General features: G+C 67.7%; 243 protein-coding genes, 3 tRNA genes and 1 other RNA gene (2 of these 247 cut by a window edge). 135 read left to right on the top strand and 112 right to left on the bottom strand.

The genetic code is table 11. The features are described 5' to 3' along the window. The 60 genes from JVH1_RS31795 to JVH1_RS31500 form a co-directional block, all read left to right on the top strand. Nucleotides 1–345, top strand: the end of a protein-coding gene (locus JVH1_RS31795) for a phage antirepressor KilAC domain-containing protein (RefSeq protein ID WP_157173943.1). Its footprint begins 411 nt before the window's first position; the window shows 345 of its 756 coding nt (coding positions 412–756); the start codon falls outside the window, past its left edge; its stop codon occupies nucleotides 343–345. Beyond that, nucleotides 342–1241, top strand: a complete 900-nt coding sequence (locus JVH1_RS31790) for a hypothetical protein (RefSeq protein ID WP_157173944.1) — start codon at nucleotides 342–344, stop codon at nucleotides 1239–1241. The genes JVH1_RS31795 and JVH1_RS31790 overlap by 4 nt, the downstream gene beginning before the upstream one ends. Then, nucleotides 1234–1395, top strand: coding sequence for a hypothetical protein (locus tag JVH1_RS31785; protein ID WP_009473832.1), 162 nt, complete (start codon nucleotides 1234–1236; stop codon nucleotides 1393–1395). Before JVH1_RS31790 ends, JVH1_RS31785 begins: the two co-directional genes overlap by 8 nt. Further along, complete coding sequence (locus tag JVH1_RS31780) at nucleotides 1392–1604, top strand: helix-turn-helix domain-containing protein (RefSeq protein WP_009473833.1); 213 nt, start codon at nucleotides 1392–1394, stop codon at nucleotides 1602–1604. Before JVH1_RS31785 ends, JVH1_RS31780 begins: the two co-directional genes overlap by 4 nt. 77 nt (nucleotides 1605–1681) lie before the next feature. Continuing rightward, complete coding sequence (locus tag JVH1_RS31775; protein ID WP_371113059.1) at nucleotides 1682–2161, top strand: hypothetical protein; 480 nt, start codon at nucleotides 1682–1684, stop codon at nucleotides 2159–2161. Continuing rightward, a complete protein-coding gene (locus JVH1_RS31770) occupies nucleotides 2158–2391 on the top strand; it encodes a hypothetical protein (RefSeq protein ID WP_009473835.1) in 234 nt (77 codons plus the stop codon). The genes JVH1_RS31775 and JVH1_RS31770 overlap by 4 nt, the downstream gene beginning before the upstream one ends. Then, the gene (locus tag JVH1_RS31765; RefSeq protein ID WP_009473836.1) at nucleotides 2388–3182 is read left to right on the top strand and encodes a hypothetical protein; all 795 of its coding nucleotides are present in this window, start codon (nucleotides 2388–2390) and stop codon (nucleotides 3180–3182) included. Before JVH1_RS31770 ends, JVH1_RS31765 begins: the two co-directional genes overlap by 4 nt. After that, on the top strand, nucleotides 3179–3346 hold the full coding sequence (locus tag JVH1_RS31760) for a hypothetical protein (protein ID WP_009473837.1): 168 nt from the start codon (nucleotides 3179–3181) through the stop codon (nucleotides 3344–3346). The genes JVH1_RS31765 and JVH1_RS31760 overlap by 4 nt, the downstream gene beginning before the upstream one ends. After that, nucleotides 3343–3891 carry a hypothetical protein gene (locus tag JVH1_RS31755; RefSeq protein ID WP_009473838.1) on the top strand — a complete coding sequence of 183 codons (549 nt, stop codon included), beginning with the start codon at nucleotides 3343–3345 and terminating at the stop codon, nucleotides 3889–3891. The genes JVH1_RS31760 and JVH1_RS31755 overlap by 4 nt, the downstream gene beginning before the upstream one ends. Further along, nucleotides 3888–4466, top strand: a complete 579-nt coding sequence (locus JVH1_RS31750) for a hypothetical protein (RefSeq protein WP_009473839.1) — start codon at nucleotides 3888–3890, stop codon at nucleotides 4464–4466. The genes JVH1_RS31755 and JVH1_RS31750 overlap by 4 nt, the downstream gene beginning before the upstream one ends. A gap of 1 nt (nucleotide 4467) precedes the next feature. Further along, complete coding sequence (locus JVH1_RS31745) at nucleotides 4468–4764, top strand: hypothetical protein (RefSeq protein WP_009473840.1); 297 nt, start codon at nucleotides 4468–4470, stop codon at nucleotides 4762–4764. Then, complete coding sequence (locus JVH1_RS31740; RefSeq protein WP_009473841.1) at nucleotides 4761–5663, top strand: ATP-binding protein; 903 nt, start codon at nucleotides 4761–4763, stop codon at nucleotides 5661–5663. The genes JVH1_RS31745 and JVH1_RS31740 overlap by 4 nt, the downstream gene beginning before the upstream one ends. Further along, entirely contained in the window at nucleotides 5660–6103 is a 444-nt protein-coding gene (locus tag JVH1_RS31735) for a hypothetical protein (protein WP_009473842.1), read from the top strand. Before JVH1_RS31740 ends, JVH1_RS31735 begins: the two co-directional genes overlap by 4 nt. Further along, nucleotides 6100–6927, top strand: a complete 828-nt coding sequence (locus JVH1_RS31730; protein WP_009473843.1) for a hypothetical protein — start codon at nucleotides 6100–6102, stop codon at nucleotides 6925–6927. The genes JVH1_RS31735 and JVH1_RS31730 overlap by 4 nt, the downstream gene beginning before the upstream one ends. A 783-nt stretch (nucleotides 6928–7710) precedes the next feature. Beyond that, nucleotides 7711–7998, top strand: coding sequence for a glutaredoxin domain-containing protein (locus JVH1_RS31725; RefSeq protein WP_009473846.1), 288 nt, complete (start codon nucleotides 7711–7713; stop codon nucleotides 7996–7998). Continuing rightward, entirely contained in the window at nucleotides 7995–8501 is a 507-nt protein-coding gene (locus JVH1_RS31720; protein ID WP_009473847.1) for a hypothetical protein, read from the top strand. The genes JVH1_RS31725 and JVH1_RS31720 overlap by 4 nt, the downstream gene beginning before the upstream one ends. After that, on the top strand, nucleotides 8494–8757 hold the full coding sequence (locus JVH1_RS31715) for a hypothetical protein (protein WP_009473848.1): 264 nt from the start codon (nucleotides 8494–8496) through the stop codon (nucleotides 8755–8757). The genes JVH1_RS31720 and JVH1_RS31715 overlap by 8 nt, the downstream gene beginning before the upstream one ends. Continuing rightward, complete coding sequence (locus JVH1_RS31710) at nucleotides 8754–8885, top strand: hypothetical protein (protein WP_009473849.1); 132 nt, start codon at nucleotides 8754–8756, stop codon at nucleotides 8883–8885. The genes JVH1_RS31715 and JVH1_RS31710 overlap by 4 nt, the downstream gene beginning before the upstream one ends. Then, a complete protein-coding gene (locus tag JVH1_RS31705; RefSeq protein WP_009473850.1) occupies nucleotides 8882–9289 on the top strand; it encodes a hypothetical protein in 408 nt (135 codons plus the stop codon). Before JVH1_RS31710 ends, JVH1_RS31705 begins: the two co-directional genes overlap by 4 nt. After that, the gene (locus JVH1_RS31700) at nucleotides 9289–10047 is read left to right on the top strand and encodes a hypothetical protein (protein WP_043778177.1); all 759 of its coding nucleotides are present in this window, start codon (nucleotides 9289–9291) and stop codon (nucleotides 10045–10047) included. The genes JVH1_RS31705 and JVH1_RS31700 overlap by 1 nt, the downstream gene beginning before the upstream one ends. A 2-nt stretch (nucleotides 10048–10049) precedes the next feature. Beyond that, entirely contained in the window at nucleotides 10050–10385 is a 336-nt protein-coding gene (locus tag JVH1_RS31695) for a DUF6085 family protein (RefSeq protein ID WP_237735108.1), read from the top strand. Further along, nucleotides 10364–10792, top strand: coding sequence for a hypothetical protein (locus tag JVH1_RS31690; protein WP_009473853.1), 429 nt, complete (start codon nucleotides 10364–10366; stop codon nucleotides 10790–10792). The genes JVH1_RS31695 and JVH1_RS31690 overlap by 22 nt, the downstream gene beginning before the upstream one ends. A 267-nt stretch (nucleotides 10793–11059) precedes the next feature. Further along, nucleotides 11060–11797 (top strand): hypothetical protein, encoded by a 738-nt coding sequence (locus tag JVH1_RS31685; RefSeq protein ID WP_009473854.1) that lies wholly within the window; start codon nucleotides 11060–11062, stop codon nucleotides 11795–11797. After that, complete coding sequence (locus tag JVH1_RS31680; RefSeq protein WP_009473855.1) at nucleotides 11794–12219, top strand: DUF6221 family protein; 426 nt, start codon at nucleotides 11794–11796, stop codon at nucleotides 12217–12219. Before JVH1_RS31685 ends, JVH1_RS31680 begins: the two co-directional genes overlap by 4 nt. Further along, on the top strand, nucleotides 12216–12575 hold the full coding sequence (locus tag JVH1_RS31675) for a hypothetical protein (RefSeq protein ID WP_009473856.1): 360 nt from the start codon (nucleotides 12216–12218) through the stop codon (nucleotides 12573–12575). The genes JVH1_RS31680 and JVH1_RS31675 overlap by 4 nt, the downstream gene beginning before the upstream one ends. Before the next feature lie 312 nt (nucleotides 12576–12887). Beyond that, nucleotides 12888–13070, top strand: coding sequence for a hypothetical protein (locus JVH1_RS31670; protein WP_009473857.1), 183 nt, complete (start codon nucleotides 12888–12890; stop codon nucleotides 13068–13070). Next, nucleotides 13067–13321 (top strand): nicotinamide mononucleotide transporter, encoded by a 255-nt coding sequence (locus JVH1_RS31665; protein ID WP_043778182.1) that lies wholly within the window; start codon nucleotides 13067–13069, stop codon nucleotides 13319–13321. Before JVH1_RS31670 ends, JVH1_RS31665 begins: the two co-directional genes overlap by 4 nt. 19 nt (nucleotides 13322–13340) lie before the next feature. Further along, on the top strand, nucleotides 13341–13505 hold the full coding sequence (locus JVH1_RS31660; protein WP_009473859.1) for a hypothetical protein: 165 nt from the start codon (nucleotides 13341–13343) through the stop codon (nucleotides 13503–13505). After that, nucleotides 13492–13770, top strand: a complete 279-nt coding sequence (locus JVH1_RS31655; RefSeq protein WP_009473860.1) for a hypothetical protein — start codon at nucleotides 13492–13494, stop codon at nucleotides 13768–13770. The genes JVH1_RS31660 and JVH1_RS31655 overlap by 14 nt, the downstream gene beginning before the upstream one ends. Further along, nucleotides 13763–13993, top strand: a complete 231-nt coding sequence (locus JVH1_RS31650) for a hypothetical protein (protein WP_043778184.1) — start codon at nucleotides 13763–13765, stop codon at nucleotides 13991–13993. Before JVH1_RS31655 ends, JVH1_RS31650 begins: the two co-directional genes overlap by 8 nt. Then, nucleotides 13977–14342, top strand: a complete 366-nt coding sequence (locus JVH1_RS31645; protein WP_083849719.1) for an HNH endonuclease — start codon at nucleotides 13977–13979, stop codon at nucleotides 14340–14342. The genes JVH1_RS31650 and JVH1_RS31645 overlap by 17 nt, the downstream gene beginning before the upstream one ends. A 138-nt stretch (nucleotides 14343–14480) precedes the next feature. Further along, nucleotides 14481–14930, top strand: coding sequence for a hypothetical protein (locus JVH1_RS31640; RefSeq protein ID WP_009473861.1), 450 nt, complete (start codon nucleotides 14481–14483; stop codon nucleotides 14928–14930). Next, nucleotides 14930–16546: a hypothetical protein gene (locus tag JVH1_RS31635; RefSeq protein WP_009473862.1), complete on the top strand. Its 1617-nt coding sequence runs from the start codon at nucleotides 14930–14932 to the stop codon at nucleotides 16544–16546. Before JVH1_RS31640 ends, JVH1_RS31635 begins: the two co-directional genes overlap by 1 nt. A gap of 13 nt (nucleotides 16547–16559) precedes the next feature. Then, nucleotides 16560–17969, top strand: a complete 1410-nt coding sequence (locus JVH1_RS31630; protein ID WP_009473863.1) for a phage portal protein — start codon at nucleotides 16560–16562, stop codon at nucleotides 17967–17969. Beyond that, nucleotides 17947–18996 carry a hypothetical protein gene (locus tag JVH1_RS31625; RefSeq protein WP_009473864.1) on the top strand — a complete coding sequence of 350 codons (1050 nt, stop codon included), beginning with the start codon at nucleotides 17947–17949 and terminating at the stop codon, nucleotides 18994–18996. The genes JVH1_RS31630 and JVH1_RS31625 overlap by 23 nt, the downstream gene beginning before the upstream one ends. 69 nt (nucleotides 18997–19065) lie before the next feature. Continuing rightward, nucleotides 19066–19782, top strand: a complete 717-nt coding sequence (locus JVH1_RS31620) for a hypothetical protein (protein ID WP_009473865.1) — start codon at nucleotides 19066–19068, stop codon at nucleotides 19780–19782. 23 nt (nucleotides 19783–19805) lie between these two features. Then, complete coding sequence (locus JVH1_RS31615; protein WP_009473866.1) at nucleotides 19806–20204, top strand: hypothetical protein; 399 nt, start codon at nucleotides 19806–19808, stop codon at nucleotides 20202–20204. Beyond that, the gene (locus JVH1_RS31610; RefSeq protein ID WP_009473867.1) at nucleotides 20189–21202 is read left to right on the top strand and encodes a major capsid protein; all 1014 of its coding nucleotides are present in this window, start codon (nucleotides 20189–20191) and stop codon (nucleotides 21200–21202) included. The genes JVH1_RS31615 and JVH1_RS31610 overlap by 16 nt, the downstream gene beginning before the upstream one ends. Further along, nucleotides 21202–21573: a hypothetical protein gene (locus tag JVH1_RS31605; protein WP_009473868.1), complete on the top strand. Its 372-nt coding sequence runs from the start codon at nucleotides 21202–21204 to the stop codon at nucleotides 21571–21573. Before JVH1_RS31610 ends, JVH1_RS31605 begins: the two co-directional genes overlap by 1 nt. After that, the gene (locus JVH1_RS31600) at nucleotides 21557–21952 is read left to right on the top strand and encodes a hypothetical protein (RefSeq protein ID WP_009473869.1); all 396 of its coding nucleotides are present in this window, start codon (nucleotides 21557–21559) and stop codon (nucleotides 21950–21952) included. Before JVH1_RS31605 ends, JVH1_RS31600 begins: the two co-directional genes overlap by 17 nt. Further along, entirely contained in the window at nucleotides 21952–22320 is a 369-nt protein-coding gene (locus JVH1_RS31595; protein WP_043778186.1) for a hypothetical protein, read from the top strand. The genes JVH1_RS31600 and JVH1_RS31595 overlap by 1 nt, the downstream gene beginning before the upstream one ends. 12 nt (nucleotides 22321–22332) lie before the next feature. Further along, nucleotides 22333–22707: a hypothetical protein gene (locus JVH1_RS31590; RefSeq protein ID WP_009473871.1), complete on the top strand. Its 375-nt coding sequence runs from the start codon at nucleotides 22333–22335 to the stop codon at nucleotides 22705–22707. A gap of 4 nt (nucleotides 22708–22711) precedes the next feature. Next, a complete protein-coding gene (locus JVH1_RS31585; protein ID WP_009473872.1) occupies nucleotides 22712–23014 on the top strand; it encodes an HK97 gp10 family phage protein in 303 nt (100 codons plus the stop codon). After that, on the top strand, nucleotides 23011–23490 hold the full coding sequence (locus JVH1_RS31580) for a hypothetical protein (RefSeq protein ID WP_009473873.1): 480 nt from the start codon (nucleotides 23011–23013) through the stop codon (nucleotides 23488–23490). Before JVH1_RS31585 ends, JVH1_RS31580 begins: the two co-directional genes overlap by 4 nt. 130 nt (nucleotides 23491–23620) lie before the next feature. Continuing rightward, nucleotides 23621–24208 (top strand): hypothetical protein, encoded by a 588-nt coding sequence (locus JVH1_RS31575; RefSeq protein ID WP_009473874.1) that lies wholly within the window; start codon nucleotides 23621–23623, stop codon nucleotides 24206–24208. A 31-nt stretch (nucleotides 24209–24239) separates the two neighbouring features. Beyond that, complete coding sequence (locus tag JVH1_RS31570) at nucleotides 24240–24746, top strand: hypothetical protein (RefSeq protein ID WP_009473875.1); 507 nt, start codon at nucleotides 24240–24242, stop codon at nucleotides 24744–24746. Nucleotides 24747–24835: 89 nt separating this feature from the next. Beyond that, nucleotides 24836–25234, top strand: coding sequence for a hypothetical protein (locus tag JVH1_RS31565; protein WP_157173947.1), 399 nt, complete (start codon nucleotides 24836–24838; stop codon nucleotides 25232–25234). Between the two features lie 18 nt (nucleotides 25235–25252). Beyond that, nucleotides 25253–29995, top strand: coding sequence for a phage tail tape measure protein (locus JVH1_RS31560; RefSeq protein WP_009473877.1), 4743 nt, complete (start codon nucleotides 25253–25255; stop codon nucleotides 29993–29995). Then, nucleotides 29992–30858, top strand: coding sequence for a hypothetical protein (locus JVH1_RS31555; protein WP_009473878.1), 867 nt, complete (start codon nucleotides 29992–29994; stop codon nucleotides 30856–30858). The genes JVH1_RS31560 and JVH1_RS31555 overlap by 4 nt, the downstream gene beginning before the upstream one ends. Further along, nucleotides 30855–32435 (top strand): hypothetical protein, encoded by a 1581-nt coding sequence (locus tag JVH1_RS31550; protein WP_009473879.1) that lies wholly within the window; start codon nucleotides 30855–30857, stop codon nucleotides 32433–32435. The genes JVH1_RS31555 and JVH1_RS31550 overlap by 4 nt, the downstream gene beginning before the upstream one ends. A 25-nt stretch (nucleotides 32436–32460) precedes the next feature. Beyond that, on the top strand, nucleotides 32461–33753 hold the full coding sequence (locus JVH1_RS31545) for a peptidoglycan DD-metalloendopeptidase family protein (RefSeq protein WP_009473880.1): 1293 nt from the start codon (nucleotides 32461–32463) through the stop codon (nucleotides 33751–33753). Nucleotides 33754–33755: 2 nt separating this feature from the next. Continuing rightward, on the top strand, nucleotides 33756–34271 hold the full coding sequence (locus JVH1_RS31540) for a holin (RefSeq protein WP_157173948.1): 516 nt from the start codon (nucleotides 33756–33758) through the stop codon (nucleotides 34269–34271). 38 nt (nucleotides 34272–34309) lie between these two features. Beyond that, on the top strand, nucleotides 34310–34660 hold the full coding sequence (locus JVH1_RS31535; RefSeq protein ID WP_371113058.1) for a hypothetical protein: 351 nt from the start codon (nucleotides 34310–34312) through the stop codon (nucleotides 34658–34660). Beyond that, nucleotides 34657–35055, top strand: a complete 399-nt coding sequence (locus tag JVH1_RS31530) for a hypothetical protein (RefSeq protein WP_009473883.1) — start codon at nucleotides 34657–34659, stop codon at nucleotides 35053–35055. The genes JVH1_RS31535 and JVH1_RS31530 overlap by 4 nt, the downstream gene beginning before the upstream one ends. A 10-nt stretch (nucleotides 35056–35065) precedes the next feature. After that, complete coding sequence (locus JVH1_RS31525; protein WP_009473884.1) at nucleotides 35066–36136, top strand: hypothetical protein; 1071 nt, start codon at nucleotides 35066–35068, stop codon at nucleotides 36134–36136. Next, nucleotides 36133–38844, top strand: a complete 2712-nt coding sequence (locus JVH1_RS31520; protein WP_009473885.1) for a hypothetical protein — start codon at nucleotides 36133–36135, stop codon at nucleotides 38842–38844. The genes JVH1_RS31525 and JVH1_RS31520 overlap by 4 nt, the downstream gene beginning before the upstream one ends. 50 nt (nucleotides 38845–38894) lie before the next feature. Continuing rightward, complete coding sequence (locus JVH1_RS31515) at nucleotides 38895–39569, top strand: hypothetical protein (protein ID WP_237735109.1); 675 nt, start codon at nucleotides 38895–38897, stop codon at nucleotides 39567–39569. Nucleotides 39570–39594: 25 nt separating this feature from the next. Further along, nucleotides 39595–40038: a hypothetical protein gene (locus JVH1_RS31510; protein ID WP_009473887.1), complete on the top strand. Its 444-nt coding sequence runs from the start codon at nucleotides 39595–39597 to the stop codon at nucleotides 40036–40038. Nucleotides 40039–40111: 73 nt separating this feature from the next. Continuing rightward, a complete protein-coding gene (locus JVH1_RS31505) occupies nucleotides 40112–41800 on the top strand; it encodes an SGNH/GDSL hydrolase family protein (protein WP_009473888.1) in 1689 nt (562 codons plus the stop codon). Nucleotides 41801–41838: 38 nt separating this feature from the next. Then, nucleotides 41839–42933, top strand: coding sequence for an SGNH/GDSL hydrolase family protein (locus JVH1_RS31500; RefSeq protein ID WP_009473889.1), 1095 nt, complete (start codon nucleotides 41839–41841; stop codon nucleotides 42931–42933). A gap of 681 nt (nucleotides 42934–43614) precedes the next feature. Here the strand turns inward: JVH1_RS31500 and JVH1_RS31495 are convergent. After that, nucleotides 43615–44016: a hypothetical protein gene (locus JVH1_RS31495; protein WP_009473890.1), complete on the bottom strand. Its 402-nt coding sequence runs from the start codon at nucleotides 44014–44016 to the stop codon at nucleotides 43615–43617. Between the two features lie 817 nt (nucleotides 44017–44833). Beyond that, nucleotides 44834–45718, bottom strand: a complete 885-nt coding sequence (locus JVH1_RS31490; protein WP_009473893.1) for a hypothetical protein — start codon at nucleotides 45716–45718, stop codon at nucleotides 44834–44836. A gap of 234 nt (nucleotides 45719–45952) precedes the next feature. Here JVH1_RS31490 and JVH1_RS31485 point away from each other — a divergent pair, with 234 nt between their 5' ends. Both JVH1_RS31485 and JVH1_RS31480 read left to right on the top strand, forming a co-directional pair. Then, on the top strand, nucleotides 45953–46378 hold the full coding sequence (locus JVH1_RS31485) for a hypothetical protein (RefSeq protein WP_009473894.1): 426 nt from the start codon (nucleotides 45953–45955) through the stop codon (nucleotides 46376–46378). Nucleotides 46379–46737: 359 nt separating this feature from the next. Further along, on the top strand, nucleotides 46738–47622 hold the full coding sequence (locus JVH1_RS31480) for a hypothetical protein (RefSeq protein WP_043778194.1): 885 nt from the start codon (nucleotides 46738–46740) through the stop codon (nucleotides 47620–47622). 127 nt (nucleotides 47623–47749) lie between these two features. On the opposite strand, the gene JVH1_RS31475 is transcribed toward JVH1_RS31480, so the two are convergent. Then, nucleotides 47750–48220, bottom strand: a complete 471-nt coding sequence (locus JVH1_RS31475; RefSeq protein ID WP_043778195.1) for a DUF2637 domain-containing protein — start codon at nucleotides 48218–48220, stop codon at nucleotides 47750–47752. Nucleotides 48221–48531: 311 nt separating this feature from the next. Next, nucleotides 48532–48970, bottom strand: an RNA gene (gene rnpB, locus JVH1_RS31470) — RNase P RNA component class A. A gap of 60 nt (nucleotides 48971–49030) precedes the next feature. Between rnpB and JVH1_RS31465 the strand changes: the two genes are divergently transcribed. Beyond that, nucleotides 49031–49558 carry a DUF1697 domain-containing protein gene (locus tag JVH1_RS31465; RefSeq protein ID WP_043778255.1) on the top strand — a complete coding sequence of 176 codons (528 nt, stop codon included), beginning with the start codon at nucleotides 49031–49033 and terminating at the stop codon, nucleotides 49556–49558. Nucleotides 49559–49565: 7 nt separating this feature from the next. Continuing rightward, entirely contained in the window at nucleotides 49566–50816 is a 1251-nt protein-coding gene (locus tag JVH1_RS31460) for an SLC13 family permease (RefSeq protein ID WP_009473898.1), read from the top strand. 7 nt (nucleotides 50817–50823) lie between these two features. Here the strand turns inward: JVH1_RS31460 and JVH1_RS31455 are convergent, their stop codons facing one another. The 4 genes from JVH1_RS31455 to cobC all read right to left on the bottom strand — a co-directional run bounded on the left by JVH1_RS31455 (nucleotide 50824) and on the right by cobC (nucleotide 54934). Continuing rightward, nucleotides 50824–51930, bottom strand: a complete 1107-nt coding sequence (locus tag JVH1_RS31455) for a bifunctional RNase H/acid phosphatase (RefSeq protein ID WP_009473899.1) — start codon at nucleotides 51928–51930, stop codon at nucleotides 50824–50826. Then, nucleotides 51927–52664, bottom strand: coding sequence for a zinc ribbon domain-containing protein (locus JVH1_RS31450; RefSeq protein ID WP_009473900.1), 738 nt, complete (start codon nucleotides 52662–52664; stop codon nucleotides 51927–51929). Before JVH1_RS31450 ends, JVH1_RS31455 begins: the two co-directional genes overlap by 4 nt. A 99-nt stretch (nucleotides 52665–52763) precedes the next feature. Beyond that, nucleotides 52764–53903, bottom strand: coding sequence for a Nif3-like dinuclear metal center hexameric protein (locus JVH1_RS31445; protein WP_009473901.1), 1140 nt, complete (start codon nucleotides 53901–53903; stop codon nucleotides 52764–52766). Continuing rightward, entirely contained in the window at nucleotides 53900–54934 is a 1035-nt protein-coding gene (gene cobC, locus JVH1_RS31440; protein ID WP_009473902.1) for an Rv2231c family pyridoxal phosphate-dependent protein CobC, read from the bottom strand. The genes JVH1_RS31445 and cobC overlap by 4 nt, the downstream gene beginning before the upstream one ends. 29 nt (nucleotides 54935–54963) lie before the next feature. Between cobC and JVH1_RS31435 the strand changes: the two genes are divergently transcribed. The 3 genes from JVH1_RS31435 to JVH1_RS31425 are packed head-to-tail and all read left to right on the top strand — an operon-like array spanning nucleotide 54964 to nucleotide 57050. Beyond that, nucleotides 54964–55665, top strand: a complete 702-nt coding sequence (locus tag JVH1_RS31435) for an HAD-IA family hydrolase (RefSeq protein ID WP_009473903.1) — start codon at nucleotides 54964–54966, stop codon at nucleotides 55663–55665. Continuing rightward, nucleotides 55652–56125, top strand: coding sequence for a low molecular weight protein-tyrosine-phosphatase (locus JVH1_RS31430; protein ID WP_009473904.1), 474 nt, complete (start codon nucleotides 55652–55654; stop codon nucleotides 56123–56125). Before JVH1_RS31435 ends, JVH1_RS31430 begins: the two co-directional genes overlap by 14 nt. A gap of 43 nt (nucleotides 56126–56168) precedes the next feature. After that, nucleotides 56169–57050 (top strand): SURF1 family protein, encoded by an 882-nt coding sequence (locus JVH1_RS31425; protein ID WP_016880004.1) that lies wholly within the window; start codon nucleotides 56169–56171, stop codon nucleotides 57048–57050. Here the strand turns inward: JVH1_RS31425 and JVH1_RS31420 are convergent. After that, nucleotides 56991–57974 (bottom strand): cobalamin biosynthesis protein, encoded by a 984-nt coding sequence (locus JVH1_RS31420; RefSeq protein WP_043778198.1) that lies wholly within the window; start codon nucleotides 57972–57974, stop codon nucleotides 56991–56993. The two genes, JVH1_RS31425 and JVH1_RS31420, sit on opposite strands and share 60 nt — an antisense overlap. A gap of 49 nt (nucleotides 57975–58023) precedes the next feature. On the opposite strand from JVH1_RS31420, the gene JVH1_RS31415 reads away from it, so the two are divergent. Continuing rightward, entirely contained in the window at nucleotides 58024–58386 is a 363-nt protein-coding gene (locus JVH1_RS31415) for a DUF5655 domain-containing protein (protein ID WP_009473906.1), read from the top strand. A gap of 332 nt (nucleotides 58387–58718) precedes the next feature. Beyond that, complete coding sequence (locus tag JVH1_RS31410) at nucleotides 58719–58910, top strand: hypothetical protein (RefSeq protein ID WP_009473907.1); 192 nt, start codon at nucleotides 58719–58721, stop codon at nucleotides 58908–58910. Between the two features lie 4 nt (nucleotides 58911–58914). On the opposite strand, the gene JVH1_RS31405 is transcribed toward JVH1_RS31410, so the two are convergent. Further along, nucleotides 58915–59103: a hypothetical protein gene (locus tag JVH1_RS31405; protein ID WP_011594293.1), complete on the bottom strand. Its 189-nt coding sequence runs from the start codon at nucleotides 59101–59103 to the stop codon at nucleotides 58915–58917. Nucleotides 59104–59238: 135 nt separating this feature from the next. Between JVH1_RS31405 and JVH1_RS31400 the strand changes: the two genes are divergently transcribed. Beyond that, on the top strand, nucleotides 59239–59754 hold the full coding sequence (locus JVH1_RS31400; RefSeq protein ID WP_009473909.1) for a GbsR/MarR family transcriptional regulator: 516 nt from the start codon (nucleotides 59239–59241) through the stop codon (nucleotides 59752–59754). Then, nucleotides 59747–60007, top strand: coding sequence for a hypothetical protein (locus tag JVH1_RS31395; protein WP_009473910.1), 261 nt, complete (start codon nucleotides 59747–59749; stop codon nucleotides 60005–60007). The genes JVH1_RS31400 and JVH1_RS31395 overlap by 8 nt, the downstream gene beginning before the upstream one ends. 100 nt (nucleotides 60008–60107) lie before the next feature. Here the strand turns inward: JVH1_RS31395 and JVH1_RS31390 are convergent. The 4 genes from JVH1_RS31390 to JVH1_RS31375 form a co-directional block, all read right to left on the bottom strand. Beyond that, nucleotides 60108–60179 (bottom strand) — tRNA-Val (locus JVH1_RS31390). A gap of 32 nt (nucleotides 60180–60211) precedes the next feature. Further along, nucleotides 60212–60676, bottom strand: coding sequence for a peroxiredoxin (locus tag JVH1_RS31385; protein WP_009473911.1), 465 nt, complete (start codon nucleotides 60674–60676; stop codon nucleotides 60212–60214). Nucleotides 60677–60716: 40 nt separating this feature from the next. Next, on the bottom strand, nucleotides 60717–61142 hold the full coding sequence (locus JVH1_RS31380; RefSeq protein WP_005247829.1) for a DUF3052 domain-containing protein: 426 nt from the start codon (nucleotides 61140–61142) through the stop codon (nucleotides 60717–60719). Nucleotides 61143–61310: 168 nt separating this feature from the next. After that, nucleotides 61311–61847, bottom strand: a complete 537-nt coding sequence (locus JVH1_RS31375; RefSeq protein ID WP_009473912.1) for a hypothetical protein — start codon at nucleotides 61845–61847, stop codon at nucleotides 61311–61313. A 224-nt stretch (nucleotides 61848–62071) separates the two neighbouring features. On the opposite strand from JVH1_RS31375, the gene aceE reads away from it, so the two are divergent. The 6 genes from aceE (at nucleotide 62072) to JVH1_RS31345 (ending at nucleotide 70523) form a co-directional block, all read left to right on the top strand. After that, a complete protein-coding gene (gene aceE / locus JVH1_RS31370) occupies nucleotides 62072–64927 on the top strand; it encodes a pyruvate dehydrogenase (acetyl-transferring), homodimeric type (protein ID WP_371113057.1) in 2856 nt (951 codons plus the stop codon). Nucleotides 64928–65001: 74 nt separating this feature from the next. Continuing rightward, a complete protein-coding gene (locus tag JVH1_RS31365; RefSeq protein WP_005261202.1) occupies nucleotides 65002–66273 on the top strand; it encodes a CdaR family transcriptional regulator in 1272 nt (423 codons plus the stop codon). 127 nt (nucleotides 66274–66400) lie between these two features. Further along, entirely contained in the window at nucleotides 66401–67318 is a 918-nt protein-coding gene (locus JVH1_RS31360; RefSeq protein WP_009473914.1) for an ACP S-malonyltransferase, read from the top strand. 106 nt (nucleotides 67319–67424) lie between these two features. Beyond that, the gene (gene acpM, locus JVH1_RS31355; protein WP_005247839.1) at nucleotides 67425–67736 is read left to right on the top strand and encodes a meromycolate extension acyl carrier protein AcpM; all 312 of its coding nucleotides are present in this window, start codon (nucleotides 67425–67427) and stop codon (nucleotides 67734–67736) included. An 8-nt stretch (nucleotides 67737–67744) separates the two neighbouring features. Next, nucleotides 67745–68995: a KasA/KasB family beta-ketoacyl-ACP synthase gene (locus JVH1_RS31350; RefSeq protein ID WP_005247840.1), complete on the top strand. Its 1251-nt coding sequence runs from the start codon at nucleotides 67745–67747 to the stop codon at nucleotides 68993–68995. A gap of 94 nt (nucleotides 68996–69089) precedes the next feature. After that, the gene (locus JVH1_RS31345; protein ID WP_009473915.1) at nucleotides 69090–70523 is read left to right on the top strand and encodes an acyl-CoA carboxylase subunit beta; all 1434 of its coding nucleotides are present in this window, start codon (nucleotides 69090–69092) and stop codon (nucleotides 70521–70523) included. A 72-nt stretch (nucleotides 70524–70595) separates the two neighbouring features. On the opposite strand, the gene JVH1_RS31340 is transcribed toward JVH1_RS31345, so the two are convergent. The 4 genes from JVH1_RS31340 to JVH1_RS31325 form a co-directional block, all read right to left on the bottom strand. After that, nucleotides 70596–71105 carry a DUF3145 domain-containing protein gene (locus tag JVH1_RS31340; RefSeq protein ID WP_005247843.1) on the bottom strand — a complete coding sequence of 170 codons (510 nt, stop codon included), beginning with the start codon at nucleotides 71103–71105 and terminating at the stop codon, nucleotides 70596–70598. A gap of 125 nt (nucleotides 71106–71230) precedes the next feature. Then, the gene (locus JVH1_RS31335; RefSeq protein ID WP_009473916.1) at nucleotides 71231–72049 is read right to left on the bottom strand and encodes a serine hydrolase; all 819 of its coding nucleotides are present in this window, start codon (nucleotides 72047–72049) and stop codon (nucleotides 71231–71233) included. Between the two features lie 45 nt (nucleotides 72050–72094). Further along, entirely contained in the window at nucleotides 72095–73222 is a 1128-nt protein-coding gene (locus JVH1_RS31330; RefSeq protein WP_009473917.1) for an NDMA-dependent alcohol dehydrogenase, read from the bottom strand. A gap of 110 nt (nucleotides 73223–73332) precedes the next feature. Beyond that, nucleotides 73333–73851, bottom strand: a complete 519-nt coding sequence (locus tag JVH1_RS31325; RefSeq protein ID WP_009473918.1) for a DinB family protein — start codon at nucleotides 73849–73851, stop codon at nucleotides 73333–73335. A gap of 66 nt (nucleotides 73852–73917) precedes the next feature. Between JVH1_RS31325 and JVH1_RS31320 the strand changes: the two genes are divergently transcribed. Continuing rightward, nucleotides 73918–74751 carry an MBL fold metallo-hydrolase gene (locus tag JVH1_RS31320; protein WP_009473919.1) on the top strand — a complete coding sequence of 278 codons (834 nt, stop codon included), beginning with the start codon at nucleotides 73918–73920 and terminating at the stop codon, nucleotides 74749–74751. Between the two features lie 16 nt (nucleotides 74752–74767). Here the strand turns inward: JVH1_RS31320 and JVH1_RS31315 are convergent, their stop codons facing one another. Further along, nucleotides 74768–75250 (bottom strand): adenosine-specific kinase, encoded by a 483-nt coding sequence (locus JVH1_RS31315; RefSeq protein WP_009473920.1) that lies wholly within the window; start codon nucleotides 75248–75250, stop codon nucleotides 74768–74770. 94 nt (nucleotides 75251–75344) lie between these two features. Next, a tRNA-Ile gene (locus tag JVH1_RS31310) sits at nucleotides 75345–75418 on the bottom strand. Nucleotides 75419–75635: 217 nt separating this feature from the next. On the opposite strand from JVH1_RS31310, the gene JVH1_RS31305 reads away from it, so the two are divergent. Beyond that, nucleotides 75636–75866 carry a DUF6480 family protein gene (locus JVH1_RS31305; protein ID WP_043778322.1) on the top strand — a complete coding sequence of 77 codons (231 nt, stop codon included), beginning with the start codon at nucleotides 75636–75638 and terminating at the stop codon, nucleotides 75864–75866. Here JVH1_RS31305 and JVH1_RS31300 read toward each other — a convergent pair. Continuing rightward, complete coding sequence (locus JVH1_RS31300; RefSeq protein ID WP_009473921.1) at nucleotides 75807–76976, bottom strand: AI-2E family transporter; 1170 nt, start codon at nucleotides 76974–76976, stop codon at nucleotides 75807–75809. The two genes, JVH1_RS31305 and JVH1_RS31300, sit on opposite strands and share 60 nt — an antisense overlap. Nucleotides 76977–77101: 125 nt before the next feature. After that, nucleotides 77102–77174 (bottom strand) — tRNA-Asn (locus tag JVH1_RS31295). Nucleotides 77175–77312: 138 nt separating this feature from the next. Between JVH1_RS31295 and JVH1_RS31290 the strand changes: the two genes are divergently transcribed. Then, nucleotides 77313–77561, top strand: a complete 249-nt coding sequence (locus tag JVH1_RS31290) for a hypothetical protein (protein ID WP_005570860.1) — start codon at nucleotides 77313–77315, stop codon at nucleotides 77559–77561. A 15-nt stretch (nucleotides 77562–77576) separates the two neighbouring features. Here JVH1_RS31290 and dnaG read toward each other — a convergent pair whose 3' ends face one another. The 4 genes from dnaG to JVH1_RS31270 form a co-directional block, all read right to left on the bottom strand. Continuing rightward, the gene (gene dnaG / locus JVH1_RS31285) at nucleotides 77577–79511 is read right to left on the bottom strand and encodes a DNA primase (protein WP_009473922.1); all 1935 of its coding nucleotides are present in this window, start codon (nucleotides 79509–79511) and stop codon (nucleotides 77577–77579) included. A gap of 48 nt (nucleotides 79512–79559) precedes the next feature. Then, on the bottom strand, nucleotides 79560–80765 hold the full coding sequence (locus tag JVH1_RS31280; RefSeq protein ID WP_043778323.1) for a lipase family protein: 1206 nt from the start codon (nucleotides 80763–80765) through the stop codon (nucleotides 79560–79562). 87 nt (nucleotides 80766–80852) lie between these two features. Further along, the gene (locus JVH1_RS31275; RefSeq protein WP_009473924.1) at nucleotides 80853–82151 is read right to left on the bottom strand and encodes a deoxyguanosinetriphosphate triphosphohydrolase; all 1299 of its coding nucleotides are present in this window, start codon (nucleotides 82149–82151) and stop codon (nucleotides 80853–80855) included. 7 nt (nucleotides 82152–82158) lie between these two features. Next, entirely contained in the window at nucleotides 82159–82851 is a 693-nt protein-coding gene (locus JVH1_RS31270; protein ID WP_009473925.1) for a YdcF family protein, read from the bottom strand. A gap of 69 nt (nucleotides 82852–82920) precedes the next feature. Here JVH1_RS31270 and JVH1_RS31265 point away from each other — a divergent pair, with 69 nt between their 5' ends. Further along, nucleotides 82921–84978, top strand: a complete 2058-nt coding sequence (locus JVH1_RS31265; RefSeq protein WP_009473926.1) for a YgcG family protein — start codon at nucleotides 82921–82923, stop codon at nucleotides 84976–84978. A 161-nt stretch (nucleotides 84979–85139) separates the two neighbouring features. After that, nucleotides 85140–85814 carry a hypothetical protein gene (locus tag JVH1_RS31260; protein ID WP_009473927.1) on the top strand — a complete coding sequence of 225 codons (675 nt, stop codon included), beginning with the start codon at nucleotides 85140–85142 and terminating at the stop codon, nucleotides 85812–85814. 7 nt (nucleotides 85815–85821) lie between these two features. Here JVH1_RS31260 and JVH1_RS31255 read toward each other — a convergent pair whose 3' ends face one another. Next, nucleotides 85822–87213 (bottom strand): glycine--tRNA ligase, encoded by a 1392-nt coding sequence (locus tag JVH1_RS31255; protein ID WP_005571613.1) that lies wholly within the window; start codon nucleotides 87211–87213, stop codon nucleotides 85822–85824. A gap of 221 nt (nucleotides 87214–87434) precedes the next feature. On the opposite strand from JVH1_RS31255, the gene JVH1_RS31250 reads away from it, so the two are divergent. Then, the gene (locus JVH1_RS31250; protein ID WP_009473928.1) at nucleotides 87435–87779 is read left to right on the top strand and encodes a helix-turn-helix transcriptional regulator; all 345 of its coding nucleotides are present in this window, start codon (nucleotides 87435–87437) and stop codon (nucleotides 87777–87779) included. Nucleotides 87780–87784: 5 nt separating this feature from the next. Continuing rightward, nucleotides 87785–88210 carry a Fur family transcriptional regulator gene (locus tag JVH1_RS31245; RefSeq protein WP_009473929.1) on the top strand — a complete coding sequence of 142 codons (426 nt, stop codon included), beginning with the start codon at nucleotides 87785–87787 and terminating at the stop codon, nucleotides 88208–88210. A gap of 3 nt (nucleotides 88211–88213) precedes the next feature. On the opposite strand, the gene JVH1_RS31240 is transcribed toward JVH1_RS31245, so the two are convergent. From JVH1_RS31240 to JVH1_RS31185, 12 genes are all read right to left on the bottom strand, one after another. Then, nucleotides 88214–88615: a hypothetical protein gene (locus tag JVH1_RS31240; protein WP_009473930.1), complete on the bottom strand. Its 402-nt coding sequence runs from the start codon at nucleotides 88613–88615 to the stop codon at nucleotides 88214–88216. Beyond that, nucleotides 88612–89421, bottom strand: coding sequence for an isoprenyl transferase (locus tag JVH1_RS31235; protein WP_009473931.1), 810 nt, complete (start codon nucleotides 89419–89421; stop codon nucleotides 88612–88614). Before JVH1_RS31235 ends, JVH1_RS31240 begins: the two co-directional genes overlap by 4 nt. Then, on the bottom strand, nucleotides 89387–90202 hold the full coding sequence (recO, locus tag JVH1_RS31230; RefSeq protein WP_009473932.1) for a DNA repair protein RecO: 816 nt from the start codon (nucleotides 90200–90202) through the stop codon (nucleotides 89387–89389). The genes JVH1_RS31235 and recO overlap by 35 nt, the downstream gene beginning before the upstream one ends. Before the next feature lie 58 nt (nucleotides 90203–90260). Beyond that, nucleotides 90261–91217: an alpha/beta fold hydrolase gene (locus JVH1_RS31225; protein WP_043778362.1), complete on the bottom strand. Its 957-nt coding sequence runs from the start codon at nucleotides 91215–91217 to the stop codon at nucleotides 90261–90263. Nucleotides 91218–91314: 97 nt separating this feature from the next. Continuing rightward, a complete protein-coding gene (locus tag JVH1_RS31220; protein ID WP_009473934.1) occupies nucleotides 91315–91605 on the bottom strand; it encodes a DUF1905 domain-containing protein in 291 nt (96 codons plus the stop codon). A 96-nt stretch (nucleotides 91606–91701) separates the two neighbouring features. After that, on the bottom strand, nucleotides 91702–92382 hold the full coding sequence (locus tag JVH1_RS31215; protein WP_009473935.1) for a response regulator: 681 nt from the start codon (nucleotides 92380–92382) through the stop codon (nucleotides 91702–91704). After that, on the bottom strand, nucleotides 92379–94916 hold the full coding sequence (locus JVH1_RS31210; RefSeq protein ID WP_009473936.1) for a sensor histidine kinase KdpD: 2538 nt from the start codon (nucleotides 94914–94916) through the stop codon (nucleotides 92379–92381). Before JVH1_RS31210 ends, JVH1_RS31215 begins: the two co-directional genes overlap by 4 nt. 7 nt (nucleotides 94917–94923) lie before the next feature. Beyond that, nucleotides 94924–95574, bottom strand: coding sequence for a potassium-transporting ATPase subunit C (locus tag JVH1_RS31205; protein WP_009473937.1), 651 nt, complete (start codon nucleotides 95572–95574; stop codon nucleotides 94924–94926). A 6-nt stretch (nucleotides 95575–95580) separates the two neighbouring features. Further along, nucleotides 95581–97683, bottom strand: a complete 2103-nt coding sequence (gene kdpB / locus JVH1_RS31200) for a potassium-transporting ATPase subunit KdpB (RefSeq protein WP_009473938.1) — start codon at nucleotides 97681–97683, stop codon at nucleotides 95581–95583. Next, nucleotides 97680–99395, bottom strand: coding sequence for a potassium-transporting ATPase subunit KdpA (kdpA, locus tag JVH1_RS31195; protein ID WP_009473939.1), 1716 nt, complete (start codon nucleotides 99393–99395; stop codon nucleotides 97680–97682). Before kdpA ends, kdpB begins: the two co-directional genes overlap by 4 nt. Continuing rightward, nucleotides 99395–99493 (bottom strand): potassium-transporting ATPase subunit F, encoded by a 99-nt coding sequence (locus JVH1_RS31190; RefSeq protein WP_041811152.1) that lies wholly within the window; start codon nucleotides 99491–99493, stop codon nucleotides 99395–99397. Before JVH1_RS31190 ends, kdpA begins: the two co-directional genes overlap by 1 nt. 241 nt (nucleotides 99494–99734) lie before the next feature. Beyond that, nucleotides 99735–100364: a pyridoxamine 5'-phosphate oxidase family protein gene (locus JVH1_RS31185; RefSeq protein WP_009473942.1), complete on the bottom strand. Its 630-nt coding sequence runs from the start codon at nucleotides 100362–100364 to the stop codon at nucleotides 99735–99737. Nucleotides 100365–100382: 18 nt separating this feature from the next. Between JVH1_RS31185 and JVH1_RS31180 the strand changes: the two genes are divergently transcribed. The 3 genes from JVH1_RS31180 to JVH1_RS31170 are packed head-to-tail and all read left to right on the top strand — an operon-like array spanning nucleotide 100383 to nucleotide 103943. Further along, nucleotides 100383–101891 carry a PLP-dependent aminotransferase family protein gene (locus JVH1_RS31180; RefSeq protein ID WP_009473943.1) on the top strand — a complete coding sequence of 503 codons (1509 nt, stop codon included), beginning with the start codon at nucleotides 100383–100385 and terminating at the stop codon, nucleotides 101889–101891. Between the two features lie 39 nt (nucleotides 101892–101930). Next, entirely contained in the window at nucleotides 101931–103376 is a 1446-nt protein-coding gene (locus JVH1_RS31175; protein WP_009473944.1) for an amidase, read from the top strand. A gap of 3 nt (nucleotides 103377–103379) precedes the next feature. Next, the gene (locus tag JVH1_RS31170; RefSeq protein WP_009473945.1) at nucleotides 103380–103943 is read left to right on the top strand and encodes a TetR/AcrR family transcriptional regulator; all 564 of its coding nucleotides are present in this window, start codon (nucleotides 103380–103382) and stop codon (nucleotides 103941–103943) included. A gap of 51 nt (nucleotides 103944–103994) precedes the next feature. On the opposite strand, the gene era is transcribed toward JVH1_RS31170, so the two are convergent. The 6 genes from era to JVH1_RS31140 form a co-directional block, all read right to left on the bottom strand. Then, nucleotides 103995–104912, bottom strand: coding sequence for a GTPase Era (era, locus tag JVH1_RS31165; RefSeq protein WP_009473946.1), 918 nt, complete (start codon nucleotides 104910–104912; stop codon nucleotides 103995–103997). Beyond that, on the bottom strand, nucleotides 104905–105237 hold the full coding sequence (locus JVH1_RS31160; protein WP_009473947.1) for a hypothetical protein: 333 nt from the start codon (nucleotides 105235–105237) through the stop codon (nucleotides 104905–104907). Before JVH1_RS31160 ends, era begins: the two co-directional genes overlap by 8 nt. After that, complete coding sequence (locus JVH1_RS31155; RefSeq protein WP_009473948.1) at nucleotides 105230–106549, bottom strand: hemolysin family protein; 1320 nt, start codon at nucleotides 106547–106549, stop codon at nucleotides 105230–105232. The genes JVH1_RS31160 and JVH1_RS31155 overlap by 8 nt, the downstream gene beginning before the upstream one ends. A gap of 21 nt (nucleotides 106550–106570) precedes the next feature. Then, on the bottom strand, nucleotides 106571–107113 hold the full coding sequence (gene ybeY, locus JVH1_RS31150; RefSeq protein WP_009473949.1) for an rRNA maturation RNase YbeY: 543 nt from the start codon (nucleotides 107111–107113) through the stop codon (nucleotides 106571–106573). A 36-nt stretch (nucleotides 107114–107149) separates the two neighbouring features. After that, nucleotides 107150–108223 (bottom strand): PhoH family protein, encoded by a 1074-nt coding sequence (locus JVH1_RS31145; protein WP_009473950.1) that lies wholly within the window; start codon nucleotides 108221–108223, stop codon nucleotides 107150–107152. A 108-nt stretch (nucleotides 108224–108331) separates the two neighbouring features. Beyond that, nucleotides 108332–108997: a TetR/AcrR family transcriptional regulator gene (locus JVH1_RS31140; protein WP_009473951.1), complete on the bottom strand. Its 666-nt coding sequence runs from the start codon at nucleotides 108995–108997 to the stop codon at nucleotides 108332–108334. 149 nt (nucleotides 108998–109146) lie between these two features. Between JVH1_RS31140 and JVH1_RS31135 the strand changes: the two genes are divergently transcribed. Beyond that, complete coding sequence (locus tag JVH1_RS31135) at nucleotides 109147–110763, top strand: MFS transporter (RefSeq protein WP_009473952.1); 1617 nt, start codon at nucleotides 109147–109149, stop codon at nucleotides 110761–110763. Here JVH1_RS31135 and JVH1_RS31130 read toward each other — a convergent pair. The 4 genes from JVH1_RS31130 to hrcA form a co-directional block, all read right to left on the bottom strand. Next, nucleotides 110737–111498 (bottom strand): S9 family peptidase, encoded by a 762-nt coding sequence (locus tag JVH1_RS31130; protein ID WP_009473953.1) that lies wholly within the window; start codon nucleotides 111496–111498, stop codon nucleotides 110737–110739. The genes JVH1_RS31135 and JVH1_RS31130 overlap by 27 nt on opposite strands. Before the next feature lie 6 nt (nucleotides 111499–111504). Next, nucleotides 111505–112266: a 16S rRNA (uracil(1498)-N(3))-methyltransferase gene (locus JVH1_RS31125; RefSeq protein ID WP_009473954.1), complete on the bottom strand. Its 762-nt coding sequence runs from the start codon at nucleotides 112264–112266 to the stop codon at nucleotides 111505–111507. Between the two features lie 2 nt (nucleotides 112267–112268). Beyond that, a complete protein-coding gene (dnaJ, locus tag JVH1_RS31120) occupies nucleotides 112269–113420 on the bottom strand; it encodes a molecular chaperone DnaJ (RefSeq protein WP_005247937.1) in 1152 nt (383 codons plus the stop codon). An 87-nt stretch (nucleotides 113421–113507) separates the two neighbouring features. Continuing rightward, the gene (gene hrcA, locus JVH1_RS31115; protein WP_043778364.1) at nucleotides 113508–114551 is read right to left on the bottom strand and encodes a heat-inducible transcriptional repressor HrcA; all 1044 of its coding nucleotides are present in this window, start codon (nucleotides 114549–114551) and stop codon (nucleotides 113508–113510) included. A 209-nt stretch (nucleotides 114552–114760) separates the two neighbouring features. Here hrcA and JVH1_RS31110 point away from each other — a divergent pair, with 209 nt between their 5' ends. Beyond that, nucleotides 114761–115078 carry a type II toxin-antitoxin system VapB family antitoxin gene (locus JVH1_RS31110; RefSeq protein WP_005261240.1) on the top strand — a complete coding sequence of 106 codons (318 nt, stop codon included), beginning with the start codon at nucleotides 114761–114763 and terminating at the stop codon, nucleotides 115076–115078. Nucleotides 115079–115081: 3 nt separating this feature from the next. Here JVH1_RS31110 and hemW read toward each other — a convergent pair whose 3' ends face one another. Further along, nucleotides 115082–116344 (bottom strand): radical SAM family heme chaperone HemW, encoded by a 1263-nt coding sequence (gene hemW, locus JVH1_RS31105; RefSeq protein ID WP_009473956.1) that lies wholly within the window; start codon nucleotides 116342–116344, stop codon nucleotides 115082–115084. A gap of 137 nt (nucleotides 116345–116481) precedes the next feature. On the opposite strand from hemW, the gene JVH1_RS31100 reads away from it, so the two are divergent. The 6 genes from JVH1_RS31100 (at nucleotide 116482) to JVH1_RS31075 (ending at nucleotide 122155) form a co-directional block, all read left to right on the top strand. Continuing rightward, a complete protein-coding gene (locus tag JVH1_RS31100; protein WP_368681006.1) occupies nucleotides 116482–116583 on the top strand; it encodes an Ms4527A family Cys-rich leader peptide in 102 nt (33 codons plus the stop codon). A gap of 117 nt (nucleotides 116584–116700) precedes the next feature. Next, nucleotides 116701–118422 (top strand): nitrite/sulfite reductase, encoded by a 1722-nt coding sequence (locus JVH1_RS31095; protein WP_009473957.1) that lies wholly within the window; start codon nucleotides 116701–116703, stop codon nucleotides 118420–118422. After that, nucleotides 118386–119126, top strand: a complete 741-nt coding sequence (locus JVH1_RS31090; RefSeq protein WP_050787250.1) for a phosphoadenylyl-sulfate reductase — start codon at nucleotides 118386–118388, stop codon at nucleotides 119124–119126. The genes JVH1_RS31095 and JVH1_RS31090 overlap by 37 nt, the downstream gene beginning before the upstream one ends. Continuing rightward, nucleotides 119123–120076 (top strand): sulfate adenylyltransferase subunit CysD, encoded by a 954-nt coding sequence (cysD, locus tag JVH1_RS31085; RefSeq protein ID WP_009473959.1) that lies wholly within the window; start codon nucleotides 119123–119125, stop codon nucleotides 120074–120076. The genes JVH1_RS31090 and cysD (JVH1_RS31085) overlap by 4 nt, the downstream gene beginning before the upstream one ends. A gap of 2 nt (nucleotides 120077–120078) precedes the next feature. Continuing rightward, nucleotides 120079–121395 carry a sulfate adenylyltransferase subunit 1 gene (locus JVH1_RS31080; protein WP_011594333.1) on the top strand — a complete coding sequence of 439 codons (1317 nt, stop codon included), beginning with the start codon at nucleotides 120079–120081 and terminating at the stop codon, nucleotides 121393–121395. 4 nt (nucleotides 121396–121399) lie between these two features. Next, nucleotides 121400–122155 carry a sirohydrochlorin chelatase gene (locus JVH1_RS31075; protein WP_011594334.1) on the top strand — a complete coding sequence of 252 codons (756 nt, stop codon included), beginning with the start codon at nucleotides 121400–121402 and terminating at the stop codon, nucleotides 122153–122155. On the opposite strand, the gene JVH1_RS31070 is transcribed toward JVH1_RS31075, so the two are convergent. The 7 genes from JVH1_RS31070 to JVH1_RS31040 form a co-directional block, all read right to left on the bottom strand. Beyond that, complete coding sequence (locus JVH1_RS31070) at nucleotides 122091–123140, bottom strand: aminotransferase class I/II-fold pyridoxal phosphate-dependent enzyme (protein ID WP_009473961.1); 1050 nt, start codon at nucleotides 123138–123140, stop codon at nucleotides 122091–122093. The genes JVH1_RS31075 and JVH1_RS31070 overlap by 65 nt on opposite strands. 1 nt (nucleotide 123141) lies before the next feature. Next, the gene (locus JVH1_RS31065) at nucleotides 123142–124164 is read right to left on the bottom strand and encodes a 3-oxoacyl-ACP synthase III family protein (protein WP_009473962.1); all 1023 of its coding nucleotides are present in this window, start codon (nucleotides 124162–124164) and stop codon (nucleotides 123142–123144) included. Between the two features lie 3 nt (nucleotides 124165–124167). Continuing rightward, on the bottom strand, nucleotides 124168–124827 hold the full coding sequence (locus JVH1_RS31060; protein WP_009473963.1) for a hypothetical protein: 660 nt from the start codon (nucleotides 124825–124827) through the stop codon (nucleotides 124168–124170). Then, complete coding sequence (locus JVH1_RS31055; protein ID WP_043778327.1) at nucleotides 124824–126536, bottom strand: thiamine pyrophosphate-binding protein; 1713 nt, start codon at nucleotides 126534–126536, stop codon at nucleotides 124824–124826. The genes JVH1_RS31060 and JVH1_RS31055 overlap by 4 nt, the downstream gene beginning before the upstream one ends. Nucleotides 126537–126723: 187 nt before the next feature. Then, on the bottom strand, nucleotides 126724–127482 hold the full coding sequence (locus tag JVH1_RS31050) for an anti-sigma factor (protein WP_009473966.1): 759 nt from the start codon (nucleotides 127480–127482) through the stop codon (nucleotides 126724–126726). Then, nucleotides 127479–127985, bottom strand: a complete 507-nt coding sequence (locus tag JVH1_RS31045; RefSeq protein WP_009473967.1) for a sigma-70 family RNA polymerase sigma factor — start codon at nucleotides 127983–127985, stop codon at nucleotides 127479–127481. Before JVH1_RS31045 ends, JVH1_RS31050 begins: the two co-directional genes overlap by 4 nt. 121 nt (nucleotides 127986–128106) lie before the next feature. Beyond that, the gene (locus tag JVH1_RS31040; RefSeq protein ID WP_029537218.1) at nucleotides 128107–128508 is read right to left on the bottom strand and encodes a DUF1801 domain-containing protein; all 402 of its coding nucleotides are present in this window, start codon (nucleotides 128506–128508) and stop codon (nucleotides 128107–128109) included. A 170-nt stretch (nucleotides 128509–128678) separates the two neighbouring features. Between JVH1_RS31040 and JVH1_RS31035 the strand changes: the two genes are divergently transcribed. The 4 genes from JVH1_RS31035 to cysC all read left to right on the top strand — a co-directional run bounded on the left by JVH1_RS31035 (nucleotide 128679) and on the right by cysC (nucleotide 133401). Continuing rightward, entirely contained in the window at nucleotides 128679–129539 is an 861-nt protein-coding gene (locus tag JVH1_RS31035) for a universal stress protein (RefSeq protein ID WP_009473969.1), read from the top strand. 246 nt (nucleotides 129540–129785) lie between these two features. Beyond that, entirely contained in the window at nucleotides 129786–130589 is an 804-nt protein-coding gene (locus JVH1_RS31030) for a Stf0 family sulfotransferase (RefSeq protein ID WP_009473970.1), read from the top strand. Then, nucleotides 130586–131518 carry a sulfate adenylyltransferase subunit CysD gene (gene cysD, locus JVH1_RS31025; protein WP_009473971.1) on the top strand — a complete coding sequence of 311 codons (933 nt, stop codon included), beginning with the start codon at nucleotides 130586–130588 and terminating at the stop codon, nucleotides 131516–131518. The genes JVH1_RS31030 and cysD (JVH1_RS31025) overlap by 4 nt, the downstream gene beginning before the upstream one ends. Further along, complete coding sequence (cysC, locus tag JVH1_RS31020) at nucleotides 131518–133401, top strand: adenylyl-sulfate kinase (RefSeq protein ID WP_009473972.1); 1884 nt, start codon at nucleotides 131518–131520, stop codon at nucleotides 133399–133401. The genes cysD (JVH1_RS31025) and cysC overlap by 1 nt, the downstream gene beginning before the upstream one ends. Here the strand turns inward: cysC and JVH1_RS31015 are convergent. From JVH1_RS31015 to JVH1_RS30980, 8 genes are all read right to left on the bottom strand, one after another. Then, on the bottom strand, nucleotides 133398–134888 hold the full coding sequence (locus JVH1_RS31015; RefSeq protein WP_009473973.1) for a UDP-N-acetylmuramoyl-L-alanyl-D-glutamate--2,6-diaminopimelate ligase: 1491 nt from the start codon (nucleotides 134886–134888) through the stop codon (nucleotides 133398–133400). The genes cysC and JVH1_RS31015 overlap by 4 nt on opposite strands. A 56-nt stretch (nucleotides 134889–134944) precedes the next feature. Continuing rightward, nucleotides 134945–136324 carry a sulfatase gene (locus tag JVH1_RS31010; RefSeq protein ID WP_009473974.1) on the bottom strand — a complete coding sequence of 460 codons (1380 nt, stop codon included), beginning with the start codon at nucleotides 136322–136324 and terminating at the stop codon, nucleotides 134945–134947. Between the two features lie 25 nt (nucleotides 136325–136349). Beyond that, nucleotides 136350–137363 carry a sulfate/molybdate ABC transporter ATP-binding protein gene (locus JVH1_RS31005; protein ID WP_009473975.1) on the bottom strand — a complete coding sequence of 338 codons (1014 nt, stop codon included), beginning with the start codon at nucleotides 137361–137363 and terminating at the stop codon, nucleotides 136350–136352. Continuing rightward, complete coding sequence (gene cysW, locus JVH1_RS31000; RefSeq protein WP_009473976.1) at nucleotides 137360–138166, bottom strand: sulfate ABC transporter permease subunit CysW; 807 nt, start codon at nucleotides 138164–138166, stop codon at nucleotides 137360–137362. Before cysW ends, JVH1_RS31005 begins: the two co-directional genes overlap by 4 nt. Continuing rightward, nucleotides 138163–139044: a sulfate ABC transporter permease subunit CysT gene (gene cysT, locus JVH1_RS30995; protein ID WP_009473977.1), complete on the bottom strand. Its 882-nt coding sequence runs from the start codon at nucleotides 139042–139044 to the stop codon at nucleotides 138163–138165. Before cysT ends, cysW begins: the two co-directional genes overlap by 4 nt. A 7-nt stretch (nucleotides 139045–139051) precedes the next feature. Then, nucleotides 139052–140083, bottom strand: coding sequence for a sulfate ABC transporter substrate-binding protein (locus JVH1_RS30990; protein ID WP_009473978.1), 1032 nt, complete (start codon nucleotides 140081–140083; stop codon nucleotides 139052–139054). Between the two features lie 181 nt (nucleotides 140084–140264). Beyond that, nucleotides 140265–140393, bottom strand: a complete 129-nt coding sequence (locus JVH1_RS30985; RefSeq protein WP_368681004.1) for an Ms4533A family Cys-rich leader peptide — start codon at nucleotides 140391–140393, stop codon at nucleotides 140265–140267. An 87-nt stretch (nucleotides 140394–140480) separates the two neighbouring features. Beyond that, complete coding sequence (locus JVH1_RS30980) at nucleotides 140481–140663, bottom strand: hypothetical protein (RefSeq protein WP_005247996.1); 183 nt, start codon at nucleotides 140661–140663, stop codon at nucleotides 140481–140483. A gap of 86 nt (nucleotides 140664–140749) precedes the next feature. Between JVH1_RS30980 and JVH1_RS30975 the strand changes: the two genes are divergently transcribed. Continuing rightward, nucleotides 140750–142705 (top strand): glycoside hydrolase family 15 protein, encoded by a 1956-nt coding sequence (locus tag JVH1_RS30975; protein ID WP_043778369.1) that lies wholly within the window; start codon nucleotides 140750–140752, stop codon nucleotides 142703–142705. Between the two features lie 26 nt (nucleotides 142706–142731). Here the strand turns inward: JVH1_RS30975 and JVH1_RS30970 are convergent, their stop codons facing one another. Next, on the bottom strand, nucleotides 142732–143670 hold the full coding sequence (locus tag JVH1_RS30970; protein ID WP_009473981.1) for a nitronate monooxygenase family protein: 939 nt from the start codon (nucleotides 143668–143670) through the stop codon (nucleotides 142732–142734). Nucleotides 143671–143728: 58 nt separating this feature from the next. Next, nucleotides 143729–145621 (bottom strand): translation elongation factor 4, encoded by a 1893-nt coding sequence (lepA, locus tag JVH1_RS30965; protein WP_011594349.1) that lies wholly within the window; start codon nucleotides 145619–145621, stop codon nucleotides 143729–143731. A 65-nt stretch (nucleotides 145622–145686) separates the two neighbouring features. Between lepA and JVH1_RS30960 the strand changes: the two genes are divergently transcribed. After that, nucleotides 145687–146250: a type II toxin-antitoxin system PemK/MazF family toxin gene (locus JVH1_RS30960; RefSeq protein ID WP_043778343.1), complete on the top strand. Its 564-nt coding sequence runs from the start codon at nucleotides 145687–145689 to the stop codon at nucleotides 146248–146250. 5 nt (nucleotides 146251–146255) lie between these two features. On the opposite strand, the gene JVH1_RS30955 is transcribed toward JVH1_RS30960, so the two are convergent. From JVH1_RS30955 to JVH1_RS30935, 5 genes are all read right to left on the bottom strand, one after another. Beyond that, nucleotides 146256–147017, bottom strand: coding sequence for an SGNH/GDSL hydrolase family protein (locus tag JVH1_RS30955; RefSeq protein WP_043778371.1), 762 nt, complete (start codon nucleotides 147015–147017; stop codon nucleotides 146256–146258). A 131-nt stretch (nucleotides 147018–147148) separates the two neighbouring features. After that, nucleotides 147149–147922 carry an aquaporin gene (locus tag JVH1_RS30950; protein WP_009473985.1) on the bottom strand — a complete coding sequence of 258 codons (774 nt, stop codon included), beginning with the start codon at nucleotides 147920–147922 and terminating at the stop codon, nucleotides 147149–147151. A gap of 64 nt (nucleotides 147923–147986) precedes the next feature. Beyond that, the gene (locus tag JVH1_RS30945; RefSeq protein ID WP_011594353.1) at nucleotides 147987–148817 is read right to left on the bottom strand and encodes a transglutaminase family protein; all 831 of its coding nucleotides are present in this window, start codon (nucleotides 148815–148817) and stop codon (nucleotides 147987–147989) included. Nucleotides 148818–148825: 8 nt separating this feature from the next. Next, entirely contained in the window at nucleotides 148826–149797 is a 972-nt protein-coding gene (locus JVH1_RS30940; protein ID WP_009473987.1) for an alpha-E domain-containing protein, read from the bottom strand. Then, a complete protein-coding gene (locus JVH1_RS30935) occupies nucleotides 149797–151428 on the bottom strand; it encodes a circularly permuted type 2 ATP-grasp protein (RefSeq protein ID WP_009473988.1) in 1632 nt (543 codons plus the stop codon). The genes JVH1_RS30940 and JVH1_RS30935 overlap by 1 nt, the downstream gene beginning before the upstream one ends. A 305-nt stretch (nucleotides 151429–151733) precedes the next feature. Here JVH1_RS30935 and rpsT point away from each other — a divergent pair, with 305 nt between their 5' ends. After that, on the top strand, nucleotides 151734–151994 hold the full coding sequence (rpsT, locus tag JVH1_RS30930; protein ID WP_005248015.1) for a 30S ribosomal protein S20: 261 nt from the start codon (nucleotides 151734–151736) through the stop codon (nucleotides 151992–151994). A gap of 70 nt (nucleotides 151995–152064) precedes the next feature. Here rpsT and holA read toward each other — a convergent pair whose 3' ends face one another. After that, nucleotides 152065–153042, bottom strand: coding sequence for a DNA polymerase III subunit delta (gene holA / locus JVH1_RS30925; RefSeq protein ID WP_009473990.1), 978 nt, complete (start codon nucleotides 153040–153042; stop codon nucleotides 152065–152067). Between the two features lie 118 nt (nucleotides 153043–153160). Here holA and JVH1_RS30920 point away from each other — a divergent pair, with 118 nt between their 5' ends. Then, entirely contained in the window at nucleotides 153161–153916 is a 756-nt protein-coding gene (locus tag JVH1_RS30920; RefSeq protein ID WP_009473992.1) for a hypothetical protein, read from the top strand. Here the strand turns inward: JVH1_RS30920 and JVH1_RS30915 are convergent. Together JVH1_RS30915 and JVH1_RS30910 are read right to left on the bottom strand one after the other, a co-directional pair. Next, nucleotides 153909–155018: a glutamate--cysteine ligase gene (locus JVH1_RS30915; RefSeq protein WP_009473993.1), complete on the bottom strand. Its 1110-nt coding sequence runs from the start codon at nucleotides 155016–155018 to the stop codon at nucleotides 153909–153911. The genes JVH1_RS30920 and JVH1_RS30915 overlap by 8 nt on opposite strands. A gap of 48 nt (nucleotides 155019–155066) precedes the next feature. Further along, nucleotides 155067–156617 carry a carboxylesterase/lipase family protein gene (locus JVH1_RS30910; RefSeq protein WP_051033658.1) on the bottom strand — a complete coding sequence of 517 codons (1551 nt, stop codon included), beginning with the start codon at nucleotides 156615–156617 and terminating at the stop codon, nucleotides 155067–155069. Nucleotides 156618–156750: 133 nt separating this feature from the next. Here JVH1_RS30910 and JVH1_RS30905 point away from each other — a divergent pair, with 133 nt between their 5' ends. Further along, nucleotides 156751–157473 (top strand): GAF and ANTAR domain-containing protein, encoded by a 723-nt coding sequence (locus tag JVH1_RS30905; protein WP_029537206.1) that lies wholly within the window; start codon nucleotides 156751–156753, stop codon nucleotides 157471–157473. 6 nt (nucleotides 157474–157479) lie between these two features. Here the strand turns inward: JVH1_RS30905 and JVH1_RS30900 are convergent, their stop codons facing one another. The 12 genes from JVH1_RS30900 to JVH1_RS30845 all read right to left on the bottom strand — a co-directional run bounded on the left by JVH1_RS30900 (nucleotide 157480) and on the right by JVH1_RS30845 (nucleotide 168537). Next, a complete protein-coding gene (locus JVH1_RS30900) occupies nucleotides 157480–157650 on the bottom strand; it encodes a hypothetical protein (RefSeq protein ID WP_009473997.1) in 171 nt (56 codons plus the stop codon). 195 nt (nucleotides 157651–157845) lie between these two features. Next, nucleotides 157846–158811, bottom strand: a complete 966-nt coding sequence (locus tag JVH1_RS30895; RefSeq protein WP_009473998.1) for an LLM class F420-dependent oxidoreductase — start codon at nucleotides 158809–158811, stop codon at nucleotides 157846–157848. Between the two features lie 48 nt (nucleotides 158812–158859). Further along, nucleotides 158860–160419, bottom strand: coding sequence for a ComEC/Rec2 family competence protein (locus tag JVH1_RS30890; protein WP_043778347.1), 1560 nt, complete (start codon nucleotides 160417–160419; stop codon nucleotides 158860–158862). Continuing rightward, nucleotides 160419–161282, bottom strand: coding sequence for a ComEA family DNA-binding protein (locus JVH1_RS30885; RefSeq protein ID WP_009474000.1), 864 nt, complete (start codon nucleotides 161280–161282; stop codon nucleotides 160419–160421). The genes JVH1_RS30890 and JVH1_RS30885 overlap by 1 nt, the downstream gene beginning before the upstream one ends. 70 nt (nucleotides 161283–161352) lie before the next feature. Beyond that, the gene (locus tag JVH1_RS30880) at nucleotides 161353–162219 is read right to left on the bottom strand and encodes a DegV family protein (protein WP_009474001.1); all 867 of its coding nucleotides are present in this window, start codon (nucleotides 162217–162219) and stop codon (nucleotides 161353–161355) included. 4 nt (nucleotides 162220–162223) lie between these two features. Continuing rightward, nucleotides 162224–163021, bottom strand: coding sequence for a diglucosylglycerate octanoyltransferase (octT, locus tag JVH1_RS30875; protein WP_009474002.1), 798 nt, complete (start codon nucleotides 163019–163021; stop codon nucleotides 162224–162226). Beyond that, nucleotides 163008–163667: a histidine phosphatase family protein gene (locus JVH1_RS30870; RefSeq protein WP_009474003.1), complete on the bottom strand. Its 660-nt coding sequence runs from the start codon at nucleotides 163665–163667 to the stop codon at nucleotides 163008–163010. Before JVH1_RS30870 ends, octT begins: the two co-directional genes overlap by 14 nt. After that, on the bottom strand, nucleotides 163664–164089 hold the full coding sequence (rsfS, locus tag JVH1_RS30865; protein ID WP_009474004.1) for a ribosome silencing factor: 426 nt from the start codon (nucleotides 164087–164089) through the stop codon (nucleotides 163664–163666). The genes JVH1_RS30870 and rsfS overlap by 4 nt, the downstream gene beginning before the upstream one ends. A 35-nt stretch (nucleotides 164090–164124) precedes the next feature. After that, nucleotides 164125–164775, bottom strand: a complete 651-nt coding sequence (nadD, locus tag JVH1_RS30860; RefSeq protein WP_009474005.1) for a nicotinate-nucleotide adenylyltransferase — start codon at nucleotides 164773–164775, stop codon at nucleotides 164125–164127. A 64-nt stretch (nucleotides 164776–164839) separates the two neighbouring features. Further along, entirely contained in the window at nucleotides 164840–166300 is a 1461-nt protein-coding gene (locus tag JVH1_RS30855; RefSeq protein WP_009474006.1) for a VWA domain-containing protein, read from the bottom strand. Between the two features lie 10 nt (nucleotides 166301–166310). Beyond that, complete coding sequence (locus JVH1_RS30850) at nucleotides 166311–167192, bottom strand: MoxR family ATPase (protein WP_005261286.1); 882 nt, start codon at nucleotides 167190–167192, stop codon at nucleotides 166311–166313. 64 nt (nucleotides 167193–167256) lie between these two features. Beyond that, nucleotides 167257–168537, bottom strand: a complete 1281-nt coding sequence (locus JVH1_RS30845) for a glutamate-5-semialdehyde dehydrogenase (protein ID WP_016879956.1) — start codon at nucleotides 168535–168537, stop codon at nucleotides 167257–167259. Between the two features lie 90 nt (nucleotides 168538–168627). Here JVH1_RS30845 and JVH1_RS30840 point away from each other — a divergent pair, with 90 nt between their 5' ends. From JVH1_RS30840 to JVH1_RS30800, 9 genes are all read left to right on the top strand, one after another. Continuing rightward, nucleotides 168628–169728 (top strand): NADH:flavin oxidoreductase/NADH oxidase, encoded by a 1101-nt coding sequence (locus JVH1_RS30840; RefSeq protein WP_009474008.1) that lies wholly within the window; start codon nucleotides 168628–168630, stop codon nucleotides 169726–169728. Nucleotides 169729–169971: 243 nt separating this feature from the next. Continuing rightward, nucleotides 169972–171441: an MFS transporter gene (locus tag JVH1_RS30835; protein WP_009474009.1), complete on the top strand. Its 1470-nt coding sequence runs from the start codon at nucleotides 169972–169974 to the stop codon at nucleotides 171439–171441. A 9-nt stretch (nucleotides 171442–171450) separates the two neighbouring features. Further along, nucleotides 171451–172317: a ribokinase gene (locus JVH1_RS30830; protein WP_009474010.1), complete on the top strand. Its 867-nt coding sequence runs from the start codon at nucleotides 171451–171453 to the stop codon at nucleotides 172315–172317. 58 nt (nucleotides 172318–172375) lie between these two features. Next, nucleotides 172376–174475, top strand: coding sequence for an ATP-dependent DNA helicase RecQ (locus JVH1_RS30825; protein WP_009474011.1), 2100 nt, complete (start codon nucleotides 172376–172378; stop codon nucleotides 174473–174475). A gap of 151 nt (nucleotides 174476–174626) precedes the next feature. After that, entirely contained in the window at nucleotides 174627–175139 is a 513-nt protein-coding gene (ectA, locus tag JVH1_RS30820; protein ID WP_009474013.1) for a diaminobutyrate acetyltransferase, read from the top strand. A gap of 27 nt (nucleotides 175140–175166) precedes the next feature. Beyond that, the gene (gene ectB / locus JVH1_RS30815) at nucleotides 175167–176429 is read left to right on the top strand and encodes a diaminobutyrate--2-oxoglutarate transaminase (RefSeq protein WP_009474014.1); all 1263 of its coding nucleotides are present in this window, start codon (nucleotides 175167–175169) and stop codon (nucleotides 176427–176429) included. A 19-nt stretch (nucleotides 176430–176448) separates the two neighbouring features. After that, nucleotides 176449–176847, top strand: a complete 399-nt coding sequence (locus JVH1_RS30810) for an ectoine synthase (RefSeq protein WP_009474015.1) — start codon at nucleotides 176449–176451, stop codon at nucleotides 176845–176847. Between the two features lie 10 nt (nucleotides 176848–176857). Then, complete coding sequence (locus JVH1_RS30805) at nucleotides 176858–177793, top strand: D-isomer specific 2-hydroxyacid dehydrogenase family protein (RefSeq protein ID WP_009474016.1); 936 nt, start codon at nucleotides 176858–176860, stop codon at nucleotides 177791–177793. 21 nt (nucleotides 177794–177814) lie between these two features. Then, the gene (locus JVH1_RS30800) at nucleotides 177815–178642 is read left to right on the top strand and encodes an NAD-dependent protein deacetylase (protein ID WP_009474017.1); all 828 of its coding nucleotides are present in this window, start codon (nucleotides 177815–177817) and stop codon (nucleotides 178640–178642) included. 3 nt (nucleotides 178643–178645) lie between these two features. Here the strand turns inward: JVH1_RS30800 and proB are convergent, their stop codons facing one another. The 11 genes from proB to JVH1_RS30745 form a co-directional block, all read right to left on the bottom strand. Next, nucleotides 178646–179746, bottom strand: coding sequence for a glutamate 5-kinase (gene proB / locus JVH1_RS30795; protein WP_009474018.1), 1101 nt, complete (start codon nucleotides 179744–179746; stop codon nucleotides 178646–178648). Beyond that, nucleotides 179743–181203, bottom strand: a complete 1461-nt coding sequence (gene obgE, locus JVH1_RS30790) for a GTPase ObgE (RefSeq protein WP_009474019.1) — start codon at nucleotides 181201–181203, stop codon at nucleotides 179743–179745. The genes proB and obgE overlap by 4 nt, the downstream gene beginning before the upstream one ends. 143 nt (nucleotides 181204–181346) lie before the next feature. After that, a complete protein-coding gene (rpmA, locus tag JVH1_RS30785; protein WP_005248077.1) occupies nucleotides 181347–181610 on the bottom strand; it encodes a 50S ribosomal protein L27 in 264 nt (87 codons plus the stop codon). Between the two features lie 42 nt (nucleotides 181611–181652). Beyond that, nucleotides 181653–181964, bottom strand: a complete 312-nt coding sequence (gene rplU / locus JVH1_RS30780; protein WP_005248081.1) for a 50S ribosomal protein L21 — start codon at nucleotides 181962–181964, stop codon at nucleotides 181653–181655. A 206-nt stretch (nucleotides 181965–182170) separates the two neighbouring features. After that, complete coding sequence (locus JVH1_RS30775; protein ID WP_009474021.1) at nucleotides 182171–185587, bottom strand: translation initiation factor IF-2 N-terminal domain-containing protein; 3417 nt, start codon at nucleotides 185585–185587, stop codon at nucleotides 182171–182173. Nucleotides 185588–186043: 456 nt separating this feature from the next. Further along, entirely contained in the window at nucleotides 186044–186463 is a 420-nt protein-coding gene (gene ndk, locus JVH1_RS30770) for a nucleoside-diphosphate kinase (RefSeq protein WP_009474022.1), read from the bottom strand. Between the two features lie 18 nt (nucleotides 186464–186481). Next, a complete protein-coding gene (locus JVH1_RS30765) occupies nucleotides 186482–186892 on the bottom strand; it encodes a DUF4233 domain-containing protein (protein ID WP_009474023.1) in 411 nt (136 codons plus the stop codon). Beyond that, nucleotides 186889–188316, bottom strand: coding sequence for a folylpolyglutamate synthase/dihydrofolate synthase family protein (locus JVH1_RS30760; protein ID WP_009474024.1), 1428 nt, complete (start codon nucleotides 188314–188316; stop codon nucleotides 186889–186891). The genes JVH1_RS30765 and JVH1_RS30760 overlap by 4 nt, the downstream gene beginning before the upstream one ends. Continuing rightward, entirely contained in the window at nucleotides 188313–191021 is a 2709-nt protein-coding gene (locus tag JVH1_RS30755; RefSeq protein WP_009474025.1) for a valine--tRNA ligase, read from the bottom strand. The genes JVH1_RS30760 and JVH1_RS30755 overlap by 4 nt, the downstream gene beginning before the upstream one ends. Before the next feature lie 55 nt (nucleotides 191022–191076). Next, nucleotides 191077–191229, bottom strand: coding sequence for a hypothetical protein (locus JVH1_RS30750; RefSeq protein ID WP_009474026.1), 153 nt, complete (start codon nucleotides 191227–191229; stop codon nucleotides 191077–191079). A gap of 138 nt (nucleotides 191230–191367) precedes the next feature. Next, nucleotides 191368–192564, bottom strand: coding sequence for a sugar diacid recognition domain-containing protein (locus JVH1_RS30745; protein WP_009474027.1), 1197 nt, complete (start codon nucleotides 192562–192564; stop codon nucleotides 191368–191370). A 105-nt stretch (nucleotides 192565–192669) separates the two neighbouring features. Between JVH1_RS30745 and JVH1_RS30740 the strand changes: the two genes are divergently transcribed. Genes JVH1_RS30740 through JVH1_RS30725 form a run of 4 tightly spaced genes read left to right on the top strand, consistent with a single transcriptional unit; the run spans nucleotide 192670 to nucleotide 195917 of the window. Then, on the top strand, nucleotides 192670–194094 hold the full coding sequence (locus JVH1_RS30740; RefSeq protein ID WP_009474028.1) for a sodium:solute symporter: 1425 nt from the start codon (nucleotides 192670–192672) through the stop codon (nucleotides 194092–194094). Continuing rightward, the gene (locus JVH1_RS30735) at nucleotides 194091–194240 is read left to right on the top strand and encodes a hypothetical protein (protein WP_009474029.1); all 150 of its coding nucleotides are present in this window, start codon (nucleotides 194091–194093) and stop codon (nucleotides 194238–194240) included. Before JVH1_RS30740 ends, JVH1_RS30735 begins: the two co-directional genes overlap by 4 nt. Next, a complete protein-coding gene (locus tag JVH1_RS30730; RefSeq protein WP_051033659.1) occupies nucleotides 194233–194643 on the top strand; it encodes a RidA family protein in 411 nt (136 codons plus the stop codon). Before JVH1_RS30735 ends, JVH1_RS30730 begins: the two co-directional genes overlap by 8 nt. Beyond that, complete coding sequence (locus tag JVH1_RS30725; RefSeq protein ID WP_009474031.1) at nucleotides 194640–195917, top strand: D-amino acid dehydrogenase; 1278 nt, start codon at nucleotides 194640–194642, stop codon at nucleotides 195915–195917. Before JVH1_RS30730 ends, JVH1_RS30725 begins: the two co-directional genes overlap by 4 nt. Before the next feature lie 116 nt (nucleotides 195918–196033). Here the strand turns inward: JVH1_RS30725 and JVH1_RS30720 are convergent, their stop codons facing one another. Together JVH1_RS30720 and mihF are read right to left on the bottom strand one after the other, a co-directional pair. Then, complete coding sequence (locus JVH1_RS30720; RefSeq protein ID WP_009474032.1) at nucleotides 196034–196492, bottom strand: SRPBCC family protein; 459 nt, start codon at nucleotides 196490–196492, stop codon at nucleotides 196034–196036. 152 nt (nucleotides 196493–196644) lie between these two features. Continuing rightward, nucleotides 196645–196956 carry an integration host factor, actinobacterial type gene (gene mihF / locus JVH1_RS30715; protein WP_005248100.1) on the bottom strand — a complete coding sequence of 104 codons (312 nt, stop codon included), beginning with the start codon at nucleotides 196954–196956 and terminating at the stop codon, nucleotides 196645–196647. A gap of 214 nt (nucleotides 196957–197170) precedes the next feature. Here mihF and JVH1_RS30710 point away from each other — a divergent pair, with 214 nt between their 5' ends. The 3 genes from JVH1_RS30710 (at nucleotide 197171) to JVH1_RS30700 (ending at nucleotide 198249) form a co-directional block, all read left to right on the top strand. Then, nucleotides 197171–197311 (top strand): hypothetical protein, encoded by a 141-nt coding sequence (locus JVH1_RS30710; protein WP_157173952.1) that lies wholly within the window; start codon nucleotides 197171–197173, stop codon nucleotides 197309–197311. A 62-nt stretch (nucleotides 197312–197373) separates the two neighbouring features. After that, nucleotides 197374–197925 (top strand): HNH endonuclease, encoded by a 552-nt coding sequence (locus JVH1_RS30705; protein WP_009474034.1) that lies wholly within the window; start codon nucleotides 197374–197376, stop codon nucleotides 197923–197925. A 63-nt stretch (nucleotides 197926–197988) separates the two neighbouring features. After that, nucleotides 197989–198249, top strand: coding sequence for a WhiB family transcriptional regulator (locus JVH1_RS30700; RefSeq protein ID WP_009474035.1), 261 nt, complete (start codon nucleotides 197989–197991; stop codon nucleotides 198247–198249). 30 nt (nucleotides 198250–198279) lie between these two features. On the opposite strand, the gene JVH1_RS30695 is transcribed toward JVH1_RS30700, so the two are convergent. From JVH1_RS30695 to JVH1_RS30685, 3 genes are all read right to left on the bottom strand, one after another. Then, complete coding sequence (locus JVH1_RS30695) at nucleotides 198280–200328, bottom strand: S9 family peptidase (RefSeq protein WP_009474036.1); 2049 nt, start codon at nucleotides 200326–200328, stop codon at nucleotides 198280–198282. 48 nt (nucleotides 200329–200376) lie between these two features. Next, nucleotides 200377–201390: an iron-siderophore ABC transporter substrate-binding protein gene (locus tag JVH1_RS30690; protein ID WP_009474037.1), complete on the bottom strand. Its 1014-nt coding sequence runs from the start codon at nucleotides 201388–201390 to the stop codon at nucleotides 200377–200379. 62 nt (nucleotides 201391–201452) lie between these two features. Then, nucleotides 201453–202076, bottom strand: coding sequence for a GNAT family N-acetyltransferase (locus JVH1_RS30685; protein ID WP_009474038.1), 624 nt, complete (start codon nucleotides 202074–202076; stop codon nucleotides 201453–201455). Between the two features lie 129 nt (nucleotides 202077–202205). Between JVH1_RS30685 and fdhD the strand changes: the two genes are divergently transcribed. After that, entirely contained in the window at nucleotides 202206–203033 is an 828-nt protein-coding gene (gene fdhD / locus JVH1_RS30680) for a formate dehydrogenase accessory sulfurtransferase FdhD (RefSeq protein ID WP_016879943.1), read from the top strand. Nucleotides 203034–203043: 10 nt separating this feature from the next. Here the strand turns inward: fdhD and JVH1_RS30675 are convergent, their stop codons facing one another. Both JVH1_RS30675 and JVH1_RS30670 read right to left on the bottom strand, forming a co-directional pair. Further along, a complete protein-coding gene (locus JVH1_RS30675; RefSeq protein WP_009474040.1) occupies nucleotides 203044–203685 on the bottom strand; it encodes a 3-oxoacid CoA-transferase subunit B in 642 nt (213 codons plus the stop codon). Then, nucleotides 203682–204431 carry a CoA transferase subunit A gene (locus tag JVH1_RS30670; RefSeq protein ID WP_005248111.1) on the bottom strand — a complete coding sequence of 250 codons (750 nt, stop codon included), beginning with the start codon at nucleotides 204429–204431 and terminating at the stop codon, nucleotides 203682–203684. The genes JVH1_RS30675 and JVH1_RS30670 overlap by 4 nt, the downstream gene beginning before the upstream one ends. Before the next feature lie 152 nt (nucleotides 204432–204583). On the opposite strand from JVH1_RS30670, the gene pcaH reads away from it, so the two are divergent. From pcaH to JVH1_RS30640, 6 genes are read left to right on the top strand one after another with little or no spacing between them, the layout of a single operon-like run. Further along, nucleotides 204584–205297, top strand: coding sequence for a protocatechuate 3,4-dioxygenase subunit beta (gene pcaH, locus JVH1_RS30665; RefSeq protein ID WP_009474041.1), 714 nt, complete (start codon nucleotides 204584–204586; stop codon nucleotides 205295–205297). Continuing rightward, complete coding sequence (gene pcaG / locus JVH1_RS30660) at nucleotides 205297–205938, top strand: protocatechuate 3,4-dioxygenase subunit alpha (protein WP_009474042.1); 642 nt, start codon at nucleotides 205297–205299, stop codon at nucleotides 205936–205938. The genes pcaH and pcaG overlap by 1 nt, the downstream gene beginning before the upstream one ends. A 28-nt stretch (nucleotides 205939–205966) precedes the next feature. Then, a complete protein-coding gene (pcaB, locus tag JVH1_RS30655) occupies nucleotides 205967–207319 on the top strand; it encodes a 3-carboxy-cis,cis-muconate cycloisomerase (RefSeq protein ID WP_009474043.1) in 1353 nt (450 codons plus the stop codon). Beyond that, on the top strand, nucleotides 207316–208518 hold the full coding sequence (pcaD, locus tag JVH1_RS30650; protein ID WP_009474044.1) for a 3-oxoadipate enol-lactonase: 1203 nt from the start codon (nucleotides 207316–207318) through the stop codon (nucleotides 208516–208518). The genes pcaB and pcaD overlap by 4 nt, the downstream gene beginning before the upstream one ends. Beyond that, a complete protein-coding gene (locus JVH1_RS30645) occupies nucleotides 208515–209312 on the top strand; it encodes an IclR family transcriptional regulator (RefSeq protein WP_009474045.1) in 798 nt (265 codons plus the stop codon). Before pcaD ends, JVH1_RS30645 begins: the two co-directional genes overlap by 4 nt. A 36-nt stretch (nucleotides 209313–209348) precedes the next feature. Further along, the gene (locus JVH1_RS30640; protein ID WP_043778356.1) at nucleotides 209349–210560 is read left to right on the top strand and encodes an acetyl-CoA C-acetyltransferase; all 1212 of its coding nucleotides are present in this window, start codon (nucleotides 209349–209351) and stop codon (nucleotides 210558–210560) included. A 111-nt stretch (nucleotides 210561–210671) separates the two neighbouring features. Here the strand turns inward: JVH1_RS30640 and JVH1_RS30635 are convergent, their stop codons facing one another. Then, nucleotides 210672–211163 (bottom strand): metallophosphoesterase, encoded by a 492-nt coding sequence (locus tag JVH1_RS30635; protein WP_016879941.1) that lies wholly within the window; start codon nucleotides 211161–211163, stop codon nucleotides 210672–210674. A 116-nt stretch (nucleotides 211164–211279) separates the two neighbouring features. Beyond that, complete coding sequence (locus JVH1_RS30630; protein ID WP_009474048.1) at nucleotides 211280–212194, bottom strand: shikimate dehydrogenase; 915 nt, start codon at nucleotides 212192–212194, stop codon at nucleotides 211280–211282. A 110-nt stretch (nucleotides 212195–212304) separates the two neighbouring features. Between JVH1_RS30630 and JVH1_RS30625 the strand changes: the two genes are divergently transcribed. Next, nucleotides 212305–212982: a TetR family transcriptional regulator gene (locus tag JVH1_RS30625; protein ID WP_009474049.1), complete on the top strand. Its 678-nt coding sequence runs from the start codon at nucleotides 212305–212307 to the stop codon at nucleotides 212980–212982. 122 nt (nucleotides 212983–213104) lie between these two features. Beyond that, nucleotides 213105–214505 (top strand): MFS transporter, encoded by a 1401-nt coding sequence (locus tag JVH1_RS30620; RefSeq protein WP_009474050.1) that lies wholly within the window; start codon nucleotides 213105–213107, stop codon nucleotides 214503–214505. 60 nt (nucleotides 214506–214565) lie between these two features. On the opposite strand, the gene JVH1_RS30615 is transcribed toward JVH1_RS30620, so the two are convergent. From JVH1_RS30615 to JVH1_RS30595, 5 genes are all read right to left on the bottom strand, one after another. Further along, nucleotides 214566–215381, bottom strand: coding sequence for an ATP-binding cassette domain-containing protein (locus JVH1_RS30615; protein WP_011594393.1), 816 nt, complete (start codon nucleotides 215379–215381; stop codon nucleotides 214566–214568). 5 nt (nucleotides 215382–215386) lie between these two features. After that, on the bottom strand, nucleotides 215387–216445 hold the full coding sequence (locus JVH1_RS30610) for an ABC transporter permease (protein WP_371113056.1): 1059 nt from the start codon (nucleotides 216443–216445) through the stop codon (nucleotides 215387–215389). Between the two features lie 139 nt (nucleotides 216446–216584). Next, entirely contained in the window at nucleotides 216585–217583 is a 999-nt protein-coding gene (locus JVH1_RS30605; protein ID WP_009474054.1) for a substrate-binding domain-containing protein, read from the bottom strand. 187 nt (nucleotides 217584–217770) lie between these two features. After that, nucleotides 217771–219132 carry an MFS transporter gene (locus JVH1_RS30600; protein ID WP_009474055.1) on the bottom strand — a complete coding sequence of 454 codons (1362 nt, stop codon included), beginning with the start codon at nucleotides 219130–219132 and terminating at the stop codon, nucleotides 217771–217773. Nucleotides 219133–219163: 31 nt separating this feature from the next. Beyond that, nucleotides 219164–219901 (bottom strand): GntR family transcriptional regulator, encoded by a 738-nt coding sequence (locus JVH1_RS30595; RefSeq protein WP_009474056.1) that lies wholly within the window; start codon nucleotides 219899–219901, stop codon nucleotides 219164–219166. Between the two features lie 202 nt (nucleotides 219902–220103). On the opposite strand from JVH1_RS30595, the gene iolC reads away from it, so the two are divergent. The 6 genes in view from iolC to JVH1_RS30565 are tightly spaced (at most 36 nt apart) and all read left to right on the top strand, a layout consistent with a single transcriptional unit that may run on beyond the window. Next, the gene (gene iolC / locus JVH1_RS30590) at nucleotides 220104–221093 is read left to right on the top strand and encodes a 5-dehydro-2-deoxygluconokinase (protein ID WP_009474057.1); all 990 of its coding nucleotides are present in this window, start codon (nucleotides 220104–220106) and stop codon (nucleotides 221091–221093) included. After that, a complete protein-coding gene (locus JVH1_RS30585) occupies nucleotides 221086–221985 on the top strand; it encodes a hypothetical protein (protein WP_009474058.1) in 900 nt (299 codons plus the stop codon). The genes iolC and JVH1_RS30585 overlap by 8 nt, the downstream gene beginning before the upstream one ends. 21 nt (nucleotides 221986–222006) lie before the next feature. Beyond that, on the top strand, nucleotides 222007–222903 hold the full coding sequence (gene iolB / locus JVH1_RS30580) for a 5-deoxy-glucuronate isomerase (RefSeq protein WP_009474059.1): 897 nt from the start codon (nucleotides 222007–222009) through the stop codon (nucleotides 222901–222903). Further along, a complete protein-coding gene (gene iolD / locus JVH1_RS30575; RefSeq protein WP_192817820.1) occupies nucleotides 222900–224858 on the top strand; it encodes a 3D-(3,5/4)-trihydroxycyclohexane-1,2-dione acylhydrolase (decyclizing) in 1959 nt (652 codons plus the stop codon). The genes iolB and iolD overlap by 4 nt, the downstream gene beginning before the upstream one ends. A gap of 36 nt (nucleotides 224859–224894) precedes the next feature. Further along, on the top strand, nucleotides 224895–225800 hold the full coding sequence (locus tag JVH1_RS30570) for a sugar phosphate isomerase/epimerase (RefSeq protein WP_009474061.1): 906 nt from the start codon (nucleotides 224895–224897) through the stop codon (nucleotides 225798–225800). A gap of 26 nt (nucleotides 225801–225826) precedes the next feature. Further along, nucleotides 225827–226756: the 5' portion of a Gfo/Idh/MocA family protein gene (locus JVH1_RS30565; RefSeq protein WP_009474062.1), read on the top strand. Its footprint extends 171 nt past the window's final position; 930 of the gene's 1101 nt are visible here — the first part of the coding sequence; it begins with the start codon at nucleotides 225827–225829; its stop codon lies beyond the right edge, outside the window.

Here is a 226756-nt window from a genome sequence, read left to right as displayed (position 1 = left end):
ATCGCCGCGAAGGATGTGCAGATCGCCGAGCTTGAGCCGAAGGCTGAGTTCTACGACGAACTGATGGACGCGGACGGCTGCTATTCAATGCAGGCCGTCTCTCGGATCATCGGGTGGGGCCGCAACGTGATGATGCGGGACCTACGCCGGATGGGAATCCTGCAGGGAAACAACCTGCCGTATCAGCGGTACGCCCACCATTTCAAGGTTATTCCGGGCACCTACGTCAATAGAAGGACCGGTGAGACGGTTCCGACCGCGACGGCGTACGTGTTGCCGAAGGGCGTCGAATTTCTTCGGAAGCGTCTCGCGCAGTCGCCCGCCATTGTCGGCGGTGCAGCATGATCCTCTACAGCTGCGCGAGTTGCGATTTCGGGATCGCCGGTTCCCACCCAGAGACCGCCGAAGACGAATACGAGCTGCGTCAGGACATCGACGCGCACGAGGAGATGCACCGCGAACTCGAAACGGAAGCGGCCTCCGATCCCCTACAGCGTCTCGCCGATCAGGGGCTGGTCGTCCTGCCGCAGCCGAAGCAGAAGCCCCTCACGCACGACGACGTGCGAGCCATCGTGCGTGAGGAGATCAGAAGAGTTTGGCTACCAGACCTTCCCGCTCCGATCGTTGGCGGCTCCACCGTCGACAGCAGATTTGCCGTTGCCCTCGAGGAGCCTGATCCGGTCCTCCGCCTCCACGAGCCGACTCTCAAGACGCATGACGGCCAGCATCAGGGGGGCGACCAGACCCACTGCGCTGAACGCCTCGCCACCTGCCTGCTCAACGTTCTGAATGAATTCATCCCTGATGGCGGCCGAGACGGGGAACTCGTCTGGGATCGACAGAGCCTTCAGGTCCCTGATGCTGCTCAAGAGGTTTCTCCTTCTGTTGTTGGTCGTAGCTCAACAGTAGGAGACCGGTCGGTCGGCACGACAGCGTCAGCAGCTGATTGTGACGACTCGGGGTCAGCCCTTGAGGTGCTCACCCGAAGAGAGTCGCTTGTCGAGTTCGTCGAGCCCCTCGGTCATGGCGCCGATCATCTCGGCGGCAGTGGCGGGTCGCGAGTTATTCGACGCGAGGGTATGGAAGGCCTGGTAGATCGACTTCACTCCGGTGAGCGAGTCAGGGACCGCGTCGATTCTGCGAGCGAGGTCATCAAGTCGAGCGTCGGCTGCCATTCAGTTCCCCCTCCGAGTGTTGATTCTGGCGTCACCACCCTAGGTGAAGGCGGCGGCAATGGCTGACCTGTACGCGGGCGACCTCGACGTCGCACTCGCCAACGTCCCACACACCGAACGGGCCCGGGTCCTGGTCGACCGCTACTCCGAAGTCCAGGATGCGTTCCTTGCCGAGTTGGTTGACGCGGACTCTCGGGTGAGCGGCGGTGAGTTCGAATGAGCGACACCGAAAAGCAGAAGCGGTACTTCACTCCACGCCAACTGGCGGAGCGGTGGGAAGTGTCGATCCGCAAAGCCCAGGAACTCGCGAAGTCCGGCGAGATCGCATCGATGCGCGTCGGTCGAACGGTGCGGATACCGGCTTCGGCCGTGGCCGCCTACGAGAAGTCGCATACGAGGCGTCCGGGCGAGTCCCGTTGGGCGTCGTAACGCCGCATTCTCCGGTGGCGGCGAGTGGGTGCTACCCCGCCGCCACCGGCTTCAAGTCTTCAAACCTTCTGTCACGAATGGGGATTCGCATGTCCGTTTCATTTGATCAGGTGTTCGTCGACGGCGTCGGAATGGTCAGTGCCGAGCGCGCTGACGAGATCAGTCGGGCCCAGGCCGCGCGCGGCGTCGCCACTCAGCGGTTCGTGGTCGGTGCCGACGAACTGACCGCGCATTTCATGTCGACGCCGATTTACGATCAGGTTCGTCGAGACCTCAGGGCAACGTGGCTGCAGCAGCCCGGTCCCGCGGTCTCTGATGCCGAGTTCGACCACGTCGCCGACGAAGCTATCGCCTTGGCGAAGCCATACCCACCAACGCCGGACCTGTTCGACCGACTCGCCGCGGCGATCGACGACGCGCCCGAACCTAGCTTCTGGGACAGGCTCGAAGACTGGATCGCCAAGTGGGGCGTCCGGCTCGTAGCCCTCCTGTCAATCGCAGTGTTCACGTACGTCGCTCTTGCCTACTTCGGCGTGATCCCGGTGGTGCGGCGATGAGCGCCCCCGCCGAGATCCTTTCTGATCTCCTCGACGCGATCAACGACGCCGGCCAGCTCGACAGCTTCAGCGTGTGGTGCGAGGTCGCCCCGGTCCTGCATGAGGCGGGAGCCCGGCGTGGCTGCGCGACAGCGAAGCTCGAGGTTTCTCTGCCTAGTGGTTGTGTCGAAGTCGCGTACCTCATCGCCCACCCGATGCAAGCAGATCAGGGGCATGAGGTGAGCCGATGATCTGCTCACGCCAAGGCTGCACAAATCAGGCCACTCGCCGCGGCTGGTGCAAGTCCCATTACGAGACCTGGCGCAAACGTCAGCACCTGTACGGCCGGTTCGACTCGGCCTACGTCGATGCGACCGCCGTCCGCGCTCACGTGGCGGCGCTGCAAGCGGCCGGTATGAGCGAGCGCACCATCGCAAGACTCGCCGACGTCAACCGCAGTCAGCTCTCAGCGCTGATCCGCGGTCGAAGCGGACAGGGGATTCCCCCGTCACGGAAGGTATCGACGAGCTTCCGGGACAGTGTGCTCGGTGTGCCCGTCCCGCACGCGGCGTTCACGGTCGCCGAGGGTTCGACTCGGGTGGACGCCACAGGATCGATGCGGCGTCTGCAGGCGCTCGTCGCCGCCGGGTGGACGCAGGACGTGCTCGCGGCCCGACTTGAGATGGTGCCGGGCAACTTCGGCCGGTTGATCTTGGGCCACCGGTCCCGGTGCACCGCGCAGCGGGCGAAGGATGTGGCCGCGTTGTTCGCGGAACTCCAGCTGATTCCGGGTCCGTCGGATGCTTCGCGTCGCCGAGCATCCCGGCTTGGGTGGGCTCTGCCGATGGAGTGGGACGAGGACACGATCGACGACCCGGCCGCCGAGCCCATCCGCGCGGCCTGGACATCCGCCTCCGCTCGGGCTGAGCGGATCGAGCAGGTCGCCGAGCTCACCTCGCGCGGGCATGCCGCCCACGAGATCGCCGAACGCCTCGGCATCTCGCAGCGGCAGGTAGTTCGAGACCGGGCAGTGGCCTCATGAGCGAACACATCGACGGCCACAACAAGGTCCGCGTCACCCGCGAGGGCAACAGGGTGCGCATCGACTGCTTCCAACAGGACATCCACAACGAGTGGCAGCACGTGTATGGCGGGCTTCACCCCGAGTCCGTGCTGGTCACCTCACTAGAAAGCGAAACTGTATGAGCGAGCACAACACCACCGTCGAACTGATCGCACTTGGTGTGCTGCAGAAGCACATCAAGGACGCCACCGACATCCGACGGGCATCCCAGTTCCATGTCATGGAGCCCGGGGATCGAGTCACCGCCCGTGTGCAACTCAATGGCGAGAGCATCAAGCTCGGCTCGGTCACCCGCACCGACCCGGATCCGGAACTGAAGGTTGTCGATCAGAAGGCATTCGACACGTGGGTGGTCGACAACATGGGCGACAACACCGTGGCCGAGTACCGCTTCGGCGACGACGAGAAGGTCGCCGAGGTGCTGCGAAAGCACGCCCCACATCTGGTGCAGGAAGTTCGGGTCGCCGCCCCAGGCTGGGCGAACGACGCAATCACCCTCGCCGGCCGGGGCGAAGGCCCGATCCCTGACGGCGTCGACTTCGTCACGAAGGACTCCGTCCTCCAGGTTCGACCAGACGCCAAGACCGCACCGACGTTGATCCCCGAGCTGTGGCGACTCGGGATCCTCGACATCCGCGAGCTCGTCGCGATCGGCGGCGGCGAATGAGGCCGACACACGTCTACCGCAGCACTGCTCCTGACCTCCTCGCAGCACTGGAGAAGCAGCGAGAAGACTGGTTGTCCTTCACCTCGCGATGCGACGCCTGGGCGGCTGAGCATCCGATGGACGATCAGGACCGCAAGCTGGCAGCCTTCTACGGCGAGGGCGCCACGATGCGCGGCTACTTCCCGCTCGACGGCGATGACACCACCTACGCACGCCGCGTGACAGACGCGATTTTTCCGGGCTGGAAGTTCCACCGAAGAACAGGTGTGTGGGTTCCAGATACTCGATCTGACCTCGGCAAGGAACTGGCTCGCACACTGCCGCGGGTGACTGGCGAGGCGACGATCGCCGAGCGCATGACCGGCCTATCAACGTGGATCAAGGTGGCCGGCAGCGAAACCCGAGACGGTTCCTACCACGCCGGGTGCGCCCGCATCACCCTCGCCAGCGGTGTCGCACAGGCCGAGTGCCCCGGCGACCCACTCGACCGCATCAGCGACACCAACCGGGAGAAGTTCGACCGGTACTGGTCGCCGGTGAAGCTGTCCGATTTCTACGCAGAACAGGGGCTGTGACATGAACGATTCCTCCAAGACTTCACCGCTGGGCGGGTCGTGGTCGCTGCCCGACACCCTCACCGGACAGGCCGAACCTCCAACCCGTCCGACCGGCGTCCAGCTGGTCCGTCACCGGACCGATGCGAGACCGCCGCGGTTCATCGACTGCAACGTCGTCTACGCCGGACACGACGGAGAAATGCATTGGTGGACACCGATCCCGGTCATTGATACCTGGATCTTGCTGACCGATGAGATTGTCGCCGACTACCTACCGGAGAGCACTCGAATCCACGGATCGGGGGCCCGACCATGATCGTCGAGTTCACCCCAGCAACCCGAGCAGCAGGCCACGCCCGGATACTGCTGTGTGGTCCCCCTGGTTCCGGGAAGACATACACGGCGCTCGCCCTCGCACACAGCCTCGGCTCACGTGTCGCCGTCGTCGACACCCAACATGGTTCCGCTTCCTGGTATGCCGGTGTGAACGGATGGGCGTTCGACACACTCAAGGCGTCCACGTTCTCCCCGAACTCGCTCGTCGAGATCCTCGGGACCGCCTCCGGCCGCGAATACGACGCCCTTGTTCTCGACACGTGGTCGAGCTACTGGGAGGGCGCCGACGGGATGCTCGAGCAGGTTGACCGCCGAGGACGGTCCGGCCCGTACAACTCCGGCTGGAAAGAGGTGCGTCCCGAGGAACGCCGGATGATCGAGGCGCTCCTCACGTACCCCGGTCACGTGATCGTCACTCTCCGCTCGAAAGTCGAGCACGTCATCGAAGTGAACGAGCACGGCCGCAAAGAGGTACGCCGCGTCGCGTTGAAGCCGATTCAGCGGGACGGCGTCGAGCACGACTTCGACATCGTCGGCGACCTCGACGAGCGGAACGCACTCACCGTAAGCAAGACCCGGTTTCCGCTCCTCGCCCGCGAGTTGATTGACCGGCCGGGGGCCGAACTTGCCGAGCTCGTCGGCGAGTGGCTCGCAGATGGGGAACGCCGGCCGACGGTCGCCGAGTACCGGGACCGCGCGCTCTCCGATGAGCAGACCCCGACCACGCTCCGCGAGCTGTACATCGAACTCGACCGCGAGTTGATGCTCGGCGCCCCGACTCTCGACGGCGACGGGAACCCGACGGTCCTCGGCGATCTCGTCGCCAACCGTGGGCGTGCGCTCCAGGCGGCCGCTGAGGCTGAAGGGGGTGCCGCGTGAGCCTGCGTCGCACACCGTTGAAACGCAACCCGATGCGCCGTTCCTGGATGAAACGCAGCGGCCGCTCGCCCCGTAAGGAGGCTGCGGCCGCAGCTCTGACGTCCGCGGCTCCGATCGCTGTCGCCCGCGCCGGCGGCCGGTGTGAGCGCTGCCAGGTCGCAACTGATCTGCAACTTCACCACCGCCTGCGCCGCAGCGCAGCCGACCGTGAGCGTCCGTCGAACTACCTGATGCTGTGCCTTCACTGCCACACCGGTGGTGATGACTCGGTGCATGCGAACCCGGTGAAGGCGCGCGAGTTCGGCTGGATTCTGTCGCCGCATCAGGAGCCCTCGAAGGCGCCTGTCTACACGTGGCACGGCTGGGTGTTGTTCGCCGACGACGGATCCATCGACACCCACTCGCTGTACGTCACTCGCCCCGAAGGGACAGTCGCTTGAGCATCACGATCTCCACCAAGGCCCTCGTCGAACTTCTCACCGACCTCCTCGATACCGCCGACAGCTGGCGGGGCATCCATCTCCGGACCACCCGCGGGCACTGGGGTGAGGACCCCGACGAGACGACCCTCCTCGCTGGCACATCCACCACCGGTGCCGTCATGGGACACACGTGGACTGTGTGCACCGGTGACCTGCAGGTCTCACTGTGGCCGGCGGCGAACTGCCGGATCCTCGCCGACGCGTTGAAGAAGCTCGCGAAGGGCGACAAGGGACATGCAGTCGACATCCGTATCGACGGGAACACGGTGATCGTCGTCGAGACCGCCACCCTCTTCGACCATGGTGCCGAGTTCCAGTTCGAGGTGCATGACGCCAAGGCATTCCCAATGTCGCGGCTGCGTCGCATCATCGACGGCGATCCACTCCCAACACCGCGCGATGGGGACGGCGACGAGCGCGAGAACACCAACCGCACCACCTGGAATCCAGCCAGCATCGAACCGCTCCTGAAGATCGCGAACCGGCGGAAGGAACAGCTGCATCTGTTCCGCACGCACTCCAACCAGATCCACCGGGCGCAGATCGGGAACCAGTGGGTCGGTGCAGCCGCCCCGTCGGTGGCGTGGGATCACGACGACCCGGACAAGCCGAACACCGACGTGTATCTCGACCCGTCCGTGCCGGTGGACGGTGCGTGGCTTCTCCGGTATGGGGGCGGTGTGTTCGCCGGGCGCGAGTCCGATGAGGACACGCCCACGACGACCGTGACCGCGATTCAGCCGGCGCTCGGCGAGGAGCCACCAGAGAGCGAGGCCGAGTGATGTGGCCTGGCAGCTCGTCAAGGAAGTCTTCGACACCGCCCCGAAGTGGATGGGTCCGACGGAGCGTCTCGTGCTCGTCGCGCTCGCTGAGTGGGCGGACGCCGACGATCGAACCTGTTGGCGCACCGCTGCCGAAGTATCCGGGCGTATCGGGATCTCCGAGGAGGGGTTGCGGAAGTCGATCCGGAAGCTCGCCACGTACGGGGTTGATCCTCGGGTGCCGATCGCGTTCAAGGGTGATGGGTCTCCTGTCTTCGCGTACCGGGGTCGGGCGACGACGTTCCGGATTCCGTATCTCACCCGTGCTGTGGAGCCACCCTCGAAAGGTGGGAGCACAGTCCCGCCTTTGGGCTGTGGATAACTCATCCACAGCTGGGACCACAGTCCCGCCATTCGATCCGAGAAAGGTGGGACTGTGGTCCGGAAAGGTGGGACTGCAGTACCGCGAAGGTGGGACCACAGTCCCACCCAGTCCTTCCGAAACCAGAAGAAACCAATCTTTTCCCGGCGGCCTGGTTTCGAGTTGTGCACAGGCAAGGCTGTTGTGACAGCCGCGTACGCCTCCGCTCTGCGGATCCCGTGCCCCGACTGCGGGGCACCGGAGGGCGTCAAATGCACCCTCACCCACAACGGCAAAACGATCGTCCGTCATTGCCCCTGCCTCGCCCGCGTGAAGGCCTCCCCCGCCACTCACACCGGACCGGCCCCAGAAACCGCCGCAGAGACCGCACGGGTCCAGCGCGACATCACGGAGCCGCTCCACCCCAACGAAGAGAGCACCGAATGACCATCACCGTCTACACCAGCCCGGGCTGCTTCCCGTGCAAGGCCACGAAACGGGACCTCGACAAGGCCGGCATCGACTACACGCTTGTCGACCTCAGCGAGGACACCGAAGCGGCCGCCGACATGAAGAAGCTGGGACACCTGACAGCCCCGGTCGTCATCGCTCGCCTGGACTCCGGCACCGAGCACTGGTCCGGCCACCGTCCGGACCGCATCCAGTGGCTGGCCAACGAACTTGCTGCGCTCGGGTACCTCGCACAGGACGCAGCGGAGGGCCGACCATGAGGGTCCTCGGTATCGACCCCGGCGCCAAGTTCACCGGCATCTGCGTCATCGATGGCCGCGACGTAATCGCCTCAGCCGACGTCGCCACGGAATACGACCTGTTCCCCGCCGACCGGAGGTACATCCAGGAGGTGCTCAACCAGGCGTACCGCCTCCTCGACACTCTGCAGGTGCAGACGGTGGCAGTGGAGACGATCACCCGCCCCTCATGGCACATGAAAGGCCGGGCCGCCGTCGATCCGACGGCCCTGCTCGCCACAGCTGAGGTGCTCGGCGCCGTCCTCGGATTCGCTTGGCCTGTACCAACCCTCCAGGTGCAACCCGGCAAGAACGGGTCGCAACCCTTCGGCACCTACCCGCCGACCCTTGTCACCCCGCAGGAACGACGGACACCTAGCTGGCAGCTGAAGATCGCAGGGAAAGGCAAGCTGTGCCACCAACGGTCCGCCTACGACGTTGCCAGGGCAGGGCTGCGACTCAGCGCGGAGACGGCCCATGTCTGAGCAACTCCCACCAACCGAGCAATGCCGCTCCTGCAAGGCCCCGATCCGGTGGGCACGCACGCAACACGGCAAGCACATCCCCATCAACGCCGAGCCCTCCGCGAGCGGCAACGTCCTGCTCGACCACATCGGCGGGGTGCTGCACGCAGGGGTGATGCGCGGCAACCAACTCGCCGCCATACGCCGCACCGACCGCCCACTGTTCCTGCCGCACTTCGTCGACTGCCCGAACGCCGGCGAATGGAGGAAGCGGTGACCGGATGCCATTGCGCAACAACAACCTGGCAACACGAGGCGCGTTGCGGCACAACCGCCGAGCTCGACACCGAACCCGACGAGCAGTTCGACACCTACATCGAAGAACACGCCCAGGAGGCAGCATGAGCACCATCGAGCAGAGCGACGCGCTGGACGTCATCACCTGCGCGATCGAACGGTCACCGTGGCTGTCGCCCAGGCACATCGCCGAGGTTGTCGAGAACGACCTCGTGAACGCCCGACTACTACCGGCCCCGGAGGACCAGCCTTTCCAATCGAACGCGCGCCCCATGCCATCGGATCAGTCAACAGCCGATGGTAAGGGTCAGGCCACCGCGATCGACAACGCGCAGCGTCACCTCGACGCGTGGGCAGACACCGCCGACGGGTACCGCACCCTCGGACGACGGCACGTCCTGCAATGCCTCTGGTGCGACAAGTATTTCGGGGGCAGAACCAAAGCGGAAGCACTTGCCAGATACCGCAAGCACGAGGACCAGCTCCGCGCCGAACTCGAAGGCGGTGAGTGATGATCTCTGTCCTGGAGTGCCGCGGCATAGGCGAACGAGTTCCGTCGCCGATGCTGACGAACGTCACCAGACTGCTCGACCCGGCACGGTTCCGAGTCGTCGACGTGCCGTGGCTGGCGTCGTATGGCCCGGTGCCAATGCCGCTGGGTCCGTCATTCGACGATTCGCTGCGACACGGCCGGCCACTTGTCATCGACGCGATCCGGCGCGACCCGAACCCGGTCATACTGCTCGGGTACTCGGGCGGCGCCGGTCTGGCCGGTGACGTGGCCGCCGAGGTCGCGCGAGGCGAGCATCCCGATTTGGACGTGCGTGGTGTCGGACTGATCTCCGACCCACGCGCTCCCTGGTACGGGTCATCAGGCGAGATCGGCTCGTACGGCATCACGGGCCCGAGACCCATCCTTCGCGCGTTTCCCCGCTGGTGGATCTCGGACCCAGCTGATGTCATCTGCTGTTGCCCACGGAGCTCACCACTCCGCACGATCGCCGACCAGACCGCAGCGATGAGCCTGGCCAACCTCATCGGCTGGGGTGTTGACCTCACCCGACGGTTGCGGGTGAAGGAATGGCAGGACATAGCCATCGACTGGCGCAACCGTGACGCCATCCGGGGTCTCTACGCCCAGGCACGCCGCGACGCCGAGGGGTACCTCATCCGCGGCGACCACACGTCGTACGCCACCCGCCGCTACCCCGGCAGCACTCGCACCTACACCGAGTGGCTCGCCGACCGAATCAACGAAATCAGGGAGTGACCATGACGATCAACGTGAAGGGCTACTGCCCGATGGGGTGCGGCGCAACGCTGTTCGCAGGCTACGGCGGCTACATCGCCTGCAGCAACGCCACATGCCCGAACCCCACCGCGGTCGCCGACATCCTCGACGTCCGTGAAACCGAGCACATTGTGACCCTGCACGCCGACGAGTTCACCGTGCGGCATCCGCTGCGCGAACGTGTCGAGAACGAACTCGAAGAGTGCAGGTTCCACCGCCTGCTCGCCGCGCTCGACGGACCACCCGAACCACCCGGCACATACCGCGTCACGGTCTGCCGCGACAACGTGTGGACATGGGAACCGGTGACGCGATGACCAAGCACCTCATCAACAGTCAACGCCTGCTCCTCGGCGAGCTGGACTCCTTCCTGATCCTCGCCCTGGTCGACGCACCCGAGTACTGGTGCAAGCACATCCGCGACATGCAGGGCTGCGGTACCGCGCGCAACGAGGAGTGGCGCGCGGCTGGCGTGTACCGCCAGACGTACTCGTGGGGTCTCGCCATGACGACGTCCGGCGATTACATGCACCAGCGGAAGCGGGACGACCGGGCGCACACCGTGACGCTCACCTGGGCGGAGATCACCAGGTGGGCGGAAGCGCTGCCCGCCGAGCTCCGGACGCTCGCACGCAAGAACCGAAAGTCCGACACCTGCGACAGGATCCTCGCCGCCGAGCAGATCCTCGCGGCCGCCGAGGCCGGGCAGGGGGCGCTGTGGTGAGCGAATCGAGGGACCACCAGCCCGTCTGCCTGCGCTGCGGCGGCGAGCAGGGCGCCATGACCCAGTGGCGCGACGCAGATGGTGATGGGCACTGGATGCACCCGGAATGCATGCCCCGCAGCGAGTGCGGCCACTGGGTCGGCCCGGTCTGGAAGGACGGCGGCGAGACCTGCGTGTGCGTTCTGGGGCCGCATCACAACGGACCGCATCGATGCGACTGCGGCTCGACCTTCGAGGGGTGCGGCCGTCCAGCAGGAGTGATTAGCCATGACTGAATCCACTACCGACCACATCTGCCGTGCCGGCGACAACTGCCAGGGGCGGCAACGCGACTCCGAGGACCGCAAAGTGTGGATCCCTGCGGCCACGACGGTCGCGAACACGTTGTGTGACAGCTGCATCAACTCCGTCGAGCAGGCAGTCTCCACCCTGTGGGGTCACTACATGCGGTTGCATCACATCCTCGGCGAGATGGGGACCGTGCAGCACTCAGCGGGGAAGCATCCGTCGCCGTCACCGACCGTCCCGATCAACGTGCACTACGACGCCCTGATGGTCGAGATCGTCCGCACGGTCGACCGGTGCGCCGAGCAGGTCGCGGACGTGCTGCACATGTCGAATCCTGAGCATGAGCGACCCACCGCGCTGCTGGCAGCTGGGTTGGCGATCATCGAGCCGAACATTCGGGTCCTCGCCCAGGTCGGGAGGTTCGACGCCCTGGAGTGGAAGAAGGGCGGCGAGGAGTACGACACCGTCGAATTGGACGGGCCGATTCTCTGCATGAAGCTGCTGGATCTCCGTCGGCGGGCGAGGGCCTGCGTGGGCGAACTGCAAGGCCGGGACAGGATGCCGGTCCCCTGCCCGCGGTGCGAGTACTGCGAGCTGGGCCGCTGGCATGGTTCCGAGGTCATCAACTGCAATTCCTGCGGATCAACGTGGACCAACGACGACTACAGGCACATGACCATGATCTTGGCTGACGATTACAAGGAGCTGGCCGGATGACTGACATTGAGGAGTTCCTGAAGGCCCGTCTCGACGAGGACGGCGAGCTTGCTCGGTATGCAGCGGAACGAGCGGCGGAGTGGCGTTCGGGCGGGCAGGGCGTCTGTGGCGGCCCGTTCGCCGACGACGAGGGCGAGGTCGACTGCCTAGGGATGCACACCATCGTCTACGGCGAGGGTTACCCGAGGGAGTTCGAGGCTCGGCATATCGCCCTCCATGATCCGGCGCGGGTGATGCTCGAGGTCGCAACGAAGCGGGCGATCCTGCAGGCATGCCGTCGCGCACCGAGCGCGAGCAGTCATATCAGTGCGTTCGTGCGTGGGCAGGATGCTGGATACGCCGAGGCGCTGGCCGACACACTTCGCCACCTAGCCTCGGCGTACTCCGACCATCCCGACTACAGGCAGGAGTGGGCGCTGTGACGGGAGACCCATGGCCATGGCCGACTGACACCCAGCTGGAGCGGGCCCGCCGCGTCGCCCGCTCGTACAGGGAAGCCCTCGAATCTCTCAACCCGGGTGTCTGCGAGAACATCGACCGGAAGGTCACCGAGTTCGGGCAGGAGTGGATCAAACCGGAACTCGATATGGCACCGGAGGCATGGGAGCTCCTGTCCGCACGGGACCTCGAAGTGATGGTCGGCGTCCCCGCATCCAGTGTTCGGGCGTGGGCCGCGAAGGGCCGGTTGACGAAACGCACCAGCGCCGACGGTTCACCTGTGTATCTGGTCGAGGAGGTGCGTGACCTGATCGCCGAAACCGGGCACCGCAAACGATGACCCCGCTACCAGAGCGCTCCTCCCCCATCGTGTCGGAGCGCTCTGGTAGCGTTACTGCCGTTGGTCGACCTGTCTCTTCAGCCGGGTCGGCCATTTGTCGTCTCACCGGAAAATCCTGTTCAGCGCAGATGGTGAGACTCCCCTCCGCTCGGCAATGGTGCCGGTTCGATCCCGGTCTCCCATTGGCATGGTGTCTGGCCGGAGGGGTCGCAAATCCCCCAGGGCGCGCGACTGGGGCTGGCGCAGATCGCAGCTCACTTCCCGAGCGCGGTGCGACGGGAACAACGCGCACAACTTCGCAGGAGGCTCGCCATGGCCGATCCGATCGATTCCGTCGTGAGCCTCACCCGTCAGGTGATGTGCCGCCTTCTAGGCCTCGACACCACGCCCGCCGAACCTGCCGAGGTGCACATCCACGTACACATCCACGGCGACGACGAACAGCCCGATGCGGTCAAGGCGCAGTGGCCCCGCCGATACAGAGGCAAGCGGTGATCTCCCAATGGTGGAGCATCACGCTCACCGCGGTTGGCCTCGTCGGCCTGGTCCTCACGATGCGTAAGCACTTGGCCGGTCCCTTCATCGGGGCCGGTATTCAGGTGCTGTGGATCGCGTACGCCCTCGTCAGTCATCAGCCGGCGTTCATCGCATCGGCGTTGGCGTATGGGGCTGTGAATGTCTATGGCATTCAGCGGTGGATGAGGGAACGCGAACCTCCTCACCCGCCGGTGGACGAACCTGCCTGACCTGCAGCGAATGAGGTGAATGATGCAATCACTCCTCGACCAGCTGTACGACGCCGGCGCCAAGCTCGCCCACGCACAAGCGCAGAGCGACCTCGTCGGAGTCATACAGCTTGAGTCGCAGATGAACACGCTGCTCGACAGCCTGAGCGCCATACACGGAGGGGGCGACGATGCCAGCATCTGAACACGACCTGCGTGACCGCCTCGTCGACGCACTCACCGGCGATGAGGAAGAGCTCCCGCCGCATCCCACCGACGACACCCCGGCAGTGCGGGCCCTGGCCCGCGGCCTCGCCGGCCTCGCGTTCGGGGACACCGCAGCACCCCTGAACTTCAACACCATCACCGAGTACTACCAACCACTGGCCCAGTCGATCCTGAACTACCAGGCCGGATGGCACATCGACCCGAAAGCCAAGACCTGGCGAAGGATCGACAGAGATGGCTGAAACTCAACCGCGGTGGAACATCGATTACTACCCCGACAGCGACGCCGCTCATGTCACCCCCATCGATGACCTCGTCGGCCACAGCCACGATGACGACTGCGCATGCGGTGCCGCCACCGAACCCGTGCAACGCCCAGACGGAACCATCGGATGGGTCATCACGCACGCCAGCCTCGACGGCCGCGAGCACCACGAGGGCGACGGACATGCCGCGGGCACGTAACCGGGTGTGTTCGACACCGGGCTGCCCCAACATCCAGCCTGAGCCACAGTGCGCCACCCATCGCGCCGAGCGAGACCGACACCAACGACGGACCACACCAACCAAGGTCACCCGCACGTATGCCGAGCAGCGACGCCGCAAGGCCGCAGTCGACGCGCACAGGGCCACACACGGTGACTGGTGTCCCGGGTACCGGCGGCCGGCGCACCCTGCCACGGATCTCACCGCAGACCACGTCGACGAGATCGATCTCGGCGGGGCACCAGACGGAGAGCTCCAGATCCTCTGTCGGTCCTGCAACAGCACCAAAGCAGGACAGCGCCACACGGCTGACCTGCGGAAACAATGACTTATTGCACATGCAAGCAACGCTCTGACCTGCGGAAACACACCCCCAGGGGGGTACCCCCGAGGGCCGAAAACGCCCTCGCCGCGGGGGAGGTCCCTCGCAGTTCGCAGAACCTGAAATGTTCCGGAAGGGAGGGCCGTGGCCGCGACATCACCGCGAGCTCCCCAGGAGCTGGGCACGGGAGGCAAGGCGCTTTGGCGGGACATCGTCAAGGACCACGAACTCGATGCCGTGCAGCGAGTGCAATTGCTTGAGGCATGCCGGGCGAAGGACCGACTCGACAAGCTCGACTTGATCCTCCGCGGCGACGCGGACACCTGGGTCGACCTCGTGCACCGGACTCAGACCGAGGACTACGAGATCCGGATCGACGACGCGTTGGCGAAGGCGAACGCAACGGGCAACCTGCTGAAGCAGTTGCTCGCGGCGCTCCGCCTTCCCGATGAGGCTGGCAAGAAACCGCAGCAGCGAGGGGGCGCCCGGGGCAGCTACAAGCCGACAGCCGCATCGACTGGAAAGGCGACGGCGGCGTCGAGCGGGAAGGTGTCCTCGCTGGAGCGGGCGCGGGCTGCGAAGTCTGGTGCCTGATGGCATGGGCGGGACCGCTGTTCGACGGGCATGTGTGCTCGGTCGGCTACGAGGTTCTCGACTGGATTCACGAGTACGAATGCCACGGTGTCGGTGACATCCAGGGCGACCCCCTCGATCTCGACGACGAGATGCGTGAGCATGTCATCGAGTGCTACCGGATCGATCCCAACACGGGGCGACGGGTGTACAACGAGGCGGTCCTGTCTCGGCCGAAGGGCCGCGCGAAGTCTGAGATCGCCGGGATCATCGCTGTTGCTGAGGCTTTCGCTCCGGTCCGGTTCGATGGTTGGAATGCGGATGGTCAGCCGGTTGCTCGGCCGGTCCGGTCGCCGCTGATCAAGTGCTTGGCGACGGAGGAGTCGCAGGCCGGCAACACGTTCGCCAACATTGCGTTCATCGCTGGTGAGTGGGGGCAGGACGCCCACCCCGATATCTACGGCGGGATCGGTGGTGTCCGCCGGTACCAGTCGGCCTCTGCGATCTACCTGCCTCAGGGCGGGGAGATTCGGCAGTGCACCTCGGGTGCGGCGTCGAAGGACGGTGGCCTCGAGACGCACATCATCCCGGACGAGACGCACCTATACGTGCTGCCCGAGCTGCGGGACATGTACGCCACGACCGCCCGAAACATGGGCAAGCGCAAGGACGCCGACGCCTGGATCCATCAGACCTCGACCGCGTACCGGCCCGGTGAAAACTCGGTCTTCGAAACGACCCTGACGCTGTGGCGCAAGGGTGAGCTGCCCGAGTCGGTGTTCGTCAACCACCGGGAAGCTACCGGGAAGATCGACCTGAATGACAAGGCCCGGACCCTCCACCAGCTCGCGGAGGCGTACGGGGCGGCGGCCGAGTGGATCGACCTCGAACGCAAGTACCGCGACATGCGGGACGTGCGGATCTGCCCGGACGACGAGACGGCGGCGCGGTACTTCCTGAACCGGCCGATGTCGTCGAAGGATGCTTGGATCGCCGACGACATCGTCAAGCGGCAGATACTCGCGGGGCAGGTGTCGGGGCCGAAGGGATTCGAGGAACTCGAACCCGGTACTGCTGTGGCGCTCGGCTTCGACGGTTCGCTCAACGATGACTCGACGGTGCTGATCGGTTGCCGGATGTCGGACGGCTTCCTGTTTCCGATCGGCATCTGGGAGAAGCCGGCCGGGAACGCCGGGAACTGGTGGGAGGTTCCTCGCAGTGACGTCCTGGCGAAGATCCGCGAGGCGTTCGCCCGCTACAACGTCTCTCGCCTGTACGCGGACCCGCACGAGTGGCGCTCTGACATCGACAAGCTCGCCGAGGACTTCCCGGAGCGGGCCCTGCCGTGGGCGACGACCCGGGACATGCCGATGCACTCGGCGCTCGACCGGCTCCGCACCGACCTGATCAACAAGACCGCATTCCACTCCGGCGACAAGTTGTTCGTGGACCACTTCTCCAACGCCTACGTCCGCAACAAGGGCATCTACCGGCTCGTGCGAAAAGAGCACCCGAAGTCCGATCGGAAGATCGACTCCGTCGTCGGGGCGTCCCTCGCCTACGAGGCGCGTGCCGATGCGATCGCCGCCGGGTGGACCGCGGAGGAACCCGACAACCGAATGTTCTGCTTCTCATGAAATGGAGGGCCACGTGACCGTCGCTCTGCGAACGACCCTCAACTCTGACGAGCGGGACATGATCGGCAAGCTCAACGCGAAGCTGCACAAACTGCAGCCGAAGGACAAGCTCAACGAGGCGTACTTCGAGGGCGAGCAGCGACTGAAGCAGATCGGTATCGCTGTCCCGCCTGAGCTTCGGGTGTTCGAGCTGGTCATCAACTGGAACCGGATGTATGTCGGTGAGATCGCCCGCCGGCAGAAGATCAAGTCGATCATGGTCCCGGGTGGGAAGAAGAAGCGGAGCAAGGCGCTGCAGGAGGGCTTCGACGCGAACAACCTGTCCTCGGAGATCAGCCTCCTCAACACGGAGACAATGATCTTCGGCCGATGCTTCGGAACCGTTGGATCGAACGCTGAGGACGAGGAACATCCCCTCATCTCGATCGAGTCGCCCCGCCACATGTCCTGCCTGATCGACCGATCGAGACGCCGGATGGACGCACTCTTCCGGCAGTACCGAACGGAAGACGGGCAGCGCGTCGGAACACTGTTGCTACCGGACAAAACCATCCAGGTCGTCGCAGGCCGCGGTGGTTGGGAGATCGACGAGGTCGGGGACGACAACGGCATCGACGAGCACAAACTCGGTCGAGTTCCTGGAATCCTCTTCCTCAACCGCAGGCGCCTTGGTGGGTGGGATGGAACATCGGAGATGGCGGACCTGATCCCGCTGGTCGACGCCGCGGCGCGCGCCCTGACGAACCTGCAGGTGGCTGTCGAGACGCACTCGGTCCCACAGAAGTGGGTCCTCGGCATGTCGAAGGGCGACTTCGTCGACAAAAACGGCCAACCGATCCCGGTGTGGCAGGCGTATTACACGTCGATCTGGGCGAACCAGAAGTCGCCGAAGGACGTGCAAGTCGGTCAGTTCTCGCCGTCGGACCTGAAGAACTTCCACGACACCACCAATCACTATGCGGCGATGGCGTCGTCGGTGACCGGGTTGCCGTTCCGGTTCTTCGGTCAGAACACCGCGAACCCGGCCGCTGAGGGCGCGATCCGCGCCGACGAATCCCGCCTGATCTCGAACACCGAGGACAAGAACGAGGCCCAGGGCGTCGGTATCGGCTGGCTGATGGCGCTGTACGAGCGCTTCCGCACCGGGGAATGGCCGGCCGCGGGACGCGCAATGAAGGTCGAGTGGCGCAACCCGGCCACCCCCACGAAGGCTGAGGAGGCCGACTTCATCCAGAAGCTGAACGGCGGCACCCCGGTCCTGTCCCGTGAGGGTTCGTGGGACGAGATGGGCTGGGACGAAGCGCGGAAGGACCGCGAGCGCGGCTACTTCGAGCAGGAGGCGTCCGATCCGGTCCTCGACCGGCTCACCCGAGACCTGAACCGCGACGACACAAACGCCGATGATCCCGCAAGCGTCGGCTGACTACTACCGGGACCAGCAGCGCATCACTACCAAGGTGTTGCTGACCGCCCGGAAGATCTGGGGTACCCGGCCGCCGAAGGACTTCGATGCCTGGTTCCTCGCCAACGTCGCGCTGCTGTTCGAGATCATCACTGCCGGCCAGGCCCGGGCAATCGAAGGCTCCGAGGCATACGTGTCGGACGTCCTCGACGAGCTCGGAACCCCCGTCGAACCGGAGGTCGAACTGTCCACCGCGCCGCTGATCGGTGTCAGCTCGGATGGGCGCCCGCTCGATTCGCTGATGTATGGCGCAGTGATTCACGCGAAGGGCCAGATCGCCCAGGCGAACACGGTGACCGATCAGGTCATCTCGTCGGCGTGGCAGTCCGGGCTCAACTCGCTGATGCTGCGCATGCAGGTGCAGGTCGCCGACACCGCCCGCGCGGCGACGGCGATGAGCATCGCCTCCCGGCGCAATGTCGGGTACACGAGGATGCTCAATCCGCCGTCCTGCTCGCGGTGCGCGGTGCTCGCTGGCCGCTTCTACCGATGGAACCGTGGGTTCGACCGCCACCCCGGCTGCGACTGCAGGCACATCCCGACACGTGAGGACACCGCCCGCGACATCCGGACCGATCCGAACGATTACTTCGACAGCCTCTCGAAGAAGCAGCAGGACAAGATTTTCACGAACGCGGGTGCCGAGGCCATTCGTGCGGGCGCCGATATCAGCCAAGTCGTCAATGTCCGCCGCGGCATGTCGACGGCACAGACCAACCTCAGCGGTTGGATCCCGAAGGGGCAACTCGAACCGCGCACCGTCTACGGCCAGCAGGTCTTCACCACCGACGAAGGCGTCACCCGCCGAGGCATCGCCTACAAGGCAATGAGCAAAGTGGGATATGTGCAGCGCCAGAACGATATCCGCAACGGAAAGTACTTTCAGGCACGCGCACCGCGGCTGATGCCCGAGACCATCTTCACTCTCGCCGAGGATCGCATCGACGCTCTTCGGCTCCTCAAGTTGTACGGCTACGTCCAGCACTGAGCCGTCACTCTCATCGATCCGCAACGGATCGACCACACGCCCGCAATGGGCGACCAAAGGAGAATCCGCATGTCCAGCACCATCCTGCCCATCCATGCCGTCACTGGTCTCACCGCACTGGGACTGACCAAGCGCGGCAAGCCGATCTGGCCGGTCATCGGCGGTAACGGCGAAGACGACGGCGATACCGGCGACAAGGACCCCGACGACGAGGACCCGGACGAGGACCCCGACGAAGATCCTGACGCTGACTCCGACGACAACCCCGACGACGAGGACAAGCCCCTCGGCCCCAAGGGTGAGAAGGCCCTCGCCAGGGAGAAGGACAAGCGGAGGGAAGAGCGGAGCCGTCGGATCACCGCCGAGCGGGAGAACCGTCAGCTCAAGGCGCAGCTCGCCTCGAAGGGCAAGCCGAAGGTCAAGGAACCCGACGACGACGAGCGTGAGCGTGTCATCGAGGAGCGCCTGACCGCCCGCGCCAACTCCCGCATCATCGCCGCGGAGGTGAGGGCAGCGGCCGCAGGGAAACTCTCCGACCCTGCGGATGCACACAGATTTCTCGACCTCGATCAGTTCGAGGTCAGCGAGGACGGCGAAGTGGATCCGGACGAGATCGCTGATGCAATCGACGACCTGATCAAGAAGAAGCCGTACCTGGCCGCGCAAGGCGGCACCCGGAAGGCTCCGAAGCCCGACCGCCGTCAGGGCGGTGGGTCGCGCGAAGCGACAGGGTCGATGGCCGCCGGTCGAGCCGCCTATCAGGCGCGAAACCCCAAGAAGAACTGAACCTCTGAAGGAGGGAATGCACCATGGATCTGAAGATCAAGACCGAGACCTTCGGCCAGGACGACCAGTCCTGGCTCGCGTCCGCACACGGAACGGACACCGCACGTTCGATCAACATCGACGTCGCAACGTTCACCGCGGGCACCCACTACCCCGAGGGCTACCTGAAGTCAGGCTTGCCGCTGAAGAAAGTCGCCGCTGGCCGCTACGGACTGTGGTCCAACGGCGACACCGACCCGTTTAGGGTCACCTCTTTACAGCCACGAAGGTTCCCGCCGGCGCGACCGTCGTCGTTGGTGCCCTGCACTGGCACGGCGCTGTCCTCGTGGCGAAGCTGCCCACCGCCGTCAACGCAGCTGGCCAGGCCACTGCCAAGTCCATCCGCTACTTCTAAGGAGACTGAGCAATGGCACTCGTGCTGAATAGCGACTACATCACTCCGGTCGAACTGACCGGTTACGTGCGTGAAGCGCTCGCTGACCGACCCATCAACAACCTCGCACTGATCGACGATCTGCTGCCCGATCTGGTTGTCGACGACGTCGACTTCCGGGCGAATATCACCGAGCGTGGCCTCAAGCGCATGGCGAAGTTCCGCAGCTGGGACGTCGAGGCGCCGCAGTCGAAGCGGAAGGGAGTGACCCGGATTTCCGGTGAGCTGCCCCCGATCTCGGAGAAGCGGCGACTCGGTGAATACGACCGGCTGCGCCTTCGGAAGGCGGACTCCTCGATCGTCAAGCTGATCCAGGACGATGCTGTTGAGCTGGCGGACGCTCTGCGTACCCGCCTGATCGTGGCCAAGGCGCAGGCGCTAACCACCGCCAAGGTGAATCTCGCCGAGGATGGCCTCGAGATCGAGGTGGACTTCGGCCGTAGTGCCGGCCACACCATCGTGGCTGGCACGGTGTGGTCCGGCGCCGCTGACCCGATCGCCAACCAGGAGACGTGGTTCTCCACCTTCCGCTTGGCGAACTCCGGCAACCCGGCCCGGGCAATCACTTCACAGCGCGTGATGTCGACGCTGATGCGCAACGCGACCATCCGCGCCTACTGCCTGCCCCCGGGTTCCACGCAGGGCATCGTGACTCTCGATCAGGTGAACGCACTGTTCTCTTCGTTCGGGCATCCGCGTTTTGAGATCTTCGATGCCCAGGTCGAGGACTTCGACGGCGACCCGGTGCGCCTCATCCCGGATGACTCGATTCTCTACACCGCCGACGTCAAGATCGGCGAGACGCTCTGGGGAACCACGGCGGAATCGATTGAGCCGGACTACGGCATCGACGCGTCCGAGGCTCCCGGAATCGTTGTCGGTTCCTACATCGACAACGACCCGGTCGGCCGCTGGACCAAGGCCTCCGGTGTCGGCCTGCCGATTCTCGGCAACGCCAACGCGACCATGATTGCGAAGGTGCTGTGATGGGTGGCCGCCTGTCCGCGTTCGTCCATGTCGCCGACGAAGACGGCACCTATCATCAGTTCGGCCCGACCGACACGGTGCCGGAGTGGGCGGCCGCGCAGATCACCAACCCCGCCGCGTGGGCACAGGCCCCTGCTGCAGTGGTGGTCGAGGAGCAGGACTTCCCCGCCGGCGAACCGTCCGACCAGTGGAAGGTCCCGGAGCTGTTTGCCTACGCCATCGCGAACAGTGTCGACCTCGGGGATGCCAAGAAGAAGGCCGACATCGTCGCAGCCATCAAGGCTGCGGAGGAATCGCCCGAAACCGTGACCGCGGACGCGATCGGTGGGGACACCAAGGAAGGCGAGGGCGACGGTGACGGCACCGCCTGAGCCGCTCATCACCCGGACTGACGTCGAGGATCGGCTAGGGGAAACCCTGGCCGATCCCGAGGTCACCCAGGTCGAGTCGCTGATCGCCTACGCGTCGTCGAAACTGAGGTCTCGCCGCTACCTCGCCGTCGACGCACGGATGCTCGACGGGACACTCGACCGGGAGCTCGTCAAGGGGACGGTTGTCACCGCGGTTATCCGCGCACTCGAGGTGATCCGCACTGGGCTGCGAGTCCGGAGCACCCAGTATCCGGAGAACACCGAGCAGTACGCCGACGCCGACCAGCGGCTCATCTACTACACCGACGAAGAACTCGCCGAGCTCGACCCCGACGTAGGTGAGACAAGCACCGGTGCGTTCTCGATTCGGGTGTTCTGATGCGCCCTCTACCCGAGCCGTGGGTGCTGCTGCGGTACAACGATCCTGAGTACGACGAGTCGACCAACAATCAAGTTCCGGTCCCGCCGACCGAGGTCCCGTGGCATGGGCTGCTGCAGCAGCGGCAGTTGTCCGCGTCATCGGTCGACGCGGGCAACGTCGAGTTCCAGGACGGCCACGTCACAAGTTCGTACATCCTTCTCCTCGACCCGGGCCTGGACCCGCTGCCCACCGAGCGGGACAGCTTCCGCGACGAAGACGGGGCCATCTATCAAGTGGTGGGCAAGCCCCGTGCGCGCCGACCGGTTCGCAGCCCACGCCGCACCGCATACATCGCCGCCGTCGTGCGGCGTTCCAACGACATGTAGGAGTGAATCAGCATGGCTGAGAACGACACCGCCGATCTGGGCTCGTCCGAGAATCTTGCGGTCGACGACCTGTATCGGTACACCGACGAAGCGGGCCGCAAGCACGTCACCGCCCGCGGTTCCCGGGCGCACCTCGAGCATCTCGACAAGCTGAAGCTCGCGGCACTCGTCGAGGCCACCGAAAAGGAAGTGGCGGCACTACCGTCGGAATCGGGCGAGAAGCAGGACGAAGTCACGGCAGACACTGTGCGCCCTGTTGGCGAAACCGACACCGCGGCCGCCCCTGAGCCCACGGACGCACCAAAGCAACCCGCCTCGGCACCACCCGTCGCCCCGGCGCCCGGAAGGCCTGCGGCGAAGGCCGCGAAGACCGCACCGAAGGACTGATCCCATGTCCGCTCGGTTGACTGTCTACGACGGCCGAGCGCGCGCGGAAGCGTTTGAGGCCTCGTTCGACGGTCGTCTGGAGATCGGCCGGACGATCGCGGACGAGGCACGTGCCGACGCCCCGGTGCTGACCGGCGACTACCGGGACGGAATCACCGTCGAGACCGACGGGCAACGGGTGTTCGTCGCCGACACCGACGAGGACGCAGTCTTCAAGGAGTACGGCACCGTTGACACCCCACCGCACGCGGTGCTGACGAACAACGCTCGCCGCTACGGCGACTACCGCGGATGGGAGCCGAAGTGACCGAAAAAACGCGGATCCCATTCGCTCCCGCAGCCGTGCGTGACCGTCTGCGGACAGACAGCGACTTCGCTGCCGTCGTACCCGCAGAGTTCATCTCCACCCGAGACGTCCCGAATACGCTGACCCGCCCCTTCGTCACCTGCCGGTCAGCGACCACCACTGGCCGTGACGCGATGCTCCGCAAACCGATGGTGCAGATCGACGTGTGGGTACCAGGCCGCCCCACACTGCAGTGGCCCCCATCCGGTGACCCCGAAGAGATCGCATGGGACATCGGCGGCCTCGCTGGCGAGATCATCGACCGATCCTCCAACATCGCCTTCCGTAATTGCGGGTGGGCAGGGAACTGGGTGGACGGACCCATGAACCTGATCGACAAGACCCGTGGTGAAGACCTCCCCCTCTACCGGGCCCCCGTCCGGGTGGAACTCACCATGCGGATGGATTCGGCACCCAAGTTCGCCTGGATGCCCTGAAGTACCGGCGCCGTCGCGCCCTCCATCGTCCCGCCCGATGCCCGGCTGCCTGGCCCAGGTATCGGGCGGGACACCTCAACAACCCAGCGCTCACACCAGGTGGGCCGAACTTTGTGAAAAGGAGCGACCCGTGAGCACTTACGCGGATCCGAAGAAGGCAGTCACCTACCTTGACGGCGATGGTTTCCGAGCACCCGCCGGAACAGCATTCCCGGGCGCGGCGATCTTCGCCTCGCCCGTCGTCACCCCCGCGGTCACCGGACCGCCCTCTATTCCTGCCGTGACGTGGGATCCGTTCGGCGGCATTCAGAAGGGCCTCGACCTCAACCCCACCCGGGAGCTGAAGGAACACGAGGTGTTCAACTACCGCGACTCGGCGTACGACGTGACCACCGGCCCACTGAAGGAACGGCTGAAGTTCCGCGCCGTCGACCGGTCGAAGGCCACCACCCTGACGCGACTCGAAGGCGGCTCCGTCGTCGAGATCGAAGCCGACGAGGTGTACGAGTTCATCCGCGGCGCCGGCGAAGACTTCGCGTTCATCTGGCGAGCGATGGACTTCCGGCACAAGACCGCCCTCTACTGCGAACGCGTCCGCCTGGTGACGCCTCCGCCCCGCTCGTTCAGCGGCCAGGACCTCGACGGTTGGGAATTCGAACTCCTCGCCCTCGCAAAGGTCCGCGAATTCGGCACCGACGACGGCGGAGTCACTGTCTAAGTCCACCCCTTCCGAACAGGAGACACAAGCAATGCCAGGCGAAAACAAGAAGAACGAGGCCCGGACCGCTGTCACCGAAAGCGGTCCGGCCCCGTTCCCCCTCGACTCACTCCTCGCGGTCGGGCAGGACGTCACCCTGCCGCCCGCCGACATCACCTTCGCGCCCGTCCTCGTCGAGTTCGGCGGCGTGACCACCTACATCCGACGGTCCTTCACCGGCCTCGAAGTGATCGCAGCGTCGAAGCTGCTGCACTACACACCGCCGCCGCACCCGATCGCCTCGCTGCCCGAGGACGAACAGCGGGCGCTGTCCCAGGCTGACCGAACGAAGCTCTCCGAGAAGTTCGTCAAGGATGTTGAGGAGAAGTTCAATCAGCACATGGTCGCTCAGCTCGAGAGCATCACCGAATCGGGTGACGCGACCAAGCTGTGGGAGCAGATGAAGGATCTGCCCGAGATCATCTCCGACCGGTTGTTTCGGGGGATGTACCGGATCGCGGGGCTGGTCAACGAACAGGGAAAATTCCTCGCGCTCTAGCCGACCTCCTCACTAAGGACGGGCGGGCGAGGGCTTTGTGCGGTCTGCGGTATCACTTCGGCATCGACCTTCAGTCGGCGCTCGAGGGGATGCCGTGGATCGACATGCTCGCCTACATGAGGCGGGCCGGCGAGCTCGACGCCCAACGTGAGCGCGACTCCGAGAACTGGGCGATGCTCCTCGACCGTATCGAGTACACGCTCAACAGTGCGTACGCCGATCGGATCACCGACCCTGACGATCCGAAGATCGCGGCCGAACGCGCACGCCGGGAAATGCTTGGACTGAAGCCGCCTCCGATGCCGCTGATCCGGCCGGTAGCTCTGCGCCCGCCTGCGATCGACGAAGTCCGTCAGCAGATGTACAGGGAACAGGTCGAGCTCTACAAGACGCCTGTGCCGAACGGGGACGGCACCTTGTCCGTTGCCGACTACATGCGCTTGCGCGGAATCGAATTCGAGCCGATCCCCGAACCCAGCAGCGAATAGCAGAAGCGGAGGTCCGCAGTGGCCGGTGGCCGGATCGACATCGAAGTCGGCGTCAACACGAGGGATGTACCGAATCAGCTCGAACGCGGATTGCAGCCCGCGGTGGGCGCGGCGAGCAAGTTCGCGGGTGCATTCGGTCTCGCTCTCGGTGCTGCTGGCGCCGCCGCCGTCGCGAAGCAGATCATCACGATCGGCAACGACTACACCACCACCCTGAACACCATGTCGGCCGTGTCCGGTGCAACAGCCTCGCAGATGGCGGCGGTGTCGGCGCGAGCGAAAGAACTCGGCAACGACATCGAGCTGCCGAACACCTCCGCATCCGACGCCGCGGCGGCAATGACCGAACTCGCCAAGGGCGGTTTCACGGTCGAGCAGTCCATGTCGGCGGCGAAGGGCACCCTGCAGCTCGCCGCTGCTGCGCAGATCGATGCAGCGTCGGCAGCCACGATCCAGTCGCAGGCGCTCCAGGCCTTCGGTCTCAGCGCCGACTATGCGGGCAAGACCGCGGACGTGCTCGCAAACACCGCGAACGCATCGTCGGCCGAAATGACCGATGTTGCGCAGGGTTTGCAGCAGGCCGGTGCCGTGGCGAACCAGTTCGGTCTCACGATCGAGGACACGGCCGCGACACTCGGTGTGCTGTCGAACGCCGGTATCCAGGGCTCGGACGCCGGAACCCTGCTCAAGTCGACGCTGCTGGCGCTGACTGATACCTCGAATCCCGCGCAGGGTGCGATCGAGCAACTCGGCCTGACGGTGTACGACGCCCAGGGCAAGTTCGTGGGCATGTCGTCGCTGTTCGGTCAGCTCGACGAGGCCGCGAAGAGCATGACGCCGGAGATGTACCAGGCCGCGACCGCGACCCTGTTCGGCTCCGATGCAATGCGCCTGGCCGGTATCGCAGCCCAGCAGGGCGCCGGCGGATTCGACACCATGCTCGCCGCCGTCAACCGGCAGGGCGCCGCCGCCGAGGTCGCCGCGGCGAAGACCCAGGGTCTCCCCGGGGCGATGGCCTCGGTGCAGAATGCCGCCGAAACCCTGGGCCTGAAGATCTACGAGGTCGTCGACGGACCTCTGCAGACCTTCGCCACCGAAGCAGCGGGCAAGATCTCCGGTGCCACGGACGGCATCATCAACGGACTGCAAAACGCCGGCGAATTCCTCGGCCCGGTAGCCGATACCGTCGGCAAACTTGCGTCTGCGTTCATGGAACTGCCAGCCCCGGTGCAGGCGGCCGCCGTGGCGTTCGCCGCCGTCAAGACCTTCGACGTGGACGACAAACTGTCCTCCTGGGCCGACACCGCCGCCGAGAAGGTCGGCGGATTGGCAGACACCTTCAAGGGTTTCCGTGAGGAAATGGAGGTCCAGCAGTCGCTGGCCGCCCAGTCGTCCGCTGAATTCGACGGGCTCGGCGAGTCGCTGTCGGAGAACGCAGAACCGCTCGGCGAATGGGCCGCCGGACTCGCGACCCTCGAAGCCCGAGTACCGGCCATCAACGAAATGGGCGAGTCGTACCGACGGGTCAGCGGGCGCACACGGGAATGGGCAACCGAACAGCGGGCGCTCGGAACAGCGACCGGTGGACTCCGCGGCACCATGAGGCAGGCCGGCGCGTCAGTCGGTCAGTTCGCCGGTGTCGTTGGCGGAGCGGCGCTGGCCGGAACTCGGGGGCTCGCGTCGGCGGCCAAGGGCTTGGTCGGCGTCATGGGTGGACCGTGGGTCGTCGGGATCATGGCCGCTTCCTGGGCGATCGGTCAGATTGCGGCCAAGCACGCTGAGGCTGAGCAGAAGGCCCGTGACCAGGAAGCTGCCGAGAAGGCGCTGCAGACCACCCTCGACGCTCAGACCGGCAAGATCACCGCCGAGACGAAGCGCAAGATCGCTGAGGACGCCGAAGCCTCCGGAGACCTCGAGCGCATCCAGTCGTACGGGCTGGACGTTCGCGACTACGTGAAAGCTGCGACCGGTGACGATGCTGCCTACGGTCGCATCGCGACTGTGGGTCGAGAGAACGTCGACCAAGGCCTAGCTGGTCAGAAGACGTTCAACGAAGAGTCCTACGCGGGCGCCGGTATAAATCGGGAGGAACTGGTCTCGGGCCTCCTGAAGGAAGGCGATTCCTGGGACACCCTGAATCAGAAGATCGAACGCTACAACGCGGTGCAGCAGTCCCTCGCACAGGCAGGCGCACCGTACAAGCCCGCAATCGCCAGCCTTCAAGAGCTGATCGACGGGATGGGCGACGGCAACGAATCCGCCGTCACCCTGACCCAGAACATCAACAACCAGAAGGAATCGCTCGACCGAGTCTCGAACGCCCAACTCGAGAGCAACAAGGCTCTGGGTGAAGCGATTCCGGTCACCGATCAGCTTCGGGCCAAGTTTGCAGAGTACGGCGCCACCGTCGAATCCGTCCCCGACGAAAAGACTGTCGTCGTAAGAGGTCTGACCGACGAGGCGAAGAAGAAGGTCGAGGAACTCGGGTTCTCCGTCGAAGAGATGGAGGACGGATCGTTCAAGATCGTCGCCAACTCCGACGAGGCGAAAGCCGTACTGGCCGACATGATCGGCCGCATCAATCTCCTCAACAACGAGAAGGCGATCCCGAGCGTCGCCCTGGACAAGACCGGTTTCGAGCTGTCCGCGCTTCAGACGGATCAGATCCTGAAGATGCTCGACAACGAGACCGCTTCGCCGGAAACCCGGCTGATCATGGACGGCATCCGCGAGGGAAAACAGCTCACCCTCGCAGACCTTCAAACGATCAGCGCGACCACCGCAGACCCAAAGGTCATCATCGCGCTCGCGGACTTCCTCCGGGATGTCACGACGGTCAACACCGAGCTGAACAATGCCGCCCGCCAGCGGACCGCGACGATCTCGATCGAGACCATCGACCGGGCAAACAACACGGCGCGGGCCCAGGGGTACAGCTACGACCTCGACCAGTACGGTCGCGAGGCCGGTGGCCGGCTACCAGGATTCGCCAGCGGTGGCCGGATGCCCGCACGGACAGCGGTCGACGACATCTACGCCGTCCTTCCCGACGGAACACCGATCGCGAAGGTGAACGGCAAAGAGTGGGTCGTCAACGACGAAATGTCGGAGAGGTACGACAAAGAGCTGGCGATGATCAACGCCGGCACGTTCCCGAAGCTGCCTGGTTTCGAGGCCGGTGGCCGACTCGCCAGGGACCGCATCGAGGACGTCGGCGCCCAAATGGATGGCGTCCCGTACTCCCTGGGCGGTGCGTCGTTCTCCGGCGCTGACTGCTCGGGATTCGTGGCCATGCTCCAACGTGCTGCACGCGGCGAGGAAGATCCACAGGGCCGCCTGGGAACGACATACGACCTACTCGCAGGAAGCTGGCCTGATCTCGTTCCCGGAACCAAGGGACCGTTCGTCGTCGGTACCAGCGAAGAGCACATGGCCGCGACGATCTACGGGACGAACTACGAATCGGGCGGTTCGTATGGCGCTGCCAAGGTGGGCGGAAGCGTCGGCGCGTTCGATGCCCAGTTCGGCAACAACCAGTTCTACCTTCCGTGGGAGAAGTTCTGGCCACCAATCACTTCGGCATCGGCCGATGACACCGACAGCGCGGGCGGTGACATCTCAACCTCGCGGTCCGGTTCGTCCAAGAAGAAGGCGACATGGACCGAGTCGGACGAGAAGAAACTCGAGTCCGCCGTCATCGCAGTTCAGCAGGCGAAGGAAGCTCAGGAGCGCACCAACGCCAACCCGAAGAAGACCGATGCCGACCGCGACCAAGCGCAGAACAAGGTCGAACGCGCCGAACTCCGGGTCCAGGAACTCGAGGACAAGAAGGCGGCGGCGAAGGCGGGCAAAGACGCCCCGCCGGCACCAGAGGCCCCGGACCTGTCCACCTCCTACACCGACGATCAGCTGAGCCTGCGCCAGGCCGAGCGTGCGGTGGACAAGGCGCGCCTCGATCGGAACGAGGTCTACGACGACCCCGAGTCCACTCAGGAGCAGAAGGACGAGGCAGACGACCAACTTCAGTCGGCGATCAACGCGCTCACTGAACAGAAGAAGGGCAAGTCCAAGGGCACCTCGGATTCGTCGCTGCCGAGTTCGTGGTCCGAGCTCTTCGGGGAGATCGGCAAGGAATTCATCAGCAGCAACGTCAGCGATGTTCTCGGCTACTACGGCGTGGACGACATGGGTCCGCTCGCCCAGGCGGGCATCGCGATCGGTCAGGCCGCGGGCAAAGGGTTCCGGGACGAGGCGGAACAGACAGGTGACAGCGCAGCGCTCGATCACACACTGCCACTAGCGAACATCCCGATCACCGACTCGGAGGCCAAGACGCAGCTGCCGGTCACGCCAGGGGTTGACGGTTGGGTCAACGACACGATCAAGGCCCTCGGTACCCAGGTGCCCGACGAGCTCATGAAGGCGTTCCGCACGCAGATCCCGCTGTACGACACCGGTGGCATCTGGCCAACAGGGACACCCGGATTCAACGCTTCGGGGCACGACGAGCTGGTTCTCACCCATGAGCAGCGCAAAGCAGCCGGGCAGGACTTCGCCCTGCTGAGCTCGCTCGCGTCGTCGTTCGCGGCGGCCAGGTCTGCGCCCGCGGCACCGGCTGCTCCGCAGTCGGGCAGTCCGTTCGATTCACTGCGTCCGCTGACCATCAACGGCGCCGACCGCCGCGAGGTGGCGGCCGGCATCCGCATGGCGCAGCAGGAAGACAGCTGGCGCATGGCACAGATACGGGGGATCCCAGGGTGACGTTCTTTCCCGACAACACCGCGAACGTGGTCCTGGCCGGACCCGGCGCCGCGGCGGACCTACCCGAACGCGCGTGGTACCTGTCGGAGCACCACCTCGTAGGGCGCAAGTCCTGCGGGGTGGTGCTCGCGTCCGGGTGGGCGGACTACACCGAACCGAAGGCAAACCACCTGTGGTTCAAGACCGCGCGAGGCGACGGTGCATTCTGGCTCGGCGCCGTCACGGAACCGCGAGAGTTCTACCTCCCGATCTACGTGCACAAGACACTCGGGCAACCGTTCCACGAGATCAACGACGGCATCTGGTCGGACATCGACTACCACTCCGAAGCGCGACTCCACGTGAACTCCACCCGCGGCACACGGTTCGTCGACTTCCGGTTGGCGGATCAGCCCAAGGTGTCCATGGAGTTCGACCCCGCGTTCGACGGATTCCAGCCCTACCTGGTGCCGGTGATCTGCGGGCGGCCGTGGTGGTACGGACCCGAGGACGTGTTCGAGTGGGTCAACGGGCAACCGGTCGAGGGCCGAAAGCTCCGCAACTCCGGCGACCAGAAGGGCGAGCCGGCGTGGACGATCCAGGGCCCTGGCGCTTTCCAGATCCCGGACGGTCAGGGCGACACGGTAGTGACGACACCGAACCTGTATCCGGGAGAGATCGCCCGCATCCACACTGCCCGATCGAAGTACATCGCGAAGTCGAACATGCGCCCGAACCTTTACCGGGACATGGGAGCTCAGCGATTCCGGTACCCGGTCCCTGGTCGTAAGTCGGTGGACATGTCGAAGCTTCGCGTCATCGGCGGTAACGAGTACTCGTCGGCGGTGTGCACGATTCACCCCAAGTCCAGGAGGCCATGGTGACCACCCCGGTACTCGACCCGTCGCTGGACCAACCGTCAGCACTGGACTGGTGGTCGGCGCAGATGCACGCCGAACTCATCGACGGCACCCCCGCCCGCGGGGACGCCGCAGAGTTCGACGTCGAGATCTTCGACTCCGCGTACGGCCCACTCGGGATGATCGGCGACTACGCCACGTGCAAGGTGAAGTTCACGCACAACGCTGTCGGCGTCGGTGAGCTCGTCATCTCGGGTGACCACGAGTTCGGCAAGCTGATCATGTCGTGCGACGACACGGTGGTTCCGATCCGTGTCACCTACAACGGCCGGCACTTCGACTCCCGCGTCCTCAAAGCCGTCAAGCGTGGCCTCAAAGGGCAGAAGACGATCACCGTCACGTTGGTCGACACGTGGGCGTGGTTCCACGCGATCATGGCGTACCCGATGCCGCTGCCCGGTTTCGAGGAAGTGCAGATCACCCCGCAGGATCTGTACATCGGCCCGCTGCGCGGCGGGATCTACTGGTACCTGCAGCGCAACGTGTGGCGGCTCCAGTTTCGCACCGGCCAGTGCCCGATCACGCTGCTGCCGTACGACGCGCTGCACGACACCTCCGAAATGGTCACCATGCAGGCCCGGATGGTGCCGTTGGATGAACTGTTCACCGAGCACCTCAAGGGCAAGTCGGTGCAGGTGCGGGCACGGATGTGGATCAAGGGCCGCGACCCGCAACCGATGCCGGACAAAATCACCTTGCTCGAGTCTCAAGTCATCGTCGACGTCATCGACCGACCGAAGACCGGCGGCCTGGTCAACACCGGCACCATCATCGACTCGATCGTGAACACGATCGGTGAGGCGATCGCCGACGGAATCGACGCGGTGATCGGCGGTTGGCTACCCGGTCTGGCGGACATCATCACCGACAAGCTCAAGCAGCAGGAGCTGCCGTCGTGCATCTGGTCCGAGGACTCTGATGGAATCCTCGACGCCACAGTCGAAGCCACCCACCCCAACGGCTACTCGGCGGTGGTCGGCGGACGCAGCCCGACCTGGGTGAACAAACTCCTGCAGATGGGTGTGGAGGCTGGGATCACTGCCCTCCTGGCGTGGGCCGGACTGATCATCCCAGGCCTGGCGACCGCCCTGTCCGGTGTCCTCAACGACATGTTCTTCGCCTTCATGAAGGCCACCAACTACCAGCTGAAGAAGAAGCTCGGGAAGTTCGCGCTCCCCGAGGTATTCGGCAACGGCGGGTCCGGCGCCTACACCTTCTCCGGCAAGGCAGTCGCCGAGAAGACACTGTTCGAGAACGAAGGCAAGCGCCGCGCCAAGGTCGAAGTCATCGACTGGGCACCGTTCGGTGCGTTCGAAGACTTCGACACCGGCCACCTTGTCGGATGGGAGGACTCCGACGAGGACGACACTCTCTTCGACCGAGTGCATTCGATCGAGGTCGAAGACACCCGCGAAGACCGAGTCAAGGTCACCTCCGTCATCGGCGACGACGAGCCGGACAAGATGCCCGGCCAACTGATGGGCGAGAAGATCGCCCGCCTCTTCTCCTTCGTCAATGCCGCCACCCTCGCAATGAACTGAGACCAGACAGCGACAGGGAGTCCGCATGGCTCAACGCTTCATGCCGGTCGCCCGCGACTTCTATGTCACGAGCGGATTCGGCTACCGAACCTTCGACAACTCGATGCACTGGGGCACGGACTTCGGCCGAAACGGCGGGTCCGGCGGCCAGCCCATCTATGCAGCGCAGGGCGGCACGGTCACCGCGGCGGGCCCGGCGACCGGATTCGGGCAGTGGATCAACGTCGACCACCCGACCGAGGACGGCAGCGGCCTCACCGTCTACGGCCACATCATCCCGGAGGTACGCGTCGGCCAGCGCGTCGCGGCCGGGCAGCGAATCGGCCGCATCAACCCCGACAGCAACACCAACGGTGGCGTCGCACCGCACCTGCACTTCGAGGTGCACCGGTACGTGTGGTCGCCGCCCGGCCCGAACCGGCTCGACCCGGCGGCCTGGCTTTCGGGCGCCGTCTATCCCGGCGCCGCACCCCAACCCACACCAGGAGGAAACCCAGTGGGACAGCTACAGGCTGACGTCACCATGCTCTCGCCCAACGACGACGGGCCCCGCAACCCCGCGAACTGCACCCTCGCCATCGTCCACACCGACGAGGGTGACCCCAACGGCCGGATCGAGGACCTCCTCGGCTGGCTCGCCCAGCCGCGGGCGCAGGCGTCCTACACCCTCGTCGTCGGCCGCGACGGTCGGATCGGCCGATCGAACGACGACAACTACATTCCTTGGGCCGCGGGCTCGCCCGCCAACGAGCGCGGCCTGCACCTGTGCTTCAAGGGCCGCGCCTCCCAGACTCGCGCAGAGTGGCTCGCGCAGGACCGCCAGCTCGACGCCGGCGCCCGGGTCCTGCGCGACTGGCGCGACCGCTACGGCATCCCGCTCGTCAAGCTCACTGGCGCGCAGATGCGAGCCGGGCAGAAGGGCGTCGGCGGCCACGCAGACACCGTCGACGCCTGGCACTCCACCGACCACACCGACCCCGGCCCCGGATTCCCGTGGGACGTCTTGCTCGCCAAGGCAGCCGGAACCACAACTCCCGAGGAGGGATTTCTCATGGCACTGTCCGCCGAGCAGCAGCAGCGCATCTACACCGAACTCACCCAGAAATTGCCGTCGCGGTCGAAGTACCGCGCGAACAACGATCCGATCGACACCCTCGCCGGGATGGTGCTCAACATCGACGCCCGAATTCACGAGGAATCGGTCGAGCGCGATGCACTCAACGGGGTCAAGGCGGCGGTCGATCTCGTCCGGCGTGAGGCCAACAAGGGCGACGCAGGCGCAAAGGCAGTACTCGCGAAGATCGACGGAGGTAAGTGATCATGGCCGAGTACGAAGCAACCATCGAACTCCGCAGCCTGGACTCCAAGGCATTCTGGCTGGACGCCCTCGACCGGGCGGGCCGGTCCTTCCTCCAGAACGTCCTCGTGTTCTTCGGCGCCGGAGTCACGATCGTGTCCGTGTCGTGGACCAGCCTCCTCGGTGCCGCCGCGCTGGCCGCGATGGTGTCGCTGATCCTCGCTGTCTCGACCGCGACCGCCGTCACGTCGGGGAACTTCCTGGTCGACCTCGCGGACCGGGCGGTTCGCACCGGCGCCGGATCCCTGGCCGCGGCGATCCCGATCACCGGCAGCATCACTGACATCGACTGGCCGAGCTCACTGACGATCGCCGGAACCGCAGTCCTGCTGTCCGTCGTGACCTCGCTGCTCACCGAGAACCGTGGTCCCGCGAAGGGTTTACCGACACTGGCGCCCGTGGACGGTGAAGTCGTCGAGGTCACCGACACCGAGCTGACGCCCTCTCTTGGGCTCAGTGACGCCGACACCGAAGGCTGATGCTCGGCACTCGCCTGGTCGCCGGGGCGTGCGGCGGAATGCAGATTGCAGTGGGCCTGCTCTACCTCGGCCCCTCTCAACTCGTCCGCCGCCCACTCCCTCCCGACCAGCTCAGCCTCGTCGTGTACATCGAGAACGCGGGACCGTACTGGGTGATCGGCTTCGTCCTCACCGGCCTCGCGCTGATCTTCGCCACCATCAAGCGACGCCACTTCGTAAACGCCCACGCCGCAGGAGTATTCATGTGGGCCTTCTACGGCCTCGCGATACTGCTCGGCGCCATCTTCTCAGTCCCTCCCACGCCTGTTCTCTCCGGGGCGATCGCCATATTCATGGCGCTCGTACATGCCGGCCTTGCCTTTGGATGTGCTGAAAGGGGCTATCGGTGATCAGTGCATACGCGACGACGATCGCAGCCGAACCGGTCTTCACCACCGAGAACATCGGCGTCCTGACGGCGTTCCTCGTCGCACTGTCCGGCTTCATCGCCACGATCGTCGCGGCCCGGTCCAAGTCGAAGCTGGATGCAGTGGGAGAGCTGCAGCAGGAACTGAAGAAGGCCAAGCAGGATCTGTCGGATGCCGAGGATCGGCACGACAGAGAGATCGCCCGCTACGAGCAAAGAGTCACGGACCTCGAAGCGCGTCTCGCCGAGCGTGACCGGGCGATCAGCAAACTCGACCGACTCGTTCTCGCCTTACGCGCATACGTCGCGAGGCTGTCCCGGCACATCATCGACCGCGGTGACGAGGTCCCACCTCGCCCAGTCGAGATAGATCAATAAGGAGTCCCTGATGACTGGCTTCAACTTCGAGTTGCCGATGACCCTGAAGCTGCGGCTGAAGGACCAGTGGGACATCCGCACCACCGGCCGCGGTGTCGCCGAGATCGAGGCCGGCGAGATGGACGTCGATGTCCTCGCCTACAAGGGCGACCAGGGTGAGCCTGGCCGCGACGGCGTGCCGCCGCGGTTCATGGGCGACGTCGCCACCGTCGGGGATCTGCCCGACCCGAACGATCTGGACCCTGACTACGACCTCGGCCAGTGGTGGGGCATCACCGGCACCAACGACGCCTGGTTCTACAACGGCACCCCCACATTGGAGCGCCGCCAGAACTACATCGGCGCCCAGGGTGTTGCTGGTCCTGCGATCACCCTGACCAAGGGCACGATCACCCAGGGTGCGGACTGGAACTTCTCCCTCGAGGAGGTCGGTGCGAACGCCTACAAGCTGAACATCGTCGCCAAGCCCGGACCGGCCGGCTCCGACTCCACTGTTCCCGGCCCGACGGCGACGATCGAAACTGCCTCTGACTTCGACGACACCAGCGAACCTGAGACCGGTGACCTCCTGGTGAAACTTGCCAACGGCAAGTGGGGGCCCGGCACCGTCGCGATGTCACCCGGTGTGTACAAGAAGGTCGGGTCCGAGACGGACTGGTTGGCTATCGACACCGGAAACAACTGGGCCGGCGACTTCCAGACGATCACCACACTCACGATCCCCGCCCAGCCATGGGCTTACGAGCCGGACGTGCACGGTCTCGTCGAGTTCAGCGTCGCAGCCATCAACAACGTGCGGATGGATCTCGAAGCCCGCCTCGGCGCCGTGTCCGGTCCGCTGCTCGGCCGGGGCGCCGGTGACGCGCTGGGGATCTTCGAATCCGAGTGGACCGCCCGCACCCTTGTCCCGGCCGCCGACGAGACGTCTCCCGCCGGCGCCGGGTCGACGATCGTCCCGGCCGGCGCCGCGGCGACCATCTACCTACTCGGCCGCCGCGTCGACTCCTCGGCGAAGATCCGCTTCCAGACCCGGAAGGAACGGGCGTTCCTGCGGGTCCGCCCGATGCCGGTGATCGCATGACCGACCGCCCCACACCTGAGTTCTTCGACCCGGTGAAGCCGCATATCGGTTTCACCGGGTCCGAGTTCGGACCGCCGACCTCTGGACTGGACTTCGCGAACCTATCCGCTCTGAGGAAGGCCGGCCAAACCCTGGACGCCGGGATGCAAAGTCCCGCTACCAGGATCATCGAAACCATCACCGGCGTCATCAATGGCGGACTCGAGGACCTTGAGGAATGGATCCTGTCCATACCGATCCTCGGTGACATCTGGGCCGTGGTGAAGAAGGTCATCACCGGCGACGGCGATATCGAACTACCCGACATCCTCGGCGATGCGGCCACCTTTCTGTCCACACTGAATTCGATCGTCAATCAGATCCTGGACATCATCAACGGCGTCGTCGTGACACCGATCAGTGAGGCCGTGCAGGGTGTCGCCGACTGGTTCGCCGAGCTCCTCGGATTCCAGGACGGCACCGCGTGGAACACGGTGAACGCGTCCAAGGCCATCGCCGAGCTCCAGTCGAGGATGGCCATCGGCGCCACCTTCAACGACAACTTCGACCGGGCCGACAACGTGAGCGTGCTCGGCAACGGCTGGGTTCAGGGTGGCGCGGGACAGGCTCTCGGTCTGATCGGCGGAGCAGCGCGACTGAAGAACGACCTGCTGCCGTCGTACGGCCGCCGCTACGCCCTCTGCCCCGACGTTGCGGACTCGCCGAACCACGCGGTATCGGTCGCGGTCAACCCGGCCGGCGTCGCCATCGGGGCCTGCACGTCGATAATCATCCGGTCGAACTCGGACATGACCCAGTTCGTCTTTGCCAACCTGTTCGGCAAGTCGGCGTACATGGGATTCGGCACCCGGTCCGGCAACACCTGGGATTTCAACGACTTCCCCGGCGCGGCCGGCGCGAAGACGACCGACTTCACCCTCGCGGAGTCGGCGCTGGTCGAGTTCAAGGCAAGCGGCAACGCCTACTCGCTGCTCGTCAACGGCAAGACGATCCTGTCGTACGTGGATGCGGCGAACACGGTGCCGCTGACAGCAGCCCGGTCCTACGTCGGGTTCGCCTCGGAGACCAAGCTGGTCGGTCTGCCGCAGTACTCGTGGGGCCTGGCCAACTTCACCGTCCGCAACGTCGTGTCCAAGACGGTCGCACAGATCCAGAACGACATCGATGCGGTCACCGCTACGGCAGGCAGCGCCAGCACGACAGCGGACGCCGCGAACACGAACGCGGGCACCGCGCTAGAGGCTGCGCTCAGTTCGGCGTCGACGCTCGCGGAGTATCTGGCCCGCGAGGAGGGAGGCGAGAACTCGGGCACGGTCATCACGGAGTCGTTCCCCACCTCGCCGTTCGGCGCCCAGTGGGGCGTTTCGAATGCCACCCAGATCGGCATCCAGAACGCGATGGCGAACATCCTGTCCTCGTCGACGGCGCCCGGCAACTACGGGCTGCGGCACACCACGGCGATGGCCACCGACGACCATATGGCCAAGATCGTCATCGGCCAGACCGGCACCAACACCGCGCCGACACGGATCCTGATTCGCTGCGCCTCCGGTGGGTCGTCGTTCGTACATTGCTCGGTCTACGCCAACCGGATCGAGATCGGCCGCGGGTCCGGGTCATACGGAACCTATGCCACGCCGTGGGCCACGCTGAACAGTGTTAACCCCAAGGCCGGCAACACCGTCGAGTTCCGGGCCGTCGGCAACCAGTACTTCGTGATGCTCAACGGCATCCAGGTGCTCAGCTACGTCGACGCCGGCAACACCGCTACCGTCGGCCCACCGAACCGCTTCGTCGGCCTGGTCTTCAACCGGACCGACATCTCCATCATCTGGTACCGCGGCTGCGGCGTCTCGTCGTTCTCAGGCGCAGACGTCAAACCGACGGCCATGATCGGCAAGGGCTTCGGCCTCTATCGGTCCAGCATTTCGGGTATCAACCTCTCTGGCTCGACCGCCATGCACGTGCTCGCAGACGCAGTGTTCGACCAGCGGCGATTCACCGAGCAGGGCTGCACCGTCTACACGGTGGGTGACGGAACGGTCGTCATCAACACCGAAGGCTGGTGGGCGATCTCGTTGAACCTCCAAATCAACAACGACAACACCGACGAGGCCTTGGTCAAGCAGGCAATCCCAGGCCTGTATTGGTCCGCAACGCTGGGCGATACGCGAGTACCCATCCGCTACGGTGGGGGCGCAACGGACAACCCCAGCATCGGCGCAACGTGGCTGGTGTACCTGCGTGCGGGTGAGGTCATCCAGCCCGGGCTGTCTGCCGAGCGGGATACCGTGATTGGCAACGCCACTGGAGTACTGACGTACTTCGAGGGAACGCTCGTATCGGCACCGCGTGGCGCGCAGGGCATCCAGGGCCCGCAGGGAAATCAGGGAATCCAGGGAATCCAGGGTCCGACCGGCACCGGCCTCCAGATCGACGGGACCGTGGCGACCTACGCAGCCCTCCCCGCCGGCGCGCCGGACGGCTCGCAGTACGTGGTGACGGCCGACAACCTGCTCTACATCAAGCAGGCCGGAGAGTGGCCTTCCAACGGAGCGGGGATCATCTACCGAGGACCACAGGGTCCGGCCGGTACGAACGGGACCAACGGCACGAACGGAACGAACGGCACCAGCGTGACGATCAACCGCGTCACCTCGCTGCCGGGGTCGGGCAACCTGAACCAGATCTACTGGATCCCGGTGTAGCCGTGAGCGGACACGTATGGAACGGGTCGGCGTGGGAGCGCGTCAAGACCATGCACGTGTGGAACGGCACCGTGTGGGAGCAGGTTCGAGAGGCCTGGCGGTGGACCGGCTCGGGTTGGGAGCAGCTCTACGCTCGGCCGATCTCGATCGTCGACGACTTCAACCGCGCCAACAGCTCCGTCATCGGACCATTGTGGAACAAGGTCGGCACCAACACTGGCATCAGTTCAAACACTCTGGCCTTCACCGGGAGCAGCGATGGCTCAGGCGGAGTTGTCACGGTCGGTCAGATCAACAACGACGATGGATACGCCGAAGTGGTGATGGGCACCATGGGATCGTCGACCAGCACATCGGACACATCGCTCTTCGTCCGGTGCAACTCCACAGGCACCTCAGCCCTGTCCCTGAACATCTTTAACAACAAGATCTATATGTCGAAGTTCTCACACGCGTCCGGGCTGGCGGCTGGCAACAATGGCCAGGGGATGACTGACATCGCCTCGAACACAAGTGTCACAATCGCCACGGGCGATACCGTCCGGCTGGAGTTCGTAGGTGACGACTACACGGTCACGAGGAATGGGACGACCATCCTCACCGCGTCCGACTCGTCGGTGCCGCGGGGACCAGGTCAGCGGTACGGAGCCCTTCGACTGGAACGCAACCCATTTGCCAACTCAGCCGCGATCAACTCGTTCAAACTCGCCGACCTCGGCGCGTAATGAAAGAAAACAAGAGGAGACGGATGTGACCAACATCGTTAAGCAGCTTTCCGCAGGGGGGAACCTCCCGACTGGTTGGGCTGGAAACTGGCTCGCAGTCTGGGGGATCCCCTTCAAGCCGCTGTGCATCAAGAACGGCCAGATCCGCCTCATGACGGAGACTATCTGGGACAAGGACGGCGGATCCGGACAAGCAATAGCGGACAGAGTGGCGAAGAGTTCGCTCCTGCTCCCGACCAGGATCCTCCGCACTGACGGCGGATTCGACATGTCGGATGACCTCAATCAAGACAATTGGGTGTTCCTCCCTTCCGATGACGAGTACCTGTACTTCTGGTACAGGGGCGAGCACCTGTACTTCATGGATGCGGATCAGACCGCCAACACGAATTACGATTCGGAGCGAATCGTCGGAGGAGTGTTCCACCCCGAGACCCCGCTCCCCGACGGCGACATCAACCACGTCTAGTCGTCTCTTTGCCGAAACCCTCGCCCACCTGGGCGAGGGTTTCGTCGTTCAGAGGCATATAAAGGAGGTCTAGATGGCACTCGGATACTCAACCGTGCGCGTCAACGTGACGGCGTTGGTCATCGACGGTGTCGACTCCGATGATCTACCCGACGACACCCCATTAACGGGGACTCTGACTCTGACGCCGATGGTCGCCGAGGGCAGCACGATCCTGTACGACGACGCCGGCACCCTGAAGATGAAGGCACTGACCATGCTCGAGGTGCCGATCGACAACCAGGGCAACATCAATCACCGCAACCGCGACTACGTCAAAATCGTTGCCCCCACCGCCGCGACCACGAACATGGCGGAGCTGCAGTGGCGTGCCACCTTCAGCGACCTCAAGTACGGGACGAAGTCGACGCGGATCAACCCGATCTACTTCTACGCCGTCCCGGACGCCGAGATCAATCTCGCCGAGCATGTCAACGTTGCGCCGAACTCCACGGCAGTACAGCTCGCGCGTGGACCGCGAGGGTTCGCGGTGGGTGAAGTCATCAGCGACAGTGGCGATCTCGTCTTTAGGCTCGACGACGCGGAGTCCACCGAGGTAGGTCGCGTGCCTCTTTCCCTGGCGATCCTTCCCCCTGGTGGAACCGACGGCCAGTTCCTCGGTCTCGTCGACGGTCAGCTCGCCTGGGTCAACGGCGGCTCGACCGGTGTGGACGGCCCGCTCGCGCAGGCATCCTCGACGTACCGGACGGCGGCGCTCGCTGCGGGCACCTCGCGGCTGAAGATCCTCTCTATCGGTGACTCCACCAACGACGGCTACGGCAATCCTGGTGGCCCGGACCAATGGGCGAAGACGTGGCCGCTCAAGCTCGCATCGCTCCTGCGTGTCGACCTCGGTCTCACGAGTGGCGGCCGCGGCTGGATTCCGCCATCGACGCCCCTCGCGCCCGGAAACTACGAGTACGTTCCGGCCACGCTGCTGCCGAACGGGTTCGCACTCGACGACCTGACGACCCAGGTCGGCATCCCCGGGTCGCTGTGGCTGCAGCGCGGCCACGCCTCCAACGTCGACGAGGTCGCCTACACCCTGTCAGCCGGAACAACCGCGGTCGACATAGTCACCACTGGCTACGGCGGCAACATGACCTTCACCCCTGCCACCGGATCTCCAGTCACGATCGACTCGACCGGTGACCGGGTGTTCACCCGCATCACCAACCCCGGATCTACGGTCAACATCCACGCGGCGTCCGGTGTCGGCTTCGCACTCCTCGGCATCATCGAGTACGCCGCCGATACCGCAGCTGGCGTGACGCAGTGGAACCTCTCCCGAGGTGCGATGGCGGCCCACGAATATGCGGCGTGGTTGGCCGCCGGCGACAAGTCCCTCAAGCCGATCATTGGCGCATACGCACCGCACGTCGCCCTGGTCTGCCTTGGCGCCAACGACTACCAGGGTGGACGCACCCCATCGCAGCTGGCAACAGCCCTGACCGCAATCCACAACGACATCACCGCCGCCAGCGCCGGCACCGAGGTCGTGTTCGTCATCCGCCCCCTCGCCGATGACCCGGAACAAGCCACCACCTGGACGGACTACGTCGAGACGATCAGCTCCACGGCGGCCGGACTCGGCGCGCACGTCCTCGACGTCCGTGATCTCACCGGCTCAGGTCTGTACGTCGCCGACGGGGTGCATTTCACCGAAGCCGGCAACACGGCAATGGCCGAGGCCGCCGCCGCATACATGAAGGTTGCGGGCTGATCAGCCCGCCACTCATGGAAAACACTGAAAGGTACGACATGTCAGAACTCGTCACCGCACACTGGATCAACTGCCTCGTCCGCCGCGACGAACGACCCCTCAAGATCGTCGTCCTGTCCGACTCCGAGGCAGACGGCTTCAGTGCCGGCGACTCCAACGGCGTCAAGGACTACCGCCGCACCTGGCCCTACCTGCTCGCCGACGACCTCGGCAAACGTCTGGGAGTTCCGGTCAGCAAGTGGATTCCCTGCGACACCCCCAATGCCGACCACCCCAACTACGAATACCGGCCGACCGAGTTCGACACCGCCCTCGACACCGCCGATCGAACCGGCGACACCAACGGGGTCCCCGGCTCGGTCTGGCTGAACAACAGTGGCCCCTCCGGGCAGACCCAGTCCCTCACCTGGGACGTCGACGGCGACACCGGGGGGTCGACGTTCTGGGCCGAAGTCGTCGTGCGCGGCTACCCGAACTACGGCACCACGGACATCGACATCACCAGCGACTCGGTGACCACCACGGTCACACCCGGCGGCCAGCTCGAGCGGTACCACCTCGGCGGCAGCCTCGGCGTCGCCCCACTCGGCGCCGAGATCAGGGTGGACAACTCGACCGACGGCTGCCAGATCCTGGGCATCGTCGAACACAAGGCCGACGACGTCGTCGGCAACGGTCTGCACATGTACAACCTTGCGTTCGCAGGCAAGACCGCGCAGGACTATGCCGGCTGGACCGCACTCGCCGAAGGCCTGCCCGAGCTACTGGTCGACCTCCAGCCCGATCTGGTGATCATCGCCCTGGGCGGCAACGACTGGACCGATGGTCGCACCACCACCGAGCTGCAGACGGACCTGGAGACGATCGTCTCGAACGTGCAAAGCCTGTCCCCGGACAGCGAGTTCCTGTTCGTCGTCCCCCGCTACACCGATCAGGTCGGGCTCGACCCGTGGGTTGACTTCGAGACGGCCATTGCGCAGGCGGCCGACAGCAGCGGTTCGGTGGTGCTCACCACGCAATGGACGACACCGCCCGGTGCGGACGGGTTGTTCCTGAACGACGGTGTGCACCTGACCCTGTCGGGTATGCGGTCGTACTCGGACTTGGTGCTCCCGGCGCTATACCCGCGGTAGTCCGTGCCAGTTCGAACCGCGCCCAACAACCTCGACGTGCACGGCAACCGATGCGCTCGCTGCTTTCGTCGGCGACGCCGCGTAACCACCTGAGCCACAACAGCGCCCCCACCCTCGGCCCGAGGGTGGGGGCGTTTCTTCGTTGTCGCAGCCTCTCCGCGGCGCGCCACACGAAGCCTGGGTCCGAAACCTGAAGCGTCCCGCCAGCTCCCAGTTGTACTGGCGGGACGCGATGCGCCAGCTCTAACGGTGGTAGCGAGCCGACGACAGAAGAAACAACACCATGCGGCGTTTGGGTGAGCAAGGGCTTCCCTCGAAAAATCGACCACGAGAACCTCACACCCGGCAATGCTGCTCTTTCGATTGCCAGAAGCGCTACTACCTGATAAAGGAGGGCGCTACCAGATGAGACCCCGCCGATCGCAGTCGGGGTTGCTTGGTCGGCGGGGCCCGCGCCCGGGGCTGTCGAGGCTTGCATCAGCCACCCGTCGCGACACGAAATATTAGACGAACGTACCAGTACTTGCGAGCCCGGACAGAACGAACCCCGCCGGCCACGGGGTTGGTCGACGTGTCCGCAGCACAGACCGCCCTATCAGAGTGCAACTATCGCCGATGTCATCACGATCATGCGAACCCCCGACCTCGAGGAAAGGTCGGGGGTTCGATGCAGTGTCGGGGCTAACTAAGTTTGCCGAATGTCCATCCGGTGACGTGGGTGAGACTTCCTCGCCACAAGCCAATGTTGACGGTCGTTGAGCCGGAAATCGCGGTGGTGTCGCGCACATGAATCCAGAGGGTGTCCTCGACGTCTATGTCCGTAACCGTCTCGCCCTGGCGCTCTACGTACTGCTTCAGGATGGGCTCGAAAAACCCGGACATCCCCGTCTTTTCGCCGAGCTGGCGGAAGTAGTCGGCACCCGAGATCAGATCTCCCGAGATCACGGAGCCATCCATAGTCAAAATCACCGGAAGCGATTCACCGGTCGCGTTGGTTTGCGCGACAAGGTTTGCCAGCAATGGATCGCGGAATGGTGAGAGATCTTCTCGCGTCAACTCTTCTTCGATGTTGTCGGTTGTCATGTACGAATGCTAGAGGAGCCCGCCCGGGCGCAGTCGAGCCGCGACATACCGCGCGCCGGCCGGAAGAACGGGGCCCTAACCCGCATGGGCCTGACGGCAGGTGACCCCGCCGGCCACGGGGGGGTTGGCCGGCGGGGTCCTCAGCACCGGACTTCGCTGGGGGGGACGACCGGTGCGACGACGAGTCTAGAAACCGACGCGGAACAATCCAGAGGCTGTGACGCACACCATATACATTTCTGTTCCGGACGAGTCTCGTGCTGGCAGATGACGATCAGACGTCATCCGTCCAGAGTCCAGGTGCAACCGATCGTCTGAACGATCTGACCCTCATCGAGCTGCATGTACCCAGGGCCCATCGTTGAGCTGCCACCTTCGGCTTCGCCCAGGCTTGCACCCTTGTACGGCAGGAATGTCCACGCGCACATTCCCAGGTCCGATCGGGGCCCCTGCGTGGAGTAAGTCCCGGCGGCGACGTCGCTACCTACCGCGAAGATTCCGTCGCTGATCGTGGTCTTTGGAACCTTCGCTGGAGGAGGCGGAGGTGGGGTCGTAGTGACCGGCGCGGCCACAGGCTGCCGAGAGGTCGTCGTCGGTGCAAGCGAGGGCGTGGCTACAACCGTAACGGTGCGATACACGGTCACCGTTTCCGGAGCGGGAGCCGATGTCTTGTCTCCATTGCCGCACCCGGCAACGCTGAACGCAACGCCGGCAATGACCGAACCTGCCAAGATCATCTTCTTCACGTGCGCATCAAACCAGACGAACTGTGTGCGCGGTATAGGTCGGGTGAATGATCGATAGTTCGGTCCCAGTGTCATTCCCGGCGTTGTCGTGATGCACGGCCGGGCCCCCTCACCCAGTGGTTGAGCCCTTTGGCTTTAAGGACTTCGGGCATTCCGATCATCGTGAAGTACTCGCCGTTCCGGAGTGTGCTCCAGCCACGATCGATCTCGTTACGGTCGAACGCAGCTACTAAATCCATCGCGTCGCCGGCGAGGTGTTCGTGGTTACAGCGTGAGCGTCGGTCGACGTAGAGCTTCGGGCGCCGCCGTTGACTACAGACCAGGATTGCGCAGGCGGCATCACGGTGATCGGCCTCTGGTGGCTTCTTGGCCCATGGTAGAACGGCGCCCTCGAAATCTGCGAGCGCGAGCTTTCGTTCCGGACGACGCTTCAAGAAGCTGTACTCGGTTGATACCCGAACCTCGTCATACCTGCGATGGACGATCCATCCGAATGGCTCTCGTTCGGTTACCACACTCGGCACGGACCACCCGGTTAACGATGTTTCCGGTCCCGCCTTTAGCGCGTCGAATGTGCGGGGATCGAAGTCGGTCTCAAGAACCACGACGGCTACATGGCCGCCATTTCCTCTGCCCAGCAACGCTGCAACATTCGTTCCCGGCGGAAGCGTGCAGTCCGGACCGGATGTCATCACGATCACATGGAGGGATCGACCTGCACCTGCTGAAGGAATCCGGACAGCCTTGAGGGGGACGCTGTCCAATTGTTCGAGTTCGCTCTCTGGAAATTGCAAAACGTACCGCGCTTTCCATCCAGGGATGACTTCGACGTCCGCCATCTCCCACCGCAGAAGCGCCTTCTTGTCGCCGGGCCTCAGCTGGTCACGGACTGCCTTAGACAGCCCGATCTGAGCCATGCCATCCCTGTGCAAGCTGATCTTCGAGTCGTTGATCATTAGCTGTGGGGACAGGTATACATCATCCTTTGGGCGCCGTCCCTCGGCCGCGGTCCAGATCCGCCACTCAGCTGATCTCCGCCCATCCTCGGATCCCACGAAGAATCGAAGGACGGTCTCATCGGAGGCCTTGGGTGCATCTGTCACCTGCGCATCAAACCAGACGAACTGGACCCGCGGTAGAGATCACGTGATTGGATTATGTGGTTACCCACTGCGTGCCATGATTCGCGAATGAACATCAACCGCAAGACGACCTTGGCCCAGATCCGGGACACCATTCAGCACAAGCTCGCGAGAGGCGCCAGCGAGTTGGCCCCGGCTGTATCGCCTGGCGGTGAGGCCGAGACCGTTCTTTCATCGCATGATATCGCCGCCCTGCACTCAGACGGGAAGATCGTTTCCGATGCGCTTACTGCGAATGATCCGTTTCGCGTTCCGGAGGAAGAAGTGGTGCGACTCGCTCGTGAGTACACGATTGTGCACGCTGTGAAGATCTCCGATTTGGATTCGCAGGTGCGCGGTGAGGGCGAGGTAGCGGACCGCGATGGGCTGGCGCCTCTCGCGGAACAGGTGTTGGGCAGTCTCAGTGGGGGCTGGAAAGCCACTGCCGCGAACGGTGAACAGTTGGTTGCAACAACCGGGACGCAGAAGGCCTGAGATGTAGACCCCGGCGCGGCTTCCCTCCGCGCCGGGTGAAGGCACGGTATCAAACGTCGAACGTGTGTGCGAAGCTTCCCTGTGAAGTCCGTCGAGCCCGCGCCGCGTCAATGCCCGAACGGGCACGACCTCGGGCCGAACGTATGCATCGTCGGCTGGTAGGTATGCGCCTGTGACACCGCGAACAACGGCGGCCATCGGACGCACTACTGCCGACAGTGCGGGGAGACGGTGCGAACCCCACCGTGTGCCGGCGCCGAACCGCAGCGCGAAAGATGGGCAAGACCGCAGAGGGTCAATGTGTCGGTCGCGATTCGTGTCCGGCATGTACTTCTCGATTGTGCAGTTACGATCTCGCAGTGCGCAGAGACGTTGACAGGACTTACCCCGCCTCCGGCCTTCGGAAGTACGACAAGGAGAAGATCAGCGGGAGTCGGGCCGCCGCTTCGCGCTACCTAGAGGTGACGCCGTTCTGTTGGATGTGCCCCCGTACGACTGGGCAGGCGACGCCGACGAAAGAGCACATCTTCCCCCAGTGGTCATTCAAGCACTTCACAGAAGAGCAACTGCGTTTCGAGCCATTTCGTCTCAGTATTGCAATGGGCGTAGAAACCGATAAACGCGGGCCAATGCCGGCGCGAACGATGGTAGAAAGTCGCGTATGCAACGTCTGCAATAACGGCTGGATGTCCCGGTTAGAAGCCGCAGTCGAACCGCTCATATTTGAGCGCGATCGGAACCTCAATAGAGGCGACGTCGAGCTGCTTTCCCGCTGGTTTGCGAAGACGTCTGCAGTACTCAACGTCTCTCAGACTGCACCTCTTAAGTGGAAGGCAGAGGACCGACACCGGATCGCCCTTGGGATGCCCTCCAATATCGTGGTAAGCGCATTTCGGGTTCCGGATTCCGACTTGAACTGGGTGCAGGGTTTTTCGTCAGGCTTGCTATTTCCGGAAGGGTTTGATCCACGCCTCTCTCAGGGTCTGCTTAGCATGATTCACATTTGCAATATCCAAATCCGCGACATTGTGGGAACTGTTGTTAAATATCCGTGGCAGCTAGCGCATTCCGAGATAGTGCTGCCGGGAGTGCCTCTCTGGACGCGCGAGGGGCCGATGCCAGTCGATCTGGACCTTCTTCCGCTGGAGAAGGACATTCACACGGGGTTCGTGACTGGAGAATGGAAAGATAGTCCTCTACTTGGGCGTCCAACGATTGACTCCGTGGACTTCTTCGAGGCCTGATGCGCGGCGGCGAGCGGGCCTGGCCGCGAGCACGCGCCCGCCGAGCCAGATGAATGCGCCGCCGACCCCCGACCACACGCGGTCGGGGGCTAAGTGGCACTGCGCTGTTTTTACCGGCCAGGCGGTTTCAAGCCGCGGCGAGAAGTTCCTCCTCCGTGCCGGGCGCGTCGACACTGAGGCCCGGTGACCCATCAGCGAGGGCAGGCCGCGACTCTTCATTCGCAAGCGTGATAGCGAGGTGAATGCTCGCGAGCTGGACGAGCGGCGGAATGACCGAGATGGCGACCGCGATCGAACCGCCCCCGTTGGTGACGGCGTGTGCCGAGTTTCCTCCGACGGAGACTGCGGTGCCGAGCACCAGCAGGATCCACGCGTAAGCGCGCGGCCAACCCATGGCGAGGGTCGCGGCGGCGATGGTCGACACGATCGTCAGCCCGTCAACGATCAAGGGGAATGCCGGGCTTTGATCGTCCGCGATTCCATTGTCCGCGGCGAGATCGGACAGTGCGGTGAAGCTCATCCACGATGCAAGTCCGGTCACAGCTATCGCGCCGCCGGCCGTGATTCTTGCAGGAGTGAGCTGTGTTGTAATCGACATTGCTGGGGTATCTCCCGGCTGTTAGGTCCCCTCGTAGGTCCGTACACCTGCGAGGGGATTTTGAGTTCTGACGTTGTTTTGACCTGTTGATTGCGATTCGCACCAACCTCACGCCCTCCCGGACTGCCCCGACATCGCCGCTCGTCCGGCAGTACTGCTGGGGGGTATGGGTATCTGGCGCGTCCCGTCTGGTCCCGTCGCTCGATTGAAATCGGCGCGTTGGGTGCGCGTCGTGCGCCGCGGATCCCCACCAGGGAAAGTGCCTCTGATCTGGGAATACAACCCGACCAGCGCGAGCGCTGAAGTAAGGGCGGACGAGTTGGCGTGTAAGCCGGATCCTGTCCCCGGGCGCCGAAGCGCCGGGTGGCGACCATCCATCTGGGCACACCGTCGCCGGGTACCTCGAGCGGTTCACCCGCAGGCTCGGGCGAGCAGCCCTCGAACACCTGCGCAGCCGCACCGGGATCCCGGAGGAACCGGTGCGGCCTTCAACCTTGCTCCGGGCGGGGTTTACCTAGCCACCCCGGTCACCCGGGGTGCTGGTGCGCTCTTACCGCACCGTTTCACCCTGACCGACGCCACACCCCGGAGGATGTGGCATCGGCGGTCTGTTTTCTGTGGCACTGTCCCGCGAGTCACCTCGGGTTGCCGTTAACAACCGCCCTGCTCTGTGGAGTCCGGACTTTCCTCGACTCAGGGCCTGTGCACTGAAGTGCTGGTTCCCTGTGCCGCGGTCGCCCGGCCAACTCGTCCGCGCGATCAGCCTACAGTCCGTGCGAACGTGTCATGTCGCCGCACTATGGTCTGTTCATGACCCGATACGCCGCCCTCCTGCGCGGCATCAACGTGGGCGGCATCAACATCAAGATGGCCGACCTCCGCAGCACCTTCGTCGATCTCGGATTCGAGAACGTGAAGACCGTTCTCGCGTCGGGCAACGTGCTCTTCGACTCCGACCGCGGCGACGTCCCCGCCCTGAAGAGGGAGATCGAAGCCGCGCTGCGTGCCGAATTCCACTACGAAGCCTGGGTTTTCGTCCTCGACCTCGACACGGTCCGGAAGATCGTCGAGGACTACCCGTTCGACCCCGAGCGAGAAGGCTGGCACCCGTACGTGCTGGTGACGCCCGAGCCCGACGTCCTGGACACACTTCTGAGCATCCGGGACGAGCTGGATCCGGAGGTCGAACGGGTGCAGGCCGGCGACGGCGTCCTGTACTGGGAAGTCGAACGGGGCATGACGCTGAAGAGCAGGTTCGGCAGGAGCACCGGCGCTCCCAAGCTCAAGGCGTTCACCACGACCCGGAATCTGCGCACCCTCCACAAGCTCCTGAAGTGACCCCTCGGTGACAGTTCTGGCGGTGGCGCTCGTCGCCGGAGTCCTCGTCTTCGCGGTCGTGCGCCCACGCAGGCTGCCCGAGATCGTCGCGGCCGCACCGGCTGCGGTCGTCGTCCTGGCCACCGGTCTGGTGACGCCGTCGGAGGCCTGGGACGAAGTGTCGGAGATGGCCCCGACCGTCGGGTTCCTGGCGGCGATCCTCGTGCTCGCGCACCTCGCGGACGCCATGGGTGTGTTCACCTGGATCGCGGGCCGGTTGCGCCGGGGGGCGCGGGGGGATCCGAAGAGGTTGCTGACACTCGTGTTCGGGGCGGCGGCGCTGACCACCGCGGTGCTGAGTCTCGATGCCACGGTGGTCCTGCTGACACCGGCGGTGATCGCCACGGCCCGCTCGCTGCGAATGGATCCGCGCCCCCACTCGTACGCCACGGCTCACCTGTCGAACACCGCGTCGACCCTGCTGCCCGTGTCCAACCTGACAAACCTCATCGCGTTCTCGGCGACCGGGTTGACCTTCCTGCATTTCACCGCCGTGATGGCCCTGCCGTGGGCGGTGGCGATCGTCGTCGAACTCATCTTGTTCCGCGTGTTCTTCCGGCGTCACCTCGGCCGGCCCGAAGCCGAGCCGGAGCCGAAACGCGATCCGCAGGCGCCGGTCGCCGCACTGTCGATCATCGCGGCCACACTCCTGGGGTTCGCGGTGTCCGGCTTCGTCGGGGTCGCACCGGCATGGGTGGCCGCGGCGGGGGCGATCGTGCTGGGCGTCGTCGCCCTGCGCGACGGCCGGACCAGCGTGAGACGGATCGTGTATTCGATCGACGTGTGGTTCTGCGCGTTCGTCCTGATCCTCGGCGTCGTCGTGGCCGGGGTCGCCAACGGTCCGATCGGCGAATGGATCGCCACGCGGCTGCCGACCGACACGTCGTTCACCGCGTTGCTCACGATGGCCGTCGTCGCCGCGGTCGCGGCGAACCTGGTGAACAACCTGCCCGCCACGCTGCTCCTGCTGGCGGCGCTCGGACCGCACCCTCCGACCGGACTCGTGCTGGCGATGCTGCTCGGTGTGAACCTCGGCCCCAACATCACCTACGTGGGATCGCTCGCGATCATGCTGTGGCGGCGCGTGGCTGCGCGAGCCGGATCTCCCGCAGATCTCCGGACGTTCACGGTTCTCGCGCTGGTGACCACGCCGTTGACCCTGCTCGCCGCGGTCGTTGCCCTCTGGGCCTGTGAGTACTTGTTAACCGCGGGCGGTTAACAAGTACTCACAGGTGGGAGGTGTCATTCACCAGGCGGACGGACGAGCCGCCGTCGGGATAGAACTCGGCGATGCTCAGCGACGCCAGATCCAGGTGCAGCCGGTACAGCAGGGAGGGTCCCGCGTCGAGCGCCAACTGCAGCAGGGTCTTGATGGGGGTCACGTGGGTGACCACGAGGATCGTGGAGCCGGCGTAGGAGGCGGTGAGGTCGTCGCGGACCTTCAGGATGCGCTCCCGCACCTCGTCGAAGCTCTCCCCCGCGGGCGGGCACACCGACGTGTCCGACAACCATTTGTGGTGCAGTTCGGGGTCGCGCTCGGCAGCTTCCCGGAACGTGAGACCCTCCCACTCGCCGAAGTCGGTTTCGGTGAGGCCCTCGTGCACGGTGACCGGGAGTCCGAGCACCTTCGCCGCCGCCGTCGCGGTCTGCTGCGCGCGCCCGAGCGGGGACGACACCACGGCCGCGATTCCGTTGTTGCCCGCGAAGCGGGCGGCCGCGCCGTTCGCCTGGGCCTGCCCGATCTCGGTGAGGGCCGGGTTCCCGCGACCCGAGTAGCGCCGGTCGACGGACAGCGGGGTCTGCCCGTGCCGGAGCAGCAGCATCCGGGTCGGGGCACCCGTCGTGTCCATCCAGCCCGGTGCCGCGGGGGTGGTCTTCTCCGAGGGGACGGCAGCCGGTTCCGGTTCGACGTCGGCATCGCCGTCGGCGCCGTCCATGGCTTCGTTGGCGAGGCGGTCGGCGTGCGCGTTCTCCGCCCTCGGAATCCACGTGTACGTCACAGAATCGAACTGCCGGGCGAGTGTGGACGCCTGGCGCTGCAGCGGAATCATGTCCGGGTGCTTGACCTTCCAGCGCCCGGACATCTGCTCGACCACCAGTTTGGAGTCCATCCGCACGTCCACCTCGGAGGCGCCGAGTTCGGCGGCGGCGTCGAGACCGGCGATCAGGCCCCGGTACTCGGCGACGTTGTTGGTGGCGATCCCGAGGCTCTCCTTGCGCTCCGCGAGAACGGTGCCGTTGGCGGCGTCGAACACCACGGCGCCGTAGCCGGCGGGTCCGGGATTGCCGCGCGAACCACCGTCGGCCTCGACGACGACCCGACCGGCACTCACAGACCCGACTCCTTGGTGCGCACCAGGATCGCGCCGCATTCGGAGCAGCGCACGACGACGTCGGGTGCGGTGGCGGTGATCCGGGAGATCTCGCCGCGATCGAGTTCGATGCGGCATGCTCCGCAGCGCCGCGACTGCAGCAGTGCCGCTCCGACGCCGTTCTGGCTCCGCTGCTTCTCGTAGACGGCGATCAAGTCGGCGGGAAACTGGTCGGCCAGGGCCGTTCGGTCGCGGATGCAGCGCTGCTCGGCGGCGTCCAGATCCGCGACGGCGTCGTCCCGGCGGCGGCCGGCGTCGATGAGGTCTTCCTCGATCTGCGACAGCTGCGCACCGGCGTGGTCGTGGTCGGACTGCGACGCCTCGCGCCGTTCCATCACCTCGAGCAATTCGTCCTCGAGCAGTCCCTGACGGCGGACGAGGCTGCCGAGTTCGTGTTCGAGTTCGGTGAGCTGCTTCGATCCGACCGTTCCGCTCTGGAGCAGTGTGCGGTCGCGGTCCTCGCGCTGACGGACGGCGTCGACCTCACCTTCGAGTTTGCGGATGTCGCGGTCGAGATCGTCGAGGACGATTTCGACGGCCACGGCCGCGTCCTTACGGGTGACGCGCTCCGCCTCGAGCCGCTCGACTTCCTGACGCTCCGGAAGCGCGGTGCGTCGGTGGGCGATCCTCGACAGCTCCGCATCGACGCCGGCGAGGTCGAGAAGCTTGGACTGCACCTGTGGTTCGACGTTCACGCGTGGTAACTCCTGCTGTCTTCTGTGAAGGGTTCTGGTGTGCAGATTGCTTGGGTGTCAACAGTACCCCGGCGGATCACTGGTTTCGGCCGGACGGCGCTACGACGGCGACGCGCTGACCGACCACGGATCGGTTCGTACGGCCGACACCCGAACCTGCCATTCCGGGGTGCGGCCGAACGCGGCGTCGAGGACGCCCTTGGCCTGGTCACACCACGGCTGCTCGCTCGCCCAGTGCGCGACGTCGATCAGGGCCGGACCTCCGGCGCGCAGGTGCTCGTCCGCAGGGTGGTGTCGCAGATCGGCGGTGACGTAGGCGTCCACGCCGAGTCGGGAGACGGCGTCCAGGTACGAGTCGCCGGAGCCGCCGCACACCGCGACGGTGCGGATCGTCGCTTCGGGGTCGCCCGCGGCCCGCACACCCCACGTCGTGGCGGGCAGGGCGTCCGCCACCCGGTCGGTGAAGTCGCGCAGCGACAGCGGTTCGGGGAGCTCCCCGAACCGCCCGAGTCCGCGGGGTCCGGGGAACGTCGCCATCTCGAACACGTCGAACGCGACCTCCTCGTACGGGTGGGCGGCGCGCATCGCGGCGAGCACTTTCTGCCGGATGCCGCGCGGGGCGATCACCTCCACCCGGCTCTCCTCGACGCGTTCGAGCGCACCGACCGCGCCGAGGGTGGGGTTCGCGCCGTCGGTCGGGAGGAACTGGCCCTGCCCGGTGACGGACCAGCTGCAGTCGCGATAGTTGCCGATGTGTCCGGCGCCCGCGTCGAACAGGGCGCGGCGCACCGTGTCGGCGTCGCCTGCCGGGACCAGGACGACCCACTTGTCCAGGTCCTCGGTGGGGTGTGGGTCGATCGGTCCGGTGACGGTGAGTCCGAGCGCCGCGGCCAGGGCGTCGGAGACGCCGGGGTCCGCGGAGTCGGCGTTGGTGTGCGCGGTGAACAGGGCGCATCCGGCCTTGATCAGTTTGTGGACGAGTGCGCCCTTCGGGGTGTGCGCGCCGACGGTGTCGACGCCGCGCAGCAGCAGCGGGTGGTGGACGAGGAGAAGGTCGGCGCCGGCGTCGATCGCCTCGTCGACGACTTCGGCGGTCGGATCGACCGCGATCGTCACCGTCGTCACCGTGTCGTCGGGGTCGCCGCACACGAGGCCGACGGAGTCCCACGATTCGGCGAGGGCGGGCGGGTATGCCGCATCCAGGGCCGCGATCACGTCGGCGAGACGCACCGGGTTCACACAATCTCCTTCATCGCGTCGATCAGCACATCGGTCTGCTCGGGGGGTCGGACCGCGACCCGGAGGAAGTCGGGACCGAGTCCGGGGAACGTGTCGCACCGCCGCACGGCGATGCCCCGCTCGCGTAGTTGCTTCCGCACGAGTTCGCCGTCCGGCAGTCGGAGCAGCAGGAACGGTGCGACGGCGGGCTGGTGCACCGCGACGCCGATCGCGTTCAGCCGCCGGATCATGTCGTCCCGCCACGCACCCAGCACGACGGCGTGCTCCCGAGCGGCGGCGACGGCGTCCGGTTCGCTGCATGCGGCGATCGCCTCCACCTGCAGGCTTCCCAGCGGCCAGTGCGCCCGCCCCACCTGCAGGCGTTCGAGGATCTCCGGGGAGCCGAGCGCGTACCCGCAGCGCAGTCCGGCCAGTGCCCACGTCTTGGTGAGGCTGCGCAGCACCAGCACGTCGGGCAGCGAACGACCGGCGAGCGACTCGACCTCGCCCGGCACCGCGTCGGCGAACGCCTCGTCGACCACGACGATCCGGCCGGGCCGGCGCAGCCGCAGGATCTCCTCCGCGGGGTGCAGCACCGAGGTGGGGTTGGTCGGGTTGCCGATCACCACCAGGTCGGCGGATTCGGGAATCGCGGCGGCATCCAGGACGTACGGGTCGTCGAGCAGCACCTGTGTGACGGGCACGTTCGCCTCCCGCAGCGCCCACTCCGGTTCCGTGAACGACGGATGGATCAGTGCTGCCTCCCGGACCCCGAGCCGCGGGAGCAGGGAGAAGCCCTCGGCCCCACCCGAGAGGAGCAGCACCTCCTCGGGCGTCCGGCCGTGCCGGGCGGCGACTGCGGTCCGGGCGGCGCGATCGGCCCCGACGGTGGGATAGGAGCCCAGGCGCGGCAACGCGTCCGCGAGACGCAGTCGCAGCCATTCCGGGGGCCCGTCGCCCTGCACGTTCACTGCGAAATCGAGGAGACCGGGCCCCGCATCCACGTCTCCGTGGTGACGCAGGCTCTCCCGGGTACCGGCACGAATGTCCACAACCGTCGAGCCTAAGGGACAATGGTCCGGTGACATCTCTCTCCACCTCCCTGTCCTCCGCCCCTTCGGCCCTGTCGGCTCCGATCGTGCTGTTCGATCTCGACGGCACGCTCACCGACTCCGCGCCCGGCATTCACGCCGGGTTCCGTCATGCGCTCGCGACGATCGGGCAGCCGGAACCGACCGACGAGATGATCGACGCCGTCATCGGCCCGCCGATGATCGACACGTTCCGGTCGATGGGGCTGGACGAAGACGTCGTGCGGCAGGCGGTCGCGGCCTACTTCGAGCGCTACGACAGCGTGGGGTGGGCGGAGAACGCCGTCTTCGACGGCATCGAGAAGGTGCTGATCGACGCCCGCGACAGCGGCCGACGGCTCGCCGTCGCCACGTCGAAGTCCGAACGGTTCGCGATCCGCATCCTCGAACACTTCGAACTGGCCCACTACTTCGAGTTCATCGGCGGTGCCAGCGACGACGGCAGTCGGCGCGCCAAGTCGGACGTGATCGCCCACTCCCTCCGCAACCTGGGAGTCACCGCCACCGAGGGCGCCACCCCCGACGTCCTGATGGTCGGCGACCGTGACCACGACGTCCTCGGTGCCGCGCACTGGGGCATCCCCGCGGTGTTCGTCGAGTGGGGTTACGGTTTCCCGGCCGAGGCCGAGCGCGCGCACACGACGGCGCAGACCGTCGCCCACCTCGGGAAGATGCTCGATGCCGCAGCCTGACACCCCGTTGCACGTGACGTTCGTGTGCACCGGCAACATCTGCCGCTCCCCCATGGCCGAGAAGATCTTCGCCGAGCACCTCCGCCGGGAAGCCCTCGACGACCGGGTGACGGTGAGCAGCGCCGGGACCCACGGCTGGCACGTCGGCCGCGAGGCCGACATCCGCACCAACGAGACCCTGAAGCTGAACGGGTACCCGACGGGCCACACGGCCGCGGAGGTCGGGCCGTTCCATCTCGGCGCCGATCTGGTGGTCGCACTGGCGGCCAACCACGACCGTGAGCTTGCCCACATGGGGGTGCCCGACGAACGCCGCCGGCTGCTGCGCAGCTTCGACCCGGACGCGGACACGTCGTCCGTCCCAGACCCCTTCTACGGCGACCTCGAGGACTTCGAACGGGTCCGCCTGCAGATCGAGGCCGCGGTGCCCGGGTTGCTCGACTGGGTGCGCAGCCGGTAACCCACGATCAGGGTCCCCACCTGCGAGCGGCTACCGTGGAGGCGTGCGAAGGCTGAGATTTCTGTTGCGACCCGGCTGGTTGGTGTTGGCCTTGGTGGTCGCCGGATTCGCATTCATGTGTTTCTACGTGCTCGCGCCGTGGCAGCTCGGCAAGAACACGTCGACGGAGCACCGAAACCAGCTGATCGCCGACTCGGTCGACGCCGACCCCGTCCCGCTGGAGACCCTGCTGTCCGGCGCGGCCCCGAATCCGGACGACGAGTGGCGCCGCGTCACCGCGACCGGGTCCTACGTCCAGAACAGTGATCTGCTGGTCCGGTTGCGGTCCATCGAATCGCAGCCCGCGTACGAGGTCCTGACGCCGCTGCAACTGACCGACGGTCGCACGATCCTGGTCAACCGCGGCTACGTCCGCCCTGTGCAGGGAACCGAGCCGCCGCCGGTGGATCCGCCGCCGGCCGGGCAGGTGACGCTCGACGGTCGCGTCCGAAAGTCCGAGGGCACCATCGCAGGCAAGGAACCGATCGACGAGAACGGGCTCCGCCAGGTGTACTACATCGATGCGGGTCAGATCGGCGGTTTCATCGGCACCGATCTCGTCGACGCGTACGTGCAACTCGAACCCGGTCAGCCCGGCGGCCTCGGCACCATCCCGCTCCCCCAACTCGACGCCGGCCCGTACCTGTCGTACGGCTTGCAGTGGCTGGCGTTCGGCATCATGGCCCCGCTCGGCCTGGCCTACTTCATTCGCGCGGAGTGGCGCGAACGCCGCAAGGAGAAGTCCGCGAAGACCTCCGACGACTCCGCCCCGGTTCCCACACCGGTGGCCCGGAAGAAGCCGTTCGCCCGAAGCAAGCCGGTGGAGTCAGCGCCGCGGACGGCGGCGGAAGCGAAGCTGGCCGACCGCTACGGCAAGGGCCGCTGACACCAGCGCCGCACCGACCTGCACCGCCGCGGACAGCCGTACCGCACGGTCGAGGTCGACGGGCAGGGGCGACGGCCCGGAGCCGAGGACGGGTCGCATCTCGACGCCGTGCGCGTATTCGGTGCGCCCACCCAGCGAGATCCCGAGTGCGCCCGCCGCGCTGGCCTCCGCGACGCCCGCGTTGGGGCTGGGGTGCTGGGACGCGTCGCGTCGCCACGCCTCCCACGCCTCGTTCGGCGACCCGCCGACCGCCGGCGCGGCCATGACGGACAGCGCACCCGTCAGGCGGGCGGGCAGCAGGTTGAGGACGTCGTCCCACCGCGCCGCCGCCCAGCCGAAGTTGCGGTACTTCGGCGAGCGGTACCCGACCATCGCGTCCAGGGTGTTGGACGCCCGGTAGACGAACAGTCCGGGAATTCCGGCCACGGCGCCCCACACGAATGCCCCGACCGCCGAGTCCGACGTGTTCTCGGCCACCGACTCCAGCGTCGCCCGCGTGAGCCCGTCGACGCCGAGCACGCTGGGGTCGCGGCCGCACAGCGACGGCAACAGGGCGCGGGCGGCGGCAAGGTCGTCCACCTCCAGGTGTGCGGCCATGCTCGATCCGGTCCGTCCCAGCGACGTCCCGCCGAGCACGGCCCACGTCGCGACGGCCGTTCCGGCTACCTCGCCTGGCCATCCCCCGCGCCGCGCCATCCGCGTCGCGGCGACCCCCAGCCCCGCCGCTCCGCCGACGAGGACCGCCACGTGCAGGATCCCGGCCGGCCGGGAGTCGCGGTACGTCACCTTCTCCAATGCCATTGCGGTGCGTCCGAATCCGGCCACGGGATGCCACCGGGCCGGATCGGCGAACACGCGGTCGGCGGCGAAGCCGAGGAGCAGGCCTGCAGCACGCGCGGCGGCGGGACGGGAGGTTCGATGCACGCCGATATTTGTATCAACTAACGTTGCAGTCGATGTAAAGGAGCGTCCCATGAATGCCGCGATCGACGAGTACCTGGTAGGCAAGGACCCGGACGCCACCGAGCGCCTGCTGCAGTTCCGTGACCTCGTTCTCGCGTGCGGCGAGGTGGACGAGCGGGTCCACCGGACCGAGATCGCGTGGGCTCGTGCCCGCGTCTTCGCTGCCGCGTTCATCTATTCGTCGCGGCTCGAGATCGCTCTCGACCTGCGTCGGCGCGTCCATCACCCGCAGCTCCGCGAGGCGTTTCCCACCACGAAGACGGTGATCACGCACCGTTTGACGATCACGTCCGACGATCAGCTCGACGACACCCTAGCGGCGCTCCTCGCCGAGGCCTACGACACCGTGGGTCCAGGCATTCGCGCGCACTAGCCGGGGGCACAATTGCGCGCCGATTCGCCGGATTCCCGCGCAATAGCGTGTGCGTCTCACCAATCCGTCGGCGGCTGCGAACCACGCACTCGTTCCGGTCGGTATGTCTGATTCCTGAAACTCTGCTGAGTATCTCGCCAAGCGCCCTTTACTGCGCCTACCATGGTAAATGCCGCCTCGTTCCCCCCATTCAGGGGCGGCGCACGGCCCCGCCCTGCTCACATCTTCGGTGCTGACTCAACACACCCACGTGGCCCGGCGGGGTTCTGCGCATCCGGTGGAAATTCGTGTGAGGCATTGGTTTCGCCGACTGCGCCTGGGACGATCGAGAGGTGTGCAGCGACCTGACCAAGCTCGGCGACGACGAACTGCTCGCCCAGCTGGATGAGCACCGAGCACTGCTCGGCGAGTCGATCGCGAACGATTACGGCTGCGAAACGGTCCGCGGAGTCACCATCCGGATCACGGCGTTCGAGGCCGAACTCGGTCGCCGCGGCTCCGCGACCTCGCGCGACGCGACCTGACGGGCTACCTGCGGCTCGTGGTGGGAGCGGACCAGACGCCGGTCACTTCCCCGTCGTCCTCGTAGCGGTCGATCTTCACGATGCCCGCGCCGGTTTCGGTGGGCCGGTGCGTCTCGTTGACGGCCTGGAAGTCTGATTCGAAGGTCTTGTCGCTCGACGTGCCGTTGCGCAGCGTCACCTTGTACCTGGGCATGTCAGGAATATGCCACTGCCGGCGAGGCCGCGGGCGATGAACAGGTTAACTCCACGAAACCTGTCACAGGACGGCAGCTGAACTGAAATGACACAAATCTGTGCTATTTCAGTCAGAACTGCTATTTTCGGTATTGTGCCGTCCGACACACAGCTGATATTCGCCGACCACGTCGGCCGTTTCTACGCACGCCGGTACGGTTTCCCGCCGATGGCGGGACGGCTGCTGGGGTACCTGTTCGTCTGCGATCCACCGCAACAGACGATCGACGAACTGGGCGAGGCGTTGCTGGCGAGCCGGAGCGCCATCACCGGGGCGGTCAAGCTGCTCGAGGGCTATCGGATGGCGCGGCGAACCCGAATGGCCGGCGAGCGGGTGGACCGGGTGAGCCTGGACCCGGCCAGTCAGCAACCGCAGAACTTCGATTCCGCTCTCCATCAGGAGCATGCGGCGCTGTTCCGGGAGGGATTGGCGTTGCTGGCCGACGCTCCACCCGAACGTCGCGCCCCGCTCGAGGAGATGGTCGCGCTGGCCGACTTCCTCAGCGAGCGACTTCCGGCGCTGCTGAACGAGTGGCACGCGCATCGCGACGAGCTCCGGGCTCGGCGCACGAAGAAACCCGATCGAGAAGAGGATGTACACCATGACTGAAATCGAACTGTCCGCCCTGCGCGAGCAGGCGGCCAAAGGCGATTCGACCGCGCTCGACATCCTGATCGAGCTCGCCGGCGAACGGGGTGACATGGACGAACTCCGCCGGCTCGCAGACAACGGCTGCTCCGACGCGGCCGACCAGCTCATCGAACTCGCCACGGAACTGGGCGACATGAACGAACTCCGCCGCCTCGCCGACAACGGCAACATCACCGCCGCCGAGCAGCTCATGGAACTCACCGAGGAGTGAAGTGCCGTGCGGGGCGGCCGAACGCGGGCAGCACGGTGAACACCGACACGGAGAAAGCCCCGACCCGCGCGGAACGCAGATCGGGGCTTTGCCCTGACGGTGGGCGCGGAGGGTTTCGAACCCCCGACCGCTGGTGTGTAAAACCAGAGCTCTACCACTGAGCTACACGCCCGAACATCCGGCGAGAACCTCGCCGGATGCGCATCAGGACTCTAGCGTGGCGAGCGCTTTCTCCCAAGCTTCCTGGTCACGGGCCTCTCCGGGCCCGTTCATCTCGGCGAACCGGATGACGCCTTCCTTGTCGATGACGAAGGTGCCGCGGTTCGCGAAGCCCAGTTTCTCGTTGAAGACACCGTACTGCTGCGCGACCGCACCGTGCGGCCAGAAGTCGGCGAGCAGCGGGAAGGTGTATCCCTGCTCGGCGGACCAGATCTTGTGTGTCGGCGACGCACCGACGGAGAGCGCGAGAATCGCAGTCTCGTCGTTCTCGAACTTCGGCAGTTCGTCGCGAACCTTGCAGAGTTCACCCTGACACGTTCCGGTGAACGCGAGGGGGTAGAACACGAGCAGGACGTTCTTCTTTCCGCGGTAATCGGAAAGCGTCACTTCCTGATTGTTCTGGTCCTTGAGGGTGAAATCGGGGGCGGTGGTGCCCACCTCGAGCGGCATGACGTGATCCTTCGGTGAGTGAACGAAAAGGTGCGACTGTTCAGCGCTTGTTCGCGGGACGCGACTTCGGCTGAACCAGACGGCTTCCCGACCAGTCCCCGAGGTTCGCCGCCGACGTCTGGGTGAGACCGGCTGTAGGTGCGGACTCGGCGATCTCGCTGGGCTCCACGTGACCGGGCTGACCGGTCTTGGGGGTGAGGACCCACACGAATCCCTCGTCGGCCAGGGGGCCGATGGCATCCATGAGGGCGTCGACGAGGTCTCCGTCTTCGTCGCGCCACCACAGCAGCACGACGTCGATCACCTCGTCGGAATCCTCGTCAAGCAGTTCTCCACCGATGGTGTCCTCGACCGCGGCACGCAGGTCGTCGTCGGTGTCCTCGTCCCAGCCCAGTTCCTGTACCGCCATGTCGGCAGTGATCCCGAGTTTCTGAGCGTAGTTTTGGGCGTCCGCCGCGGCGACCACGGTGGGGTCCTCCTTTTGTTGACGGTGCTCGGATACCCGAACACCTGCCGGATGAAGATCAATTAGGTGAAAGCGAACATGCTCGAACGCTTTCGCGCAAGCCGACCACGCGAATTTTTCTCAGAAAGTAGTGATGCGTGGTCATCGACCGAGCCTACGGTGCGGGAGTCACGATGTGGGGCAGGCTCCCCGAATCGAGTCGCTGAGCTCGTCTCCACGGCTCGCGAGTGTGTTCAGAATGTCACCGCGCTGCCCGCCGTCGACCGCGGTCGCGAGTTCCCGGTAGTTGTTCGCGTAATCGGTGAGCAGTCCGGTCAGCTCCGCGGGAAGTGCGGGCGTGGCGGCATACGCCCCGTCGGCCGCCGCCCGAAGGGCTGCCGCCGCGGCGCTCGCCTTCGCACCGGTGTCTGCGGCGTCGGCGTTGGCGGCGTCGATGAAGGCGTTGTAGCTGTCGATGGTGTCGCCGGCACGGTTCACGAACATCGTGCACTGCTCCACGAGCGCCTCCCGCTCGGCCGCGGCCTTCTGGGAGGACGACGCGGCCACCGATGAGGACGTCGCCTCCGCGGCGTACTCGGCGGCCTGAGAATCGTTTTGCTGCGCGGTCCCCTCGACCGCGCCGCCGCATCCGGCGATGACGCCCACACCGACGATCGCCGCGACGGCAGCACTCGCCGGCCCCCAGCGGCGCGTCGACGTGCGCATTCGTCTCCCCCATGTTTTCGACGGCATCGACAAGTTCAACATTCGGCCCCGGATCTGCGCAAACGCTACCGGAGAGTAACCCGAACACAGTGTGCCGACTGCGCCGCGATGGTGAAAGATGAGGGTCGCGCCATATTCATAAAGGAGATGGGTCGGGCCTAACAAGGCCGCGATCGCATGGAGAGGACGCCACACCGCGCGTCCCACCACAATGAGGAGCAACGTTGTCAGACCTGATCCAGGGACCCGCGTCTCAACCGGATTCCGCCACACCCGGCGCCGGAGCGGCCCAACCTTCCAACCCCAGTGCGACCCCGGGTTCCGACGCCCGCGTTCGCGTCATCCGTGAGGGTGTTGCGTCTTATCTGCCGGATATCGACCCGGACGAGACCACGGAGTGGTTGGAATCGTTCGACGGACTGTTGGACCGGTCCGGACCGACTCGTGCCCGGTATCTGATGTTGCGGATGCTCGAGCGGGCCGGGGAGAAGCACGTCGCGTTGCCGGCGTTGACGTCGACCGATTATGTGAACACCATCCCGACGGAGAACGAGCCGTGGTTCCCCGGGGACGAGGAGACCGAGCGCCGGTATCGGGCGTTCATCCGGTGGAACGCGGCGGTGATGGTGACCCGCGCGCAACGCCCCGGGGTCGGGGTCGGCGGCCACATTTCGACGTATGCGTCGTCGGCGGCCCTGTACGAGGTGGGGTTCAACCACTTCTTCCGCGGCAAGGACCATCCCGGGGGTGGGGATCAGATCTTCATCCAGGGCCACGCCTCGCCGGGCATCTACGCCCGCGCCTTTTTGGAGGGGCGGATCCCGGCGGAGCGGATGGACGGGTTCCGGCAGGAACACTCGCACGCCGATCAGGGCGGCGGGTTGCCGTCGTACCCGCACCCGCGGCTGCTGCCGGATTTCTGGGAGTTCCCGACCGTGTCGATGGGGTTGGGCCCGATGAACGCGATCTACCAGGCGAGGTTCAACCACTACCTGCACGACCGCGGCATCAAGGACACCGCCGATCAGCACGTGTGGGCGTTTCTGGGTGACGGCGAGATGGACGAACCCGAATCCCGCGGCCTGGCGCACGTGGCGGCCACCGAGGGCCTCGACAACCTGACGTTCGTGGTGAACTGCAACCTGCAGCGCCTCGACGGCCCGGTCCGCGGCAACGGCAAGATCATCCAGGAGTTGGAGTCGTTCTTCCGCGGCGCCGGCTGGAACGTGATCAAGGTGGTCTGGGGCCGCGAGTGGGACGCGCTGCTGCACGCGGACCGGGACGGCGCCCTGGTCAACCTGATGAACGTCACCCCGGACGGTGACTACCAAACGTACAAGGCCAACGACGGCGGGTACGTGCGCGAGCACTTCTTCGGCCGGGATCCGCGGACGAAGGAACTGGTCGCGAACCTCTCCGATCAGGACATCTGGAACCTCAAGCGCGGCGGGCACGATTACCGCAAGATCTACGCCGCGTACGCGGCGGCGATGGCGCACAAGGGGCAGCCGACGGTGATCCTGGCGCACACCATCAAGGGCTACACCCTGGGCAAGCACTTCGAGGGCCGCAACGCCACCCACCAGATGAAGAAGCTGACCCTCGACGATCTGAAGAATTTCCGGGACCTGCAGCGCATCCCGATCTCCGACGCCGAGTTGGAGAAGGACCCGAAGATGCCCCCGTACTACCACCCCGGCCCCGATGCCCCGGAAATCCAGTACATGCTCGACCGCCGCCGCGCGCTCGGTGGGTTCCTGCCGCAGCGGCGCACCAGCCCGGCACCGTTGCCGCAGCCGGCGGACTCGACCTACGACGTGGTCCGCAAGGGCTCCGGCAAGCAGCAGGTCGCGACCACCATGGCGTTGGTGCGGATCATGAAGGAGCTGTTGCGGGACAAGGAGATCGGCAAGCGGATCGTCCCGATCATCCCGGACGAGGCCCGCACCTTCGGGATGGACTCCTGGTTCCCCTCCTTGAAGATCTACAACCGCAACGGCCAGCTGTACACCGCCGTGGATGCGGACCTGATGCTCGCCTACAAGGAATCGGAGATCGGGCAGATCCTGCACGAGGGCATCAACGAGGCCGGCTCGACCGCCTCGTTCACCGCGGTCGGCACCTCCTATGCCACCCACGGTGAGCCGATGATCCCGCTGTACATCTTCTACTCGATGTTCGGGTTCCAACGCACCGGCGACGGCCTGTGGGCCGCGGCCGATCAGATGGCCCGCGGATTCGTCCTCGGCGCCACCGCCGGCCGCACCACCCTCACCGGCGAAGGACTGCAGCACGCCGACGGGCACTCGCTGCTGCTGGCCTCGACCAACCCGGCCGCCGTCGCCTACGACCCGGCGTTCTCCTACGAGATCGCGCACATCGTCAAGGACGGGCTGCGCCGGATGTACGGCGGCACCGACGGCGTGGACGGGTTCGGTGGGGAGGACATCTTCTACTACATCACCCTCTACAACGAGCCCTACTCCCAGCCCGCCGAGCCCGCCGACCTCAACGTCGACGGACTGCTCAAGGGCATGTACCTGTTCAAAAAGTCCGAGGCATCGGGCCCGAAGGCGCAGATCCTGGTCTCCGGTGTCACCATGCCCGAGGGCCTGCGGGCCCAGCAGCTGCTCGCCGACGAGTGGGGTGTGGCCGCCGACGTGTGGTCGGTCACCTCCTGGGGTGAACTGCGCCGCGACGGCATCGAACGGGAGAAGCAGGCCCTGCGCGACCCCGGCACCGACGCCCCGCTGCCCTACGTCACGCAGGCGTTGTCCGACGCCGCCGGCCCGTTCGTGGCGGCCTCGGACTGGATGCGCGCCGTCGCCGACCAGATCCGCCAGTGGGTCCCCGGCTCGTACACCACCCTCGGCACCGACGGGTTCGGCTTCTCCGACACCCGCCCCGCCGCCCGCCGGTACTTCAACGTCGACGCCGAATCCATCGTCGTCGCCGTCCTGTCCGCCCTCGCCGGCGAAGGCACCCTCGACCGCTCCAAGGCCGTCGAAGCCGCCAACCGGTACCGCATCGACGACGTCCGCGCCGCGGCCGTCTCGTACACGGACACCGGCAGCGCGTAACGCCGAGATCCTCCCCACCGCCGCCCGTGTGTCCGTCGGACTACACGGGCGGCGGTGGGCGTAGGTTCTTGACTATGGTCGAGCAGAGTCCGTTGGTCTCCCGCAGACGACAAACCCGGGATCCGTTGCCCGACGCGCTGTTGCGTCGCGTCAAACAGTTCTCCGGTCGCCTCTCGACCGAGGCCGTCACGACGATGCAGGACCAACTGCCGTTCTTCGACGACCTCGACGCCGCTCAACGCTCCAACGTGCAGTTGCTGGTTCAGACGGCGGTCGTGAACTTCCTCGAGTGGCTCAAGAACCCGGACAGCGACATCCGGTTCAGCCTGGACGCGTTCCAGGTCATTCCGCAGGATCTCGCGCGCAGGCTCACCCTCAGCCAGACGGTGGACATGGTCCGCGTGGCGATGGAGTTCTTCGAGCAGTGGCTGCCGGCGCTCGCCCGCAACGACCAGCAGCTGATCGCCCTCACCGAGGCCGTCCTCCGTTACGGCCGCGAACTGGGTTTCGCGGCCGCCTCGGTGTACGCGAGTGCCGCGGAGTCCCGCGGTGCGTGGGACACCCGGCTCGAGGCACTCGTGGTCGACGCCGTGGTCCGTGGTGACACGGGCTCGGACATGTTGTCGCGGGCGGCGACCCTTAACTGGGACGCCACCGCCCCCGCCACCGTCATCGTCGGCACTCCCCCCGAGGACGAACGGGTCTCCGTCGTCGGCACGGTCCACACCATCGCGCAGAAGCACGGACGCGCCGCCCTCGCCGTGGTGCAGGGTTCTCGGCTCGTGATGGTCGTCAGCGGCGAACTTCAGGAGGGGTCGGGGCACTCGAGTTTCATGACCGACCTGCTCGGCAAGTTCTCGGACGAGCCGGTGATCATCGGCCCGACCACGCCGACGCTGGGTGCGGCGCACTTCAGTGCCGTCGAGGCGCTCGCCGCGATGCAGGCGGTCGCCGGCTGGCGGGGCGCGCCTCGGCCCGTCCACGCCGCCGAATTGTTACCCGAGCGCGCACTGCTCGGGGACAACGCCGCGGTCACCGCTCTGAACGACCATCTGGTCGCGCCGCTGGCGGCCGCCGGAGGTGTTCTCACCGACACTTTGGACGCATATCTCGACTGTGGAGGTGCGGTTGAGACTTGTGCCCGGCAGCTGTTTGTTCATCCAAATACTGTGCGGTATCGACTCAAGAGAATCGCCGAAGTCACCGGTCGCGATCCGACGAATCCGCGGGATGCGTATGTACTCAGAGTGGCTGCCACAGTGGGTCGATTGACACATTCCCATAACGAACCCATATCACGTTTAACACCAGTCACACCCTTCCCATTCGGAGAAGCAGGGCTGTAACGAACGTCTGTCCAGATTCGATGCGAGGACCCCACGTGCAATTTTGTGGGAACCCAACAAATCCGCCGACAAAGGTTCATCCGCAACGACATCTCGCAGCACGCCGTTGACGGTGTTCTCTTGAAGAGTGATTTCGTTGCTCGCCCCGGGTCAGGGCTCTCAGACTCCCGGCATGCTCATCCCTTGGTTGGAGCTGCCGGGTTCTCATGACCGTGTCGCACTGTGGTCGAAGGCTGCCGGCCTCGACCTCGTCCGCCTCGGTACCACCGCGACAGCGGAGGAGATCACCGACACGTCGGTGACTCAGCCCCTCGTCGTGGCCGCCGCACTCCTCGCCTTCGAGGAACTCGACGCGCGTGGCCTGGTTCCCGCAGACACCATCGCGGCCGGGCACTCGGTCGGTGAACTCGCCGCAGCCGCGGTCGCCGGAGTCCTCTCCGCCGACGACGCCGTCGCCCTCGCCGCCGTCCGCGGCGCGGAGATGGCGAAGGCCTGCGCACTCGAACCGACCGGCATGTCCGCGGTCCTCGGGGGCGACGAGGCCGCGGTGCTCGCCCGCCTCGACGAACTGGGCCTCGAACCGGCCAACCGCAATGCGGCGGGCCAGATCGTCGCGGCAGGTCTGCTGTCGGCGCTCGAGGAACTCGCGGCCAACCCGCCGGAGAAGGCGCGGGTTCGCGCCCTGCCCGTCGCAGGCGCGTTCCACACCCGGTTCATGGCTCCCGCGCAGGAGGCCGTCACCGAGGCTGCGTCCAAGATCACACCGGGTGAACCCACCCGCACTCTGCTCTCCAACGCCGACGGCGCACCGGTCGCATCCGGAGCCGACGCACTGACTAAACTGGCCGCGCAGGTAACCCGACCTGTGCGTTGGGACCTGTGTACCGCAAGCCTGCGGACCGCTCAGGTCTCCGCGATCGCGGAACTTCCACCAGCCGGAACCCTCGTCGGTATCGCCAAGCGTGAAATGCGCGGCACGCCGACTCTGGCACTCAAGACCCCGGGGGATATCTCCGCGCTAGCCGAACTGACAGAACTCGGCTAGTTTGCTGCGCGCACCTCGGTGCGTGCAGGGCCCGCAGGCGCGGCCGATGGGGACGTGCCTGCACAACTCCAGATACATCTACACCGAATTAGAAGGGAGCCACTCAGTGGCCGCCACCCAGGAAGACATCATCGCCGGACTCGCGGAGATCATCGAGGAGGTCACCGGTATTGAGCCGTCCGAGGTGACCATCGAAAAGTCTTTCGTCGACGACCTCGACATCGACTCCCTCTCCATGGTTGAGATCGCCGTCCAGACCGAGGACAAGTACGGCGTGAAGATCCCCGACGAGGATCTCGCCGGACTGCGCACCGTCGGTGACGCCGTGTCCTACATCCAGAAGCTCGAAGCAGAAGGTGGCGCCGACGCGGAGGCCGTGAAGGCGAAGCTCGAAGCTGCCAAGAACGACGAGGAGTGAGCTCAGCCGTGACTTCCGCCTCGACCAACGGGAAGCAGTTCCCCAACATCGTCGTCACCAGCCTCGCGGCCACGACGTCGATCGCTGGTGACGTGGATGCCACGTGGAAGGGCCTGTTGGCCGGCGAGAGCGGCATCGACACCATCCGGGAAGCCTTCGTCACGGAGAACGACCTTCCGGTGACGATCGGCGGCAAGCTCAAGGTGTCGCCCGACGAGTCGCTGTCCCGGGTGGAGATCCGCCGGATGAGCTTCGTCGAGCGGCTGGCGCTCGTCCTGGGCCGTCAGGTCTGGGAGAACGCCGGCAGCCCGGAGGTCGACAAGGATCGCCTCGGCGTCGTGATCGGCACCGGACTGGGCGGCGGCGAAGCTCTGATCGACGCCGTCGAGAAGATGAAGGCCGGTGGGTACCGCAAGGTGTCGCCGTTCGCCGTCCAGATGGTGATGCCCAACGGTCCGTCGGCCACCGTCGGACTCGAGCTCGGGGCCCGCGCCGGAGTGATCACTCCCGTGTCGGCCTGTTCCTCGGGTTCCGAGGCCATCGCCCATGCGTACCGCATGCTGGTGATGGGCGACGCGGACATCATCGTCGCCGGTGGTGTGGAGGGTTACCTCGACGCCGTGCCGATCGCGAGTTTCGCGATGATGCGCGCGCTGAGCACCCGCAACGACGATCCGAAGGCGGCTTCGCGGCCGTTCGACAAGGATCGTGACGGCTTCGTGTTCGGTGAGGCCGGAGCGATGATGGTCCTCGAAACCGAGGAGCACGCCAAGGCTCGCGGTGCCACCATCCACGCCCGTCTGCTGGGCGCGGGAATCACCTCCGACGGGTTCCACATCGTCGCTCCCGATCCTTCGGGTTCGGGCGCTGCGCGGGCCATGACGAGGGCGATCGAGACGGCTGGATTGACGAAGACGGACATCCAGCACATCAACGCGCACGCCACGGCAACGCCGATCGGTGACACGGCAGAGGCGAACGCCATCAAGGCTGCCGTCGGCAACCATGCTGCGGTGTACGCACCGAAGTCCGCGTTGGGGCACTCGATCGGCGCCGTCGGTGCGCTCGAGGCGGTGCTCACGGTCCTGAGTCTGCGTGACGGAGTCATTCCGCCCACGCTGAATCTCGAGAATCAGGATCCAGAGATCGACCTGGATGTCGTCAAGGGCGAAGCCCGTTACGGCGAGATCGATTTCGCGATCAACAACTCGTTTGGTTTCGGTGGGCACAATGTCGCGCTCGCCTTCGGCCGGGCCTGACAGCCGGTCCTGCTAGCTCGCGGGTGGAGACCCCTTCTCTGAAGGGGTCTCCACCCATCGACAGCCCACCCGGGCCCGCCACAAGGAGGACGCGATGACAATCTTGGCACCCGCGACTAAGTCCGATGCGTCGATCGATCCGCGCGATCCCCTTGCGCGCCTGGAGAAGCTGTTCGACGCCGGGACGGTCGTCCCTCTGCATCCGCGTGACAAGTCCGGTGTTCTGGCCGCGTCCGGCAACATCGACGGTGTCCGCACCATCGCCTACTGCTCCGATGCCACCGTCATGGGCGGCGCCATGGGTGTCGAAGGCTGCAAGCACATCGTGACGGCGATCGACACCGCCCTCGAGGAAGACGCCCCGATCGTGGGTCTCTGGCACTCGGGTGGCGCGCGTCTCGCCGAGGGCGTCGAGGCCCTGCACGCCGTCGGACTGGTCTTCGAGGCCATGGTCCGCGCGTCCGGCCGCGTCCCACAGATTTCCGTCGTCCTCGGCTTCGCGGCCGGCGGTGCGGCGTACGGTCCCGCGCTGACCGACATCGTCATCATGGCGCCCGAGGCCCGCGTCTTCGTCACCGGACCGGACGTGGTCCGCAGTGTCACCGGTGAGCAGGTCGACATGGTGTCCCTCGGCGGTCCCGACACGCACACGAAGAAGTCGGGTGTCGCGCACATCGCCGCCCACGACGAGGGTGACGCCCTGCACCGGGCGCGCCGCCTGGTGTCGATGTTCTGCGAGCAGGGCGAGTTCGATCAGGCCGCGGCCGCGCACGGCGACACCGATCTCCGCGCGCTCATGCCCGAGTCGGCGAAACGCGCCTACGACGTCCGTCCGATCGTTCACGAACTGCTCGACAACGTCGAGGGCGAGTCGAGTTTCGAGGAACTGCAGGGCAATTACGCCCGCAGCATCGTCACCGGTCTCGGACGCCTCGGCGGCCGCACCGTCGGTGTCATCGCCAACAACCCGCTCCGCCTGGGTGGTTGCCTGAACTCGGAGAGCGCCGAGAAGTCGGCTCGTTTCGTCCGGTTGTGCAACGCATTCGGCATCCCGCTCGTCGTGGTCGTGGACGTACCCGGTTACCTCCCCGGTGTGAGCATGGAATGGGAAGGCGTCGTGCGTCGCGGCGCCAAGCTGCTTCACGCGTTCGCCGAAGCCACGGTTCCCCGCGTGACGGTCGTGACCCGCAAGATCTACGGCGGCGCCTACATCGCCATGAACTCCCGCGCGCTCGGCGCCACCGCCGTCTACGCGTGGCCCGATGCCGAGGTCGCCGTCATGGGCGCCAAGGCCGCCGTCGGCATCCTGCACAAGCGCGCCCTGGCCGCAGCGCCGGAAGACGAGCGTGAGGCCCTGCACGAGCGTCTGGCCGTCGAACACGAGAGCATCGCCGGTGGCGTCGACCGCGCCGTCGCGATCGGTGTGGTGGACGAGGAGATCGACCCCGCCAAGACGCGCAGTGTCGTCACCGCCGCCCTCGCCGCCGCTCCCTCCAGCCGCGGCGACCACAAGAACATCCCGCTGTGATCTGAGCTCTGGTCGAGAGAAGGCCCCCGCCGTTGTTGTGGCGGGGGCCTTTTCGCGTCCGTGAGCGGGGTGTCAGCCGACGTCGCGGCGCAACCAGGTGACCTCGGCGCCTTCGCCGCCGCTGCGGAAAGGCTCGAGAGCCTCGTCCCAGGCGGTTCCGAGTGCGTAGTCCAGTTCGGCCGCGATGTCGCCGCCCGCTTGCATCAGTGCCCGCAGCCGCATCTCACCCACGACGACATCGCCGTTCGCGCTGGTGGACCCGTGCCACAGACCCATACCGGGCACGTGGCTGTACCGTTCGCCGTCCACGCCCTCACTGGCGTCCTCGGTGACCTCGAAGCGCAGCATCGGCCAGGCGCGGAGCGCGTTGACCAGCCGTGAGGCGGTGCCGACAGGCCCCACCCAGCTGGTGGTCGCGCGCAGAACGCCGTTGGAGGCCGGCTGCGAGGTCCATTTCAGGTTGGCTCGGCAGTCGAGGGTCGCGGTCAACGCCCATTCGATATGGGGGCACAACGCGGCGGGCGACGAGTGGATGTAGACAACACCAGCCGTCGCGTCCGCGAACTGATTCAATGCGCGCACTCGAGCCTCCTGCTTCGACGAGGGACGTCTTCCCCAACGGCCTCAGTCGGTGTGTGCAGCGGGCTCGGTTGATCAGTGTGCCTTGTGATGCCTGTGTTGCGCCAGTGATTCGAGCAATCGGTGTGTCATCGTCTTCTGCGTTCCGAGAGGATACCGTCGCTCAGCTCGGCCCACAGGGGCTTGGCCCAGTCGCCGAAATCCCGGTCCGTCAATGCGACGCACGCCAGTCCGGCGGCCGGATCGACCCACAGGAAGGTGCCGGACTGCCCGAAGTGGCCGAACGTCCGCGGCGAGTTGCCGGTGCCCGTCCAGTGCGGGCTCTTGCCCGAACGGATCTCGAATCCCAGACCCCAGTCGTTGGGCCGCTGTGAGCCGTATCCGGGCAGGATTCCGTCCAGCCCGGGAAACTGCACGGAGGTGGCGTCCGCGAACGTCTGAGGCGAAATGAGGGCCGGGCGGAACAGTTCTACTGCGAACCGGCCGAGATCGCCCGCCGACGCCTGCGCTCCGTGACCGGCGGGCCCGACGAGCGCGGACGCGCCCATCGACAGTGGAGCGAAGACGGATTCCGCGACATAGTCGGCGAAATCGATCGACGTCTCGGCGGTGAGGAAGTCGGCGAGCACCTCGTAGCCGGCGCTCGAGTAGATCCGCTTGCGCTCCGGTGCCGTCTGCACACGGTTCGCATCGAACGCGAGACCCGACGCGTGCGCCAGCAGGTGACGCACGGTCGAGCCCTCCGGGCCTGCGGGCTGGTCGAGTTCGACGGCCCCCTCCTCGGTGGCCACCAGGACCGCGTACGCGCAGAGCAGCTTGGTCACCGATGCCAGGGGGAAGACGCGCTGCTGGTCGCCGTACTCGCCGATCACCCCTTCGTCGTACGACAGGACCACCGCCGCAGCGTTGTCCACGGGCCATCGGGCAATCTGATCGAGACTCTGCACCCGGTCAGCCTACGAGAGCGACCCGCGGTCAGCAGCGGCGAGCCGTCACCAGTCGGCTTCGGTGTACCGGATGACGCCGCGAATGTTCTTGCCGTCGAGCATGTCCTGATACCCGTCGTTGACACCTTCGAGGGTGTAGGTGCGGGTGATCATGTCGTCGAGGTTCAGCTGCCCCGACTTGTACATGGCCAGCAGGTTCGGGATCTCGACCCGGGCGTTTCCGCCGCCGAAGATGGTGCCTTTCAGGTCCTTCTGCAGCATCGAGAAGAGGAACAGGTTCAGCTTGACGTCCATGTCGGTCATCGCGCCCATGGCCGTGACGACGCACGTGCCGAACTTGCTGGTGAGCAACAGGGCTTCCTCGACGTATTCGCCGTGCATCTCCCCGACCGTGATGATCGTCTTCTGCGCCATCAAACCGTTGGTGAGCGCGATGATCGGCTCGATTGCGGCGGCGGCACTCTCGAACGCGTGGGTGGCCCCGAACTTCAGTGCCTGTTCCCGCTTCCACGGCACCGGGTCGATGGCGAAGATCTGACGCGCCCCGGACGCCACCGCGCCCTGCAGTGCGCTCATGCCGACGCCGCCGATCCCCATGATGACGACGGATTCGCCCGGCTTCACCTCCGCCATCCGCGTCGCCGAACCCCATCCGGTGGGTACGCCGCAGCCGACGAGGGCGGCGACGTCGAACGGAATGTCCTTGTCGATCTTCACGACCGACGTCTCGTGCACGACCATGTAGGGCGAGAACGTCCCGAGCAGACACATCGGGATGACGTTCTCGCCGCGCGCGTGGATGCGGAAGGTGCCGTCGCTGATCGCCAGCCCGCTCAGGAGTCCCATTCCGAGGTCACAGAGATTCTGGTGTCCCGCCGAGCACGCCGGACAGCGTCCGCAGGCGGGCACGAACGAGAGCACGACGTGGTCGCCGACTTCGAGGTCCTTCACCTCCGGCCCCAGCTTGGTGATGACGCCGGACCCTTCGTGGCCGCCCATCACCGGGAAGGACGCCATCGGCATCGAACCGGTGACGATGTGGTGGTCGGAGTGGCACATTCCGGCGGCTTCCATGCGAATCTGCACCTCGCCCGCAACCGGATCGCCGATCTCGATCTCCTCGACCGACCACGGCTCGTTCAGGCCCCACAGGATCGCACCCTTGGTCTTCATGTGTCTTCCAACCCTTCATTCATGTCTGCGCATCTGCTGATGTGACGATAGACACAAACAGGCCGAATTGGAACACGTTCTACCGAATCGGGTCCGGGAATCCGAAACTGTTACCCCGACACGTCGTGGAGGTGATGGATCGGATCGTGGACGAAGTACTTGGCCAGCGACTCCACCGTGAACGATGCGCCGTCGCTCCGCCGCCCGGTCCGCACCCGGAATTCCGGCGCGACGGCCTCGAAGTCGTCCGCCACCGCAGCGCCTGCCGCGCGCAACTCGGCGTCGACGACGGCCGGATCCTGCTCGTTGTAGCGTTCGGCGACCGCGGTCTCGTCCTGATCCCAGTTCGGGAACAGTGGATCCGTCTCGTCGAGCACGAGCCGGAGCCGGACGTCGAAGATCCGGAACACGTCGCGAACGTGTGCGGCGTACTCGAGCGCCGACCACGTCTGCTCGTCCGGCCGGACCGTCACGTCGGGGCGGGCGAGGACCGGCGACCAGGCCTCCGCGTTCGCCCGGACGAGAGCCGGGATGTCCTCGTACCGTGTTGCCGCCGAGTCGAACCCGCAGTCGGGGCACGCCCGGTCGAGGACCCAGGTCCAGTTCTTCGTGTCGGGAGTGATCGCCATGGCGGTCATCGTAGAACGGCCACAGATCCCGCCGTGCGAATGCCGCCCACCGGTACGGTCGCTAGCATGCACGCCACCTTTCTCGGTGTTTCCACGATCCTGTTGTCCGACGGCGAGACGTCGCTGATGACGGACGGGTTCTTCTCCAGGCCGCCGCTCCTGCGCTCGGTCCTCCGGCCGCTGCGCCCCGACGGTGCCGCCGTCGACCGGGCCCTCGCCCGAACTCGAACCGACCGCCTCGCCGCCGTCCTCGTCGCGCACTCGCACTACGACCACGCGATGGACTCCCCGACGGTTGCGGAGCGCACCGGTGCGGAACTCGTCGGTTCGCCGTCGACGCGTCACATCGCCGAGGGCTACGGGTTCGCGATGGACCGGTTCCGGACGATCCAGGTGCGAACTCCCGTGAGGTACGGCGCATTCGAGGTGACGGCGCTGCCCGCCGAGCACAGCCCCCGGGCGAAGTTCCCGGGCACGATCGAACACGCGGTACACCCGCCGGCATCGATCGGCGAATACGCGCAGGGCGACTGCTTCTCGTTCCACTTCGCGCACCCCGACGGCCGCGTCCTCGTCCACGCCAGTGCGAACTTCGTTCCCGGCGCGCTCGACGGATACGACGCCGACACCGTCTATCTCGGCATCGGCACACTCGGCAAGCAGTCCGACCGGTTCCGCCGCGACTACTGGGACGCACTCGTGACCCGGACCGGCGCACGCCGCGTGATCCCGATCCACCGGGACAATTTCTGGAAACCGCTCGACCGGCCGCTGACGCCGCTCCCCCGCTTCGCCGACAACTTCCGGCGGTCCCTGCGGTTTCTCACCGAGAGGGGCCTGGCCGAGGGGGTCGACGTGCAACTCCCGGTTGCCTGGGAACGCGTCGATCCGCTGGCCTAGTCCGGGCTCCGCTCGCTCAGAGCTTGTAACCGATCGTCCGGAGCAACGCCTTGCGGTCGGCGACGTCGGCATCGGTCTCGACACCGGCGGGTGGGCGGCCGTCGATCACGCCGGCGATGCCCCGGCCGAGTTCCGTCTCGGCCACGATGATTTCGAGGGGGTTGGCGGTGGCGCAGAAGATGCCACACACCTCCGGCACCTGCTTCAGCGTGTTCAGGACGTTCACCGGGTAGCCGTCCTCCAGGAACACGAAGAACGAGTGTCCCGCGCCGACCGCGACGGCGTTACGGGTGGCCAACTCGACGAGACGGTCGTCGTTGCCGGAGCAGCGCACGAGGCGAGGACCCGAGGCCTCGCAGAACGCGACACCGAACCGGAGATGCGGGCCCACTCCGACCAGGGCCTCGTGCACGTCCTCGACGGTCTTGATGAAGTGGGACTGTCCGACGATCACGTTCATGTCGTCGGGTTTGTCGATCGCCACGATCTGCAGCTCCACGATGGCCTCCTCGGATGCCTTTCAGTCTGCCCCGCTCCGGCACGGAGAACAACGACGGAGCGGGCGTTCGACTTGGGGCATCCGCGGAAAACGGTGGGGCGGGCGGGGCTCGAACCCGCGACCAATGGATTATGAGTCCACGGCTCTAACCGACTGAGCTACCGCCCCATCGCCGCACTACTCAAGATCGCGGCGTGCCGATGTTACCGTGCGCCCCCCGTGGGCGCGTAGCCGGGACGAAGCCCGCCCTGACAGGACTTTTCGTGGTCGGCGAACCGGATCGTGTCCGGACGTGGGCACTGCCCCGCCGCCGTGTGTGCGAACGCGTCTTCCGGGGTACGCGGGTGTGATCCGCAGTGCGGAGGATCACGAGAGGGAGCACAGGATGAGCGTCGAACGACCAGGACCGGAACCGGACGATGCACCGGCGCTCGACGACGGAGGGGGCGTTCGGCCGGGTGACACGCCACCGGATGCCGGCCAGACCTCGGGGTTGTCGCATCCGCAGCCGATGCCGGGCCGGACGGTGCCGATCCTCGCGTTCATCGTGGTGGGTCTACTCGTCCTCGCGGTCGCGGCCTTCTTCGTCGCCCGCGTGTTTGCGTTGTTCGACTGAGGTGACCGGCGCCGATGCGTCTGCGACGAGTTCGTACCGTCGCCCGTACGTTTCGACGAGGGCCTGGATCGCGGCGACCACCGGCACCGACACCAGGGCGCCGACCGGACCGAACAGCGAGGCGCCCACGATCACCGATCCGAACGCGACCGCGGGGTGGATCGAGACCGTCGCGGACGTGATGCGCGGGTGCAGCACGTAGTTCTCGATCTGCTGGTAGACGGTCCCGAACACGATCACCCACACACCGTCCATCGGCTGGGACGCCGCCGCGATGATCGCGGGGAGGGCGATCGCGAGGTAGGTGCCCAGGGTGGGGACGAACTGCGAGACGATGCCGGTCCACAGCGCCAGCGGCAACCAGTAGGGCACTCCGATCGCCACGAGGAAGATGCCCGTGGCGACCGAACTCACCGCAGCGAGGATCAGCCGCGACACCACGTATCCGCCGGCCTTCTCGACCGAGATCTCCCACACCACCGAGATGACCCCCTGTTGCCGCGCCGGAAACCAGCTCGAGATCGTGCGGCGAAGGGCAGGCCCCTGCGCGGACATGTAGAACACGAACAGCAGCAGCGTCAGCATCTGGAACACGACACCGAGCAGCGACGACAACACACCCAGAACTCCCGGCGTGAACCGCTCGGCGAGGTCTCGGATGGTCTCGGGTGTGAGGTGGATCAGATCCTCGCCCGTCGCGAAGTCGGTGTCGAACACGCGATTGGACCAGTCGGTGACCGAGGACAGCGCATCCGGCAGGGCCTTGAGGAGCTGGGCGAGTTGCTGCGCGAGCAGTGTCCCGAAGAGTGCCAGGAATCCGATGGCGAAGACGAACAGCGCGAACAGCACGAGTCCGGTGGCGGCGCCGCGCCGCAACCCCCGGCGCTCGAGCCAGTCGACGACCGGTTCGATGGTGATACTGAACAACCACGCGAGGAACAGCAAACCCAGAAAGCTCCGCAGGTTGACGAACAGCCAACCCGACAACTGGTAGGCGGCGACGGCCAGCAGGACGTAGAGGATCGAGGGCAGAAGCCACCGCGGGGCGTCGCCCGTGCCGAAGCGCCCGATCGACCCTGTCCGCCCGATTTCGCGGCCGTCCTCGCTCATCGCACACCCCGCGATCGATTGCTGCCGATACAGCGGGAATGTACTCGCCCCGGACGGTGCACCTGTCCGAATTGACCGGGCGCAGCAGAAAACCCCGCCCGGATCAACCGGACGGGGTTTCGATGCTCCCCCGGCTGGACTCGAACCAGCAACCGTCCGATTAACAGTCGGAAGCTCTGCCAATTGAGCTACAGGGGATTATTCTGCTGTGCTTCGCCGTTCCCGGCGATGCGAGAGAAACTGTAGCGCATAGCCCCACCCCAGTACCAAATCGCCTGCCTGTCGACGCATCAGGCAGGATGGGTGCAGGTCGTTGTGTGTCGGGAGGAAGCGGGAATGATGCGGTTGTTGATCGGTATCGCTGCGGGGTACGTGCTGGGTACGCGAGCAGGACGTGCGCGCTACGAACAGATCAGCCGGGCCACCAAGGCCGTGGCCACCAGCCCGGCCACGAAGAAGGTGCTGCAGATGTCGCGTCAGAAGCTGTCCGACTCCCTGAACACTCAGCCGAAGCTCGAGCCCATGAAACCGCTCGACGAGGAAACGACCATCCTGGTTCCTCAGGATCAGCTCAAGAAGAAGTAGCCGGCGGTGGCCGGTTCAGCCGGCCATCCCGTCCCGGTTGGTGTCGCCGATCGCCTGATCGAGCAGGCTGCGGCGGTACTGCTCCAGGGCGACGAGGTCGCCGAGCAGCGAATGGAACTCGTCCGACGCCGTGGCCGGTGAAATACGCTGCAGCTTGGACTTCAGTTCCGCCACCTGCTCCCCCACCCACACCTCCTGCAGGCGTGCGATCACGCCGGAGATGTATCGCGGCACGGTGTCCTCTTCGGCGGGCAACGGCTCGACGGCGAGTTCCGACACGAGCGACGCCGCGGTGACGTCGTCGACACCGCGGCTGACCGCGTCGACCCACTCGCCGCCGCCGAGTCCCGCACTGGTGCCGCCGGACGCGATCATCGACTCACGGATCACGACGTACGTCGGATGCGTGAACGTCTCCACCGGCAACGAGTCGAATACGGTGCCCGCGATCGCCGGGTACTGCAACGCACCCTTCAGTGCCTCGCGCTGCGCCCACAGCGTCGGATCGTTCGGCCGCGGCCTGGTGAGCCCGACCGGCAACTGCGGTGTGTCCTGGTCCTCGTCCCGGGCGGCCTTCTTCTTGGGCGGCGCAGGCAGCGACCCGCGGGTGGACGCCCGCTTGCGTGCCTCGTCCCGCACCCGCTGCCGGACGGCGGCGATGTCGTCCCAGCCCACCCAGCCGGACAACTGGACGGCGTAACTGTCACGCAGCGTCGCTTCCTTGATCTGCGCGACCACCGGCACGGTGCGCCGCAGCGCCTCGACCCGGCCCTCGGCGGTCTCGAGGTCGTGCTCGGTGAGGATCGACTTGACCACGAACTCGAACATCGGTGTGCGACGCGCCACCAGGTCGCGGACGGCGGCGTCACCCGACTTCTGCCGCAACTCGCACGGGTCCATGCCCTCGGGTGCCACGGCGACGAACGTCTGCCCGGCCATCTTCTGGTCACCCTCGAACGCCTTCATCGCCGCGGCCTGGCCGGCGGCGTCCCCGTCGAACGTGTAGATGATCTCGCCGCGAAAGTAGCTGTCGTCCATCAGCAGTCGCCGCAGCATCGCGAGGTGGTCCTCACCGAACGCGGTGCCGCAGGCGGCGACGGCGGTCTTGACCCCGGCCAGGTGCATCGCCATGACGTCGGTGTATCCCTCGACCACCACGGCCTGATGCCCCTTGGCGATGTCGCGCTTCGCGAGGTCGAGCCCGAACAGCACCTGAGACTTCTTGTACAGCATGGTTTCCGGCGTGTTGACGTACTTGCCGGGCATGGTGTCGTCGTCGAACAACTTGCGGGCGCCGAACCCGATGACGTCGCCGGACAGGTTCCGGATGGGCCAGAGCAGGCGCCGGTGGAAGCGGTCGATGTGACCGCGGCGCCCGGCTTTCGACAGGCCCGCAGCCTCGAGCTCCTTGACGTCGAAACCCTTGCCCAGCAGGTGCTTCGTGAGGATGTCCCAGCCGTCGGGTGCATACCCGCACCCGAACTGCTGCGCGGCCTGCGCGTCGAAGTTCCGTTCCGTCAGATAGTCGCGGGCCGCCTGTGCATCGGGTTCCTGCAGACGCGCCGAGTAGAACTCCTGCGCGGCGGCGTTGGCCGCGACCAGCCGGGAGCGGGTGCCGCGGTCGCGTTGCACCGAGGTGCCGCCGCCCTCGTACGAGATGGTGTAGTTCAACCGGTCGGCGAGCTGCTCGACGGCCTCGACGAAACTGATGTGGTCGATCTTCTGGAGGAAGGAGTAGACGTCGCCGCCCTCGCCGCACCCGAAGCAGTGGTAGTGCCCGTGGTTGGGCCGCACGTGGAACGACGGCGACTTCTCGTCGTGGAACGGGCACAGCCCCTTCATGGAGTCGCCGCCCGCGCGCTTGAGGGAGACGTACTCCCCCACGATGTCCTCGATCCGTGTGCGCTCGCGAATGGCCGCAACGTCACGATCAGGGATTCTGCCAGCCACGAACGACAGTCTAGGCGCTCCGCCGCAGCCCGAACTTCCGCCTCGGGGTCAGCAGTTCGACGGGGCGGGAATCCCGGCGAATCGGTCGCCGAGATAGCCGAATGCGGGACCGGCACCGAGCATGGTGGCGGTGCCGTGGTCGGCGCCCGGGATCACGTCGAACTGCACCGGCACACCCTGTGAGCAGTACCGGGCGACGGTGTTCTGCACCGGCCCGATGGCGACGAGGGGGTCCGCGCTGCCGTGCCAGACGAACATCGGCGTCCTCGGGACTCCCGGATACAGTTCGACGCTGTTCTCGTCCATCACCGAGCGGCCGGACGGATCGGCGAGGATGCCGGGACCGTTGGTCAGGTCGGGTAGCGACTTCCCCGCACCGGCGCCGAGGATCGAATCCGTGCACAGGTTGCTCATCTGCGCCCGCAGGGCGAGTCCGTCGCCGTTGAGGCCGTCCCCCAGCGGCGAGCGCGTCGGGTATTCACGCTCGAGACCGATGGCGGCCGCGAATCCCAGGCCGAACGCCTGCGAGCGGGTGCTGCCCAGCCGGTCGGCCAGTTCACCGATGTTGACCGGTGTGCCGCCCTGGGCGGCGCCCACGATGTTCAGTTCCGGGGCGTAGGTGGGTGCGAGCGCCGCAGCCCAGTTGGTCGCCATGGCGCCGCCCGAATAGCCGGCCAGCCCGACCGGACTGCCACCGAGTCCCGCTTCCGGGAGCCGCTGCGCGGCGCGGACGCCGTCGAGGACGAGCCGGCCGCCGAGTTTCGCGGCTCCGTACGCGCTGGTCGGTCCGAGGTGGTCGGGCACGGCCACGGCCCAGCCGCGCGCGAGCAGGGCGTTGAGGGCGGGCCCCTCCTGGATTCCGCCGGTGAACAGCTGATGGGACGGCGCGCACTCGAGCCCGAGCGCGTTGACGAACGGCTGGTAGGACACGAGCGGCCGGTTCGCGGGAGTGCCGCGGGGTACCAGCACCGTGGTGATGGCGGCGATGGGCGCTCCGGCGGAGTTGGTCGACTTGTACTTCACCTGCCAGGCGTCGGCGGTGGGGTATCCGGTGGCGGCGACCGGTCGGCTCGCCAGCACGTCACCGTCGGCGCGTGCCCCGACGTCGACGGGCGCACCGTAGAACGGGTCGGGGTCCGCGAACGGGTACGCCGGCGCGGCCTGGGCCGCGGGTGGGGCCAGTAGGGCGGCACCGACCGCCACCGCCAGCGCTGCGGACGTCGAACCGATGATCTTGCGCACTGCAGACTTCATCCGGTCTCCCTGACCATTGGGGTGCGAGCTGTCTCTAGACGTATTCGTAGCACCGCGGCGGCAGGATGGGTCCGGCTTCCGACTTTGTCAGCCCCAGCTCGCCTGGGCTCCGAGACTCGACTTGTCGACGCGTTCGAGACGGCTCTCGGTGTAGGAGGCGATCTGGTCGACGACGACCCGGACCCGTGCGGGATCGTCGGCCGCGGCGTTCCAGGCGGGAACCAGGATGGGGTCGAGACCGGCGGGTGCGGTCGCGAGCAGCCATTCGGCGACGCGGTGCACGCGGTCGCGCTGGCGTGCCTGCCGCGCCCGGTGGCCGGCATCCGACATCACGTAGTTCAGTGCGAACGTCTTGAGCAGCGCCACCTCCGCCGCCACCACCGGCGGGACCACCAGGTCGGCGTCGTACCGGGCGACCGGCTTGTCGCCGTGGACATCGCGGGTCCCGATGATCGCGGCGGTCGCGAACCGGCCGACCAGTTCGCTGGTGAGGTTCTTCAGGGCGACCGAACTGGTGAGCGTGCCGTCATAGCTGCCCACCTCGACGACGACGGGCAGAAGACTCAACCGCGTCGCGGCCTCGATCAGTTCCTCCACGTCGAGCCCCGGGAACTCCGACGCACCGAACTCGGCGAGCGCCCGCTGATCCACCGGATCGGCCAGTGACCGCAGATCGATGCGCCCGTCGATCACGCCGTCCTCGACGTCGTGCACGGAGTAGGCGACGTCGTCGGCCCAATCCATGACCTGCGCCTCGAGGCACTGGTGGCCGTCGGGGGCACCCTCGCGGATCCACGCGAGCACGTCGGCGTCGTCGTCGTAGGCCCCGAACTTCGCGCCGGGGCGCGGCCGGGTCCACGGGTACTTGATCGCCGCGTCCAGCGACGCGCGGGTCAGGTTGAGCCCGGCACTGCTTCCGTCGGGGTAGAGCACCTTCGGTTCGAGGCTCGTGAGGATACGCAGATTCTGGGCGTTGCCCTCGAACCCACCGCAGCTTTCCGCGACCTCGTCGAGGGCCTTCTCCCCGTTGTGGCCGTACGGCGGGTGACCGATGTCGTGCGCGAGGCCGGCGAGGTCCACCAGATCGGGATCGCAGCCGAGACCGTCGGCGATCCCGCGACCGATCTGCGCCACCTCGATCGAGTGCGTCAACCGTGTCCGCGGAGTGTCACCGTCCCGGGGACCCACCACCTGGGTCTTGTCGGCGAGTCTGCGGAGCGCGGCCGAGTGCTGGACGCGGGCGCGGTCGCGGGAGAAGACGGATCGGTGCTGCGCGGCCGCGATCTGGCTGCCCGGGATTCCCGCCCGTTTCGGTGCCTCGCGGACCCGCCGGGCGACGTCGTGCGCGGAGTACACGTCGCCGAGGGGTGTCGTGTGTGCTGTCATCGAATGTCTACTGTCCCGCCGTGTAGGGGAAGTCGGCCGAGAAGTGGGTGAGCTGGTACCAGATCAACGCCCCTGTCTCCCGGGCGATTCCGTGCAACTGGGATTCGCGGGTGAACACGGCCGGCCCCTGCCGGGTGGGCGCCGTCCAGGCGTCGAGTCCGGCGTCGCGTGCCATCGTCCGCGTCCGCAGCGAATGCCAGGGGTCGCTGACCAGGACCGCCGAATCGATGCCCTGCGCCCCCATCGCCTCACTGACGGCCTCGATGCTGAGCAGGGTGTCGGACCCCTCCTCGACCGCGGTGATGCTGTCGGCGGGGACGCCGCGCGAGATCAGATAGTTCTTGCCGGACGCCGCCTCGGTGTACTCGTCGCCCTCCTGTTTGCCGCCGACCGTGATGACCTCGGGGGCCACCCCGCGCTCGTACAGCTTGTACGCCTGCTCGAGCCGGGCCTCGAACACCGACGACGGGGTTCCCGAGTACTGGGCGGCGCCGAGCACGACGATCGCGTCGGCGGCGGACGTGTCGTCGATCCGCGCGACCTGCCACACCCGGACCGCGGTGCCGAGCACCAGCGCGGCGGCGAGGAGGACCACGCCGGCGATGATCCGGCGGGTCCACCGGGCCAGCGTGCCGGCGAACCCCAGGCGCGCAGGACGGCGCGGGAGGTCGTGGCGTTCACGGCTCGGTGCAGAATTCACTCCCTGATTCTGCCAGCTGTCGCCGAACTGTCCCGATGACGACTCGCCACACCCGATAGATTTGCTGCCATGCCACTCGCACCGCGCCTCGAGCAGACGCCGTCGTCCCGCCCCCGACAGCCCCGTGCTCGGCGGTTGGCCGCCGTCGGCGCCGTCTCCGCACTCCTGACTCTCGTGGCGATCCTGTTCTCTCCCGCGATCGCCTCGGCGGACGCACCGTTCCGTCTTCCCGGCCAGATCACGGACACCGTCGGTGTGCTCGACGCCGACCAGCAGAGCGACGTCCAGGCCGCGATCGACCAGCTGTACGACGAGCACAAGGTGCGGTTGTGGGTGGTGTACGTGCCCGACTTCAACGGGCTCGGCGCCGGTCCGTGGGCGGATCAGACGGCGCAGGCGTCCTCGCTCGGCGACCGCGACGCCCTGCTCGCGGTCGCGACGGTCGACCGCGAGTACGCCCTCATCGCGCCGGACGGACTGTCGGAGATCACCAGCGACGAGGCCGAGTCGATCCGGGTGGATGCGGTGGAACCCGCCCTGCGCGAGGAGGATTGGGCCGGAGGCGCGATCGCCGCAGCAGGCGGCCTGGGCGACGCGATGACTCCGGGCGAAGGAATGTCGGTGCGCACACTGCTGATCGGCGGCTGTGTGGTCGTCGTGGGTGCGGGTGGCGTGGTGCTGTATTCGCGGAAGAAGAAGCACGACCGCACCCGGGCCGGCGTCGAGGCGGCGCGCAGCATCAGCCCCGAGGACACCGCCGCTCTGACGGCGCTCCCGCTGCCGACGCTGGACGAGCGCGCCAAGGAGGTGCTCGTCGAGACCGACGACGCGCTGCGTACGAGTCAGGAGGAACTCGACCTGGCCCGCGGCGAATTCGGCGAGCAGGCCACAGCATCGTTCACGGCGGCGTTCGACACGGCGAAGGCGACGCTCGCGGCCGCGTTCACCGTCCGTCAGCGACTCGACGACGCGATCCCCGAGACCCCGCAGCAGCAACGGGAGATGCTCATCGACATCATCACCTCGTGCGGGCGCGCCGACCGCGAACTCAATGAGCGGGTCCAGGAGTTCGACGGACTCCGGGACCTGCTGATCAACGCCCCCGACCGACTCGACGCGCTCACTCGGGACATGGTCGCGCTCACCGTGCGCATCCCCGAATCCACGCAGACGCTCGCCACCCTGCAGACCGAATTCCCGGCCGCCGCACTCGCTTCCGTCGCCCACAACGTGACGATGGCGGAGGAGCGGCTCGCGTTCGCGGAACGGGCCGTGGCCGACGGACGGGACGCGATCGCCCTGCCGCCCGGAAAACAGGGGCCGGCGGTGTCGGCGATCCGCGGAGCCGAGGGCGCCCTCGAACAGGCCCGGACGCTGCTCGACGCCGTCGACCACGCCGCGGAAGACATCCGGCACGCCATCGCGACGCTGCCGGCCGCGATCACCGACGTGGAGGCCGGGATCGCGGCCGCCGCCCAGTTCACCGAGCAGGGTGGGGACCGGCTCGCGCGGGCCCGCGCCGCGGCCGAGGCAGCGCTGGCGGCTGCGCGGGCCGCCGCGGACACCGACCCGCTCGGCAGCTTCACCCAGATCGTCAAGGCAGACGCGGAACTCGACGCCGTCCTCGCCGAGGCGCAGGAATCCCGGCAGCAGGCCGAGCGCGCGCAGCAGCGTCTCGAGCAGGACATCGTGGCCGCGCAGTCGCAGGTCACGGCGGCGTCGGACTTCATCGGTACCCGACGCGGCGCGGTGGGAGCGGACGCCCGGACCCGCCTCACGGAGGCGCAGCGGCACCTGGCGGGCGCGCAGCAACTCCGCGGCACCGACGCCTCCCGCGCGCTTCAGCACGCCCAGGCCGCGGCCGCCCTGGCGGCCGACGCACTGCGCCTGGCGCAGAACGACGTGAGCCGCTGGGAGTCCCGCCAGCGCCCAGGGCCCGGAAGCGGTGGCGGGAACGCCACCGGCGCGATCCTCGGCGGCATCCTGATCGACAGCATCCTGCGCGGCGGATTCAGCGGCGGCAGCAACTGGGGAAGCCGCGGCTCCGGCGGTGGCCGCAGCAGCGGCCCGCGGTCCTTCGGCGGCCCGAGCAGCTCCGGCCGGATCAGTGGGGGCGGCCGATTCTGACGTCCTCCCGAGTCTTCGTCGCATTCGCTTGCGTCGCGGCCACCGCCTGCGGCGTCCTGTCGGGCTGCGAGAGCGGGGACCCGGCCGAGGACGACGCGATCCCGCTGTCGGCTGAGGCCTATCGCAGCCGGGAGGACGACGCGGCAGGTGGGCGGATTCACGTGCGGATCGCGAACACCGGCGACGCGCCCGTCGCCGTGACATCCGTGGCGTTGGACAGTCCCGGCTTCGAGGCGGCACCCGAGACCCGGCGCGTGGTCGAACTCGGACCCGGCAACCGGATCGATGTCGAGGCCGAATACGGCCCGGTGCGCTGCGACACACCCCCGGAGCCGGCGTACGCCCTGATCGGGGTCGCCGATCGGAACGGCTCGCCCGTACGGGTGCCGCTCGCAGCTCCGTACGACGTCCTCGGCCGAATCCACGACGGCGACTGCGCCGCAGAGGATCTGGCGCGGGCCGTACCGGTGACACTGATCCCGGCGGCGGCTCCGCCCGAGCCGACCGCACCCCTGCCCGCCCAGCTCGTCGTGAGCCGGGGAACGGCGTCGGGTGACATCCGGTTGGACGAGATCGGCGGCAGCGTCCTGTATGCGCTGCACGGCGCGCTGCCCGCCACCATGCGGGCGGGCGAGGACCGGCTGAGCGTCGACATCACGATCGACGCGGCGCGCTGCGACCCCCATGCCCTCGCGGAGGCGAAGAAGCCCTTCGTCTTTCCGCTGTGGATCGCCGTCGGCTCCTCGGCACCGGAATACTCACGCATCCCGGTGTCCGAGGAGAACCGGCGAATCCTGACGAACTATCTGACCGCGACCTGCGACGCGCGCAGGTGACGGCGGATCAGGAACCGATGAGGCGCTGCGCCAGGTAACCCTCGACCTGGTCGAGCGCGACCCGCTCCTGAGCCATGGAGTCACGCTCACGCACGGTCACGGCGTGGTCCTCGAGCGTGTCGAAGTCCACGGTGATGCAGAACGGTGTGCCGATCTCGTCCTGACGGCGGTAGCGGCGGCCGATCGCGCCGGCGTCGTCGAACTCGACGTTCCAGTGCTGACGGAGCGTCGCGGCGAGATCCTTGGCCTTCGGCGTCAGGTCCGCGTTACGCGACAGCGGCAGCACCGCGGCCTTCACCGGGGCGAGGCGACGGTCCAGACGCAGCACGGTGCGCTTGTCGACGCCGCCCTTCGCGTTCGGCGCCTCGTCCTCGGTGTACGCGTCGACGAGGAACGCCATCAGCGACCGCGTGAGACCGGCTGCCGGCTCGATGACGTACGGCGTGTAGCGCTCACCGGTGGCCTGGTCGTAGTAGTTGAGGTCGGTGCCCGAATGCTTCGAGTGGGTCGACAGGTCGAAGTCGGTGCGGTTGGCCACACCCTCGAGCTCGCCCCACTCGCTGCCCTGGAAGTGGAAGCGGTACTCGATGTCGACGGTGCGCTTGGAGTAGTGCGACAGCTTGTCCTGGGCGTGCTCGTACAGGCGCAGGTTGTCCTTGTTGATGCCGAGCCCGGTGTACCAGTCCATGCGGTAGTCGATCCAGTACTGGTGCCACTCTTCGTCCTCGCCGGGCTTGACGAAGAATTCCATCTCCATCTGCTCGAACTCGCGGGTGCGGAAGATGAAGTTTCCGGGCGTGATCTCGTTGCGGAAGCTCTTGCCGATCTGGCCGATGCCGAACGGGGGCTTCTTGCGCGACGTGGTGAGCACGTTCGCGAAGTTCACGAAGATGCCCTGCGCGGTCTCGGGGCGGAGGTAGTGCATGCCCTCTTCGCTCTCGACCGGGCCGAGGTACGTCTTCAACATCATGTTGAAGTCGCGGGGCTCGGTCCACTGACCGACCGTGCCGCAGTCGGGGCAGGCCACGACGTCCATCGGGACGTCGTCCGGGTTGTCGAGGCCCTTCTTCTCCGCGTAGGCCTCCTGCAGGTGGTCCTGACGGTGACGCTTGTGACAGTTGAGGCACTCGACCAGCGGGTCGTTGAACACGCCGACGTGACCGGACGCCACCCACACCTCGCGGGGCAGGATGACGGAGGAGTCGAGGCCGACGACGTCCTCGCGGCTGGTGACCATGTTGCGCCACCACTGCTTCTTGATGTTCTCCTTGAGCTCGACGCCCAAGGGGCCGTAGTCCCAGGCCGACTTCGTGCCTCCGTAGATCTCACCGCACGGGTAGACCAGGCCACGACGCTTGGCGAGATTGACGACGGTTTCGACTTTGGACTTCGGTGCCACTCGGGTGCTCTCCATCTGGGTAATAGATGCATGGTTCACGTGCGCTTTTCGGAGCCCAGCCTATCTGCCCGACCGCGGTCGGTTCACCCACCCGGTTGACATGCGTATTCGTGCATATCAAAATGGAATCGATTTGCAATAAGGTGAGGGTGATCCTCCCGGTCCGACGGCCTCGCGGCCACGGTCCCGTCCATTGTCCGGCACTCCGAAGGAGATCACTGGTGAGCGTCATCGATCCCGGGGATCTGCATCCGTTCGAGGCGGCGGCGCCCGCCCACGTGCCGTCGAAGGAGACCCTTGCGGCGGCCGGCGACATCCTGCGCGCCCTCGCGGCCCCCGTCCGGATCGCGATCGTCCTCCAGCTCCGCGAATCGGAACGGTGCGTGCACGAACTCGTCGGGGCACTCGGAGTCACCCAGCCACTGATCAGCCAGCATCTTCGCGTGCTCAAGGCCGCGGGCGTCGTGCGCGGCGAACGCACCGGACGTGAGGTCCTCTACCGCCTGGTGGACGACCACCTCGCCCACATCGTCGTGGACGCCGTCGCGCACGCCGAGGAAGGATAGAAGCCTTGACCCAGAACACCGGCCAGCGCAAGCCCGTCGTCGTGGGAGTACGCGCCACCAAGCAGCGCAGCGCCATCTCCGCGCTCCTCGACGACATCGAGGAGTTCCGGTCGGCGCAGGAACTGCACGACGAACTCCGCAAGCGCGGCGAGGGCATCGGGCTGACCACCGTCTACCGCACCCTGCAAACGCTCGCCGACGCCGGCACGGTCGACGTCCTGCGCACCGACACCGGTGAATCCGTGTACCGGCGCTGCTCGTCCGGACATCACCATCACCTGGTCTGCCGTGCCTGCGGCTACACCGTCGAGGTCGAGGGGCCCACCGTCGAGCAGTGGTCGCAGTCGATCGCCGACGCACACGGCTTCTCCGACGTCAGCCACACCATCGAGATCTTCGGCGTCTGCAAGGACTGCACCGCGACGCAGTGAGCGTCAGGGGATCAGCCCCTGCCGGGCGGTGTCGGCCCCGCTCAACACGAGAAGCAGCATCGTGGTCAGTGCCTCGTCCTCGAGCCCGGCAGCCGGGAACGTGTAGCGCAGGATGACGTCCGCGAGCCGGCCGTGACCGAACACCGCGATCGAACCGAACTGCAGTGCGCCGTTCCGCTCCGCGACCTTCTTGTGCAGCGACGCGCTGACCGGACGATCCCAGGCCAGCACGCACGTCATCGACAACACATCGAGGCCCTCGGTGAGGGTCATCGCACTGATCGAGCACAGCGCCCCGGCGTACTCGAAACTCAGCGAACCGTCCTCCGCCCGGGTGACGGTGGCGAAGTGCTCGAGCGCGTCCGCCGCCCGCCCGAGCAGCGCGGGCGCCCCGTCGACGGTCATTTCACACCACCGAACCGACGGTCACGCGACGCGTACTCGACACACGCCGCCCACAGGTCCCGGCGGTCGAAATCCGGAAACAGCTTCTCCTGGTACACCATCTCGGCGTAGGCCGACTGCCAGATCAGGAAGTTGGACGTGCGCTGCTCGCCGGACGGCCGGAGGAACAGGTCGACGTCCGGCATGTCCGGCTCGTCGAGGTACCGGGCCACGGTCGCCTCGGTGACCTTCTCCGGGTCGAGTTGCCCCGCCGCGACCCGCCTGCCGATCTCCTTCGCCGCGTCGGCGATCTCCGCGCGCCCGCCGTAGTTGACGCACATGGTCAGGTTCATGACCGTGTTGTGCTTCGTCAGCTCCTCGGCGATCTCGAGTTCCTTGATGACGCTGCGCCACAGCTTGGGACGGCGCCCCGCCCACCGCACGCGCACCCCCATCTCGTGCATCTCGTCGCGGCGACGCCGGATCACGTCGCGGTTGAAGCCCATCAGGAAGCGGACCTCCTCGGGGCTGCGTTTCCAGTTCTCGGTGGAGAACGCGTAGGCCGACAACCATTCGACGCCCATCTCGATGCACCCGCAGACGGCGTCCATCAACACGGCCTCGCCACGTTCGTGGCCCGCGGTCCGGGGCAGTCCGCGCTCCTGCGCCCAGCGGCCGTTGCCGTCCATCACCAGCGCGATGTGCCGGGGCACGAGTTCGGGTTGCAGGCCGGGCGGGCGGGCGCCCGAGGGGTGCTGGTCCGGCGGCCGGATCTGGCGCTCGGCCCCGGAACTATGCGGGGCTCGAGGTTCGCGTCGTCGAATCACGGTCCCCATCCTGCCTGACCGAATCCTCCACCCTTACCGCCGCATGCGGTCGTGCGCGTTCGATCAGCGGGAGGGTGCGGAGTTGCCGTTCGAGGTGCCACTGCAGATGCGCCGCGACGAGACCGCTGGCCTGCCCCCGCAACGACTCGGGCACGTCCTCCGTGCTCGCCCAGTCGCCGCGGATCAGCGCATCCATCAGGTCGAGGACACCCGGTGACGGCGTGGCGGCGCCCGGCGGTCGGCAACGGACGCACACCGCTCCCCCGGCGGCCACGTGGAATGCCCGGTGCGGTCCGGGGGCGCTGCACCGCGCGCAGTCGTCGAGGGCGGGAGCCCACCCCGCAAAACCCATGGCCCGCAACAGGAAGGCATCGAGGATCAGCTCGCACGGGCGGTTGTGCTCGGCGACGGCCCGCAGCGCCCCGACCGTCAGGCGATGCAGTTGCGGCGCCGGGGCCCGCTCCTCACCGGCGAGCCGCTCGGCGGTCTCGAGGATCGCGCACGCCGTGGTGTACCGGGAATAGTCGTCGACGATGTCGGTCGCGAACGCGTCGACCGTCTGGACCTGGGTGACGATGTCGAGGTTGCGGCCCGGGTAGAGCTGCACGTCGATGTGCGCGAACGGCTCGAGCCGGGCACCGAACTTGGACTTCGTGCGGCGCACCCCCTTGGCGACCGCGCGCACCAGACCGTGCTGCCGGGTGAGGAGTGTGACGATACGGTCGGCCTCGCCCAGCTTGTGCTGGCGCAGGACCACCGCATTGTCTCGATACAACCTCACCGGTCCAGTCTCCCACGTCGCGGCGACCACATTCCGCAGACCGAGCCGGATGCGACGGTCAGGGCTCGCTGCGCCCGTCGCGCACCGCGTCGACGACGTCGCGGACCCCGTCGACGACGAGTTGCGGCTGCTCGATGTTGATGTTGTGGCCGCTGTTCGTGTTCGTGACATGCGTGGCACCCGGGACGAGTTGTGCCAGATCCGCCTGCGCCTTCGGCTGCACGGCGTCGAGGGCCGGGCCGTAGCCGGGATCGATGTCGGCGGGGAGGCTTCCGTTCGCGACGCCCTCCGCGATCTGCGGCGCCACCGAACGGTCGGCGGAGAGGACGACGAGCGGCTGGGGCCGGATCGGTTCGGCGGCGCGGATCTCGTCGAAGCTGCGGACGAAGTCGACACGCTCGAGGTCCGGGTATTCGTCGAGACTGTCCTGCTGCGGGGTGTTGAGCCGCAGGAACTCCTCGAACTGCTCCGGGGGCAGGAGTGTCTGCAGCTCCTCCGACTGCGCGTCGATCAGCACCATGCCCGCCACCTCGTCGGGATGGGTGCCGGCGAAGAGTCTCGCGATCTGACCGCCGTAGGAGTGGGCGGCCAGCACGTAGGGGCCGGGGCCGGCCTCGCCCGCGGCGCCCAGCAGCGACTGGAGGTCGGCGACCGCGTCCGTGGTGGTGATCGGCTGCGGAACCGGGTCGCTGCGGCTCAATGCGTCGTCGCCCAGCACGACTCCCGGCCGGTCGTACGAGCAGACTCGGGTGAACTCGGCGACCCCCTCGAAGGCCGAGGTGCTTGCCGGATCGGCCGTCGTCGTCCACTGATCGGCACCGAACCGGAGACCGGACACGAACACGACGGTCGGTGCGCCTGTGCCCGCACACTCGAGATGGATGTTCCTACCCCCGCCGATGTCGACGGTGCCGGCGAAATTCTCGCTCGTGTCGCCGTCGTCGCTCACTCCGCACGCGGCGACGAGCACCACGACCCCCAGAGTGGGGAGCCACCCCGACAACCGCGGCCACATCAGCACGACACACCTCGAAACCCGTTCGGAAACGCAGACCGCTTCCGGGTGATCCGTACCCCGCTCTCCCCGGATCAAACCCGGACGCCGCCCGGCGTCAGCCGAAACGCTGCTCGAGGTGCACCGTCACCTCCACTCCGGCACGGTCCTTACCGATCAACTTGCACAGTGCGATCTTCAGGGGAAGCCAGTGCGGACCTTCACCCGAGGGCATCAGGGTCGCATTGAACGGGTGGCCGTCGATCGTCCCGCCGACCTTCACCGGCCGCCGCGTTCCGAGAAGTTCGGCGGAGTCCGGCACGGTCACGTACGTGGCGAACGCCCCGTCCTTCTGGATCGGCGCCGTGAAGGTGTGCGCGAGTGGTTGCGGGGTCTTCGGTGCGGGCATTCGTGGCTCCTCCGGTCGAGTGTGATGCTGCGGTCGAAGGTAGGACTCCCGGAGCCGGCCGGAATCATCGGTCGTGAGCAGGATCACGTCGCCCGGTCACACCTGGAACCGGTACCCCATCCCGGCCTCGGTGATGAGGTGACGCGGGTGGGACGGGTCGTCCTCGAGTTTGCGCCTCAGCTGCGCCAGATACACCCGCAGGTAGTGGGTCTCGGTGGCGTACGCCGGACCCCACACCTCCCGCAGCAGTTCCTTCTGCCCCACCAGCTTGCCCTTGTTGCGCACCAGCATCTCGAGCATTCCCCACTCGGTCGGCGTCAGGTGCACCTCGGTCCCTGCCCGCCGCACCGTCTTCGCCGCCAGATCGACCGTGAACGAATCCGTTTCCACCACAGGTTCACTCGTGTCGACGGCCGTCGTCGCCCGGCGGGCGGCCGCACGCACCCGGGCCAGGAACTCGTCCATCCCGAACGGCTTGGTGACGTAGTCGTCGGCGCCGGCGTCGAGAGCGTCGACCTTGTCCGCGGAGTCCGTCCGCGCCGACAGCACGATGACCGGTGCGGGGCACCACCCGCGGAGGCCGGCCAGCACCTCGGTGCCGTCCATGTCGGGTAGCCCGAGGTCGAGCACGATCACGTCCGGCGGTCGCTCGGCCGCGGCGCGCAGGGCGGCCGCCCCGGACGCGGCCGTCACCACGTCGTACCCGCGCACGCTCAGATTGATCCGCAGGGCGCGGAGAATCTGCGGTTCGTCGTCGACGACGAGAACTCTCGTCATGAATGCTCCCCTCCCGCCCCGGCCAGCTCCACCACCATCGTCAGACCACCGCCGGGGGTGTCGGTGGCGCTGATGGTTCCGCCCATCGCGTCGACGAATCCGCGGACGACGGAGAGCCCGAGCCCGACTCCCGTGGTCGTGTCGCGGTCCCCCAGCCGCTGGAACGGGGCGAACATCTCGTCTGCCCGCCCACGCGGAATTCCCGGCCCCGTGTCGGCGACGGTGATGACGGCGCGGTCGCCCACCGCCGCGGCACCGACCCGGATCACGGAGTCCTCACCGTAGCGGAGTGCGTTGTCGATCAGATTGGCGAGCACCCGCTCGAGCAGGCCCGAATCCGCCATCGCCGTCACCGTTCCGACGTCGACTTCCACCCTTTCCCGGGCCCGGGTCCCGGTCCGGCCGCCGATTCCCAGACCCACCAGCGCCCGGTGCACCACCTCGTCGAGGTACACCGGCCGCAGCGTCGGGGTCACCACTCCCGCCGCGAGACGGGAGGAGTCGAGCAGGTTCCCGACGAGAGAGGTCAGCACGTCGGCCGATTCCTCGATGGTCGCGAGCAGTTCGGCGGTGTCCTCCGGGGAGAAGTCGACGTCGTCGCTGCGCAGGCTGGACGCGGCGGCCTTGACCGCGGCCAGTGGGGTCCGGAGGTCGTGGCTGACGGCGGACAGCAGCGACCGCCGCAACCGGTCGGCCTCGGCCAGCGCCTGCGCCTGCCCCGCCTCCTGCGCGAGCTCGGTCTGGCGGATCATGCCCACCGCCTGGTTGGCGACGGCGAGGAGCACCCGACGGTCCCGGGCGTGCAGTTCGCTGCCGCGCAGGGCGAGCGCGTATTCCCCTTCCCCCACCTCGCAGACGGTGTCGGCGTCGGCGATGCTCACCGGTGGGTGCGGCCCGACGGACCCCACCGGACCGCGGTCCCGGTGCAGCACGCTGACCGAATCCTGGCCGTAGGTCTCGCGCACCTTCTCGAGCAGCGTGTCGAGGTCGGCGCCGCGCAGCACCGATCCGGCGAACAGTGCCAGCAGCTCGGCTTCCTGCGACGCCCGGCGGGCTTCCCGTGAACGTTTGGCGGCCGCGTCGACGAGGACCGCGACGGCGACGGCCACCACGAGCAGCACGACCGTGGTGATGAAGTTGTCCGGCTCGGCGATGGTGAAGCTCCGCACCGGCGGCGTGAAGAAGTAGTTGAGGAACAGACCCGAGATCAGCGCGGAGAACGCGGCGGGGGCGACACCCCCGAGCAGCGAGACGAGCAGCACCACGATGAAGAACAGGGCTCCCTCGCCGACCAATCCGAGCCACCGGTCGACGGCACTCATCACCAGCGTGGCCACCGACGGTACGAGGACGGCGGCGATCCAGGCGATCGCCGTGCGCGAACGGGAGCCCACCGGCGACAACCGCCGCGGGCGGTGGGATTCGCCGTGCGTCACCATGTGCACGTCGATCGACCCGGACTGTTGCACCACGCTTGCGCCGATGCCCTCGTCGAAGATCCGCGCCCACCGTGAGCGTCTCGAGGTGCCCAGCACCAGTTGTGTGGCGTTCGCGGTCCGGGCGAAGTCGAGCAACGTGGTCGGGACGTCGTCGCCGACGACGCTGTGCAGACTCGCGCCGATATTTGCGGCGAGGGCCCGTACCTTGCCCATCTCCGGAGCCGAGACACCCGCGAGGCCGTCGCCGCGCACCACGTGCACGACGATCAGTTCGGCGCTGGATCGCGACGCGATCCGGCCGGCGCGCCGAACCAGCGTCTCCGATTCCGGTCCGCCCGTCACCGCGACCACCACCCGTTCCCGGGCCTCCCACGTGTCGGTGATCTTGTTCTCCGCACGGTATTTCGCGAGTGCGGCATCCACCTGGTCTGCCACCCACAGCAGGGCCAGTTCGCGGAGTGCGGTGAGGTTCCCTTTCCGGAAGTAATTGCTCAGTGCCGCATCGACTTTGTCCGCGGCATAGATGTTGCCGTGGGACAGCCTGCGGCGCAGAGCCTCCGGAGTGATGTCGACCAATTCGACCTGGGTGGCGGCGCGCACCACCTCGTCGGGAACCGTTTCCTGCTGCACCACTCCGGTGATCCGCTGCACCACGTCGTTGAGGCTTTCGAGGTGCTGGACGTTGAGCGTCGAGAGGACGTCGATCCCCGCGGCGAGGAGTATCTCCACGTCCTGCCAGCGTTTCTCGTGGACGCTGCCCGGTGTGTTCGTGTGCGCGAGCTCGTCTACGAGGACCAGCGCCGGCCTGCGGGCCAGCACCGCCTCGACGTCGAGTTCCCGGCCGAGCGTGCCCCGGTAGGCGATCAGCTTGGGCGGAATCAGTTCGAGGTCGCCGAGCTGCGCCGCCGTGCGGTCGCGGCCGTGGGTCTCCACCACGGCCGCGACCACGTCGCACCCCCGCTCCCGGCGGCGGTGCGCCTCACCGAGCATCGCGAACGTCTTGCCGACGCCCGGTGCGGCTCCGAGATAGATGCGCAGTTCACCGCGTCGGCGTTCGGCGTCCCGGCGCACGCCCTCGGTTCCGGTACCACTCACCTCGCCATCATCCACCAGCGGTCGGGGCGGTGCACTCGGGAGCGGTCAGGCCGAGGGCCAGGTTCAGTTCGAGGACGTTCACCCGTTCCTCACCGAGGAAGCCGAGTTGCCTTCCCTCGGTGTTCTCGTCGACGAGTTGCCGGACCCGGGTCTCGCTGAGACCGTTCTCCGCGGCCACCCTCGGCACCTGCAACGCCGCGTACGCGGGGCTGATGTGCGGGTCGATGCCCGAGCCGGATCCGGTGACCGCGTCCGCCGGTACCTTGGAGGGGTCCACCCCCTCCCGGGTCGCGATCGCCGCCCGCCGGTCGGCGATGAACGTCGCCAGGATCTCACTGCTCGGCCCCTGGTTGGTGGGCAGGGCGGTGGCGGGATCGCCCGGCGCGAACGGATCCTGTTCGGCCACCGACCCGGTGACCCGGTTGTGGAAGAACGGATCCGGCTCCCCCGCAGGCACCTGCGGGTCGACACCGACCCACCGGCTCCCGACGACGCACCCGGTGCTGTCGCGCACCGCAGACCCCTCGGCCGCCCCTGCGCCGATCCTGCTCACCCCCCACACTGCGGCGGGATAGAGCACACCGAGGACTGCCGTGAGTGCGAGCAGGACGAGTAGTCCGGCCCAGGTCTGCCGGAGCAGGCCGATGAGAAATCGCATGCGGGATCACCCAATTCCGGGAATGAGACGGACGACGAGGTCGATGAGCCAGATACCGGCGAACGGCGTGATCACACCGCCGAGACCGTAGATCAGCAGGTTGCGGCCCAGCAGCGTCGACGCCGACGACGGACGGTAGCGAACGCCTTTCAGCGACAACGGGATCAGCGCGACGATCACCACGGCGTTGAAGATCACCGCCGACAGGATGGCCGATTCCGGGGTGGCCAGCCGCATGACGTTCAGCGTGTCCAGCTGCGGATAGATTCCGCTGAACAGGGCGGGGAGAATCGCGAAGTACTTGGCCAGGTCGTTGGCGAGCGAGAACGTGGTGAGCGCCCCGCGGGTGATGAGCAGTTGCTTGCCGATCTCCACCACCTCGATGAGCTTGGTGGGATCCGAATCGAGATCCACCATGTTCCCGGCTTCCTTCGCCGCGGACGTGCCGGTGTTCATCGCCACCCCGACATCCGCCTGGGCCAGCGCCGGGGCGTCGTTGGTGCCGTCCCCGGTCATCGCGACGAGCCGGCCGCCCTCCTGTTCTCTGCGGATCAGCGCGAGCTTGTCCTCGGGTGTCGCCTCGGCCATGAAGTCGTCGACACCGGCCTCGGCCGCGATGGCCTTCGCCGTCAACGGGTTGTCGCCGGTGATCATCACCGTGCGAATCCCCATGGCCCGCAGTTCCGCGAACCGCTCGGCGATACCCGGTTTCACCACGTCCGACAGCGCGATCACCCCGAGGACGGTCGCTGCGTCTCCGTGAACGGTGGCGACCACCAGCGGTGTTCCCCCGGCCTGCGCGATCTGGTTCACACTGTCGGTGACCGCGGGCGCCGCCTGCCCGCCGAGCGCCTGCACCCACGTCAGCACGGCGTCGCTCGCGCCCTTGCGGATCCGGGCGCCGTCGATGTCGAGTCCGCTCATCCGGGTCTGCGCCGTGAACGGCACGAACTCCTCCGCTCGCTCCGCCTCGGACGGTGCCGGGTCAAGCCCGAAGTCGCGGACACACAGGTCCACGATGCTGCGCCCCTCGGGCGTGCCGTCCGCGAGGCTGGACAACCGTGCGGCCGTGGCCAACTCGATCGCGGAAACCCCCGGTGCGGGATGCAGGGCCGTGGCCTGCCGGTTGCCGAACGTGATGGTGCCGGTCTTGTCCATCAGCAGGGTGTCGATGTCGCCGGCGGCCTCCACCGCCCGCCCCGACATCGCCAGGACGTTCCGCTGCACCAGCCGGTCCATCCCGGCGATGCCGATGGCCGACAGCAGGGCCCCGATCGTGGTGGGGATCAGGCAGACCAGCAGCGCGATCAGCTTGATCGGATCCTGCTCCTGGCCCGCGTACAGGCCCATCGGGCCGATCGCGACGACGGCCAGCAGGAAGATGATCGTCAGCGACGCCAGCAGGATGTTCAGCGCGATCTCGTTCGGCGTCTTCTGCCGCGCCGCCCCCTCCACGAGGGCGATCATCCGGTCCACGAACGACTGTCCGGGGGCCGCGGTGATGCGCACGACGATCCGGTCGGACAGCACGGTCGTGCCACCGGTGACGGCACACCGGTCGCCACCGGATTCGCGGACGACGGGCGCCGATTCGCCGGTGATGGCCGACTCGTCCACGGTCGCAATGCCGTCGACGACGTCGCCGTCGCCGGGAATCACCTCTCCCGCCTCGACGACCACCCGGTCGCCGACGGTGAGTTCGGTACCCGCCACCGACTCCACCCGGCCGCTCGCCGTGATCCGGTGGGCGACCGTGTCCTGCTTCACCTTCCGCAGGCTCGCCGCCTGCGCCTTGCCCCGGCCTTCCGCTACCGACTCGGCCAGATTCGCGAACAGCACCGTGAACCACAGCCAGGCGACGACGGCCCAGGAGAACACCGACGGGTCGGCGACGGACATGACGGTGGTGACGACGGAGCCGACGAACACCACGAACATCACCGGGTTGCGGGCGAGGTGCCGGGGGTCGAGTTTGCGCAGGGCGCCCGGTAGCGCCGTCACCAGCTGGGCGGGGCTGAAGATTCCCGCCTTCACGGGCGCCGGGTCGTGGCCGGCCTCGGGCGTCGTCGCCGCCCCTGATTCCGGACGACTGGTCACGTTCACACTCACTGCAGAGCCTCCGCGATCGGTCCCAGCGCGAGGGCCGGGAAGAATGTCAACGCCGCGACCAGCACGACGGTGCCGGTGAGGAGCCCGGTGAACATCGGGCCCGCCGTAGGCAGGGTTCCGGCGCCTGCGGCCGTCTTCTTCTGCGACGCCAGGGATCCGGCGAGCGCGAGGACGAAGATGATCGGCAGGAACCGGCCGAACAGCATGCACAGGCCGAGAGCGGTCTGGAACCAGTCGCTCGTCACCGTCAGCCCGCCGAACGCACTGCCGTTGTTGTTCGAGGCCGACGCGAACGCGTACAGCACTTCCGAGAACCCGTGGATGGATCCGGGACTTCCGGGGTCGCCGCTGTTGCCCTGGTAACCGGTGGTCGAGGACAGGATCACGGTGATCCCGGTCCCGATCAGGACGAGCGCCGGCATCACCAGCACGGACAGGGCGGCGAGGGTGATCTCCCGCTGCCGCAGCTTCTTGCCGAGGTATTCGGGTGTGCGGCCGACGAGGAGTCCGCCGACGAAGACGGCGATCAGGGCGAGGACGAGAATTCCGTAGAGCCCCGTGCCGACACCGCCCGGCGCGATCTCGCCGAGCAGCATGTTGAGCAGAACGGCTCCGCCGCCGAGCGGCGACAGGCTGTCGTGCGCCGAATTCACTGCGCCCGTGGATGTTCCGGTGGTGCTCACGGCGAACAGTGCCGTTCCCGGGATTCCGAAACGCACCTCCTTGCCCTCCATCATCGCGCCCGCGGCGGTGGCGGCGACGCCGCGCCGACCCGACTCCGCGGCCAGCGTGACCGCGAGGAGCGATCCCCACAGGATGCCCATCACGGCGAGCAGGGTCAGCCCCTGGCGGTGCCCGGACACCTCGCTCGCTCGGTCGTGAGGATCGCCGACCATGGTGCCGAACGTGCGAGTGAGGGAGACCGGGATCAGCAGGATCGCGAGGATCTCGACGATGTTGCTGACCGGCGTCGGGTTCTCGAACGGGTGCGCTGAATTGGCGGCGAGAATCCCGCCGCCGTTGGTGCCGAGTTCCTTGATCGCTTCCTGCGAGGCGACGGGCGCGAGTGCGTTGGTGACGGAGTTGCCGTCCAGACCGGTGGACGCGAAGCCCGGGTGGAAGGACTGGATCACGCCCTGGCTCAGCAGGATCAGCGCGATCACGAAGGAGAACGGCAGCAGAATACGCAGGCTGCCCCGGGTGAGGTCCACCCAGAAGTTGCCGATCTCACCGCCGCGCGACACCCGGACGAATCCGCGGATCAGCGCCACCGCGACGGCCATGCCCACCGCTGCGGACACGAAGTTCTGCACAGCGAGCCCGACCGGCTGGGTCAGGTTGCTCATCGTTGTCTCGGGCGCATACGACTGCCAGTTGGTGTTCGTCACGAACGACACGGCCGTGTTGAACGCCACCGCGGGACTGACCCCGGAGAGGTCCCCGGACAGCGGCAGCACGCCCTGGATGCGCTGCAGCGCGTAGAGGAACAGCACACTCGCCGTAGAGAATCCCAGCACGCTGCCCGCGTAGCCGTACCAGGTCTGCTCGGTGTGGGGGTTGATGCGGCACAGGCGGTACAGGACGGATTCGACCCGCAGGTGACGGCGTGATTCGTATACGCGCGCCATGTAGTCGCCCACCGGCACGTAGGCGACCGCGAGGACCGCGAGGACGAAGGCGACCTGCAGTCCGGCCGCCAGGGCAGGCGTCATCAGAACCGCTCCGGGTCGATGAGCGCGATCAGGAGGTACACGACGAGCGCTGCGGCGATCGTGACCAGCGCGACCGCGAGTATTCCGGCGCCCGTCATTTCACGCGTCCGGTCTGCAGGGCACGGAGAACGAGCGCGCAACAGGCGAATCCGCCGACGACGAGCGCGACATAGGCCACATCGGCCATGTGAGGATCCCTCTTCGTACTGATCCTGCGGTTCAGCGCAGGCATGACACCCCACGGTTGTGGGGTGTCATGCCAGCATCACGCCGGATCTCGGCGAAAGAGGCGGCGCTGACGAAGCGCTTACGGGACTCCTCCGGCTCTTGACGCTTTCCTTACGCGGTCCGGGTCAGCCGCGACACGGACGCGGGCACGGGTGTGCCGCTTGCCACCCAGGGTGCCGGGACGGGCGCACCGGCGACCGACCGAACCGGGACCACGCCGGCCCACGCGCTGCTGGTTTCCGTGGGTTCGCCCGGCGGTGCGTCCCGCACCTTGACGGTCCACTGGCCCGGCGTGATCGGGAGGGCGAGGGCCAGTGTCGCGGCGAGTTCCTTGCGCCGGTGCCCCCGGACCTCCGTGCTGCGGCCGGGGATCAGCACGTCCGACAGCGCGTTCAGTGCGTCGGCGGATTCGTCTTCGTCGAGGGTGACGAGGTTGCCCCGCACCACCGCCGAACGGTAGTTGGCGGACGAGTCGAACAGGGTGTCCGCGACGACGATTCCGTCGAGCATCGCGACGCACAGCACCGCAGGCGCGCCCGCCGCCACCTGCCGCAGCGCACCGGCCCCGGTGGAGCCGTGCAGCAGGATCCTGTCGCCGTCGCGGGCGTACAGCATCGGCACGGCCCATGGCAGCCCGTCGACGACGGTGGCGAGGGTGCCCATCGGCGCGGCGTCGAGGACGGCGTCGAGTTGCGCGCGTTCGGTGCGGGCACGGTCGGGGTATCTCATGATCTTGTCCACGAGACCATCCTCACCCTAATGTGGATCATCCTCCAGATCCACAATCATCATTATCGACAGACCAGTATTGTCGGGACCATGCCCCGGATCAGCCCCGAACTGCACCTGACGTTGCGGCTCCCCGACACCGACGCGCCGCTGCGGCATCGCATCGCGGAGTCGATCCTCGACGAGATCCGCGTGGGTCGCCTGCGACCCGGCGACCCACTGCCCTCCTCGCGGGCGCTGGCCGAACACCTGACAGTCGCGCGGGCGTCGGTGGTCGACGCCTACGACGAACTCTGCTCGTCCGGATACGCGAACGCCCGCGCCGGGTCCGGCACCCGGATCGCACCCGGCGCCGACGTCGCGGCCCGCGCACACGTCGCCTCGCACACGATCACCCGAACGTCGGATCAGGCCTCCTCCGCCGCCCCGGGAACACCGGCGGCGCTGTGGGATCTCACTCCGGGCCACCCCGATCCCGCCCTGATCGCCACCGTCGACTGGCGCCGGGCGTGGCGGTCGGCCGCCGCCGCGGCCGTGACCTCGGACGTCCCGGGCCCGGACGCACACCCGGAGTTGCGACGGTCCCTCGTGGAACATCTACGCCGCACCCGCGGGATCGCGGCGGGCCCCGACGAACTGGTGATCGTTCCCGGAGTCGCCGCTGCGCTCCGCACCCTCGTGACCGCAGCAGGACTCCGCGGCCGGGACGTGGTGTTCGAGGAGCCCGGCTACAGCCGGGCCCGCACCGTCCTCGACGGTTCGGGGGTTCGGACGCGCAGCGTGTCCGTGGACGGCGACGGCCTCGACCCCGCCCTGCTGCGCGCCACCGACGCCGCGGCCTACTGCACGCCTGCCCATCAGTATCCGATGGGAGCCCGGATGCCGGTGAGCCGCAGGGCCCGGCTCGTGGCCGACGCCGCGGCCTCCGGAACGGTGATCATCGAGGACGACTACGACGGCGAGTTCCGCTACGACGTGTCGGCACTGCCAGCCCTGCGCAGCATCGACCGCGGGCCGGAATGCGTGGCGTACGTGGGCACAGCGTCGAAGATCCTCACTCCCTCGATCCGCGTGGCGTGGGTGATCGCGCCTCCGGCGCTCCGGCCGGGACTCGTCCGGGCCCTCGACGCGAGCGGTGAGGCATGCTGCGCGACCACGGCCCTCGCGCTGGCGCAGTTCATCGACTCGGGCGCGCTGTCGCGGCACCTCGCCCGCGCCTCCCGCACCTACTCGGCCCGCCGGGCGGCCTTCGTCGCCGCACTGCAGCAGCAATTGTCCGCGGTCGACACGGACGGTGTCGGGCTGGCCGGCATCGAGGCCGGTCTCCACGTCGTCCTCACGCTGCCCGGTTCCGTCGACGACGTCGCCGTGTCGGCTGAGCTGCAGGACCACGGTGTGACGGTCCCGAGCCTCGCCGATTACCGCACCACACCGGGCGGACCGCGGGGGCTGGTCTGCGGGTACGCCCGGCTCCCCGAATCGCAGGCTCGCGGGGCGGCCGAGGCGATCGGGAGGGTGGTCCGGCGACACCTCGGCTGATACTGTTCGTTCGAACGAACAGTCACGGGGAGGGGCGACATGAGCGCGGGACAACTAGACGATCGACGGCAACGCGACAACGACGGGGATCGGCCCCCGGGACTCGTCGAGCAGGCGCAGGCGCTGGCCTCCGGCGCCGCCACGTCGGTGGCGGCCACCCGCGCCGCCCTCGACCGCATCGACGCGAGCCAGCCGACGCTCAACGCGTTCAAGGTGATCCGCCGGACCAAGGCACTGGCCGAAGCCGCCGAGGCCGACCGCCGGATCGCCGCCGGTGAGCGCCTGCCGCTCCTCGGGGTCCCGATCGCCGTGAAAGACGACGTCGATGTGGCCGGCGAGCCGACCGCGTTCGGGTGCCCGGGCGACTTCCCGCCCGCGGCGCGCGACTCCGAGCTGGTGCGACGGCTGCGCGCCGCCGGTGCCGTCGTCGTCGGCAAGACCAACAGTCCGGAGCTCGGACAGTGGCCGCTCACCGGCGGTCCCGCCTTCGGGTACACCCGCAACCCCTGGAACGGTGACCACACCCCCGGAGGGTCGTCCGGCGGCGCCGCGGCGGCCGTGTCCGCCGGTGTGGTGGCCGCGGCGATCGGCTCGGACGGCGCCGGGTCCATCCGTATCCCGGCCGCCTGGACCAACCTCGTCGGGATCAAGCCTCAGCGCGGCCGAATCTCCACCTGGCCTGCAGCCGAGGCGTTCTACGGCCTCACCGTCAACGGCCCGCTGGCCCGGACGGTCGCCGATGCGGCGCTGCTCCTCGACGTTGCATCCGGACCGCACGAGGGCGACCTGCACACGCCCGCACCGGTCACCGTCAGCGACGCCGTCGGCCGCGACCCCGGACCGCTGCGGATCGCGCTGTCGCTGCGGATCCCGTTCACCGCGACCCCCACCACGCTGCATCCCGAGGTCCGCCAGGGCGTCGCACGGATCGCCGAGGCGCTGCGCAAGCTCGGGCATCGCGTCGTGGTGGACGACCCCGACTACGGGATCATGTTCGGGCTCGGCTTCCTCCCGCGGTCGATGGTCGGCATCGACGACTGGGTGCGGAAGGTCCCGGACCCGTCACTCGTCGATCCCCGCACGAAGGGCAACGCCCGGACCGGGCGACTGTTGCGTGGGGCACCGCTACGCGCCGCGCGCGCCGCCGAGCCGAGGATGCAGCGACGGGTCGGCGCGATCTTCGACAAGTACGACCTCGTCCTCGCCCCGACCACCGCGACTCCCCCACCGAGGGTCGAGGGGATCGACGGCATCAGCTCGTGGGCCACGGACAAGGTGATCACCGCGGTCTGCCCGTACGCGTGGCCGTGGAACGTACTGGGCTGGCCCAGCGTGAACGTGCCGGCCGGGTTCACGTCCGGCAACCTGCCGACCGGAGCCCAGCTGATGGGTCACGACGATGCCGAGCCGCTGCTGGTGTCGGTTGCGGCCCAGCTGGAGTCGGTGCTGCGGTGGGACCTCGAACGCCCCGAGAAGTGGTGGTGACCGGTGGCTTCGACGGACGTTCGTGACCGCATCCTCGCGGCGGCACTGCACATCGTCGGCACGGAAGGCATTCCCGGCGTGACCAATCGGCGGATCGCCGCGCAGGCCGGCGTGTCGCTCGGCTCCATCACGTACCACTTCCCCACGCAGACGGACCTGTTGCGCGCCGCGCTGTCCGGGTTCGTGGCGGAGGAGACGCAGCGGCTGTCGGAGCTGGCGGAGGGGTACCGGGACACGGGGCTGAGCCTCGAGGACGCCGCCGCGCTCACCGGGAAGGTCGCGAAGGACCTGGCGTTCTCCGCCGAGCGGATCGCCCCGTTCGAGCTGTACATCCAGGCGGGACGCGACCACGAGCTGCGTCAGGCCGCCGCCGAATGCTTCGCCGCATACGACGATTTGACGGCGACGATCCTCACCGCCCTCGGCGTCCCGGACGCGGCGTCCGTGGCCCCGACCATCGTCGCGACCATCGCCGGCCTGCAGCTCAGGAGACTCGCGACCGGAAGCGACGGCGATCACGACTTCGCGACGTCGGTGCTCCTTCTGCTCAGGGCCGCCGCCCCGTGAGTGGTTGACGAGCCTCAGGACTCGTTCACCACGCACGGGTGGCGCAGCCGCCTAGAACCCGAGGCGGCCCAGCTGTTTCGGGTCGCGCTGCCAGTCCTTGGCCACCTTGACGTGCAGTTCGAGGAAGATCTTGGTGCCGAGCAGCTTCTCGATCTGCAGCCGGGCCTTGGTCCCCACCTCACGGAGGCGGGCGCCGCCCTTGCCGATCACGATGCCCTTCTGGGACGGGCGTTCGACGTAGAGCAGGGCGTGGACGTCGAGCAGTTCGCCCTGCTTCTCGGTGCGTCCCTCGCGGGGGATGATCTCCTCGATGACCACGGCCAGGGAGTGCGGCAGTTCGTCGCCGAGCCCCTCGAGTGCGGCCTCGCGAATGAGTTCGGCCATCAGCGTCTCTTCGGGTTCGTCGGTGAGCTCGCCGTCCGGGTAGAACGCCGGGCCCTCCTCCATCTTCGACGCGAGGACGTCGACGAGCACCTCCACCTGCTCACCGGAGGCGGCGGAGACGGGCACGACATCCGTCTCGGGACCGAGGAGCTTGGACACGGCCAGCAACTGCTGCCCGACCATGTCCTTGCTGACCTTGTCGATCTTCGTGACGATGCCGATGAGCGTGGTCTTCGGCGCGATCTGACGGACCTGCTGCACGATCCACCGGTCGCCGGGGCCGATCTTCTCGTCCGCCGGGATGCACAGGCAGATCACGTCGACCTCGGAGTAGGTGTCGCGCACGAGGTCGTTGAGGCGCTGGCCGAGGAGCGTCCGGGGGCGGTGCAGACCCGGGGTGTCGACGAGGATCAGCTGCGCGTGGTCGCGGTGCACGATGCCGCGGATGGTGTGGCGGGTGGTCTGCGGACGCGAGGACGTGATCGCGATCTTGCTGCCCACCAGCGCGTTGGTCAGCGTGGATTTGCCCGTGTTGGGCCGTCCGACGAAACAGACGAATCCGGAACGGAATTCGGTTTTACTCATGTTGCTCCTCGATCACGGATCCATCGGTTCGCGCGAAGACGACGGCCGCCTGCGCACTGACTTCGTGTAGTGCGGCGATGCCCGGGTCTTCCGGGGCGCCGCCGATCACGACTGCGGCCTCGAAACCTTCGGCGCCACTCGACACCGCCGCTGCGACGGCCGCCTGCAGCGCGGTCAGCGACAGCGCCGCCAGCGCGACCGCGCCCGCCGAGTAGGTGCGGCCGTCGAGATCGCGGACAGCGGCGCCCTGACCACTTCCGGTGCGGCCGAACGCTCCTCGCGCCAGCACGACCAGTTTGGCGTCTTCGTCGCCCAGTTCAGTCATCGCCGTCCTCCCGGTCGCCGTCGCCACTGTCGTCGTCCTCGTCGATTGGCGCGCGTTGCACGAAGACCGTGCTGATGCGCACCCGCCCGCGCACGTCGGGTGAACCCTCGCCGCGCAGGACGAGACCGTGCGAGACGACCTCCGACCCCGGTAGCGGCACCCTGCCGAGTTCGTAACCGATGAGCCCGCCGACCGTTTCGACCTCGTCGTTCTCCACCTCGATGCCGAACAGTTCGCCGAGATCCTCGATCGGCAGTCGCGCGGAGACCCGGTACATGCCGTCGCCGAGATCCTCGACGGGCGGTGTCTCGTCCTGGTCGTACTCGTCGGCGATCTCACCGACGATCTCCTCGATGACGTCCTCGATGGTGACGAGCCCGGCGATTCCGCCGTATTCGTCCACCAGCAAGGCCATGTGGTTGCGGTCGCGCTGCATCTCGGCGAGCAGGCTGTCGAGGGGCTTGGAATCGGGCACGAACACGGCGGGCCGCATCACGTCGCCGACGCGGACACTGCGTCCGCCGTCGCGCGAGTGGTACGTCTCCTGCACGAGATCCTTGAGGTACACCACCCCGAGCACGTCGTCGACGTTCTCCCCGATCACGGGGATCCGCGAATGTCCGCTGCGGACAGCGAGCGACGTCGCCTGTCCGGCGCTCTTGTCGCTCTCGATCCACACCATCTCGGTGCGCGGCACCATCACCTCGCGGGCGGACGTGTCGCCGAGTTCGAACACCGACTGGATCATTCGGCGTTCCTCGTCGGCCACCACGCCGCGTTCCTGCGCCATGTCGACGAGTTCGCGTAGTTCGATCTCGGAGGCGAAGGGGCCGTTGCGAAATCCCTTACCGGGGGTGATCGCGTTACCGATCAGGATCAGGAGGCGGCTGATCGGGCCGAGCAGAGTTCCGATGACCTGCAGGGGAAACGACGTGATCAACGCGATCGAGTAGGCGTGCTGACGACCGAGCGTCCGGGGGCCGACCCCGATCACCACGTAGTCGACGAGCACCATGATGATCGCGGTGAACGTGAGCGCCCACACGGGCTCGAGGAGATCGGACAGGCCACCGACGAGCACCACCGTGGCCGTGATCTCGCACAGGATGCGCAGCAGCACCATGAGATTCACGTAACGCGGGCGATCCGACAGGATGCGGAGCACGCGGGTGGCTCCGGGGCGATCCTCCTTCGCCATCTCCTCGACGCGCGCGGACGAGATCGTGTTGAGTGCGGAATCGACGGCGGCGAAGACACCACCGAGCGGGACGAGGACGATCGCGAGGACGATCAGCGCGATGGCGCTACTCACAGAAGACCCTTCACGTGGCGGTTACTGGTCCGGTGAGTCGAAGAAGCCGGCCTTGCCGAGCAGCTTCTGATCCCGGGCAGCGAGTGCGGCGTCGCGTTCGGCCCTGCGCAGATCCTCGTACCAGTCTTCGAGCAACTGGTTCTGCAGGCCGAACATCTCCTTCTCCTCCTCCGGTTCGGCGTGGTCGTAGCCGAGGAGGTGGAGCACACCGTGCACGGTGAGCAGAGCGAGTTCGTGAGCGAGCGGGTGACCGGCCTTGTCGGCCTGGTCCGAGGCGAAGGACGGGCACAGCACGATGTCACCGAGCATCGACGGTCCGGGCTCGGGCGAGTCCGGGCGACCGCCGGGCTCGAGCTCGTCCATGGGGAACGACATCACGTCGGTGGGACCGGGCAGGTCCATCCACCGCATGTGGAGGTCGGCCATGGTGGCGGAGTCCACGAGGACCATCGACAACTCGGCCGCGGGGTGCACGTCCATCCTCGCGATCACGAAGCGGGCAACGCTGATCAGCTCCTCTTCGGAGACGTCCATGCCCGATTCGTTCGAGACTTCGATGCTCATGTGTGTCGCTTCCTCCTGGTTCCGGCGACACTCACCCTACCGTCGTGGAGAACGCGAGTGCGCCGCTCTACGCTGTGCGCGGTTCCCGAGCTCGACCTTGCCGTCCCGGTCCGCTTCGAAACGCTCGTACGCGTCGACGATGTCGGACACCAGCCGGTGCCGGACCACGTCGCTGCTGTTGAGTTCGGCGAAGTAGATGTCGTCGATGTCACCGAGGATCTCGGTGGCCGCGCGGAGCCCGGACCGGGCACCGCCCGGTAGGTCCACCTGCGTGACGTCGCCGGTGACGACGACCTTGGAGCCGAAGCCCAGTCGGGTGAGGAACATCTTCATCTGCTCGGCGGTGGTGTTCTGCGCCTCGTCGAGGATGATGAACGCGTCGTTGAGTGTGCGACCACGCATGTACGCCAGCGGCGCCACCTCGATGACACCCGACTGCATCAGCTTCGGGATGGCCTCGGGGTCCATCATGTCGTGGAGTGCGTCGTGCAGCGGGCGCAGGTACGGATCGATCTTCTCGTGCAGCGTGCCGGGCAGGAACCCGAGCCGCTCCCCCGCCTCGACCGCGGGGCGGGTGAGAATGATCCGCGACACCTGCTTGGTCTGCAGGGCCTGCACCGCCTTCGCCATGGCGAGGTAGGTCTTGCCGGTGCCGGCGGGCCCGATGCCGAACACGATGGTGTTCGCATCGATCGCGTCGACGTAACGCTTCTGGTTCAGCGTCTTCGGCCGGATCGTCTTGCCGCGCCGCGACAGGATGTCGAGGGTCAGGACCTCGGCGGGCGATTCGCTCACCCCCTGGGTGAGCATGCCCACCGTGCGACGCACCGCGTCCGGGGTCAGCGGCTGCCCGCGACCGACGATGGAGCCCAGTTCCGCGATGACGCGTTCGGCGAGCGCGACGTCGCCGGGCCGTCCCGTCAGTGTGACGGCGTTGCCGCGTACATGGATGTCTGCGTCCAGGACCCGTTCGAGAGCGCGCAGATTCTCGTCGGAAGAACCGAGGAGAGGCGGGACCGTTTCGGGTGGGAGATCGATACTCGAACGCACGGTGCGTTCCGCCGGACGCGTGGCGCCGAACGTCTCGCCGTTCTGGTCTTGTTCGCTCACGTGAGGAATATGGCCTTCTTCCCGGTTCCTGGTCGGTCACGACGGTCGTCGTGATGAGGGAAGTCTATCGCTCGCAGGTCACAGCGCCCACCCGATTACGTGACGCCGTCACGACTTCGGGACGTCCTGATGCTCGCGCAACCAGTGCCGCGCCTCGTCCACGACGCGGGCACCGTCGGCCGGCGTCAGCCCGAGCACCGCGAGATACGCGACCGCGAACGACTCCCCCGAATCCTGTACTTCGCCGGAATTCGCCTGGTCCAGCAGGGTCATCGTCATCGATTCCGCGAGCGCCACGAGCACCGACGGCGACAGGTACGACGAGAACACCCCGGACCGCTGCCCGTGCTCGACGACCCGTACGTCCCGGTCGCGCACCACCCCGAGGAGATCGTGGATGCGCTGCTCGCCGAGTTCGCGGCGGGCGAACGACAACAGCATGCGGAACCGGTCACCGATCGGCCACGTCCGCAGCGCCATCACCGCGACCGCGAGGTCGGGGCGCTCCGGTTGCCGCGCCTCGTCTCCCATCGCGGCCACCAGGGCGGCGGAGGCCTCGTCCGCGATGCCCTCGACGAGCGCCTCCCGGCTGGGAAAATGCGCGTACACGGTGCGGCGCACGACCCCGGCGGTGCGGGCGACGTCGTCCATGCTCGCGTCCGGGTCCGCGACGAAGGCGGTGACTGCGGCGTCGAGGATCCGCGCACGATTGGCGCGCGCGTGACTGCGGCGGGTCTTCCCGGGGTCACCGGGCGACTTCGTCGGGATCGACACGACGGAACTCCCTCGCTGGTTGATGTGATCGCTGGTTGGTGTGATCTACGCCAATCGTACTTGCACACTGGTGTGCAAGTAACTAAATTACACATCACTGTGCAAATAGCCGTTCAGGTTCGATCGAGCACTACCCGAGGAGCATCGACATGACCACCGTGATGAACACACCGGTCTCCCGGATGGACGGACCGTACCCCCGGCGCTGGGCCGCGCTCGGCGTGCTGTGCCTGAGCCTGCTGATCGTCGTGATGGCGAACACCGCCCTGATCGTCGCGGCCCCCGACATGACCCGCGACCTCGCCCTGAGCAGCTCCGACCTGCAGTGGGTGATCGACGGTTACACCGTCCCCTACGCCGCGCTGATGCTGCTGTTCGGCGTGATCGGCGACAAGTACAGCCGGCGCGGCGCGTTGCTCACCGGACTGCTCGTGTTCGGCGCCGGAGCCGTCGTCGGCAGCCTCGCCGACACCACCACGGCCGTCGTCGTCGCGCGCATGATCATGGGCGTCGGAGCGGCGATCATCATGCCCGCCACGCTCTCCCTCCTCGTGGCGACGTTCCCGCGTGCGGAACGGGCACGGGCCATCGCCGCCTGGGCCGCGACGTCCGGCCTCGCCATCGCCCTCGGCCCGCTGCTCGCCGGATGGCTGCTGGAGAGCCACTCGTGGAGTGCCACCTTCCTGATCAACGTGCCGATCGCCGCCGTCGCGTCGGTCGCGGCGCTGGTGCTCGTCCCGCCGTCGAAGGCCGACGCCGGCGGTCCGATCGACTGGCTGGGCGGGCTGCTGTCGGTGGTGACCACCGGATCGCTCGTGTACGCGATCATCGACGGATTCCACTTCGGCTGGGGCGCAGGCGCTGTCGGTGCCGCCGTCACCGCGGCCGTGGGTCTCGGACTGTTCGTCGCATGGGAACTCCGGCATCCGCAGCCGTTGCTCGACGTCCGCAGGCTGGGCAGGCGCGAGGTGGGTGGCTCCGCCCTGGCCGTGCTGCTGCTGTTCCTCGCCGCGTTCGGGTCGATCTACTACGTGTCGCAGGAATTCCAGTTCGTCCTGGGGCTGAGCCCCCTCGCCACCGGCGTCCACCTGCTGCCGCTCGCCGCGGCGGTGTCGGTCGGCTCGGTGCTCAGCGGGCGCGTCCACCCGAGGCTCGGCACCCGGGTCACCGTCGTCGCCGGCATGGTGATCGCGGCCGCGGGTGTGCTGCTGATGACGACCGTCGACGGCGGTTCGGAGTACCTCGACTTCCTCGCCCCGCTGGTCCTGCTCGGTATCGGAATCGGCCTGAGCGTGTCCCCCGCCACGGACGCCGTCATGGGCAACTTCCCCGAGAGCGACCTCGGCGCCGCGGGCGGTCTCAACGACACCGCGATCGAACTGGGCGGATCGCTCGGAATCGCGATTCTCGGCTCGGTCCTCGCGTCGGCGTACAAGGACGACATCGCCGGCTTCCTCGGCACGCTGCCCGCCGGTCAGCTGTCCGGCGAGCAGGCCGCTCAGGCCGTGGCCGTCGCGGGAGACTCGGTCGGCGGGGCGTCGGTCGTGGCCTGGGAACTGAGCGCCGACCCGCTGCTCGCGTCACAGTCCCAGGCACTCCTGGACGCCGCGGGTACGGCGTTCGGGAACGCCATCTCCCAGGCCAGCCTGGCCGGCGGACTCGCACTGGGCATCGGGGCCGTGATCGTGGCCCTGGTCCTGCCCGGACGCCCGGTGACGCCGGAATCCGGCGACCGCAGTTCAGAACTCGCCGGTGTCGGACAGTAGGGCCTCCCGTGAGATCTTCCAGCAGTCGGTCTCGGGGTTCAGGAAAGCGTAGTGGTCTTCGCCCTCGACGACGTGCAGCGCGACCGGGTCCCCGGCCGCCCGCGCGGCCTCGCTGTACCGCACACTGACCTTCGCCGGAACCTGCGCGTCCTCGGTGCCGTGGACGCACACCACCGGCACCCCGGCCGGGATGCGGTGCAGTGGGGACGCGGCGCGGTACCGGTCGGGATCTTCGTCGAAGGGGACGCCGAGCAGATCCTCGATGTAGCCGATCCGCCTGCCACGCTCGCCCGCGGATGCGAGGTCGAGGGCGCCTGCCTGGGAGACGACCCGCTCCGGCCGGACCGCCGTCCGCTTCTCCCCGGCGAGCCACACCGCGAGCTGTCCGCCGGCCGAGTGGCCGACGACCCGGACCTTCGACAGGTCGAACGGGACGGGCGACTGCTCGGCGACCGGACCGGCGATCGCGTCGAGCGCGGCGACGACGTCGGCGGACATCTCGTCCCACCGGCCGCCCGCACCGAGCCTGCGGTATTCGATGTTCCAGACGGCGACGCCGTGGCGGGCGAGGTCGACCGCGAAGCTCGTGCCCAGGTTCAGGTGGTACTTCCCGCTCCAGAAGCCGCCGTGGACGACCATCACCACCGGGACCGCGGTGGCCACGGGCACCTCGGGCGGGTAGAAGTGCCCGAACTGCTGCGGTTCGGTTCCGTACGCGATGCGAATGCGGTCCACGGACAGTCAGGCTAGCGGGGCCGCGCCCCAGCGGTCCGTGAGGACTCCGATGGCGCCCAGCGCGACGGCCGCGGCGGTCGAGGTCCGCAGAACGTGCGGGCCGAGCAGCACCGGGACGGCGCCGGCGTCCGTCAGCGCAGTGATCTCCTCCTCGGAGATACCGCCCTCGGGGCCGACGACGAGCACGATCTCGGCCGCCGAGCGCAGCGGAAGCTCGGCGAGGCCCTGGGTGGCCGCCTCGTGCAGCACGGCGACGACACCGCCCCGGCCGACCACCTCACGGACGACGGCGAGCATTTCTGCGGTGCGGTGCAGTTCCGACACCTCGGGGACGATCGCCCGCCGGGACTGCTTGGCGGCGGCGAGAGCCGCGCTGCGCCAGCGAGCGACACCCTTTTCGACCTTGGGGCCCTCCCACCGCGCCACACACCGTGAGGACTGCCACGGCACGATCGCGTCGACGCCGGCCTCGGTGGCCAGCTCGACCGCCAACTCGGATCGCTCCGCCTTCGGAAGCGCTTGCACCACAGTCACACTCGGCGACGGTGCCGGCACCTGACGACGCTTGTGAACGGTGAGTTCGAGCCGGTCCTTGGCGGCCGCCGTCACCTCGGTGTCGGCGAGACCACCCCGGCCGTCGGCCAGCACGATCCGCTCCCCGACACCGATCCGGCGCACCGTCGCGGCATGCCTGCCCTCCGGGCCGTCCAGGACCGCGGTGCTCCCCACCTCGGGCAGCGGGTCGAGGAAGAAGACCGTCGCCGCCACGGTCAGCGACCGCTGAACGCTTCACGCAGGCGTGAGAACAATCCGCCGCTGTGCTGCGACTGGGTGGAGACGACCTCGGCGACGTCGCGGTCGCGCAGATCCTTGAGTTCGCGGAGAAGCTTCGTCTCCTTGTGGTCCAGGCGCGACGGAACCACGACCTCGAGGTGGGCGTGCACGTCGCCGCGGATACCGGAACGCAGCTTCGGCATGCCGTGCCCGCGCAGGACCGTCACCGATCCCGGCTGGGTCCCCGGTTCGATGGTGATCTCCTTGGGCCCGTCGATGATCGTGTCGATCGTCACGGTCGTGCCGAGGGCGGCGTCGATCATCGGAACCCGGATCGTGCAGTGCAGGTCTTCGCCGTCGCGCACGAACACCTCGTGCGCCTGCTCGACCACCTCGACGTACAGGTCGCCTGCGGGTCCGCCACCGGGGCCGACCTCACCCTGCGCGGCGAGCCGGATCCGCATTCCGCCCGCGACGCCTGCGGGCACCTTCACCGTGATGTCGCGGCGGGCGCGCACCCGGCCGTCGCCGCCACACTTGTGGCAGGGGTCGGGGATCGTCTCGCCGGCGCCGCGGCAGGTGGGGCACGGCCGCGACGTCATGACCTGGCCGAGGAACGAACGCTGCACCGACTGGACCTCGCCGGCGCCCCCACAGGTCTCACAGCGCACCGGCTTGGAATCGCCGTTGGTGCCCGCACCGGTGCAGCTGTCGCACAGGATCGCCGTCTCGACGGTGACCTGCTTGCTCACGCCGGTCGCGCACTCCGCCAGCGTCAGCCTGGTGCGAAGGAGTGAATCGGCGCCCGGCTGGACGCGGCCGCGTGGCCCGCGACCCGCGCCGCCTCCGCCGCCGAAGAACGCTTCGAACACGTCGCCGAGGCCGCCACCGAAACCGCCGCCGAAGCCGGCACCGCCGCCGCCACCACCCGAGGAGAGAGGGTCGCCGCCGAGGTCGACGATGCGACGCTTCTCCGGATCGGACAGCACCTCGTAGGCCGTGGAGATGTCCCGGAACCGGGCCTGCGCCGCCTCGTCGGGGTTCACGTCGGGATGCAGTTCCCTCGCAAGCTTGCGGTACGCGCGCTTGAGCTCCTGATCGGTCGCCTTCTGATCGACGCCGAGCGTTGCGTAGTAATCCCGTGCCACGTTGAGTCTCTCGTCCTTCTCTACTTCGTTATCTCGCTACCGGTACGTGTGCTCCCCCACGGCGGCGCTGTCGCCGAGGGCCGGCCGTCACCGCTCGGCGAGCACCTGGCCGATATATCTCGCAACGGCTGCCACCGACGCGATTGTTCCCGGATAGTCCATTCGGGTGGGTCCGAGCACGCCCATTCCTCCGAGCACGGTGCCTGCCGCACCGTAACCGGTCGAGATGACGGAGGTGCCACGCATCTGCTCCACCTGGGTTTCCTCACCGATCCGCACCGTCACGGTGCCCGCATCCTGCGTGGCGGCCAGCAGCTTGAGCACCACCACCTGCTCCTCCAGCGCCTCGAGGACCGCCCGCAGCGAACCGGGGAATCCGCTGATTCCCGAGAAATCGGCGGCGTTGCGGGTCAGATTCGCGGTGCCGCCGAGGACCAGCCGCTCCTCGGGATGCTCGACGAGCGTCTCCACCAGCACGGTCGCCGAACGGATCACGGCATCGCGCAGATCCTCCGGGGCCTCGTCGGCCAGCTCCGAGACTGCGATGGACGCCGCCGCCAGCCGCTTGCCGTCGAGGGCGCCGCCGAGCAACCCGCGCAGCCGCGCCAGATCCTCGTCGTCGAGCACGTCGCCGAGTTCGACGATGCGCTGATCCACTCGACCCGAATCGGTGATGAGCACGAGCAGCAGGCGGGCAGGCGTCAGCGCGACCACCTCGAGGTGCCGGACCGATGACGCCGAGAGTGTGGGATATTGCACAACCGCGACCTGGCGTGTGAGTTGCGCGAGCAGGCGCACACCCCGCCGGAGAACGTCGTCCAGGTCGACCCCGGACTCGAGGAATTCGAGAATCGCGCGCCGCTCCGCCGTCGACAGCGGCTTCACGTCGGCGATGCGGTCGACGAACTGCCGGTAGCCCTTGTCCGTGGGAACACGGCCGGAACTCGTGTGCGGCTGGGCGATGTAGCCCTCGCTCTCGAGAAACGCCATGTCGTTGCGGACCGTCGCACTGGAAACACCCAGGTTGTGCCGCTCGACCAGCGCCTTCGATCCCACCGGCTCCTGGGTCGAGACGTAGTCGGCGACGATGGCGCGGAGTACCTCGAACCGTCTGTCGTCCGTACTCGACATCGCCGTCCACCTCCAGTTCTCGATCATCACGAGCAGCGGCGTCACCGAACCTTCGTTCGGATCGGCCGCCACATCCCCTGAGCTACGTGCAGATGCACGTGCATCTCGGCTCGGTCCAGTCTAATCGCCGCTCCGCCGACACCGGTTCAGGCCTTACTGTGGTGACCGGAGACGAGCAAAGGCAACGACCACGGGCGGATGACGAGGCGATGATTTTCAAAGGTGTCATGGACGGCAAGCCGTACCCGGACCACGGGTTGTCGCTGCGCGACTGGTCCAAGATCCCACCCCGGCAGGTGCGGCTCGACGAGATCGTCACCACGACCAAGGTTCTCGAGCTCGACCGGTTGCTGTCGGAGGACTCGACGTTCTACGGCGACCTGTTCCCGCACGCGGTCCAGTGGCACGGGGTGCTCTACCTGGAGGACGGGCTGCACCGGGCCGTGCGTTCGGCACTGCGGAACCGCGTGGTGCTGCATGCCCGCGTCTTCGACTACGACGAGATGCCCGGCATCGTCACTGCCTGAGCTCTAGCGCAGCACCGTGCGGACCACGGCGTCGGCGAGGAGCCGCCCACGGTCGGTCAGCACCAGGTGCTCGCCCTGGCGCACGAGCAGTCCGTCGGCCACCACCGTCTCGGCCGCGCGCTGCTCCGCGGCATCCAGCTCCGCCACCGGTAGTCCGGTCCGCAGCCGCGCCGTCAGCATCACCCGCTCGACGTGGACGTCCTCCGCGGTCAGCTGTTCGCTCCCGCCGACGGGCAGACTTCCCGCCGCCAGCTGGTCCGCGTAGCGCGCCGGGTGCTTGACGTTCCACCAGCGCACTCCGCCGACGTGGCTGTGCGCGCCCGGCCCGGCGCCCCACCAGTCCCCGTCGTCCCAGTACCCCAGGTTGTGCCGGCAGCGTGATTCGCCCGTCGCGGCGTCAGCCGATGCCCAGTTCGACACCTCGTACCAGGTCAGGCCCGCGTCCGCGAGCCGCGCGTCGATCCTCTCGTACCGCGACGCCAGGACGTCGTCGTCGGGCGCGGGCAGTTCCCCGCGGCGCACCTTCCTCGCCAGCGCGGTCCCGTCCTCGACGATCAGCGCGTAGGCGGACACGTGGTCCACCCCGGCGGAGAGCACCGCGTCCAGCGAGAGGTCGAGGTCCTCGTCGCGCTCTCCCGGGGTTCCGTAGATGAGGTCGAGATTGACGTGCTCGAATCCGGCGGCCCGCGCCTCCTGCGCCGCCGCCACGGCACGTCCCGGTGTGTGGGTGCGGTCGAGCACCTTCAGGACGTGCTGCGCTGCCGACTGCATGCCCAGCGAGATCCGCGTGAATCCGCCGGCCCGCAACCGCTCGAAGAATTCCGGCGACGTGGACTCCGGGTTCGACTCGGTGGTCACTTCGGCGCCCTTCGCAATCCCGAAACTCGAGCGGACCGCACCGAGGACGTCCGACAGTCCGTCACCGCCGAGGAGTGACGGCGTGCCGCCGCCGACGAACACCGTGTCGACGGCCGGGGCGCCCGTCATCTCCGCGGCGAGGTCGAGTTCGCGGCGCAGCCCTTCCATCCACGACTGCGGCGACGCCGACGTCCCCAGCTCGCCTGCCGTGTACGTGTTGAAATCGCAGTATCCGCAGCGTGTGGCACAGAAAGGCACGTGCACATAGATCCCGAACGGGCGGCTCCCCACACCCTTCAGCGCACTCCCGGGCAGCGCGAACGCCGCCGCCTCGTCGCGACCGACCGTGGTAGTGCTCGTTCCGTTCACGGTTCCAGTGTCCATGGTCGGCTCGCCGACGTCGTCCATGGTCGGCTCGCCGACGTCTCCCGCGCTTCTCGACCCGCGGTCCCCACCCGATTGTCCGCGGGCCCTCCCCGTGATATTTCCCGCAAAAATGGTGGAAATCGGTGCCCGGCTCTGCGTGGGCGATCTGACGTGGCACAATGGTCGGCATGACCGGACCCGGAGTGCGACTCGTGGCGCGTCGTCACGTCGATCTCAAGCGTGTCTGCAGCTGTTGTTGTCTGCCCTGTATCGCGCAGTAATTCAGCCTGTCAGCCCGTTCATCATTCTTCTCGACTTCCGGCCGGATTCGAATGCCCCGAGCGAGGATCAGCCCTCCTCGGCCTCAGCCGGTGCATCTTGAGATTCAGGAGTGCTCCATGACGTCGACCACCGACGCCTCCCCCGCTGCCGTCGACGCAGCACCCGCGCGTACGCGCACGGCGAAGCCGGCTCGGCGCCGCGCCGAAGGCCAGTGGGCCCTCGGCTACCGCGAGCCCCTCAATGCCAACGAGCAGGCCAAGAAGGACGACAACCCGCTCAACGTCCGGGCCCGTATCGAGAACATCTACTCGAAGCAGGGCTTCGACAGCATCGACAAGGGTGACCTGCGTGGCCGTATGCGCTGGTGGGGTCTCTACACCCAGCGCGAGCAGGGGTACGACGGCACCTTCACCGGTGACGAGAACATCGACCTGCTCGAGGCCAAGTACTTCATGATGCGGGTCCGCTGCGACGCCGGCGCCCTGAACGTCGAGCAGCTGCGCACCATCGCCGGTATCTCCACCGAGTTCGCGCGCGACACCGCCGACCTTTCGGACCGCGAGAACGTCCAGTACCACTGGATCGAGGTCGAGAACGTCCCGGAGATCTGGAAGCGCCTCGAAGGCGTCGGCCTCAAGACCACCGAGGCGTGCGGTGACTGCCCCCGCGTCGTCCTGGGTTCTCCCCTGGCCGGTGAGTCGCTGACCGAGGTCCTCGACCCCACTCCCGCGATCGACGAGATCGTCCGCCGCTACATCGGCAAGCCCGAGTACTCCAACCTGCCGCGCAAGTTCAAGACCGCGATCTCCGGTCAGCAGGACGTGGTGCACGAGATCAACGACGTCGCGTTCGTCGGGGTCAACCACCCCGAGCACGGTCCCGGTCTCGACCTGTGGGTCGGCGGCGGGCTGTCCACCAACCCGATGCTGGCGCAGCGGGTCGGCGTCTGGGTGCCGCTCGACGAGGTTCCCGACGTGTGGGAGGCCGTCGTGTCGATCTTCCGCGACTACGGCTACCGCCGGCTGCGGAACAAGGCCCGCCTGAAGTTCCTGGTCAAGGACTGGGGCATCGAGAGGTTCCGCGAGGTCCTCGAAACCGAGTACCTGAAGCGCAAGCTCATCGACGGCCCCGCGCCGGAGAAGCCCACCCGGCCGATCGACCACGTCGGGGTGCAGAAGACCCGCAACGGTCTCAATGCCGTCGGCGTCGCCCCCATCGCGGGTCGCGTGTCGGGCACGATCCTGGCCAAGGTCGCGGACGCCGCGGAGCGGGCAGGCAGCGACAAGATCCGCTTCACGCCCTACCAGAAGCTGATCATTCTCGACGTCGCCGACGACAAGCTCGAGCAGTTGATCGCCGACCTGGACGAGGTGGGCCTGCCCGCGCGTCCGTCGCACTGGCGCAAGAACCTGATGGCGTGCTCGGGCATCGAGTTCTGCAAGCTGTCGTTCGCGGAGACGCGGAAGCGCTCGCAGGTGCTCGTCCCCGAACTCGAGCAGCGGCTCGCCGACATCAACGCGCAGCTCGACGTGCCGATCACGATCAACATCAACGGCTGCCCGAACTCCTGCGCCCGCTCGCAGGTCGCCGACATCGGATTCAAGGGGATGCTCGTCGACGACGGCGAGGGCAACCAGGTGGAGGGCTTCCAGGTTCACCTCGGCGGCAGCCTCGGATTCGATTCGGCCTTCGGCCGGAAGCTTCGCCAGCACAAGGTCACCAGCACCGAACTCGGTGACTACATCGATCGCGTCGTCCGCCACTTCGTGAAGCACCGCAACGAGGGTGAACGCTTCGCGGAATGGGTCGTGCGCGCAGACGAAGGAGACTTGCGTTGAATCTCGCCACAGCCACCCAGGACGACCTTCGGCTCCTTGCCGTGCAGGGGGCGGCAAGTCTCGAGGGTGCCTCCGCGCAGGAACTGCTGCAGTGGACCGAGGACACGTTCGGAAGCGACTACATCGTCGCCTCCAACATGCAGGACGGCGTTCTGGTCCACCTCGCCGCCCAGGTCCATCCCGGTGTGGACGTGCTGTTCCTCGACACCGGTTACCACTTCGCGGAGACCATCGGCACCCGTGACGCCGTCGAGCAGGTGTACGGCGTCAACGTGATCAACGCGCGGGCCGAGGCGAGTGTCGCCGAGCAGGATGCGGCGGAGGGCAAGGATCTGTTCGCCCGCGAACCCAACCGGTGCTGCGCACTGCGGAAGGTCGCCCCGCTGAAGAACACCCTCTCCGGATACAAGGCGTGGGTCACCGGCATCCGGCGTGTCGAGGCGCCCACCCGCGCCAACGCCCCCCTGATCTCGTTCGACGACGCGTTCGGTCTGGTGAAGATCAATCCGATCGCCGCGTGGTCCGACGAAGACATGCAGTCCTACATCGACGAGCACTCGATTCTGGTGAATCCGCTCGTCGACGAGGGATATCCGTCCATCGGGTGCGCTCCGTGCACCAGCAAGCCAGCCCCCGGCAGCGATCCGCGCAGCGGCCGCTGGGCCGGTCAGGCCAAGACAGAATGCGGGTTGCACGCCTCATGACCATCGACATCTCCCATTCCCTCGCCGAATCCGCCGTCCGGCCGCAGTTGGACGGGTCGCAGTTCGACACGCTCGACGCCCTCGAGTCGGAAGCCATCCACATCTTCCGTGAGGTCGCGGGCGAGTTCGAACGCCCGGTGATCCTGTTCTCCGGCGGCAAGGACTCGACGGTGCTGCTGCACCTGGCGATCAAGGCGTTCTGGCCTGCGCCGCTGCCGTTCGCGCTGCTGCACGTCGACACCGGACACAACCTGCAGGAGGTCCTCGACTTCCGCGATCACGTCGTGTCCAAGTACAACCTGCGTCTGCACGTGGCGAAGGTCGAGGACTACCTGGCCGACGGCCGGCTCACCGAACGCCCCGACGGGATCCGCAACCCCCTCCAGACCGTTCCTCTGCTCGACGCCATCGCCGAGAACCGTTTCGACGCGGTCTTCGGTGGCGCTCGACGCGACGAGGAGCGCGCCCGGGCCAAGGAGCGCATCTTCTCGCTGCGCAACAGTTTCGGCCAGTGGGACCCGAAGAAGCAGCGCCCCGAACTGTGGAACCTGTACAACGGCAAGCACTCCCCCGGTGAGCAGGTCCGTGTCTTCCCCCTCAGCAACTTCACCGAACTCGACATCTGGCGGTACATCGCCCGTGACGACGTCGAACTGGCCAGCATCTACTACGCTCACCAGCGCGAGGTGTACCAGCGCGACGGCATGTGGATGACGCCCGGTGTGTGGGGCGGACCGTCCGAGGGTGAGGACCTGCAGACGCTGTCGGTGCGGTACCGCACCGTCGGCGACGGATCCACCACGGGCGCAGTTCTTTCCGAGGCCGGCGACAACGAGGCGATCCTCGCCGAGGTCGCAGCGTCCCGGCTGACCGAGCGCGGCGCAACCCGTGGCGACGACCGAGTTTCCGAAGCGGCTATGGAAGACCGCAAGCGAGAGGGCTATTTCTGATCATGAGCGACCTCCACGTGCGTAGCCCGCGAAGCACGCAGTTGCTTCGGCTTGCCACCGCCGGAAGTGTGGACGACGGCAAGTCGACCCTCGTCGGCCGTCTGCTGTACGACACGAAATCGGTTCTCGCCGACCAGATCGACGCCGTCACCCGGGCGTCGGTCGACAAGGGGCTGTCCACCCCCGACCTGTCCCTGCTGGTCGACGGCCTGCGCGCGGAGCGTGAACAGGGCATCACGATCGACGTGGCGTACCGGTACTTCGCGACCCCCCGCCGCTCGTTCGTCCTCGCCGACACTCCCGGGCATGTGCAGTACACCCGGAACACGGTGTCGGGTGCGTCCACCGCGCAGATGGTCATTCTGCTGGTCGATGCCCGCAAGGGTGTCATCTCCCAGACGCGCAAGCACGCCGCCGTTCTCGCGCTGCTCGGCGTCCCCAAGCTGGTGCTGGCCGTCAACAAGATCGACCTCGTCGAGGATCCGGCCACCGTGTTCGCGAACATTTCGGCGGAGTTCAACTCGCTGACCAGTTCGCTCGGCTGGGCGTCCGAGGACGTCGTCGAGATCCCGGTGTCGGCCCTGCACGGCGACAACGTCGCGGTGCGTTCGGAGAACACCCCGTACTACGACGGCCCCACGCTCATCGAGCATCTCGAGTCGGTGCCCGTCGACGCCGAACCCCACCGGGTCGGTCTCCGTTTCCCCGTCCAGTACGTGATCCGTCCGCGCACGCCGGAGTTCCCCGATTACCGCGGGTACGCCGGGCAGGTCGCCGCCGGTGAGGTGACTCCGGGCGACGAGGTCGTGATCCTGCCGTCCGGTGTCCGCACCACGGTCACCCGCATCGACACCGCGGACGGCGAACTCGACAGCGCCCACGCCGGCCGCAGCGTCACTCTCGTGCTGGCCGACGACGTCGACGTCTCCCGCGGGGACGTCATCGCCTCCCCCGCCGACGCCCCGGAGCCGCTCGGCGAGTTCGACGCGACGGTCTGCTGGCTGGCCGAGAAGCCACTGCGTCCCGGTGCCCGCCTGCTGCTCAAGCACGGCACCCGCACCACGCAGGCCATCGTCGGCACACTCGTCGAGCGTTTCAACGAGCAGGAGCTCACCTCGGAGCCCAGCCCGGAGTCGTTGGAACTCAACGAGATCGGCAAGATCTCGGTGCGTGTCGCCGAGCCGATCGTGGCGGACGACTACACCGTGAACCGCCACACCGGCAGCTTCCTGCTGATCGATCCGGCCGGCGGCAACACGCTGGCGGCCGGCCTCGTCGGAGACGCCATCGCAGCGGTGGAGCTCGGCGAGCGCGTCTAGTGCGATGACCCCGCTGATCGCTGTCGCCCACGGCAGTCGCGACCCCCGCAGTGCGCGGGTGGTGGCGGCTGCCGTGTCGGCGCTCCGGGCCAAGCGACCGGACCTCGACGTCCGGCTGTGCTTCCTCGACCTCAACGCACCGTCCGTGGACCAGGTGATCGACACGGTCGCCGCCGAGGGGCATTCCTCCGCCGTGGTCGTGCCGATGCTGCTGGGCAGCGCGTTCCACGCACGCGTCGATCTTCCGGCGCTCCTGGACGCCGCCCGCCTCCGTCACCCGCACCTGCATGTCCGGCAGGCCGACGTTCTCGGGCACGACGCGCGGCTGGTCGAGGCCGTCCGTGACCGCATCGGCGAGGCCGGCGGTTCCGCCCGCGAGTCCGGTCTCGGTATCGTCCTCGCCGCGGTCGGTTCGTCCGACCCGGCCGCGAACGACCGAACCCGCGAGCTGGCCGGATCGGTCGTCGCGGGCACCCGATGGTCGGGAGCGGTGACGTGTTTCGCGACGTCGGCGGAACCGACGGTGCAGCAGGCGATCTCGACGCTGCGACAGGCCGGCGCCGAGCGCGTCGTGATCGCACCCTGGTTCCTGGCGCCGGGACTGCTCACGGACCGGTTGAGCCGTGCGGCGGAATCCTGCGGACCCGGCATCACCTACGCGGCCACCATCGGACCGCACCCCCGGCTGCTCGACGTCATGCTCGACCGGTACTCGCAGACCCACACGGAGCTGCAGCGGTACCGGGCGCTGTCGGCCTGAGCGCGTCGATCACCGCACGCCCGGCATCCGGGTTCCCGACCGCTATCCGCGCGTCACCATTGGGGTAGGTGCGCGCGTGGATGCCGGCGCGGGCCAGTGCGTCACCGACGTCCTCTCCGGGGAGGTACAGGAAGTTGGCGTGACTGCGCGGGACCGGAATTCCCGCCGCCCTCACCGTGCGCCAAAGTTCCTCGCGTTCGGCGACGATGGCAGCCACCCGGGCACGGAGCTCGTACTCGGCGGCGTACGACGCCGTGACCGCGGGAACGGCGGCGCTGCCCATCCCGAACGGCAGTTGCAGCGTTCGAATCGTCCGCGCCAGTGCCGCGTTCGCGAAGCCGAATCCGATACGCAACCCGGCCAGTCCGTACGCCTTGGAGAACGTTCGCAGGAACACGACGTTCGGGTGTTCGGCGATGATGCGATGCACGTCCAGGACCTGTCGGCGGTCGACGAACTCCACATAGGCCTCGTCGAGGACGACGACCACCCGGTCCGGCACATGACGGAGGAAATCCGCCAGTTCGGCGGTGTCGACGAGCGTCCCGGTGGGGTTGTGCGGGCGGCAGACGACGACGAGCCGGGTGCGGTCGTCGATCGCGGCCGCCATCGCGGCCAGATCCTGTCCGCCGTCCGCGAGAATCGGCACCGGCACCGCGTCGAGTGCCGCGATCCGCGCCATGATCGGGTACCCGTCGAACGTCGGGGCGGTGAACACGATCCGCTCCCCCGGCCCGGCGACGGAGCGCATGATCTGCAGGGCGACGCCGGTGGCGCCGGCGCCCACCACCACCTGTTCGGCGTCGAGCCCTTCGTGATCCGCGATGACCTGGATCAGCCGGTCCGGCAGGAACTCCGGATACCGATGCGCCCGGCGCATCACACCGTCGAGCGCGGCGAGGACGGAGGGCAGTGGGGCGAACGGGTTCTCGCTCAGCGCGAGATCGAATCTCGCACCGGGTCCCGCGATGGTCGGCGTGGTCATCTCACACCCCCGCCGGGGCGGCGCCCCACCGAATGGCCCCGGCCCCGGCGAAGTCGCCGGCGTGCGCGAACGCGGACATCATCACCAGCGAGCCGTTGGGGATCCGGCCTGCCCGGTTCTCGATGTCGAGGGTGACGGGGATCGCGGCGCCGAACAGGTTCCCGCATTCGTCGAACGTGTCGGGGTGCCGTTCCGCCGGGAGCTCGAGTGCGTCCCGCCAGTTGCGGAGGAACAGCCGGTTGGGCTGGTTGGTGACCAGGGTGTCGATCTCGTCCGGGGTGATGTCGATCTGCTTGCACACCGCGAGCGCAACCTCGGGGACGAGCCGGTTCCCTCGGGCGAAGACCTTCGCGATCCTCGATTCGGTGAACCCGATGTGCAGTTGGCCGGTGCCCGCCTCCCAGTACTTGCGGGGCGGATCGACGGCGGCCGTCATGTCTCCGGCGAACTCGGGGTAGGTCCGGCACTCCAGCCCCAGCACCGGTGCGGCCTCCGACTTCACCAGCAGGCATGCACCCGCGCCGTCACCCGGCACCGCCGACTGTGCCAGCGCGCGCACGTCTGGTTGCGTGAAGATCTGGCCTGCGCTGTTCTGCACCGACACGATCAGGGCGGTCGACGCGTCCCCGGTCTGCATGATCTGACGTGCCAGCTTGATCATGTACACGAACGACGCGCAGCCGCCGTTGTGCAGGTCCACCACCCAGTCCGGGGTGATCCCCATCCGGCGCGCGAGTTCTCCGCCGGTACCCAGGATCGGGACGTCGGGCAGCTGGGTGTGGGTGATGAGAATGTCCACGTTGGAGACGAGTTCGGAGCCGTTCCGTTCGACCAGCGGGGCGATCGCACGTTCCGCCATGTCGACGGCGTTCTCGTCGCTCGCGATGTGGTGGCGGAATTTCGGCGCCCGGAACATGATGTTCTCGGCGAGCCGGTCGGAGGCGGCGAACTGGGCGAAATAGTCCGCACCCACCCGGTTCTCGGGTAGGTAACCGGCAATGTCGATCAGGCTGACGGTGTCCATGTCTCACTCACTCATCCAGGTCGGGGTCACGGGCAGGTCGTTCGCCCACCGGTATTCGCAGATCGCCTTGAGATTGCTCATCTCCAGTTGGTGTCCGGCGGCGAACATGTCCCAGAAGTCGCCCACCCACGGAACCCGGTCCGCGGGAGCGGTCTCGGGGTAGGGATTGTCGTCGTAGAACGGATGGTGGCAGTTGGTCCACAGCACGACGGATCCGTCGACGTCCAGGACCGTGCGCGCGTCCACCACCCGCATCAGATACACCATCCACAGGTGTGTGCCCTGGTCCCAGGCACAGTGATAGTCGACGGTCATCGCGGCCGGGTGTGCCACGGTGCGCGTGTAGATCTCGGTGGTGTCGCCCAGGCGGTCGTACGCGAGCCACAGCCCGGGTTCTCCGGCCGGGGTGAATCCGCGGAGGCTGTACGTCCATTCCTCGAGGCTGCGGGTGTCGGAGAGGTAGCGGAACACCTCGTCCGGCGGGCAGTCGATGTATTCGTTGACAGTGCAGTACTTTCCGAACACCTGGTCGTGCGGATACACCGACCTCAGCATGTCCATGATGATCGGTGTCGTCGCCTGACGGTCGGAGGTCTCGATGCGGACGAGGCCGGGCAGGTCGGCGGGAAGGTCGGGCAGCGGGGCGATCTCTCGAGCGGTCATCGGCGTGCTCCTTCTCGGGATTCGGATCTCTCGGTCGGGCGTCGGACGGGCAGGAACGGCAGGAACGGCGGCAACTCGTCGGCGTCGCACGCGACTTCGATGACAGCGGGCCCCGCCGAGTCGGCCGTGGCGCGGAGCGAGTCGGCCAGGCCGGCGTGCGTGTCGACCGTGCGGGACGGCAAGCCGGGAAACAGTGCGCCGACTCCCGCCGCGATGTGTGCGGGACGAAAACGGCTGTAGGTGTATGCGCCCTCGAAGTACACCTGCTCGCGGGTCAGGCACATCGCGTGGGCGTTGTTGTTGAACACGACGAACGTGACCGGCACGTCGTACTCGACCGCGGTGTGGATCTCGAGCCCGTGCGCGTAGAACGCACCGTCGCCTGCGATCACGAACGTGCGGCGGCCGCGCGAGAAGGCGGAACCGATCGCGGCGCCGAACGTGTAACCCATCCCGCCCATTCCCAGCGCCACCACGAACCGGCCTCCGGTCGGAACCGGAAGATGGTGCACCACAGCGGCACCCGTATTTCCCGCATCGGCGAACACGTCGGCGCCCACGGGCATCATCGCGGCGAGCGCCTTCACCGCGTCCGTGTAGCGCAGGCCCGACGTGCCGGACGACGGCACGTCGATCGGGGTCGGCTCGCTCTGCGCGACGGCCGCCCGCGAGGCCGCAGGCCCGATCTCGGTGACGAGCCCGCGCAGCGTCGCCCGCAGATCCCGCGTCGGCAGGTGATGGGCCTGCAGAAACGGCTTCGCCGAGCCCACGCTGTACACCAGCGTCTTCTCGAGCACCCCGTCCAAACCTCCGCGTGCCATCACCGGCAGTCGCGTGCCGACGAGCAGGCAGACGTCGGAATCCTGCAGTGCGTCGACGACATCCGGATTCCCCATCGCGCCGGTGACCCCGAGCCGCCCCGGCGCCGCGGGATCGAGCACGTCCCTCGCGTCGGGCGTGACGGCCACCCGGGCGCCGAGCACGTGCGCGAGTTCCGCGAGTTCCCCTCGCGCGCCGGCTCGCGCGACCTCGTCTCCGGCGATGACGGTGACGCGGCCGTAGTCGTCGCGGAGGGCCTCGGCGAGCCGTGTGATGTCCGTCGGGGTGGTGCGCGGTGCGGTCGGGACCGCTCGACGTGGTTCCGGGAACTCACCGCGCGACCGCTGAATGTCCTTCGGCAGCAGGAGAACCGCGGGCCCACCGCGTCGCGCGGCGGCCAGCGCCTCGGCGAGCTGGCGTTCGAGGTCGAGCGGCGACTCGACCCGCGCGCAGTACACGGACACCTCACCGAACAACCGGGTCGCATCGATCGACCCCCCCAGTCCACTCGTGTCCTGGAATGCGCCCATCCCTTCGAGCGTCGTCGGCGGTTGCCCGACCAACGCCAGAAGCGGCACACGCGACGCGAATGCTTCACCGAGACCGGCGATCACATTGAGCGCACCCCCGCCCGAAGTCGCCGCGACCACCCCGATCCGGTTCGACGTGCGGGCATACCCGTCGGCCATCGTCGTCGCCGAGAACTCGTGTTTGGCGACGACACCTTCGACGTCGAGGGAGCGGTGCAGCGCGTCGTACAGGTCCTCGATGTTCGCGCCTCCCACACCGAAGACGTGCTCGACCCCCTCTGCGGCCAGCGCGGCGACGATGTAGTCGACGACGCGCATGTTCCGACCGGTTTTCCGTGGCTCGTGATCCGTGAGATTCATCGGCAGACCCCCGTGTCGTGGATCGGGTGGGGCGACCTGCGGTCACCCACTGGATATACACACGAACCACGTACCGGTCGGGTTCACCGGTGGCAGAACATTTTTCCGGAAACGCTCGTGACGAACGAGACACGACGGTGGAGCGTGCAGGAGGTATGAAAACCGACCCGACTCCCTGGCGGCCCGCTCACAACGCCGCGGTCAGCAGTACCTCGTGGTCGTCGTCGGATCGCACGTCGATGCTCACGATCGCGTCGACGGGCAGGCTGGTGGTGGCCGTGGGCCGCACCGTCGTGCCGGCCTCACCGGTCCAGGTGGCCAGTGTGGTGACGACTCCGGAGCGGTCGGTGACGGTCAGCGCGTACCCCTCGGTGTCGGCGCCGTAACGACCGTCGCCGGGCCAGGTGTCCTCGTAGGAGCACTCGACGAAGATGACGGTGCCCCAGGACACCGACGCGACGGATGCGCTCGCGGTGATCGTCGTCGGAACCACGGGGGTGAACACCGCCTCGGTGGTGTTCGCGCGGTCCGGGACGGGCATGGCCGTGACCGGGGCGGGCGGGGTCCAGTCCTGCGTCACCAGCACCCCCACCGGGACGGCGACGGCGATCACGGCGGCCGCCGCCGCGAGGGCCGTCGCCGCTCGCCGGTGCCGTCGGCGCCGCTCTACCGTCCCCACCAGGTGGGTCAGCACACGTGGTGCGGGGGTCTCCGAATCAGCGGGCGCAGCGTTCCCGGGCAGCGTGCCGAACGCCTCTTCCGGTGTGATCAGGGCCAGCAACCCGGGCATGCCCGCCAATTCGGACACGGCCTGCGAGCACTGTGCGCAGTGGGCGAGGTGGGCCTCGTATTCGCGCCGATCGCTCGGGGACATCGCACCGAGTACATATGCGGCGTCCCAGCGGACGTAGGGATCCTCGTGCGACTCGAAGTCGTCGAACGTCATCGGGTCACCCCCATTTCCTGCAGAGCCAATCGAAGGGCCCGCAATCCGTAGTGCATGCGGGATTTCACCGTTCCCTCCGGTATTCCGAGTTCGTCGGCCATCTGGTGGGTCGACATTCCCCGGTAGTAGCCGAGCACGAGGACCGCACGATGGTCGGGGCTGAGCCGGGCCAGCGCATCACCCATCATCCAGGCGTCGAGTGCGCCGTCCGAGCTGTCCGGGGCGGCGCGTTCGGGCGTGGAGCTCATCCCGATCTCACGCTGGGAGCGGGCGCTGCGGTGCTCGTCGAACACGAGGTTCCTGGCGACCGTGAACAACCACGCCCGGGCCGACGACTCCGACTGGTCCAGCACGTTCGGATGCTTCCAGGCTCGCAGCAGGACCTCCTGCACGATGTCCTCGGCGCGGGCGCGGTCGCCGGTCAGCCGCAGGGCATACCGCCACACCGCGGGGGCATGCTCCTCGTACAGGGCGTGCATCAGCTCGGTCTGGGCATCCGGCATCGGTCACCACCTCTCAGCAGTACACACGGTTCACCCGTGCCTCCGGTTCACCGCGCCACCGAAACACAGGGAAACCCCAGGTGAAACGGGTCGCAGCGACCGAAAACCCTTGGCCCGTACGCTAGGAGGTGTTCAGTGCCACGGCGGCGTGGACGAGCGCCTGGAACGCCTCGGCGTCGAGCGTGTCGCCCTCGTGGAAATCGATGGCGCGCCGGGTGTTGCCTTCGAGGCTGGAGTTGAAGAGGCCTGACGGGTCGTTCAGCGAGGCGCCCCGGGCGAACGTCACCTTCACCGCATTCTTGTACGTCTCACCGGTGCAGATCATTCCGGCGTGCGACCATACCGGCACCCCTCGCCACTTCCACTCCTCGACGACGTCGGGGTCGGCCTGCGTGACGAGGGCACGGATCCGGGCGAGCGTCTCGCCCCGCCAATCACCCAGCTCCTCGATTCGCGCATCTATCAACTGCGAGGGAGAGTCACCTCCGCCTCCCTCTTCCGAGCCGCTCGTCCGCTTCTTCATGGTGGACTGTCGCTCCCCTTCTGGCTGTCGTCGCTCGCCGGTCACTCGAGTATCCTCGCGGACCGCGCCGATCGCATCGAGATCGCGCCGGGATCGGCTGCCGACCGATTTACCTCTGGCGCGTCGTCGCCGTCCTGGACCAAACTGGAATGGAGGTGAGGAGCACCCCCATGAGCACAGCACGGATTCGACGCGGCATCGTGGCAGGCATCGACGGATCGGACGGCGCGCTGGAGGCGGCGGCGTGGGCTGCATCCGCCGCGAGGCGCTTCGAGGAGCCGCTGCGCCTCGTCCACGTATTACCCAAGCATCCGAATTCCGCGGACGGTCACCCCGAGGGCGATGAGTTCCTCGACGCCGCCGAGCGCATCGTCCTGGACGGGCAGCGGGACCTGGAGGTCGAGCGCAGTACCCACCCCGGTCCGCCCGCCCACGCGCTGGTGGAACTGTCCAAGACGGCCCGGATGCTGGTTCTCGGACCCGCGGCCACGAGTGAGATGAAATCGGTGGTCGCCGGTTCCGATGTCGTGCGGGTGTCGAACCGAGCCGAATGTCCGGTGGTCGTCTGGCGCGGCATCCAGGGCCACGAGGTCAGCGAAACCCGCCCCGTCGTGGTGGGTGTGGACGGCAGCGAACTGAGCCACATGGCGGTGGCCCACGCGTTCGAGTTCGCGGCATTCTTCGGCGCTCCCCTCGTCGCGGTGCACACCTGGGCCGAGCACTCCACCCTCGGTGCGTGGTACTCGGAGGAACGTCGCTTCACCGACTGGTCCGATCTAATCCAGCACGAGGAAGCCTGGCTTGCCGAGAGCCTCGCCGGGTGGCGCGAGAAGTACCCGGATGTCGAGGTCACGCGCTGCCTCGAGCGTGGTGGGCCGATGAAGGTGCTCCTCGAATACTCGTTCGGTGCGCAGTTGATCGCCGTCGGCAGCCACGGGCGAAATCCGTTCACCGCCTCGATCGTGGGCTCGACGAGCCAGAGTCTCATCCACCACGCCCGGTGCCCGGTGCTCATCTGCCGAAAAGGCTGAATACCGTCAGCGTCCGTTTCACTCTTTCGATCAGCCTGATTCATATTCACCGTTCGCGGGCCCATTCCCCGGGCACGGCGCGCACCGAATTGCTACGTCAGAAAACTGCCCTGACCTGCCCCAATTCCCGACGCCACACGCTGATATCGCAGATTCACACACAGCAGAAAATGCCAAGTGTTTCAATCACGCTAATTCGATTTCCTCCAGATTTCGGCACCGAATTTCGCGTTTATAGTTTCCGGCATGTCGGAGCCACGCTCATATCTCGTCTGCGCGTCACAGCGCAGCGGCAGCACTCTGCTCGTCGAATCTCTTCGCGCCACGACCGTGGCCGGCAACCCCGAGGAGTTCTTCCAATACCTGCCGTCCACCAGTCGATCACCGCAGCCGCGACAGTGGTTCGAGGGTGTCACCGACGAGGCGGTGCTCTCGCTGCTCGCCCCGCTCGAATCGGGGACCGCCGACACCCGCACCGCGGAGCAGTGGCGCGATCAACTGCTCAGCCTCGGTCGCACCCCCAACGGGGTGTGGGGCGGAAAGCTGATGTGGAACCAGGTGCCGCTCGTCCTCGACCGTGCCGCCGGACTTCCGGACCGGTCCGGCGACGATTTGCGGTCCGCCCTGGACGACATCCTGGGCGGCGACCTCGCCTTCATCCATGTCTACCGGCGTGACGTCGTCGCGCAGGCGGTGTCGATGTGGCGGGCGGTGCAGACTCAGGTGTGGCGCGACGACGCCACCCCACCCGCCCCGCACGACGGCGCCGAGTACCACGCGGGCGGCATCGCCCATCTCGTCCGCATTCTGCGCGATCAAGATGAGCAGTGGCGCAACTGGTTCGAGGTCGAGGGACTCGACCACATCGATATCGGTTTCGACGATCTCGTCGCGGCGCCGCAGGCGACGGCGGCGAAGGTGCTCGTCGAACTCGGCCTCGACGCCGATCTCGCGCCCCCGCCGCCGCTGAAGCGGCAGAGCGACGGCCGCTCCAAGGAGTGGGCCGAGCGGTATCGGTCCGACGCCACCGCGAACGGACTTCCGCTGTGACCGCCGTCGGGGCGCCGCGTGACAGCGCCGCACGGGTGGACGAACTCCGTGCGCTGGAGGCGGAGGCCGTGCACATCATCCGCGAGGTGGTCGCCGAACTCGAGCGACCGGTTCTGCTGTTCTCGGCCGGCAAGGACTCGATCGTGTTGCTGCGGCTGGCGGAGAAGGCGTTCCGGCCGTCCCCGTTGCCGTTTCCCGTCCTGCACGTCGACACCGGGCACAACTTCCCCGAGGTGATCGAGTTCCGCGATCGCCGGCTCGCAGAGGACGGTCACCGGCTGATCGTCGCGTCGGTGCAGGAGTCGATCGACAGGGGCCGCGTCACCGAATCGGGCGGGCCGGGCACGTCCCGGAACCGGCTGCAGACCCGCACCCTGCTCGACGCACTGGAGGCGCACCGTTTCGACGCCGCGTTCGGCGGCGCGCGCCGCGACGAGGAACGGGCCCGCGCGAAGGAGCGGGTGCTCAGCTTCCGCGACGAGTTCGGGCAGTGGGATCCGCGATCGCAGCGGCCCGAGCCGTGGTCGCTGTACAACGGGCGGATCCGCCGCGGTGAGCAGGTCCGCGTGTTCCCGCTGAGCAATTGGACCGAACTCGACATCTGGCGCTACATCGAACTGGAGAACCTCGCGCTGCCGTCGATCTACTTCGCCCACGAGCGGCAGGTGTTCGCGCGCGACGGCATCCTGCTGGGGTTGTCCGAGTACACGCTGCCCACCGAAGACGAACTGGTGCAACGGCTCCGGGTGCGGTATCGCACGGTCGGGGACCTGACGATCACCGGTGCCGTGCGTTCCGACGCCGGCGACGTCGCCGGCGTGATCGAGGAGATCGCCGCGGCCACGGTCTCCGAACGCGGCGAGACCCGGGCCGACGACAGAACTTCCGTTGCCGCGATGGAAGACCGCAAGCGCGAGGGGTACTTCTGATGACCACCACCAGCCGGCCCCGTCAGTTGCTGCGGCTCGCCACCGCGGGCAGCGTCGACGACGGCAAGAGCACTCTGATCGGACGGCTCCTCCACGACACCGGCAGCCTGCCCACCGACCACCTCGAGGCGGTGACGAACGCCGACGGCGAGGCCGACCTCGCCGCCCTGTCCGATGGGCTGCGCGCCGAACGCGAACAGGGCATCACCATCGACGTGGCGTACCGGTTCTTCTCCACACCGACCCGCAGCTTCGTGCTCGCGGACACGCCGGGGCACGAACGGTACACCCGCAACATGTTCACCGGTGCGTCGAACGCCCACGTCGCCGTGCTGCTCGTGGACGCCCGCGCCGGGGTGCTCCGGCAGACCCGACGCCACGCCCGGATCGCCGACCTGCTCGGCGTGCCGCACCTGGTCGCAGTGGTCAACAAGATCGACCTCGTCGACTTCGACGAGACCCGGTTCAAGGAAGTCGAATCCGAACTCGGCCTGCTCGCACAGCGCCTCGGCGGCCGCGACCTCACGGTGATCCCGGTATCCGCCACCCGCGGCGACAACGTCGTCACACGGTCGGATTCGACACCCTGGTACGACGGGCCCACGATCCTCGAGTATCTCGAAGAGGTGGAACTCGCCGCACCGTCCGCGGTCCCGTCCGAACTGCGACTGCCGATCCAGTGGGTGGCGCGGCCCACGGACGACCGGCGCCGCCGCTACACCGGCCGGCTGTCCGCAGGCACCCTGTCCGTCGGCGACGAGGTGGTGGTCCTGCCTGCGGGTTCCCGCAGCACGGTCACCGCCCTCGACACCCTCGATCCCCATCGGTCGGTCGCGGTCGCGCCGCTGTCGGTGTCGTTCGAACTCGCGGACGACCTCGACGTGGCCCGCGGCGACCTCGTCGTCAGCGCCGCCGCCGACGCGACCGCACCCGCCCCGGCCCGCGAGATCGACGCGACCGTGTGCTGGCTGAGCGAGACACCGCTGCGGGCGGGCGACCGGGTGGCACTCAAGCACACCTCCCGCACCGTGCGCGCCACGGTTCAGGAATTGCACACCAGGCTCGACCCGGAAACCCTCGAAGAACACGACTCCCCCAGCGAACTCGCCCTCAACGACATCGGTCGGATCACGCTCCGGACGAGCACGGTGGTGCTCCCCGACCCCTATGCCACCAATCGTGACGCCGGCGCGTTCATCCTCATCGACGAACAGAGCAACGACACCGTCGGCGCCGGAACCGTCGGCGAAGCCCGGGAAGTCGTGCCCGGCGAGCAGACCCGGCACGACATCAAGTGGCACCCGTCGTCGCTGGAACGGGATCGGCGCTGGTCCGCGACCGGGCAGCGGGGCGCCACCATCTGGCTCACCGGGCTGCCGGCGTCCGGGAAGTCGACGGTGGCAGTCGCGCTCGAACGGACCCTCGTCGACGCCGGACGAACCGCGTACCTGCTGGACGGCGACAACGTACGGCACGGCATCTCGGACGACCTCGGGTTCTCCCCCGGCGACCGGGCCGAGAACATCCGCCGCGTCGGTCACCTCACCCGGTTGTTCGCGGACGCCGGGGTGGTCGCCATCGCGTCGATGGTGTCGCCGCTGCGCTCGGACCGTGCGATCGCGCGGGCGCTCAACGAGGCCGCGGGACTGCCGTTTCTCGAGATCCACGTGAGCACGCCGGTCGACGAATGCGAACGGCGTGACCCCAAGGGTCTCTACGCCCGGGCGCGGGCAGGTGAACTCCGCGGCCTCACCGGGATCGGTGCGCCGTACGAGGCCCCCGAGAATCCGGATCTCGCGTTCGACACCACCGGCGCCGATCTCGACGATCTCGTCGCGCGGATTCTCGCCGAACTCGCCCGGCACGAGACGCCACCGGCCTAGCGCGCGACGAGCCGCAGGAGTGCCTCGTGGAGTGCGATCCGGTCGTCGAACACACGTCGGCGCGGCCCGTACGCCTGTACCCGGTCGTGCCCACGGCCTGCGACCACCACGACGTCGCCCGGCGCGGCGAGGGTGACAGCGGCGACGATCGCCTCGGCGCGGTCGGGCACGACGAGCACTTCGGCGTCGCCACTGAGTGCACCTCGCGCCACATCCTCGCGCAGACGCTGCGCGTCGTCGGAGTACGGACTCTCGTCGGTGACGATGACCGTGTCGGCGAAACGGGCCGCGGTCGCACCGAGCGGCACCCGCTTGCCGGGGTCGCGCTCACCGGTCGCCCCGACGACGGCGATGACCCGGCCTCGCGTCAGCGAGCGGAGGTACGGAAACAGACGTCGCTGACCGGCCGGGTTGTGCATGTAGTCGACGAACGCGAGGAACGGCTGGCCCGCGTCCACCGCCTCCAGGCGTCCGGGCACCGTATCGAGGCTCTCGATCCCGGCGACCGCCGAGTCGAGGTCCACCCCGCGAACCGCGAGGGCGGCGATCGCCGCGAGTGCGTTGTCCACCTGGTGCACTCCGAGTAGCCGGAGCCGCACCGGTTTCCGCGCCCCGGCGCCGTGGAGGGTGAACGACGTGCCGCCCTCGTCCGCGTGCACGGCGGACGCATGGAAGTCGGCCGCCGTCGTCCTCGACGAGAACGTCACGCGGGGCACGGTGACGGTGGCGGCGAGGCGGCGCCCGAACTCGTCGTCGACGCCGACGGCTGCCGCGGCGCAGCGCCCCGGTTCGAACAATCGGGCCTTCGCCGCGAAATACGCGTCCATGTCGGGGTGAAAGTCCAGATGGTCGCGGGCGAGGTTGGTGAACACCCCCACCCGGAACGACGTTCCGTCGATACGGTGCAGAGCGAGACCGTGGCTCGACACCTCCATCGCGACCGCGCCGATCCGATGCTCGGCGAACGCGGCGAGGGTCTGCTGGAGCTCGCACGCCTCCGGAGTAGTCCGGGTCGCGGTGCGTGACCCGTTCGGTCCCCGGACGGCGATCCCCGTCATCATGCCGGTGCCGACACCCGCCGCACGCAATCCCGCGTCCAGGAGATACGCGGTGCTGGTCTTCCCGTTCGTCCCCGTCACACCGTAGACGTCGAGTGCCTCGGACGGATTGCCGTACACCCACGCTGCCAACGGACCGAGAGCACGACGCGGATCGTCCACCACGATCGTCGGCAGCACGTCCGACCCGCGGTCGCTGAGCATCGCGACAGCACCGCGCGCCGCGGCCTCGCCCGCGAACTCGATCCCGTGCCGGTGCCGCCCCGGCAGCGCCGCGTACACGTCGCCGGCCCGGACGAGACGAGAGTCCTGGCTGATACCCGTCACCGCTGCCTCGCCGGACCCGGAGAGTGCCGCCGAGCAGTCGAGGCGGCGCACCATCTCGCGCAGCAGCTTCGGCGGAGTGCACCGCGGGCAGTCGACGCTCACGCTTCCAGTGCACCACTGCCGTGCAGGTCGCGAGGACGGAACCGCATCATCCGCCCCTACGTCGCTACACCGCTCCGCGGCTCGTCGAGAATTCCGCGATCCGAACTGTAGGCCGAACGCACGTCCGGCACACGGTCGAGAGTGGCGAGGTATTCCTCCATGGCCTTCCGGGCGTAGGCCGTCCCCTCTTCCTCGCTCGGGATCGAGTCGCCCGTCGCCCGTCGCCACGTCGCGAGTTCCAGCGCCAACTCGGCCTGCGTCCCGGCGAAGTCCTCGGTGTCGGCCAGGTTGTCGCGCTCGCCGGGGTCGGCGACCAGGTCGTAGAGTTCCCGGCTCGGACGCGGCCGGAGATGCTCGGTGCCCAGCGCCGCACCGGACAGGCTGTTCTCGATGTCGAGGGGCAGATCGAGCCTGGGCCGAGGCGCGTAGTTCTCGATATAGCTGAACCGCTTGGTGCGCACCGCGCGAATGGGATCGAAGCTGTCGTGGAACGTCTTCTCCGTGAACAGGACGTCGCGTGCCGTCGACTCCGACCGGCCCAGCAACTGCCCGGCGTGGGAGACGCCCTCCACGGCCGCGGGGATCGGGACGCCGAGCAGTTCGAGAAGGGTGGGAACGAGATCCACCCCGCTGAACAGGTCGTCGTAGACGCGAGGCGACGCCCGCAGCCTCCGCGGCGGCCGGATGATCGTCGCAATTCCGGTGCCCGGCGCATACAGTGTCGACTTCGCACCGGGGAAGGCCTCGCCGTGGTCGGTGAGGAACACGACCCACGTACTCTCGTCGAGCCCCTCGTCGTCCAGCGTCTGCAGCAACCTGCCGACGGCCGCGTCGGCCACCTCGATCGACCCGTGGAATCCGGCCAGATCCTCACGGACCTCCGGCCGGTCGGGCAGGTACGACGGAACGGCGAAACCCTCGGGATCAGCGGGTACATACCTGTCGACCGGGTACGGGCGGTGCGTCTCGAAGAAGCCGGCGGTCAGCAGGAACGGTTGCGGAGGGAACCGCGACAGCCACCGCGACGCCCGATCGGTGACGTATTCGCAGTACGAATTCGTCACGTCGTACTCGTGGAAGCCGAGCCGCTTGGGGTACGCGGTCTCGTGCTGCATCCCGAACAGGGCCGTGAACCAGCCCGCCTCCGCCAGCAGGGACGGCAGCGTGCGGACGTCGTCGTGGTACTGCCAGCCGTGGTGTGCGAGGCCGATCAGCCCGTTGCTGTGCGGGTACCGGCCCGAGAACAGAGCCCCCCGCGACGGCGAGCACAGCGGCGCCGCCGCATGCGCGTCCGTCAGCAGCACACCCTCCGCGGCGAGCCGGTCGAGGTTCGGACTACGCACCCCGGACGCGCCGTAACACCCGAGGTGACGGCCCAGATCGTGCCAGTGCACGATCAGAACGTTGTCACGGGCGGGATTCACCGAGGTCGCCACAGTCGCCTCCTACATCGGCGGTGAGTTACAGGGAGACCGGAACTTCGGCCTCCGGGAGTTCGGGAGCCCGCGTGGCCCGCGCGTACACGGTCTCGCCTTCCTGCAGGCCGAGCGCCGCGCTGTCGCCGCGAGTCACCTGCGCGGAGAAGGGCTCACCGGTGGCCTCGTTACGCAGATCCACCCGCACCTCGAACCCCAGGTGCACCACTCGCTCGACGGTCGCCCGGGTGACGCCGAGCGATTCGGCCGTGCCGGCCTCCTGCGCGAGGGCGAGGTCGGGATCGCGGCCGAGGCGGATGTCGTGCGGTCGAACCAGCTGACCGTTGAGCTTGGCCACCGACCCGAGGAACGACATCACGAAATCGTTGTGGGGGCGGTCGTAGAGGTCCTCCGGTTCACCGATCTGCTCGATCCGGCCCTTGTTGAGGACCGCGATCCGGTCGGCGACGTCGAGCGCCTCCTCCTGGTCGTGGGTGACCAGCACGGTGGTCACGTGCACCTCGTCGTGCAACCGGCGCAGCCAGGTGCGCAGGTCCGTGCGGACCTTCGCGTCGAGCGCGCCGAACGGCTCGTCGAGGAGAAGCACCTTCGGGTCCACGGCCAGGGCCCGCGCGAGCGCCATCCGCTGACGCTGACCGCCCGACAGTTGCGCCGGATAACGGTGCTGGAAGCCGTCGAGGCCGACGATCTCGAGAAGCTCGTTGACCTTCTTGTCGATCTCCGGCTTGGGCCGCTTGCGGATCTTCAGGCCGAACGCGACGTTGTCGCGCACCGTCATGTGCTTGAACGCCGCATAGTGCTGGAACACGAAGCCGATGTCGCGCTTCTGCGGGGAGATGTCGGTGACGTCGTTCCCGCCGATCACGACGGTGCCGGAGTCGAGGGACTCCAGTCCGGCGATGGATCGGAGCAGCGTCGACTTGCCCGAACCACTGGGCCCGAGGAGCGCGGTCAGCGAACCCGAGGGGATGTCGATCGTGACGTCGTCGAGAGCAGCAAAGGACCCGTAGTTCTTCCGGGCGCCGGTCACGGTAATCATGTGGTGCTCCTCTTGCGGTCGAGCAGAGTCATCAGAAGCAGGGTGATCAGCGCAATGCCCATCAGCAGGGTGGCTGCGGAGTACGCACCGAACGTGTTGTGGTCGTCGATGTAGCGCGAGTGCACGAGCAGGGTCAGGGTCTGCGACACACCGGGGAAGCCCGAGGACACCATGATCACCGCACCGAACTCGCCCAGTGAGCGGGCGACGGTCAGGACCACACCGTAGGTGAGGCCCCAGCGGATGGCGGGCAGTGTGATCAGCCAGAACGTCTGCCAGCGGCTCGCACCGAGCGTCGCGGCGGCCTGTTCCTGCTCCTCGCCGATCTCGTGCAGGACGGGCTCCACCTCCCGCACGACGAACGGCAACGTCACGAAGAGGGTGGCGATGACCATGCCGGGAAGCCCGAAGATCACCTTGAACCCCAGCGATTCGAGCCCGCCGAACCAGCCGTTGGCACCCCACAGCAGGATCAGCGACACGCCGACCACGATGGGCGAGACGGCGAACGGTAGGTCGACCACCGCCTGCACCAGGCCGCGCCCGGGGAAGCGGCCCCGGACCAGCGCGAGGGCGGTGACGATCCCGAACACCACGTTGACCGGGACGACGATGGCCACGATCAGCAGGGACAGGTTGAGTGCGGAGATCGCGGCGGGGGTGCTGATCGACTCGATGAAGGCGCCGATCCCGTTCTCGAACGTGCGGAACAGGATGATGACGATAGGCACCACCAGCAGGCCGAACAGATAGAGCAGCGCGACTGCGCGCAGGGTGATCCGGGTGGACCCAGAGAGCTTCATTCCGCCTGCTCCTCACGACGCTGCCCCCGGCTGGCGAAGACCCGGAGGGCGAACAACGTCACGAACGCGATGGCCAGGAGAGCCACCGACACGGCCGCCGCGGCGGCCGGCCGATCGATTTCGATCTGCTGTTGAATGTACTGGGAAGCGACCTGGGTCTCTCGGGGAATGTTTCCGCCGATCAGGACGACCGACCCGTACTCGCCGATCGCGCGGGCGAATGCGAGCCCCGCGCCGCTGACGATGGCCGGGGTCAGGGTGGGCAGCACGACGCTCCGGAAGATCGTCCAGTTGTCCGCGCCGAGCGAGGCCGCGGCCTCTTCGACTTCCCTGTCCACCTCGATCAGCACCGGCTGCACCGAGCGGACCACGAACGGCAGCGTCACGAATGCCAATGCAACGATCAGACCGGGCTGCGTCGCGTTGAGGTGGACCCCGATCGGGCTCTCCGGGCCGTACAGCGACAGGAGCACGATGCTGGCCACGATGGTCGGCAACGCGAACGGCAGGTCGATCAGTGCGTTGACGGCCCGCTTGCCGGGGAATTCGTCGCGCACCAGCACCCACGCGATGAGCGTGCCCATGATCACGTTGATCACGGCCACCACCACCGACACCACGACGGTGACGCGCAGGGACGCCACGGCCACGGGCGAGGTGATCGCGTCCACGAAGCCGCCGATTCCGTCGCCGAACGAGGCGACGGTGAGCGCGGCGAGTGGCAGGACCACGATGATGCTCAGCCAGAGCGTCGCGATGCCGATGCCGAGCGGTCCCACCGCACCGGTGACCCGGGCGACCTTCTTGCGCGTAGGCGGAACGGGCGGAGGCGGCACCGTGATGCCGCGTCCGCCCGTCGCCGTCGTCGTGTCGCTCACGTCGGTCTTACTTGGTTGCGTTGTCGTAGATCACTGCGATGGACCCGGTGTCCTTGGCGAACACCTCGGAGTCGACCTTGGACCAGCCGCCGAGATCGGCGATCGTCCACAGCTTGGCCGGTTCGGGGAACTTGTCGGCGAACTCCGTGGCCACCGCGGGATCGACCGGGCGGAATCCGGCCTCGCCCCACAGCTTCTGGCCCTCGGTGGTGTAGAGGAAGTCCTTGAACGCGTTGGCCTTCTCCAGGTTCTTGCTGTTCGAGAGCACCGCGACCGGGTTCTCGATCTTGAACGTGGTCGGCGGGGTCACGTGCTCGACGGGGTCACCGTTGCCCTCGATGAACAGCGCCTCGTTCTCGTAGCTGAGCAGCACGTCACCGGTGCCCTGCAGGAACGCCTCCGACGCCTCGCGGCCCGACTTCGGCTGAATCTTCACGTGGTCGTTCACCAGCGAGGTGATGTAGGCCAGACCGGCGTCCGGGTCCTGACCGCCGTTGCTCTTCGCCGCGTACGGTGCGAGCAGGTTCCACTTTGCGGATCCGGAGCTGAACGGGTTGGGGGTCACGACCTCGACGCCGGGACGCAACAGGTCGTCCCAGTCGCGGATGTTCTTCGGGTTGCCCTCGCGCACGACGATGGTGACGACCGAACCGAACGGAATCCCGTTGTAGGCGTCCTGGTTCCAGCTCTTGTCCACCAGGCCGGCGTCGACGAGGCGGGTGATATCGGGTTCGACCGAGAAGTTGACGAAGTCGGCCTCGGCGCCGTCCTTGACCTTGCGGGACTGGTCACCGGAGGCACCGTAGGACGGCTGGAAGGCCACGCCCTTGCCCTCGTCGGTGGCGTTGAACGCGGGGATCAGCTTGTCGAAGCCCGGCTTCGGCACGGCGTACGCGTACAGGTTGATGGTGCCCGCGCTGCCGTCGGCACCGGCCGAGTCGCCGCCGGCGGTGTCGCTGGCGCCTCCGCTGCACGCGGTCAGCGCCACAGCTCCGAGCGTCACGAGGGCCGTGAGAAGACTACGAGAACGGCGTTTCATGGGAGAAACCTTCCTGGGGATCTGTCGCAGAGGGGTGGTGCGAAAAACGTGGGAGGTGGTGCGGGAGGAAGAACGCAGGGATCGCCCGAGCGGAATCAGGAATGCGAACGAAAATCAGCAGCGCGAGACCGGTCGAGCGTGCACGGTGTCACCCGCGCGCATTTCTGTGTGCGAGGAGAAATCAACAACAGTCGATGTCGGCGACTGCGAGCATGCCGACAGCGATCAACGCCAATTCATGGCGGACCTGGTGTACAGCGGCTTCAGACACGCCGTGGACTGTAGCAGAGGCTGAACCAACCGCCCACATCGAACGGGATTTACCGGGTGAGCAGCCAGGCGACGATGACGAGGACGAGCAGCGCGAGCAGCGCGAGTGTGACGCGTGAGCGCGGCATCAGGGTTCCTCCACCTTCGAGACGTCCCGCCTGAGCAGGACGAAGACTGCGGCCAGGCCACGATCGAGCAGCCACGCCAGTCCCCGGCACACCGGCACCATCACCAGCAGCACGAGGGCGACCTGCGGAACGAACGGGAGCCCGGCGATCCACAGCTCGAAGCCGTCCCACCAACTCGCCATCCGGTCCACCGTGCCACCCTATCGTTCGCCGGCACGTGGTCGGCGCACAGGTGGACGCCGCGACGACGACGGCCGATGATGAGCAGATGGTGTCTCTCGATGCGCACTCGGACGACCAGCCCCGCTCTGCCGCGCATCGCCACCGTCGCGCGTTTCCGCCGATCGACGATTACGCATTCCTGTCGGACTGCGAGACCACGTGCCTGATCGCCCGGAACGGGGCGGTCGAGTGGATGTGCATCCCCCGGCCCGACTCCCCCAGCATCTTCGGCGCCATCCTCGACCGCAGCGCCGGCCACTTCCGGATCGCACCGTACGGGCAGAACGTGCCCGCCGCCCGCCGCTACCTGCCGGGCGGACTGATCGTCGAAACGACGTGGCAGACCGAAACGGGGTGGCTCATCGTCCGCGACGCACTCGTGCTCGGCCCGTGGCACAACGTGGAGCAGCGGTCCCGCTCCCATCGCCGCACCCCCACGGACTGGGATGCCGAACACGTCCTGCTGCGGACCGTCAAATGCGTGAACGGCACCGTGGATCTCGAGATGAGCTGCGAGCCCGCGTTCGACTACCACCGCGGCGACGCGGTGTGGGAGTACACGGGCAAGGTCTACGAGGAAGCCACCGCCACCTGCAAGTCGAGTGGTGCGGGCGACCACCCCACACTCCGGCTGACCAGCAACATGAAGCTCGGGCTGGAAGGGCGCGAGGCCCGGGCCCGGACCCGGATGGTCGCGGACGACAACGTGTTCGTCGCACTGTCCTGGTCGCACATGCCTGCGCCGCAGACCTATGACGAGGCTGCCGAGAAGATGTGGCAGACGGCGAAGTTCTGGCGGGAATGGATCACGACCGGCCGCTTCCCCGACCACAAGTGGCGTGGCTACCTGCAGCGCAGCGCCCTGGCGCTGAAGGGGTTGGCGTACGCCCCCACCGGCGCGCTGCTCGCCGCGTCGACCACGTCGCTTCCGGAAACCCCCGGGGGTGAACGAAATTGGGACTACCGCTACGCATGGGTGCGCGATTCGACATTCGCGCTGTGGGGGCTGTACAGCCTCGGACTCGACCGGGAGGCCGACGACTTCTTCGCGTTCCTCTACGACGTGTCCAGTGCCGACGACGGCAAGTACCGGCCGCTGCAGGTGATGTACGGCGTCGGCGGCGAGCGGACCCTCGTCGAGGAGGAGCTGCCGCACCTGTCGGGCTATGACGGCGCGCGTCCGGTGCGGATCGGAAACGGTGCGTACGACCAGGACCAGCACGACATCTGGGGAACGATCCTCGATTCCGTGTACCTGCACGTGCGATCGCGCGAGCGGGTGCCGGAGACGCTGTGGCCGATGCTCAAACGTCAGGTCGAGGAGGCGATCGAGCACTGGCAGCTCCCCGACCGCGGCATCTGGGAGGTGCGCGGCGAGCCGCAGCACTTCACGTCGTCGAAGATCATGTGCTGGGTGGCGCTCGACCGGGGCGCGAAACTCGCCGAGCAGCAGGGGGAGACGAGTTACGCGGACCGGTGGGCGGACCTCGCCGACGAGATCAAGGCCGACATTCTCGAGCACGGCGTCGACGCACGCGGAGTCCTCACCCAGCGGTACGGCAGCGACGAGCTCGACGCCTCACTCCTCCTCGCTCCGCTCTTGCGGTTCCTGCCCTCGGACGACCCGCGCATCCGCGCCACCGTGCTCGCCATCGCGGACGAGCTGACCGAGGGTGGGCTGGTGCTGCGTTACCGGGTGGAGACCACGGACGACGGGCTCACGGGCAAGGAGGGCACGTTCACGATCTGTTCGTTCTGGCTCGTGTCGGCGCTCGTGGAGATCGGCGAACTCGACCGCGCGAAGCGCCTGTGCGAGCGGCTCCTCGGGTTCGCCAGCCCCCTCGAGTTGTACGCGGAGGAGATCGATCCCGAGTCGGGTCGGCACCTGGGTAACTTCCCGCAGGCGTTCACCCATCTGGCGTTGATCAACGCGGTCGTCCACGTCATCCGCGCCGAGGAGGCCGCGGCGAGCGGCTTCCACCCTGCCCACTACACGGTGTGATCCGGCCGAGGACCTGCGACTCCGGACTACTCCGCGAAACGGTGCAGCAACCGCTCCGCGTCGGCGGCGATCTGCCGCACCACGACACCCGCCGGCCGCTCCGATGTGACGAGACCCGCCGCCTCCCCGGCGTACACGACACCGAGGTCGGGATTCGCGGGGTCGTAGGCGGTAGCGAGTTCGGTGTCGGAGGCGTGCACACCGTGCCAGCGGGACGTGAACGCGTTGCTCAGGGCCCGGCCGCCCCACCGGGCCGGCCACGGCTGGCTGCGCGCCTGGTCGAACACCGACGTGTACACGGTGTCCGCGCTGCCCGCCGCGATCAGCCTGCCGCGGGCGTACTCCGGTCCGATGGTCTCGGGGCTGGCCAGCAGCGCGGTCCCGATCATGGCGCCCTCCGCGCCGGCGGCGAGAACGGCGGCGAGACCGCGGCCGGTCGCGATGCCGCCCGCGGCCAGCACGGGCAGCGCGGTGGCGTCCAGGATCTCCTGCAGCAGGGGCAGCGTCCCGATCCGGCCGGTGTGGCCGCCCGCCTCGCCGCCCTGGGCGATGACGAAGTCGACGCCCGCCGCCTCCACGACCCGCAGATCGTCGATCGTGTTCACCTGCGACACCACGAGCGCCCCGGTAGCGTGCACCCGCTCCACATAGGGCGCGGGATCGCCGAACGACAGCGACACGATCCGCGGGTTCTCGGCCAGCGCGGCGTCGAGCAGAGCGTCGTCGTCGTCGAGCGCCCAGGTCATCAACCCGATGCCGAAGGCGTCGCCGCCGATGCTCCGCGCGACCGCCGTCTCCTTCGCCACCCACTCCGGGGTGGCGTAGCGCGCCGCGCCGAGCAGGCCGAGCCCGCCCGCCTTCGACACCTCGCCGACGAGGGCCCCTCCGGCCCGTCCGCCCATCGGGGCGCCGAAGATCGGCACCTCGATTCCCAGTGTCCGGGTGAGCCAGGTTTCGAGGGCCACGTGCCGCACCTACTTTCGATCAGTCGTCGACGGAGCAGAACAACCGAGCGGTCGCGCGCTACTTCTTCGGCTTGTCCCCGACCGATTCGGACGACAACGCGGCCACGAAGGCTTCCTGCGGAACCTCGACCCGGCCGATCGTCTTCATCCGCTTCTTGCCTTCCTTCTGCTTCTCGAGCAGCTTGCGCTTACGGCTGATGTCGCCGCCGTAGCACTTGGCGAGCACGTCCTTGCGGATCGCGCGGATGTTCTCACGCGAGATGATCTTCGAGCCGATCGCCGCCTGGATCGGCACCTCGAACTGCTGCCGGGGAATCAGCTCACGCAGCTTCGACGTCATCCGTCCGCCGTACGCGCCGGCCGCGGATCGGTGCACGATCGAGGAGAACGCGTCGACGGCCTCACCCTGCAGCAGGATGTCCACCTTCACCAGATCGGCCTGCTGCTCGCCTGACTCCTCGTAGTCGAGGCTGGCGTATCCCTTGGTCCGCGACTTCAGGGCGTCGAAGAAGTCGAACATGATCTCGCCCATGGGCATCTCGTAGCGCAGCTCGACCCGGGTTTCGGACAGGTAGTCCATGCCGCCGAGTTCGCCGCGCCGGTTCTGGCAGAGCTCCATGATCGCGCCGATGAACTCGCTCGGCGCGATGATGGTGCACTTCACCATCGGCTCGTAGACTTCGCGGATCTTGCCCTCCGGCCAGTACGACGGGTTGGTGACGACGTGCTCGGAGCCGTCCTCCATCACCACCCGGTACACCACGTTCGGCGACGTCGAGATCAATTCGAGCCCGAATTCGCGCTCGAGGCGGTCGCGGGTGATCTCCATGTGCAGCAGTCCGAGGAATCCGCAGCGGAACCCGAATCCGAGCGCTACCGACGTCTCCGGCTCGTAGGCCAGGGCGGCGTCGTTGAGACGCAACTTGTCCAGGGCGTCGCGCAGCACCGGGTAGTCCGAACCGTCGAGCGGGTAGAGGCCGGAGTAGACCATCGGCTTGGGGTCGCGGTATCCCACGAGGGGTTCGGTTGCACCGCCGCGCGCCGCGGTGACCGTGTCGCCGACTCGCGACTGCCGGACGTCCTTCACACCGGTGATGAGGTACCCCACCTCGCCGACGCCGAGGCCGATACTGGCCTTCGGTTCGGGCGAGATGATGCCGACCTCGATCAGATCGTGGGTGGTGCCCGTCGACATCATGGTGATCTTCTCGCGCGGCGAGATCCGGCCGTCCACGACGCGCACGTAGGTGACGACGCCGCGGTAGGCGTCGTACACCGAGTCGAAGATCATGGCGCGCGCCGGACCGTCCGGGTCGCCGACGGGGGCGGGGACCTGCCGCACGACCTCGTCGAGCAGTTCCTTCACCCCGATGCCGGTCTTGCCGGACACGCGCAGCACGTCACCCGGCTCGCACCCCGTGATGTGTGCGATCTCCTCGGCGTATCGGTCCGGGTCGGCGGCGGGCAGGTCGATCTTGTTGAGCACCGGGATGATGGTGAGGTCCTTCTCCATCGCCAGGTACAGGTTGGCGAGCGTCTGGGCCTCGATGCCCTGCGCGGCATCCACCAGCAGGACCGCACCCTCGCAGGCCTCGAGTGCGCGGGAGACCTCGTACGTGAAGTCGACGTGCCCGGGGGTGTCGATGAGGTGGATGACGAACTCCTCGTCGCCCACCTTCCACGGCAGCCGGACGTTCTGCGCCTTGATCGTGATGCCGCGCTCGCGCTCGATGTCCATGCGGTCGAGGTACTGGGCGCGCATCTGCCGCTCCTCGACCACACCGGTGAGCTGAAGCATGCGGTCGGCCAGGGTCGACTTGCCGTGATCGATGTGCGCGATGATGCAGAAATTCCGGATCCGGGCAGGATCCGTGAACGTCTTGTCGGCGAAGCTGCTGATGGGGGACCCCTTACCTGGACCGGCACCGGCCCGGTTCCGGGCCACTGTCACCTGTCAGGATATCCAAGCCACCGCGTTGCGGCTGCCGCGGCATACACGCACTAAGCTCGGCGGCCATGGCGAGCACGTGGAGCAGCATCGGGAAGACGTTGGGCCGACTTGCACGGGACAAGGGCCCGCAGCTGATCCAGGCGCTGCAGAAGTCCGGCGCGCTGGACCGCGCGGCCGGTGTCCTGACCGGGTCGACGGCCTCCGCGCCGAAGCCGGCCCCGGGCCGACCGGTCACCGCGAATTCCGCCCCGACCGCCCATCGGGCCCGGAAGGTGGAGTACTCCCCCGACCTGGACGGTCGCGCGGATCCGGGCGAAATCGTCTGGACGTGGGTGGCGTACGAGGAGGATCCGAGCCAGGGCAAGGACCGGCCCGTGCTGGTCGTCGGACGTGACGGCGACACCCTGCTCGGGTTGATGCTGTCCTCGCAGAGCAAGCACGACGGCGACCGGGACTGGATCGCGGTCGGCTCGGGGGCGTGGGATGCGGAGGGCCGTCCGAGCTGGATCCGCCTGGACCGGGTGCTGGACGTGCCGGAGGCGGGGATCCGCCGCGAGGGCGCCGTGATGGTCCGGGACAAGTTCGAGATCGTGGCGCGGCGACTGCGGGCGGACTTCAGCTGGCAGTGACGCCGTCACCGGCGCAGATCGTCGGCGATCATCTCGGCGATCGCGGTCATCGCGAGCGCGTTGGGATGCGCCGGTTCCGCGGGTGACTGCGGCAGGATGCCCTCGAACCACCGCTGCCCCGCCGGCGCGCAGACGTCGTGCCCACCGTCCACGGCGGCCTTCGCGATGTCGATGTAGTGCACGCCGTATCTGGCCGCGGCGTCGACGTAGATCTGGTTGAAGCGGGCGAAGTATCGCTCGAGCCAGACCGCGTCCGCGTCGGACACGGGCAGGTTCGGCCAGCAGCCACGCCGTCCGACGGAACCGCCGTGCCCGATCAGATAGACCTCGGCGTTCGGTGCTTTCGCGACGATCGCGGCCACCACGGCGTCGACCTGGGGCGCCATCGTCGCGATCCCCTCGACCGCCAGTCGCTCCGCCCGTGGGTTGTCGCGGCAACCGGCATCCGCGCCGGGAACGACAGCGGCGCAGCGCACCGACACGGGCAGGTGATTGGAACCGCCCCCGCCGATGCTGAGCGTCACGACGTCGGTGTCCGGACGGAGCGCCTCGATCTGCGGCGGAGCGACCCTCGTCCCCACGAACTGCGGGGTGCTGATCACGTGGGCGGGTTTCGCGGCGGAGCAGGTGACGTCGGTGACGGTGGCCGCGCCGATCAGCCGCGCCAGCTTCGCCGGGTAGTTCAGGTCCGGTGATCGCAGGCACAGGTCGCGGTGCTCGGTGAATTCGATGAGCGGCCCGGCCGCCCGGGAGTCGCCGAGGGCCACGTAGGCCGGTCCCGGCCGCGGTGCGTCCTCGGCGGTCACGGTCGCGGGGACCGCCCCGGTGAGCGTGAGAACGACGCACGCGACGAGTGCGGCTCGCAGGTCGCGCCGGGCCGGGACGGGTCGGCCGGTCGTCAGCTCTGCAGTCGGTCGTACCGGCCGAACAGCGACCGGTAGACCAGCGCTCCTACCGCGCCGCCGATCAACGGGAACACGATGAACAGCCACACCTGGGCGAGCGCGCCGTTCTGGTAGGGCGCGACGGCGAGGCTGCGGGCGGGGTTGACGGACGTGTTGTCGATCGGGATCGACACGAGGTGGATCACGGCGAGCGTGAAACCGATGGAGACACCGGCGAGGGGGACGTCGGAGATCTGGTCGGTGGAGGCGAGGACCACGAACACGAGCAGCGCGGTGAGCAGGACTTCGACGATCATCGCCGCGCCGATGCCGTAACCGTTCTCGATGACCCCGCCGAGCGGTCCCTTGATGGCGGACGGGCTGTGGGCGCCCCAGCCGTTGGCGCCGAGACCGTCGTCGGCCCGGTTGTACGAGGGCAGGCTCTGCGCGATCGCGTACACCACCACACCGGCGACGAGACCGCCGATGACCTGGGCGACGACGTACAACCCCGCCTTCACGACGGACAACCGGCCGAGAGCGAGGTGTCCGACCGTGACGGCCGGGTTGACGTGGCAGCCCGAGATGGGGCCGATGGCGTAGACGAGGAAGAGGAGCGTCAGTCCGAATGCCATTGCCACACCGAGGTTCCCGACCTTGGCTCCGGCGAAGACCGCCGTACCCACCGCCGCGAAGACCAGTACGAACGTTCCGACCGCCTCAGCTACGTATTTCTTGAGATCCGAGATCGGTTCGACTTCTACGTATTCCTGTGCGGTTGGAGACATTGAACCCACCTTCGTCGAAATGGATCGTTAGTCCTGCTTTCCACAGATAGATCTGGCTGGCACTTTACGCCAGGCGTGTGATCTCCACGACGACTTCGAGATCTGTCGCGCGGCCCCCGGAGAAGATGCCCTTGAGCGGTGGAACGTCCGCGTAGTCCCGTCCGATACCCACCGACACGTGCTGTTCGTTCACCGCGACGGCGTTGGTGGGGTCGTATCCCCACCACGCACCGGTCCACGCCTCGACCCACGCGTGACTCTCCCCCGCCACCGTGTCGTCCACCGCCGCATCGGGTTTCGGGTGCAGATAGCCGGATACGTAGCGACTCGGAATTCCCATGCTGCGCAGAAGAACCAGCGTCAGGTGCGCGTAGTCCTGGCACACACCCTGCCGTTCGGCCCAGGCGTCGACCGCGGACGTGTGGACGCCCGTCGTGCCCGGAACGTAATCCATCTCCCGATGCACCCAGTCCGCCGCCGCGACAACGGCTTCGTCGGGGGTGCGGCCCTTGCGGAGGTCTCGGGCGATGGTGTCGAGCTTGCGGCTGCGCGGCACGAACGTGGTGTTGCTCAGCTGTTCGTTGAACCGGTCGGTGAGCGGAGGGCTGGCCAGCTCGTCCCAGTCCACCTTCTCCTCCGGCTCCCAGAACGGTTCGGTCTCGACCACGGACAGCCCGGTGACTTCGAGTTCCTTGTGCGGCGCATGGAGATCGAACGCGGTGACGGCGGTGCCCCAATAGTCGGTGTAGCGGTACGACCGCGTCGCCGGCGTCGTCTCCACCCGGTTCAGGATCACCGTCTGCCTGCTGTCACCGCGAGGGGTGAGTCGCGCCTCGTTGTACGAGGACGTGACCGGTGCGTCGTAGGCATACCCGGTGGTGTGCACGACTCTCATACGCCAGCTCACAGTTCTCCCTCCACGACGGCTTCGCCGCCGACGGCCCGTGCATCGGTCCACGCCACCCACGGCGCGGCGTGAAAATACTGCAGCGCGATGGCTTCTCCGAGCTCGCGGCAGGTTTCCTGCAACCCCGCGAGCCGATCCTGGAGATCCTCGAGGAGCACGCCGGGCGGCAGGAACTCGAGTTCGCTGCGGGCCCTGCCGAGGAGGCGCTGCGCCTCGGCTCTCGGCCCGACGCGACTGTCGGGCTGGTGGTCGAGCTCGGCGAGACACAACTCCGCCTGCCGGATGGCGTGGAAGACCGACCGCGGAAACAGCCGGTCCAGCAGGATGAACTCGACCACCCGGTTGGCGTCCAGCGCGCCGCGGTACGTGCGCAGGTAGGTGTCGTGAGCTCCCGCGGAACGCAGCACCGTCACCCACGCCGGCGAAGATGGGCGGTCGCCCGCACGGGACAACAACATCCGCGCGAGCATGTCGACGCGCTCGATCGAGCGGCCGAGCAGCAGGAAGCGGTATCCGTCGTCGCGGCTCATCGTCGAATCGGCCAGACCCGCGAACATCGCCGCACGTTCCTCCACGTACCGGAAGAACTCGTGCGGCCCGAGACGCTTGGACGCCCGTTCCCGTTCGGCGAGGCCGTTGTACGTGGTGTTGAGGCACTCCCACATCTCACTCGACGTGACCTCCCGGGCGCCCCGGGCGTTCTCGCGGGCGCTGGCGAGCGAGTCGATGATCGAGCCCACCTGGTTGCGGCTGAACGCCACCAGTTCCGTCACCGACCGGACGTCGAGCTGCGTGTCGGGCGCTTCGATGCCGAGCACCCGCAGCAGCAACCGGGACGTGCGGTCGGGGTCCACCGAGGCGTCGTCGAGCAACTGGTGCACGGCGACGTCGAGAATGCGGGCCATGTCGTCTGCCCGCTCGACGTACCGGCCGATCCAGTACAGCGATTCCGCGTTTCTCGCCAGCATCAGCGACCACCTCCCTGGCCCTGTTGTTGCTGCTGCTGCTGTTGTTGCTGCTGTTGTAGTTGAGTCGTGCTGAGTTCGGGCCCCTGCTCGGCCTCGGCGGACTGTGCCGGCTCGGTGACGAGCTCCTCACCGGCGAGTTCCCGCTCCTCGTCGGAGCTCCGGCTCGCGAGCACCCACGTGTCCTTGCTGCCGCCGCCCTGGCTGGAGTTCACGACGAGGGACCCCTCGGGCAGGGCCACCCGGGTGAGCCCGCCCGGCAGCACCCACACGTCGTCACCGTCGTTGACCGCGAAGGGCCGCAGATCGACGTGCCGGGGCACCAGTTCGTCCCCGACCTTGGTTGGCACCGTGGACAGCTGGACGACGGGCTGCGCGATCCACCCGCGCGGGTCGGCCTTGATCTTCCGGGCAATCGTGTTCAGTTCCTTGGGTGACGCGTCGGGTCCGAAGACGATGCCGTAACCGCCGGACCCCTCCACCGGTTTGATCACCAGTTGGTCGACCCGGTCCAGGACCTCCTCGCACTCCTCGTCGAGCCAGCACCGGAACGTGTCGACGTTCGCGAGCAACGGCTTCTCGCCGAGGTAGTAGTCGATGATCTGCGGGACGTACGTGTAGACGAGTTTGTCGTCGCCGACCCCGTTCCCGACGGCACTCGAGATGACGACGTTGCCCGCCCGGGCCGCGTTCAGGACGCCGGCCACCCCGAGCACGGAGTCCGGCCGGAAGTGCATGGGGTCGAGGTAGTCGTCGTCGATACGGCGGTAGATGACGTCGACCTGGCGTTCGCCCTCGGTCGTGCGCATGTAGACCATGTTGTCGCGGCAGAACAGGTCGCGGCCCTCGACCAGTTCGACACCCATCTGGCGCGCGAGCAGCGAATGCTCGAAGTACGCCGAGTTCGCGACACCGGGTGTCAGCACCACGACGGTCGGGTCGGCCTCGTTGAGGGCGGCGGATGCGCGCAGCGCCCGCAGGAGATGGGAGGCGTAGTCGCCCACGGACCGCACGCGGTGCGACATGAACAGGTCGGGGAACACCCGCGCCATCGTGCGGCGGTTCTCCATGACGTAGGACACCCCCGACGGCGAACGCAGGTTGTCCTCGAGTACGCGGAACACCCCGTTCTCGTCGCGGACGAGGTCGATGCCGGCGACGTGGATCCGCACCCCGTTCGGCGGGACGATCCCCGACGCCTCCCGGTGGAAGTGCTCGCACGAGGTGACCAACCGCTTCGGCAGCACGTGGTCACGCAGGATGCGCTGCTCCCCGTACACGTCGTCGAGGAACATCTCGAGCGCCTGCACGCGCTGCTTGATGCCCTTCTCGAGACGCGTCCACTCGGCAGCCGCGATGACCCGGGGGACCAGATCGAGCGGGAAGGGCCGCTCCTGACCGGACAGCGAGAACGTCACGCCCTGGTCGATGAACGCCCTGCCCAGAGCGTCGGATCGGGCGGCGAGGTCGGCTCGGTCCGCGGGCTCGAGCGCCTTGAAGACGCCTTTGTACGGCGGGCGGACGGTGCCGTCGCGGTCGAACATCTCGTCGAACGCCAGCCCGTAACGCCCGACGTCGGTGTACCCGTCGAACACGTGGGCGGGTTCCGCGGGCTTGCGCGGCCGGGCGGTCACCCGCGTCCGCGGCTGGGTTCCCGATGCCTTCGCACCCGCCTGCGTGCTTCCCCCCGATTTCCGGACGGGGGCTTTCGAGATTGCCGACGATTTCGTTACTGTTGACGACTTCGATGCTGGGGGCGTCATCCCAGACATGCTGCTACATGTACACCCGTTCAGCAGCACAGCCGCAGGATTTCCCGGCGCGTCCGGCGCCGGTTTGAGATCGGACACCGATCACTGGTAATCTCGCCTGTCGGTGCATATGTGTGCGCCCAGAGCTTTCTCGACCGTAACCAGCTTAAGACGACAGGATTTTACGCGTGGCCAACATCAAGTCCCAGGTGAAGCGGATCCGTACCAACGAGGCGGCCCGACTCCGTAACCAGTCGGTGAAGTCCTCGCTGCGCACGGCGATCCGCTCGTTCCGCGAGGCTGCGGCGGCCGGTGACAAGGACAAGGCCAACGAGCTCCTCGTCGCCACCAGCCGCAAGCTCGACAAGGCAGCCAGCAAGGGCGTCATTCACGCCAACCAGGCTGCAAACAAGAAGTCTGCTCTCGCGCAGGCCATCAACAAGATCTGACGGTTCTTCCGTCGTAGGCTCTCCAACAGCCGCTCGATCCTCGGATCGAGCGGCTGTTGTCGTGTCTCCGTCAGACCTGGCGTAGCCGGGAGACGCGTCCGACGGCACTCTCGACGGCGTAGTCCGCGTCGGCCGCCGCACCCTTGACGTCGGCGTTCAGGGACGCCACGATGCGCAGCGCCTCCCCCACCGATGTGGGTGTCCATCCCTTCGCGAGGGCTTGCGCCTTCTTGATCTTCCAGGGTGGCATGCCGAGTTCCGACGCCATCCGGAACGGGTCTCCCCGTCCCGCCGGGGCCACCCGGGCGATCGAGTGCACCGCATCGGCCAGCGCGTCGGCCAGCAGCACGTGGGGTACGCCCCGCAGCATCGCCCAGCGCAGCGCCTCGATCGCGCCCGCGGTGTCGCCGGCGACGGCCTTGTCCGCGACGTCGAAACCACTGACCTCGGCCTTGCCCGAGTAGTACCGCTGAACGGCGGCGACATCGATTTTTCCGCCGGTGTCTGCGGTGAGCTGCGAGCACGCGGCGGCCAGTTCGCGCAGATTCGAACCCACCCCCTCGAACACGCTCTGCACCACTTCCGGCGACACCCGGACCCCGAGGGTGCGGAACTCGCCGCGGATGAACCCGATGAGGTCGCCGGACTTCAGTTTGGCGCACGGGTGCACCACGGCTCCGAGTTTCTCCAGCGCCCCGGTCATCGCTTTCGCACGTCCGCCGCCCGAGTGCAGGACGACGAGGACGACACCCGGAGGCGGGTCGCCGGCTGCGTCCAGGATCAGTGCCACGGCGTCCTTGCCTGCCTCGGCCGCGGCCTCGAGCACCACCACGCGGTCTTCGGCGAACAGGGAGGGGCTGAGCAGTTCGGCGAGTTCGGCCGCCCCGGCATCGCCCGCCCTCAACCGGTTGACGGGAAGATCCGCGCCCGCGGCCACATCCGCGTTCGCGCGGACGTGGCTGATGACCTGCGCCACCGCACGTTCGACGAGGAACTCCTCGTCACCGAGGACGAGATGGAGCTGTTCGAGCTGAGTTGGAGTGCTCACGCGAAGATCGTGCCACGTGTGGCGGACACGGTCGCCGACACCCCGGAACCGGGACCGAGCAGGCCGAACACGGGCGATCGCCACGCAGCGGTCGCGTCGGCGGTGGACACTCGATCATATGACCGCGGAAACCGAGGTGGACGGCGTCACCCGCGAGGACTACGCGCACATGATCGACCTCGACGACGATCGCACGACAGGGCAACGGTACGAGCTGAGTTTCCGGTACACCTGCCGCGACGGGCTGATCCCCCGATGGTCGGTGCAACTGGTCGCCCGCTGTTCGGCCTCCGGACATGCCGAGACGCTGTTCGCGGGTGGTCGATCCGTCCTCGAACCCGCAGCGCCCTCGCGCGGCGACGTCGCGCCGGCCGGGTCCGACGACGACTTCGACACAGCGTGCGACTTCTACGAACAGCGGTGGCGGGCCCTGCTCGACCCGGCGGGCGGCAGCCCGCGAGGTGACACCGAGCAGCGTCACCTGTCCGACGCGCTCACCCTGTACGGGCATACGTGGCGCAGCGGGGCGGGCCGTGCGATCGCCGACCGGCTCGCATCGTTCGCGAATGTCACCGTGCTCGCCCTGGGCACCGACCCCGCGTTCCACGTCATGCGCCGTACCGCCGCCCATTACCCCGACCCGGTCGTCCTCGCCGTCTACCAGCCCGCCGGGCAGCGCATCGACCTCAGCCTCGTCGACACCCCGACGGTGGAGGCGTTGATCGACGACCCCGGCCCTCTGCGCACCGGACCGGACACCAGCGCAGGCGCCCTGCTCACGGGTGTCGGATCCGCCGGCCTGCTGCATCCCGGCTACATCGGCTCCACCACCGCCGGCGTCACCGAGTTGACTCCGCCACCCCCGGTCAGCTGACCACTTCGCGCGTCAGGAGGTCGACCACCGCCGCCAGCGTGCCCACCCGCGTGAACTCGGCCCGTTGCCGCTCGGCGCCCGTTCCCTCGCGCAACACGGTGTCGAGCCCCGACTCGAGGAACGCCCGATCACTCGAGCCGAGCCCCGGGGCCACGCAGTCGTTCAGCAGCTCCAGTTGCCGGCGGATCGGCAGGACCCGATCCGCGGCCGGGCTCGTGCATTCCCCGTCGAGTCCGTCACGGGCCGCGCGCCACAACTGCGCCCGCAGCAGCTCCGCGCGCAGCCACGGCACGGTGAGGCCGTCGTCCAGCGATTGGAGCGCCCACCCGACGAGACCCTTCACGACCACCGCGTAGAGTGCCGCGTGCGCCGCGGTCATGGCGACGTCCGCGATCCGGACCTCGATGGTCGGCTGCTTGTCGGCGAGCCGGACGTGCCAGTAGATCATTCCCCGGTCCATGGCGGCACCGGTTCCGATCATCGCGCCGACCGTCGCCTCGTACTCGTCCGCGGAGTCGAAGTGCGGCGGCGGTCCCGCCGACGGCCACCGCGACCACATGATGTGCCGCCAACTGTGATAGGCCGTGTCGTGCCCACTGTGGAACGGCGAGTTCGCGGCGAGCGCAAGGAGTACGGGTAGCCAACTGCGAACCAGGTTGCTCACCCGCACACCGACGTCGCGGCTCGGGATCCCCACGTGCACGTGACAACCGCACGTGGTCACCGTGTCCACGATCGACCCGAAGTGGCGGGCCATCTCCTCGTACCGCGGGCTCGGGGTGATCGCCGGGGGCAATCCCTCGACGACCAGGGACGTCCCGCTGGGCAGCAGCAGCAGATCGCGGCCCGCGGCGGCCTTCGCCAGCCGGCGTCGTAGGCTGCGCAGCTCCTCGTGCAGTTCCTCCCCGGTGTGGCACACGCCCGTCGCCGTCTCGATCTGACATCGGGCGAGTTCACGCTGAAGCCCGTGAATGTCGTGGCCGGCCTCCGTGACCACGTCGGGTCCCGCGGCGGAGAGGTGACCGGACTCGTCGACGAGGAAGAACTCCTCTTCCACCCCCACACTGAGGTCGCGACCCGATTCCGTTGCTGCAGGGCTCATTCAGGAGGTATCCCCCGTTCCGCGGATACCAAACCGGGGCACCGCCGCTCAGGTGAACCCGATGACTTCCTCACCCCACGCCCGGCGGAGCTCCCGATCCGGATCGGCGACGACCGCGTCGGACTTGCCGATCAGCAGGGTCGTGCGATCCGCCTCGTCGTACCGCGGCCAGCCGACCTCGGCTCCCGTTCCGTCCGGGGTGCCGTCGGTGGCAAACGACAGCCACCGTCGCTGGATCCGCTCCGACACGTGCCCGGCGGTTCGGTGCCCGCCGAGCTTGAATGTGGGGTCGTGCGGGACGACGCCGAAGTTCCCGAAGACGTACGGCACCTCGGTGCCGTGGGTGGCGCCGATCCGCGCGGCGCGCAGTAACGGTGTCGCGTAGTCGAAGCGGTACAGCCAGGTCGGGGCGACGCGGCTGTGTGCCTCCGCGATCCACAGCGTCGGCATCCGGAACGCGGCGTCCCGTGAGATCTCCATGGCCGAGCTTTTCTTCGGGTAGTCGGGATACGCGGCCGCCACCTCCTGTTCCTCGTCCGCCGGGAGGTCGGGATGGTCGGCGGCGATCGCCACGAACATCTGATGCACGGCGTCCGGGGTGATCGGCATCAGGGGCGACTTCATGAGCCGGAACATCGACGCCTCGTCCTTGTTCGTCCCGATCAGCAGCGGAATTCGGTGTGCGAGGCCCTTGCGGAATGCCGCCACGGGGTAGTGCGGGACCACGTCGCCGTCGACGGTCGGGGCCACCGCCAGGGTGCCGGGGACCCGCGCGGGCACCTGCTGGACGAGTTCGATGCAGGCCTTCGTCAGCACGTCGACGGGCAGGTCGCGGAGACGGCCCGCGTCGGCGGGCGCGATGTCGAGCAGCTCGAGGAACGACTCGGCGATGCTCGCGGCGCGGTCACTGCCGTACACGGACGTCGCGGGGGAACTCTCGGCGATCGCGCGATGGAACAGTCCCTCCGCAGGCGGGGACGTCATCAGCGTGGTGACCGCGCCGCCACCGGCGGATTCCCCGAACAGGGTCACGTCGCCCGGGTCGCCGCCGAATGCCGCGATGTTGTCGCGAACCCAGGTCAGTGCTGCGATCTGATCGCGCAGGCCCAGGTTCGTGTCGAACGGATGCTCCCCGGTCGAGAACGAGGAGAAGTCGAGGAAGCCCAGCGCACCGAGCCGGTAGTTGAACGTGACCACCACGACGTCGCCGCGTTCGACCAGACGGGTCGGATCGAACATGCGTTGTCCGGACGAACCGAGGTAATACGCCCCGCCGTGGATCCACACCATCACCGGCCGCGGTCGCTCGGTGTCCGTCGCGGGGGCGGAGACGTTCACGGTGAGGCAGTCCTCGTCGATGGTCAGACCGGGATCGATGGGCAGCGGGCCGTGCTCGTTCTGCGGCGCGATCGGACCGAACCGGGAGCAGTCGCGCACGCCGGTGAACGGTTCGGGCGCGCGCGGGGCGCGGAGCCGCCACTCGCCGACCGGCGGCGCGGCGTAGGGAATGCCTTTCCATGACCGAACGCCGTCGAGGCGGACGCCCCGCAGCGTTCCCTGGCCGATGGTCACATGTGGGTCCTCGGTGCGCGAAACCATGACGTCATCTTCGCCCGGCACGACTGCCGCCGGAGTCCGATCGGGAATTCCTCCGGCCCGGACCTGCGGCGACCGCCCTCTCTGGCAGACTGAATCGGTGAACCGGGCGCATGCCCGCACGCTGGAGGAACCGATGCGAGACACAGTGCCCGAGACGACGCAGGCTGTCGGCCGGTCGGCCGCGACGTTCGCGACCCTCGCCGATCTTCTCTACGCAGGCCAGGATTTCGGGCACGTCCACCAAGCCATCTGCGACGCCGCACCGCTACTCGTCGAGGGTTGTGACCACGCGAGCCTGATGCTCCGGGAGGGATCCCGCTATGTGACGGCCGCGGCGAGCGACGACGTGGCCTTCCGTGTCGACGAGTTCGAGCGCATCGAGAACGAGGGACCGTGCGTCGATGCCATCGTCAGTGACACCCCCCAGTTCGAGACGGACCTCGCCACCTCGTCGCAGTGGCCGCGGCTGTCGGCGCGGGTGCTGGCCCGCACACCGGTGCGCGGTGCCGCCGGATTCCGGCTCGTCATCCTCGGGCGCAAGGTCGGCGCCCTCAATCTGTTCTCCGACACGGCGGGAGCGCTGAACACCACGTCCGTCGATCAGGGCATCATGCTCGCATCGTTCGCGGCGGTGGCGCTGGCGGCCGTCCACGAGCACGCCGAGGCCGAGACACTGCGGGCAGGCCTGGCCAGCAATCGTGAAATCGGGAAGGCGGTGGGACTGCTGATGGCGTTCCACAACATTCCCGAGACTCAGGCGTTGGACATTCTCCGCACCACCTCGCAGGACATGAATCTCAAACTGGCGACGGTGGCGCAGGAAATCGTCGCTCACCATCACCGGAAGGTGACCTGACCGCCGTCAGTCCGCCTCCGGTGCATCGGGGTTACCCGCAATGCCGAGCATGGACAGGAGCATGCGGCAGTCTTCGGCGTCGAGCGACTGGGCAGCAACGACCCGCTGCGCTCGCCACACCTGCCCGGCGTCGAGCTCGTCGTCCACATCGAGATCTGTCTGCTCCGATTCCGACATTCGCCCTCCAATGCGGGTGCGTTCCAAGACCGTTCACCTCAGGCATCTGCCACCGGATGGTAGTCGGTGTTTCGGTGTCGCATACGCACATCGGGAATCGAAGTCGAAACGATACTGAACCCGTTCCGCCCCGGTCGCGCCGAGCGTGCCGAGCGGCGCACTCCGGAGACGAAAGTTACAGCGGCACAGCCGATGTCAAGAAGCCCTCAGCGCCCGCAACGGCTCACTCAACTCGTTGGCGAAGAACTCGAAGAAGCCGTCGACGTCCGGCCCCGCGTTGATCAGCGCCAGATGATCGAATCCGGCATCGACGAAAGTGCCCGCCACCTCGAGGTGCCGCCGGACATCCGGCCCGCAGGCCATGGCGTCGCGGACGTCCTCGGTACGGATCGACGACGCGGCTGCCTCGAAGTTGATCGGATTGGGCAGTTCCGCTTGAACCTTCCATCCGGTCAAGCCGAACCGGAACAACCGGTGTGCCGACTCGACCGCGGATTCCTCGTCACGAGCCCACGCGAGGGGCACCTCCCCGTATCTGGGCCCCGACCCACCGGCCCCGGCATAGGCCTTCACCAGGTCCGGATCCGCTTCGGTGGCGAACAGTCCGTCGCCGAGTTCCGCGGCGATCCCGACGGCCTCCGTGCCGCCCGCCGCGACGGCGATCGTGGGCGGGACGTCGGGGAGATCGAAGACGCGGGCGTCGTCGAGGGTGAGGTGTTTGCCCTCGTACGAGTGGTAACCGCCCGACCACAGCAGGCGGATGATGTCGATCGCCTCACGGAGCATCTGGTGCCGGATGGTCACCGACGGCCAACCGCCACCGACGACATGTTCGTTCAGCCGTTCCCCCGAACCGAGTCCCAGGGTGAACCGGCCCTCGCTGAGGACGGCGGTCGTGGCCGCGGCCTGCGCGATGATCGCGGGGTGATATCGGACGAACGGGCAGGTGACGCCGGTCGCCAGACCGATCCGGTCGGTCCGTGCCGCCGCGGCCGCGAGCATCGACCACACGAATCCCGAATGACCGTGGCTGTAGAGCCAGGGGTGATAGTGATCGCTCACCTCGACGAAGTCGAAGCCGGCCCGTTCGGCCTCCACCGCCTGCCGCACGATCTCCCGCGGATCGAACGTCTCGGCCATCAGCTTGAACCCCACCTGCATGTCGTCCCCTTTCCTCGTTCCGCGAAGGTTTCCCAGATTCGGGGGCGCTCACACAAGGCGACCCAGCGACGACGGCCAGACCGGCGCCCACAGCACCAGCACACCGATCGCGATTCCCGCCAGCACCAGCCGGGGTCCGCGTCTGCGCAGCGCCACGCCGAGCGCCGCGACGGCACCGATCACGATCGCCGCACCTGCGGGCCCGGAGGGCACCGGAATCGAGGCTCCGGGAATCCGCGCGCCCCGCTCTGCGACGGTGACGAGCCACCACAGCGGCCACTGGGTCACGCGCACCACCACTTCCGCGACGGGAAGGCTGACCCCCGCGATCAGCGCGGTGATCGCTCCGGCCACGGTGATCACACCGACCACGGGGGCGACCAGGATGTTCGCGCAGACGGACACCAGGCTCACCGTCCCGGCCATCGCGGCCACGATCGGAGCGGTGACGGCGAAGGCGGCGACGGACACCGCCACCGTCTCGGCCACCGCCCGCGGCCAGCCGCGGCCCACCAGCACGTCGACCCAGACCGGCGCGATCACGATCAATCCTGCGGTGGCGGTCGCCGAGAGAACGAAGCCGAAGTCCACCGCCAACTCCGGAGACCACGCCAGCAAGGCGATGACCCCGGCCGCGAGCGCGGGCATCGCCTGTTTCCGTCGTCCGGTCACGAGCGCCAGCAGAGCGATCGAGCCCATCGCCGCGGCGCGCAGCACGCTCGGTGACGGTCGCGCGATCACCACGAACGCGATCAGAGCCGCGGCGGCCAGCGCCGCACCCGCGCGGGGACCGAGCCCCACCCCTCGGACCAGGAGCAGCACCGCTCCCAGCAGAATGCTCACGTTCGCCCCGGACACCGCCGTGAGATGCGTCAGTCCGGTCGCGGTGAAGTCGTCCTTCACCTCCCGGGGCAGCGCCGAGGTGTCGCCGACCACCAGCCCCGGCAGCAGTCCTGCCTCGTCGGCAGGCAGGACGGCGGCGGCAGCGGCGAACCGCGCACGCAGGGCGCCGGCCCACCGCTGATGCGGGGGCGCGGGACCGACGTCTGCGGGCGGTCCGGACACCCGGACCGTGGCCAGGCTCAGGTCCCGGTGCCGCGGAGGGCTCGCCTGCCCGCGCAGGACCACGTCCTGGCCCGGCAGCAGTCCGAGCCAGCCTTCCGCCGGGGCGAGGACGACCACCGCACCGCCCGAGTGGATCGTCTCGGTGGCCCGGCGGATCTCGACGACGTTCGCGTTCACGAGGACGTGCCGTCCGAAGCCGGCGATCTCCCGGGGATCGTCGACGAGGGTGACGACGAGCGTCACCCACGTCTCGGTCCGGGCGAGTTCGGTCATCGGGTGCCGCTCCACGGCCTGAACCCGCCAGGCCACCCCGGCAGCGCAGCATGCGCCGAACAGCAGGACCGCCAACGTCGCGGCCGTCCACCGGCCCGGTCCCCGCAGAAGGGATCCCGCGGCGAGGAAAATCGCCGCTCCCGACAGGGTTGTCACGAGGACCAACGCCGCCCGGGAGCCTCCGAGGATACCGATCAGCGTTGCCGCCCAGCACATCCCGGCGAACGGAAGTAGCCGCAGGTCGAGGAGACGCGGTTCGTCGCCGAGCATCACAGGGTGACCTGGCCGCGCAGTTTCTCCAGCCGCACCGGCCCTATCCCGTCCACCTCCCTCAGTTGCGAGATGTCGGTGAAGGTGCCGTTGGTCGTGCGCCACGCGACGATCGCCGCCGCCGTGACGGGCCCGACACCGGGAAGTGCGTCGAGTTCCGTCTCGGTCGCCGTGTTGAGGTTCACGAGCCCTCCGCCCGTGACGGCCGCTGCACCTGCGGTCCCCGGCGATGCCGCGGAGGCGCCGCCCACCGCACTCGGTGGCGCCTGGGTGGTCGCGGCTCCCACGAGCACCTGGTCGCCGTCCGAAAGTCGTTGAGCCAGATTCAATCCGAGAGTGTCACCGCCGTCGCGCACTCCCCCGGCAGCAGCCAGGGCGTCCGCGACCCGGGAGCCCGGCGGTAGCCGGACGAGACCGGCCGACGCCACCAGTCCCACGACGCTGACGACGATCTCCTCCGCCGGGGCGGGCGCCGACGCCGCCGCGGCGGGAGCAGTCGTCACCGGTGCCGGAGTCAGGGAATGCACTCCGGCGGCGGGTAACGACGGAACGGCCTGTGTCTCCGGCCGATCGCTGCGCACTCCCAGCACAGTGGCCGTGGCGACGACGATTCCCACCACGATGAGCACCAGCGCCCCGGAACGCCCGGGATCGAATCGTGCGTCCCGCCATCGGTCCGGCAACGAGAATCCACCCCGGCGGCGTTCGGCGGACCACGTCGTGTCGCCGTCGAGGACGGTCCCGACCGGCTCGGCCAGCCACTCCGGCTCCGACGGTGTGTCGGGCGGCGCCGCATCGCGTTCCCCCGACGTCAGGAACGCGAGCCGCGTCCGGCCCCTCGAACGTTCTTCCCTGATGCCCATGGACGCGACGGTAGAGTGCGCCGCCCACGGAATCGCCGCGACGACCAGGCTTTTCGCATCGGCCTGTGGATCAGTGCGACGTTGTGGATGAATCGCGGTCTTCGTGGTGCAGTGTGGGTTCCGGGCACAGCACGATGCCGATGGCGCCCACCCCGACGTGGGCACCGATCACCGAGCTGAAATCGGTGACGACGAGATCACTGACCTGCGGAATCCGGTCCTTCAGGTGCTGTGCCACCGCCTCGGCGCGCTGCCGGGCGTGCATGTGATGCACAGCGACGGCCGTCCTGTCCAGACCTGCCAGCTCCACCGCGGCGTCGACCATCCTGGCCATCGCCTTGGTCGAGGTGCGCGTCTTCTCCTTCAGAACCAGCCGGCCGTCCACGAGATGCAGCACCGGTTTCATCGCCAGTGCGGTGCCGAGCAGCGCGGCGGCGGTGCCGATGCGGCCTCCGCGACGCAACTGATCGAGCCTGTCCACAACGATCAGGCAACGCCCACGGCTTGCGACGTCGACCGCCCGCCGGTACGCGGTCTCGAGATCCGCACCGTCTTTCGCGGCCCGCGCGGCCTCGAGGACCGGATAACCCAATCCCATTCCGGCGGACTGGGAGTCGACGATCCGCACCCGGCCGTCGAATTCCTGCGCCGCCTGACGGCCCGCCTCCCACGTGCCGGACAGCTGGCGGGAGATGTGCACCGCGAGAACGCCTGCACCCTCGCTGAGGTCTAACGCCGTCGCATACGCCTCGGACAGCTCGCTCGGCGACGCGCCCGACGTGGTGACACCGGCAAGGTCCTCGGGGAGCTGGTCGATTCCCTCCCGGAAATCCTGGCCGCCGCTGAGGACATGGAGCGGGACCACGTGGATCCCGTACTGCTCGACGAGTTCGGGCAGGATCGAGGCCGAAGAATCGGTGACGACGACGACGGGCATCGGACTACTCGGCTCCGCTCGACACCGGGTCGGCCGGAACCGCACCCTCGGCGGAGTCCGGAACGACTCCCGCCGCGCGGAGCGCGGTGAGCATCGCCGCGGCCACCTCGGTGTGCCCGTCCCAGCCCCAGTGGATGCCGTCCGGATTACCCTGATCGCTGAAGACGTTGGCGCGCACCGCCTCCGCGAGGTCGACGAGGGGTACGTTCTTCTCCTCCGACCACGCGGTGATGGCGGCAACGGCGCCGGGGCGACCCGCATGCACCTTGCCGTAGGCCTCGCTGCGATGAACGGACGGCAGGGTCCCGATGACGGGCAACTCGGGACGCATATACTCGAGCGCCGCCCGGGAGCTCTCCAGATATTCGACACTCAGCCGCGGGGGCAACGCCACCGGCCACCCCAGCGGGGACAGCCTGGGCTGAAGCCACTGGTAGCCGGTCCGCACGACGCGGCGCAGCGCGGGTGGGCGGACGTAACGCAATTGTTCCCGCAGCGCCGTCGGGAGCGGGGACGGAAGGGAGTCCATGCCGCCGACCGCGAACACGACGGCACCGGCGCGGGGAACCGCCGACCACACGCGGGGGTCCTGGGTCAGCGCCCACCACACGTCGCGGCTGGTCCAGCCGATCCGCGCCACCAACTCGACATCCCAACCGAGTTGACGTGCAACGATATTGGGCCAGATGTCGGGGTGGTCGGACGGGAGACCGCCCTTGGGTCCGTAGTACGACAGCGAATCGGCGAGCACGAGCAGGACGGGGCGTTCCCCGCGACCGGCACCCGCGTCAGAGGACGTCACTGGCCACACTCGCAGAAGCGTTCCACACGTCGAGGCGCCAGTTGAGCGAATCGGGGTTTCCGTACGCACTCAGCTGCACCCAGCTGGTGTTCCCCAGCCCGCCCAGCACCGGCCAGCGGTCGACGGGCAGATCCAGCAGTGCGGCGGTCAGCGCGGCGATCAAACCGCCGTGCGCGACCAGGACCACCGGCTTCTCCGCCCAGTCCTCGTGCTTCTCCACGAGTTCGGCGACCACCGGCTTGCTGCGGCGTGCGACGTCGATGCGACTCTCCCCGCCGGGCGGTGCCCACGTCGCGTCGCCGCGCCACGTGGCGCGGGCGCCGGGTGCGCGCGCGTCGACGTCGAGGTGCGTGAGCCCCTGCCAGTCACCGAGATGCGTCTCGCGGAGGCGCTCGTCGATCTGCACCGGCAGACCGGCATTGTCGCCGACCTCGACGGCGGTGTCGTAGGCCCGCCGCAGATCGGACGACACGATGGAGATCGGTCTGCGACCGACGAGTGCGCCGGCTGCGGCGCGGGCCTGCGACCGACCCAGCTCCGACAGTTCGGTGTCGAGCTGTCCCTGCATGCGGTTGTCGGCGTTGTACTCGGTCTGCCCGTGGCGGAGCAGGATAAGACGTCGCGGGGCACGGGGGGCATCCGTCACAGCTCGGACTCCTCCGCCTGGGCGGCGGTGCCCGCACCGTTCGCGTCGGCCGGGCCGCGCTGCCCGAGACCCTCGACGGGCACGGTCGGGCAGTCCTTCCACAGCCGGTCGAGTGCGTAGAAGTTGCGCTCCTCGTTGTGCTGGACGTGGATCACGACGTCGACGAAATCGAGCAGTGCCCAACGGCCTTCGCGGGTGCCCTCGCGCCGCACCGGCTTGTGACCTGCGTCACGCAGCCGATCCTCGATGTTCTCGACGATCGCGTTGACCTGTCGCTCGTTGGGGGCGGAGGCGATGACGAAGCAGTCGGTGATGACCAGCTGCTCGGAAACATCGAGCACCACCACATCGGAGGCCAGCTTCTCGTCGGCAGCCACTGCCGCGATGCGTGCCATCTCGATGGCTTCGGTCGTTGCGCTCACGCGATGTTCTCCCAGTTCGGTTCGAAAAGTGCTGACTAACTTCTGGTCTTGTCCGGGGCCGGTTCGGACATCGTCGTCGCGCCGTCGAGACGCTCGGAGTCCGGTGGCCTGTACAGGTTCCGTTTGGAGATGTACTGGACCACACCGTCCGGCACGAGGTACCACACAGGACGGTCTCGACTGGCCCGCCGCCGACATTCCGTCGAGGAGATCGCCAGAGCCGGGATCTCGATCAGCGTGACCGCGTCCTCCGGCAATGCGTCCAGGTGACCGGCCAGATGTTCGGTGTTGAGATCGAATCCCGGGCGCGACACCCCGACGAACTTCGCCAGCGAGAACAGTTCCTCCCAGTCCTGCCAGGACAGGATACTCGCCAGGGCGTCCGCACCGGTAATGAAGTACAGCTCGGCGTCCGGGTGGTAGCTGCGCAGATCACGCAGAGTGTCGACGGTGTAGGTGACCTTCTCCCGGTCGACGTCCACCCGGCTGACGGAGAAACGCGGGTTCGACGCGGTGGCGATGACCGTCATCAGGTACCGGTCCTCGGCGGGGCTGACGCCCTTGCCCTGCTTCTGCCACGGCCGGCCGGTGGGCACGAAAACGACCTCGTCGAGGCTGAATCGATCCGCCACCTCGCTGGCCGCCACGAGGTGACCGTGATGAATGGGGTCGAAGGTGCCGCCCATGACTCCCAGGCGGCGCCGACGCGCGCCCGCTGCTCCCTGTTCCACGAGTGACGAGCTTACGTGTTCACACCGGCAGCAACCCGGCGACCACCGACGCCAGCTGCTGAGCGGATCGGCATTCGTGCATGCTGATGACCTCGTTGTACACCTTCGCCGCCGAGTCGCCCGTTCCCCACTGGCCGCGGGGCTCCGGGTTGAGCCAGTGCGCGTGTTTCGCCACCGACACGAGACGGGCCAGGGCCTCCAGATTCGGATCGCGGTAGTTGTTGCGGCCGTCGCCGAGCACCAGCAGCGATGTCCGCGAGGTGATGCTCTGGGTGAACCGCTCGGCGAACACCCCGAACGCGTTGCCGTAGTCGGAGTGCCCGTCGTAGCCGACCAGGTCGGCTTCCCGGATCATCCGCGACATGGCGCTGCCGAGGTCGGCTCCCGCGTCGAAGAAGCGGGTGACCTCGTCGGTGGTGTCGATGAACGCGAACACCCGCACCCGGGAGAACTGTTCGCGCAGCGCGTGGACGAGCAACAGGGTGAAGTGGCTGAAACCGGCGACCGAACCCGAGACGTCGCACATCACGACCAGTTCGGGGCGCGCCCGGCGGGGCTTGCGCTGGACGAGGTCGATGGGCACTCCGCCGGTGGACATCGACTTGCGCAGGGTCCGCCGCAGGTCGATCGAACCGGCGCGGTTGCGGCTGCGCCGCACGGCCAGGCGGCTGGCGAGCAGCCGGGCCAGCGGGGTGACGTTGCGTTTCAGTGCCGTCAGTTCGGCGTCGGACGCGCGGAGGAAGTCGACTTCCTCGGCCAGCCGGGGCACGCCGTACGACGCCACCCGCTCCTTGCCGAGGTTCTCGGCCGACCGTCGCCGCGTCTCCTTCTCGATCATCTTCCGGAAGTCGGCGATCCGCTGGGCGGCGGTGCGCTTGGCCACCTCGGATTCGTAGCTTTCCGTCGTCCGGGCGTCGCCGTCCTGCTGATTGCCCAGGAGTCCGTCGAGGATCTTCTTCAGCAGGGTTTCCGGCGCGACGTCCCGCAGCGCCTGGTACGCGGAGAACGACGGGCCGTTCGCCGACTGGTACTGGCCGAGTTCCTCGACCATCTGCGCGGTCAGGAGCTCGGTGAGCTCGATCGCCTCCGGCGACCCGTCGGTGAGGAGTTCGACGATCAGCTCGCGCAGCGCCTCGTAGTCGATCTCACCCTTCGCGTTCCGCGGCAGACTCGTGTCGATCGCCCCGTCCGCCCGGCTTCCGACCGCCGCCGGGAACCAGAGTTCGAACAACGCGTCGAACGTGGGCCGGTGGGTGGGCCGCCGCAGCAGCGCGCACGCAAGCCCCTCGCGCAGCGATTCGCGGTCGAGCAGATCGAGGACCGACATCACCTGGCCGGCGTCGACCGTCTCGGACGGTCCGACCGTGATGCCGCGCCGCCGCAACGCCTCGACGAAGTCGACGAGATGCCCCGGCAGCCCGTGCGGCGCCGCGGGACCGCCCGGCTTCGACCGGGACGCGAGTGGACCACCAGCAGCCATGGGGAGTCCTTCAGTTCAGTCGCAGCTCGGCAGCGGCCCGTAGCTGATCGGATTGGTGTTTGAGGACGACGCCCATCGTGGCGCGCACGGCGTCGTCGTCGAGGGTGTCGAGCCCGAGCGCCAGGAGGGTGCGACCCCAGTCGATGGTCTCGGCGACCGAGGGCAGCTTCTTCAGCTGCATCCCGCGCAGCACACGGATGGTCCTGACCAGCTGCTCGGCCACCGCCTCGGGCAGCTCCGGCACCCGGCTCGCCAGGATCCGCCGCTCGAGCTCGGCGTCGGGGAAGTCGAGATGCAGGAACAGGCAGCGGCGTTTGAGTGCCTCGGACAGTTCACGGGTGGCGTTCGAGGTGAGGACGACGAACGGCTTGCGCGTGGCCGTGATGGTGCCCAGTTCGGGGACGGTGACCGCGAAATCGCTGAGCACCTCGAGCAGGAGACCCTCGATCTCGACGTCGGCCTTGTCGGTCTCGTCGATCAGTAGCACCGTCGGGTCCTCGCGCCGGATCGCGGTCAGCAGCGGCCGCGACAGCAGGAACTCCTCCGAGAAGACGTCCGCCTTGGTGGAGTCCCAGCTGTGGTCGCTGCCCGCCTGAATGCGCAGAATCTGCTTCGCGTGGTTCCACTCGTACAGCGCGCGTGCCTCGTCGACGCCCTCGTAGCACTGCAACCGCACCAGCTCGGCGCCGGTGGTCTCGGCGACGGCGCGGGCGAGTTCGGTCTTGCCGACGCCGGCGGGACCCTCGATGAGCAGGGGTTTTCCGAGCCTGTCGGCGAGGAACACCGCGGTCGCGGTGCCCTTGTCGGACAGGTAACCGGTTTCGGCGAGCCGAGCGATGACGTCGTCGACGCTCGCGAAGAACGGCGTCGTGGTGGGCAGTGCGCGATCCACGCTCGCTCCTTTCAGAAGGGGTGACGGGCAGAGGGGGCTGAGGGAAAGGGGGTGGGCGAAACGTCTAGACGGGGCGGGTGTGCCCGTCACCCCAGACGATCCACTTGGTGGACGTCAGTTCGGGGAGCCCCATCGGGCCGCGCGCGTGCAGCTTCTGCGTGGAGATCCCGATCTCGGCGCCGAATCCGAACTGCTCACCGTCGGTGAAGGCGGTGGACGCGTTGACCATGACGGCGGCCGCGTCGACCCGGGCGGTGAACTCGCGGGCGGCCGCGAGGTCGGAGGTCACGATGGCCTCGGTGTGGCCGGTCCCGTAGCGGTCGATGTGCTCGACCGCGGCGTTCAGATCGTCGACCACCTTGAGCGCCACGTCCAGGGTGAGGTACTCCTCCGACCAGTCCGACTCGGTCGCGGGCACCAGACCCGGCAGATCCCCGTGGACCGTCACGCTGTGCGTCTGCAGGGCCTGCAGCAGCTTCGGCACCGCTGTCTCGGCGATCGCGGCGTCGATCAGCACCGTCTCGGCGGTGTTGCAGACACTCGGTCGCCGCGTCTTGGAGTTGAGCAGGATCCGTTCCGCCATCTCCAGGTCGGCGGCAGAGTGGACGTAGACGTGGCAGTTGCCGACGCCCGTCTCGATGGTCGGGACGGTCGCATCGCGCACCACGGCGCTGATCAGGCCTGCGCCGCCGCGGGGAATGACGACGTCCACCAGGCCGCGGGCCTGGATCAGGTGCGTCACGCTGGAGCGGTCGTCGCTCGGCAGCAATTGCACTGCGTCCTCCGGCAGCTGCCGCGCCGCCAGCGACGCCCGCAACGCCACGACCAGCGCCGCGTTCGACTTCGCCGCGGACGAGGAGCCGCGCAGCAGGGCCGCGTTGCCGGACTTGAGTGCCAGCCCGAACGCGTCGACGGTGACGTTGGGGCGGGCCTCGTACACCATCCCCACGACCCCGAGCGGCACCCGCAGCTGACGGAGTTCGAGACCGTTGGGGAGGGTCGAGCCGCGCACCACTTCACCGACCGGGTCGGGCAGACCGGCCACCTGGCGCAGCCCGGACGCGATCCCCTCGATGCGCTCCGGCGTCAGCCGCAGGCGGTCGAGCAGGGAGTCCTCGGTGCCCGACGCCCTGGCCGTCTCGATGTCGGCCGCGTTGGCGGCGAGGATGTCGGCGGAGGCGGCGAGCACGGCATCGGCCGCCGCATGCAGCGCTGCATCCTTCTGCGCGGTGGTGAGCAGCGCGAGGACCCGCGACGCGGTGCGGGCGCGACGGGCCGCTGCGTGGACGGCTTCACGGGTGTCCACCGTGGCACCGGCCGACGAGGTGGAGGTCACTGCAGTCATGAAGACAGCCTATATACCGGGGTGCGGGAATGATTTCATCCCCCGCGCAGGTTGCGACTGGTCGAGACCATCAGAGGCAGGAGTGCTGTAGTGAGCGTGTTGTTCGAACCCATCACCTTCCGCGGAGTCACCGTCCCCAACCGGGTGTGGATGGCGCCGATGTGCCAGTACTCGGCCGACGTGACGGGCCGCGACGTGGGGGTGCCGGGCGACTGGCACCGGACGCACCTCGTGACGCGCGCCATCGGCGGTGCCCGGCTGATCCTCACCGAGGCGACGGCCGTCAGCCCGGAGGGCCGCATCAGCCCCGCCGACCTCGGCATCTGGAACGACACCCAGACCGAGGCCTTCGCGGAGATCAACGCCCAACTCGAGTACTTCGGCGCGGTCCCGGGCATCCAGCTCGGTCACGCCGGGCGCAAGGGCTCCGCGCACGTGCCGTGGCGCGGGGGCGGGAGCCTCGCCGGCGACGATCGGCTGTCCTGGCAGACGGTGGCACCGAGCGCGATCGGTTTCGGCGACCACACCCCGCCGGCCGCGGCGACGACCGACGACATCCGGAAGGTGGTCACCGATTTCGCGGCCGCCGCCGAGCGGGCGTCGCGGGCCGGTTTCAAGGTTGTGGAAATCCATGCGGCACACGGCTATCTGCTGCACCAGTTCCTGTCACCGGTCAGCAATCACCGCACCGACGAGTACGGCGGCAGCTTCACCGGCCGTGTTCGCCTGCTGCTCGAGGTCGTCGAGGCGGTACGCGGGGTGTGGCCGGCCGAGTTGCCCGTCTTCGTCCGGGTCTCGGCCACCGACTGGCTGTCCGAGGAGCCCGGCCTCGACGCGGACAGCTGGACGCCGGATCAGACGGTCTCCCTCGTGCAGGCCCTCGCCGACCTCGGCGTCGACCTGGTCGACGTCTCCAGCGGCGGCGTCGCCTCCGCCCGGATCCCGATCGGGCCCGGCTACCAGGTCCCGTTCGCCCGTCGCATCCAGAACGAGACCACGGTCCCGGCCGCCGCCGTCGGGCTCATCACCGAGCCGGAGCAGGCCGAGCGGATCGTGGAGTCGGGAGAAGCCGTCGCCGTGTTCCTCGGGCGCGAACTGCTGCGCGACCCGTACTGGCCACGAAAAGCCGCACTGGCATTGAATGCCCAGGTGACGCCGCAGATTCCGGCGCAGTACGCCCGGGCGTACTGAGGCTCGGGCCGACAAGCCCCCGCATCCTTTGCTACGGTAATCGCTCTTACAGCTGGTAGTCCCGCACCCCGGACGGTGGGGCGGGACCGAGCCACGAGCCAGAGCCGATCGGCGGGGGCCGCATCGCGCCGAAGGGCCGTGGGTTGCCGAACCCGACCAGCAATCGCCGTGCGGGCGACGAAAAGATGCGTGCGTCAGGTACGTGCCCCGCGCGGGTGATAACTGCGCTGGGGAGCGCACGACATGAATGCACCAGATCACTCGATCACGTCGGCCGAGGTGGCCGAATCACCTGATGTCACGGTCACCGACGAGGCCTCCGTCAAACGGGCCGTCAAGGCCACCATGCTCGGTAACGCCATGGAGTGGTTCGACTTCGGCGTCTACGCCTACCTCGCGACCACCATCGGCAAGGTGTTCTTTCCCGAGGCCAGTGGTACCGCACAGCTGCTGTCGACGTTCGCGATCTTCGCCGCGGCGTTCATCGTCCGTCCCCTCGGTGGACTGTTCTTCGGTCCGCTCGGTGACCGGATCGGTCGCAAGAAGGTGCTCGCCACCACGATCATCCTGATGGCGGGCAGCACGTTCGCCATCGGTCTGATCCCGAGTTACGGATCCATCGGGCTCGCGGCGCCGATTCTGCTGGTGCTGTTCCGGCTCGTGCAGGGCTTCTCGACGGGCGGCGAGTACGGCGGCGCCAGCACGTTCGTCGCCGAGTACGCGCCGGACAAGCGCCGCGGCTTCTTCTCGAGCTTCCTCGAATTCGGAACCCTCGCTGGGTATGTCGCGGCCGCGGGCCTGGTCACCGTCATCAGCACCGTGGTCAGCGCCGACGCCCTGGTGGACTGGGCGTGGCGAATTCCGTTCCTGCTCGCCGGTCCGCTGGGCCTGATCGGCCTCTACCTCCGGCTACGGCTCGAGGAGACGCCTGCGTTCCAGCAGATGGAACAGGCCGAAGAGCGTTCGCTCGCAGACGAATCCACGGGACGCAAACTGCGCGAGACCCTGGTGGAGAACTGGCGTCCGCTGGTGCTGTGCGTGATCCTGGTCGCCACGTACAACATCGCGCACTACGGTCTGCTCAGTTACATGCCGACGTACCTGTCCAACACGCTCGGCTACGACGAGTCGCACGGCCTCGTCCTCATGATCATCGTGATGCTCATCATGATGGTGTGCATCAGCTTCGTCGGAAAGCTGTCCGACCGGGTCGGTCGTAAACCGTTGCTGCTGGCCGGTTTCGTCGGATTCTTCGCACTGTCGCTGCCCGCGTACCTGCTGATCGGTGTCGGCCACTACTTCACCGTCTTCCTCGGCCTCGCGATGCTCGGCGGTCTCCTGCTGCTGTTCGTCGGCGTCTTCCCGTCCGTCCTTCCCGCGCTGTTCCCCACCGGAATCCGCTACGGCGGGCTCGCGATCGGATACAACCTCGCGGTGTCGATCTTCGGTGGCACCACACCCCTCGTCCTCACGGCGTTGCAGGATGCGACGGGCAGCGACCTCGTCGCGCCGATGTACATGATGGTCGCGGCCGTCATCGGCGGTATCGCGGTTCTGCTCATCTCCGAGACCGCCCGGAAGCCGCTGGAGGGTTCGCCGCCCGCCGTGGCCACGGACGCCGAGGCCCGCCGCATCCTGAAGCGTCTCCGCCGCGCCAAGGGCGACGCATCCGCGACGCCCGCACAGGAGACGGCGGCCGCCGACGCGGGTTAGTCTCGGGATATGTTCGCTCCCAGGGTCGCCGTGGTCGGCAGCATCAACATGGACCTGCTCACGGCGACCGAGCGGTTGCCCGCGCCGGGAGAGACGATCCTGGGCACCGCCTTTGCCGCCACCCCCGGCGGCAAGGGCGCCAACCAGGCGATCGCCGCGGCGCGGGCCGGCGGCGACGTGACGTTCATCGGCGCCGTCGGCTCCGACGTGTTCGCTCTCGACCTGCGGCAGGCCCTCGTGGACGCCGAGGTCGACACACGGTACCTGCGCGAAGTGGACGGGCCGAGCGGGATCGCGGCGATCACCGTCGACGCCGCCGGCGAGAACAGCATCGTGGTGGTTCCAGGTGCCAACAGCACCGTGGCAGACCTGACACCCACCGAACTCGCGGCCGTCGCGGATGCAGACGTCCTGCTCTGCCAACTCGAGATACCCCTGGGCACCGTGCTGGCCGCGGCGGCGCACGCCGCGACACACGGCACCGTCGTGATATTGAATCCCTCACCGGCGCAGGCACTTCCGGACGAACTCGTCAAGCTGGTCGACGTGCTCCTCGTCAATCAGACCGAGGCTGCGCAACTCGGCGCCGAGGTCACCGGCGCCATCTCCCACGTCGTGACCACGCTGGGGTCGTCGGGCGCGGACTACGCGGGCAGCGACGGCGCAACGCTCCACGCCGACTCCTCCGAGGTCGAGGTGGTCGACACGACCGGGGCGGGCGACGCGTTCGCCGGCGCCCTGGCCGTCTCGTGGCGACGCGGGCCCGCGATCGCCGTCCCGTTCGCGTGCACGGCGGGCGCGCTCGCCACCACCCGCCGGGGCGCCTCCACCTCGTCGCCCACCCTTGCCGAGATCGAGGCGGCGCTGCCCGGCTGAGCGAGCTCCCGCGGTCGCCCGGATCCTGCGTGTCACCCGTGTCGTGCACCATGGGGGCATGACGACCGCCACCGAACCCGCACTCCGTGACGAGGCCGAACGGCTGCTCCGCGAGCTGGCAGGCGAGCACGCCACCCTCCGCGACGACCAGTGGACGGCGATCGAGGCGCTCGTGGTGGGCCGCAGACGGGCGCTGGTCGTCCAGCGGACGGGCTGGGGCAAGTCGGCGGTCTACTTCATCGCAGCGAAGCTCCTGCGGGCGCACGGGCACGGTCCCACGGTCATCGTGTCGCCGCTCCTGGCACTCATGCGGAACCAGGTGGCCTCCGCCGAGCGGGCCGGCGTGCGCGCCGCCACCATCAACTCGGGAAACGTCACCGAATGGGACGACATCCACGCCCGGGTCGCCGACAACGAGCTGGACGTTCTGCTGGTCAGCCCCGAGCGTCTCAACAATCCCGACTTCCGCGACCAGGTCCTCCCCTCCCTCGCCGCCGACGCGGGCCTCGTCGTGGTCGACGAGGCGCACTGCGTGTCGGACTGGGGTCACGACTTCCGCCCCGACTACCGGCGGATCCGCACTCTGATCGCCGAACTGGGCGAGGGCATCCCCGTGCTGGCCACCACGGCCACGGCGAACGACCGCGTCGTCTCCGACGTCTCCACGCAGCTCGGGGTGGGCGGCGCCGAAACTCTCGTCCTCCGCGGTGGCCTCGAACGGGAGTCGCTGCACCTGTCGGTCGTGCAGATTCCGGAGGCCACCGCCCGGGCGGCGTGGCTCGCCCAGAAGCTCGACAGCCTGCCCGGCTCGGGCATCATCTACGCACTCACCGTGTCGGCGGCGCGGGATCTGGCGAGCCTGCTGTCCGAGCAGGGCCACACGGTCGCCGCGTACACCGGGCAAACCGACGCCGCCGAGCGCGAGACCCTCGAGCAGGACCTGCTCGGCAACCGCGTCAAGGCCCTCGTCGCGACGTCCGCGCTCGGCATGGGGTTCGACAAGCCCGACCTGGGGTTCGTCGTGCACCTCGGTGCGCCCTCGTCCCCCATCTCCTATTACCAGCAGGTCGGGCGCGCGGGACGGTCCACAGACCGCGCCGAGGTCATCCTGCTGCCCGGATCCGAGGACAAGCAGATCTGGAGTTATTTCGCGTCCGTGGCGTTCCCCCGCGAGCACGTGGTGCGCCGGGTGATCGAGGTCCTCGACACCGACCGGCCGCAGTCCACGCAGGCGCTCGAGCCACTGGTGGAGCTGGGCCGCACCCGGCTGGAGATGGTGTTGAAGGTCCTCGACGTGGACGGTGCCGTCCGCCGGGTGCGCGGCGGCTGGGTGGGCACCGGGGAGCCCTGGACGTACGACGCCGACCGCTACGAGCGGCTCGAGCGCGCCCGCGAGTCCGAGCAGCAGGCGATGATCGACTACCAGCGGATCAGCACGTGCCGGATGGCGTTCCTGCGCGAGCAGCTCGACGACCCGGGTCTGGCGGCGGGAACCTCGGACTGCGGCCGGTGCGACAACTGCACCGGAGTGCGCCACGACGCGACCGTGGACGCCGAGGCGGTGCAACAGACCAGGATGCGTCTCGAGCGGCCAGGCGTGGACCTCGCGCCCCGCAAACAGTGGCCTACGGGCCTCGCGAAGCTCGGCGTGGCGCTGTCCGGGAAGATCACGGACGGCCCCGAACCGGGCCGCGTCCTGGGCCGGCTGTCCGACCTGGGCTGGGGTCAGCGGCTGCGTTCCCTGCTCGACGAACCGGACGGACCTGCGCCCGAGGCCGTCCTGAAGGCCTGCATCCAGGTGCTGGCCTCCTGGGACTGGGCCGAGCGGCCCACCGCCGTCATGGCGGTCGAGTCCGCCACCCATCCCCTTCTGTCGGCGTCGATCGCGGGGCAGCTCGCCGCTGTCGGACGGCTCACCGACCTGGGAGTTCTGCGGCTGCGCCCGGAGCATCCGCCGGTGTCCGCGGCCAACTCCGCCTACCGGGTGGCCGGGCTGGTCGACGCCTGGGAGGCCCCCGACCTTCCTGCCGGCGCCGGACCGGTGTTGCTCGTCGACACCCTCACGGACACCGGCTGGACCCTCACGATGGCCGCCAGGACGCTCCGCGCGGCGGGTGCCGCGTCGGTCCTCCCTTTCGCGCTCGCGAGTCTCAAATAGGCGAAGTCTGTCGCTTGCGGTTCACCCAAAAGTTACATAATGTGATGAGCATCACTTTGCACGTCTCACCTGCAAGGCTCTGCCACCTGGACTGTCCAATTTCGCGAGGCACGTGAAATCGAAGGGGATGGTTGTTAGGTTCGAATTTCCAATGACGCCTGTTCAGAAGAGTGCCATCCCGACCACCGCGCCGGACGCGGTGTTGTTCAGAAGTCCAGAGATCACTGACGGAGTCCGGCTCTGGGAGATCGCCAGGAACACGGAAGTGCTCGATCTCAATTCGAGCTACGCATACCTGTTGTGGTGTAGAGATTTCAGCCGTTCGTCGGTCGTCGCAGTCGTCGACGAGCGCGTCGTGGGATTCGTATCGGGCTTCATCCGCCCCGAATCCCCAGCGACGCTGTTCGTCTGGCAAGTCGCCGTAGACGCAGACCAGCGCGGCAAGGGAATTGCAGGTCGCATGCTGAGCGCGCTGCTCGATCGACTCGCGCCCGAAGGGATTACCCATCTCGAAACGACGATCAGCCCCGACAACGAGGCCTCGATCGCGCTGTTCACAGCATTGGCGCGTCGCCGAGATACGGCGATCAACAAGCAAGAACTGTTCTCCCCTAACGATTTTCCCGATGGACACGAAGCCGAAGATCTGTACACGATCGGCTAAGAGCATGCCCCGGAGGAATGCAGCAACATGACTAACTTCGATACGAACATCTTCGACAACCTCGAATCCGAGGTTCGCAGCTACAGCCGCGGCTGGCCCGCCGTCTTCGAGTCGGCGTCCGGATCGTGGATCCGCGACGAGAACGGTCGCGACTACCTCGACTTCTTCGCCGGTGCCGGTTCGCTGAACTACGGCCACAACAACCCGGTACTGAAATCGGCGCTCGTCGACTACATCGTCAGCGACGGCATCACGCACGGTCTCGACATGTCGACCGTGGCCAAACGCGACCTGCTCCAGACGTTCCAGGACAAGATCCTGAAACCCCGGGGTCTCGACTACAAGGTCCAGTTCCCCGGACCCACCGGCACCAACACGGTCGAGGCCGCACTCAAACTGGCACGCAAGGTGACGGGTCGTTCGTCGATCATCAACTTCACCAACGCTTTCCACGGAATGACGCTCGGTGCCCTGTCGGTCACCGGTAACTCGATGAAGCGCGCCGGCGCCGGAATCCCACTGGTGCACGCCACCCCGATGCCGTTCGACAACTACTTCGACGGAGTCACCGAGGACTTCCACTGGTTCCGCCGCGTGCTCGACGACTCGGGCAGTGGCCTGAACCGTCCGGCCGCCGTGATCGTCGAGACCGTGCAGGGTGAGGGCGGCGTCAATGTCGCCCGCGCCGAGTGGCTGCGCGCCCTCGCGGACCTGTGCGCCGAGCGCGAGATCCTGCTGATCGTCGATGACGTCCAGATGGGCTGCGGACGCACCGGGCCGTTCTTCTCCTTCGAGGTCGCCGGCATCACCCCGGACATCGTCTGCCTGTCGAAGTCGATCAGCGGCTACGGCCTCCCGATGGCGCTGACGCTGTTCAAGCGTGAGCTCGACGTGTGGGGCCCGGGCGAGCACAACGGCACGTTCCGCGGTAACAACCCGGCGTTCGTCACGTCGAAGGTGGCCCTCGACCACTACTGGTCCGACGACACCCTTCACAAGTCGACGCTGACCAAGGGCGAGAAAATTCACCAGGCATTCACCGATTTGGCGAACCAGTTCGACGGCTCCGTCTCCACCCGCGGTCGCGGCCTCGTCCAGGGTCTCGTGTTCGACGAGCCGGAGAACGCGGGCAAGGTCTGCAAACTCGCCTTCGACGAGGGCCTGCTCGCCGAGACCTCCGGACCGTCCGACGAGGTGGTCAAGCTCCTGCCGGCGCTCACCATCACCGACGAGGAACTGGACCACGGACTCGCCATTCTCGCCGACGCCACCGGCAAGGTTTGCAGCTAGAGAGAGGACTGACACTCACATGATCGTTCGCACCACCGCAGAAATCACCGACACCGACCGCGACATCACCAGCGAGGACGGAAACTGGCGCAGCAAGCGCATCATCCTCGGCGGCGACAAAGTGGGTTTCTCGTTCCACGAGACCACGATCAAAGCGGGCTCGGTCAACGAGTTCCACTACGCCAACCATGTCGAGGCCGTGTGGCTCGTTGAGGGAACCGGCAAGTTGATCGACCTCGACAACGACAAGGTCTACGAACTCGGCCCCGGTTCGATGTACCTGCTCAACGGTCACGAGCGTCACCGCGTCGAGCCCGAGACCGAAATGCGGATGCTGTGCGTGTTCAACCCGCCCGTCACCGGGCGTGAGGTCCACGACGAAAACGGTGTCTACCCGTTGGTCGAGGTTCCCGCGTAAGTTCGACCCCATGGCCGACGACGCTGCTGTTCCAGCTATAGCCATCGGACCCGCCCCGGACCCGCTCCTCGAGGATGCGGTGCGCCGGGGCGGTGCCCGTGTGGCACCCCTCGACTCCGCGGACGCCCTGGTCTGGACCACGGGCCCGATCGGGTTCCCGGACCCGCTTCCCGAGAACATCCGCTGGGTGCAGTTGAACTCCGCGGGTGTCGAGGAGTGGTTCGCCGCGAAGGTCATCAGACCCGACACCGCCGTGCTGTGGACGTCGGCGGCGGGCGCGTTCGCCGCCACCGTCGCCGAGCACGCCCTGACGCTGCTGCTGGCCGGGGTGCGGGCACTACCGGAGCACCTCGAGGCGAAGACCTGGCGGCAGCAGGAGTTCTATTCGAAGATCGGCACCCTGCGGGGCACCACGGTGGCCATCGTGGGTGCCGGCGGAATCGGCCGGGCGCTGATCCCGATGCTCGCGGGTGTCGGGGCCGACGTCATCGCGGTCAATCGCTCCGGCAGCCCGGTGCCGGGCGCGATCGAGACGCTCCCCACCACCCGCCTGGGCGAGGTGTGGGCGCGCGCGGACCACTTCGTGATCGGGGCTCCCGCCACCGACGCCACGCACCATCTGGTCGGGGCGGCGGAATTCTCGCAGATGAAGCCGACCGCGTGGGTGATCAACGTCGCGCGCGGCTCGCTCGTCCACACCAATGCACTGGTGAAAGCGCTGCGGGACAACACGATCGGCGGAGCGGGACTCGACGTCACCGATCCCGAGCCTCTTCCCGACGGCCACCCGCTGTGGGACCTTCCCAATGTGATCATCACCCCCCACGATTCCAACCCGCCGTCGGTGCGCCCCCCGGCGTTCGCCGAGCACGTGGCGCTGAACGTCACCCGCTTCGTCGCCGGTGAGAATCTCACCGCTCTGATCGATCCTGTCGTCGGGTACTGAGCCGGCGCTACCCTGGAGTGCGTGTTCGCCCGACTGATCGACATACTCTGTGGCCGGCGCCTGTGTGTGATCACCGGCGCCGGCATCTCGACGGATTCCGGGATCCCCGATTACCGGGGTCCGGACTCGCCACCGCGCAATCCCATGACGTACCAGCAGTTCACCGGTGATCCCGATTTCCGCCGCCACTACTGGGCGCGGAACCACCTCGGCTGGCGGCACATGGACGCCGCCCGGCCCAACACCGGCCACCGCGCCCTGGCGGGGCTCGAGCGGGCGGGTGCCGTGAGTGGCGTCATCACCCAGAACGTCGACCTGCTGCACACCAAGGCCGGCAGTCGCCGGGTGATCGACCTGCACGGCACGTACGCCCAGGTCCGGTGCCTGACGTGCGGCGCCCTGATCTCGCGGGCCACGCTCGCCGACCGGCTCGAGCGCGCGAACCCGGGATTCGCCGAAACCGTTGCTGCCGCACAGGGAGTGGAGATCGCACCGGACGCCGACGCGGTGATCACCAGCACCGAGCATTTCCGGATGGTCGACTGCGAGGCGTGCGGCGGTCTACTCAAACCCGACATCGTGTACTTCGGCGAATCCGTTCCGAAACCGAGGGTCGCCGCCGCCTACGACGTGGTCGACGAGGCCGAGGCGCTCCTGGTGGCCGGCTCGTCGCTCACCGTCATGTCGGGACTGCGGTTCGTCCGGCACGCCGCCAAACGCGGAATCCCCATCGTCATCGTCAACAGGGGGACGACACGGGGCGACGAGTTCGCCACCCACACGCACCACGCCGGCTGTTCGGAAGCTCTCACCGCACTGCTCGACGCGTCCTCCGCGCTGCCCGCGTGACCGTCAGAGCGGCACCAGATCGTCCGCGTGGACGACGGGGCGCTGCATCTCCGCGGGCAGTTCCTGGGTGGACTTACCCAGGATGTCGCTGATCTCCGCCGAGTCGTACGCCACCACTCCCCTGGCCACGGGTCGCTCGTCGGGGCCGAGGAGCGACACGACGTCGCCGCCGTAGAACCTCCCCGAGACCGCGCTGATCCCCGCGGGCAGCAACGACCGCCGCTTGGTGACGACGGCACGCACAGCGCCCTCGTCGATGTGCAGGATCCCCTGCTCGTCCGCGGCGTGGCGTACCCAGAACTTGCGCGCCGACAACCGGGACGGCCGGGCCGCGAACGCCGTTCCCACCTCGGCGTCCCGCAGCGCTGCCCCGGCGTCCGAGGCGGCGGCGAGCAGTACGGGCACGCCGGCATCGGCCGCGAGGCGCGCTGCCGACAGCTTGGACGCCATCCCGCCGGTGCCGAGAGCGCCGCCCGAGCCCGCGACCACCCCGTCGAGATCCTCGGGGCTGTTCACCTCGGGAATCAGCGTGGCATTGCCCTTGCGGGGGTCGCCGTCGTACAGCCCGTCGACATCCGAGAGCAGGACCAGGGCATCGGCGCCGACCAGGTGCGCGACGAGCGCGGCGAGCCGGTCGTTGTCACCGAATCGCAGCTCCGCCGTGGCGACGGTGTCGTTCTCGTTGACGATCGCGACCGCGTGCAGCGCGCGCAGACGGTCGAGGGTGCGTTGCGCGTTGCGGTGCTGCGCGCGGCGGGCGATGTCGTCCGCGGTGAGCAGCACCTGCCCGACGGTGCGGCCGTACCGGGCGAACGACGTGCCCCAGGCATGGGCCAGCGCCAGCTGGCCGACGCTCGCGGCGGCCTGCTTCGTCGCCAGGTCCCGTGGCCGCTTGGTCAGCCCCAGCGGGGCCAGACCCGCGCCCACGGCCCCCGACGACACGACGACCACGTCGGAACCGGCACGCATCCGATCCTCGATCGCATCGGCCAGCGCGTCGAGTCGACCGACGTCGAGCCCGCCGACCAGGCTGGTCAGCGCGGACGAGCCGATCTTCACGACAATGCTGCCCGCCGACGCGATCGTGCGCCGGGTGGCGCTCACTGGTCTTCGGGGTCGAGGCCTTCGAGACCGCGACGGATCCTGGACGCGTGCTTGCGTTCGGTCGCGCCGATGCGCTCGACCTGATCCAGACGCGGGTCGGTGCCGCGACCGGTGCGGGTGAGATCGACGCCGGCCGGTGTCTGGGGCTCCCAGTCGAAGCTCACGTTGCCGATCGTGACGGACGCGCCCGGCTCCGCACCCTGCTTGACGAGTTCGGTTTCCACACCGAGCCGCGCGAGCCGGTCGGCGAGGTAACCCACGGCCTCGTCGTTGTCGAACTGCGTCTGCCGCACCCAGCGTTCCGGCCGTGTGCCGCGGACGATGAACCCACCGGGGATCTCGGGGTCGGCCACGACGCTGAAGCTGTTCTCGTTCGAGATCACCGGGCGGATCACCTGACGCTTCGGCTCGGCCTTCGGGTGCGCCTCACGGTAGTCCGCAACCAGCTTCGCGAGCGCGAACGTCAACGGACGCAACCCCTCTCGGCTGACGGCCGAGATCGTGAAGACAGGCCATCCGCGGGCCTCGAGGTCGGGGGTGACCATCTCGGCCAGCTCTGCCGCCTCCGGCACGTCCGCCTTGTTCAGGATCACGATGCGGGGGCGGTCCGCGAGGTCACCGAGCCCGGCGTCGCCGGACAACGCACCCTTGTACGCGGCGAGTTCCGCCTCGAGTGCGTCGATGTCGGAGATCGGGTCGCGGCCCGGGTCGAGCGTCGCGCAGTCGACGACGTGCGCCAGCACGGCGCACCGCTCGAGGTGGCGCAGGAAGTCCAGTCCGAGCCCGCGGCCGTCGCTCGCGCCGGGGATCAACCCGGGCACGTCGGCCACCGTGAACGTGGTGTCGCCGCTCGACACCACACCGAGGTTCGGCACGAGAGTCGTGAACGGGTAGTCGGCGATCTTCGGCTTCGCCGCCGACAGCACCGACACGAGCGAGGACTTGCCCGCCGACGGGAACCCGACCAGCCCGACATCGGCCACGGACTTCAGTTCGAGGACCAGTTCCCGCTCGACGCCGTCCTCACCGAGGAGCGCGAAACCCGGCGCCTTGCGCGCCTTCGAGGACAGGGCCGCGTTGCCGAGTCCGCCGCGGCCACCCTGGGCGGCCTCGAAGCGGGTGCCGACACCGATGAGGTCGGCGAGAATCCGGCCGTCCTCGTCGAGGACGACGGTGCCGTCGGGAACCCTCAGAATCAGGTCGTCGCCCTGGGCGCCGTCACGGTTGCTCCCCATCCCCTGCTTGCCGTTGGTGGCCTTCGCGTGGGGGTGGAAATGGAAGTCGAGGAGGGTGTGGACGTTGCCGTCCACCTCGAGCACGACGTCACCGCCACGCCCGCCGTTGCCGCCGTCCGGGCCACCGAGCGGTTTGAACTTCTCCCGGTGAACGGAGGCGCAGCCATTGCCGCCTTTTCCGGCGCTGACGTGCAGCACGACGCGGTCAATGAATCGGGACATGACTGCCGGATCCTTCCTCAGTCAATTGTGTTGATCTCACTCGTGAAAAAAACAATAGGGGCGGACCGGGTATCACGACCCAGGTCCGCCCCTATTGGGAGCTTGAAACGTCCCTCACGGGACGATGCATACTCGCGGCAGAACTAGGCCTCTGCCGCCGCCGGAACGATGTTCACGGTCTTGCGTCCACGCTTGGTGCCGAACTCGACGGCACCGGCAGAGAGCGCGAAGAGCGTGTCGTCGCCGCCACGACCGACGTTGACGCCGGGGTGGAAGTGGGTTCCGCGCTGACGCACCAGGATCTCGCCGGCGCTGACGGACTGGCCGCCGAAACGCTTCACGCCGAGTCGCTGAGCATTTGAATCGCGACCGTTACGGGAGCTGGATGCACCCTTCTTATGTGCCATGTTCTTGACCCTCCTCGGGTGAAATCAGCTCTGAAGCTCTAGCTACTTGATGCCGGTGACCTTGAGGACCGTCAGCTTCTGCCTGTGGCCCTGACGCTTGTGGTAGCCGGTCTTGTTCTTGAACTTGTGGATCCGGATCTTCGGGCCCTTGGTGTGCTCGACGACCTCACCCGTGACCGAGATCTTGGCCAGCTTGTCGGCGTCGGTCGTCAGATCGGATCCGTCGACGACGAGAACGGGAGCAAGCGAGACAGCAGTGCCGGGCTCACCCTCGATCTTCTCGACCTTGACGAGGTCACCAACAGCGACCTTGTACTGCTTTCCGCCGGTCTTGACGATCGCGTACGTTGCCATCGGAGGGCTACCCCTTGCTTCTTCGAACTTGCTCGCGCCACAGTGTGCGCGACTGGTCTGGTGTGACGGCTAGCTCGGTCGAGATCGCGCAGCCATCACAGGTGAGGGCACAGCTGACCTTCATCGCCGAGTAGCGACTGGTCAAGGTTACAGGAAGGCAACCGTTCCGTACAAACCGGCGCCGATTGCCTTCCCGCAGTCCCTCGTCAGTTGTCGGCGTCCACCGGCGGGCCGGCGGGACGTGCCGCGGCCCGGCGACGACGCGGCCTGCGCGGCGATGCCTGCGAATCCCCGCCGTCGGGCGAGGACGCCGGCGGCGCACTCACGGCCGACGCCGACATGGCCGGTTCCGGCTCCGGTGCGTGCTCGGCGCCGGTCTCCGATGTCGGGATCACGAACACCGTCCCCGCGCTCGGGGTTTCGGACACCGGCGCTGCCGCTGCTCTCGACACCCGACGGCTCCTTCGCCGCGGCGGGGCCACCGGCTCCGGCTGGGGCTCGGGCTCCACGACGGGTTCCGGGGTCTCGGCGACCGGAGCCGCTTCGGCCGGTGCGGCTTCGGCCGGTGCGGCTTCGACGGCCGGCTCCTCGGCCACAGTCTCTTCCGCCACGGCTTCTTCGACGACCGCTTCCTCGGCGACGGTGTCCTCCGCCTCGGGTGCCACGACGGCTTCCGCAGCGACCGCTGCCGGGGCCTCGGCCACGGCTTCTTCGATGCCGGGCAGGTCTGCCGCCGGTGTCTCCGCCTCGGCGGCGACAGGCTGCTGGGGCTCGGGAACCGCCGCCGCGGGCTGCTCGGCGGATTCCGCCTCGTGCCCGCTGTGTGCGTGCGCGGCCTCCTCCTCGTGATGGTGGTGTGCCATCGCGAGAGCGACCGGGTGGGCCCGCTTGACGGTGGCATCCACCGTCGGGGTCTCTTCGTGCACGGGAGGCTGCGACGTCTCCCCACCGGACGACTTGTCGCGGCCCCGCTTCTTTCGGGAGCCGCCGGAGTCGCCGCCGCGGGACGACCCGCGCGCACCGTTGTCCTCGGAGGTCTTCACCTCGACCGGCTCGGCGTGGACGACGATGCCCCGGCCGTGGCAGTGCTCACAGGTCGTCGAGAACGCCTCGACCAGCCCGGTGCCCAGCTTCTTCCGCGTCATCTGGACCAGGCCCAGCGACGTGACCTCGGACACCTGGTGGCGGGTGCGATCCCGGCCCAGGGCCTCCGTCAGGCGTCGCAGCACGAGATCGCGGTTCGATTCGAGCACCATGTCGATGAAGTCGACGACGATCATGCCGCCGATGTCGCGCAGGCGCATCTGCCGGACGATCTCCTCGGCCGCCTCGAGGTTGTTCCGGGTGACGGTCTCCTCGAGGTTTCCGCCGGCACCGGTGAACTTGCCGGTGTTGACATCGACCACGGTCATGGCCTCGGTGCGGTCGATCACGAGCGTGCCACCGGAGGGCAACCAGACCTTGCGGTCGAGTGCCTTCGCCAGCTGCTCGTCGATGCGGTGCGCCTCGAAGACGTCGACACCGTTGTCCGACGTGTGCTGCTCGAGCCTCGGCATGAGGTCGGGGGCGACGGACCTGATGTACGACTCGACCGTCGACCAGGCCTTGTCTCCCTCGATCACGAGCTTGGAGAAGTCCTCGTTGAACAGGTCGCGGATGACCTTCACGAGAAGGTCGGGCTCCTCGTACAGGGCCTGCGGGTTGCCGGACTTACCGGATTCCGCCTTCGCGGCCTGAGCCTCGATCCCGGCCCACTGGTCCTGCAGACGCTTCACGTCGCGGGCGAGTTCTTCCTCGCTCACCCCCTCGGACGCGGTCCGGATGATGACTCCGGCGTCCGAGGGCACGATGTCGCGCAGGATGTCCTTGAGGCGCTTGCGTTCCGTGTCGGGCAGTTTGCGGCTGATACCGGTGGACGTGCCGCCGGGCACGTACACGAGGAAGCGGCCCGCGAGGCTGATCTGCGTCGTCAGCCGTGCACCCTTGTGCCCGACCGGGTCCTTGCTGACCTGGACCAGCACCTGGTCGCCCGGCTTGAGCGCCTGCTCGATCTTGCGGGAGTTGCCACCGAGCCCGGCAGCCTCCCAGTTGACCTCACCCGCGTACAGCACGCCGTTGCGGCCGCGGCCGATGTCGATGAACGCGGCTTCCATGCTGGGCAGCACGTTCTGGACGCGTCCGAGGTACACGTTGCCGACCATCGACGCCGACGCCGACGTGGTCACGAAGTGTTCGACGAGAACGCCGTCTTCGAGCACGGCGACCTGCGTCGTCGCGTGCGGTTGCCCGGTGGCGATGCGGTCGCGCACCACCATCACTCGGTCGACGGCCTCGCGGCGGGCCAGGAACTCCGATTCCGTGAGGATCGGTGGGCGCCTGCGGCCGGCATCGCGGCCGTCGCGGCGACGCTGACGCTTCGCCTCGAGCCGTGTCGACCCCGTGATGCCCTGGACCTCGTCCTTCGAGCGGCTCTTGTTGCGAGGTTCACGCTCGTGGACGACGGTGTTCGGCGGATCGTCCTCGGACGTGGCCTCTCCCGACCCCTCGCCACCGGACTTGCGACGGCGACGGCGGCGACGGCGACGGCTCGACCCGTCGGAGTCACCCTCACCGGTCTCTTCGTCACCGGACTCCGCTTCGGCCTGCTCGGCCCCCGCGGGCTGCTCCTCGGAATCCTTCTTCGGCTTCTCTTCGGGCTCCCGAGTCGGTGTCTCGGCGGCCTTCTCCTCGCGAACGGATTCCCGCGCAGATTCCTCGGCCTCGGCACCCTCGGTGTCGATGTCCGTGTCCTGCTCGTTCTGCTGTTCACCCCGTCCACGACCACGGCCGCGGCGGCCGCGGCGACGACGACGCGGCTGATCGCCGTCGACGTCGGACTCGTCCGACTCGGTGTCGGCGGTTCCGGTGTCCGTGGCCTTGGCGGGCTCGGGCACCTCCTCGCGCGTTTCGGCGACGGGCGGCTGCTCGGTGGTGGGTTCCGGGGTCCCGGCGTCCCGGCGGCTGCGCCGGCGACGCGGCGGAGTCTCGACCGCTGCGAGGTCGGGCTGCAGGAACAGCGGGACCTGCGAGACGGCGGGCGGGGTCTCGACGGCGGGCTCGGCGGCGGGTGCCTCGACCTGGTAGGACGCGGTGGTGAACAGGTCACGTCCGAGGTCGCGCTCGGCGACCGCGGCCTCCTCCGCGACGGGCTCCTGGGCGGCCGCTTCCTCGGTGGGAACTGCGGGAGCCGGAGTCTGCTCGGCCGCTGCTTCCTCGACGTCCGCGGCCGCGACCGGTTCCGGTGCGACCTCGACGACGGGTTCGGCGGCGGGGGGCTCCGCGACCGGTTCGGCGGCCGGGGTCTCCGCGACCGGTTCGACCGCGGCGGGTGGTTCGGTGGGAGCGGTCTGCGCAGCGGTGAAGGCTGCGTGCACCCGCTCGGCGACGTCGCGTTGCAGGCTCGACTGCGCGCTGCGCAGTTCGGTTCCGAGGGCCGCGGCCTCGGCAAGAACCTGCTTGCTCGTTACGCCCAGCAACTTCGCGAGGGCGTGAACGCGGATCTTCTCCGGAAGGGCGGGAACCACGCTCCCGGTGGTGGCCGTTTCGTTCGGCTCTGAATTTGTGGGCGGCGCTTGATCGGCCACGTAGTCTCCTCAGCCCCCGGGCGCGTCCACTCCCGTGTCTGGGAGTGTCACGCGGCCACGCGAGGGCGCAGTATGTGTACTCGCGCCCCAGATGTGAGCGCGAGATTGTCTGGTCTCGCTCCACACAGCGCGTGCAGTGTCCGTTTTCACTGCACACCCATGTAGTGCCTTGCGGATGGCCGTCATCCCCGGCGCGAGCGCCTGATCATCCAGCGTGCCGAACGCCCAGGTATTTCCTGTTGACGCAGGGGCAGCGATGAAGGGCATCGAGCCGTGGTGTCATCCGGTCGAAGCCGCGTGGTGCACAATTTGCGGTCCGACCACCCCCAGTATCCCACACGTGTGCCTCAGTCCGTGCCAGCGGCGCACGTATCGGTCTGGAACATGTTCCGCACGCGATGGCGCCGCCGGCCCGGAGGGCAGGTCGGTGGGTCGAGGGGTGGGTGGAGAGGTACGTCAGTTGGCGGCGAGGTGGGGGAACCAGAGGGCGATCTCGCGCTCGGCGGACTCGACCGAGTCGGAGCCGTGAACCAGGTTCCCCTGGGCTTCGAGCCCGAAATCGCCGCGAATCGTGCCTGGAACGGCCTTCTCGACCGGGTCGGTGCCCCCGGCGAGCTGACGGAACGCGGCGATCGCACGGGGACCTTCGAGGACTGCCGCGACGAGCGGGCCGCCCGTGATGAATTCCAGCAGGCCGGGGTAGAAGGGGCGGCCTTCGTGCTCGGCGTAGTGGGCGGCTGCGATGTCGCCGGGAGCGGTGCGCAGGTCGAGCGCGGAGATCGTCAGACCTTTCCGCTCGATACGACCGAGGATTTCTCCTACATATCCGCGGGCAACGGCATCGGGCTTGATCAGTACAAGGGTGCGCTCAGTCACGGCGCACAGCCTAAATGGTCAGCCCCGCTGCCCCGGCAGCAGGCCCCGCTCCATTCTCTGGCGGACGTTCCGGCGGAAGTAGAGCAGGTATCCCCACAGGATTGCGAAGACCACTCCGACCGAACCGATCGACACGTGGACGAAGAACCCGAGTAGCAGCCCCACCTGCAACAACAGGTTGTACTTCATCGCCCAGGGGCGGCCCTGCAGGCCCGCCCCGAGGATCATGAGCACCGCGAGCCCCACGAGGTAGGTTCCGGACCACCAGGTGAGTCCGCCGCCGACCGTCGCGACGACCGGCAGGGCGAGAAGCACCACGATGGCTTCCAGGATCAGAGATCCCGCGACCACCCCGCGGAATCCCTTCCACGGGTCCTTGGTCGGCGGTCCGAACTCCGGTTCCGAAGCATTCGAGTCCGGCTCGCTCACGCTGGGTCCTTTCCGAAGAGGGTGCGGGCCGCACCGGCGGTCACCACGGATCCGGTGACCACGACGCCCGCCCCCGATACTGCCTCACCGGGTTCGGCGACCTCCTCGGCCAGCCCGATGGCCGTTTCCAGCGCGTCCGCGAGTGTGGGTGCCACGACGACACGTTCGTCGCCGAACTTGGCGACCGCGAGATTGGCGAGATCGTCGACGTCCATGGCCCGTGCCGAACCGTTGTTCGTGACGACTAGCTCGTCGAACACCGGTTCCAGCGCCGACAGGATGCCGTCGACGTCCTTGTCCCCCATCACGCTGACGACGCCGACCAGCTTGCGGAAGTCGAACTCGGCGGTCAGGGCGGCGGCGAGCGCACGCGCCCCGTCCGGGTTGTGGGCGGCGTCGAGGAACACGGTCGGGGCGCTGCGCACACGTTCGAGCCGGCCCGGATTGACGACCGAGGCGAACGCCTCCCGGATGGCCTCCTGGTCGAGCTGCCGTTCCGGGCCCGCACCGAAGAACGCCTCCACGGCCGCGAGCGCGAGCGACGCGTTACGCGCCTGGTGCTCCCCGTGCAGGGGCAGGAAGATGTCGGTGTAGACCCCGCCGAGGCCCTGCAGTTCGAGCTGCTGACCCCCGACCGCGATCTGCCGGGCGAGCACCGTGAACTCGGAGCCCTCCCGCGCGACCGCGGCATCCACCTCGACGGCCCTGCGGAGCAGCACCTCCATCACTTCCGGTGTCTGCTCGGCCAGGATCGCAACGGCGTCGCGGGGCACGAGCGCGTCCTCGCGGCCCTTCTTGATGATGCCGGCCTTCTCCTCGGCGATCCCGGCCAGGTCGTCGCCGAGATACTCGGCGTGATCGAGGCTGATCGGGGTGATCACCGCGATCTCGCCGTCGATGACATTGGTTGCGTCCCAACGCCCGCCGAGACCCACCTCGACGACGGCGACATCGACGGGCGCCTCCGCGAACGCGGCGTACGCCATCGCGGTGAGCACCTCGAACTTGCTCATCGCGGGGCCGCCGGCCGCCTGCGACTGCTGGTCGATCATCTGCACGTACGGCTCGATCTCTCGATACGTGTCGACGTATCGGCGGGGCGACACCGGGCGCCCGTCGATGCTGATGCGCTCGGTGGCGAGCTGCAGGTGCGGGCTGGTGGTGCGGCCGGTGCGCCGGTGCAGCGCCGTGAGCAGCGCGTCGATCATCCGCGTCACCGACGTCTTGCCGTTGGTGCCGGTGACGTGGATGGCGGGATAGCCGTGCTGCGGCGAACCGAGCACGTCCATCAGGGCCGCGATCCGGGTGAGGGACGGCTCGATCTTCGTCTCGGGCCACCGCTTGTCGAGTTCCGCCTCGACCAGTGTCAGCTCCGCGAGGTCGACAGGACTGACTCCCTCCGGCGTGAAGTCGGGCGAGGTCACGCGCCTTCCAGCTCCTTCAATCGCTTGGTGATGCGTTCGATTTCTTCCGTCGCGATCTGCTGACGCGTACGGATCTTCTCCTTGACGGCGTCGGGGGCCTTGGCCAGGAACGCCTCGTTGGACAGCTTGGCGGTGGTACCGGCAAGTTCCTTCTGGGCGGCCGCGAGGTCCTTCTCCAGCCGGGCCTTCTCGGCGCCGAGGTCGACGTTGCCGGACGTGTCGAGGTCGACGGTGACGGTCGCCTTGCTCAGGCGCACCTCCACCGACGCGGACACCGCGAAACCGTCCTCCGGGTCCGTCAGGCGCGCCAGCGACGTGACCGCGGCGAGCTGCGTGTCCAGATCGGCCTCGGCGATGCCGCTGATGCGTGCGGGAACCCGCTGCGAGGGCTTGAGACCCTGATCGCTGCGGAACCGGCGCACCTCGGTCACCAGTCGCTGCATGTCCTCGACGCGCTGCGCCGCAACCGCATCCGCGGCTGCCTCGCTCGACTGCGGCCACTGCGCCACGACGACGGACTCACGCTCGGTCAGCGCCTTCCACAGCGTCTCGGTGACGAATGGGATCACCGGGTGGAGCAGGCGCAACAGGGCGTCGAGGACGTTGCCGAGCACGGCCCTCGTGTTCGCCGCGACCGTGTCGTTCTCGGCGAACTGCACCTTGGCCAGCTCGAGGTACCAGTCGCAGACCTCGTCCCACGCGAAGTGGAACAGCGCCTCGCACGCCTTGCTGAACTCGTACCGGTCGAATGCGGCGTCGACCTCCCCGCGCACCTGCTCGAGACGGTCGAGGATCCAGCGGTCGGCGTCGGTCAGCTGGTCGCGTCCGGGCAGTGGCGCCGGCGCGGCCCCGTTCATGAGGGCGAACTTGGTCGCGTTGAACAGCTTGGTCGCGAAGTTCCGCGACGATTGCGCGTGGTCCTCGCCGACGGACAGGTCGCTGCCGGGATTGGCGCCGCGGGCCAGCGTGAAGCGGAGCGCATCCGCGCCGAAGCGGTCGACCCAGTCGAGCGGGTCGATGCCGTTGCCCCGCGACTTCGACATCTTCTTGCCGAACTGGTCGCGGACGAGGCCGTGCAGGAACACGTCCTCGAACGGCACCTGCGGTCCGGACTTGCCTTCGCTGAACACCCCGTCGCTTCGCTCGCCCCGCCCAGCGATGGCGTCGTCCTCCGACACGTACGTGCCGAACATCATCATCCGCGCCACCCAGAAGAACAGGATGTCGTAACCGGTGACGAGAACACTTGTGGGATAGAACTTCTCGAGCTCGGGCGTCTTCTCGGGCCAGCCCATGGTCGAGAACGGCCACAGCCCGGAGGAGAACCAGGTGTCGAGGACGTCGGGATCCTGCACCCAGCCCTCGGGTGCGGTCTCGTCCGGTCCGAAGCACGCGACCTCGCCGTCGGGGCCGTACCAGATCGGGATCCGGTGACCCCACCACAGCTGACGCGAGATGCACCAGTCGTGCATGTCGTCGACCCACGCGAACCACCGCGGTTCCTGGCTGGCCGGGTGGATGACCGTGTCGCCGTTGCGCACCGCGTCACCCGCGGCCTTCGCGAGGGACTCGACCTTCACCCACCACTGCAGCGACAGGCGCGGCTCGATGGACTCACCGGTGCGCTCGGAATGCCCGACACTGTGCAGGTAGGGCCGCTTCTCCGCGACCACGCGACCCTGCTCGGCGAGGGCCTCGCGCACCTTGACGCGCGCCTCGAAGCGGTCGAGACCGTCGAATTGCGTTCCCGTGTCGGCGATCTTGCCGGTCTTGTCCATGATGGTCGGCATCGGCAGGTTGTGCCGCAGGCCCATCTCGAAGTCGTTGGGGTCGTGCGCGGGCGTGATCTTGACGGCGCCGGTGCCGAACTCGGGATCGACGTACTCGTCCGCGATGATCGGGATGTCGCGCCCCGTGAAGGGATGCTCGAGCGTCGTCCCGATCAGGTGCTTGTATCGCTCGTCGTCGGGGTGGACGGCCACGGCGGTGTCACCGAGCATCGTCTCGACACGGGTGGTCGCGACCACTACGTGCGGCTCGTCGTCGTTCAGGGAGCCGTAACGCAGCGAGACCAGCTCACCCTCGACGTCCTCGAACTTCACCTCGATGTCGGAGATCGCCGTCTGCAGCACTGGCGACCAGTTGACGAGACGCTCGGCCCGGTAGATCAGCCCGTCGTCGTACATGCGCTTGAAGATCGTCTGGACGGCGCGGGACAGCCCGTCGTCCATGGTGAACCGGTCGCGGCTCCAGTCGACGCTGTCACCGATGCGGCGCATCTGGCCGCCGATGGTGCCACCGGACTCGCGCTTCCAGTCCCACACCTTGTCGATGAACAGCTCGCGGCCGAAGTCTTCCTTCGTCTTGCCGTCGACGGCGAGCTGCTTCTCGACCACGGTCTGCGTCGCGATGCCCGCGTGGTCCATGCCGGGCAGCCACAGCACCTCGTAGCCCTGCATCCGCTTGCGGCGGCTCAGCGCGTCCATCAACGTGTGGTCGAGCGCGTGACCCATGTGCAGGCTGCCGGTCACGTTCGGCGGCGGCAGGACGATGGAGTAGCCCGGCTTGTCGCTGTGCGGGTCCGCACGGAAGTAACCGGCGTCTACCCAGCCCTGATACAGATCGTCCTCGACGGAACTGGGGTCCCAGCTCTTCGGGAGGGCATCGGCACGGTTCTGGGGATTTTCTGGAGCTGCACTGGTCACCCGTCGAGTCTAATGAACGCGCGGACGACCGACGACGGGGCTACCGTCCGCCTCGCTACTGGTCGCTGAACAGGGCGCGGTGCACCTCGGTGGCGGTGCGATGCTCCGGGTCGACGGGGCGCAGCGCCTCGCCGGCATCCTCTCCGCCTGCCTGGGATCCTGCGGTGCTGTGCAGCTCGGAGAAGAGCTGCACGTGGTGGTCGTTCAAGGGATTCCTCCGGTTCGTCTGCCGCATCCAGTGCGGCAACCACTCGAGAGTGTCGAGTATGCATCGAAAACGCCGCCGATCGGCGGCGACACGGCGACGGGCGCGCCGGTGGTGTTCACACACACGCCGGCAGAAGGCTCAGCCGGCCCGCTGTGCCACCACACAGGCGAGGTAGAGCGTCATACCCAGACCCGGTTCGTCCAGCGGGCGACCGAGGAGCCGGGCGATCTTGTCGAGTCGGTTGGCGAGGGTATTGCGGTGGACGTGCAGCCGCTGCGCCGCCCGGCTGGAGTTGAACCCGCACTCCCCCCACGCGATCAGCGTCTCCTGCAGGTGCGGCCAGTCGTTGTCGGTGGCCAACGCGCCGAGCACCGCCCGTGACAGTCTGTCACGGGTTTCCGCGGGTATCACCGAGACGGCCTGATGGAGGCGGAACCGGTCGATGTCGTAGACCTGCCCGCGTGGGTCGAGAACCGCGCCGAGCCGGAGCGCGTCGTACGCGTCCTGGGACGAGAGATTGAGCTGTTCGACCCCGTGCGCGATCGATCCGATCCCCACGCGGGTGTCCCATCCCCGTTCGCGGACCAGGGACACATACTTCCGGCACCGGTCCGTCAGAGCCGCATCCGCCGCGGGGGTCCGTGCGGTCACCACGGTGGTGACCGCGACGACCTGCCGAGCGAGCGGCGCGACCAGATCGGTCGCGGAGTCGAAGGCGTCCTGTACGGCGCGCAGGACCCTGTGCGACACGGGCTGTCCCTGGACCGCGACGTCGTCGGAGTGACTGTCGTAGCTGATCAGCACCATGACCCGGGGAAGGCGCAGGTCGTATCCCAGACCCGTTGCCCGCCGGACGATCTGGGCCTCGGTGAACGTGGAGCGATGCCAATCACAGATGTCGCGGAGCAGCTCTTCCGCAGCCCGCTCGTAGGTCAGCCGGGTACCGATCCGCGAGGCCTCCTGCATCAGGATTTCGGTCTGCCGCTTGACCACGAGCCCGAATTGCTCGACCTGCTCGGGTGAGCCGGACAGCCCGATCGTGCCCACCACGTCACCGTCGATGACGAGCGGAATGGTGACGCCGGGCAGACTGCCGACGAGGTCGCGGACGTCCGCTGCCGAATGCGCGATCATGCGCCGCGCACGGATCACCTCGATCGATGCCTCGTGGAATTGGCCGATGCGACGTTCGTCCCCGCTGCCGACCACCGTGCCCGCCGCGTCCGTGATGAGCACGTTGAACCCGATGACGTCGGTGATCTCGTTCGCGATCTGTTGCGCCAGAGCCTCACTCAGCATCGACAGCCCTTCCGAACCCTTCGAGGGATTGTGCATATCGCACAACTCAGTACCGAATCCAGTATAAATCAGGGTCAACTTGCCTAGTGACCACGGTCACATGACGTTCCTACGATGGGTGCATCCCAACTAGGAGTTCACATGGCAATCCTCGACTGGATACTTCTCGGTGCCTACTTCCTGCTACTCGTCCTGATCGGCGTCCAAACCATGCGACGCGTCAAGTCGCCGGACGATTTCGCCGTGGCAGGCAACCGAATCATCTGGCCGGTCTTCTTCGGCAGCCTGGCCGCAGCGTTCCTCGGCGGCGGAGCATCGCTCGGCGTCGCCGGCGCTGCGATGCGTGACGGCTACGTGTACATGTTCGCCTTCTGCGCGTTCGGCGTTCAGACGGTGCTCGTCGGCTACTTCGTTGCGCCCAGACTCAAGAATTACATCGGCGCCCACACCCTCGGCGACATCATGGAGGCACACTACGGCCGGCCGGCGCGACTGGTGACCGGCATACTGTCCGTCGTCCTGTGTGCCGGCATCCTCGGCGCCCAGGCCCTGGCCATCGGTACCGTCGTCAACGCCACCCTCGACGTGCCCACCGTGCCCGCGGTGATCATCGGCATGGGAGTGGTCGTGCTCTACTCCTCGTTCGGTGGGGCCTGGGCGGTAATCCAGACGGACCTGTTGCAGTTCGTCTTCCTGGGAGTACTCCTGCCGGTGGCGCTCCTCATCGGGCTCGACGCCGTCGGCGGACCGTCGGCTCTCCTGGACAGTGTTCCCGCCGAGCATCTTTCGTTCATGGGCGACTACTCCCCCGCACAGTTCCTCACGCTGTTCGCTGCACTACTGCTCGGCGAGACGCTGGTCCCGCCGTACGCGCAGCGGACGTTCTCCACTCCCGACTCACGGCACGCCCGTAAGGGTTACGCACTGGCCGGATTCTTCTCGTTCTTCTTCTTCTTCACGTCGGCGTCTCTCGGGTTGATCGCACTCGTCCTGTACCCGGACATCGAAAGCGATCAGGCGCTTCCGACCGTGGTGATGAATCTGATGCCGGTCGGCGTTCTCGGGCTGGTGGTGGCGGCGCTGATGGCGGTCGTGATGTCGACGGCGAGTTCCTACCTCAATTCCACCGCCGTCGTCCTGACCAAGGACATCTACCAGCCCCTCAGCCCCACCGAGCTGCCGCCGTCGAGGCGGCTCACCATCGAGCGGGCCACCAGTGTCGTCGTCGGTGCCGGGGCGACCATCTTCGCGCTCAGCGTTCCGTCCATCGTCGACGCCCTTCTCTACAGCTACACACTGTGGGCTCCGACGGTCATCGTTCCGTTGTTCGGCGCCGTGCTGTTCGGCGTGCGATCCGCGCCGGCGGCACTGTCGGCGATCACGGCGGGCGCGATCGTCACCGCGGTGTGGCAGTGGGGCCTCGACGCTCCGTTCGGACTGGACGGGCTGGTGCCCGGCGTCGTCGCCAACCTGCTCGTCTTCGTCACGGTCGCGATTGCCACCTCGTCCCGCTATCCGCGCCGGCAACAGCCTGCCGTCCGCGTCACCGAAGGAGAATTCGCATGATTCCCGTCCTCCTCTATTACGGGGTACCCACCGCCGTCATCGCCGTCACCCTGTGGGTCGGATTCCTCGGCTGGCGCTTCTACGTCAAGGAAGTGCTGCGCGGTGACAGCGGTGACACCACAGCGGGTGAGCGCGACCATGGGTGACATCGTGGACGTTCCCGGGGTGACCACCGGCACCAGCCCGTACCCGTCGGCGCGCAGGGTGGGCGACCTCGTGTTCGTCTCCGGCCAGGTCTCGTTCGACGACACCGGCGACGTCGTCGGCACCGACGTGGTGGAGCAGACACGTCACTCCCTCACACGTCTCGACAGGGTTCTCGCCGCGGCCGGCGCCACCTTGCACGACATCGCCTCAGCCACGGTGTATCTCGCGAACGCCGGCGACGCCCCGCGCTTCAACGAGGAATGGATGCGCTGGTTCGCCGCAGAACACCGCCCGGCCAGGGCAACGGTGGTCGCGGCCCTGCTGGACCCGCAGCTGCTCGTGGAGATACAGGTCGTCGCCGTCACGGGCCGGGGCTCGACCGAAGGAAAGGAAACGGAATGAAGGTGGCAGTTCTCGGAGCAGGGGTCGTCGGTGTCGCGACCGCCCACGCTCTGGCCGAGCGTGGACACGAGGTTCATGTATACGACCGGCGCAGCGAGGTCGCGTCCGACACCAGCGCGAGTACCGCCGGATTGATCGCCCCCGGCCACTCCTACGCGTGGGCGTCGCCGTCGGCTCCCACCATGCTGGCCCGATCGTTGCTCGGCGCGTCGACCTCGATCCGTGTCCGGCCCCGGGCGGACGCCGAACTCGCCCGGTGGGGTGTGCGATTCCTCCGCGAGTGCACGGCCTCCCGGGCGCGGTCGAACACTCTCGCGAAGCTCCGACTGGCCCGGTACAGCCAGCAGCTGATGGACGAACTCACCACCCGCGAGAACCTGGAGTACTGCCAGACACGCAACGGCGTGCTGTACCTGTACCGGGACGAAGCGGAACTGGAACGAGCGCAGGTGAACTCGCAACTGCTCCGCGACCACGGACAGCTGCAGGACGTGCTGGGACCCGACGAGATCGCGGCCGCGGAGCCCGCGCTCCGTCACGGGACGGCCACGTTCGCGGGGGCGATCCACGACCGCACTGACGGCACCGGCGACCCGCACAGGTTCTCGGTGGGGCTTGCCGAGGAATGCGGACGGCTGGGGGTCAGGTTCCACCTGGGCACGTCCGTTATGCGCCTCGAGACCGACGGCGCGGCCATCACGTCAGCCGTCACCGACCGGGGCGAGATTCGCGCGGATGCCTTCGTCCTCGCCGCCGGGGCCGCGAGCGCTCTCGTCGCGAGGAGTATCGGTGTGCGACTGCCCGTCTACCCGGCCAAGGGATACACGCTGACCGCGACCGTCAAGGACCCCGAACGGGCACCGGTGGTGGGTGGCATCGACGAGAAGACGCTCGTCGCCTGGTCGCGGTTCGGTGACGAACTGAGAATGTCGGCGACCGCGGAATTCGTCGGATACGACCGCAGTCACTCGCCCGCCGACTACGCGGGGATCGTGGACGCGGGGAACGACCTGTTCCCCGGCGCCGTGGACTGGGACACGGCCAGGTATCGAACGGGCCTTCGCCCGATGACACCCGACGGCCCGCCGATGATCGGACTGGGACGGCACGACAATCTGTACTTCAACACCGGTCACGGTCACGTCGGCTGGACCATGGCGGTCGGCTCGGCCCGCATCCTCGCGGACCTCGTGGACGAACGGCGACCGGACATCGACCCGACTCCGTACTCCCCGATTTCGTCCCGTCGGCATCCGAGCCGGCGAGGCGCGTAACGAAGTGCACTGACCCGACGACTATCCGAGCGTGCCTCCGGAAACGGCGGCGCACCGACCTCGCTGACCGCAACCCCCGACTGCGGTCAGCGAGGTTGTCTCGGGCAGAGGCTCGATCAGCCGCTTTCGGCGTCGCGCTTGGCGAACGCCAGTTGCATTTCCCAGCCCTCGACATTGCCTTCGTAGGCGGCCGCGCGGCGCTCGGCATTCGGGTACAGGGCGGCGAATCCGGTCTCGACGACGCGGAGGAGTGTGCCGCCGTCCCGCTCCGACAGGAAGAACTCGACCAGGGTGGACGTGCCATCCACGAGCGGCTGCGCGGGATCGTCTCCCCCACGGAACGAGACGTAGTGCGGTGCGTCGGACGTGACGGGAAGTATCGGGAAGCGCCCGTACGGGGGAAAGTCCACGACGAAGACGTCGCCTTCACGTGTGGTGGTCGTCTTGCCGGGTTCGCCGTCGCCGATGAACCAACCGGGTTCACTCACCAGCCGGAACACCCGCTCGATGGGGGCGTCGATCTGGATCTCGCGCTCGATCCTGTCCTGGGATGCGTCCGGAACGCTCATGATCATCCTCACCTCTCGACAATGTGCTACCTCACGGTTGCACATCGGCGTGCATTTGCGCAACCTTCAGGTTGCACTAGCGGGGTGAAGGTTCGGAAAGACGCGTCCGGGCGCCCGCCCGTCGCGGAGGGCGATGGGGCGGGCACCCGGGGAACGTGTCAGCTGAAGTGCGCCAGCAGGGCGTCGCGCTGACGGTCGCCGAGGCCACGGAGGCGGCGCGTCGGAGCGATCTCCAGGTTGGCCATGATCTCCTGGGCCTTCACCTTGCCGATCTTCGGCAAGGCTTCCAGAATGGCGCTGACCTTGGTCTTTCCGATGATGTCGTCGACATCGGCCTTGGAAAGGACCTGCTTGAGGGTGATGTCACCGGACTTGAGCTTGTCCTTGAGCTCCGCGCGTGCCTTACGAGCGGCGGCGGCCTTCTCGAGAGCTGCTGCCCGCTGTTCGTCAGTGAGCTGGGGAAGTGCCACGATGTCTCCTTCATTCGGGGTACGTATCGAACACCGTAGCGAGAGAACCGCAACTTCACCTCATCCATCGGACGTGTCGCGCATCCTGTCCGATTCGACAAGCCCCGGCTCACAGGTCCGGCGGCACGAAAAATGCCAGGACGCGGGCGGTGTGCTGTGTCATGCTCGACGTGTTCCGATCGGTTCACACGTCGAGTTCAGGAAGGACGTAGCGATGCGCGCACTGCCCGCAGCCCACGCAACCCGGTTGCGGCCGTCACGCACGGGCGCCGCCTCCTCCTTCCCCGCCGGCCGGCAAGGCGAACGCGGGATCATGCCCGCCCCGAAGACCTGCCGCACCGCCCGACACGCCTGACTCGACTTCCGTCGCCGGCGTGCTCCCACCGCCGCGAACCGACGACAGAACCGAGATCTCCCGTGAGGCACTTCTCCCGTAACCCACCCGGCAACACCCTCGACGCCCGCAACTGGTCGCGCGCGGATGTGCTGGTCCTCAATGTGACGTACGAGGCCCTCTGCGAGATTCCCGCGGAGCGCGCCGTCGTGCTGATCAGTGTCGGTGCGGCCGAGACGGTCGCGGATCGGGAGCCGCCGTTCCCGATTCGCTCGCAGCACGTCGAGATCAGCCTCCCGCAGACCATTCGACTGCTGCGTTACGTCTACGTCCCGCACTCCGTGCTGGTGACCGACAGCAGCCGCGCGACGTTCGCGGGCGTGTTCCGCCGCGACCGCAATCGTTGCGGCTACTGCGCCGAGCCGGTCGCGACGACCATCGACCACGTGCTGCCGAGGAGCCGCGGTGGCCCGAACACCTGGGCCAACCTCGTGGCCTGCTGCGTCCCCTGCAACCAGAGGGAGGCCGACCGCACACCGGAGGAGGCGGGAATGCCGCTGCTCTGGGAGCCGAAGGCGCCCCGGCACATCGAGAAGGCGCAGCGGCTGATCTGGAGGGATCTCGCGGCGGTCTGACCACGAGATCCCTGCACCAGCCTCCACCCGACCGACCTTCTCCCGGGAAGGGGAGATTTCCCGATGACCGACGTCCTGGACACGACCCTGTCCACCCTGCTGCCTGCCTCCGACGACCCCGCGGGCTGGGTTGACGCGGCGTGCCGCGCCGACCCCGAGCCGGACCGGTGGTTCCCGTTCCCGACCGAGGACTTCGAGTACGCGCGCGACGTCTGCCATCGCTGCGCACTGCGGATGCGCTGCGAGCTGTTCGCCAGGACCACCGGTCAGACTGGTGTGTGGGGTGGCAAGGAATTCGATCGGGGTCGCGAGAAGCGGACGTGAATCCGCCTCGGCGCGGCCCCGGTCCGCCGGCTACCGGCCCAGGATCTCGGGCAGCGCGACGTCCTCGCCCCGCACGTGCTCGGAGAGGAACGACAGCACCACCTGGTACCAGACCTTCGCGTTCTGCGGGGTGAGGATCCAGTGGTTCTCGTCCGGGAAGTAGAGGAAGCGGTGTTCGGTGCGACCGTCGTCGTCCGCGGGCAACCCCGACTCGGACAGCAGCTCGAACCACAGCCGCAGCCCCTCTCCGATCGGAACGCGAAAGTCCTTGTCGCCGTGAATGACCAGCATGGGGGTCACGATGTCCGCGACGTACAGGTGCGGCGAGTTCTCCACCGCCATCTCGGGCGTCATCTCCCGCTGCCAGTACCAGGCGGCATCGGTGGTGGGGCCGAACTGGTCCAGCGCCCACAGGCTGGCGTGGGTGACGATCGCCTTGAACCGGTCGGTGTGTCCGGCGATCCAGTTGGCCATGTAACCGCCGAACGATCCGCCCATCGCCGCGGTGCGCTTCTCGTCGATCTCCGGCAGTGCCACCGTGGCGTCGGTGATCGCCATGAGATCGGTGAACGGGGCCTTGCCCCACTTACCCCAGCCCCGCTCGACGAACTCCTGCCCGTAGCCGGTGGACAACGCCGGATCCGGCAGCAGCACGGCGTATCCCCGCGCCACGAGCAGCCACGGGTTCCATCGCCACGACCAGGTGTTCCACGACCCCAGGGGGCCGCCGTGCACCCACAGCGCGAGAGGAACCGGCGCGTGGGCGGAGGCGCCGGTCGGCACCGCGAGCCACGCGCGCACCGCGGCGCCGTCGGCGGCGACCGTCTCGACCTCCGTCAGCGTGCCCGGCAACTCGGGGAGGTCGGCGGGAGCCTTCAGCAGTGACACGGCGCCGGTGGTGATGTCGATGCGCACCGGGTGCGGCGGCGCCGCGTACGACGCCCGCAGCGCGAACACCGTCGACCCGTCGGGGGCCACCTGCAGGTCGGTGTACGCGCAATCGTCGGTCGTCACCCGAGTGGGGTCCGCGCCGTCACGGAGCAGGAAGATCGGGGCACGCCCACGGTCGTCGGCGGTGACGAGGAGGCCCGAACCGTCGGACAGCCAGGCCACGGACGTTGCCCACCGGTCCCACCCCGGCGCCACCTCCGAGACCGTGCCCGTGTCGAAGCTGTAGCGGTGCAGCGTGAATCGCGGCGCGGCGTCGGGTGTCGCATGCGATTCCCTCGTGAACACGACATGCCGTCCGTCCGGGGAGATCACCGGGTCCGACAGATCGGCGTCGGCGTCGTCGACGAGGACCGTCCGCGCCCCCGTCTCGGTGTCGACGCGTACGAGGATGCTCCGGATCGACGCCAGCGGACCGGGCACCGTCCACGACGACACGACGAACGCGCCGTCGTCGCTCAGCGCGTAGTTCGCCTCCCGCAGTGCCGGACCCGGCATCGGAGTGAGGTCGGTCAGCTCCGGCTCCTGCCCGTTCTCCGCGAGCGCGTCCAGTGAGGCGGACAGGAGGTGGGGCACCTCGGGACCGAGATCGTGGTCCCAGTAGCGGATCGGGTAGCCCGTGTGCAGGATCGCCGAGACCTTCTTCTCCTTGCGCTCGGTGCGCACCCGCTCGTCGTCGGCGGACTCCCCGGATCTCCCGAGAACCCCGGTGGTGACGACGACCCGCGGCGCGCACCGTGCGGCGCGGACCCCGGTGATGCCACCGCCGCGGCGCGCGACGACCACCGCCTCGCCGCCCCGCGCGGGCAGCCGCCACAGATCGTCGGGAAGGTCGTCCTCGTCCTGGGTCGGACGGGAGGACGTGAAGAGGAGATCGCCGTCGCTGGTGAACGTCGGGTTGGACTCCCCGCTGCGACCTCGGGTGAGCCGGCGGGCCGCGAACTCGCCGGTGGGATCGATCTCCCACAGTGCTGTGACGTACTTGGTCGCCTTCTCGTCGAGCGTCGACTGCGCGACGACGAGCCTTCGCCCGTCCGCGGACAGCGCGAGGCCGCCGACGCGGCCGAGCGCGAGGTAGTCGTCGAGGTCGTCGAAAGGAGTTCCGGCGTGGAGTTCAGGAATCGCGGTCACGAGTCGTTGGTATCACGAACCGGGCTCACACCGTCGGACATCCGCGTCTCAGGCGAGCAGGGGCGCGACCCGCGGCGGAATCTCGTTCAACGCGTACGGCAGGCTCAATACGGTGCTCCACGCCATCGCTTCGGCGGCGGCGTCCTCGAGCGTGAGCGTGCGTCCGGCCTTCACCACGTCGAGTTCCTGATAGATCGGTGTCTTGTCGAGCTCCGCGCGCAACTTGTCGCCGTATCCGCCGCCCGCGTACCAGACGAGGAGATCGACGTTCGCGAGCGACAGTTGCTCCGTGCTGATCTCGGCGAAGTTGCCGGTGATCTGTTCCGTCACAGCGGGATTGACGAATCCGAGTTCGGTGAAGAACCGGACCTTCGGGTCCTCCGGACCGTACACACCGAACTGCCCGGGACCCTTGAGCGCGCCGACGAGGACGGTCTTTCCCGCGAACGCCGGGTTGGCGGCCCGGACGTCGTCGAACTGCGTCTCGACGGAGGACACGAGCTCCGCGGCCTTGTCCTTCTTGCCGAGCGTCTCGCCGAGAATCCTCGTCTGGTCCTGCCACGGGACGCCGTAATCGGCGAACTCCTTGGGCTGCGCGACCGTCGGCGCGATGGCGCTCAGCTTGTCGTACTGGGCCTGGGTGAGGCCGGAGTAGGTGCCGACCACCAGATCCGGGGCGACCGTCGCGACCTTCTCGAAATCGATGTTGGTCGATGCCGTGCCCACGATCTCGGGCTGCGCGTCGCCGAGGAGGTCCTGCGCCCACGGCCACACGCCATACGGGTAGTCGCCGTACCAGTCGAACGTGCCTGCCAGCGTGCCGCCGAGCGCGAGGATCGTGTCCTGGTCGTTGTAGCCCACACTGACGATGCGCTGCGGGTCGGTCGGCACCTGGGTCTCGCCGTACTTGTGGGCGATGACGGGACCGGACGGCTCACTGCCGGTGCCGGAGCCGTCGCCGTCCGAGCTGCTGCAGGCCGCGGCGAACGCGAGCAGCGCTCCCCCGGTGCCCACGAGGAATCCGCGTCGGCTCAGGCCGATCCTCTGTTGACCCACGTTCATGCGGCGACCCTCTCGTCTACCAGGTACTACGATCCACTTAGGTAAGGCTTGCCGAGCTTATCCTAAGGGGTCGCGCGGACGGGTTCCCGCCACATCGCCCACAGCGTCGGCCCGCCGTCCGGGATCCGGATCTCGCCGGTGACGTCGAATCCGAACCGCTGGTAGTAGGAAATGTTGTCTTCCTTGCTCGACTCCAGATACGCCGGGAGCCCCTCGGCATCACACCGGTCCAGCCGCGACCGCAACAGCGCCTTCCCGTAACCGCCGCCCCGTCCCGCGCTCGACGTCCCGATCGTCGCCAGATACCAGTGCACGGGATCGACCGGGTGTGCGTCCTCGACGGTTCCGCTCACCGCGGCCCCGACGCCCAGCCGCGAGCCGAACGCGCGGACCAGTCCCGGCAGGCTGAGGATCGACGACAACGTCGACTGCTTCCAGCCGCCGGGCGGATCCCACATGGCGGCCCCGCGGACCACGCCGTCGCCGTCCTCTGCCAGTTCGGCTCCGCCCCCGGCCAGATGGTGATGGCGGATCTCCACCGCGAACAGTCTCGGCAGACCGCGCCGCCTGCGCTCGGGATCCGGCCACATCCACACCATCACGGGATCGTCGAAGAACGCGTCGGCAAGGACGCGCGACAGTTCGGGAATGTCGGATCCGGTCGCCGCTCGCACGCTCACACCCATGCCCAGAGGGTACGGGCACACCAGGCGGGCGCGCCGGAACGACTGGCCGTCGCGCCCGGTTCGGGGCCACTATGGACTCATGACCCGCCCCTCGTCCGCACGCAGTCCGCTCGAATCCGGCGGCAGGTGATGGGCCGCGTCACCGCGCGACGCCCGGTCGTCCGCATCACCGACCACGGAACGACACGCAGACCCGATTCGCTGGCCGTCGAAGAACCCCTCGAGATCCGGGTCGGCGGCCGTTCACTGTCGGTGACGATGCGCACGCCGGGCGACGACATCGATCTGGTGCACGGGTTCCTGCTGACCGAGGGCATCATCGAGAGCCGCGACGACGTGTCCGTCGCCCGCTATTGCGACGGCGTCGACGAGAGCGGAGCCAACACGTACAACGTGCTCGACGTGGTTCTTGCCGAGGGCGTCCCGGTTCCGGGTGGACCGGAACGCCGGTTCGTCACCTCGTCGGCCTGCGGGGTGTGCGGCAAGGCGTCGCTGGACCAGGTCCGGACACGGTCACGATTCCCCTTGTCCGGCAACGACTTGTCGGTGACCGCGGCCACGCTGTCGTCGATGCCGGCCACCTTGCGGGCCGGTCAGCGCATCTTCGATTCGACGGGCGGACTGCACGCCGCGGGCCTGTTCACCCCCGACGGCGCACTCGTCGCGTTGCGGGAGGACGTCGGCAGGCACAACGCCGTCGACAAGGTGCTGGGGTGGGCACTGACACAGGAGCGGGTGCCGCTGTCGGGCAGTGTTCTCCTCGTCAGCGGGCGCGCGTCCTTCGAACTGGTGCAGAAGTCCGTGATGGCGGGGATACCGATGCTCGGCGCGGTGTCGGCGCCGTCCTCGCTGGCCGTCGACCTGGCACTGGAATCCGGCACGACGCTCGTCGGCTTCCTCCGCGGGGAGTCGATGAACGTCTATGCCGGAGCCCAGCGCGTGAAGACCGGGGTCTGAGGGGGCGGTTCTAGACGGTGGCGTCGACGAGGAGCGTCGCGCCGGTGGCCGCCTGAACGTCCTCGACGCTGTGGCCGGGAGCGGTCTCGACGAGCCGCAGGCCGTCGGGGGTCACGTCGATGACAGCGAGATCGGTGACGATCTTCTGTACGCAGCGCTTGCCGGTGTACGGCAGCGTGCACTCCTCGAGGATCTTGTGCTCACCCTTCTTGGTGACGTGATCCATCATCACGATGACCTTGCCCGCGCCGTGGACGAGGTCCATCGCGCCGCCCATGCCCTTGACCATGGCGCCCGGGACCATCCAGTTGGACAGGTCGCCGTGGCTGCTGACCTGCATGGCGCCGAGAACTGCCACGTCGACGCTGCCGCCGCGGATCATCGAGAAGGAGTCGGAGGAGGAGAAGAACGCGCCGCCGGGGACCACGGTGATGGTCTCCTTGCCCGCGTTGATCAGTTCGGGGTCGACCTCGTCGTCGGTCGGGTACGGCCCGACGCCGAGGATGCCGTTCTCCGAGTGCAGGATGACGTCCTTGCCGGCCGGGATGTGACCGGGGATCAGGGTGGGCATGCCGATGCCGAGGTTCACGTACTGCCCATCCTCGAGCTCGGCCGCGACCCGGGCCGCCATCTCGTCACGCGTCCAGCTCATGCCCGTACCGTCCTGTTCTCGATTCCCGTTTCCTGCTTGCCGACCTCGACCACACGCTGGACGAAGATGCCGGGGGTGTGCACCTCGGCGGGGTCGATCTCGCCGGGCTCGACGAGGTACTCGACCTGCGCGATGGTGATGCGACCGGCGCCGGCGGCGTCCGGGTTGAAGTTGCGGGCCGTCTCCCGGTACACGAGGTTGCCGAGGCGGTCACCCTTCCACGCGTGGACCAGCGCGAAGTCGGTGCGGATGGCGCGTTCGAGGACGAAGGCCTCTCCGTCGAACTCGCGCGTCTCCTTGGGCTTGCTCGCCACCGCGATGCCGCCCTGGCCGTCGTAGCGGATCGGCAGACCGCCGTCGGCGACCTGCGTCCCGACACCGGCGGGGGTGTAGAAGGCGGGGATGCCCGCTCCCCCGGCGCGCATGCGCTCGGCCAGCGTGCCCTGCGGAGTGAGCTCGACCTCGAGCTCTCCGCTGAGGTACTGCCGCGCGAATTCCTTGTTCGCGCCGACGTACGAGCTGATCGTGCGCCGGATCCGGTGCTGCTCGAGGAGCAGACCCAGACCGAAACCGTCGGTGCCGCAGTTGTTGCTGACCGTCTCGAGGTCGGTCGCACCTTGTGCGAGGAGGGCGTCGATGAGGACCGAGGGGATACCGACGAGGCCGAAGCCGCCCACCGCGAGGGACGCTCCGTCGGGGACATCGGCAACGGCCTCGGCCGCCGTTGCGAAGACTTTGTTGACCATGTGACCCAGGCTACCGCAAAATGTTCGAGTAGTGAACACCTATCCACATTGCGAACAAATTCCGCCCCGCCTGTTGGCCCCATCACAGAACGCGACTACTATGTGCGAATAGCGGCCGACTGTTCACATCGAGAACGTGAGGATCTTTTTCCATGCTGCATCTGCCAGCCCACTTCGAAGCCGGGCACGAAGCCAATGCCCCGCTGCTGTTCCCCGAGTACAAGACGACTCGGCTGCGCAGCCCCAAGAACGACCTGATCCTGATCCCGCAGCGACTCGGCGAGATCACCGGTCCGGTCTTCGGCGACGCCGACGTCGCCAAGGGTGAGAACGACATGACCCACGCCAACGGCGGCGAGGCCCAGGGACAACGCATCATCGTCCACGGCCGCGTCCTCGACAGTGCGGGCAAGCCCATCCCCGACACCCTCATCGAGGTGTGGCAGGCCAATGCCGGCGGCCGCTACCGCCACAAGATGGATTCCTGGCCGGCCCCGCTCGATCCCCACTTCAACGGTGTCGCCCGCTGCCTCACCGACAAGCAGGGCCACTACGAGTTCACGACCATCAAGCCCGGCGCCTACCCGTGGGGCAACCACCACAACGCGTGGCGGCCCGCACACATCCACTTCTCCCTGTTCGGTCAGGCGTTCACCCAGCGGCTGGTCACGCAGATGTACTTCCCGGACGATCCGTTCTTCTTCCAGGACCCGATCTACAACTCGGTGCCCGAAGCGGCGCGCGAGCGGATGATCAGCACGTTCGACTACGACCACACCCGCGACAACTGGGCCGTCGGATTCAAGTTCGACATCGTCCTGCGCGGTCGGGACGCCACCCCGTTCGAGGACCCGGAGGGCCACTGATGATCGACACCCAGAATCCCGACGCCCCCCGCTACCCGGTCTTCGCCAAGAGCCAGGACCAGGTGCCGTTCGGTGTCACGCCGTCCCAGACCGTCGGCCCGTACGTCCACATCGGCCTCTTCCCCACGTGGGAGAACAGCGGCGACGCCGTCCCTGAGGATGCGCCGGGACGAATCGACGTGTCCTTCAACGTCATCGACGGCGCCGGTCAGCCCATCGGCGACGCGATGATCGAAACCTGGCAGGCAGATGCCGCGGGCCGGTTCAACAGCCCCACCGATCCCCGCGGTGCCGCCGAGGCGACCCCCGCCGGCTTCCGCAGCCTGGCCCGCGTGTTCGCCGACGAGAGCGGCACGATCGTGGTGCACACCGTGAAGCCGGGCGCACTTCCCGCCGAGGACGGCGCCGTCGAGGCCCCGCACATCAACGTCGGACTGTTCGCCCGCGGCATGCTCGAGAGGCTGTACACACGGCTCTACTTCCCCGAGGACACGGACGCGCACGCATCGGACCCCGTGCTGTCCGCCGTTCCGGAAGCCGACCGCCCCAAGCTGATCGCGGAGAAGACGGATCGCGGATACCACCTGACGATCCACGTGCAGAACACGGACGGACGGGAAACCCCGTTCTTCGCCCTGTAATCGGTCACAACGCAGAAAGGTGTCGCGCGTGAACTCTCCGGAGCCTTCCCGGGGTGCCCTGTTCGATCCGACGTTCGGTGCCGGCGAAATGTCGGCGCTGCTCTCGGACCGGGCGTGGGTCACCGCGCTGGTCGAGGTCGAGGGGGCACTGGCCCGGGCGGAGGCGAAGTGCGACGTCATCCCCGCCGCGTCCGCCGACGCCATCTCGTCGGTGTTCGCGCGCGTCGTCGCCGAGGGCTCCGTGGATGTGGGTGCCCTCGGCGTGGCGGCCGCAGCGGGGGGCAATCCCGTGATCCCGCTGGTGAAACTGCTCCGCAGCGAGGTCGCGGCCGCCGATCTCGGGGTACCCGGAAGCCACGTGCACAAGGGCGCCACGAGTCAGGACATCCTCGACACCGCCCTGATGCTGCTGTGCCGCCGGTCGGGTGCGCACATCCTGGCCTCGCTCGACGAGGCGGTGGTGTGCGCCGAGGCGCTCGCGCGGGCCCAGCGCGACACCCCGATCGCCGGCCGCACACTCGGCCAGCAGGCCCTCCCCACCACGTTCGGCGTGCTCGCCGCGGGGTGGATGACGGCGTTGCACAGGGCCTCCCGTGCACTGTTCGACGCCCTCGACGGACTTCCCGTGCAACTGGGAGGCGCGGCCGGCACGTCGGCTGCGCTCTACCCGCACGGCCTCGACGTCGCCGACGTGCTCGCCGACGAGCTCGGGCTGGCACGTCAGGACGTGCCCTGGCACACCGATCGCACCCGCATCGCGCTGCTCGCGTCGGCGCTCGGAACGGCCGCGGGCGCCGTGTCCAAGATCGCCACCGACCTCGTGTTCCTGTCGTCCACCGAGGTCGGCGAGGTCAGCGAAGGGTCCCCCGGCGGTTCGTCGGCCATGCCGCACAAGCGCAATCCGGTGGCCGCGATCGCGGCCCGCGCCGCGGCCCGCCGCACCCCGGGACTCGTCGCGACGATCCTCGGCTCGATGGATCACGAGCAGCAGCGCGCCGCGGGCGCCTGGCACGCCGAGTGGGAAACGCTCACGGACCTGCTACGCCTCACCGGCGGAGCCGTCGCGCGCATCGCCGACTCGCTCGGCGGGCTGAACGTCCACCCCGACGCGATGGCCCGCAACCTCGACATCACCGGCGGCCTGCTCCTCGCGGAACGCGTCACCGGCGCCCTGTCCGCCCGCACCGACAACGCGCGCGCCCTGGTCACCGCCGCGTGCGAGACCGGACACCCCCTCGACGAGGATCCCGGGCTCCTCGAATACCTGCAGGCGGACGAGATCCGCGCCCTGCTCGACCCCGCCGGATACCTCGGCCACGCCCACGACATCGTCGACCGCGCACTGGAGACAGTGGCCCGCGGCCGGGAAGGAACGCGATGACAGTCGCACTCGCACACGAAATCTCCGGACCCCGAAGCGGCGCGGCGGACGCCCCCGTCGTCGTCCTGCTCGGATCGCTCGGCTCCAACCGGTCGATGTGGGACCCGCAGATCGCGGCGCTGTCCGACGAATGCCGGGTCGTCGCCGTCGATCAGCGCGGCCACGGCGAATCGCCGGCACCGGACGGCCCGTACTCCGTCCGCGACCTGTCCGAGGACGTTCTCGCCCTGCTCGACTCGCTCGGCGTCGACGCCGCCCACTTCGTCGGACTGTCCATGGGCGGCGCGATCGCCCAGTGGCTCGGCGCGCACGCTCCGCGCCGGGTGCTGTCGCTGTCGCTGCTGTGCACCGCCGCGAAATTCGGTGAACCGCAGGCATGGATCGAGCGGGCCGCGGCATCGCGCACCGACGGTCCGGAGTCGCTCGCGGATGCCGTTGTCGCACGGTGGTTCAGCGAGGGGCTCGCCAAGCGTGATCCGGAATTCGTCCGGCACTACCGCGAGATGATCGCGTCCACGTCCCCCGAGGGATACGCCGCGTGCTGCGACGCCCTCGCCGACTGGGATTTCACCGCCGACCTGTCCCGCATCAGCGCACCGACACTGGTGATCGCGGGCGAGGAGGATCCGTCCACCCCGCCGTCGGTCATGCAGATCCTCGCGGACGGCATCACCGAGGCCCGGTTCGAGGTGCTCTCCCCCGCCGCGCACGTCGCGAACCTCGAGCAGGCAGGAGCCGTCACGGCGCTGCTGCGCGAACACATCGTCGGCGCCGGGTACGCGCGCGGCCGGCGCGCCGCGCACGCACAGGGAATGACGGTGCGCCGCTCGATACTCGGCGACGCGCACGTGGACCGCTCCGTGGCGGGCACCACCGACTTCACGGCACCGTTCCAGGACTTCATCACCCGCACCGCGTGGGGCGACATCTGGTCACGCCCCGGGCTGGACCACGAGTTGCGGCGGCTGCTCACGATCGCCGTCCTCACCGCGGTGGGCAACGAGCACGAACTCGACATGCACATCCGCGCCGCCCTCCGCGCGGGTGTCGACGCCGACACCATCGGTGAGGTGCTCCTCCACACCTCCGTCTACGCCGGTGTGCCCAACAGCAATCTCGGCTTCGCACTCGGCAAACAGGCCCTCGCCGACCTGTCCTCCACCGACACCGGGGCCACGGAGGAGAATTCGCAGACATGACCGCTACCGAACCGACGGAGAAGATCCTCCCGTCCCCCGACTACGTCCAGTCCCTGGCCCGGGGCCTCGCCGTGATCCGCTGCTTCGACCACCGGAATCAGCGGCGAACGCTCAGTGACGTCGCCCGCGCCACCGACCTGACCCGCGCCACCGCACGCCGATTTCTGCTCACCCTCGTCGAGCTCGGCTACGTGGCCACTGACGGTTCCGCGTTCTGGCTCACCCCGCGGGTTCTCGAACTCGGATACAGCTACCTGTCGAGCCTGTCGCTGCCGGAGGTCGCGCAGCCGCACCTCGAGAAGTTGAGCCACAAGGTCCACGAGTCGTCGTCGGTGTCGATCCTCGACGGCGCTGACATCGTGTACGTGGCCCGCGTGCCCGTCAGCCGGATCATGACGGTGGGCATCACCATCGGCACCCGGCTCCCCGCGTACGCCACCTCGATGGGGCGGGTCCTGCTGGCGGGACTGCCCGACGACGAACTCGACGCGTACCTCGAAAAGCTCGACATCCAGCGGCTCACCGAACGCACGATCACGGCCCGCGACGAGCTGAAGGCTGCGATTCTCGCGGTCCGCGCGGACGGTATCTGCGTTCTCGACCAGGAACTCGAGGCAGGCCTGCGGTCGATGGCCGCCCCGATCCGCAATGCCTCCGGGCTGACCGTCGCGGCGGTGAACATCTCCACACCGGCCGCGCGCTACAGCCTCGAGGATCTGCATTCCGATCTCATCCCGTCGCTGCGGGTCACCGCAACCGACATCGAACAGGACCTCGCCACCGTCAATCGCTGACGCAGTGCCCGAGGAATCTTCATGAAAGGTCTTTCCATGCGTGACGTCGTCATCTGCGAGCCCCTGCGAACGCCGGTCGGGCGCTTCGGCGGAGTGTTCAAGGACATCAACCCGCAGAGCCTCGCGGCCACCGTCATCACGGCGCTCGTCGAACGCACCGGCATCGAGGGCAGCCAGATCGACGACGTCATCCTGGGCCAGGCGTCCCCGGGCGGGGAAGCCCCGGCCATCGGCCGGATCGCGGCCCTCGACGCCGGACTCGGCATCGACGTCCCCGGCATGCAGGTGGATCGCCGCTGCGGATCCGGTCTGCAAGCGGTCATCACCGCCGTGCTCCAGGTGGCGTCCGGCGGCAATGATCTCGTCCTCGCCGGTGGCGCCGAATCCATGAGCCAGGCCGAGTTCTACACCAACCCGAACATCCGCTGGGGCGTCAAGGGCGAAGGCGTGCAACTCGCGGACCGGCTCGCCCGCGCCCGCGTCACCGCCGGCGGTGCGAACTTCCCCGTGCCGGGCGGCATGATCGAGACCGCCGAAAACCTCCGCGCCGAGTTCGACATCAGCCGTGAGGACCAGGACGCGCTCGCCGTGCAATCGCACCAGCGTGCCGTCGCCGCACAGGACTCAGGACGCTTCGCCGAGGAGATCGTCGGAGTGACGGTGCCGCAACGCAAGTCGGACCCGCTCGTCGTCGACAAGGACGAGCATCCGCGCGCCGACACCACGGTGGAGTCGCTGTCGAAGCTCCGCGCCATCCGCTCCAAGATCGACTCCGCCTCCACCGTCACCGCCGGCAACGCCAGCGGGCAGAACGACGGTGCCGCCGTGTGCATCGTGACAACCGCCGAGAAGGCGAAGGAACTCGGGCTGAAGCCCCTCGCCCGCATGGCGTCCTGGGCCGTGGCCGGCGTCCCGCCGCGCACCATGGGCATCGGCCCGGTGCCCGCCACGGAGAAGGCCCTCGGTCAGCTCGGACTGTCGCTGTCCGACATGGGTGTGATCGAACTGAACGAGGCCTTCGCCGCGCAGACCCTCGCCGTCCTCCGCAGCTGGGACCTCGACCCCACCGACGAACGCCTCAACCCCAACGGATCCGGCATCTCCCTCGGACACCCCGTCGGCGCCACCGGCGGCCGCATTCTCGCCACCCTCCTGCGGGAGATGGACCGTCGCGAATCCCGCTACGGGCTCGAGACCATGTGCATCGGCGGCGGCCAGGGCCTGGCTGCGGTGTTCGAGCGGGTCTGATCCGGCGTCTTCGGTGCACGCATCGGCGGGCAGGCTTCGTGCCTGCCCGCCGATGTTCGTTCCGGGCCGAGAATGCACGTCCACGGCTGCGTCACGCAACAGCCGGGCTCGTCACAGCCGGTGCAATTCGACGTCGCCGAGTTCCCCGTCCCGGGCGGTGGCGGTCATGTACGTGCAGTGCGGCTGGCGCCGTCGGTCGGTCGGCGATCCCGGGTTCAGCAGTCGCAGACCGGTTTCCGTGGTGGTGTCCCAGGGGATGTGGCTGTGCCCGAAGATCAGGACGTCGGTGTCCGGATAAGCGGCGGACATCCGTTTCTCCCTGCCTGCCGAGGCCCCGGTCTCGTGCACGACGGTAATGCGCACCCCGGCCAGCGTCACGTCCGCCCGCTCGGGCATCAGGGCGCGCAGGTCGTCGCCGTCGTTGTTGCCCCAGCACGCCACGAGCCGCGCCGATCGCGCCTGCAGCGCCTCGAATGTGGGGAGATCGACCCAGTCGCCGGCGTGGATCACCACGTCCGCGCGGTCGACCTCGTCCCACACCCGGGCGGGCAGGTCGCGCGCCCGTTTCGGGACATGGGTGTCGGCCAGCAGCAATAACCTCACGGTCCCAGTCTGCGCGAATCCGCACCCTTTCTCTGCATCCGCACCCGTTTTCGCGTGCGAAAAGTGGTGCAGGTGCAGAAATGGGGTGCAGGTGCAGAAGTGGGCAGACGCGGCGTTTACGCGCCCGCGAGCGCGGCGGCGTCCTCTGCCTGCAACAGCAGACCCATGTGCTCACGCATCCGCTGCGCGTCCGGCTCGAGGCCGGTGAAGATCCGGAAGGAATCGACGGCCTGACCGATGGTCATGCCGATTCCGCTGAGGGTCCGGGCACCGATCTCGCGGGCGCGGGCGAGGAGTTCGGTTTCGGCGGGACGGTAGACGACGTCCGCGACCCACAGGTCGGGGCGCAGCAGTGCGGCGTCGAGTGCCATGCCGGGGTGGGCCGCCATGCCGATCGGCGTCGCGTGGATGAGGCCCTGGGCCGCACCGACCGCGGCGGGAACGGCGGAGAGGTCGCCGGCCGCGATTTCCCGGTCCGGGAACAGTTCGGCAAGCGAGTCGCGCAGATCCTTCGACCGCGCGGCGTCGGCGTCGATGATCGTGAAGTGTCCGACACCGCGGGTGAGCGCGGCGTAGGCGACGGCCGCGCCGGCGCCGCCCGCCCCGAGTTGCACGACGTGGTTCATGGGCGCGCCTTCGAGGCCCTCGTCCATGTTGCGCGCGAATCCGGACCAGTCGGTGTTGTGGCCGATCAGGCGCCCGCCTTCGATGTGGACCGTGTTGACCGCGCCGAGCTTGCGGGCGTCGTCGGACAGGTCGTCGAGGAGCGGAATGACGGCCTGCTTGCAGGGGTGGGTGATGTTGAGCCCGTTGAACCCGAGGAGCTTGGCGGCTGAGAGGAGCTGCGGCAGCCCCTCGACGCCCATGCCCAGCGTGTCGAGGTCGAGGATCCGGTAGACGTACCCGACGCCCTGCGCGCGACCCTCGGCCTCGTGGAGCGGCGGGGTCAGCGATTTCGAGATCCCGGTGCCGATCAGACCGCACAGGTACGACGGGCGAGCGGTGGGGGCATCGAGGTCACGAGAGGTCATGGCGATCACTTCCGGGAGAGGGCTGAGAGCTAATTAACTATCTAGTGAGTTATGTCACGGTAGCATACCTCCATACCGCGCGGAAGACAGCACAGGCAGGAGTTTCACCGATGACACGAAGCGAGACGACGGGCGCGACCTCCGAGAAGGAGACGGTCAAACGGACCCGCAACCCCGAGAAGACCCGGGAGAACATCCTGCGGGTGGCGATGACGGAATTCGCCGACAAGGGGCTGACCGGCGCCCGCATCGACGAGATCGCGGCGAAGACCGCCACCACGAAGCGGATGCTCTACTACTACTTCGGCGACAAGGAGGGGCTGTACCGGGCAGTCCTGCAGCGGGCCTACGAGGAGATCCGCTACGAGGAGTCCCAGCTCGACGTCGACCACCTCGAGCCGACCGAGGCGATCCGGGCGCTCGCCGAGCTGACGTTCGACCATCACGAGGCTCACCCGGACTTCATCCGTCTCGTCGCGATCGAGAACACGAACCGCGGCGTCAACCTCGTCCGGGCCGAGGGACTCCCCGAGACGCAGGCGCCGGCGATTCGCACGCTCGAGCGGATCCTCCAACGAGGGCAGGAGGCGGGCATCTTCCGCACCGACACGACGGCACTCGACATCCACATGCTCATCAGCTCGTACTGCGTCTTCCGGGTGGCCAATCGGTACACGTTCAAGGCGCTGTTCGACTGGGATCTCACCGGCGCGGAGAACCGCCCCCACCTGCGCGCGATGATCGGCGACGTCGTCCTGGCCTACCTGCAGCAGCCCGGGAAAGTATGAACTAACTATTTCGACCATTATTGACGCGAGGCTGTGACCTGGGTTACCTTGCTTCTACGACCTACGAACACCTGCTCTTCCGAGCCGCCAGTGTTCACATTCCTCGCTCCCCAGGAGTATCGATGACCATCGACTACGGCACCGGCGCCTCCGGTCGAAACGGTGACGGCAAAGGCCGCTCCTCCGTCGACCCCAACGCTGACCCCACCAACGCGAAGAAGGCCGCGAAGGCCGCCTTCTTCGGCAGCCTGCTCGAGTACTACGACTTCTACATCTTCGCCTCGGCTGCTGCGTTGGTGTTCCCGCACGTGTTCTTCGAGGGATCGAAGAACCCGCTGCTGCTGTCGCTGGCCACCTTCGGCATCTCCTACATCGCGCGTCCGATCGGCGCCGTGTTCGTCGGACACTTCGGCGACCGGGCCGGACGCAAGAAGGTGATGATGTTCTGCCTGGTTCTCATGGGCGTCGTCACGTTCCTGATCGGCTGTCTGCCGTCGTCCGAGCAGGCCGGGATGGTCGGACCGGTGCTGCTGGTGCTGCTGCGTATCTGCCAGGGCGTTTCCGCGGCCGGCGAACAGTCGGGTGCGGGCTCGCTCACCCTCGAGCACTCCCCCGCCCACCGTCGCGGCTTCTTCTGCAGTTGGACGCTCACCGGTACCCAGGCCGGCTTCATCGTCGCGAGCCTCGCGTTCATCCCCGTCGCGGCGCTGCCCGACGAGACCCTCTACAGCTGGGGCTGGCGTGTCCCGTTCTGGTGCAGCCTGCTCGTCCTCGTCGTCGCCTACATCGTGCGTCGCAAGCTCGAAGAGCCCGAGATCTTCATCGCCAACAAGGAAGCCCTGGACGAGGCGCCCGCCCCGCTCCCCGTCGTCGACCTCTTCCGCACGCACTGGCGTGACGTTCTCCGCGTGGTCTTCTGCGCCTTCATCGCCGTCGTCAGCACCGTGTTCTCCGTGTTCGGCCTCGCCTACGCCACCACCCCCGAAATCGGGATGAGCCGCACGACCATGCTGTGGGTCGCGATCGCCGCCAACACGGTGGCCCTGGTCTCGCAGCCGCTGCTCGGCATGCTGTCCGACCGGATCGGCCGCAAGCCGGTGTTCATCGGTGGCGCGATCGGTTCGTCCGCCGGAATCTTCCTGTACTTCGCCGCGATCGGCACCGGCAACGTGGCGATGATCTTCCTCGCGGGCATCCTGCTGATGGGTGGCGTCTACGCCGGGACCAACGCCATCTGGCCGGCGTTCTACGCCGAGATGTTCTCGTCACGGGTTCGCTACTCCGGCATGGCGATCGGCACGCAGCTCGGTTTCGCGCTCGCCGGATTCGCACCGACCATCGCCCAGGCACTGCGCGGCGCCGATCCCAAGAACTGGGTGCCGGTGGCGATCTTCACCGCCGTCTGCGCGCTCATCGCCGCGGCCTCTGCCTCCACGGCGAAGGAGAACTCCCGTACTCCGCTGCTCGACCTCGACAAGGAGGACGTCGCGCTCACGAAGGCGAAAGCGAACGCGAAGGTCTGATCAACTCGGAAACGAACGATGCGCCCGGCACGTGTGCCGGGCGCGTCGTCGTGTCGGTGGCTAACGCCGCAGTTCGTGGGTGAGTGCTTCGAGTTCGTCGCCGCCGGCCATTTGCTGGGTGAGTTCTTCGAGGCTGATCTCGTCGAAGGTGCAGTCCAGTTTCTGCCGGCCGCGGTTGAGGAGGACGAAGTGGTCGCCGACCATGTAGGCGTGGTGCGGGTTGTGGGTGATGAACACGACCCCGAAGCCCTGTTCCTTGGCGGCGGAGATGTAGCGCAGCACCATCCCGGACTGCTTGACGCCGAGGGCGGCGGTGGGCTCGTCGAGGATCAGGACGCGGGCGCCGAAGAAGATCGCCCGGGCGATCGCCACACACTGGCGTTGACCGCCGGACAGCGAGCCGATGGGGGCGTCGACGTCGGGCAGCTCGATGCCCATCTTCGACAACTCGGACATCGTGGTGGCGCGCATCCCGTTCGCGTCGAGGGACTTGAACGGTCCCTTCCGCAGTTCCTGGCCGAGGAAGAAGTTCCGCCACACCGGCATCAGCGACACCACCGCCAGGTCCTGGTAGACGGTGGCGATGCCCTTGGACAGGGCCTCCTTCGGCGAGCCGAAGGTGAGGGCCTCGCCGTCGACGAGCAACTCCCCCTCACTCTGCTGGTGCAGGCCGGCGATGATCTTGATCAGGGTGGACTTGCCGGCCCCGTTGTCGCCGAGGACACCGGTGACCTCCCCGGCCCGCACCCGCAGGTTGATGTCCTGCAGGGCGATGATGTTGCCGTACTGCTTGCCGACGTGTTTGAGTTCGATCAGCGGGATCTTGTCGCCACCACCGGGTTCGGTATCGACGGGAAGTTGTTCGATGGTACTCATACCGGTCACCTCTTGGCGGCGTAGTTGCGGAAGGCATTGTTGGCGATGACCGCGAACAGCAGCATCGCGCCGAGGAAGAACTTGAACCAGTCCGGGTTCCAGCCGGCGTAGACGATGCCCTGGTTCGTCATGCCGAAGATGAACGCGCCGATCGCGGCACCGATCGCGGTGCCGTACCCACCGGTGAGCAGGCAGCCGCCGATGACCGCGGCGATGATGTAGAGGAACTCGTTGCCGATGCCCTGCCCGGACTGGACGGTGTTGAACGAGAACAGCAGGTGCATCCCGACGAACCAGGCGGCGAACCCGACGGTCATGAACAACCCGATCTTGACCTTGGTGACCGGGACGCCGATGGCGCGGGCGGAGTCCTGGTTGCCGCCGACGGCGAAGATCCAGTTCCCGATCCGGGTCTTGAACAGCACCCAGGTGGCGATCGCGGTGAACAGCAGCCACCAGAGCACGGTGATCCGCACCGACACCCCACCGACCTCGAAGGAGGACGCGAACACCTTCTTCGCCGAGTCGAACCCGGCCATGTCGGACACGCTGGGGGTGGCGACCTGCCCGGTGATCAGTTTGGTGACCGCCAGGTTGATGCCGGTGAGCATCAAAAACGAGCTCAGCGTGATCAGGAAGCTGGGGATCTTCGTCCTCATCACCAGGTACCCGTTGAAAAACCCGACCGCCAGCGAGACGACGAGGGCGAGGGCGGCGCCGGCCCACAGGTTCAGGTGCAGGTTGTAGGCGATCATCGACGCCGCGAGGGAGCTGGTGGTGACGGCGACGCCGGCGGAGAGGTCGAATTCCCCGCCGATCATCAGCAGCGCGACCGCGCATGCCATGATCCCGATCGTGGAGGAGGCGTAGAGCACCGTGGCGAGGGCTTCGGGGCTGCGGAACGGGGGTGCAACGACCATGAAGAAGATGAAGATGGCGATCGCACCGAACAGGGAACCGATCTCGGGACGGACCAGCAGACGCTGCAGGCGTTTCTGCTCCTTCACCCGCTCGTCGTGGACGACCTTGTGACTGGCAAGGTCCAGATCTTGCTGTGTGGACATGATTTCCTCTCCGCGCCGGTGGATCTCAGCGTTGTGCGGTGCCGGCCGGTCGTGCGACCGGGTCGATGGTGATGGTGTGTGCATGAGATGGACCCACCGGGGTCCGGATCGTGTGCCCTGACATGTGATCGACCGCCGATCAGCGGGTGCCGGCCTTGGCGTACTCGGCGACCTTGTCGATGTTGGACTTGTCGATGAACGACGGCCCGGTCAGAGTCGGTCCGCCACCGCCGATGACGTTGCCGTTGTTGAGGTAGAGCCACAGCGAATCGATCGCCAGGTAGCCCTGCAGGTACGGCTGCTGGTCGATGGCCCACTGCACGCTGCCGTCCGAGATGGCGTCGACGAGTGCCGCGTTGGTGTCGAACGTGTACACCTTGGCCGGGCTGCCCGCGTTACCGACCGACTGCACGGCGGTGAGAGCGATCGGGGCGCCGAGCGTGAGCACACCGTCGATGGACGGGTCCTGCTGGAGCTTGGCGGCGATCGTCGAGTTCACCGACGGCATGTCCTCACCGTTCACGTTGAGGGTCTCGAACGTGCCGCGGAAGGTCTGCTTGGCGCCGGCGCAACGTGATTCGAGCTGAATCTGGCCCTGCTGCTGGATGACGCAGATGACGTGCTTGGCACCGTCCCCGTTCAGCCGGTTCCCCGCGGCCTGGCCGGCGATGGTCTCGTCCTGCCCGAAGTACTGGGTGGCACCCATGTCTTTCCAGGCTCCGTATCCGGCGTTGAACGCGGAGATCGGGATGCCTGCGTCCTGCGCGCTCTTGACGGCGGGTGCCATCGCCTCGGGGGTGGCGAGGGTGAGCGCGAGCCCGTCGACCTTGGAGTCGATGGCCGTCTGCACGAGGTTGGCCTGGTTGGGGGCCTGCGGGTCGGAGGAGTACTTCAGTTCCACGTTGTCCTTGTCGGCGGCATCCTGCGCGCCCGTGCGGATCAGGTCCCAGAACGTGTCGCCCGGTGCCGCGTGCGTGACCATCGCGATCGTGATGCGCGGGGTGTCAGCGGTGCCCGCGCCGATCCCGGACCCGCTGCTGTCCGGCTTGCCTCCGGTGCTCGAGCACGCCGCGAGGCTCATCACCAGGGCACTCGCGCAGGCCAGGACCGCCACACGACGCCGGTTGGGGAAGTTCATCTGCTTTTCCTCTCGGGGGGACGAACGGCCCGGTGACGTCTTGGCCGTATTCCTTAGATGTAATACGCGTCACACCCGAAAGTCAATAGTTTGTCTGGACATTAGGACCGCATATCAAACGAGCGGCATGGGTGTCCCCACAGTCGGCCCGGAAATCGATCGGATGCGTGGACGGGTGAAGGCGCGCTCAGCGCGTGACCGCTGCCCCGGCGTCGCGCGGCAGACGCAGCGTGTCGATCACCGTGCACAGCATCAGCAGGCCCAAAAGGACGAAGGTCCAGGAATATTCGGACCCGAACCCGTGCTCGGACGACGTCGCCAACGGCGTGAACGCGGTGAGGGCGAGCGCCGCGACCGCGATCCCGAGTCCGGCCGCCAGTTCCTGCACGGCGGCGTTGAGAGTGTTTGCGTGCGTGAGGTCGACACGATCGACGTCGGAGAACGCGAGACTGTTGTACGCGGTGAATCCGACCGAGCGCAGGGCTCCGCTCACGAAGAGGACCGCCGCGATGACCGGCATCGGGGTCGACGAGCTCAGGGCGGCGAGCAGCCCGAAGCAGCCGACGGACAGCAGGGCGTTGACCAGCAGAATCGGCCTGATCCCGAAGCGCCGCATCAGCGGCGTCGTACAGGGCTTGATGGCAATGTTGCCGGCGAACAGCGCCGCGACGAGCAGACCCGCAAGGAACGGCGTCCAGCCGAAGCCGAGTTGAAACTGCAGCGGCAGCAGGAACGGCACCGCGGTGACGATCAGGCGGTAGAGCGAACCCCCGGTGACGGTGGTGCGCAGCGTCCGGACGCGCAGCACGCGGAAGTCGACGAGCGGGTGGGGCGTGCGGACGAGATGGCGCACCGAGGCCGCCAGCAGAACAACCGCGACCACTCCCCCGATCGCGACCCGCCGCCAGTCCGTGCCCGTCACACGGATGCTCTCCAGCGCGATGAGGGCTGCCGCGATTCCCGTGCCGACCCCGAGGAGGCCCCGCCAGTCCAGCCTGCTCGTCGACCGCGAACCCACCCCGTGAACCAGCTTCAGCGACAGCAGGATTCCGAGGACCCCGATGGGAATGTTGATGACGAAGATCCATCTCCACGAGCCGACGGTGGCGATCGCACCGCCGAGCAGGGGCGCGATGACCGGCGCCGCGAGCGCGGGCCACGTGAGCAGGGCTATCGCGCGGACGAGGTCGCTCTTCGTGCTCGACCGCAGCACCGCGAGCCGCCCGACCGGCACCATCATGGCGCCGCCGACCCCCTGCAGCACCCGCATCGCGACGAGCATCGGCAACGACACACTCGCCGCGCACCCGATGGACGCCAGTGTGAACACGGCGATGGCGGCCACAAACACGCGGCGCGTCCCGAACCGGTCGGCCACCCACCCGCTCGCGGGGATGAGGACGGCGACCGTCACCAGGTAGGCGGAGATCGCGATGTTGACGTCGACTGCGTCGACATCGAAGGACTCGGCGATCAGCGGGACAGCCGGCGCGATGATGGTGGCGTCGAGAATCTCCATGAAGAGGGCGCCTGCCACCAGCAGGGCCATTCCGCGGGGGAACGACGTCGCGCGCGCGGTTCTAGCGATCGACAACGGTCGTGTCGAAGTAGTACCGCGACGCGCGGTAGCAGTGGCTACCGAACTCGACGGCGCTTCCCGAGTCGTCGAACGCGGTCCGGTTCATCGTCAGCAGCGGTGCACCGGTCTTCTCGTCGAGCAGCGACGCCTCCGCCTTGCTCGCCGCTTTCGCGCCGATGCGTTGCCGCGCGAGACGGATGTGCACGCCGCGGGCGCGGAGGGCGTGGTAGAGGCCGTGCGCCTCCAGCTCCTCGGGATCCGGCGCGAGGTCCACCGGGATGTGGTTGGTCATCAGCGCCAGCGGTTCGCCGTTGGTGCTGCGGAGGCGCCGGATGGACGCGACCTCGGCGCCGGGCTGCAGGTTGAGTTCGGCGGCGACGTCTTCGGCCGGCACGGATACCTGGTAGTCGAGGAGTTTGGTGGTCGGGCTCTGCCCCGCCCGCGCGAGGTCGTCGAAGAGGCTGGTGAGTTCGACCGGCCGGTGCACGGCGCTCTGCACCACCTGGGTTCCGACGCCGCGTTTGCGGACGAGCAGCCCCTTGTCGACGAGCTCCTGGATGGCGCGGCGCGTGGTGGGACGTGACAGGTTCAGCCGCTTGGCGAGCGCCAATTCGTTCTCGAAGCGGTCACCCGGGGCAAGCTCCCCGCCGATGATCGCGTTCTCGATCGTCTGCGCGAGCTGGAAATACAGCGGAACCGGGCTCGATCGGTCGAGCTCGACTGCGAGTGGTGCACCCACGGACAACTCCGATCCTCGTGCGCGGGGCGACGTCGCCGTCGCCGATCTTTCCGGCAGTGTATGCGAACACTAACACCAGATTGACTTCAAGTAATAATGTCAGGACAAAGTCTTGACAGGAGCCGGTGATGTGGAGCACAGTTTCAACCAGACCTCGGCGCCCTGCGCAGACCACCCACAACGACCTATTCGGGAGTCAGCCTTGACCACCATCCAGACGCAAACCAACCGGAACGGATTGGACGTCCTCGCCATCGGGCGCTGCGGTGTGGACATCTACCCATTGCAGACCGGAGTCGGCCTCGAACACGTCGAGACGTTCGGCAAGTTCCTCGGCGGAAGCGCGGCCAACGTCACCGTCGCCGCCGCCCGCCTCGGCTGCCGCAGCGCCCTCATCTCGGGCGTCGGCAACGATCCATTCGGACGTTTCGTCCGCACGGCACTCACCGACCTCGGCGTCGACAACCGCTTCGTCGGCATCGACACCGAACACCCCACTCCCGTCACGTTCTGTGAGATCTTCCCGCCGGACGACTTTCCGCTGTACTTCTACCGTAAGCCCGTCGCCCCGGACCTGCAGGTGACGCCGGCGGACATCGATCTCGACGCGGTCCGCGACGCGAAGCTCTACTGGTCGACGGTCACCGGACTGTCCGAAGAGCCCAGCCGCAGCGCGCATTTCGCAGCGTGGGAGGCCCGCGGACGCCGCACCCATACCGTCCTCGATCTCGACTACCGCCCGATGTTCTGGTCCTCCCCCGCCGACGCCACCGCTCAGGTGCAGCGGGCCCTCCAGCACGTCACCGTCGCGGTCGGCAACCGTGAGGAGTGCGAGATCGCGGTCGGCGAGACCAACGCGCACAAGGCCGCGGACGCGCTGCTCGATCTCGGCGTCGAACTGGCCATCGTCAAGCAGGGCCCCAAGGGCGTTCTCGGGAAGACACGCTCCCAGAGCATCACGGTGCCCCCGAACGACGTCCAGGTGGTCAACGGCCTCGGTGCCGGCGACAGCTTCGGCGGCACGCTGTGCCACGGCCTGCTCGCCGGGTGGCCACTCGAGAAGATCCTGCGCTACGCCAACGCCGCGGGGGCGATCGTCGCCTCCCGCCTCGAATGCTCCACCGCGATGCCGACGGCCGACGAGGTCCGGGCGCTCGCCGATTCCACCACTTCGGAGGCTGTCAATGTCTGAAACTCTCGCCCACCGCGCAGTCTGCGCGTCCTACGCCGACGTCACCGAGGTACGCGCGAACGACCCGGCCGCCATCGATCGCGCCTGGGCTACCCGGATCGCCCGGCCCACGGTGCGCGGTAACGGCCGGCTGATGATCGTCGCCGCCGACCACCCCGCCCGCGGCGCGCTCTCGGTCGGCGACCGTCCGACCGCGATGAACAGCCGCACCGACCTCCTCGACCGCCTCCGCACCGCCCTGCGCAACCCCGGTGTGGACGGGGTGCTCGCCACCGCCGACATCCTCGACGATCTGGTGCTGCTCGGCGCGCTCGACGACAAGGTGGTCATCTCGTCGATGAACCGCGGCGGCCTGGCCGGCGCCAGTTTCGAACTCGACGACCGGATGACCGGCTACACCGCGGCCGGCACCGCGAAGGCCGGCATGAACGGCGGAAAGATGCTGTGCCGCATCGATCTCGACGACCCCGGCACCCTCTCCACCCTCACCGCGTGCGCCCAGGCGGTCGATGCACTGGCCGAAGCCGGACTGATGGCCATGGTGGAACCGTTCCTGTCGCGGCGTGTCGACGGCAAGGTCAAGAACGATCTCAGCGCCGACGCCGTGATCAAGTCCATCCACATCAGTCAGGGCCTGGGGTCCACGTCCGCCTACACCTGGATGAAGCTTCCGGTGGTGGACGAAATGGAACGCGTCATGGACGCGACGACGCTTCCGACGCTGCTGCTCGGCGGAGACCCGCAGACAGCCCCCGAGGAGACATTCGCGAGCTGGGCCAAGGCCCTCGCACTGCCGTCCGTCCGCGGCCTGATCGTCGGGCGCACCCTGCTGTACCCGCGGGACGAGGACGTCGCCGCCGCGGTCGACACCGCCGTATCCCTCGTCCACTGACGCACGCCGGAGAGGCCCACGATGAACAGCAAGTACTACGTGCCGGTCGGTTCCGCGGCCACCGGACCGTTCGACCTCGAGGTCACCCCCGAATCCGCGGGCTGGACCGAATCGAGCCTCCAGGTGCTCACCCTGGCCCCCGGCGGGTCGGCCGAACTCGCGTCCGGTGACGACGAGATCATCGTCGTTCCACTGGCCGGGTCCGCGGCGGTGTCGAGCGAGGGCACCGAGTTCGCCCTCACCGGACGGAGGTCCGTGTTCGACGGACCGAGCGACTTCGCCTACGTGGGGCGGGATTCGGCCTACACGGTGTCCAGCGCGACCGGTGGACGGTTCGCCCTGTGCGGGGCCCGCGCGCGGCAGAAGTTCCCGTTCCGGTACGTCCCGGCAGCCGACATCTCCGTCGAACTGCGCGGCGCGGGCAACTGCAGCCGCCAGGTGCACAACTTCGGCACCGCCGATCGCTTCGAGGCCGATTCGATCATCGCGTGCGAGGTCATCACTCCCGGTGGCAACTGGTCGTCGTACCCGAGCCACAAGCACGACGAGAACAGCGACGTCGAGTCGCAGCTCGAGGAGATCTACTACTTCGAGATCGCCGAAGCCAATGCCACCGCAGTGGATTTCGGCGGAACCGGATTCGGCTACCATCGCGTGTACGGCACTCCCGAGCGGCCCATCGAGGTGCTCGAGGAAGTGCGCTCCGGCGACGTGGTCCTCGTGCCGCACGGCTATCACGGACCGTCGATCGCCGCCCCCGGACATCACATGTACTACCTGAACGTCATGGCCGGGCCCGGCGAAGACCGCGCCTGGAACATCTGCGACGACCCGGCCCACACCTGGCTGCGCGGCAGCTGGGAACACCAGACCGTCGATCCCCGCCTCCCCCTCCACGCACCGTCCGAAGGAGCATGACCGTGGTGTCCACCGCGCCGATGTCGGCGAGCAAGAACCCCAACGCCGAGGGCACCGTCCACCTCACGGTGGCTCAGGCAACCATCCGTTTCCTCGCCAACCAGTACGTCGAGCGGGACGGCGAACGTACCAAGTTCTTCGCCGGGTGCTTCGGCATCTTCGGCCACGGCAACGTCGCCGGACTCGGTCAGGCACTGCTGCAGGCGGAGATCGACGCCGTCGAAGCCGGTACCGAATCCGAACTGCCGTACGTCCTCGGGCGCAACGAGCAGGCGATGGTGCACAGCGCGGTCGCGTACGCACGCCAGAAGGATCGGCTGCAGACATGGGCGGTGTCGGCCAGCGTCGGCCCCGGCTCGACCAACATGCTGACCGGCACGGCGCTCGCCACCATCAACCGGCTGCCCGTCCTGCTCCTGCCCGCCGACACGTTCGCGACCCGCGCGAGCGCACCGGTGCTGCAGGAACTCGAACTGCCGTCGAGCGGTGACGTCACCGTCAACGACGCATTCAAACCGCTGTCGCGCTACTTCGACCGCGTATGGCGGCCGGAGCAGTTGCCTTCGGCGCTGCTCGGCGCGATGCGCGTGCTGACGGACCCCGTCGAGACGGGTGCGGCCACCGTCGCCATTCCGCAAGATGTGCAGGCGGAGGCGTTCGACTGGCCGGAGTCGCTGTTCGCCGAGCGCACGTGGCACGTGGCCCGGCCGCTCCCCGAGAAGTCGGTGATCGCGCGGGCCGCGGACGTGATCCGGTCGGCGAAGAAACCGCTGATCGTCGCGGGCGGCGGCCTGATCTACTCCGGCGCCACCGAGACATTGGCCGCGTTCGCCGAGACGACCGGCATTCCGGTCGGTCAGAGTCAGGCAGGCAAGGGCTCACTGCCCTACGACCACCCGCAGTCGGTCGGCGCGATCGGCTCGACCGGCACCACGGCGGCCAATGCTCTCGCCACCGAGGCCGACGTGATCATCGGCATCGGCACCCGCTACAGCGACTTCACCACGGCGTCGCGCACCGCGTTCAACAACCCGGACGTGCGGTTCGTCAATATCAACGTCGCGTCGATCGATTCGGTGAAGCAGGGCGGCGTCAGCGTCGTCGCGGACGCCCGCGAGGCGCTCGAGGCGCTCACCGCGGCACTGGGCGACTACCAGGTTCCCGACGAGTACCGCTCGCGCACAGCCGAACTCGCCGATCACTGGGAGTCGACGGTCGCCTCGGTCTACAAGATCGACGACGACTCCCTCGGCCTCAACCAGAACCAGGTCATCGGACTCGCCAACACGCTGTCCGATCCTCGCGACGTCGTCGTGTGCGCCGCCGGCTCCATGCCCGGCGACCTGCACAAGCTGTGGCGCACCCGCGACCCCAAGGGCTACCACGTCGAATACGGCTTCTCGTGCATGGGCTACGAGATCGCAGGCGGCATCGGCGCCAAGATGGCCTGCCCCGATCGCGACGTGTTCATCATGGTCGGCGACGGCTCGTACCTGATGATGGCCACCGAACTCGTCACGGCCGTGCAGGAGAACGTCAAGGTCATCGTGGTCCTCGTGCAGAACCACGGCTTCGCCTCCATCGGATCGCTGTCGGAGTCGCTCGGCTCCCAGCGGTTCGGCACCGACTACCGCTACCGCGGCGACTCCGGCCGGCTCGACGGCGACATCCTGCCCGTCGACCTGGCGGCCAACGCGGCGAGCCTCGGCGCCGACGTGATCCGCGCGAACACGGCCGCCGAGTTCGCCGACGCCGTCAAAGTGGCGAAGGCCAGCGACAACACCACCGTCATCCACGTCGAGACGGACCCGCGGATCGCCGCACCGGACAGCGAATCCTGGTGGGACGTCCCGGTCAGCTCGACCAGCACTCTCGACTCCACCCGGACCGCCTACGAGACGTACGCGCAGTGGAAGAAGATCCAGCGCCCGTTCCTCCGCCCGTCCGGCAACTAACTCTCCCCCAGTAAATACTTTCGAAAGGATTCCCCGATGAGCGTCATTCGCGTCGGATCCGCCCCCGACTCCTGGGGCGTCTGGTTCCCGGAAGACCCGCAGCAGACCCCGTACGGGCGGTTCCTCGACGAGGTCTCGGCATCCGGTTACGAGTGGATCGAGCTGGGGCCGTACGGCTACCTGCCCACCGATCCGCAGCAGCTCCGCGACGAACTCGCCGCCCACAATCTGAAGCTGTCGGCAGGCACCGTGTTCGAGCACCTGCACCAGGACGACTCCTGGGATGCCGTGTGGACCCAGATCGAGGACGTCGCCAAACTGACCGCCGCCGTCGGCGGCAAGCACGTGGTCGTGATCCCGGAGATGTGGCGCGACCCGAGCAGCGGCGAGGTGCTCGAGGACCGCAATCTCACTGCGGAACAGTGGAAGAAGAAGACCGGCGGCATGAACGAGCTGGGCAAGAAGATGTTCGAGCAGTACGGAGTGAAGGCGCAGTACCACCCGCACGCGGACAGCCACGTCGACACCGAGGAGAACGTGTACCGCTTCCTCGACGGCACCGACAGCGAGTTCGTGAACCTGTGCCTCGACACCGGCCACATCAGCTACTGCGGCGGCGACAACCTCGCGATCATCGAACGCGCACCCGAGCGGATCGGCTACCTGCACCTCAAGCAGGTCGATCCCGAGGTCCGCGCCAAGGTCGAGGCCGAGGACCTGCCGTTCGGCGAGGCCGTCAAGCTCGGTGCGATGATCGAGCCGCCGCTCGGCATCCCCGACCTGCCGCCGCTGCTCGCCGCGATCGAGAAGCTCGACATCGACGTGTTCGCGATCGTCGAGCAGGATCTCTACCCCTGCGCCGTGGACGTTCCGCTGCCGATCGCCCAGCGCACCCGTAAGTACCTGGGGTCCTGCGGGATCCCGTCCGTCAAGTTCGTCTAACCGACCACGTCAGGAGCTAGTCAGCTATGTCCGGAAGCAACGACCTGCGCATCGCCGTCCTGGGTGTCGGAATGATGGGCGCCGACCACGTCGCACGCATCACCGAGCGCATCAAGGGCGCCACGGTCGCCGTCGTCAACGACTACTTCATCGAGAAGGCCGAGCAGATCGCCGCCGGGATCCCCGGCTGCCGGGTGATCGGCGACCCCCTCGACGCGATCGCCGACCCCGATGTCGACGCCGTCGTCCTGGCCACCCCCGGCCCGACCCACGAGAAGCAGCTTCTCGCCTGCCTCGAGCACGGCAAGCCGGTGATGTGTGAGAAGCCGCTGACCACCGACGTCGCCACGTCCCTCGAGATCGTCAAGCGCGAAGCCGAACTCGGCAAGAAGCTGATCCAGGTCGGCTTCATGCGACGTTTCGACCACGAGTACGAGCAGCTGAAGACGCTCATCGACGACGGAACGTTCGGGCAGGTGCTCCTCGCCCACTGCGTGCACCGCAACCCCGCCGTGCCGCCGAGCTTCGACAGCTCGATGATCGTCAAGGACTCGCTGGTCCACGAGGTGGACGTCACCCGATTCCTGTTCGACGAGGAGATCACCTCCGTCCACATCCTCCGGCCGGCCGCGAATCCCGGTGCGCCCGAGGGACTGCAGGACCCGCAGATCGCGCTCTTCAGCACCGAGTCCGGTCGCCACGTCGACGTCGAGGTCTTCGTGACCACCGGTGTCGCCTACGAGGTGCGCACCGAGATCGTCGCCGAGAAGGGTTCGGCGTTCATCGGTCTCGATGTCGGACTCGTCCGCAAGTTCGGCACCGGCGCGGGCAACGGCCGCTCGGGCGCAGGTATGTCGGGCGGGGAGATCACCCCCTCGTTCAAGGAGCGCTTCGGCCAGGCGTACGACGTCGAGATCCAGCGCTGGGTCAACGCCGCACGCACGGGCGCGGAGACC

Origin of the sequence: Rhodococcus sp. JVH1, from assembly GCF_000280725.2 — a bacterium.
Lineage (GTDB): Bacteria > Actinomycetota > Actinomycetes > Mycobacteriales > Mycobacteriaceae > Rhodococcus_F > Rhodococcus_F jostii_A.
Note: the sequence above shows the minus strand (reverse complement) of the source record. Positions and strands in the feature narration are given on the sequence as shown.

Coding starts and splice junctions, on each gene's coding strand:
- ectB (WP_009474014.1), top strand. CDS start 175,167: ATGACTAACTTCGATACGAACATCTTCGACAACCTCGAATCCGAGGTT.
- fdhD (WP_016879943.1), top strand. CDS start 202,206: ATGGGCCGCGTCACCGCGCGACGCCCGGTCGTCCGCATCACCGACCAC.
- JVH1_RS31690 (WP_009473853.1), top strand. CDS start 10,364: ATGGGAACCGGTGACGCGATGACCAAGCACCTCATCAACAGTCAACGC.
- ectA (WP_009474013.1), top strand. CDS start 174,627: ATGACGCCTGTTCAGAAGAGTGCCATCCCGACCACCGCGCCGGACGCG.
- JVH1_RS31220 (WP_009473934.1), bottom strand. CDS start 91,605: ATGCCCGCACCGAAGACCCCGCAACCACTCGCGCACACCTTCACGGCG.
- JVH1_RS31585 (WP_009473872.1), top strand. CDS start 22,712: ATGTCCGCTCGGTTGACTGTCTACGACGGCCGAGCGCGCGCGGAAGCG.
- cysC (WP_009473972.1), top strand. CDS start 131,518: ATGACCACCACCAGCCGGCCCCGTCAGTTGCTGCGGCTCGCCACCGCG.
- JVH1_RS31715 (WP_009473848.1), top strand. CDS start 8,494: ATGTCTGAGCAACTCCCACCAACCGAGCAATGCCGCTCCTGCAAGGCC.
- rpmA (WP_005248077.1), bottom strand. CDS start 181,610: ATGGCACATAAGAAGGGTGCATCCAGCTCCCGTAACGGTCGCGATTCA.
- JVH1_RS30915 (WP_009473993.1), bottom strand. CDS start 155,018: ATGAGCCCTGCAGCAACGGAATCGGGTCGCGACCTCAGTGTGGGGGTG.
- JVH1_RS30675 (WP_009474040.1), bottom strand. CDS start 203,685: ATGAGCTGGACGCGTGACGAGATGGCGGCCCGGGTCGCGGCCGAGCTC.
- hemW (WP_009473956.1), bottom strand. CDS start 116,344: ATGGACGACGTCGGCGAGCCGACCATGGACACTGGAACCGTGAACGGA.
- JVH1_RS31205 (WP_009473937.1), bottom strand. CDS start 95,574: ATGCGATTTCTCATCGGCCTGCTCCGGCAGACCTGGGCCGGACTACTC.
- JVH1_RS31595 (WP_043778186.1), top strand. CDS start 21,952: ATGCGCCCTCTACCCGAGCCGTGGGTGCTGCTGCGGTACAACGATCCT.
- JVH1_RS31095 (WP_009473957.1), top strand. CDS start 116,701: ATGACGTCGACCACCGACGCCTCCCCCGCTGCCGTCGACGCAGCACCC.
- JVH1_RS30585 (WP_009474058.1), top strand. CDS start 221,086: ATGTCTGAAACTCTCGCCCACCGCGCAGTCTGCGCGTCCTACGCCGAC.
- JVH1_RS30920 (WP_009473992.1), top strand. CDS start 153,161: ATGACCGCGGAAACCGAGGTGGACGGCGTCACCCGCGAGGACTACGCG.
- JVH1_RS31135 (WP_009473952.1), top strand. CDS start 109,147: ATGACCACCGTGATGAACACACCGGTCTCCCGGATGGACGGACCGTAC.
- JVH1_RS31780 (WP_009473833.1), top strand. CDS start 1,392: ATGAGCGACACCGAAAAGCAGAAGCGGTACTTCACTCCACGCCAACTG.
- JVH1_RS30710 (WP_157173952.1), top strand. CDS start 197,171: ATGCGCGCACTGCCCGCAGCCCACGCAACCCGGTTGCGGCCGTCACGC.
- JVH1_RS31775 (WP_371113059.1), top strand. CDS start 1,682: ATGGGGATTCGCATGTCCGTTTCATTTGATCAGGTGTTCGTCGACGGC.
- JVH1_RS30570 (WP_009474061.1), top strand. CDS start 224,895: ATGAGCGTCATTCGCGTCGGATCCGCCCCCGACTCCTGGGGCGTCTGG.
- JVH1_RS31090 (WP_050787250.1), top strand. CDS start 118,386: ATGGGTCGTGCGCGCAGACGAAGGAGACTTGCGTTGAATCTCGCCACA.
- JVH1_RS31305 (WP_043778322.1), top strand. CDS start 75,636: ATGAGCGTCGAACGACCAGGACCGGAACCGGACGATGCACCGGCGCTC.
- JVH1_RS31745 (WP_009473840.1), top strand. CDS start 4,468: ATGAACGATTCCTCCAAGACTTCACCGCTGGGCGGGTCGTGGTCGCTG.
- JVH1_RS30945 (WP_011594353.1), bottom strand. CDS start 148,817: ATGAGAGTCGTGCACACCACCGGGTATGCCTACGACGCACCGGTCACG.
- JVH1_RS31415 (WP_009473906.1), top strand. CDS start 58,024: ATGAATGCCGCGATCGACGAGTACCTGGTAGGCAAGGACCCGGACGCC.
- JVH1_RS30670 (WP_005248111.1), bottom strand. CDS start 204,431: ATGGTCAACAAAGTCTTCGCAACGGCGGCCGAGGCCGTTGCCGATGTC.
- JVH1_RS30725 (WP_009474031.1), top strand. CDS start 194,640: ATGAAGGTGGCAGTTCTCGGAGCAGGGGTCGTCGGTGTCGCGACCGCC.
- JVH1_RS31465 (WP_043778255.1), top strand. CDS start 49,031: ATGACCCGATACGCCGCCCTCCTGCGCGGCATCAACGTGGGCGGCATC.
- JVH1_RS31650 (WP_043778184.1), top strand. CDS start 13,763: ATGGCTGAAACTCAACCGCGGTGGAACATCGATTACTACCCCGACAGC.
- JVH1_RS31035 (WP_009473969.1), top strand. CDS start 128,679: ATGAGCACAGCACGGATTCGACGCGGCATCGTGGCAGGCATCGACGGA.
- JVH1_RS31225 (WP_043778362.1), bottom strand. CDS start 91,217: ATGTGGCCGCGGTTGTCGGGGTGGCTCCCCACTCTGGGGGTCGTGGTG.
- JVH1_RS31570 (WP_009473875.1), top strand. CDS start 24,240: ATGCCAGGCGAAAACAAGAAGAACGAGGCCCGGACCGCTGTCACCGAA.
- JVH1_RS31700 (WP_043778177.1), top strand. CDS start 9,289: ATGATCTCTGTCCTGGAGTGCCGCGGCATAGGCGAACGAGTTCCGTCG.
- JVH1_RS30690 (WP_009474037.1), bottom strand. CDS start 201,390: ATGAACGTGGGTCAACAGAGGATCGGCCTGAGCCGACGCGGATTCCTC.
- JVH1_RS31175 (WP_009473944.1), top strand. CDS start 101,931: ATGAGCGCGGGACAACTAGACGATCGACGGCAACGCGACAACGACGGG.
- kdpA (WP_009473939.1), bottom strand. CDS start 99,395: ATGACGCCTGCCCTGGCGGCCGGACTGCAGGTCGCCTTCGTCCTCGCG.
- JVH1_RS31160 (WP_009473947.1), bottom strand. CDS start 105,237: ATGACTGAACTGGGCGACGAAGACGCCAAACTGGTCGTGCTGGCGCGA.
- JVH1_RS31280 (WP_043778323.1), bottom strand. CDS start 80,765: ATGAAGTCTGCAGTGCGCAAGATCATCGGTTCGACGTCCGCAGCGCTG.
- JVH1_RS31520 (WP_009473885.1), top strand. CDS start 36,133: ATGACCGACCGCCCCACACCTGAGTTCTTCGACCCGGTGAAGCCGCAT.
- JVH1_RS30730 (WP_051033659.1), top strand. CDS start 194,233: ATGGGTGACATCGTGGACGTTCCCGGGGTGACCACCGGCACCAGCCCG.
- JVH1_RS31605 (WP_009473868.1), top strand. CDS start 21,202: ATGGGTGGCCGCCTGTCCGCGTTCGTCCATGTCGCCGACGAAGACGGC.
- JVH1_RS30745 (WP_009474027.1), bottom strand. CDS start 192,564: ATGCACAATCCCTCGAAGGGTTCGGAAGGGCTGTCGATGCTGAGTGAG.
- JVH1_RS31670 (WP_009473857.1), top strand. CDS start 12,888: ATGGCCGATCCGATCGATTCCGTCGTGAGCCTCACCCGTCAGGTGATG.
- JVH1_RS30980 (WP_005247996.1), bottom strand. CDS start 140,663: ATGGCGAGTTGGTGGGACGGCTTCGAGCTGTGGATCGCCGGGCTCCCG.
- nadD (WP_009474005.1), bottom strand. CDS start 164,775: ATGGGCGGCACCTTCGACCCCATTCATCACGGTCACCTCGTGGCGGCC.
- JVH1_RS31075 (WP_011594334.1), top strand. CDS start 121,400: ATGACCCCGCTGATCGCTGTCGCCCACGGCAGTCGCGACCCCCGCAGT.
- JVH1_RS31705 (WP_009473850.1), top strand. CDS start 8,882: ATGAGCACCATCGAGCAGAGCGACGCGCTGGACGTCATCACCTGCGCG.
- JVH1_RS30825 (WP_009474011.1), top strand. CDS start 172,376: ATGACGACCGCCACCGAACCCGCACTCCGTGACGAGGCCGAACGGCTG.
- JVH1_RS31070 (WP_009473961.1), bottom strand. CDS start 123,140: ATGACCACGCCGACCATCGCGGGACCCGGTGCGAGATTCGATCTCGCG.
- JVH1_RS31325 (WP_009473918.1), bottom strand. CDS start 73,851: ATGGCGATCACTCCCGACACGAAGAACTGGACCTGGGTCCTCGACCGG.
- JVH1_RS31385 (WP_009473911.1), bottom strand. CDS start 60,676: ATGCCGCTCGAGGTGGGCACCACCGCCCCCGATTTCACCCTCAAGGAC.
- JVH1_RS31065 (WP_009473962.1), bottom strand. CDS start 124,164: ATGGACACCGTCAGCCTGATCGACATTGCCGGTTACCTACCCGAGAAC.
- JVH1_RS31005 (WP_009473975.1), bottom strand. CDS start 137,363: ATGATTACCGTGACCGGCGCCCGGAAGAACTACGGGTCCTTTGCTGCT.
- JVH1_RS31040 (WP_029537218.1), bottom strand. CDS start 128,508: ATGAAGAAGCGGACGAGCGGCTCGGAAGAGGGAGGCGGAGGTGACTCT.
- obgE (WP_009474019.1), bottom strand. CDS start 181,203: ATGTCCCGATTCATTGACCGCGTCGTGCTGCACGTCAGCGCCGGAAAA.
- JVH1_RS31770 (WP_009473835.1), top strand. CDS start 2,158: ATGAGCGCCCCCGCCGAGATCCTTTCTGATCTCCTCGACGCGATCAAC.
- JVH1_RS31265 (WP_009473926.1), top strand. CDS start 82,921: ATGCCACTCGCACCGCGCCTCGAGCAGACGCCGTCGTCCCGCCCCCGA.
- JVH1_RS31685 (WP_009473854.1), top strand. CDS start 11,060: ATGACTGAATCCACTACCGACCACATCTGCCGTGCCGGCGACAACTGC.
- JVH1_RS31405 (WP_011594293.1), bottom strand. CDS start 59,103: ATGCCCAGGTACAAGGTGACGCTGCGCAACGGCACGTCGAGCGACAAG.
- JVH1_RS30990 (WP_009473978.1), bottom strand. CDS start 140,083: ATGAAACGCCGTTCTCGTAGTCTTCTCACGGCCCTCGTGACGCTCGGA.
- JVH1_RS31635 (WP_009473862.1), top strand. CDS start 14,930: ATGGCATGGGCGGGACCGCTGTTCGACGGGCATGTGTGCTCGGTCGGC.
- JVH1_RS31375 (WP_009473912.1), bottom strand. CDS start 61,847: ATGCGCACGTCGACGCGCCGCTGGGGGCCGGCGAGTGCTGCCGTCGCG.
- JVH1_RS31365 (WP_005261202.1), top strand. CDS start 65,002: ATGGTCGAGCAGAGTCCGTTGGTCTCCCGCAGACGACAAACCCGGGAT.
- JVH1_RS31680 (WP_009473855.1), top strand. CDS start 11,794: ATGACTGACATTGAGGAGTTCCTGAAGGCCCGTCTCGACGAGGACGGC.
- JVH1_RS31495 (WP_009473890.1), bottom strand. CDS start 44,016: ATGACAACCGACAACATCGAAGAAGAGTTGACGCGAGAAGATCTCTCA.
- rplU (WP_005248081.1), bottom strand. CDS start 181,964: ATGGCAACGTACGCGATCGTCAAGACCGGCGGAAAGCAGTACAAGGTC.
- ybeY (WP_009473949.1), bottom strand. CDS start 107,113: ATGAGCATCGAAGTCTCGAACGAATCGGGCATGGACGTCTCCGAAGAG.
- JVH1_RS30900 (WP_009473997.1), bottom strand. CDS start 157,650: ATGTCGGAATCGGAGCAGACAGATCTCGATGTGGACGACGAGCTCGAC.
- pcaG (WP_009474042.1), top strand. CDS start 205,297: ATGATCGACACCCAGAATCCCGACGCCCCCCGCTACCCGGTCTTCGCC.
- JVH1_RS31190 (WP_041811152.1), bottom strand. CDS start 99,493: ATGACGGGCGCCGGAATACTCGCGGTCGCGCTGGTCACGATCGCCGCA.
- JVH1_RS31030 (WP_009473970.1), top strand. CDS start 129,786: ATGTCGGAGCCACGCTCATATCTCGTCTGCGCGTCACAGCGCAGCGGC.
- JVH1_RS30805 (WP_009474016.1), top strand. CDS start 176,858: ATGGCCGACGACGCTGCTGTTCCAGCTATAGCCATCGGACCCGCCCCG.
- JVH1_RS31430 (WP_009473904.1), top strand. CDS start 55,652: ATGCCGCAGCCTGACACCCCGTTGCACGTGACGTTCGTGTGCACCGGC.
- cysD (WP_009473959.1), top strand. CDS start 119,123: ATGACCATCGACATCTCCCATTCCCTCGCCGAATCCGCCGTCCGGCCG.
- JVH1_RS30910 (WP_051033658.1), bottom strand. CDS start 156,617: ATGGTTTCGCGCACCGAGGACCCACATGTGACCATCGGCCAGGGAACG.
- JVH1_RS31100 (WP_368681006.1), top strand. CDS start 116,482: ATGGTCGGCATGACCGGACCCGGAGTGCGACTCGTGGCGCGTCGTCAC.
- JVH1_RS31060 (WP_009473963.1), bottom strand. CDS start 124,827: ATGACCGCTCGAGAGATCGCCCCGCTGCCCGACCTTCCCGCCGACCTG.
- JVH1_RS30880 (WP_009474001.1), bottom strand. CDS start 162,219: ATGCCCGTCGTCGTCGTCACCGATTCTTCGGCCTCGATCCTGCCCGAA.
- JVH1_RS30810 (WP_009474015.1), top strand. CDS start 176,449: ATGATCGTTCGCACCACCGCAGAAATCACCGACACCGACCGCGACATC.
- JVH1_RS31395 (WP_009473910.1), top strand. CDS start 59,747: ATGACTGAAATCGAACTGTCCGCCCTGCGCGAGCAGGCGGCCAAAGGC.
- JVH1_RS31505 (WP_009473888.1), top strand. CDS start 40,112: ATGGCACTCGGATACTCAACCGTGCGCGTCAACGTGACGGCGTTGGTC.
- JVH1_RS31300 (WP_009473921.1), bottom strand. CDS start 76,976: ATGAGCGAGGACGGCCGCGAAATCGGGCGGACAGGGTCGATCGGGCGC.
- JVH1_RS30985 (WP_368681004.1), bottom strand. CDS start 140,393: ATGTGGGCGGTTGGTTCAGCCTCTGCTACAGTCCACGGCGTGTCTGAA.
- JVH1_RS30940 (WP_009473987.1), bottom strand. CDS start 149,797: ATGCTGGCGAGAAACGCGGAATCGCTGTACTGGATCGGCCGGTACGTC.
- JVH1_RS31290 (WP_005570860.1), top strand. CDS start 77,313: ATGATGCGGTTGTTGATCGGTATCGCTGCGGGGTACGTGCTGGGTACG.
- JVH1_RS30975 (WP_043778369.1), top strand. CDS start 140,750: ATGGTGTCTCTCGATGCGCACTCGGACGACCAGCCCCGCTCTGCCGCG.
- JVH1_RS30685 (WP_009474038.1), bottom strand. CDS start 202,076: ATGGGTGTGAGCGTGCGAGCGGCGACCGGATCCGACATTCCCGAACTG.
- JVH1_RS30720 (WP_009474032.1), bottom strand. CDS start 196,492: ATGATCATGAGCGTTCCGGACGCATCCCAGGACAGGATCGAGCGCGAG.
- JVH1_RS30700 (WP_009474035.1), top strand. CDS start 197,989: ATGACCGACGTCCTGGACACGACCCTGTCCACCCTGCTGCCTGCCTCC.
- JVH1_RS30605 (WP_009474054.1), bottom strand. CDS start 217,583: ATGAACTTCCCCAACCGGCGTCGTGTGGCGGTCCTGGCCTGCGCGAGT.
- cysW (WP_009473976.1), bottom strand. CDS start 138,166: ATGAAGCTCTCTGGGTCCACCCGGATCACCCTGCGCGCAGTCGCGCTG.
- JVH1_RS31080 (WP_011594333.1), top strand. CDS start 120,079: ATGAGCGACCTCCACGTGCGTAGCCCGCGAAGCACGCAGTTGCTTCGG.
- JVH1_RS31565 (WP_157173947.1), top strand. CDS start 24,836: ATGCCGTGGATCGACATGCTCGCCTACATGAGGCGGGCCGGCGAGCTC.
- JVH1_RS31720 (WP_009473847.1), top strand. CDS start 7,995: ATGAGGGTCCTCGGTATCGACCCCGGCGCCAAGTTCACCGGCATCTGC.
- JVH1_RS30950 (WP_009473985.1), bottom strand. CDS start 147,922: ATGTCTCCAACCGCACAGGAATACGTAGAAGTCGAACCGATCTCGGAT.
- JVH1_RS30890 (WP_043778347.1), bottom strand. CDS start 160,419: ATGCTCGGCGACGAACCGCGTCTCCTCGACCTGCGGCTACTTCCGTTC.
- JVH1_RS30630 (WP_009474048.1), bottom strand. CDS start 212,194: ATGACCTCTCGTGACCTCGATGCCCCCACCGCTCGCCCGTCGTACCTG.
- JVH1_RS31725 (WP_009473846.1), top strand. CDS start 7,711: ATGACCATCACCGTCTACACCAGCCCGGGCTGCTTCCCGTGCAAGGCC.
- JVH1_RS31615 (WP_009473866.1), top strand. CDS start 19,806: ATGGATCTGAAGATCAAGACCGAGACCTTCGGCCAGGACGACCAGTCC.
- JVH1_RS31645 (WP_083849719.1), top strand. CDS start 13,977: ATGCCGCGGGCACGTAACCGGGTGTGTTCGACACCGGGCTGCCCCAAC.
- JVH1_RS31475 (WP_043778195.1), bottom strand. CDS start 48,220: ATGTCGATTACAACACAGCTCACTCCTGCAAGAATCACGGCCGGCGGC.
- JVH1_RS31055 (WP_043778327.1), bottom strand. CDS start 126,536: ATGAATCTCACGGATCACGAGCCACGGAAAACCGGTCGGAACATGCGC.
- JVH1_RS30740 (WP_009474028.1), top strand. CDS start 192,670: ATGGCAATCCTCGACTGGATACTTCTCGGTGCCTACTTCCTGCTACTC.
- JVH1_RS30835 (WP_009474009.1), top strand. CDS start 169,972: ATGAATGCACCAGATCACTCGATCACGTCGGCCGAGGTGGCCGAATCA.
- JVH1_RS31320 (WP_009473919.1), top strand. CDS start 73,918: ATGCACGCCACCTTTCTCGGTGTTTCCACGATCCTGTTGTCCGACGGC.
- JVH1_RS30600 (WP_009474055.1), bottom strand. CDS start 219,132: ATGGCCCTGCTGGTGGCAGGCGCCCTCTTCATGGAGATTCTCGACGCC.
- JVH1_RS31525 (WP_009473884.1), top strand. CDS start 35,066: ATGACTGGCTTCAACTTCGAGTTGCCGATGACCCTGAAGCTGCGGCTG.
- JVH1_RS31755 (WP_009473838.1), top strand. CDS start 3,343: ATGAGCGAGCACAACACCACCGTCGAACTGATCGCACTTGGTGTGCTG.
- JVH1_RS31740 (WP_009473841.1), top strand. CDS start 4,761: ATGATCGTCGAGTTCACCCCAGCAACCCGAGCAGCAGGCCACGCCCGG.
- JVH1_RS31545 (WP_009473880.1), top strand. CDS start 32,461: ATGGCTCAACGCTTCATGCCGGTCGCCCGCGACTTCTATGTCACGAGC.
- JVH1_RS31110 (WP_005261240.1), top strand. CDS start 114,761: ATGATTTTCAAAGGTGTCATGGACGGCAAGCCGTACCCGGACCACGGG.
- JVH1_RS30615 (WP_011594393.1), bottom strand. CDS start 215,381: ATGAGTACCATCGAACAACTTCCCGTCGATACCGAACCCGGTGGTGGC.
- JVH1_RS30895 (WP_009473998.1), bottom strand. CDS start 158,811: ATGCAGGTGGGGTTCAAGCTGATGGCCGAGACGTTCGATCCGCGGGAG.
- pcaH (WP_009474041.1), top strand. CDS start 204,584: ATGCTGCATCTGCCAGCCCACTTCGAAGCCGGGCACGAAGCCAATGCC.
- JVH1_RS31240 (WP_009473930.1), bottom strand. CDS start 88,615: ATGACCGTCGACGGGGCGCCCGCGCTGCTCGGGCGGGCGGCGGACGCG.
- JVH1_RS30830 (WP_009474010.1), top strand. CDS start 171,451: ATGTTCGCTCCCAGGGTCGCCGTGGTCGGCAGCATCAACATGGACCTG.
- hrcA (WP_043778364.1), bottom strand. CDS start 114,551: ATGTCGAGTACGGACGACAGACGGTTCGAGGTACTCCGCGCCATCGTC.
- JVH1_RS31045 (WP_009473967.1), bottom strand. CDS start 127,985: ATGCCGGATGCCCAGACCGAGCTGATGCACGCCCTGTACGAGGAGCAT.
- JVH1_RS31785 (WP_009473832.1), top strand. CDS start 1,234: ATGGCTGACCTGTACGCGGGCGACCTCGACGTCGCACTCGCCAACGTC.
- pcaD (WP_009474044.1), top strand. CDS start 207,316: ATGACAGTCGCACTCGCACACGAAATCTCCGGACCCCGAAGCGGCGCG.
- JVH1_RS30645 (WP_009474045.1), top strand. CDS start 208,515: ATGACCGCTACCGAACCGACGGAGAAGATCCTCCCGTCCCCCGACTAC.
- JVH1_RS31765 (WP_009473836.1), top strand. CDS start 2,388: ATGATCTGCTCACGCCAAGGCTGCACAAATCAGGCCACTCGCCGCGGC.
- JVH1_RS30845 (WP_016879956.1), bottom strand. CDS start 168,537: ATGACTGCAGTGACCTCCACCTCGTCGGCCGGTGCCACGGTGGACACC.
- JVH1_RS31760 (WP_009473837.1), top strand. CDS start 3,179: ATGAGCGAACACATCGACGGCCACAACAAGGTCCGCGTCACCCGCGAG.
- JVH1_RS31050 (WP_009473966.1), bottom strand. CDS start 127,482: ATGACGTTCGACGACTTCGAGTCGCACGAGGATCCCTACGTCCGCTGG.
- JVH1_RS30620 (WP_009474050.1), top strand. CDS start 213,105: ATGACCATCGACTACGGCACCGGCGCCTCCGGTCGAAACGGTGACGGC.
- JVH1_RS31790 (WP_157173944.1), top strand. CDS start 342: ATGATCCTCTACAGCTGCGCGAGTTGCGATTTCGGGATCGCCGGTTCC.
- JVH1_RS31515 (WP_237735109.1), top strand. CDS start 38,895: ATGCACGTGTGGAACGGCACCGTGTGGGAGCAGGTTCGAGAGGCCTGG.
- JVH1_RS31610 (WP_009473867.1), top strand. CDS start 20,189: ATGGCACTCGTGCTGAATAGCGACTACATCACTCCGGTCGAACTGACC.
- JVH1_RS31695 (WP_237735108.1), top strand. CDS start 10,050: ATGACGATCAACGTGAAGGGCTACTGCCCGATGGGGTGCGGCGCAACG.
- JVH1_RS30610 (WP_371113056.1), bottom strand. CDS start 216,445: ATGTCCACACAGCAAGATCTGGACCTTGCCAGTCACAAGGTCGTCCAC.
- JVH1_RS31485 (WP_009473894.1), top strand. CDS start 45,953: ATGAACATCAACCGCAAGACGACCTTGGCCCAGATCCGGGACACCATT.
- JVH1_RS31490 (WP_009473893.1), bottom strand. CDS start 45,718: ATGATCAACGACTCGAAGATCAGCTTGCACAGGGATGGCATGGCTCAG.
- iolD (WP_192817820.1), top strand. CDS start 222,900: ATGACCGTGGTGTCCACCGCGCCGATGTCGGCGAGCAAGAACCCCAAC.
- JVH1_RS31750 (WP_009473839.1), top strand. CDS start 3,888: ATGAGGCCGACACACGTCTACCGCAGCACTGCTCCTGACCTCCTCGCA.
- JVH1_RS31540 (WP_157173948.1), top strand. CDS start 33,756: ATGGCCGAGTACGAAGCAACCATCGAACTCCGCAGCCTGGACTCCAAG.
- JVH1_RS31535 (WP_371113058.1), top strand. CDS start 34,310: ATGCAGATTGCAGTGGGCCTGCTCTACCTCGGCCCCTCTCAACTCGTC.
- JVH1_RS31660 (WP_009473859.1), top strand. CDS start 13,341: ATGATGCAATCACTCCTCGACCAGCTGTACGACGCCGGCGCCAAGCTC.
- iolB (WP_009474059.1), top strand. CDS start 222,007: ATGAACAGCAAGTACTACGTGCCGGTCGGTTCCGCGGCCACCGGACCG.
- JVH1_RS31655 (WP_009473860.1), top strand. CDS start 13,492: ATGCCAGCATCTGAACACGACCTGCGTGACCGCCTCGTCGACGCACTC.
- JVH1_RS30885 (WP_009474000.1), bottom strand. CDS start 161,282: ATGGGCATCAGGGAAGAACGTTCGAGGGGCCGGACGCGGCTCGCGTTC.
- JVH1_RS30735 (WP_009474029.1), top strand. CDS start 194,091: ATGATTCCCGTCCTCCTCTATTACGGGGTACCCACCGCCGTCATCGCC.
- JVH1_RS31345 (WP_009473915.1), top strand. CDS start 69,090: ATGACAATCTTGGCACCCGCGACTAAGTCCGATGCGTCGATCGATCCG.
- JVH1_RS30905 (WP_029537206.1), top strand. CDS start 156,751: ATGCGAGACACAGTGCCCGAGACGACGCAGGCTGTCGGCCGGTCGGCC.
- JVH1_RS30855 (WP_009474006.1), bottom strand. CDS start 166,300: ATGGCTGCTGGTGGTCCACTCGCGTCCCGGTCGAAGCCGGGCGGTCCC.
- JVH1_RS31620 (WP_009473865.1), top strand. CDS start 19,066: ATGTCCAGCACCATCCTGCCCATCCATGCCGTCACTGGTCTCACCGCA.
- JVH1_RS31215 (WP_009473935.1), bottom strand. CDS start 92,382: ATGACGAGAGTTCTCGTCGTCGACGACGAACCGCAGATTCTCCGCGCC.
- JVH1_RS31275 (WP_009473924.1), bottom strand. CDS start 82,151: ATGACAGCACACACGACACCCCTCGGCGACGTGTACTCCGCGCACGAC.
- JVH1_RS30640 (WP_043778356.1), top strand. CDS start 209,349: ATGCGTGACGTCGTCATCTGCGAGCCCCTGCGAACGCCGGTCGGGCGC.
- JVH1_RS31330 (WP_009473917.1), bottom strand. CDS start 73,222: ATGAAGACCAAGGGTGCGATCCTGTGGGGCCTGAACGAGCCGTGGTCG.
- era (WP_009473946.1), bottom strand. CDS start 104,912: ATGAGTAAAACCGAATTCCGTTCCGGATTCGTCTGTTTCGTCGGACGG.
- JVH1_RS30625 (WP_009474049.1), top strand. CDS start 212,305: ATGACACGAAGCGAGACGACGGGCGCGACCTCCGAGAAGGAGACGGTC.
- JVH1_RS31500 (WP_009473889.1), top strand. CDS start 41,839: ATGTCAGAACTCGTCACCGCACACTGGATCAACTGCCTCGTCCGCCGC.
- JVH1_RS31590 (WP_009473871.1), top strand. CDS start 22,333: ATGGCTGAGAACGACACCGCCGATCTGGGCTCGTCCGAGAATCTTGCG.
- JVH1_RS31180 (WP_009473943.1), top strand. CDS start 100,383: ATGTGGATCATCCTCCAGATCCACAATCATCATTATCGACAGACCAGT.
- JVH1_RS31625 (WP_009473864.1), top strand. CDS start 17,947: ATGATCCCGCAAGCGTCGGCTGACTACTACCGGGACCAGCAGCGCATC.
- JVH1_RS30960 (WP_043778343.1), top strand. CDS start 145,687: ATGGCGAGCACGTGGAGCAGCATCGGGAAGACGTTGGGCCGACTTGCA.